The organism is Methylobacterium sp. 001424705 (assembly GCF_059816145.1).
Genome location: NZ_JCBANU010000003.1, coordinates 56,265 through 228,959, shown reverse-complemented (window position 1 = coordinate 228,959; position 172,695 = coordinate 56,265). Strand labels below are relative to the sequence as shown.

The following is a 172,695-nucleotide window of genomic DNA, read 5'->3' as shown; positions in this document are numbered from 1 at the left end:
ACCATGTTGAGGATGACCTGGGTCACCAGGGCGGTGACGGCGCCGGCGAAGATGGCGCCCCAGGAGACCTGGTTCAGGAGCACGGTACGGGTGTCGGCCGAGACGGCCGGGGTCGCGAGAAGGGGGGACGTGGACACGGGATAGGTACTCCGGGTGGTCGGTCGTCCGAGACGTTCGGTCGTTCGAGGGGTCAGTCGGGGGTGTTCGCCGATCCCACCGCGCAGTCCCGGCGCGGTGGGATCGATCTGTCGCGGCTCTGCGGATCAGTCGCGGCCGTGAATGAGCAGGCCGAGGCCGTAGCCGAGGAGGCCGGCCACCAGCAGGGCGGCCACGGGATGCTCGGCGACTTGGTGGCTCACCTCGCGCCCGCCCTGGCGCAGAGAGCGGCCACCGGTCTCGTAGGCGTCCTCGGCCCTGTCGTAGGCCTCGCGGCCGGCCCGGCGCACGGACCGCTCGGCGCGGTCGTAGGTGTCGCCGGCTGCCCCCTGGGCGCGGCGCGCGCGGTCCTCGACGTCGTCGGAGTCGATCAGGTTGCCGACCGTGTCGCGAACCCTGCCGCCGATCTCGCGGGCGGTGTCGGCCACGTGCTCGGCGGCGTCGCGGACGGTGTCCTTGGCCTGGCCGTAGAGGGTCTCGGCGGCGCCTTGCGCCTCGCGGGCACGGCCCTCGAGCGAGTCCCGCTTCGAGCCGGTGAGATCGCCCACCGTGCCCTGAACCTTGCCGCCGAGCTCCTTGGCGGCGCCCGTGATGCGATCCGTGTCGACCATGATGGTTGTCCTTGCTGTGTTCGTGGCTGGGGTTCGTCGCGCGGCGCGCGGCCGAAGCTAGGGTTTGGGGTTGGTCTTGTCCGACTTCGGGCGGGTCTTCGGGGGACCGTCGGACAGGGGGGATTCCTGCTGGGACCGACCCTCGGCCTCGACCTGCCGGTCGCCGATCAGCTTCCCGATGGCTTCCTTGACCGAGCCCTTGACCGCGTCGGTCGAAGCGGGGGCCGAACCGGGTGCGGAGGGCTTGGTGGGACGCATGGGATCCTCAGGGATGGGATGGACGGGGCCGCGGCGGGCCAACGGGCGGGAGGGACATCGCCGCGCAGGTCGCGGCCGTTCGCTGGACCCACAGATGGTCCCGGACGAACCCCCATCAATGATGCAGGCGTACCGGTAGACCGGGGTTATCTACCTGGATGCCGGCGTTCCAACCGGGTTGCGGCGAGCGCGACGGAGGCCGCGTTCCCCGACGAAGATCCCTGGGCCGCCACGCGTCCCCGGGCTCCATGCCCCTTCCGGGTCGGCCCTCGTCCGTACGTGGTCCTGCGTATCGACGCCGAGTGTCACTGGATCTCCCATGGCGCACCGCGCCGCTTTCCAAGTCCCGGTCGTAACAAGTGCGTGGGCAGGCAGTTCCGCGTCCGATCCGCGATTGTCTGGTATATCTGGATCATTGACGTGAATGTGATTGCCCAATCACAAGCCTCCAGCGGCTTCGGCTTCTCCAGCGCCGAGCACATCATCGTCTGTTCCAGACCCGAGGGCGATCATCCGTGCAGACAGATGTCAGAGTGCCGAAATCCTCTTCGGACGATCAGAGATTGCCACGACCGATTCAGGATCTGATCGGCCGGCGATTGAACGAGATTGTTCCGTTCCCCGGTGACGTCGCGGCGGATTCCCGTCTCGGTCAGGTTCTGGTTCGGCTGCGAAGTGCCCTGTCCGCGGCGCAGGCGGACGGACAGGTGCCCGATCCGTTCCGGACCGACCTGATCGCCGCCGTTCCGCGGCTTCGCCGGTATGCCTTCTCCCAGTGCCAGAACGCCGCCGAGGCCGACGACCTCGTTCAGACCACCCTCCTGCGGGCTTGGGAGAACCGGGCCCGGTTCGAGCCCGGGACAAGGCTGATCGCCTGGCTGTTCACGATCCTGCGGAACACCTTCCTCAATCAGCGCAAGCGGCTTCGCCGCGAGGTCGAGGATGTCGACGGTGCCTTCGCGGCGACCCTGCGCCTGGAGCCCGAGCAGGAGCATCGTGTCGGACTGATCGAGCTTCAGGCCGCCCTGAACGGCCTGACGGCCGAACACCGCGAGACGCTGCTCCTCGTGATGGTCGACGGATTGCTCTACGACGAGGCCGCGGTCGTCCTGGGATGTCAGACCGGCACCGTGAAGAGCCGCGTCAGCCGCGCCCGCGAACGCCTGGCCAAGGCCATGGGGGCGGCATGAGCGACTCGGACTCCTCCGCATCGCCGTTCGAACCCGACCGCATCGGCGCGCGCGCCCAGGCGGCCATCGCCCGGCCCCTCGCCTTTCGACCCGGGGCGCCGGGTCCCGCCGTCTTCGCGAGGCGCGGCGGCTCATCGGCATTATGCCTCATCCGCGGCCCGAGGACAGCAAGCAACAAAACTGCATCTGACCCGGTAAAATCCGGGCAAAATGATGCGTCTGCACCATTGAGCACGCCGATGGCGCGCATATCTCGACGGCATCGCCGATCGTCGACGTAACAACTGTCGCGTCCCAGATATTCGCAGCGTTGTGCCGGGCCTCATGAGTCCCCCGATCAGGTTCGGCATGGCCGCAGGGCCGGGCATCGCGCCACTCCGGGCGCAAGGCCCGGCCCCAAGGTCCCGTCCGGGTTCGAGGCCGCTTCCAACGCTTCGTGAAGACCGTCTTGCGGCGATGAAGACCGTCTTGCGGCGATCATGGGACGAGCGATCATGGCAGAAGCACCGGAAGGTCGCATGGCCGATGCCGACAGGCCTCAGCGCATCCCGGACGACACCCCGCCCGCGATGCCGCCTCGTCCCGGAGGGCCGCATCGTCGGCCGCGGCCTGACGCGCGCGGCCGTCCAGGCCCGGCTGCGCGGCTCGGAGGGAACCGGTGTCTGGATTTGTCCGAACCGGTGACGGGCTCTGTCCGCGGGACGTCCCGCAGGACCGGCTGACGAGACGGTCGGCCGGCGCTGATCTGTCTTCGATCGGGATCGGCCGGATGCGCGCCCGGTCTGATCTGAGCGGAGATACAATTCGTAACATATCCCAGGCTATAAGTGCGCAACCGTCGTGACGGGGCGTGTGTTTATAGGCTACCGCAACAGAGGAGATGCGAATGCGACTGAAACTTGCTGGCGCAGCCGTTCTTGCACTGGGTACGATGGCCGCGACCGTCGGTGCCGCCGAGGCTCGTGACGGGTGTGGACCCGGGGGGCATCGCGGCTACTACGGATATTGCCGCCCGAACGTCATCTATCGCCCCATCCTGGCCCGCCCCATCGTCTACGGCTACCGCCGCGTCGGCTGGTATGGCCCGCGGTGGCACCGCTGGGGCGGCTACCGCCCCGTCGGATATCACCGGCCCTGGGGCTGGCACGGCGGCTACCGCCACGTGGGCTGGCATCACCGCTGGTAAGGCGCGGTCGGCGTGAACTGGGCGCCCGGTTCGAACCGGGCGCCCTTTTCGTTCAAGGCCCGCGTCATCGGCATGCCCGATGGGACACGTGCCGCCGCGCTCCGCGGGGATGCGTGGGCCGCGGCCGGGTCGGCCGGGTCGCCCATCGGAGCACCGTCGCCCTGGCCCGGACGGTGGCATCCGACGTCCGACCTGATGGAAAAGTCCAGGGTCCGCGCGCCCGCACTGCGGCCCAGACCTTGCAATGGTCTCCCCCATCGCTCGCCAAACGATGGAACGAGGCCCCGTGGCTCATCAGTCGATCTCGCGCAGAACCCTCCTGGGCGGCACCGCCGTTCTCGGCCTCTCGGCCCTGGCGTCGACGGGCGCCCGGGCGGCCGGGCCGATGACCGTCGGCGTCATCTATGTCGGCCCCAAGGACGATTACGGCTACAACCAGGCCCATGCGAAGGGCGCGGCGGCCCTGAAGGGGCTGCCCGGGGTCGAGGTGGTCGAGGAGGAGAACGTCCGCGAGACCAACGACGTCCAGAAGACCATGGAGAGCATGATCAACATGGACGGGGCGAGCCTGCTCCTGCCGACCTCCTTCGGGTACTTCGATCCCCACGTGCTGATCGAGGCCAGGAAGAACCCGACGGTGCAGTTCCGCCATTGCGGCGGCCTCTGGACCGAGGCGAACCCGAAGAACGCCGGCTCCTATTTCGGCTACATCGCGCAGGGCCAGTACCTGAACGGCATCGTGGCGGCGCACGCCACGAAGTCGAAGAAGCTCGGCTTCGTGGCGGCCAAGCCGATCCCCCAAGTCCTCAACAACATCAACGGCTTCCTGCTCGGCGCCCGCAGCGTCGACCCGTCGATCACCTGCCAGGTCATCTTCACCGGCGAGTGGTCGCTGGCGGTGAAGGAGGCGGAGGCCACCAACGCGCTGATCGATGGCGGCGCCGACGTCATCACCTGCCACGTCGACAGCCCGAAGGTGACGGTGGAGACCGCCGCCCGGCGCGGCGCCTACGTCTGCGGCTACCATGCCGACCAGTCGGCCCTCGCCAAGGACCGGTACCTCACCGGCGCCGAGTGGGACTGGGCCCCGATCTACAAGGGCTTCGTCGCCGACATGCAGGCGGGCAAGGCGCCCCCGAATTTCCTGCGCGGCGGTCTGGCGGACGGTTTCGTCCGGATGAGCCCCTACGGCCCTGCCGTCTCGGAGTCGGCGCGCAAGAACGCCGATGCGGTCAAGGCCGAGATGATGAAGGGCGGGTTCGCCATCATCCGGGGGCCGCTCAAGGACAACAAGGGCAACGCGATCGCCGAGGCCGGCAAGGGTTTTGCCGAGAACGCGCCCGAACTCGAGAGCACCGGCTACCTCGTCGAGGGCGTGAAGGGCTCGGCCTGAGGGACGCGTCCGTCACGCACGCCACCAGCGGGAGGAAGAGCCGTGGTTGCCGAGACTGCTCCGTCGGACATGGTCGTGGCAGGGTCGCGCCCCTCGGCCAGCCTGCCCCTGCGGGCTTGGGGCGCGCGCCGGGCGGAGGCGCTCGCCATCCCGCTCGGGGCGCTCGCCCTCGGCTTCGGCCTGTTCAGCCTGTTCCTCCTCAGCCTCGGCAAATCGCCGGCGGCCTTCCTCGACCTCGTCTACCGGGGCGGCTTCGGGTCCGCCTTCGCCCTGCAGAACAGCCTCCAGCGCGCCGCGCCCCTGCTGTTCGCGGCCCTCTGCGTGGCCCTGCCCGCCCGCCTCGGCCTCGTGGTCATCGGCGGCGAGGGCGCGATCGTGCTCGGCGGCCTCGCCGCGGCGGCTGTGGCCGCGCCCCTGTCGGGCGCAGCCTCCGGCCTCGGCATCGCCGCCATGGCGCTGGCCGCCTTCCTGACCGGGGCGCTCTGGCTCGGGGCGGTGGGCGCCCTGCGGGCCTGGCGCGGCGTCAACGAGACCATCGCCAGCCTGCTGATGTCCTACATCGCCATCGCACTCGCCAACCACCTGATCGAGGGCCTGCTGCGCGATCCCGGCAGCCTCAACAAGCCGTCGACCCGGACCATCGACGAGGCCTTCCGGGTCGGCCCGATGCCGGGCCTGGAGGTGCATTGGGGCCTCGGCGTCGGGGTTGTGGCCTGCCTCCTCGCCTGGCTCCTGACCGAGCGCACCACCCTGGGCTTCGCCGCCCGCATCGCCGGCGGCAACGTGCGCGCGGCCCAGATCCAGGGCCTGCCGGTCGGGCGCCTGATCGCCGGATTCACTGCCCTCGGGGGGGCGCTGGCGGCCCTGGCCGGATTCTTCGAGGTCGCGGCCGTCCACGGCAACGCCAACGCGTCGCTGATCGCCGGCTACGGCTATACCGGTATCCTCGTCGCGTTCCTGGCCCGCCAGAACCCCCTGGCGATTCCGCCCGTCGCCTTCCTGCTCGGCGGGATCGAGGCGTCGAGCGGCCTGATCCAGCGCCGCCTGCACCTGCCGGACGCCACCATCCTGCTGCTGGAGGGCCTGCTCTTCCTCCTCGTCCTCGTGGGCGAGACGCTGTACGGGCGCTTCAAGCCGTTCAGTCCGCATCTCTGGGGCGAGAAGCGCGCCGCCGCGAGCCAGACCGTGCCATGAGCGACTTTGCATGAGCGACCTCGGCCTCTGGAACGTCCTCATCGCGGTGATCGGCGGGGCCATCCGGGTCTCGACGCCGTTCCTGTTCGTCAGCCTCGGCGAGACGATCACGGAGCGCTCGGGCCGGATCAATCTCGGCCTCGAGGGCACCCTCGTGTTCGGGGCGATGTCGGCCTACGCCACGGCGGTGCTGACCGGCTCGGCCTGGGCCGGCGTCGCGGTGGCGGGCGCGGCGGGGGGGCTGTTCGGCCTCGTCCATGGCTGGATCTGCCGGCTGCCGCGGGTCAACGACGTGGCGCTCGGCATCGCCCTGATGCTGTTCGGCTCGGGCCTCGCGTTCTTCTTCGGCAAGGCCTTCATCCAGCCCTCGGCGCCGCAGCTGCCGGCGATCCCCTTCGGCAACTGGTCCGACCTGCCCCAGATCCGCGCCGCCCTCCAGGTCAACGTGCTGTTCCTGGTCGGGGCGGTGCTCAGCCTCGTCCTATGGTGGGGGTTCCGCAACACCCGCACCGGCCTCGTGGTCCGCATCGTCGGCGACAGCGCCGAGGCGGCCCGGGCCATGGGCTACGACGTCGACCGTGTCCGGCTGCTGGCGACCGGAGCCGGCGGGGTGCTCGCCGGCATCGGGGGCGCCTACCTGTCGCTCTATTATCCGGGCTCGTGGAACGAGGGCATCTCCTCCGGGCAGGGCCTGATGGCCGTCGCCCTCGTGGTCTTCGCCCGCTGGAACCCCCTGGCCTGCTTCGGCGCGGCGCTGCTGTTCGGCGGGGCCGGGGCCCTCGGCCCGGCGCTCCAGTCGGTGGGGGTCTCGCAGGGCTACTACCTGTTCTACGCCGCGCCCTACGTCCTCACCCTCGGCGTCCTCATCGCCACCTCGTCACCGAACCACGCCCTGGCGGGAGCGCCGGGCGAACTCGGCCAGGCGAAGTAAACCTCAGCAATCAGGTAATTCGAATGAACGGACTTGGCGGCCTCAACAAATCTCCGAACGGCGTCGTGCTCGGGCTGGTGCAACTGCAACTGCCGACCGTGGTCACGCCGGCGGACCTCGCGGCGCAGACGCAGCGCATCGTCGACATGGTCGGCAAGGCCCGGCGCAACCTCGCCACCATGGACCTCGTGGTCTTCCCCGAATACGCCCTTCACGGCCTGTCGATGGACACCAACCCCGACATCCTGTGCCGGATGGACGGCCCGGAGGTCGCGGCCTTCGCGAAGGCCTGCCGCGACAACCGGATCTGGGGCTGTTTCTCCATCATGGAATTCAACCCGCACGGAAACCCGTACAACACCGGCCTCATCATCGACGAGACCGGCGCGGTGAAGCTCTCCTACCGCAAGATGCACCCCTGGGTGCCCGTCGAGCCCTGGGAGCCCGGCGACATCGGCATCCCGGTCATCGAGGGGCCACGCGGGGCCAAGATCGCCCTCATCATCTGCCACGACGGGATGTTCCCCGAGATGGCCCGGGAATGCGCCTACAAGGGCGCCGAGATCATGGTCCGCACGGCCGGCTACACGGCGCCGATCCGCGAATCCTGGCGCTTCACCAACCAGTCGAACGCCTTCTGCAACCTGATGGTCACCGCCAACGTCTGCCTGTGCGGTTCGGACGGCTCGTTCGATTCCATGGGCGAGGGCATGATCGTCAACTTCGACGGTCAGATCATCGCCCACGGCACCACGGGGCGCGTCGACGAGATCATCACGGCGGAGGTCCGGCCCGACCTCGTGCGCGAGGCGCGCCTGCATTGGGGCGTCGAGAACAACATCTACCAGCTCGGACACCGCGGCTACACGGCCGTGAAGGGCGGCGCCGGGGACTGCCCCTACACCTACATGCAGGACCTCGCCGCCGGCCGCTACCGCCTGCCGTGGGAGGACGGGGTCAAGGTCGTGGACGGCACCTCCTGCGGGTTCGCCGCGCCCACCCGGTCCTACGGCGCCGGACAGACCCCGGACGCCCGGGAGGCGGCGGAATGAGCGCGGCGCCCCTCACTGTGCCGGCGGCGCCCCTTACCGTGCCGGCGGCGCCCCTCGCCCCGACGGCGGTGGACGCGGCGCGCTACGCCGCCGCCGAGCCCTATCCCTGGCCCTTCGACGGGGCACTGAGGCCCGACAACACCGCCCTCGTCATCATCGACATGCAGATCGATTTCTGCGGTCCCGGCGGCTACGTCGACGCCATGGGCTACGATATCGGCCTGACCCGGGCGCCGATCGAGCCGATCGGCCGCCTGCTCGCGGCGGCCCGGCGCCTCGGCTACCCCGTCATCCACACCCGCGAGGGCCACCGCCCGGACCTGGCGGACCTGCCCGAGAACAAGCGCTGGCGCTCGCGCCGGATCGGAGCCGGCATCGGTGATCCCGGGCCCTGCGGGCGCGTGCTGGTGCGGGGCGAGCCGGGCTGGGAGATCATCCCCGAACTGGCGCCCATGCCCGGCGAGCCCGTCATCGACAAGCCCGGCAAGGGTTCGTTCTGCGCCACCGACCTGGCGCTGATCCTCGGGCGGCGCGGCATCCGCAACCTGATCCTCACGGGGATCACCACGGATGTCTGCGTCCACACCACGATGCGCGAGGCCAACGACCGCGGCTTCGAATGCGTGATCGTCTCCGACGCCTGCGCGGCCACCGACCGGGGCAACCACGAGGCCGCCCTCAGGATGGTGACGATGCAGGGCGGCGTCTTCGGCGCCGTGGCGACCTCCGAGGCCCTCCTGGTAGCGATGGGATGATCCGCGATGGTGCCCTTCCCGCAATCGCTTCGTAACGTGGTGCCCCGGGACGGAGACGCGGCAGCGGTGGTGCCCGAGGCCCCGCCGCCCGGCGCCATCGCGGTCGAGACCATCGGCATGTCGAAGCGCTTCGGCACCTTCGCGGCCCTCGACGCCGTCTCGATGAAGATCGAGGCGGGCGGCTTCCACGCGCTGCTGGGCGAGAACGGCGCGGGCAAGTCGACCCTGGTGAAGTGCATCATGGGCTTCTACGCGCCGAGCGCGGGCAGCGTCCTGGTGGATGGCCGCGAGGTCGCGATCACCAATCCGAAGGGCGCCCAGGCCCGCGGCCTCGGCATGGTCTACCAGCACTTCACCCTGGTGCCGTCCCTGACGGGCCTCGAGAATCTCGTCATCGCCCGGCCCCGGGTGCCGGCGGTGATCGACTGGCGCGCCGAGCGTGCGGCGCTGGCCGCCTTCATGGAACGGATGCCGTTCCGGCTGAACCTCGAACGCCCGGTGGCCGAGCTCGCGGCCGGGGAGAAGCAGAAGCTCGAGATCATCAAGCAGCTCTTCCTCAAGGCCCGGTTCCTGATCCTCGACGAGCCGACCTCGGTGCTGACGCCGGCGGAGGCCGAGGAGGTGCTGGGCCTCCTGCGCGCCATGGCGGACCGGCGCGAGCTGACGGTGCTGATGATCAGCCACAAGTTCCGCGAGGTCGAGGCGTTCGCCCGCAGCGTCAGCGTCCTGCGCCGCGGCACGCTCGCGGGCGGCGGACGGGTCGGCGAACTCAGCCGGGACGACATGGCGGCGATGATGATGGGCGCCCGCCCGGTGCGCGCCGCCCCCAACCGCGTCGGTCGGCCCGACCCGGACCGGGTCGTCCTGCGCATCGCGGATCTGCGCGCCACCGATGCCTCCGGCCTGCGTCACCTCGCCGTCGACGCCCTCGCGGTGCAGGCCCGCGAGATCGTCGGCGTCGCTGGGGTCTCGGGCAATGGCCAAAAGGAACTTGCCGACGTGCTCGGCGGCCAGATCCGGGCGGCCGCTGGCCGGGTGGAGGTCGGGGGCGAGGCCTATGACGGACGGCGCGCGCAGAGCCGGGCGCGGCGGGTCCGCGTCATCCCGGAGGAGCCGCTGCGCAATGCCTGCGCGCCGCGCATGTCGGTCGCGGAGAACCTGGCCTTCCGGGCCTTCGACCGGCGCGCGGAGCGTGGCGCCTCCGAGGGGGGCGCGGTCCCGGGGCGGCCGACCGTCTGGCTCGACACCGGCGCCATGCGCCGCCGCGCCCGGGACCTCATCGCGCGCTTCGGGGTGAAGACCGCCTCCGCCGAGGCGCCGATCGCCACCCTGTCCGGCGGGAACGTGCAGCGGGCCGTGCTGGCGCGCGAACTCACCGACCCGGTCGACCTCCTCGTCGTCGCCAATCCCTGCTTCGGGCTCGACTTCACCGCCGTCGCCGAGATCTGGGCCCGGATCCTGGCGGCCCGCAACGCCGGGGCGGCGGTCCTGCTGATCAGCGAGGATCTCGACGAGATCCTGGAACTCTCGGACCGCATCGTGGTGATGTCCGACGGCCGCATCGTGCACGCGGTGAGTCGCGCCGAGGCCGACGCCCGCAGCATCGGTCGCCACATGGCGGGGCATCACTGAGGCGCGACACGGCCGTATCGGCCCGACGCTGCCGGGCGTGTCCGGTCCGGCAGGCTAGGTCCGCACGGGGTCGAGGGTCACCGACCAGAGCGCGGTATCGGCGGCGTCCTTCAGGGTGACGGTCATCTGCTCCGTCGCGCCCTCGACCGCGACATGGCCGAAGAACTGGTAGCCCGCGGCGGGCGAGAGGTTGGTCTGGCCCGGCGGGGGGGCCTTGGCGAAGCGCAGCTGGGGCCCGAAGGTGTCGTCGAGGGCGTTGGGACCGAAGGTCCCGGCATGCAGCGGGCCTGCGACGAACTCCCAGAACGGCTCGAACTGCTGAAATCGCGCCCGGTTCGGATCGTAGTAATGCGCCGCCGCGTAGTGCACGTCCGCCGTCAGCCAGACCGTGTTGCGGATGCCCGCATCCCGCAGGAAGCGCAGGAGGTCGGCGATCTCGAGTTCCCGGCCCAGCGGCGGCCCGTCGCCCTGCGCGACGGCCTCCGACCCGAAGGGCGGCTGAGAATCGTAGGGGACGACGAGCCCGATCGGCATGTCGGCCGCGATCACCTTCCAGGTCGCGCGGGAGGCGAGGAGCGCGCGCTTGAGCCAGGCGACCTGCGCCGGGCCGAGGAAGTGAGCCTCCGGTCCGTAGGTGGTCTGCCGGTTCTCGCCGTTCGGCCCGCGATAGGAGCGCATGTCTAGCAGGAACACGTCGACCAGCGGCCCATGCGAGATCTTGCGGTAGACGCGGCCGGGCTCCGAGGGCGCGAAGCGCATCGGCATGTATTCGTGGAAGGCGCGCGCGGCGCGGACCTGAAGCGCCAGCACGTTCGGGTCGCGATAGGCCTTCCGCAGGTGTTCGGCCCGGGTCAGGGGCTCGCCCGGCCACCAGTTGTTGGTGACCTCGTGATCGTCCCACTGCGCGAAGATCGGGATCTCGGCGTTCATCGCCAGCACGTTCGCGTCGGTGAGGTTGTAGCGGTAGCGTCCGCGGAACTCCTCCAGGGTCTCGGCCGGCTTCGACACCGCCTCGGTGACGCGGTTGCGCCAGAGGGTGCCGTCCGGCAGGCGCACCTCCGGTACGATCGGTCCGTCGGCGTAGATCGTGTCGCCGGAATGCAGGAAGAAATCCGGCCGGTTGCGCAGCATGGCGGCGTAGATCGTCATCCCGCCCCGGGCCTCGTCGATGCCCCAGCCCTGGCCGGCCGTGTCGCCGGACCAGCAGAACGAGACCGAGCGGCGCTCGGCGGGCGCCGTGCGGAAGCGCCCGACCTGCGGCGCGCCGAGGATCGTCGGCGCGGCGAGATCCTGCAGGCGGACCCGGTAGAAGACGTCCTGGCCCGGCGGCAGGTCCTTCAGGGCGACCTTCACGGTGCCGTCGCTCGCCGGCAGGGCATCGGCGAAGATGCCGCCGCGAATGTCCGCGAAGCTTTCCGTCGTCGACCACGCGATCATCGCCCGGCAGGGGCGGTCGGCCCGGGCCCAGACCACGGCGGAGTCGCCGTCGACGTCACCGGATTGCAAACCGTGGGTGAGGACCGGGCGGTCCGCGGCCCGGCTGAGGCCGGGCCGGACGACGCCGGTGCCGAGACCGACGAGGCCGGCGGCGGCACCGGTCAGGAACGGGCGCCGGGTCAGGCTGGAACGGGACGAGGCGGACATGGCGGCGGGCTCCCTTCCGAAGGTTCCGCTATGGCGCTCCTGTCTGACGCCTTGACGACGCTGCACGCGGCAGCGGCCTTTCGCGACTTCTGCCCTGCACGGGAATGGGATGCGGAGCCGTCGTCGGTGGTGATGCCGGTGCGGATTGCGGGGCCTGTCTGCCGGGCCGAAGCCCGGCAGGAGAGCGGCACGAGGGAGGTTTTCGTCCGGGGCGCAGACCCTGCGTGCCGCCCGCACCGGACCTGTTTCGCCTTCAGGCTCTGCCGAGACCGAGCCGAGCGCCGCGGCACCCGGCTCGGGTGGATGGGAAGCCGGTCTAGCGGGCCGCCTTCGCGGCGCGGCGGCGCTCGGTGAGGATCCATTCCGTGTAGCCGTTCGGCTGCGCGCGGCCCTTGAAGACGAGGTCGCTGGCTGCCTGGAAGGCCGGGCCGTCGTAGTCCGGGGCCATGGGGCGGTAGAGCGGATCGCCGGCGTTCTGGCGATCGACCACCTTCGCCATCCGCTTGAGCGCCGTCATCACCTGCTCCTCGCTGACGACGCCGTGATGGAGCCAGTTCGCGATGTGCTGCGACGAGATCCGCAAGGTCGCCCGGTCCTCCATCAGCCCGACATCGTGGATGTCCGGCACCTTCGAGCAGCCCACGCCCTGGTCGATCCAGCGGACGACGTAGCCGAGGATGCCCTGGACGTTGTTGTCGATCTCCTGGGCCACGTCGTCGGGGGCGAAGTTCGACCGGGCCAGCGGGATCTCGAGGATCTCGTCGAGGGCCGAGCGCGGCCGGCGGGCGAGTTCCACCTGCCGCGCCCGCACGTCGGTCTCGTGATAGTGCAGCGCGTGCAGGGTCGCGGCGGTGGGCGACGGCACCCAGGCCGTGCTCGCGCCCGCCTTGGGGTGGGCGCCCTTCTGCATCAGCATGTCGGCCATGGCGTCGGGGGCCGCCCACATGCCCTTGCCGATCTGCGCCCGGTCGAGCAGGCCGCAGACGAGGCCGACATCGACGTTGTTCTCCTCGTAGCCCTTGATCCAGGGCGTCGCCTTCATGTCGTTCTTGCGAATGACCGGGCCGGCCTCCATCGCGGTGTGGATCTCGTCCCCCGTGCGGTCGAGGAAGCCCGTGTTGATGAACACGACCCGCTCGGCCGCGGCCGCGATGCAGGCGGCGAGGTTGACCGTGGTGCGGCGCTCCTCGTCCATGATGCCCATCTTGAGGGTGTTCGCGTCGAGACCCAGCATGGCCTCCACGCGTCCGAACAGTTCGACCGCTAAGGCGACCTCCTCGGGCCCGTGCATCTTCGGCTTGACGATGTAGACCGAACCGCGCCGGCTGTTGCGCAGGCCGGAATCCCCCTTGAGATCGTGGATCGCGATCATCGCGGTGACCGCGGCGTCGAGCATGCCCTCGGGGATCTCGCGGCCCTCGGCGTCGAGCACCGCATCGGTGTCCATGTGGTGGCCGACATTGCGCACCAGCATCAGGGAGCGGCCCGGCACCACCACCTCGCCGCCGTTCGGCGCGATGTAGTGCCGGTCGGGGTTGAGGCGCCGCTCCAGGGTGCGGCCGTCCTTGTGGAGGGAGGCCGTCAAGGTCCCGTTCATCAGGCCGAGCCAGTTGCGGTAGACGACGACCTTGTCGTCGGCATCGACCGTGGCCACGGAATCCTCGAGATCCATGATCGTCGAGACGGCCGATTCCAGCAGGATGTCGGCGACGCCGGACGCATCGAAGCGACCGATCCGATGCGTCCGGTCGAGGACGACCTCGACGTGCAGCCCGTGGTGCCGCAGGAGCAGGGAGGCGGGCATGCTGGCCCGGCCGCGATAGCCCACGAAGAGATCCGGTCGCGCGAGCGGGACGGTCTCTCCGGTGTTCATGTTGCCGACGAGCCCGCCCTGCTCGACCGCATAGGTGACCACGTCGGCATGGCGGCCGCCGGCCAGCGGCACGAAGCGGTCGAGGTAGCTGCGGGCGCGGGTCACGACCCGGGCGCCGCGGGCGCGGTTGTAGCCGCCGCTGCGGATCGCGCCGCCCTCCTCCGAGACCGCGTCGGTGCCGTAGAGGGCATCGTAGAGCGAGCCCCAGCGGGCATTGGCGGCGTTGAGGGCGTAGCGGGCGTTCGAGACCGGCACGACGAGCTGCGGCCCGGCGATGCGGGCGATCTCGTCGTCGACGTTCTCCGTCCGCACCGCCACCGGTCCCGGATCGGGCAGCAGATAGCCGATGTCCTTCAGGTACGTCTTGTAGGCCGCCGGATCGAACGGCTTGCCGGCCCGCTCCCGGTGCCAGGCGTCGAGCTGCCCCTGGAGCGTATCGCGCTTGGCCAGCAGGGCCCGGTTCTTCGGCGTCAGGTCGCGCACGATCGCGCCGAGGCCGCCCCAGAACACCTCGGGCGAGATGCCGGTCCCGGGCAGGGCCTCCTCCGCGACGAAATCGTACAGCACGCGGGCGACGGCGAGGCCGCCGATATCCATTCGATCCATCTTCGATCCATTCACGGAAGGTTTGCGCTGGAATGCCACCGGCCGCGGTCGTCGCCAACCCACCGATGTCGAACGCCCGGTCTCGAGTTCTCGCGCAGGGCGTCCCGAAGCCCGACGACGTCCCTGCGACCGTCGTCTCGGCGAGGGCCGCCCGCGCCGGGGTGCGGAAAGCTCCGAGCCGGTGTCCGGAGGGCCACGCAATAGACGCGCCGACCGAGATCGACAAACCCGGTGGGTTGTCGGCACCGGGGCCTCCTGCCCGGCCCCGGGGCGCAGAGGCGCGCTCGGGGGGCGGTGGGCGATCGTCCGGATCGCCGCACGGGCGCGCACGATGCGGGCCCGGGTCAGCCAGGGGCGGGAGGGCGCCGCGTCGCGCTCCGCCCTCCGCCGCTCATCGCCGGCCCCGGAAGGGTGAGAGGGGGGCGTGCCGGTTGACGTCCTTGTAGAGGAGGTATCGGAAGGGTCCGGGTCCTCCGGCGTAGCAGGCCTGGGGGCAGTAGGCGCGCAGCCAGAGGAAGTCTCCGGCCTGGACCTCGACCCAGTCCCGGTTGAGGCGGTAGACGGCCTTGCCCTCGAGGATGAAGAGGCCGTGCTCCATGACGTGGGTCTCCTCGAAGGGGATCGAGGCGCCGGGGCGCAGGGCGACGATGTTGACGTGCATGTCGTGGCGCAGATCGTCGGGGGCGACGAAGCGGGTGGTGGCCCAGGCCCCGTCGGTGCCGGGCATGGGCACGGGGGCGACGGCGGTCTCGTGGGTGACGAAGGCGGGGGGCACCTCGAGGCCGGGCACGGGGGTGTAGGCCTTGCGGATCCAGTGGAAGCGGGTCGGTCCGGCCCCGTCGTTGCGCAGGCTCCAGGTGGTGCCGGGGGGCAGGTAGGCGTAGGCGCCGGGGGTGAGGGCGTGGACCTGTCCGTCGCGGACGAGGCGGGCCTGTCCCTCGACGACGAACAGCACGGCCTGGGCCTCGGGGTCGGGTTCGGGCCGCTCGCTGCCGCCGCTGGGGGCGAGGGTGACGAGGTACTGGGCGAAGGTCTCGGAGAAGCCCGAGAGGGGGCGAGCCAGCATCCAGGCCTGGGTGTGCTCCCAGAAGGGCAGGACGGAGGTGACGATGTCGCTCATCACGCCCCGGGGGATGACGGCGTAGGCCTCGGTGAACACGGCCCTGCCGGTCATCAGCGCGGTCTGGGACGGCAGGCCGCCGCAGGGCGGGTTGTAGGGCGAGGCGGTCATGAAGGCGTCTCCGATGATCCGGGTTGGACTGGCGGCAGCCCGGCTTGGCAGCCGTGCCACCGCATGGGGCAGGTGTCGGGGGGCGTCAGGCCGAACGTGGTTCCGCGATCGGCGTCTCGAGGATCGCGGCCGTGTCCGTCGTACCGTGGCCATCGAGGACACGCCGGGCCTGCGCCCGGTCGATGTCGCCTTCCCATGCGGCGATCACCACCGTCGCCACGCAGTTGCCGATCAGGTTGCCCAGCGCCCGGGCGATGCCGACGAACCAATCGATCGACAGCACGAGCACCAGTCCGATGACGGGGATTTCCGGGACCGCCGACAGGGTGGCGGCCAGCACGACGATGGCCGAGCCGGGCACGCCGTGCGCGCCCTTCGAGGTCAGGAGCGCGATGCCGAGGATCAGCATCAGGTGTCCGAAGGAGAGATCCGTGTTGGTGGCCTGGGCGATGAACACCGTGGCGAGGGTCAGGTAGAGTGAGAAGGCATCGAGGTTGAACGAATATCCGGTCGGGATCACGAGGCCGACGGTCGAATCCTTGATGCCGAGGCGCTCCAGCTTGCGCATGACCTGCGGCAGCACGCAGTCCGAGGAGGCGGTGCCGGCCACGACGGTCAGTTCCTCGCGCAGGTAGGCGAGCAGCTTGAGGATGCTGAACCCGGCCAGGCGCAGGATGCCGCCGAGCACCACGAAGACGAAGAACGCCACGCCCGCGTAGAACAGCACCACCAGCAGGCCGAGCTGCTTCAGCGAACCGACGCCGTACTTGCCCACCGTGAAGGCGACGGCGCCGAGCACGCCGAGCGGGGCGAGCCTGACGATGAAGCCGATGATCTTGAACAGAACCTCCGTGATGCGCTCCAGGCTGTCGGCCAGCGGCTTGCCGCGCTCGCCCAGAAGGGACAGGCCGGAGCCGAACAGGATCGCGATGATGAGAACCTGCAGGATATCGCCCTTGGCGAAGGCATCGACCAACGTGGTCGGAATGAGCTTCATCAGGAAGTCGACGGTTCCCGTGACCTGACCGACCCGGTCGGTGTAGCCGGCGATCGATTTCGCGTCCAAGGTCGCCACATCGACGTTCATGCCGTGGCCGGGGGCGAACGCGTAGGCGAGGACGAGGCCGAGCACTAGGGCGAGGGTCGTCACCGCCTCGAAGTAGATCAGGGACTTGAGCCCGACGCGACCGACCTTCCGCAGGTCGCCGGCGCCGACGATGCCGTGAACGACGACGCCGAAGACCAGCGGTGCGATCGCCATCTTGATCAGCTTGATGAAGCCGTCGCCGAGGGGCTTCAGCGTGACCGCAAAGTTCGGCCAGACCATGCCCAGGACGATGCCGAGCACCAGGGCGGCGACAACCTGCCCGAACAACGACGCGAAGAACCGCTTCATCATAACGCCTGTACCTCTTCGCGCCGTTCCGTGTCTTGACACCCCGGTTCGACGCGATGTCGTCCGCCCTGCAGGATTCGTGCTGGCATTTTCCTGCATGGTCGTTCGGGTGCCGCCGCTACGGCGGCACCATGTTGCCAGGAAATCTAGACGTCAAATATTTGATATGTCTTGATTGAGATCTTCTCGCTATGACTGAGCGTATGGAACTCCGGCACCTCCGCTACTTCGTGGCCGTCGCCCGCCATCTCAGCTTCACCGCCGCCGCCGAGAGCCTCGGTGTCGCTCAGCCGCCCCTGAGCCAGCAGATCCGCGATCTCGAAGCGGAGATCGGCACCGCGCTGTTCGAACGGACGACGCGTCGCGTGTCGTTGACGCGGGCGGGTACCGACTTCCTCGCGCAGGCGCGCGAGATCCTGGACAAGTCCGGCGAAGCCATCGGACGCGCGCGCGCCATCGGTGCCGGCGCGGCCGGCATCGTCAATGTCGGCCTGACGGGGTCGATGCTGGCCGGCCCCCTCGGGCGCGCCATCCGCGACTTCTCGGTCACCTATCCCGACGTCGATCTGCGGATCCACGAAATGTCGCCGGACCGCCAGATCTCGATGCTGAAGGCTGGACAGACCGACATCAGTTTCCTGCGCAGCCCACCCCAGGACCTCGACCTCGCCAGCGAACGCGCCTGGTGCGAGACCGTCACCCTCGTCCTGCCGAAAGGCCACCGCCTGGCCAGGACGGCGGCGATCGACCTCGCCGATCTGAGCCGCGAGCGGTTCGTGTTCCTGCGGCTCTCGGATTCGCTGTTCGCGAAATATCTTTGGGAGTGCTGCGTCGAAGCCGGGTTCACCCCGGACATCACGCATCAGGTCGTCGAAGCCGCCTCGCTGACGAGCCTCGTCGCGACGGGGCTCGGGATCGCCATCATTCCGGAATTCGTCGCCCGCCTGGCGCACGCGGACGTCGTCTACAAACCCATCAGGGGGAAACCGATCCACGCCGACGTCTATGCCCTGTGGCCGAGGGAGAAGGCCGGGCCTCTGATCGGCAACTTCCTGGACCGTGTTCGCTCCGCCAGACCATAGTTCGCGAAGGCCGCTGCTGGCAGTATCGGGCGTGGAGAGGAAAGGTGCGGAGGACCGGGGTTCGGTCATCGGGCCCCGGCACGACACGGTCATGGCCGTGCGCCGCGCCCTGGAGGATGACGGCGTCGAATTCACCGCCGCGGCAGGTAGGAAGCCGGGAGTACGCGAGGCCCGGTCCAAGATGACCGACCCGGCCTCGAACAACCTTCAGTTTCCCACCGAGCCTGGCCGCCCCGAACGACCGTAGAACGATCTCACCGGACGGGAATCTCACCCTGCAGCCAACCTTGCAGGATGGCGAACTGGACGATCTGCGCGCGGCTGGTGATGCCCAGCTTGCAGCATGCTCGCCCCTTCTGGGCTTCGATGGCCTTCGCCGTTGCCCCGACCTGGGATCCGATCTCCTTGCTGGTGTAGCCGTAGGCCACGGATTTCAGGATCTCCCGCTCCCGTTCCGTGAGCGAGGACTTGCCCTCGTGGGCGTGGGTCCAGGCGACCGGGCTTGGGTGGGCGGAGCCGTGCCCGGGAAGGAGCGGGTCGACGTAGGTCCCGCCGGCGCGCACGGCCTCGACGGCCTGCACGATGTTCAGGAAGGCCGAGCGCTTCAGGACGTAGGCGCAGGCCCCGGCCTCGAACGCTTGGTCGACATAGACCCGGCTCTCGTACACGCTCAGGATGATCGCCCGGGTCCTGCTCCGGCGGTCGACGAGCGTGCGGATCACCGCGACGCCGTTCATGTCGGGCATGGCAAGGTCCAGGATGGCGATGTCCGGGGATAGGTCCGCGATGGCCTGCACCGCCGCCGTGCCGCCGTCCACCGACGCGACGATCTCGACGAGGCCCGTGTTGCTGAGGAGGTCGGCGACCCCGTGGCGGAAGACGGGGTGGTCGTCCGCAAGCACGATGCGGATCGGGGCGCGATCAGGCATCATGGTCGACGTCACTCCCCAGGCGTATCCGCGCGACCACGGACGTACCCTGTCCGGGCGAGGACTCGACTTGCAGGCTGCCTCCGATGAGGGCCATGCGTTCGCGCATCCCGATCAATCCGAGCTTGCCCTGGGTGACCAGCAAGTGGGACGAGGCATCGTCGGCCTCGAAGCCCGTGCCGTCGTCGTCGACCGTGAGGGTGAGGCGTCCCGGGCTGAACAGAAGGACGACCGAGACGTAGCTCGGCAGCCCCGCGTGCTTGGCCACGTTGGTGAGCGCCTCCTGCGTGATGCGATAGAGCGTGATGGCATGCTCGGCGGGCAGGTGGAATTCCTTGCCGCTGACCTGCAACTCGGTCGCGATGCGCGTGGTGCGGCTCCACTCCTCCACGAGGTAGCGAAGCGCCGTCACGAAACCGAACTCGTCGAGCGCCGCGGGTCGTAATTCCAGGGTGACGCGACGCAGAGCCTCTCCCACCTGCTGGGCTTGATCGAGGAGGCGGTCGAGTTCGGAGCGCGCATCGTCGCTGGAGAGGTAAGGCAGCAGACGTCGCAATCCGAAATTCAGGGCGACCAGATGCTGGCCCGCATGATCATGAAGGTCGCGCGCGAGCCGACGTCGCTCGTCCTGCCCGGCGCGGTACAGCCGCGTCAGCACCTCGTCGCGTTCCCGTTCGGCCCCCACGCGTGCGGCTGCGTCCGCCTCGAGCCGAGCAAGCAGGTCTTCTCGCTCCTGAAGCAACGCCTGCATTTCCCGAGTGCGCCGCCGGCGTTCCAGCATGACGCGTCGGGCATCGTAAAGCTTCGAGGCGAGGATCCCGAACCGACGGCCGAGCCCCAGCCCGTCGAGATGCAGCACGACGAGCGTGCCGCCCTCGAAACCGCCCAATCGCGCGCGCGTGCCATGGCAGGAATGGCGCTCGAGACTTCCGTCCTCGCATTGGAGGAAGAGCGTTCCGGGCAACGTGGCGGAGGAGGAGGCGCAGCGCTCGAGATAGCGACGGAACTCCACCTCGGTGGCTTTCTGAACGGGTAGGACGTCGCCGATCCGTAGACCGTCCAACGCCTCGCGCGCCGAGGCGTTGGCGGCTTGGAGTTCCCCGCCTCGCCAAACGATGAGCATTGGAGCGGGGACGAACTCGAACAAGGCCTCGAAGTCGGACCTAGACGTCACCCGTCCCGAAGTAGTCCTGTCCTCCCTCGTCGGGGGCATCAGGGTCGAGGTCAATGACGATCCGGCAGCCCGTGCCGCCGCGGGCGATGGTATCTGCAAGCGTGATTCGCCCATATCCTTGGCTCTCCGCAACCATGTGACCAAAGACGTTCGAGGTCACCATGCACATCGAGGGGGACCTCTTCACCAGGTCGCCGAACGGGCAGCGTCGGTTGCCGAGCACGATGCGCCGGGGCGTCGTCTCGATGAGGTAGAAATCCCCGCCCAGGCGTCGCTTGAGGTCGATCATGGCGTCCACGGTGGCGACGAGGTCCAGCCGACGGGGGCCCGCCACCCGAAGGTATCGCGCCTTGATCTCTTCCGAGACGGCCATGCCGACCAGGGCGATGAAGCCACTGGCCTCCGACCTGCCGACGGTATCCTCCAGGGCGCCGGCGAAGGCACCGAAAACCATGCCGAGGAAATCCTCTCGGTCGATGCCAATCGGTGCGTTCTCGAAATCCGGGATGCCAACGGCTTCTCGGCACATCGGCGGCCTCCCCCCTCCAGACTTATTGCCACCTTCGTAGCACATCGATGCAGCGAAACCACTAAGTCTTAGTCGGTAGGAATACCGAGGGATGACATATTTTCCGTCATATTCTGACTCGATTGAAGATCGAGGCGGAATATGCAGTCATCTGCATCATATGTGTTGTCATCTCTCCCGGAAGCTGCGCGTGAACTGATCCTGGATCGGCTTCACGAGGTAGGAGAGGGCCGTGCGCTCCTCGGTCGCGACGTGGACCTCCACGGGCATGCCGGGCACCAAGCGGGCTCTCTCGCCCAGACGGTTCAACTCCCCCTCATTCAGCTCGACGTACCCGACGTAGAAGGCATCGTCCTTGCCGCCTTTGGTCGTCGACGGCGAGACATAGGTCAGCCTTCCCTTGAGTTCGGGGGTCGTCCTCTGGTTGAAGGCGGTGAACCGCAGCTTGGCCGGACGGCCGACACCGATCTGGTCGATGCTCGCCGGAGAAATGCGAACCTCGATCCGGAGCATGGCGTCCGCGGGCACGACGGTCGCGAGCACGTCCGCCGGCGTGACCACGCCGCCGACGGTGAAGGCCTTCAGCTCGTGCAGGACGCCCGTGGCCGGCGCGCGGATCTCGGTCCGCGTCAGCCGATCCTCCAAGGCGATGCGCCGATTGCCCAATTCCGCGAGCTTGGCATCGACGACGCTGAGTTCCTTCTGGGCCTCGGTGCGCGCGGTATCCGTGATGGCCAGAAGCTGGACCCGGATCTCGCTCGTGCGCACCTTGGCCCGGGCGATGGAGGCTTCCAGCGACCCCTGTTCACCGGTCAGGCGGTGCCGGTCGCGGCTGATGGGCAGGAACTTCGAACTCTCGAACAGGTGCTTGTCGACGAGGCCCTGCAGCTTGCCGTGCTCGCTCGTGAGGATCGCGAGCTCGTCCCGCTTGGCATCCTTCTGCTTGACCAGGCCTGCGACCTCCTCGGCCACCTGACCGATCTGCAACTCCAACTGCTGGCGCTGGCTGTCGCGGCTGGCGAGGTTGCCACGGAACAGGCGGCTCTCGCCATCAAGGATGGCCAGCGCCTCCGCGGCGCCGTCCGATATGCTCGCGGGGAAGGCGATGTCGCGAAGCCCGTCCCGTTCGGCCAGCAGGCGCGCCTTCTTAGCCGACAACTCCACCAGTTGCCCCCGGACGATCGCCAGTTCGGCCCGTGTCTGGGCGTCGTCGATGCGGATGAGGATCTGACCGGCCGTCACGGCCTGCCCGTCTCGGACAAGGATGGCGCCGACGACCCCCCCGTCCCTGTGCTGGACCGCCTTGGCGTTCTGATCGACGGTGACCGCGCCCGGTGCCATGATGGCGCCGTTGAGGTCGGTCGTCGCGGCCCATCCTCCCACCCCGATCAGGAGGCTCACGCCCAGCGCGAACCCGAGGGCGATACGGGGGATGACGGAGAAGGAGGGGTCCGTCCCATGGTCGATCCCGTCGAGAGGCCTGGGGCGATGGACACCGATGGTTCGCGTACTCATGGTCCGGTCCCTTCGATGGATGGATCAATGGATGGGTGTGTTGGCCGGTGACGCGGCCGTCGGCTTCTCGACGAAGAGCAGGGTGTGGTGGCCGTCGAGGACGAGGGTCGTCTCGAAGGAGTCGTTCCCGTCGAGGTCGGCCGAGATGACGGTCACGTCGCCCTCGTCGAAGAGCGCGGCCCGGTAGCGGATGCCCGACACGGTGCCGTCGTTGCGGTCCATCGCCTCGGACAGCGAGTGGCCGACGACGCCCGACCCGTTCTCGAAGAAGGACCATCTCAGAAGGTCGACGTAATCCCCGACTGAGAAGTCGGTGATCTCGACGGAACGGGTTGCCTCCGAGCTCCCGGAGCGCGGGTGGAACCCGTAGCCGTCGTTGCCGCCTCCGCCCGTGAGCACGACATCGTCGTCGCCGATGATGAAGCGGTCGTCACCCGATCCGGCTACGATGCGTTCAATGGAATCGACCCTGTCCTCTCCGAGCTCGGTGCCCGAAACGACATGATTGACGAGATCGACGAGCAGGTCTCCGGTCGCGCTGCTCAGGTCCAGCGTATCCGAGCCGTCATCGCCATCGACATGGTCGTCGTCGCCATCCAACGCGAGGATGATCCGATCGTCGCCGGCGCCCGCGCGTAGGGTATCACACCCGGCTCCGTCGCGGAGCGTATCGCGACCCGAGCCGCCATCGAGGAGATCGTCGCCCCCGCGTCCCGCAATAAGGTCATCCCCATCTCCGCCAATCAGGCGGTTGCTCCCGTCACCGCCGGACAGGGTATCGTCGCCGGATCCACCGATCAGCGCCTCCAGCCCATCAAGGAGATCCCGTCCCGTCTCGGCCCCGGTCGCGATGCCTATGAGCAGGTCGGCGGAGATGCCCGCCCGCGTCCCGGAGAGGTCGAGCGTATCCAGACCAACACCGCCGTCGAACCGGTCGGCCTCCCCGTCCGACGATGCGATGAGGATGTCATCGCCGGTGCCGCCCAGCGCGACGTCGCGGCCGTCCCCGTCGAGAATCGTGTCGTCGCCGTCGCCCCCGTCGAGCCCGTCGTTTCCGGCCCCGCCCGAAACGTGGTCGCGGCCCGCGCCACCGGAGAGGGTGTTGGCGGCTGCGCTCCCCGACAGCGTGTCGGCACCAGATCCGCCCCGGACGTCCTCGATCGAGACGAGGAGGTCATGGCCAGTCTCGGCGGCCACCGAGGTACCAGCGGTGAGATCAACCGTAACACCGGATGCGGTCGTGGAAACGTCGAACGTGTCTGTCCCGTCGCCTCCATCGAAGCGGTCGGAATCTCCGTCACGCGCAGCCATGACGATATCGTCGCCTGAGCCTCCGAGAACCGTATCCGATCCCGTCCCGTCCGCGAGGGTATCGTTGTCCGCTCCGCCGTCGACGAGATCGTTGCCGGCCCCGCCCGACACCGTGTCCCGTCCGGCCCCTCCGCGGAGGACCTCGCCCACCGAGCTCCCGGTCAGGACGTCGTCGCCCGATCCTGCCCGGACAACCTCGACGGACGCGACCGTGTCGCGTCCCGACCCCTGACCAATGGCCGTGCCGGCGACCAGGTCGACCACGACATCGGTGTCAAGGCTCGACAGATCGAGCGTATCCGTCCCTTCGCCGCCGTCGAAACGGTCGGCCTCGCCGTCCAGGGACGCCACGAGGACGTCGTCCCCGTCTTGCCCCAAGGCTACGTCCCGCCCCTGCCCGTCGGAGAGGACGTCGTTGCCATCGCCCCCTTCCAGACGGTCGTCCCCGAGGCCGCCGGAAACGACGTCGCGCCCGGCGCCGCCGAACGCGACGTCGGCCCCCTCCGACCCGTCGAGGCGATCATCGCCCACCTCGCCGAGGAGCAAGTCGCTCCCCATCCCTCCGACGAGGATATCGCTGCCATCTCCGCCGTCGAGCAGGTCGTCCCCGGCGTCGCCCAACAGGATGTCGTCGCCCTCCTCGCCGAAGAGGCGGTCGTTGCCGTTTCCCCCCGAGACCCGATCCGCCCCCGTCCCCGCGAGCACGACGTCGTTCCCGTCGCCGCCCAGGATCACGTCGTCCCCGGCGCCGCCGACGATGTGGTCGTCCCCGGCGCCGCCATCGATGATGTCGGCCGAGGCACGGGCGTCGATGTTGTCGTTGCCACCCCGGCCGTCGATCTCGTCCGCGCACAGCGTTCCGAGCAAGAGGTCGTCGCCGTCCGTGCCAATCATCGGCTCGTGTTCGACGACGTTGAAGACCGCCGTCTGGGTGACGGCGAGTTCGCCATCCGTGACCTCGTACGTGATGGTGACCGGACCGAGGCCATCGGCGTCGTACACCCAGCCGTCGCCGTCGCGGGCCAGCGACCCGGAGGAGACCGTGACGTTGCGGACCGAGAGGCTGTCGCCATCGGGATCCTCGACGTTTCGGAGCAGGTCGGACAGGGCGATGGGAAGCAGCGCGCAGGCGGCCATGTCGGCGAGGTAGACCGCGCCGTTGGTGGTCGGCGCACGGTTGCGCCGGCCTGCAGAGCCGTCCCCGTCATCGTTCGAGGCCGGACGAGGCGTGACGGCGCCGGCGCCGTTCCCCGCGTCGTCGCCGGACCCGGGAGGATTGTCGGCGCCGTTTCCCCTGTCCCCGCCGTTGGTCTGCTTGCCGGGGCCGGCGGTATCCTGTCCCGCGGGACGGTCCGCGTCCGACGGCGTGCCCCTGCCGCCGCCGGGAAGGTCATCGGTGTCGCCCAACCCGCCGGGCGGTCGGGTCGCGGGATCATCGAGGTTTTCGGATCCCGCTCCCTCGTCACCATTGTCCTTGTCCCGGCCCCCCCCGCCGCCGCCGCCGCCGCGGACGCCGGGGGCCCGGTCGGCATTGTCGTTGATGGGGCGTGGGATGACGGGTGACGCCTTGAAGTCGTTGAGGTTCGGCTGGGGGTCGTGCCGGGCGAAATGGAGCGTATGCGCTTGGAGGTGGGTGGCATCGTACTCCGGTGAGGGCATCTCCGTTTGGGGCACGACCCCGGATGACCCCAGCAGGTGATGCTCGTCGGGTGTCTCGCCCGGATCCACGTCCGACGAGGCCATGACGACGAGCTTGGGTGCGGCCTTCGTCTCGTGTCCGGCGGCGCTGGGCTCGACCTCGGCATGAACCGAGGTGTGGAACAGGGACTTCAGGTATCCGGCCACGGCAGCGACCGCGAGGGCCAGGTAGTAGGGCGTGGTCGACGACTTGCCGGCTTCCTTCAGCGCGTACTTCTGCGCTCCGGTCTGGGAGGCTTCGCCGGTCTTCGTGCCCTTCGTCTCGATGATCATGCCGGCACCCGCTCCATGACGGAGCGCTCCCTTGCGATCTTGGCCGGATCGGCACCGGCCGATGCGTCGCGCACGGCCTTGCCGAGAATGGCTTCCTTGGGCCCGAAGGCGGTCAGCTTGCCGTCCTGGACGACCGCGATGGTGTCGACGGCCGCCAGCACGCTCGGTCGGTGCGCGATCACCACCGCGATGCCGCCGCGGGCGCGCACGCCCTGGATGGCGGCGGCCAGGGCCGCCTCGCCCTCGCCGTCGAGGTTGGAGTTCGGCTCGTCGAGCACGAGCAGGAAGGGGTTGCCGTACAACGCCCGCGCGAGGGCGATGCGCTGGCGCTGGCCGCCGGACAGGGCGGTCCCGAACGGGCCGAGTTCGGTGCGGTAGCCGTCGGGCAACCGCAGGATCATCTCGTGGACACCCGCGGCGCGGGCGGCGGCGACGACCAGGGCCGGATCGGCATCCTGCGCCAGGCGGGAGATGTTCTCCTCGACCGTCGCGTCCATCAGGCAGACCTCCTGGGGCAGGTAGCCGATGATGCGGCCGAGGCTGTCCTCGTCCCATTGCGACAGGTCGGCCCCGTCGAGGCGGATGCCGCCGCGCAGGAGGGGCCAGATGCCCGTCAGGGCCCGGCTCAGGGTGGTCTTGCCGCCGCCGCTGGGGCCGATGACGCCCAGCGCTTGGCCCGCCTGGAGCTCGAACGCGACGTCCGACAGCAGCACCCGCCCCGAGCCGGGCGCCGCCACCGTGATCGACCCCACGCGGAGGGACGAGTGCGGCATCGGCAACGGCATCGGCCGGTCGACGCCGGACAGGGCCACGAGGGTCTCCGTCAGCCGCCCGAAGGCCTTGCGGGCCACGGCGATGCCCTTCCAGTTGCCCACGGTCTGGTCGATGGGGGCCAGGGCGCGGGCCGAGGTGATGGATGCCGCGATGATGGACCCTGCGGAGAGCTCGCCGCCGATGACGAGGTAGGCCCCGAGTCCCAGCACGGCCGATTGCAGGATCATGCGCAGGACGCGAGAGATGGCGGCGAAGGTTCCGGTGATGTCCGTCGTCCGGGTCTGGAGTTCCAGGTGCTCGTTGTTGGCGAGGCGGTATCGGTCGACGGCCCGCTCCGCGAACCCCATCGCCTTCAGGACGTCGGCGTTGCGGGCGTTCGAGTCGGCGATGGCATTGCGGGCCACCACGGCCTGCTGGGTCGCCCCCGTCCACCGCCGGGTCAGCAGTTCGGTGAGGATGGTGAGGAGGGTGAGGAGGGCGGCGCCGGCGACGGTGAGTGCCCCGAGCCAGGGGTGGAGCATGTAGACGAAGACGAGGAAGACCGGCGTCCAGGGCAGGTCGAAGAGCGCCACGAGCCCCGGGCTTCCCAGGAAGCCGCGGACCGTGTCGACGTCCCGGCTGCGTTCCATCGCCTCCGCGGTGGAGAAACCGAAGCGCGGCATGTCGATGGAGACACGCTGCGCCAGGGGCGCGATCCGGCGGTCGAGCTGCGCCCCGATCCGCACGAGGATCTGCTGGCGCAGGACGTCGAACAGGCCCTGGAAGACGTAGAGGCCGATGGCAAGCGTCGAGAGCCCGACGAGGGTCGGCAGGCTGCCGCTCGGCAGCGCCCGGTCGTAGACCTGGAGCATGTAGAACGACCCGGTCAGGGCGAGGATGTTGATGATGCCCGACATCGCGACGAGGAACACGAACGGCATCCCGAAATGCCGGGTCAGCGCCTCTGTGCTTCGCTTCTGGGCGAGTTGCTTCTGATCCCTGGAACGCATGTCTCAATCCCCCATGAGCGCGGTTGGGCGGGAGGGGCCCGATGCCGGGCCCTTTCCCACGTCAGAGGGCGAAGTCCGCGGCCGTCGCGGCCGGGGCTCCCTTGATGCTGAACTTGAACTCGGGGGCCGCGTCGCCGCCGGTGTTGCCCGCCACCACGGTGTAGTCCCCGTCCGCCCGGTGCTCCTGGGTGACCAGCAACTCACCGACCCCGGTGAAGGCCGCCCCAGTCGCGAGCGTGAACGCCTGGTTCCCCGCCACGCCCTGGTTCGCGTCGATGCCGCTGAGGTCGACCTTGTCGCCGGGCTGGAAGCTCGCGATGGTGTCGCCGTTCGCCGCGGCGGCCGACTCGAAGCGGTAGGTGTCGGCCCCGCGGCCGCCATCCATCACGTTCACGGCGTCGCTGGCCGTGATCGTGTCATCGCCGGAGCCGGTCACGAGGTTCTCGATGCCCCAGAGGGTATCGGACCCGGATTGGCTGCTGGCGACGCTGCCTCGCCCGGCGAGCCCCGTGCCGAGGTCGGCCGCGATGTTGGCGGTGATGGCCGACATGTCGAGGGTGTCGGCGCCGGTGCCGCCCCCAACCTCGTCGCCCCAGTAGCTGTCGCCGCCATCCCCGACCTCGGCCACGAACAGGTCGTTGCCGTCGCCGCCGATCACCGTATCGTTGCCGGCCCCGGCCGTGACGAGATCGTTGCCGGCCCCCGCGAGGATGCGGTCCGCGCCGGCGTCGCCGTAGACCATGTCGTCGCCGCTGCCCGCGAGGATGTCGTCGTCGCCGGCCCCGCCGAAGACCACGTCGCGGCCACCGCCGGCATCGACGAAGTCGTTCCCGTCACCGCCGCGGATCACGTCGGCCCCGTCGCCGGCAAGGATGTTGTCGTCCCCGGACAGGCCGAGGAGCGTATCGGCGCCGGGCGTCCCGGACAGGACATCATCGCCGGTCGTACCGGCCACCAGGCTTGCCGGAAGCTCGGCCGGGGGGGTGGTCGTCCCACCACCGGTGGTGCCCCCGGTCGCGCCTCCGCCCGACGAACCTCCCCCCGTCCCGGGAGCGGTGGTCCCGTCCTCCGAGTCGTCTCCGTCCTCCGAGTCGTCCCCGTCGTCCGAGCCGCCACTGCCCGTGGTGTCGTCGTCCCCGTCGTCGGAGCCGTCCCCGCCCGCGGTGCCGTCGTCTCCGTCGTCGATGGGCCCGGTGCCGTCGCCCTCCCCGTCAGCCGGCCCATCGCCTCCGGCGGTCCCGTCCTCGTCGCTGACGGCGAAGATGTCCTCCTGCAGGCCGGTCAGCCCGGTGTTGCGCGCGACGATGTCGGAGAAGTTCTGGCCATCGATGATGTTCTGATAGAAGTCGAAATTGTCGAACCGGTCGGTGTAGTAGAAGCGGTCTCCTTCCTGCAGGCGGTCGAACTGCTCATGGAGCACGACCCAGAAGGTCTGGCCCACGACGCCGCCGTTGATGTGCTGCTCGGCCAGGCCGCCGACCCAGAGGTCGACCCGGTCGATGCCATTCACGTATTCGGTGCCGTCCGGCCGCTGATGGATGGCGATGTCGGGGTTTGCGGCCACGAAGGCTGCGCGCATGTCGGCCGTCGCCAGGGCAAGGTCCGGGTAGGCAGCCTTGAACTGCGCGATGACCGTGTCGCTCAGTCCGTTCCGGGCCTGGAAGTCCTCCCAGGAAGCGTAGGGCGTCAGGTCGCCCGCGAAGCCTAGCGCCTCCCGAATGTAGGGATCCGTGGATGCCATGAGGTCGGCGCGAACCTGGTTCAGCGAGCCGAGGCCGACATCGCGGCCGCGGGCAACGTTGAAGGCGAACAGGTCGGCGTTGATCCGCACCAGGTCGTTGCGCACCGCGTCGACGATGTTGAAGTCGACTTCCTCGGCCGGTTGCGTCGCGACCCCGGCGAGGATGGCGTTGGCCCCGAGCTGGGCGTAACCCGGCTGCGGCACGTAGCCGGGCGGCAGGGGCGCCGTGAAGACGTCCGGGGCGTTCGAGGGGTTCAGGAAGGCATCGAAGAGCGCGACCTGCCGCGGCGCGCCGTCGGGGCCGATGACCGTCAGGGTCTCGCCGATCAGCGAGTGCCCGACGCGGTACACGGCGGAGGCGAACTCGTGGGAGATCCGGGCGTCGACGTCCGGGTTGTAGCCGCTGTGACCGTGCGTTCCGCTGCCCTTCATGCCGCCGATGAGCTGATCCGCGAACTCGTCGAAGATCACGCGCTGGTACTCAGCCTCGTTGATCATCTTGGCGGCCTGGAACACCTCCTCCGGCGTCCCCTGGAAGCCGGCCTCCACGAGGTTCTCGACGTGGAAGTTGTGGTTGCGCGCCCAGATCGTGTGCATGGCGGTGAGCGACACGTTCTCGTTCGCCCGTCCATCGCCGGCCACGTAGTGGTCGAGCAGGCTGACGAAGGGGTTCGTGTCGAGCAGCAGCGCGTTGCCGCTCCCCATGAAGTTCGAGGCGAAGGCGCTCACCGCCTCGGGATCATACGCGCCGGCCGCATTGAACAGGGAGCCGGTCTTTGTCTCGGAGATGGGGAAATTCGAGAAGTAGGTGCGGAAGCTGATCGCTCCGCCCGGGAGCGAGGGGTCGTGGAAGATCGTGTCCGCGTCCCAATGGTGCTGGATGAGGGCGCGGAGGGTCGGGAGCAGGTTGAAGGCGGGATTGGAGGGATCGGGAGCACCCGCGAGAAGGCGCGCGCCGACGCCCTGGTTGCCGTCGCTCTCGCGCAGGAACTGGCCGACGAGTTCGTGCGAGCCGTAGGCCTGGTTCTGGTCGACGTAGGGTGAGGTCTTGTTGAGGTGCTGGGGCACCCCGTCCACGATGGACGAGACCTCGCCCCGTGTCAGGTCGGCCGGATTGTTGGTTCCGGGCGCGCGCCCCGAGCCTGGCTGGTCGATCAGGACGGTTCCGTTGGCGGCGCTCTTCGGGAGGAAGTCGAGGCCGTGGTCGAAATACTGTCCGAACGCCATGAAGAAGATGTTCGAGCCGTTGGCCTGGTGCGGCAGGTCGGCCTCCTGGGTCCCCAGCACGTTGCTGATGGCGCGCGGATCGAGGCCGGCGTAGAGCGAATTGAGGGCGTTGTTGTTGGTTGCCGGGTCGAAGGCACCGTAATGGGCGTCGGTGAGCCGAATGAACGGCTGGTCCGCGGCGCCGAATTCGGAATGGTCGAGGTTGTTGCCCGCTCCGGACAGGGTGCGGACACCGGTCGCCCCCTCCGTATCGTCGTCGCCCTCGACGGCGGGACGTCCCTGGATGAGGTTCTTGATGCCGGCGAGATCCGCCGCAGTCAGGGTGAACGCTCCGCCGCCGCCCGGCTGCTCCCCGCCCTGGACTGGTGTGGTGCCGAAGGCCGGCGTACCCGAGCTTGCGTAGGTGATGGTGTGAGACCCGTTGGTCAGGGTCGTCATGCCGTTCGCCTGGGTGGCCGTGTAGTCGGCACGCGTCGTGCCGGGGGCGAGTTCGATGACGTCCTGGGGCCGCAGCGTGCCGATGATGGTGTCGTGTCCGCCGTTCGACCGGAAGACGATACGGTGGGCCGAGGTGAGCCCGGAGATGTCCACCGTATCGTCGCCGGCAGCGCCGTCGATGGTGATGGTGCTGAAGTTCAGGCTGGTCCCGGTGAAGTTGCCCGATACCGTGACAGTGTCGTTCCCGGCGGCACCCTGGTTCAGGCCGCCCCCATCGTTGGCGGTGACGTTGAGCGTGTTCACCTGGATCTCCTCGACGTTGTCGAGCTCGGCGACCACGGTCGTCGTCGTCCCCACGGTGCGGGTGATCACGATCTCGGTCGCGGCCCCGAAGGTCGTTCCGAGCGTGGCCGCGAGCGTGGCGTTCTGCCCACCGGTGAGCGCGTAGATGCCGAACGCTTCCGCCGCCGCGACCCCGTTCAGCACGTAAGTGTCGGTCCCGGCCCCTCCGTCGACGCGGTCGCGCCCGTCGACGCTGAGTTGTGTGATCCGGTCGTTGCCGGCACGGCCATTGATGATGTCGTTGCCGCCCCGACCATCCATCGTGTCGTTGGAGAACAGGAGGGCGTTGGCACCGTTGGCGATATCGTCGCCCGCCGTGCCGACGAAGTTCAGGCCGATGAGAGGGGCACCGGTAAAGTTGTCTCCCACGATGCCGGTCGGTGCGGAGAAGACTTCTTCTGGGTTGCCCTCGCCATCGGTGAAGCTGACACGGACCCTCAGGACTGCGCCGACTTGGGCCTGGGCGGGTGTGAATCCTTGACCCGTGGCGCCCGCGATGGCGTTCCAGGTCACGCCGTCGGCGGCCAGGACCTGCCATTGGAAGGCGAAGGCGCCGAGGCCGTTGGCATCCGCGATGCCGACCGTTGAGACGCTGAGGGCCTGGCCCTCGGTCGGCGACACCAGCCCGTTCGTCGGCGTGGGGTCGACGATGGCCGGAACGCCGGTCGCCGCGGTGTTGACCCTGACGGCTTCGACGTTCTTCAGCTCCGCGATCACGACGCCGCCGCGGACCACCACCGACTGTGTGTCGTCGCGGAAGGTCAGGGTCGGGAACTGCGCGCGCGCGGCAGCGAGCCCGAGCTGCTGGACCGGAAGCGCGCCGTCGAGGATCCGGAAGGTGTCGGTCCCTGCGCCGCCATCGACGAAGTCGCGTCCGTCCCCGGGGCGCCACGTCACGGAATCGTTCCCGCCGCCCGCGAAGACGAGGTCGTCCCCTGCGCCGCCCGCCAGCGTCTCCGACGCGACGGTACCCACCACGATGTCGGCCCCGGTCGTCCCGGCCGCCCCGATGGCATAGACGTCGGTGTCGCCGACCTGCAGGAACTCGACCTCGGTCAGCGTATCGCGGCCGTCGCCTTCCAAGCCGAGGTTGTCGGTGACGGTGATGACGGCCCCGGTGCGCTCGAAGGCGTAGGCCTCGACCGGGCCGGTCACGATGGCCGTATCCGTGCCCGCATCGCCGTCGATGGCATCGTTGCCGTGTCCGCCCGAGAGCTGGTCGTCGCCGGCCCCGCCCCGGAGCGTGTTGTCGCCGGTCCGGCCGATGAGGACGTCGTCGCCGTCGTTGCCTCGGAGGTCGTCGTCGCCGGCCCCTCCGTCGACCCGATCATTCCCGTCGCCGCCGTCGATGATGTCGTTGCCCACATCGCCTTCGATGTCGTCGTCGCCGGCAAGACCCAGGATGACGTTCGCAGCCGTCGAACCGGGAAGATCGTCGTCGCCGGCGGTACCAACGAAGGCCGTCTCGACGGACAGCGTTTGCTGGGACTGCGTGACGCCCGGAAGCGTGCTCGTCCAGTTCGCGACGGCCCGGACCTCGACGTTCGGATTGGCCGGCGTGAAACGGTCGCCTGAAGGGCCTCCCAGCGCGTTGCCGACGAGACCGTCCCCGGGTCCGACGTTCCGCCAGGTGCCGTTGGCGTCGAGGACTTGCCACTGGACCGTCACCGGGCGCCCGGCGACGAGGCCGGTGAACACGGCGTCGAACCGGCCGATGTCTCCATCGGATGCGACGATGTTCAAGCGGTCGAAGGGTTGGTTGAGGATGAGCGCGACGGCGACCGGCCCGTCCGCGAACTGAAGGGCTTCGATGTTGCGCAGGGTGTCCGTGCCGTCATCGACCGCCGGATCGCTCAGGGTCACGTGCCGGACCGTGAGCGTCCCCGCTTCCGCACCGGTGCCGCGGGTGATGCTGTAATTGGCCCGCGCATCGCTGAACACGGCCGTATCGACATCGGACGCGTTCGCGTCAGGCGACACGATCTCCCGCACGATGTGCATCTGGTCCGGCCGGACGTCCCGCGAGAGCAGGAGCTCGAACAGCGACTTGCCCACCCACGACGCCGGCAGGCCGTCGGTGGTGACCTGGCCCTGGGTGAAGGTGTGGCGCAGGCTGTCGACGGAGGTCAGCTGGTTGGCCTGGGTGTTGGAGGCGGACTCGATGGCCGGGGTCGAGGAATCGTCCGGCCGGGTGATGCGGATGCGGACGTTGAGCCAACGGTCGCCGTCCAGGATGTCGTTGCCGCCATTGCCCTGGAGGACGTCGCTTCCCGCGCCGCCGAGCAGGATGTTGCCGGCCTCGAAGAGCCCGTTCGAGCCGAGCGAGACGATCCGGTTCAATCCGTCGATGCGGGCGAGGCCGTCCGCGTCGAGACCGTCGTTGAAGAACACGCCCTCGTTGGCGCCCACGGTCGCGGCACCGGGTTCCTCCGCAAGCCCGTCAGCGGCGGTCCGGTCGTCGCCGATCAACGTGTCGTTGTTCTTCCACCCCGACAGGGCCTCGACCTTGTCGAAGCGGTTGCGCAGGATGTCGGCTTCCTCGGTCGTGAAGATCGGGATGCGCATGTCGGCGTGGGCGTCGCGGGCGTTGCCCTTGAAGATGGCCCAATCGAAGCCGAACATGCCCTCGTTGCGCATGACGCTCTCGCCCTGCACCATGATGTCGTCGCCGGACTCGCCGTCGAAGTCGTGTTCGTCGCCGCCGGCGAACATCACGTCGTGGCCCTTGATGGCGGAGTTGAAGAACAGCTCCGAATTGTCGCCGGCCGTGGTGTCGAAGCCGCCGCCGGCCTCCAGCCAATCGTCGCCCTCGTTGCCCATCAGCAGGTCGGCGCCGTCGCCGCCGATGACGAAATCGTCGCCGTCACCGGAGAACACCTCCGTGGAGTCCACGCCCACGAAGACCACGTCCTTGCCCGTGCCTCCGATCAGGATGTCGATGCCGTTCGAGTTGGCGATGACGTCGTTGCCGCCTTCGCCCTTGAGGAAGTCGCCGCTGTCGCCGGAATCGGTGATGATGTCGTCGCCGTCGCCCCCGTTGACGAGGTCGACGCCGGCACCGGACTCGATCCGGTCGTTGCCGGCATCGCCCCAGATCCCGTCGTCGCCGAAATCGGTGACGATGGTGTCGTTGCCGTTGGTGCCGCCGACGAGGACGTGCTCGCCGCCGGTGAAGCGGAGATAGTTGGCCTCGACGGCCGCGCTTCCGGGATCGTCCCGCATGACCTTGCCGAGGCCCATCGCCTCCAGGATGGCATCGGCTCCGGTCGGGTCGACACCGGGGGCGGATCCGTTCTGGTCGGATTGGTTGGCGGCGTTGACCTCAAGCTCGAAGTCGTAATCCGCGAAGGCGTCGACGCCGATGTGGCGCGGGACGATGTCGTCCCCGGTGCCGCGGATGCCGTCCGGTCCGGGCTCCGCCAGGTTCGTGTTGGCCATCATCAGCTTGGAGAAGGAGTTCTGCTCCAACTCGACCAGGAAGTTCTGCCCCTGGGTGCGGGTGAGATAGTAGAAGCGGTCCGCGTCCTGCAGGTTCTCCATCTGCGCCTCGAACACGGCGTTGAAGGTCGAACCGAGAAGGCCACCGAAGGGCATCTGCTTCTCCGCGAGGCCGCCGATCCAGAGGTCGACCGCGTTGTAGCCGGTTTCGCGGCCCGCCCAGGCCCCCCGGGAATTCAGGTAGTCGAGGCGGTCCTCCGGAGCCCCCACCCCACCCAGGACGAGCGCTAGGGCCGCGTCGCGCTTGCCGTCGAGGGTCGTCGCCGCAACCACGGACGGATGTGTCCCATAGGCCGCCACGAAGTTCACGACCGACATCGCGTTCTTGAGATTGCCGGCCATGTCCGCCCAACTGGTATAGGGCGTCAGGAAGGTCGAGCCGGTGGCGGCGAAGAGCTGCGCGCGCGCCTCGTTCAGGGTGGGCGTCCCGGTCTCGCGACCGCGGGCGATGTTGAGGGCGGCGAGGTCGAGGGGCAATCCGAGCAGGTTGTTGCGCAGGGCGTCGACCACGAATTCGTCGATCTCGCTGCCACGCTCGACCGTCATGCCCCGGATGATGGCGGCCGCGGCCTCGTCGTGGCTCAGCCTTGGTGTGCCCGTGGGCGCGAGGTCGCCGGGGCTGTCAAACAGCACGGGGTTGAGGAAGGCCTCGATCAGCCCGAGGCCATCGTCGAGGGCAGCCCCGTCCACCCCGACGCGCGGCAGGTTTTCCGTGAGCATCGAGTGTCCGAAGCGGTAGACCGTGTTGGCGAACTCCGCGAAGATGGCCGGGTTGATCTCCGTCACCGCGTTGAACACGAACGGGTCGATCTGGGGCTGCACCTTCCGGGCGAACTCCTCGAAGACGAGGTGCTGGTACTGCATCTCGGTGGCGAAGCGTCCGGCCTGGAACAGGCGCTCGCCGTCCCAATCGAGGCCGTTCGCAATCGTGGTCTGCTCCAGGGCCGAAAGCTGGGCGAAGCCCGCGGGTAACCCCGCGATGTCCGTCTCCAGCCACGCGTTGATGAAGGCGAGGTCGCCCGAGCGCAGGATGGTCAGCTTGTGGGCCTCGACCTGTCGGTTGTGTTCGGAGTGGAAGATGTGGTGGACGGCGGTGAGGCCGATGTTCTCGTTCCCGCGTCCGTCGCCGGTGATGAAGTGCCGGTCGAGGAGCTCGTTGTCGTAAGCCAGATTGCGCCCCTGCGCGGTCAGGCCCGTCGTGGAACCGTCCGCGTTGGCGAAGCCCAGGGCGGTGTCTCCGTCCTGGGGAAGCGCGATCCCCCGCGAGGTGGTCGGCACGGCGTCGTTGGCGATGTCGTCGAGGAAGGCGTTGAAGGTGCGGGCGGCCGCGACCGTTTCGCCCGCCTCGATGGTGTTCTGGGTGCCGTTGGGGCCCGCGAGGACCGTGCCGACCGGCAACTGGATGGCGGAGAGGGAGAGCGGCGCCGCGAGGGTGCCGCTGGCATAGACCGGCTGCCCTCCGGGCGTGATCCCGACCATGACCTGGGGCATGCCGTCGGCGCCGGGGATGAAGGCGCCGTAGGGGTCTGTGAGCAATTGGGGGACCGCCGAGACGTCGGCATCGACGAGGTTGATGCCGAGCATCGTCCGCGCCTGTTCCTTGACGTCGGCCCAGGTCGCGAGCCCGCCGTTCACGCCGCCGAGGAGGAACCCGGTCGCGACGGGCTTCCCGTCGACCAGCGCGTACTCACGCAGGAAGACCTGGTGGGAGGCGTTGGAGGTGTAGGTCTGGTTCTGGTCGACGAAGGGCGTCGTGACGTTGCGCTGCGAGCCATCGACGGGGGTCGAACGGGTCAGCACCATGAATTGGGTCTGCGCGGTCACCTCGTCGCCCGTGCCGGGCATTCCGTCGGGGCCCTGGGTGACGAGCGGGTCGTCCGCGGTGAGCGGGATGTAGACCGTGCCGTTGCCGCCCTTGGTGATCAGGTCGAGCCCGTGGTCGAAGAACTGCCCGAAGAACGTCATCCAGGCATTGAAGGGCTTGGACAGGCCCTCGTCCGGAGCGACGTTGAGGACATTGATGGAGCCGTTCGTGACGGTGACGCCCGTCCGCTGGAGAATGGTATCCAGCGCGGATTGCAGCTCTGCATGCTCGCCGGCGGGATCCGCCCCTTGCGCCGTCCGCAGAGCCTCGTAGGCCGCCGTGATGAGTCGCTGGTCGCCGAGGATGTCCGTGGAGCCCGCGAGCCTGAGCGCGGCCGCGATGGCCGCCGGATTGTTCAGCGAGGCGTCGACGACAAGGTTGGAGATGATGCGTGGGTCGGCGTCGGCGACGCTGCCACCGGTGCCGTAGTCGGTGTTGGTGACCGCCGGTGCCGGTCCGGGGCCGTCCGGGTCGAAGGCGTCGCCGTCCTGATCGCTCACGAAGCTTTTGTCGAGAAGCTGGGGCATGGGCTGGCCGGACGAGCCCCAGGTCTCGCGGCCGGGCACGATGTTGTTGAAGGTCCCGTCCACCGTGCGGAGCCCGTAGGGCACGTGCGGATCGGGGATGGCGCGCGGTGCGTCGGCCGCACCCAGCCAGAGGCCATCCGGGTTGTAGAGGCTGCGATCCGTCAGGATGTCGCCGGTGGCGGGGTCGACCCTGAGTTCCGTCAGGTCGATGCCGCTGGCGTGGGCCTCGGCGATCCTGATCTGCCTCAGGATGAAGGTCAGATCCTGCTGATTGAGATGAACCGCCATGACACCCTCCGCACGACATGGGCGGCGATGGCCGGCCCTGATCGGATGCGAGGAGTTCCCTTGTTTTCCGGGACGCCTCCTCCACTTCCGCAAAGGTTCCATGCCTGTGACCCTGCCGGAAGAGTTAAAAAACCCTTAAGGACATAGGAAATTTCCTCGCGTGTGGGTTTTTCCTACAGGATGCAACTTCGCGGGTACTGCTTCGGAGTTATCTTTTCCTCTTTTGTGCTTTGGTGGTCGACTTGCGTACTGCATTCGAGTCCCGTGGCACGTCAGAGAGCCCATAAAAATCCGCGGCAATAGGGTTTGGTGCTCAGTCTGTTTTTACCGACGTAACGAGGTCGAACCCCGATCCATGGAGCGATTCGTGAGCTTCGTGCCGCGGACGTGCCATCGGTCGAAACGAAGGGCGGCGGGACCCTACGGGAGTTCGTCGACCACGGTTTCGACAGCCTGGTCTTCAAAGGACGCGGCCATCGCCTTGGCGGGGCTCCCTGCGTAAACAACCGTCTTGGATGGGCGCCCGAGTGCGTGGGCGGTCGGTCCGGTGCTGTCCTTCGAACAGGAAAGATCCCGCGATGAATTCCCGACCCGCGGGCGAAGCCGTCGGCAACGAGGAGCAGGCGTGTCCAGGATCAAAATCCCCGGTGGCCGTGAACAATGGCTCCTGGTGGGCCTGTTGGCCGTGCTCCTCCTTGTTACTCTGGCCACCTATCACCTGACGCGGCCGACGACGCTGACCGTCGCGGTTGCCCCGAAAGGCGGAAGCGAGCCAGCCTTGCTGCAGGCCTACGCGGACGAGTTGGCCCGAAGAAAGCTCGGGATTCGGCTGAAGGTCATCGCCTTCGACGGCGTTCGCGAGAGCGCCGAGGCTCTGAAGGCCGGTAAGGCCGACCTTGCCGTGGTCCGGCCCGACGTCGCGTTGCCCGGGAACGCCCTGACGCTTGCCGTCCTGCGCGAACTCTCGGCCTTCGTCGCGGCGCCCTCCAACGCGGGCATCAAGGGCTTCTCGGACCTGGCCGGCAAGCGCCTCGGCATGCTCGCGAGCCGCACCGCCGACCGAACCCTCGTCGGCACGCTCGTGGCCCACCACGACCTGGAACTCCTGACGGAGCCACAGACCGGGGCCCTCCCGAAGAAAGCCGTGGCGCTCGTGCCCCTGGAGGAAGCCGACGTCGGCCCTGCCCTGCGCGAGCATCGGATCGACGCGCTGGTGATGGTCACGACACCCACCTCGCCCATCGCCAGGCGGCTTGTCGCGTTCGTCAAGGACGAGAGCGAGGACGACGAGATCGCCCTGTTCGGGGTGCCGGATTCTACGGCCGTCCTGGCGCGCTGGCCACGTCTTCAAGCGGTCACGCTCCCGGCGGCCCTGTTCGGCGGCAATCCCCGGCTCCCCGCCGAGGACGTGGTCACCGTCGGCTCGTCCTATCGGCTCGTGGCCCGGGCCGACCTGTCGCGCAGTCTCGCCGCCGAGGTGACTCAGCATTTGTTCGAGATGCGCAGCGCGCTGGCCGACACGGTGCCGGCGGCCAACGCCATCGACAATCCCGCCTACGAGGACACGGCCGACGCCACCAGCGCGCACCTCCCCATCCATCCCGGGGCGATCGACTATTACGAGCGGGAGCAGGAGACCTTCATCGAGCGCTACGAGAGCTGGATCTACCTCGTGGCCATCCTGGCCGGCGGCGTCGGCTCAACGGTAGCCTGGCTTCGCCAGCGTCTGGGCCGCATCCGGCGGGAGCGGATCGAGGTGGCGACGAGCCGCCTGCTCGAACTGCGTGGGGCGGCGCGGCAGGAGACCGACCGCGCGCGTCTGGAGGCCATGGCGGCCGAGGTGGATGATCTGGCCGCGAGCATCGCCCGACAGGCCCTCAATCGACCGACCGAGCTTCGGATGCTCGGGGCGGCCAACGTGGCCATCGACGCCACGCGTTCGACAGTCAGGCGTGCGATGGTGAGCCGACCCGATTGAAGGGGGCCGCCCTTTGGTATGGCTTTTGAGCCTGTTCGGAGTTGACTTGGTTTGTGGTCCAGGACCCATGCAAGTTCTCGGGCCGTGACAGCGTGGTTGGCGAAGGCTCGGGGCGTCAAGCCACCCAGGGCCGTGTGGGGTCGATCTTCATTGTCGTGGCACCTCCATTCCTCGATGCGCTCATGAGCATCCGCCAGCGATAGGAACCAAGAGGTGATCCTCTCTCGGTTTCACGGACACCTCCGATACGCTCGTTACGGGCGGGGAAGATGTTCGATGGCGAAGACGAGACAGCGAGTTCAAACGCGAGGCGGTGGCCCTGCTGGACAGCAGCGGCCGGCCGCAGATGCAGACCGCGGCCGAACGCGGGATCCAACCCTCGATGCCGAGACAGTGCCGAAGGGCGCTGATCGGAGCCTCTTCCCCACCACAAGCAGCAGGATCACCAGGAGCCACGGCTGCGGGCCCGGTGACTTCCCCCTCCCACCAGGCAGCCAGTACGCCGCCGAGGCCTACCGAACGCAGTTCGCCGACATGACGGCGACGCCCTCCATGAGCCGGACGGGCTGCTGCGTCGACAACGCCCCGATGGAGAGTTTCTTCCACACCTTCAAGGTCGAACTCGTCCATCAACGACGATGGGCGACCCGAGACGAGGTCCGAGGTGACTTGTTCGTCGACAGCGAGGGCTATGACATCGGCAGCGCATCCGCGCGGCACTCGGTGACATCACGCCCGAGCAGGTCGAACGGAATGCGGGCCAATCCCGTGTCCGTGAGGTCGGGGGAGGATCGCACCGACAGCTCGCTTTCAGCCGTTCCGCACTCAGACGCCCACTATGTGTGCTGAACGCGCACGGCGAGGCGCAGGAAGCTCACGGCACTCGCGACCCCGGCGAAGGCGCCGCCGAGTCCGAGCGCCAGCGCCGGCCCGCGCGCGTCCGCGATGGCGAAGCATGCTGCCACAAGGGCCGCCCCCGTCGTCTGGCCGAGGAGGCGTGCGGTGGCCACGATCCCGCTCGCGCCTCCGGAACGCGTGGGCGGGGCGCTCGTCATGATCGCGCGTAGGTTCGGCGCCTGAAAGAAACCGAAGCCTGCGCCGCAGATCGCCATGCGCCAGGTGATGTCGAAAACGCTCGGATCCGCCGGCAGTGCTGCCAGGAGCGCCATGCCCAAAGCCAGGACGGCGAGCCCGATCCCGCCGAGCAGGCCAGGAGGATAGCGGTCGGACAGGCGACCCGCGAGGGGCGCCATCAACGCGACCACCACCGGCCACGGCGTCATCAGGAAGCCGGTCTCGACCTGCGAGCGGCCGAGCGCGTGCTGGAACAGGAACGGCAGGGAGACGAAAGCGAGGCCTTGGGCCGCGAAGGAGCAGACTGAGGTCAACGCGGACAGTGCGAAGAGCGGACGCTTCAGAAGGTCGGCTGCGAGCATCGGGGCGGGATGTCCGGCCTGTCGGCGCAGAAGCAGCGTGCCGCAGGCGAGCGCGCCGGCGAACTCCGCCAGGATGCGCCAGACCGGTCCCTCGTGGGCTGCATCCCCGAGTCCCAGGACGAGCAGAGCGAAGGCCACGGCGTTGAGGATGGCGCCGGCTCCGTCGAAGCTGTGGCCGGAGCGACCGGTTTCCGTCAGCGCTGTCCAGGCAAGGGCGAGGGCAGCGAGGCCGATCGGTACGTTGACGGCGAACAGCCACGGCCAAGGCGCGGCGACCAGGATCAGGGAAGCCACGGTCGGCCCCACGGCGAAGCCGACGCCGACGACGAAGGCATTGAGCCCGACCCCGCGCCCGAGCTGAGCGGCCGGATAGATAAAGCGGATCAGCGCGATGTTGACCGCCATCAGGGCGCTCGCGCCGACGCCCTGCAGCACACGCGCAGCCACCAGCGTCGGCAGGGACCAGGCAAGCGCGCAGACCAAGGAGGCGAGCGTGAAGAGGACGAGGCCACCGAGGTAGATCTTTCGCTGGCCGACGATCTCGCCCAGCGCCGCGATCGGCAGCAGCGTCGCCACCACGGCGAGCTGATAGGCGTTGACGATCCAGATGGACGCGCCCGGATCGACACCGAGGTCGGCGGCGATGGTCGGCAAGGCTGTGTTGGCGATCGCGGTATCGAGGGTTGCGAGGGCGACGCCCATCAGCACTGCGATCATCGCGCGCCCGCGCTGGCCCGGCGGCAAGCCGTCGCGCGGCGGCACGTCCGGCGTGAGGATTGGCGTTGGCATCGGAAGACAATCTCGCAGAGAGGCGGGTCTGAATGCGTGCGCTGCAGGCCGATGGCAATCCCAGTTTGTGGCTGGGCTTCACAACAACACTCCGGATGTTATGCCGGTGATCGAACAGGCACCGTCGCTGCGCGCGGCCTGAAGCTTCCGAATTGAGCTTGACTGAGACGGTGGTGAGCAGCCCTTCCACCGGTTGCCTGAGCAGGTTTCGTAGCGCTCAAACACCGAACCTTCGCTCGCGAGGACGGTCCGGACCGGATTGTCCGGCGAGGTTGGGACGGGACCCATTTGTCCGTTCCATGACCGCTTCGGCTGGAGTTCTGCCCGTCCGCTCCTGGACAGAGAATGAAGCGAACAGCCATTCTCATTCGGCAAGCTTTGACCTTCCGATGGCGCCCGTCAGACGTTGATCGCGTTCACCTCCCGAAGCCGACAGCACGCGGACGGCTTAGATGCCGGCATACCAAGCGTAGCCCTGGTCTTCCCAGTAGCCGCCCTTGCCCTCGCCAAAATGGGCGAAGCTCTCGACCACCTCGATACGCATCACGTACTTGGCCTGTTTGTAGCCGAGATTGCGTTCGACCCGCAGGCGCAGCGGTGCGCCGTTGGACACCGGTAGCGCCTGCCCGTTCATGTTGTAGGCGAGGATCGTCTGCGGGTGGAACGCGTCCACGAGTTCGATGCTCTCGTAGTACCGGACCGGCGATCCGGCGCTGGCCGCAGACTCGTCCGACGCCTGCTGGCCGCCGGAATCCTTTCTGCTCTCGCGGCCGCCCGACTGCTTGGTCATGGCCGGGTTGGCGTTGCCCGCGGGCGCCGCCTCGTCCGTCTCCGCGTCGTCGCCCCCACCTTCGAGCGGATTGCCCTGGTCCATGGTGTCGGCGCAGTGGAACACCACGTAGCGTGCCTCCGGCTTGAGCTTGGCCCGGATCAGGAGGTCAGCGAGCGGCACCCCGGTCCACTTGCCAATGGCGCTCCAGCCCTCGACGCAATCGTGCCGCGTGATCTGAGTGCGGGCGGGAAGCGTGCGGAGGTCCGCCAGGGACAGCCGGAAGGGTGCCTCCACGAGACCGCCGACCTCCAGGTGGTACTTAGCGAACTTGCCCGTCGCCAGGGCCTTGTACGCCCTGTCCGGCGGATCCTCGGTGCCGTTCGGCTTGAACCACGGGGAGATGTCGGCCTCGGCATATTCCGGTGCCAGCGCCTGGTCGTTGAGGAGCAGGCGTTGGACGAACAGGTTGGCATCCTCGCCGGTCTTGAGCATGCGCTGGAACCACGCCGCGTTGCCGAGGCGGTCGCATCCGCCGATCATGGCCGCAGCGGCCGTCGCGGACGCCCCCGTCAGGAGGGTGCGTCGGCTGGGAAAAGGGCTCATGCCCGACGCTCCTCCGGGGCGCCGGTCGGCTCGATTTGGTGCTCGATGACGAACCAACCGGTGAGCATGCCGCGCATGTTGTTCCAGAAGCCCGAGAGCAGGACCAGGGCGACGTGCACGACGACGAACAGGACCAGCAGTGCCGCCACGACGAAGTGCACCGTGCGGGCCGATTGGCGCCCGTCGAACACCGTCAGCAGGAACGGGAAGGCCGCGTTCATCGCCGGCGACATCGCGAGGCCGGCCAAGACCTGCACCGGCAGGAGCACGAACAGAACGACGAGATAGGTGAGCTTCTGAATGACGTTGTAGCGCTTGGCCTCGTTCCCTTGCGGGAAGCGCAATGTCAGGTGCTCCCACACCGACGCGCCGAAGTGCCGAACCTGATCGCGCGACGGGATCAGGCGGAATCGAAGCTGTCCGCTGACCAGCCCGTAGAGCAGATAGGCGAGGCCGTTCAGCACGAAGGCCCAGGCGAAGAAGAAATGCCAGCTTCGGCCGCCCGTCAGATCCTGGTCGCTCGGCAAGGTCGCCCAGGCGGGAAATCCACGGTCGGCCGACTCGCCGTTGGAGCCTGTCGATGAGCCGAGCCAGCCCGTCGTTTCGAAGCCTTGTCCGAAGACCGTCGTCACCCCTTTGGGCGGATCGTCCTCCGTCGACGCCATTGCCATCAGCGGTGTGTCGAAGGTCGAGACGTTGCCCCAGTACAGGGCCGGGTGAGCGTTGAAGATCTGCAAGCCGCTCATGAGCAGGACCAGGAGGCACACCGCATTGACCCAATGCGTGATGCGGATGGCTACGGGATGCCTGAACATCCATCGGCGACGCTCGACCTCACAGATCTCGGGCGCAGAGCGGATCGGGTCAGTGCGCGCCAAATGGTCTTCCTCGAAGTCGTCGCCGTCAGGGTGGAGGCCCCTGCGTCGGGACCTCCGGAAGCGTCAACGGCTTGAAATCACATGCCGCGGTTCATCATGCGCTTCTTCATCATGCGGCGCTTCATCATCTGCTTCCGCATCATGCGCTTCTTCATCATCATCCGCTCACTGCGGTCCATGCGGACCTGGGTGACGCCGCTCTCGGACTGAAGGCCGTTGACGGACATCGGGGCGGCCGTGGCCGAACCGGCGGCGAGGGCGATGCCGCCGAGGGCGGTCAAGGCGGTCAGCGCAAGCGTGAACTTCTTCATGTGGAATCTCCTGTAGAGGTGAACATCATATCCAACCCACAGGGCAACAGTATGATTGTGTCGCTGTTCCTCGAAAAACAAAGAATTACTTTTATATACTGCAATTTTTAGCAAGAGACAGCCCGCGCTCACATCAAGGCTTTTGGCCTGGGCACGATCCTATCCTCGCGCATCGTTACGGAACGGGCCGGCGAAAAGTTTCAGGCCCCCGTCGGGAGACCGCCGAGTCGGATCTCGACCTTATGCACGCGGGCGACTTCGACCTGACAATATCAATGCTCGCCGTATCGGGTCTCGCTCTTGCACCGGAGGCGGCCCCTCGCCCGCTCGGGGGCAGGACCTGCAGATGTGGCGATGCTGCTCACCTCACGGATCGACGAACGACCGTGTGTGGACGCCCCATCGGATTCAAGGGGGTGTTGGAGAGATTTGTGCGCGCAGGATCAGGGGCTGCCGTGTGTCCGACCTGTTGATGCAGCCATCATCACGGCTGCTGGCCTGTATGGAGAGCGCGGATCGGGTCCAAGTCGCTTTGGCGCGCTCGAGGCGCTTGGCTATAGTCGACAGGAGGGCAGCTGTCGCCCGGTGCGGCTTCGGGATCGTTGCTTGGCTCATCGGAACCGGCGGCGCCGATGTGATCGACGGCGGGGAAGCTTGTTCAGCGCGAGACGGTGTCAGCGTCTCGTGGAGTAGCTTGTCTTTGGGTTCGTGGTTGAAGTCACCGGCGTAGCGGGCTTGCATGGCCTCGGCGAGGTCGATGCCGGCGCGTATGACGGCTTGGCGGGCACGCTGCCAGTCATCCGGTGCAAGGTCTGCGCAAACGATACCCTGCTTCTTGAGCATCGCCTCGGTGACGACACGCGCCTCGTCCAGGCGATTGCCGGCGAGCGCCCTGCGGGTCTTGGCAGCGACCTCGCCTTAATAGGCGCCGCGGGTCTCCGAGACGGTATCGTCGTGCGGTGGTGTTCGCAGCCGGATGGCGTTCTCACGCTTCAGCACGGTCGCGTAGAAGTCCTGCACGAGGCGGGCGAGTTGAGCATCAGTGAGCATGGGTGTCGCACGCACGGCGCCGAAGAGGCGCTCCGAGGCGACGTATAGCGTGGCGGCGTGGAGCTTGGCAGTCCGATGATCGACCGTGCCGAGGCTGCGCGTGAGTTCACGTCGTTTGATCAAACCGCGCAGCTCTGGCGGAACGGTCCGCCGGAAGTGCAACGTCCGAGCGCGCCGGACGACGTTCGTGATGGAGGTACCCACGCCGCTTGCCTGCCGCCTGGAGGCGGACTTTGTAGCAGCGGATTGTAGCAACCGGCTCAACCCGCAGGGCAGCGAGACGGAAAGCTGAGTGTTGAGAGTGACTTAGTTCTGACAGTGGCTGGGGGACCAGGATTCGAACCTGGACTAGAGGAGTCAGAGTCCACTGTTCTACCGTTAAACTATCCCCCAACATCCTCGCGTGGCACGAGGCAGGATCCGGTTGTTCGTTTCAAGCGCTGCTGAGGGCTAGCGGTTGAGACCCGGTCCGTGCCGGTGCAGGGGCGATAGCATGGCTTTCCGGACCGATGCAAGCCCACATCTGAACGCCCGCCCGTGAGGCGATTCGCGCTGCCTCAGGCGCTGCCCGGCGGTTCCAGGCGGGCCTCGATCATGCCGAGGGTGCGCAGGATCGCCAGGGCGACGATCTCGCAATCGGTGTCCCCCTCCGGAGTAGCCGGGAGGATCGCCACGGTGCTGACTTCGTCGTCCGTCAGGAACCCCACCACCACCTTGTAGACATCGCCCTCCGGTGCGCCTTCGTCGTGGACGAGGCAGACCCGGCAGCCATGGGCCTCGCCGTACACGCGCTGGGTCAGGACCTGGACGCGACGGGGATCGGCTGGTTCCGTGCGGCGTGGGGCGCCGAAGGTGGGGCGAATGATGTTGTCCATTCTCGCTCCTATACCCGACCGTCCCCGCTTCGGGGAGGCCCCTGCCCGCTTCGGCCCCGTGCGGGCCTCATCGTACGAGGCGGCCGGTCTGGTCTTCCTGTGCGAGTTTGAGGAGGTTCTGGCCGTAGGCGGTCTTGGCGAAGAGCTTGCCGCGGGCGATGAGTTGCTCCTTGCCGATGAAGCCCTGCAGGTAGGCGATCTCTTCCAGGCAGGCCACCTGCAGGCCCTGGCGGTGCTGGAGCGTGCGCACGAACTCGGCCGCCTCCAGCAGGCTGTCGTGGGTGCCCGTGTCGAGCCAGGCATAGCCCCGGCTCATGCGCTCCACGTGCAGCTGCCCGCGCTCGAGATAGGCCTCGTTGACGCTGGTGATCTCGAGCTCGCCCCGGGCCGAGGGCGTCACCGCCGCGGCGATGTCGAGGACTTGGTTGTCGTAGAAGTACAGCCCCGTCACCGCCCAGGGGCTCTCGGGCTCCACCGGCTTCTCGACGAGGCGCAGGGGCCGCCCGTCCGGACCGAGGGTCACCACGCCGTAGGCCGAGGGATCGTCGACGTGGTAGGCGAACACCGTGGCGCCGCTCTCGCGCGCCCGGGCCTTGCGCAGCATCTCACTCATGCCCGAGCCGAAGAACAGGTTGTCGCCGAGCACCAGGGCCACGCTGTCCGCGCCCACGAACTCGCGCCCGATCAGGAAGGCCTGGGCCAGGCCCTCCGGCCGGGGCTGGATCGCGTAGCTGAAGGACAGCCCGAACTGCTCGCCGGTGCCGAACAGGCGCTGGTAGTTGTCCAGGTGCTCGGGGCTGGAGATGATCAGGATCTCGCGGATGCCCGCCAGCATCAGCACCGAGACCGGGTAGTAGATCATCGGCTTGTCGTAGACCGGCAGCAGCTGCTTGTTGATCGACAGCGTGGCCGGGTGCAGGCGCGTGCCCGTGCCGCCGGCCAGAACGATCCCCTTCATGCCTGTGTCTCCGTCGTTGTCCGTTCAGGGCCGACCAGCCGGTCGAGGATGTCGTCGAGGGCCTCGGCCCAGGGGCGCGGCCTCAGGCCGTAGGCGGCCGTCAGGCTCGCGGTCGACAGCACCGAATGGGCCGGGCGCCGCGCCGGGGTCGGGAAGGCGCTGGTGGGAATGGCGTCCACCGGCACGGAACGGCCGCCGCGCCGGGCCGCGCCTGCCACGATGGCGCGGGCAAAGCCGCACCAGGTGGTGGCGCCCGCATTGACGAAGTGGTGCGTGCCGGTGGGGGCGGTGGGATCGCGCGCCAGCGCCTGGGCGATCGCCGCCAGGCCCGCGGCGAGGTCGCCCGCGCTGGTCGGGTTGCCGTGCTGGTCGTCGACCACGCTGAGGCGTTCGCGCTCGTTCGACAGGCGCAGCATCGTCTTGACGAAGTTGCCCCGGTGCGGGCTCACCACCCAGGCGGTGCGGAGGATGGCGTGGCGGGGGTTGGCGCTGCGCACCGCGATCTCGCCGGCCGCCTTGCTGGCGCCGTAGACGCTCCGCGGGTCGACCGGCGTGTCGGGGGTGCAGGGGGCCTCTGTGCGACCGTCGAAGACGTAGTCGGTGGAGACGTGGACGAGGGGGATGCCGGCCCGGGCGGTGGCGGCGGCCAGGAGCGCCGGCGCCACCGCGTTCAGGGCCCAGGCCGCGGCGATCTCGCTCTCGGCCCGGTCCACGGCGGTGTAGGCGGCCGCGTTGACCACCGCCGCGTAGGGGCGCGCGCTCAGGGCGGCGTCGATCGCGGCGGCGTCCGTGACGTCGAGCGCCGTGCGGGTCGGGGCGTGCAGGCGGGTGCCCGCCTCCCAGAGCGCCGGGTTCTGCAGCTCGGTGCCGACCTGGCCGGCACCACCGAGGATGAGGATGTCCAGGGACTCGGGCATCAGGCGGCCTCAGGCGCTCGGGGCGGGGGCGGCGCCCGGGCCGAGGCCGAGGCGCTCGCCGGTGTAGCGGCCCTCGCGGATCGGGCGCCACCAAGCCTCGTTGGCGAGGTACCAGCGCACGGTCTCCTCCAGGGCCCGCTCGAAGTCCTGGGTCGGATGCCAGCCGAGTTCGGCCTCGGCCTTGGACGGGTCGATGGCGTAGCGCCGGTCGTGGCCGGGCCGGTCCGCGACGGAGGTGATCAGCCGGTCGTGGGGGGCGTGGTCCGGGCGCAGGCGGTCGAAGGCGGCGCAGAGCGCCTTGACGACGCCGAGGTTGTTGCGCACCGCGCGCCCGCCCAGCAGGTAGGTCTCGCCGACCCGCCCCCGCTCCAGCACCGCCACGAGGCCGCGGGCATGGTCCTCCACGTGGATCCAGTCGCGCTCGTTCAGGCCGTCGCCGTAGACGGGCAGCGGCTTGCCCTCCAGCGCGTTGAGGATCATCAGCGGGATGAGCTTCTCGGGGAAGTGGCGCGGGCCGTAGTTGTTCGAGCAGTTCGTCACCAGCACGGGCAGGCCATAGGTCTCGTGCCAGGCGCGGGCCAGGTGGTCGGAAGCGGCCTTCGAGGCCGAGTAGGGCGAGCGCGGGTCGTAGCGGCTCGCTTCCGTGAAGAAGCCGTCGGGCGGCAGCGAGCCGTAGACCTCGTCGGTGGAGACGTGCAGGAAGCGGAAGGCCGCCTTCTCGGCGCCGGCGAGCCCGTCCCAGTGGCTGCGGGCCCCGTCCAGCATGACCTGGGTGCCGACCACGTTGGTGCGGATGAAGGCACCCGGATCGGTGATCGAGCGGTCGACATGGCTCTCGGCGGCCAGGTGCATCACCGCCTCGGGCCGGAAGTCGGCGTAGAGGGCGTGCACGGCTTTCGGGTCGCAGATGTCGGCCTCGACGAGGCGGTGCCTGGGGTCGCCCGCCAGCGGCTGGAGCGAGATCGGGTTGGCCGCGTAGGTCAGCGCGTCGAGCGTCGCCACCGCGTGTCCGAGCTCCTGCACCAGGTGCAGCACCAGAGCCGATCCGATGAAGCCGCAACCGCCCGTCACCAAGATGCGCATGGGATGAAAGATCTCTCGAGAAATCGGATCGGGCCGAGCCCGGTGGAGAAGCCTCAGAACAGCGGCGGAAGATCGGCCAAGCGCGGGGCGACCCGGTCCTTGGCCGAGAGCTGAGCCTCGGCCTCGCTCACCGGCCAGGCGATGCCGAGCGCCGGATCGTTCCAGAGCAGGCCGCCGTCGTGCTCGGGGCTGTAGACCCCGCCGGCCACCTTGTAGGCCACCATGGTGTCGGGCTCCAGGGTGCAGAAGCCGTGCCCGAAGCCGACCGGGATGTAGAGCTGCTCGCCGCCCTCGGCATCGAGCCGCACGGCCACGTGCCGGCCATAGGTGGGCGAGGCGCGCCGCAGGTCGACGGCCACATCCAGGATGGCACCCGCGAGCACCCGGATGAGCTTGGCCTGGGCCATGGGCGCGCGCTGGAAGTGCAGCCCGCGCACGGTGCCGCGCGGGGCGGAGAAGGACTGGTTGTCCTGGATGAAGACATCCGCGATGCCGGCGCGCGCCAGGATGTCCGCCCGGTAGGTCTCCGAGAACCAGCCCCGCGCGTCGCCGAAGCGCGTCGGCACCACCCGCCGGACCGCCGGAATGTCCGTCACAATCACCTGCATGCCCGGAAGACCTCAAGATCACGAAGCTGTCCCGTCCTTGACGAGCCTGAATCCCAGGCTGTCAAGGATCGGAGGGGGATTTTCAAAGGGGCCGCGATGCGTCGGAGCCGTCCCGAGTCCGCGGCCCTGTTTCCGACACAGGACTTCGCGACAGGAGACGGCGTTTGATGTTGACGGACCTCCTCCTCAGCGCGGGGGATGATCCGGGCGGAAAGTATCGATGATCGCCATTCAGATCATATCCGGAACGTTCGGCGCTGGGCCGGGATCTTACGAATTCGGCGTCTTCGGGCTGCCCGATGGAAGCCTGCGCGGAGTCGAGGACTTGGAGGCCTTGACGCTCGCGCCGCCGGAGCAGGCGGTGCCACGGCGCACCGGTATCGCCCGGGGATTGCGGCAGGCCCTGACGGCCACCGGTCCCCTGCCGAATCCGCTCGGCCTCGCCGCCTCCTTCATGCATGCCGGCCTCGACGTCCTCGGGGGCAACGCGCGGCCGGCCTGGTCCGTCGAGCTTCGATTCCGGGACGGGGTCCACGCTCTGGTCCGGACCGATGCCGAGACGGCCGCGCAGATCGAGCGGGACCGGGAGGTGGTGCAGCGCGCCAGCCTGCGCCTGCCTCCATCCCGCCCGGCAGTACCGCCGGCCGAGACCCAGCCCCAGATGCCCGAAGAGGCGGAGGGCGAGGCCGCCTCGACCGACGCGTCCGTCCCCGATGGGCAGACCCTGGCCTCCCTCTTCGCCTATGAGAAGCGCGGAGGCCGCGTGCGCCGCCTGTCCAAGGCACTCGACGGCGCCTGATCCGCCGCGAGGGTAAGGAGATCAGCCCGTGATGATGCTCACATGGGCCGCAACGACCCTCCAGCCGTCGGGGAAGCGGATCCATGTCTGGCTCTGGCGTCCGATGCGCCCCGGGGTGCTCGACCGGGTGAACAGCGTCATGGCGATTCCGGTATCGGATCCGTAGGTGGTTATCACCGTTTCGCTCAGGTCGCGGGCCAGGCCCTCGGGCGACCGCGCCCGACGGAAGGCGCGGATTGCCTCCATCCCGTAGAGGTTCTCGGCCCCGCCGTAGCGGATCGTGCGCGGATCATCGTGGAACAGGGCCTCCAGCGTCGGCACGTCGTTGCCCACCAGGGCTGCCTCGTAGGCCGCGAAGGCGGCCTCCACCTCGGCCTTCACAGCCGGATCGTCGATGATCATCGCGGTCTCGCTCACAGGTTCGCCACGGGGGCGCGGACGACGCCGTCCCGCTCCAACTGGTGCGCCACGCGCAGGGCGTGGTCCTCGCGCCAGGGGGCGGCGATGACCTGAACGCCGAGGGGCAGGCCGTCGTCCAGGCGCACGGGCACCGCCACCACCGGCAGGCCGATGAAGGATATCGGCTGGGTGAACACCCCGATATTGGCCCGCACCGGCAGGGTCACCCCGTCGAGGACGAAGGTGGCCTGGCCCGAACGGGGCGCGCGGCAAGGCGTGGCGGGGGCCAGGATCACGTCGACCTCGCGGAACAGATCAAGGACGGCGGACCGGTACCAGCGGCGGAAGCGCTGCGCACGCTCGATCAGCGGGGCCGGGATCATCGCCCCGGCGATCAGCCGGTCGCGTACGGCCGGATCAAAATCCTCCCCCCGGGTCCGGAGGCGGTCGAGATGGAGCGCGGCTCCTTCGGCTGCCGTGATGAGGTAGGCCGCCGCCCGGGCGCGGGCCGCCTCCGGAATCGCGACGCTGCGCGTGACGCCGAGGGCCCGGGCGATGGCGGCCACCGCCGAGAACGCCTCGGCGTCGCCACCGCCCGCGAAGTAGCCGCCCGCCACCGCGACGCGCAGGTTCCCGAGCCCGTCGGTGAGGTGAGGCAGGGCCGGCTCTGCGGGGCGCGTCGTGGCCACCGGGTCGTTCGGGTCCGGCCCCTGCATGGCGTCGTAGCTCAGGGCGAGGTCCGTGACGCTGCGCGCCATGGGCCCGACATGGTCGAGGCTGCCCACGAAGGGAAAGCTGCCCGCCCGGGTCAGGCGGCCGTAGGTGGGTTTGAGGCCGAAGCAGCCGCAGAAGGTGGAGGGGACGCGGATCGAGCCGTTGGTGTCGGAGCCGAGGGCGATCGGCACCAACCCGGCCCCGACGGCCCCTCCCGAGCCTCCGGACGAGCCGCCGGACATGTGGCGGAGATCGTGCGGGTTCCGGGTCGGTCCGTCATGGACGTTCTCGCCGGTGAAATCGTAGGCGTACTCGCCCATGTTGAGGCCGCCGACGAGGATCGCGCCCGCCGCCTCCATGCGGCGCACCAGGGCGGCATCGCGCTCCGCCGGGGCCCGATCGCGGTTGATCTTCGCGCCGGCCCGGGTCGGCAGACCGGCGATGTCGAACAGATTCTTGACCGCAAAGGGAACGCCAGCCAGCGGCCCCAGGGGCTCGCCCCGGCCCCGGGCCGCATCCAGGGCCTCGGCGCGGGCCTGGGCACGCGCGGCGAGAATGTCCGTGAAGGCGTTCACCACGCCGTCGACCCGCGCGATGCGCGCCAGGGTCGCGGCGACGTTCGCGCAGGCGCTGGTGGTCCCTTCCCGAAACGCCGTCGCCAGCGCCTCAGCCGTCATCGTGCTCGGATCGTGCATCGTGTCCGGACCGCTCATGCTTCGTAGACCGGGGCGGCTTCCGCCTCGTCGGGCAGGGAAAACTCGGCCACATGCGCGGCGGCCGCGCGCAGGACGGCGAGATTGCTGCCGATGGCGCCGATCCAGGCCGGATCGAGGGGAATCGCGAGCAGCCCAGCTGCCGCTTCGATGTAGGCGTCGAGGCCGCCGGTGGACGGGTCGTTGCGCTCCGACATGGGCTTTCTCCCAGTGATGTCCCTCCGCGCGACCGGAACGCCGGCGGCGTGGCGGGGAGTTCTTCTGCCGGCAGGGCGGCGTGGGTCGAGGGCGGGATTCGCGGCGCTATGGCCGCCGCCCGCGCGGCCCCAACGAGCTGCCCGGCCACCCGGGTGTAAGCAAGCGCCAGGCCGGGCGTCACCGCGGGCCTGTGCGGAAAGCCGGAAACGATGGGGGCCGAACAGCGCAGGCCGCGGCACCCGCCCTTAGCGTGCGCCGCCGAGGGCTTCGACCACCGCCGCCGAGGAGGAGACCCAGCCGAAGATGCCGCCCTGGGCGGCGATCATCGCGAGGCCGACCCGGTGGAACTCGGGGCGGTAGGAGGCGCAGCCATCCCCGATCGCCACGCAGCGGTAGCCGCGGTCGTTGGCCTCGCGGATCGTCGTGTGCACGCAGACCTCGGTGGTCACCCCGCAGACCAGCAGGGTCGCGATGCGGCGGGCGGAGAGGACCGCGCCGAGATCGGTGGCGTAGAAGGCGCCCTTCCCGGGCTTGTCGATGACCACCTCGCCCCGGATCGGCGCCAGTTCGGGAACGATGGCGTGGCCCGGTTCGCCGCGGATCAGGATGCGCCCCATCGGACCCGGCGCGCCGATGCGCGCGGTGGGCGTCCCTCGCTCCAGCTTGGCCGGCGGCGCATCGGAGAGGTCGGGCTTGTGGCCCTCCCGCGTGTGCACGATGAGAAGGCCGGCACTCCGCGCCGCCGCCAGCACCGCCCGGATCGGGGGCACCGCCGTCTGCAGCAGGGTGACGTCGTTGCCGAGGGTCTCGCCGAAGCCGCCCGGCTCCAGGAAGTCGCGCTGCATGTCGATGATGACCAGTGCGGTGGTCGCCGGATCGAAGGTCAGAGGGGCGGGGTCGGCCGCGATGACGGGAAGCATGCTCGGGGCACCGGGCCGGAGGGCGCGCGACCCGGGAGGGACGGCGTCGCGTTCCGCCCCGATCCCGAATCTTCGGTAATCATGGATGCAGGGTCCGCCGGAGACACGCCCAAATGATGCGCGGCGCTGCATCCTTCCCATGCAGGTTGGGCCGGCCCGCGCCTCGGCGCATCAGGCGCAACGAGGCTTGCCCGCCGGGAGGCAGGACCGATTTCCGGACGGGACGCACCCACGTCGCGTTTCCCAAGCGGTCGCGTCCCGTCGGACGCGAGAGACCAGGCGGCGTATGGCCGCCAAGACCACTCGGCCACGAAGGCGCGGAATCGGCGGTCCGGGGCGTGGACGCCGCAGGCGAAGGACGTCTCGATGCTCAACCATGATGCAACCCTGACTAGAAATTAGACCATATGGTCTAACTCGTATTCGTCCTGTGGCGATTCCCCGTCGCGCGCCTGCCGATGTTCGAGCCCGCGAAGGGTCGTTCCCGCAGGGCGAACCGAGGCAATGTTGCGCCTATGCATCACCCCGTCTGGTTGTGTGGGAAGGCCGAGCGGGTGGCACATCGGTTGCGGTCAATTGCCCCAACGGGTGCTTAATCCCGGGGGGACTTTATCGATGATCGCGACATTCACACGACCGCTGGTGGCCGCCGCTCTGAGCCTCGCCACCCTGATGCCGGCCCTGGCCGCGGACCTCGCCAAGGAGAAGGCGCCGGTCGCACCCGTGGAGGTGCCCTCCGGGTTCTTCCTGTTCTCCGACACGCAGATCAGCTACCGCTACCAGTTCCCGGCCGCCAGGCCCGGCTCCCAGATCCAGCGCGCCGACGGCAGCTTCCGCAACCAGGACGCGCCGAAGCACATCCTCAACATCTCGCACGCCGATGCCTGGGCCTACGGCACCAATTTCTTCACCCTCGACATCCTCAAGTCGGGGTCGCAATTTTCGGCGGGCACCACCGACGGCTTCGGCGTGCCGACCTTCTACGATTACGGGAACACCGAGGCCTACGGCCTCTACCGCGGAACCCTGAGCCTGAACGCCCTGACCGGGACGAAGGCCTTCGTGGTGCCCGGCATCATCAAGGACGTGTCGCTCGCCTACGGCTTCGATGCCAATGCGCAGAACGATGCCTTCGGTTCCAAGAAGCGCGACGTGGTCGGCGGTCTGAACTTTGCATTCGACGTCCCGGCCGGGTTCCTCAGCGCCTCGGTCCATGCCTACAAGGAGTGGAATCGCAACGGCTTCAACGTCGCTCCGAACCGGGATACCAGTTTCAACACGGTCCCGGAATTCGAGATCGTCTACAGCTTCCCGCTCGCCTTCACGGGTCTGCCGCTCAGCATCGCGGGCTTCAACAACATCGTCCTGCCCAAGGGGCGCGGTGTGAACGATCCGTCCGCCTTCGCCACCAACCCGAAGACGGGTCTCGAATTCCTGTCGCGGACCAACCTCGTCCTCGATGTCGGCAAGCTGATCTACGACCAGCCGAACCGGGTCGACGTCTTCATCGGCTTCCAGTACTGGCTCAACAAGTTCGGCAACATCGAGCGCGCTAACTTCAAGGGGACCGAAGAGAAGAGCTTCCTGGCCGGCGTCTCCTTCCACGTCTTCTGAGGGCTGGCACCTGTTCTCACGACGGGCCCCTTGCCCGGAACGACCATCCACGCAAGCGATGGTCTGCATGACGAGGCCGGATTTCCATCCGGCCTCCGGATTTCCGGACGGGCCATGGTGATGGCCGGTCCACATCGAGGGAACACCGGATCAGCATGGTCGAGACCCCCGCGACGCGACGTCTCTGGATCCGCAACCCGCTGGCGATCCTGGCGCCGGATTCCGCCGGGGGCCTCGTCGTCGCGGGCTCCCGCATCGTCGAGCGGGTGCCCGCGGGAGGTATGCCCGCCGCGCCCGTCGACGAGATCTTCGACGCCGGCCGCCACGTGGTCGTCCCGGGCCTCGTCAACACCCATCACCACTTCTTCCAGACGCTCACCCGCGCCCATCCGGCGGCGATCAACAAGCCGCTCTTTCCCTGGCTGAAGGCGCTCTACACGGTCTGGGACAGGATCACCCCCGAGGCGTTCCGGCTGGCGACGCGTCTCGCCTATACCGAGCTGCTGCTCTCCGGCTGCACCACGGCCGGCGATCACCATTACCTCTTCCCGAAGGGGCTGGAATCCTCCGTCGACATTCAGGTGGAGGAGGCCGGGCCTGTCGGGATCCGCGCCTTCGTCACCCGCGGCTCGATGAGCCTGTCCGAGCGCGACGGCGGCCTGCCGCCCGAATGCCTGACCCAGGACGACGACACCATCCTGGCCGACAGCGAACGGGTGCTGCGCCTGTTCCACGACCCCAAGCCCGGCGCGATGGTGCAGATCGGGCTGGCCCCCTGCTCGCCCTTCAACGTGACGAAGCGGCTGATGCGCGAGAGCGCGGCGCTGGCCGAGCGCCACGATTGCCGCCTGCACACCCATCTCGGCGAGACGCTCGACGAGGACCGCTACTGCGTCGAAATGTTCGGCCAGCGCCCGGTCGATTACCTCGAGGAGGTCGGCTGGATGGGCCCGCGCACCTGGCTCGCCCACGGCATCCACTTCAACGACGCCGAGGTGAAGCGCCTCGGCGCGGCCGGCGTCGGCGTCTGCCACTGCCCGACCTCGAACATGACGCTGGCCTCCGGCCAGTGCCGGACCTGTGAGCTGGAGGCCGCCGGCAGCCCCGTCGGCCTCGGCGTCGACGGGTCGGCCTCGAACGACAGCTCGAACCTGATGGAGGGCGTCCGTCACGCCCTGATGATCAACCGTCTGACCTACGGCGCCGAGGCCGTGACCCATCTCGACGCCCTGCGCTGGGCGACGGAGGGGTCCGCGGCCTGTCTCGGGCGGAGCGACATCGGCCGGATCGCGGAGGGCTGCGAGGCGGACCTAGCCCTGTTCACCCTCGACGAACTGCGCTTCTCCGGCGCGCACGATCCGCTGGCCGCCCTGGTGCTCTGCGGCGCCCACCGGGCCGACAGAGTGATGGTGGCGGGGTCGTGGCGGGTGATCGACGGCCAGCCCCTCGGGATGGAGACCGGCCAGCTGCGCGAGGCCCATACCCGCCTCGCCCACGCGCTGTTCGGGACGCTCTAGCGTGGCCCCCGTCGTCCCCCCTGCCCGCACGGAGGGGCCGACGCCTCTCTTCGGCGCGTACGGCATCGTCAAGCGCTTCGGCGCCTTCACGGCCAATGACGGGGTCGATCTCGAGATTCGGGCCGGCGAGATCCACGCCCTGCTGGGCGAGAACGGCGCCGGCAAGTCGACCCTGATGAAGATCCTCTACGGGCTCCTGGAGCCCACCGAAGGGGTCGTCACCCATCGGGGCGATGTCGTGCGCCTCGCCCATCCGGAGGCCGCCCGCGCCCTCGGCATCGGCATGGTGTTCCAGCATTTTTCGCTCTGCGAGAACCTGACGGTCGCCGAGAACATCGCCCTGGTGATGCCCAAGGGCCTGGGCGGCCGAGCCCTGAAGGCCCGGATCGCGGCGGTCGGGACGACCTACGGCCTGCACCTCGACCCCGACCGGCCAGTCTGGTCGCTCTCGGCCGGCGAGCGCCAGCGCATCGAGATCATCCGCTGCCTGCTGCAGGATCCCAAGCTCGTGATCCTCGACGAGCCGACCTCGGTGCTCACCCCAGGCGAGGCCGAATTGTTGTTCACCGTTCTGGAGCGCCTGCGCGACGAGGGCCGGGCGCTGCTCTACATCTCGCACCGCCTCGACGAGGTGCGCCGGCTGTGCTCGCGCGCCACCATCCTGCGCGGCGGCCGGGTGGTGGGGGCCTGCGATCCCCGCGCCGAGACCGCCCGCTCTCTCGCCGCCCTGATGGTGGGGGCACAGGTAGGCGCGGTGACGGCGCCCGCCGGCGTGGCGACCGGGCCGGAGCGCCTGGTCCTGTCCGGGCTCACCCTCCCCGCCCCCGGCCTGCACGGCACCGCCCTCGATGGCATCTCGCTGAGCGTGCGCGGCGGCGAGATCGTCGGCCTCGCCGGGATCGCCGGCAACGGGCAGGCGGAGCTGTTCGACGCCCTCTCGGGCGAGACCCTGGCGCCGGAACCCGGCATGGTGCGGTTCGACGGCGTCGAATCCGGGCGCCTCGGCATCACCGCCCGGCGGCGGGGCGGCGCCGGCTTCGTGCCCGAGGAGCGCAACGGCCATGGCGCCGTGCCGACCCTGAGCCTGTCCGACAACGCGATTCTGTCGCGCCACGCCACGGCGCGCCTGAGCCGCTTCGGCGTCCTGCGCCGCGCGGCCGCCAAGGCCCTGGCCCGGGACGTGGTCGCGGCCTTCGACGTGCGCAAGGCGGGCCCCGATCCCGCCGCCGGCACCCTGTCGGGCGGCAACCTGCAGAAATACCTGATGGGACGCGAGATCCTGGCCGAGCCCGGCATCCTCGTGGTCAACCAGCCGACCTGGGGCGTCGACGCCCTGGCGGCCGCCCATATCCGGCAGGCGCTGCTCGACCTCGCGGCCCGCGGCGCCGCCGTGCTGGTGATCAGCCAGGACCTCGACGAACTGTTCGCGATCACCGGCCGCATCGCCGTGCTGCATCACGGCACCCTGTCGCCGGCGGCGCCGGCCGCCGAGACCACCCGCGAGGCCCTGGGGCTGCGCATGGGCGGGGCGGCGCCGGCCGAGGATCCGGTGACGGGCGCGCCGGACCACGCCCGGGAGGCGGCCCATGCGCATTGACCTGACGCCGCGCATCGGCCGGTCGGCCCTGATGGACGCGCTCTCGCCCATCCTGGCCTTCCTGGCCGCGCTGGTGATCGGCGGGCTCGTCGTGGCCGCCCTGGGCCGCTCGCCGGCCGCCGCCTTCGTCACCTACTTCGTGGCGCCCCTGAGCGAGGTCTGGTCGCTGCAGGAGGTGGCCATCAAGGCCGCGCCGCTCGCCCTCATCGCCACCGGCCTCGCCTTCTGCTACCGCGCCAACATCTGGAATATCGGGGCCGAAGGGCAGTTCGTCGTCGGCGGCCTGTTCGGCGGCTGGATCGGCGTCGCCGCGCACGGGATCCCCGGCGACCCCCTCTGGGTGCTGCCCCTGATGCTTCTCGTCGGCACGGGGGCCGGCATGGTCTACGGGCTGATCCCCGCCCTCCTCAAGGTGCGCCTCGGCGTCTCCGAGATCCTCACCAGCCTGATGCTGGTCTACGTGGCCGAACTGCTGCTCGACTACATGGCGCGCGGCCCCTTGCGCGATCCAGCGGGCTTCAACTTCCCCCAGAGCGTCACCTTCGACGACGCTGCCCGCCTGCCCTACCTGATGGAGGGCGGCACCCTGCATGCCGGCGTCGCCCTCGCGCTGGCGGTCGTGGTCCTCGCCACCCTGGTGCTCGGCCGCACCCTGTTCGGCTTCGCCGTGCGGGTGGTGGGGGCGAGCCCGCGCGCGGCCCGCTTCGCCGGCTTCGGCGACGCACGCCTGACGCTCGCGGTCTTCGCCGTCTCCGGCGCCGCCGCGGGGCTGGCCGGCATCAGCGAGGTGGCGGGCCGGATCGGCCAGCTCCAGCCCTCGATCTCGCCGGGCTACGGCTTCACCGCCATCATCGTGGCCTTCCTGGGACGGCTCTCGCCGATGGGGATCCTGGTGGCGGCCCTGGTCATCGCCCTGACCACCATCGGGGGCGAGGGCGCGCAGATCGACCTGAAACTCCCCCTCGACCTGACCCGGGCCTTCCAGGGCCTGCTGCTCGCCCTGGTGCTCGGGGCCGACGCGCTGTCGCGCTACAGGGTCCGCTTCGTGCCGGGAGCGACCGCGTGACCGTTCATGGCCTGACCCTCGACATCGTCCAGATGGTGCTCGTCACCATCGTGGCCGCCGCCACCCCGCTGATGATCGCGGCGCTCGGCGAACTCGTGGCCGAGCGCGCGGGCGTGCTCAACCTCGGCGTCGAGGGCATGATGGTGCTGGGCGCCGCCGCCGGTTTCGCGGTGGCGGTGGAGACCGGCTCGACCTTCGTCGGCGCAGTGGCCGGCGCTGGGGCGGGCCTCGCCCTCTCGGCCCTGTTCGGCCTCCTCACGGTGGTGCTGAGCGCCAACCAGGTCGCCTCCGGACTCGCCATGACGATCCTGGGTCTCGGGCTCTCGGGCCTCGTCGGGGCCTCCTATGTCGGCCTCAAGCGCGATCCGGCGCCGCATCTCGCCCTGCCCGGCCTCACTGACCTGCCCGGCCTCGGCCGCCTGCTCTTCGGGCAGGACGGCTTCGTCTATCTCGCCTTCGCGCTGGCGGCCGGGGTGTCGTGGTTCCTGTGGCGCACCCGCGCCGGCCTGATCCTGCGGGCCATCGGCGACGACCACACTGCCACCCACGCGCTGGGCCTGCAGGTGCGCAGGGTGCGCTTCCGCGCGGTGCTGTTCGGCGGCGCCTGCGCGGGTCTGGCCGGGGCCTACCTGTCGCTGTCCTACACCCCGTTCTGGGCGCCCGCGATGACGGCCGGGCGCGGCTGGATCGCCCTGGCCCTCGTGGTCTTCGCCTCGTGGCGCCCGTTCCGGGTGCTGGCCGGCGCCCTGCTGTTCGGCGGCGCCACGGTGCTTCAGCTCAACGCCCAGGCGGCCGGCCTCGGCCTGCCAGGGCAGGCGCTCTCCGCGCTGCCCTACCTTGCCACCATCCTGGCCCTGGTCTTGCTCTCCCTCGGCAGGCGCGGGGGCGGCTCCCTCGCCCCGGCGGCCCTCGGCCGGGTCTTCACCCCGCACCGGTAGGCGCGCACTCTCGAAGGATCTTTGAACGATGCGGATCGTGCAGGGGGCCCTGGTGGCCGTTCTCGCCCTCGGACTCGGGGGCGCGCAGGCGCAGGAGAAGAAGCCCGGCGAGAAGCTGAAGGTCGGCTTCGTCTATGTCGGCCCGGTGGCCGATTACGGCTACTCGTACCAGCACGACCAGAGCCGCAAGGCGCTCGCCGCGGCGCTGGGCGACAAGGTCGAGACCAGCTTCCTCGAGAACGTGCCGGAGGCCGACAGCGAGCGCTCCATCGAGAGCTTCGCGCGCTCCGGCTACGGCCTGATCTTCACCACCTCGTTCGGCTTCATGGAGCCGACCCTCAAGGTCGCCAAGAAATTCCCGAAGGTGAAGTTCGAGCACGCCACCGGCTACAAGCGGGCGCCCAACGTCTCGACCTACTCGGCCCGCTTCTACGAGGGCCGCTACGTCTGCGGCGTGATCGCCGGGCGCCTCTCGAAGACGGGCACGTTGGGCTACATCGCCTCGTTCCCGATCCCCGAGGTGGTGAGCGGCATCAACGCCTTCATGCTCGGCGCCCAGTCGGTGAACCCCGACATCAAGATCAAGATCGTCTGGGTGAACACCTGGTTCGACCCGGGCAAGGAGGCGGAGGCCGCCAAGGCGCTGCTGGCCCAGGGCGTCGACATCCTGTCGCAGCACACCGATTCCGCCGCGCCGTTGCAGGAGGCGGAGAAGCAGGGCAAGCTCGCCTTCGGACAATCCTCGGACCAGATGCGCTTCGCCCCCAAGGCCCAGCTCACCTCCATCGTCGACGACTGGGACGGCTACGTCGTCGGCGAGGCCAAGGCCGTCCTCGACGGCACCTGGAAGAGCCACGACACCTGGGGCGGCATCAAGGACGGCATGGTCGTGCTGGCGCCCTTCGCCAACATGCCCGACGACGTGAAGGCCCAGGCCGAGGCCACCAAGAAGGCGATCGCGGACGGCACGCTCCTGCCCTTCCACGGCCCCGTCTTCAAGCAGGACGGCAGCGAGGCGGTGAAGGCCGGCGAGAACGCTCCCGATCCGATGATCCTCGGCATGAACTGGTACGTGAAGGGCATCAGCGACACGCTGCCGCGATAGGGGGGCTTGAGAGCCCTCTCCCACCGCGGGGAGAGGGACCGGTGTTCGACGAAGAGGTCGCATGAGACACGCCATCCGCTTCCTCCTCGGGCCCGACGCGCGCACGATCGAGGCCTGCGACCCGACTCTGACGGTGCTCGACTGGCTGCGCGGTCCCGAGCGGCTGATCGGGACCAAGGAGGGCTGCAACGAGGGGGATTGCGGAGCCTGCACCGTGGTGGTGGTCCGCCCCGAGGGGCCGTCCGGCGCCGAGCGCCTGCGCTACCGCGCGGTGGATGCCTGCATCACCTTCCTGGGGATGCTCGACGGCTGCCAGCTCCTCACCGTGGAGCACCTGCGTGGGGCCGACGGCACGCTCCATCCGGTCCAGCGCCTGATGGTGGAGGAGCACGGCTCGCAATGCGGCTTCTGCACGCCGGGCTTCGTCATGTCGCTGTTCGCGATGACCAAGGATTCTCCTACCAAGGACCTGCTCGCCGAGACCGGCCCGCTCCGAACCTCGGCGAGCCCCATCGACGACGCGCTCGCGGGCAACCTCTGCCGCTGCACCGGCTACGCTTCCATCGTGCGCGCGGCCGAGCGTGCGTTGGCCGCGCCGGAAGCGGATACCTTCGATGCCGCCCACGACGCCACCCTCGCCCGGCTGCTGGCCCTGCGCGACGACGAGACCGTGGCGGTCTCCGGGCCGAAGGGCCGCTTCTTCGCCCCCGCCACCCTTCCGGCGCTCGTCGATCTCATGGCCGAGCACCCTCAGGCGACGATCGTGGCCGGGGCCACCGACGTCGCCCTCTGGGTGACCAAGGGCCTGCGCGTCCTCGACCCGGTGATCTGGCTCGGGCGGGTGCGAAGCCTGCGCGTCGTGGGCGAGGGCCCCGATCACCTGTATCTCGGAGCCGGCGTGAGCCTCTCCGAGGCCGGCACGCACCTCGCCGGCCTGCACCCAGATCTCGGGGAGCTCTTCCGCCGCCACGGTGCCGCCCAGACCCGCAATGCCGGCACCCTCGGCGGTAACATCGCCAACGGCTCGCCCATCGGCGACGCGGCGCCGGCCCTGATCGCCCTCGGGGCGAGCCTCCATCTCATCGGCCGTGGCAGCGAGCGCGAGATTCCCCTCGAAGACTTCTTCGTCGCCTATGGCCGGCAGGACCTGCGTCCGGGCGAGTTCGTCGCCGGGGTGCGGGTGCCGAAGCTCGGCCCGGAGACGGTCTTTCGCGCCTACAAGATCTCGAAGCGCTTCGACGAGGACATCTCCACCGTCCTCGGCGCCTTCCGGCTGACCGTCGACGCTGGCACGACCCGGCAGGCCCGCATCGCCTACGGCGGCATGGCGGGCACCCCGAAGCGGGCCGTCCAGGCCGAGGCCGCGCTCATGGGCCAGTCCCTCGACCCGGCCGTCATCCCCGCCTTCAAGGCGGCGGTGGCCCGGGATTTCACGCCCCTCTCGGACATGCGGGCCTCGGCCGCCTACCGCCTCAAGGTCGCCGGCAACCTCATCGAGCGGCTGATCCACGAGGCCGCGCCGGAGGCCCCGGAAACCCGCCTCGCCACCGTCGGAGCGCTGGCCCATGCTTGATCGCACGCCTCCGGCCCCGAAGGTGGACGACCGGATCGCGGGCGGCGCCCACACGCCGCGCATCCACGACAGCGCCGCCCGACACGTCAGTGGCTCGGCCCTCTACATCGACGACATGGCCGAGCCGGCCGGCCTGCTCCACGTCTGCCTGGGGCTGAGCGAACGCGCTCATGCCCGCCTCGTCTCGGTGGATCTGGCGCCCGTGCGGGGCGCCGAGGGCGTGGTCGCGGTGTTCACCGGCGCCGACGTGCCGGGCGTCAACGAGATCTCCTCCTCGCACCGGGACGACGAGCCGATGCTGGCCGAGGACACGGTGTCGTATGTCGGCCAGCCGATCTTCGCCGTGGCGGCCTTGACCCGCGATGCGGCCCGCCGCGCCGCCCGCCTGGCCGTGATCGCCTACGAGGATCTCGACCCCGTCCTCACCTACCGGCAAGCGCGGGCGGACGGAAAACTTGTCTGGCCGCCCATGACCCTGAAGCGCGGCGACTCCGACGCGGGGCTCGCCGAGGCCCCGGGTATCGTCCGCGGCCGGATGGCGATCGGCGGCCAGGAACACTTCTACCTCGAGGGCCAGATCGCCCTGGCGATCCCGGGTGAGGACGACGAGGTCACGGTCCACACCTCGACTCAGCACCCTTCCGAGGCCCAGGCCCTCGTCGCCAAGGTGCTGGGCACGGTGAATTCGGCCGTGACCGCCGAGGTCCGTCGGATGGGCGGCGGCTTCGGCGGCAAGGAGAGCCAGTCGAACCTGTTCGCCTGCGTGGCGGCCCTGGTGGCCAAAACGACCGGCCGCGCCGCCAAGATCCGGCCCGACCGCGACGACGACATGGTCATCACCGGCAAGCGCCACGATTTCGAGGTCGACTACCTCGTCGGGCACGACGCGGACGGGAAGATTCTCGCCGTCGACATGCAGCTCGCCGCCCGCTGCGGCTGGGCCGCCGACCTGTCGGGGCCGGTCACCGACCGCGCCCTGTTCCACGCCGACAATTGCTACCACTACCCGGCGGTGCACCTGACCTCGCGGCCCTACCGCACCAACACCCAGTCCAACACCGCCTTCCGGGGCTTCGGCGGGCCCCAGGGCATGGTGGCGGCCGAGCGGGTGATCGAGGAGGTGGCCTATGCCTGCGGCCTCGACCCGCTGGAGGTGCGCAAGCGCAACTTCTACGGCACCGAGAGCGACAACGTCACGCCGTACCACCAGACCATTGCCGACAATTGCATCCGGGATCTGGTGGCCAAGCTGGAAGCGGACTGCGGTTACGCCGCCCGCCGCGCGGCTTTGCATGCGGCGAACGAAACCAGCCCGGTGATCAAGCGCGGCCTCGCCCTGACGCCGGTGAAGTTCGGCATCTCCTTCACCTCCACCGCCTACAACCAGGCCGGCGCCCTGGTGCACATCTACAACGACGGCTCGGTCGGCTTGAATCACGGCGGCACCGAGATGGGCCAGGGGCTCTACGTCAAGGTCGCGCAGGTGGTGGCGGAGGAATTCCAGATCGATGCCGACCGGGTCCGCATCACCGCGACCACGACGGGCAAGGTGCCCAACACCTCGGCCACGGCCGCCTCGTCGGGGGCCGACCTCAACGGCATGGCGGCCCGCTCCGCCGCCCAGACCCTGAAGGGCCGCCTCGTGGCCTTCGCAGCCGAGGCCTGGAGCGTCGCGCCCGAGACGGTGCTGTTCCTGCCGAATCGGGTCCGGGTCGGCAACCAGGAGATCGCCTGGGCCACGCTGATCCACAAGGCCTACCTCGCCCGCATCCAGCTCTCGGCCACGGGCTTCTACAAGACGCCGACCATCCATTGGGACAGGGAGGCGGGCCGGGGCCACCCGTTCTACTACTTCGCCTACGGCGCGGCCTGCGTGCAGGCGGCGGTGGACACCCTGACCGGCGAGTACCGGATCGAGCGGGCCGACATCCTGCACGATTGCGGCCGTTCCCTGAACCCGGCGGTGGATCGGGGCCAGATCGAGGGCGGCTTCATCCAGGGGCTCGGCTGGCTCACCACCGAGGAGCTGTGGTGGGACGGCAAGGGCGCTTTGCGCACCCACGCCCCCTCCACCTACAAGATCCCGGCCTGCGGCGACCGCCCGCGCATCTTCAACGTGGCGCTCTACGAGAACCAGAACCGAGAGGCGACGATCTACCGTTCGAAAGCGGTGGGCGAGCCTCCGCTGATGCTCGGCATCGCCGGCCTGCACGCCCTCTCGGATGCGGTGGCGAGCGTCGCCGGCCACCGGTACTGCCCCCGCCTCGATGCCCCGGCGACCCCGGAGCGCGTCCTCGACGCCGTCGACCGGATGCGGGCGCTGGCAGACGCGCAATCTGCGCAGCCGTGAGCGCCGATTCGTCGGAGGCGCTGGCGGAAGCTCTGGCGACCGCCCTCGCGGCGGGCGAGCCGGCGGCCCTCGTCGCCCTGTCGGAGGCGCGGGGCTCGACGCCGCGCGCGGCGGGCACCGCCATGCTGGTGATGCCCGAACGGGTCGCCGGCACCATCGGGGGCGGCACCTATGAATGGGCGGGCATCGCCCGCGCCCGGGCGCTTCTGGCGGCGGGCGAGGCCGAGGCGATCCTGCGCAGGCCCCTGGGACCCGAGACCGGCCAGTGCTGCGGCGGGCACGTGACCCTGGTGATCCACCGGGCCGATGCCGGTACGCTCGCCGCCCTCCGGGCTTCGGAGGCCGAATCCGCCGCACGGGCGCCCCTGGTGATAATCTACGGCGCGGGCCATGTCGGGCGCGCCCTGGCCCTGGCGCTCGATCCGCTGCCCCTCCGTACGCGGATCATCGATGACCGGCCCGAGGAGGTCGCACGGGTGTCGGGCGCGCGCGTCGCGCGGATCGTCGGCTCGGCCAGCGCCGCGGCGGAAGCCGCACTGCCCGGAGCCGCCCACGTGGTGGTCACCCACAGCCACGCCCTCGACAGCCTGATCTGCGCCAGCCTGCTGGAGGCGAACACCTTCGCGTATCTCGGCCTGATCGGGTCCGCCACGAAGCGGGCAACCTTCCTCGGCGCCTTTCGGGCGATGGGCCTGGACGAGGCCGCGCTGGCTCGCCTCGTCTGCCCGATCGGCGGGACGCGGGTGCGCGACAAGCGCCCCGCGGTCATCGCCGCCCTGGCGGCGGCCGAACTCCTCGCCGCCTTCGCGTCCTGAGCCTCAGGGACGTCCGGGCGGCGTCGAAGGCGCCTCGGTCCCGTGCACCGGCCGCTCCTCGATCGGAATGCCGCCGGCCCGGGGCGGAACCGGGATCGCGTCGCCGCTGCGGATCGCCTCCGCCTCGTTGCGGGGGCCGGCCCGCCCCTCGGTTCCCCCCGGGGCGGTGGCAGCCTCCATGCCGGCGGGCGCGCCGGCGCCCTGGGCCAGGACCGGTCCGGCAAGGCCGAGGGAGAGGCTGAGAAGGCTGAGCACACGGATCATGCGGTCTGGTTTCCTGGAAGCGGATGGTCGAGGCGGTTTCAACGGTGGCGGCGGGTGAGCGCCGGCTGGTGGCGGGCCTTGTGCCGGTGTCGGAAGGCGGAGCGGCCGCGCAGGCCCCCTGGGGCGGTGACCCGGGGCTGGCCCCCCGGCGCGATCAGGGTGCCCTGGGCCCGGGCGGCCGGGGCAAACATCAGGGGACCCGTCAGGAGCAGCGCCGCGGCAAGACCGCGCGCCATCAGGGTCCGAACCGAAAGCCGATGCGTCAAATCCCATCCTCCCTGTGCCCCACGTAACCGGGGGCGATCAAGTTGCACGCAAAGGACATGCCGGAGCGGACTGAAATCACAAGGCTTTGTCACATCGTGCCGATGCCGCAGTCTCGGACCGCTCAGCTGCCGCGATAGGTCTGGTAGCTCCACGGGCTCGCCACCAGGGGCACGTGGTAATGCCCTTCCGGATCGGCGACCCCGAAGCGCAGCGTGACGATGTCGAGGAAGGGCGGTTCGGGCAGGCCCGGACAGGTGGCGCGGAAGTGATCGCCGATGCGGAAACGCAGCTCGTAGGCGGCCACCGGAACGGGGCGTCCGCCGATCAGCGGCGCATCGGTGCGCCCGTCGGCATTCGTCACCGTCCGGGCGACCAGCACGGTCTCGGTCTCCGACACCCATTCGTGGAGCTCCACCGGGATCCCCGGCGCCGGCCGGCCCGCCACGGTGTCGAGGACGTGGGTGGAGATCCGGCCCGTGACGCGCGGCGCACCCGGCCCGCTCACCAGGGTGCCGAGGCGAAGGGCGGCGATGCGGAACATCTCTGCGAGGGCGGTCCGGCGCTCGCTCTCCGGGTCGGCGGCGAGGCGTGCCTGAAAGGTGCGCAGCAACGAGGCGCGACCGTGGCGCTTGACGCAGAGGATGAAGGGAAACCCGAAGGTCCGGCCATAGGCCGCATTCAGCGCCGCGAACCGCGCGTCTTCCGCCTCCGAGAGCCGATCGAGGCCGGCGGCCGCCTGCTCGGCGATGGAGTCGGGGGCGATCGTGCCGGCGTGGGCCGCACGCCCGGCCAGCTCGGGATGGTTGGTGAGAAGGGCGTGGCGGGCCGCCTCGGGCGCGGCGTCGACTGCCTCCTGCAGGGCGGCGAGCAGGGCCTGGACGGTGGGGAACGGCCGCTTCGCGGCGGCGGCCTCGGTGACCCAGGGCGCGTGCTCGAACACGGCCCCGAGGGCGGCAACGAAATCGCCGTGCGAAGCCTGGTTCAGGGCGTCGAGGGTCGGCATCGAGGATCCATCCCGCGCAGGTCGGAGGGCCGCGCAAGCCATAGCAGGCAGCGGGCCATCCGGCGCGGGCGCGTCGCCGCGCAAGGATCGCCAGGCGCGTGAAAATGTGGTCTGGCCGACGCTCCCGCTCGATCGATGAATGCCGGACGGGCAGCGAGGCCAGCCATGATCCGCAAGACGCACCTTCCGCCCGACGCGACGCTGATCCAAGTCGCCGGTGAGCTCGCCGAGCCCGAGGAGTACCTACGCCGGCTCCTCGGGAACATGCGATTCTGTCAGAAACGGCACGGCGACGCCCTGGTGCGGATCGGGGTGACCGGGAAGGGCAAGGGCCGGGGTCTCAGCCCCTCTTACCGGATCGACTACCGGGTGGACGGGGTCGAGACGGTCTTCAACGGATTCGGCGGCACCTCGCACAGCGCCTTCACCGAAACCAACGTCCGCGAGACGAACTGGAGCCGGGCCCACGCGACGATCCAGGAGGTCCAGCGCCTCTACGACGACCTGCGCAAGGGCCCTCCCCGCGCACCGTGAGCCTGCCGGAGACTCCCGTCCGTCGCCTGCCGATCCGACTTCAGGCGAAGGAGGGATCGGCATTTGGCGGAACTGTATGAATTCATACAGTCGAAAGTCTGCTGTGTGAGATGAAGGAAGGCTCGATGCTCAGTTCTATAGCAAGCGATCAGCTGTTTCGGGTCGATTAAAGGTTGCATGTCAGATCTCACGGACCAGAAACCCGTGGGTGTGATGAGAATGGCCGGAGTGTCGCCGTCTCGGAGTGAGCCAGTAGCTGTCGAGGTCTTGAGCCAACCTGCGCCGGACCCGCAGCTGGACGCCGTATGCCGGACAGCGGCCGCGCTCTTCGGCGTTCGCTACGCCTTCGTCTCGCAACTGGACGGTGCCTGTCAGTGGTTCCTCGGCCGCGAGGGCCTGATCCTTCCGGGCACGCAGCGGGAGATCGCGTTCTGCGCCCACACGATTCGCGGCGAAGCCCATGCGCCCCTGATCGTGCTCGATACCCGTCGTGATCGACGTTTCGCCGCCAATCCGCTGGTCACGGGAGCCCCGTTCCTGCGCTTCTATGCCGGCGTGTCGATCGCTCTGGGTGATGGCCGCCATGCCGGCACCGTCTGCATTGCCGACACCGTTCCGCGCACCGGCTTCAGTGCGGCCCAGGTCCGGCGCCTGTCCGACCTTGCCCTCTTCGTCGAGGCGACCCTGCGCGGGCGCGCCGCCGAGTCGGAGGCCTGTCAGGCGCGCCATCGGGCCGAGGCCTCGGACACCCTCCTCCGCACCACCCTGGAACGCATGGATCAGGGCCTCCTGATGACCGATGCCGCGGACCGGATCCGGATCTTCAACCGCCGCGTGGCGACTCTGATAGGTGTGCCGGAGGAACTCCTCTACGATGGTGCGCCCTTCGCGGCCGTCCGGGCCCACCAGGCGGCGACCGGCGAGTTCGCCCACCTGCCCGACGCCTTGCGGGCCTGGCTGGAGCACGGTGCACCGGAGGCCCGCATCTACGATTATGAGCGCGTCCGCCCCGACGGGACCGTGCTTCAGGTCCGCACCCTGCCCCTGCCGCGGGGCGGGCTCGTGCGGACCTTCACCGACATGACGGCGCGCCGGGCGGCCGAGAGCGCCCTGCGCGCGAGCGAAGGCCGCTATCGGCTCCTCGCCGAGAATGCCAACGACGTCATCGTCCTCGGCGATATCGCCATGCGCTGCCTCTACGTCTCGCCCGCCGTGCGGACGGTCCTCGGTTACGAGCCGGAGGACCTCATCGGAACCACCGCGGCCGAGTTCTGCCACCCCGATGACGCCGCGGCCCTGACGGAGCACTGGTCTCAGCTGAAGGCCGGTCGGGAGGGGCGGTTCGTCACCTGCCTGCGGCATCGTCACAAGGCTGGTCACTACGTCTGGATCGAGGCCTCCGTCCGCGTTCTGCCGGATGCGCAGGCCGAGGACCGGATCACCTACGTGGCGACCCTGCGCGACGTCAGCGCCCGTCGTGAGGCCGAGGAGCGGGTCCGTCACATGGCGCTGCACGACGCCCTGACCGGATTGCCGAACAGGACGCTGTTCCGCGACCGCCTGGATCAGGCGATCGCCCATGCGCGCCGGGTTCGGACCGGCTTCGCTGTGCTGGCCTGCGACCTCGATCGCTTCAAGGCCGTCAACGACAGTCTCGGCCATCCGGCCGGCGACGCGTTGCTGCGCATCGTCGCCGAGCGGATGCGCGCGGCTCTGCGACCCTACGATACCATCGCTCGCCTCGGCGGCGACGAATTCGCCATCGTGCTCACCTATCTCGATGACGCGCGGGAAGCGGCCTGCCTCGCGGAGCGGCTGATCGCGGCGGTGAGCGAACCGATCGATCTCGACGGGCAGAGCGTCGAAGTCGGCGTCAGTATCGGCCTGACCGTCGCGACGGAGCAGGACTGTGACCCGGACGAGCTGTTCAAGCGCGCCGACATCGCCCTTTACGAGGCCAAGGCGGCGGGGCGGAACACCCATCGGGAGTTCGAGCCGGATGCGGGGGCGCGCATCGCCACGCGCGGTCTCCTCGCCCTCGACATGAAGGAAGCGATCCGCCGCGATGCCTTCCATCTCGCCTACCAGCCCGTGGTCGATGCCGCGACGGGGACGGTGGTGGGCTTCGAGGCCCTGATGCGCTGGCGCCATCCCGTGCAGGGCGATCTCGCGCCCGGCGCCTTCATTCCCCTCGCCGAGGAGACGGGGCTCATCGTGCCTCTCGGCGCCTGGGCCCTGCAGGAGGCTTGCCGGGAGGCGGCGGGCTGGCCCGCGCCGATCCGCGTCGCGGTGAACGTCTCGGCGGTGCAATTGCGGCGCCCGGGCCTCGAGGCCACGGTGCTGTCGGCCCTGGCCGCGAGCGGCCTCCCGGCGAACCGCCTCAAGCTGGAGGTGACCGAGAGCGTGCTAATGCAGGATGCCGAGGCGGTCCTCGCCTGCCTGCACCGTTTGCGGGGCCGCGGCGTCCGGATCGCCCTCGACGATTTCGGCACCGGCTACTCCTCGCTGAGCTACCTGCGCCGCTTTCCCTTCGACCAGATCAAGATCGACCGTTCCTTCATCCGCGACATCGCCGATCCTGATGCCGCCGCGATCGTGCGGGCGGTGGTCGGCATCGGCGAGCGCCTCGGCATGGGCATCGTCGCCGAGGGCGTCGAGACCCCGGAGCAGCTCGACCTCGTGCGCCGGGAAGGCTGCACGCAGGTCCAGGGCTTCCTGTTCAGCCGGCCGCTGCCGCCGCGGGAGGCGTCCGCCTACATCGCGGCCCGTGCCGACCGGGCCGGAGCCTCACGGGGTCCGCGCGTGGCCGCCGGTCAAGGCTGAGCCTCCGCCGCGCGGGCGGCCGCGACGAGGCGTTCCGCGTCCTCCTTCAGGAGCAGCCGCTCCGCCACCAGGCCGTCCGCCGCGCGGGCGACCGCCGCCGTCCGGTCGCCCCGGGTCGGGTAGCGCTCGGCCAGGGAGCGGCGCGGGTCACCCTTCGCCTCGCGCTCGGCCCGGGTCTCGGCCAGGGGCAGCCGACTGCCCTCCCGGTCGCAGAGCTCGCCCGCCGGAAAGGGCTCGGCGTAGAGGTTCCAGCCGGTCTGGGTCGCGAGCGGGGCAGCGACGTCGGGCAGGCGGATGCCTGCGATCTCGTGGCCGTCGACATCGACCTTCGGCACCAGGGGGCGGTACTGCGAACCGCCCTCCGGACGGGGATCGACGGCGCTGGCGAAGCGCGCGATCGCGTTCGGGGCATCCGGCAGGCGCAAGCCCGGGATGTAGGGAAACCCGGTCTCCGCGGCGGGCACCAGCGTCCCGTCCGCGAGATTCGGCACGCGGCTCGGCGGCGGCGCGATCCCGCGGGCGACCCAGTCCTCCAGGGCGACCAAGAGGGCGCGCAGGGCCGGGGCGGGACTCAGGGTGTTGCGCGGATGGAGGCACGGCCCGCGGGCCGCGCTCAGGCCGGCGCGCCCGTAATGGAATCCGCTGGAGACGAGATAGGCCCGGGCGGTGTCCGGCAGGGCGACGTCGGTTTGGCCCAGGGAATCGGTGGTGAGGAGCGAGGCCCCCTTCTGCCAGTACTCGGTGCTGGTGTTGACCTCCATCAGCAGCGGGTCGAACCCGTCCCCGCGCAGCAGCGAGCCGGTCCGGCCGGTGACGGGATCGTGCTGGGGAGCGGCCGAGAACGGGAACGCGTTCTCGGGGTAGAGGTGGTCCTCGTGCTGGGTGTTGGTGCGCGAGGGCTGGCCGAAACGGGCATTGAGGTACACCCCGCCGATGCCGGAGATGTGCAGCAGCATCCCGTCGAAGACGCGCCGGCCGTCCTCGTCCTGATTGAAGCCCTGGTGGATGTAGTCCCGCAGGAAGCGCCCGCTCTGGGAGATGCCGAGGGCGACCGCGTGGCGGATCGCGCCGCCCGCCGGGTTCTCGGACGAGGCCGGTCCGCGGAGATGGGCGACGACGTCCCGGGTGGCGGCGAAGCCGATGCCGAGCACCTTCGGGTTCGCCGCCGGATAGGTCAGGGTGTAGAGCGTGCCCGGTTCCGGCTTGACGGTGGCGGGCAGGAGGCGGAGCTCGCCGGGCCCGGCGAAGGTCCAGGCACCGTCCGGGACGGGGCGCGGCGTGTCCGCCTCCCGGCGGCGCACGGTGAGGCGGGCGCCGGCCTTGTCGGGGTTCGCCGCCTTGAAGGTGAGGAAGAACGGCGCCTCGGGCGGCCCCCGGGTGGCGCTCACGAGTTCGTCCCGCACGGTCTCGACGATGGGCGCCCCGCCTTGCGTGGCCACCGGTACGTCGATCGCCATGCCGCCCAGTTGACGCAGGGCCTCCGCCTCCCAGCCCGACCAGACCACGGTGTCACCCCGGCGCAGGACCAGGGCGGTGCCCGCATCCTGGGCGGTGCGCGGATCGTTCACCGCCTGGGCCGCCTGCGGGGGCGCGTCGAGGACCCAGTTGAACAGGAACTTCCGGCCGCGGTTCAGCGCCTCGTAGAGCAGCGTGCCGCTGGCGCGGGCCGGATCCTTCGGCCGGAGCATGAACAGGTCGGTGCTGTATTCCACGAGCCCGCGCGTGTTTCGGGGCGCCCGTATGAGGTCGACAATGCCGGCGTTGCGCGGGTCGGCCGGGTCGAGCTCCCCGCGCACGACGCCGATCACCCGTTCGTAGGCGCCCGCCTCGCCGAAGCTCTGGCCGTCGGCGAAGGGCTCGACGGTCCGGATCTCGACGGCGGTGACCCGGGCCAGGGCCGGCTGGGGGAGGCCCGCGCAGAGGAGCGCGCCCACGAGAGCGGTGGTCCTGACCATGTGCCTGTTCCTCGCCCGACCAGCGTCAAGCTGCGCTGTTGGTCCGGATCTTACACCGGACCGCCGCACGGTCGAGGGCATGCGCGCCGCCGGGCGACGATCGGCCGGATGGCACGTGGTTTGCGGACCTCGGGACCGGCAGCCCGGCGGGGCTCGCGGGACGGGGGACCGATGCGTGGATCACGGTTCTGCTCAGATCAGCCCGGCCCAGATCGTCCCGGCCACCCGGGTTCCTCCGGTGGCGCTCGGCCTGCTCGCCCTCCAGCACGTCCTGGTGATGTATGCCGGGGCCGTGGCGGTGCCGCTCATCGTCGGGCGCGCCCTCGGGCTACCGCCCGAGCAGGTGGCGATGCTGGTGAGCGCCGACCTGTTCGCCTGCGGCCTCGCCACCCTGATCCAGAGCTGGGGCCTGCCCGGCATCGGCATCCGCATGCCGGTGATGATGGGCGTGACCTTCGCGGCGGTGACGCCGATGATCGCCCTGGGCACCAACCCGGCCCTCGGGCTCGCGGGCATCTACGGCGCCGTCATCGTCGCGGGCCTGTTCGCGCTCCTCGCCGCGCCCCTGGTGGGGCGTCTCCTGCCCCTGTTCCCGCCGGTGGTGACCGGCACGGTGATCCTCGTCATCGGCATCTCGCTGATGCGGGTGGGCGTGAACTGGGCCGCCGGCGGCCTCGGCAACCCGCGCTACGGGGCCCTGCTCTATCTCGGCCTCGCGCTGTTCGTCCTCCTCGTCATCCTGGGCCTGACCCGGTACGCCCGCGGCTTCGTCGCCTCGGCCTCCGTGCTGATCGGCATCGTGGTCGGCATGGCCGCGGCGGGAGCCTTCGGCCTCGTCGACCTGTCGCGGGTGGCCACGGCGCCGTGGTTCGACGTGGTGCGGCCCTTCGCCTTCGGGGCGCCGACCTTCGACCTCGTCGCCAGCCTCACCCTGTGCCTCGTCATGGTGGTGGTGATGATCGAATCCACCGGCATGTTCCTGGCGCTCGCCGAGATCACCGGCGAGACCGTGGACGCGGCGCGCCTGATCCGGGGCCTGCGCGCCGATGGCCTCGGCACCGTGCTGGGCGGGGTCTTCAACACCTTCCCGTACACCGCGTTCTCGCAGAACATCGGCCTCGTCGGCGTCACCGGCGTGCGCTCGCGCTGGGTCGCGGTGATCGGCGGCGTGGTGATGCTGGTCCTCGGCCTGATCCCGAAGCTCGCCGCCCTGGTGGAGGCCGTGCCGCCCTGCATCCTCGGCGGGGCCGGGCTCGTCATGTTCGGCATGGTGGCGGCCACCGGCACCCGCATCCTCGGGGCGGTGGATTTCGCCGCCAACCGCAACAACCTGTTCGTCGTCGCGGTGTCGGTGGGCTTCGGCCTGATCCCCCTGGTGGCGCCCGCCTTCTTCAAGCAGATGCCCGACGTGCTGCATCCGCTGCTGGAATCCGGCATCCTCCTCGCCGCCCTGTCGGCCGTGAGCCTGAACCTGTTCTTCAACGGGCTCGGCAGTCGGGCGGACGCCCGGGCCGCGGCGGCCCGCCTCGCCCACGCCGCCGAGGCGTGAGACCCTCGGCGTCCCATCACCGGAGGAGACCCATCATGGCCCTGACGAAGGCACGCTACGGCAAGGGTCGGGTGCGGGTGCTCCGGCTCGCCCGGGGGAGCGCCCGCCACGCGGTGCGCGAACTCACCCTGACGGTGCTGCTGGAGGGCGATTTCGGCGCGGCCTGGACGGCGGGCGACAACCGGCAGGTGATCGCCACCGACAGCATCAAGAACATCGTCAACGTCACGGCCGCCCAATACGTCGAGGCCGAGACCGAGGCCTTCGTCGGCCACGTCGCCGCCCTGTTCCTGGAACGCTACGCGCAGGTCGCCGCCGTCACCATCGAGGCCCTGGAGACCCGCTGGCTGCGCCGGACCGTCGACGGGGTGCCGCACGCCCACACCTTCACCCTCGACGGCAACGGCGCGCCCTTCGTCCGCCTCGTCGCCGACCGGACCGGCGCGGTGCTGCAATCGGGCCTGCGCGGCTACACCCTGATGAAGACCACCGAATCCGGCTGGGCCGATTTCGTCGACGACGCCTTCCGGACCCTGCCCGACACCCACGACCGCATCTGCGCCACCAGCATGGACGCGACCTGGACCTGGACCGCGCCGCCCACCGACCCGGTGGCGACCAACGCGGCGGTGCTCGACACGCTGATCACGGTCTTCGCCACCACCTACAGCGCCGGCGTGCAGGACAGCATGTACCGCATGGGCGAGGCGGTGCTGGCGGCCCGGCCGGACATCGCCGAGATCCACTTCGCGATGCCCAACAAGCACTACCTCCCGATGAACCTCGCGCCCTTCGGCATCGCCCACGGGGGCCAGATCTTCCTGCCCACCGACGAGCCGCACGGCCAGATCGAGGCTACCCTCACGCGCGGCGCCTGACGCCGCGACGCGGTCCCGGACGGATCGGATCACGGCGATTCCGCCTCCGGGCGGGCCGGCGCGCCACAACCCGCATCCCGAAAATCCGGCCGTCCGCGTGCCGATCCGCACACGGCGTCCGGAATCGTGCCAAGGCAGCCGCGTTGCCGAAAAGACGGGCGGTCTCCGCCCAAAGCATGGAAATCACTGAGGATTCCGAAGCTTTCCGGTGATTCCATTGGGGGATGGGCGCCGGACCGCATGCTGCTTTGCTCATCCTTGATGCACGCGCATCGAGCAGTCCGTGTTGTTTTCGGTGGCATACGCGCACAGATTGCAGGAACTCGAACACGCCCCCTCGCGTCTTTGCGAGACGTGTTCCGATCAAGGATCCCTGCCATGCGCCATCGTCACCTCACTGCCGCCCTCGCCATCGCCCTGGGCCTGTCCGCGTCCGGAGCCCTCGCCCAGAGCTACACCGCGCCTGCCGGCATCCCGGCGGCCGTGGCGCCCGCTGGTCTCGAAGGGCGGGCCGCCGCCAACAACCTGAACGCGTTGCGCCGGAGCCATGGCCAGCCCGTCGCGCAGCGGCACCTCACCGATGACCTCACCACCGGTTCGGTCCGCGCCCCCCGCACCGACCGCTGGTAAGTCCCGGGTCCGATCCGCCCGCCGCCTTCGGGATGCCGAGCGGCACGCGATCTCGCGGGCAAGCCTGCGCGGTCCGATCCCGACGACGGCCGGTGTTCCCAGGCGGGGGCGCCGGCCGTCGTCGTTCCGGGAGCCTCCGTTTCCGGAGGGGTCCGGGGCGGATGGCGTTCAGGCCGCCGCTTCGCGCGGGGCCACGACGCCGAGCGGCACGGTGTGATAGCGTCGATCGGCGTAGACGAGGCCGTGCCCGTCGCCGGGTTCGGCCAGGCCCACCACCTCGCAATAGAGCACGTCGTGGGTGCCGACCGCGTGACGCCCGACGATGCGGCAATCGAAGGCGGAGAGCGCCCCGGGGAGGGCCGGCGCTCCGGTCACCAGGGTGGTCCAGGTGGCCGCGGCGAAGCGCGTCTCCATCGGGGTGCGCCCGCCGAAGGCCGCCGCGATCTCGGATTGCTCCGCCGCCAGGGTGTTGACGCAGAGCACGTCGTTGGCGCTCACGGCCGCGTAGGCCGAGGACGACCGGTTGATGCAAACCAGCAGCGTCGGCGGCCCGTCGCTCACGCTGCACACCGCCGAGGCGGTGAAACCGGCCCGGCCGCCCGGCCCGTCGGTGGTGACGAGATGGACCGCGCCGGCCACGCGCGCCATGGCGCCGCGGAAGGCGTCGGCCTCGACGGGAAGGGTGTCGGCCTCGACGGATGATGGGTGCGCCGCGTCGCTCGGCCTCGTCTGGCTCACGGTGATCACTCCTGTCGGTCGAGGAACGCCACGAGCGTCCGGTTGAAGGCGTCGGCGCGGGTGACGCTGTGCGCGTGGCCGCCGCTGGGGACCCGGTCGAGCTGCGCGTTCGGCAGGCCGCGCGCAAGGTCTTCCGAACACAGATAGGGCACCAGGACGTCGTCGTCCGCCGCCATCACCAGCGTCTCGTGCGGGATGTGCGGGAGATCCGCCGTCAGGTCGAAGGCCTCGAGGGCGGCGATCCGGGCCAGGACGGTCTCGCGCCCGGGGAACTGCGCCAGGGCGTGCGCCTCGTCCTCGGCCACCCGGGCCGCGTTCCGGGACAGCCATTCCGCCGGGTAGAGGAAGATCGCCTGGGCGCGGACATAGGCCTCGGAGCTCTCGGCCAACAGCACCTTCCGGGCAGCAAAGCAGCGCTTCGTGGCGGAATCCGCCCGCGCCCAGCCGTTGACCACGGCGAGGCGACCGACGCGCTCCGGGGCGGTCCGGGCGAGTTCGAGGCCGATCAGGCCGCCGAGGGCGTGGCCGACGACGTCGCAGCGTTCGACCCCGCAGGCTTCCATTACCGCGAGGGCGTCCCGGGCCATGGCGGCGATGTCGTGGCCGGGCTCCAGGCTCCCGCCCGAGCGGCCGGTGCCGCGATGGTCGTAGGTGATGACGCGGAACCGCTGGGTCAGCGCCGCCATCTGCGGCGCGAAGTAGGCGGCCGAGCCGCCGAGGCCCGCCGAGAGCAGGACCGTGCGGTCGCCGATGCCGTGGACGGCATGGTGGAGCGATCCGGCCATGCCGCCTCAGGCCCCGCCCACATGCGCCACCGAGGCGATCTCCACCAGGGCGTCGGGCTTCACCAGGCCGCACTGGATGCAGTAGCGCGCCGGCTTCTCGCCGGGGAAGTACTCGGCATAGACCCCGTTGATGGCAGCGTAGTCGGCCCAGTCCTTGAGGAAGACGTGGTTGAAGGTGACGTCGTCCATGCTGCCCCCGGCGGCGGCGACCACGCCCTTGATCGTCTCCAACACGTGCCGGGTCTGGGCGGCGGCGTCGCCCACGTGCACGACGTTGGCCTCGGCATCGAGGGGCAGCGTGCCCGAGACGTAGAGGACGCCGTCCGCCAGGGTGCCGGGAACGTAGGGGGCCAGCGGCTTGCCGGTGCCGGGCGGGATGATCGCGGTCTTGGGCATCTTCGGGGGCTCCTCGGGGGATATCTGAATCGGGGCGACTCCGCGCAGGAGGCGCCGACGTGTCTTCCTGCCCGCGTGGGGAGGGGGAACGCGGTCCGGCACGGGGTCCGGCTTCGCGCCGGCGGCCCTATGCGGCAGCCTCCGTGCGATCGAGGTCCGGTGCGACGGCCGCCTCGAAGGCGGCGACGTCCGAGACCCAGCCGAAGAAGGTCTCGATGTTGGCGAGCGCCCCCGCCTGCAGGGCCGGCGGGCCTGCCTGGTGGGTGGCGTCGGCCAGCACGATGCCGAAATATTCGAGGAAGAAGCCGTCGCGCAGGGTCGATTCCACGCAGACGTTGGTGGCGATGCCGGTGAAGACCAGGGTGCGGATGCCGGCCGCGCGCAGCAGGCTGTCGAGCTGGGTGTTGTAGAAGCCGCTGTAGCGCGGCTTGCCCAGTACGATGTCGCCGGGCTCGGGCCGGAGGGCGTCGACCAGGGCGTAGTCCCAGGTTCCCTTGGCCAGCAGGCGTTCGTTCATGCCCGGCTGGGCCCGCATGGTCTTGAGGGCGTTGGACTTGTGCCAGTTCGGCGAACCCGGTCCGCCGGCCTCGACGTAGTCCGGGTCCCAGCCGTTCTGGAACCAGACGATCCGGATCCCGGCGGACCGCGCCGCCGTCACCGCGCGGGCGATCTGCGCCACCACCGGTCCGGTGCCCGAGACGTCGAAGCCGGCGAGATCGAGGTAGCCGCCCGGGCTGGTGTAGGCGTTCTGCATGTCGACGACGATGAGCGCGGTGGCGGATCCGTCGAAGGCGATGGGTTCGGGCCGGGCCGCCAGGGTGATGCCGCCCTGGCGCCCCTCTGCGTCGGTGTAGCCGGCCGGTCTTGCGCTCTGGTCCATCACGCCACCTTGACCATGGTCTCGGCGTCCCCTGCGGCGGGGGCGTCGTCCGCGATGTGGGCGCGGCTCTTCATCAGGGGCTGGATGCGGGTGCCGTAGGCGTCGAGCCCCTTGAGGAAGTCGTCGAACACCAGGAGCACGCCCTCGGTGCCCGGCACGGTGGCGACCTCGTCGAGCATCCGCGCCACCTCGGCGTAGGAGCCGACCAGCGTGCCCATGTTGATGTTCACCGCGGAGGTCGGGTCCGCCATCTGGCGCACGTTGGTGTCGGTGCCGGACTTGGTGTCGGCGGCCCCCTGGACCCCGAGCCAGGCGATGGCCTCCTGGTCGGCACCGGCCTTGTAGTGCTCCCAGGTGGCGCGGGCGGCCTCGTCGGTCTCGTCGGCGATGACCATGAACAGCACGTAGGAGGAGACGTCGCGGCCTGTGGCGGCCATCCCCATCGTGGCCTTGGCCTCCTCCAGCCGCGCCACCGTGGGGGCGAAGGCCGTGGGCGTGTTCACGCCCTTGCCGAAGCAGAAATTGTAGTCGGCGTACTTCGCCGTGAACGCCATGCCGGCGCTGGACTGGCCGGCGCAGATGATCTTCATCGCGGCCTGCGGGCGCGGGCTCAGGCGGCAATCGTCCATCTGGAAGAATTCGCCCTTGCGGTCGCAGACCCCCGTCTCCCACAGGTCGCGCAGCACCTGTGCGTATTCCGAGAGGTACTCGTACCGGCGGGAGAAGTATTCGTCCCCGGGCCACAGGCCCATCTGTGCGTATTCCGGTCGCTGCCAGCCGGTGACGAGGTTGAGGCCGAAGCGCCCGTTCGAGATCGAGTCGATGGTCGCGGCCATGCGGGCCGTGATGGCGGGGGGCATGCACAGGGTGGCGGCCGTGGCGAACAGCTTGATCCGGCTGGTGACGGCCGCCAGGCCCGCCATCAGGGTGAAGGATTCGAGGTTGTGGTCCCAGAACTCGGTCTTGCCGCCGAAGCCCCGCAGCTTGATCATCGACAGCGCGAAGTCGAGGCCGTAGCCCTCGGCCTTGAGCACGATCTGCTTGTTCAGCTCGAAGCTCGGCTTGTACTGCGGCGCGTTCTCCGACAGGAGCCAGCCGTTGTTTCCGATCGGTATGAAGACGCCGACGTTCATGGCAACCTCGCTCGCACGGGCAGGACCCGACTGAAGGACAAGACTTCGCAACAGGCACGGACTGGACAAAGCAAGACGAGGGCCTGTCGGGACCGGACGGGAGACTGGAATCACCCCCGGCACCGACGATCCAACTCTATTCAGACCAAATGGTCAAACTCCATTCGGCGTTTTTCCGGCGGTTGCATAAAGTCTCTTCGGTTTGCCCAGCGGTTGAGCGATCCCTGCCCAGATCGGCGGCGGATTCCGCCCCCTACGGTCTCGGATTCAGGCCGAGGCCCGCCAGAATCAGCTCCTGCGTGCTGCCGACGACCGCTTCGAAGAAGGCCGGATCGTCGAGGCTGCGCCCGGTGACGGCATCCACCTGCACGGCGAAGTCGGCATAGTGCTGGGTGATCGCCCAGATCGAGAAGATCAGGTGATGGGGGTCGTGTGGGCCGATCCGTCCCTGCGCGCTCCAGCTCCGGATGACGGTGGCCTTGGCCTCGACGAGGTCGCGCAAGGGGCCTTCCAGCTCCGGCCGCAGCAGCGGCGCCCCCTGCACGATCTCCAGGCAGAACAGGCGCGAGGCCTGGGGCGCGTCGCGCGACAGGGTCAGCTTGGCGCGGATGTAGTGCCGGAAGGCCTCGGCCGGCTCGCTGTCGGCGTCGAAGGCCTGGAGCGGATCGAGCCAGACCGCGAGCACCCGGCGCAGGACCGCGACGTAGAGCGCCTCCTTGGAGGGGAAGTAGTAGAGCAGGTTGGTCTTCGAGAGGCCGGCCCGCTCGGCGATGCCCTCGACGCTGGCGCCGTGCAGCCCGACGCTCGAAAACAGGGCGAGCCCCGCATCGAGGATCATCACGCGGCGCGCCTCGCCGTCCTTGCGGCGCCGGCGCGCGGGCGGGGGGGCGACGGCGGCGTCCGGGCTGGTCTCTGTCATGGCCCGCATCGAAGCCCGCGGCGGCGGCGCCTGGCAAGGGGGGCGAGCCGGCATGTCCCGCGCTATTGCGGCGCGCCGCCCTCAGGCGGGCGGGTGCGTCCGCATCCAGTGCTCGGCGATGTCGATGCGCCGGGCGATCCAGACCCGGTCGTGGGCGGCGATGTGGTCGAGGAAGCGGACCAGGGCGCCGATCCGCCCGGGCCGGCCGACGAGCCGGCAATGCAGGCCCACCGACATCATCTTGGGCGCCTCCGCCCCCTCGGCGTAGAGCGCGTCGAAGGTGTCGCGCAGGTAGGTGAAGAGGTGGTCGCCCGTGTTGAAGCCCTGGATCGCCGCGCATTTCATGTCGTTGGCGTCCAGCGTGTAGGGCACCACCAGGCCCCGGCCGCTGGGCTCGTCGATCCAGTACGGCAGGTCGTCGGCGTAGGAATCGGCCAGATAGGTCATCCCGGCCTCGATCCCGAGGTCGAGGGTGTGGGGCGAGGAGCGCCCGGTGTACCAGCCGCGCGGGCGGGCGCCCGTGATCTCGGTGTGGATGCGGATCGCCTCCTCCATGTGCGCCTTCTCCTCGGCGCGGGTGAAGTCGCGGTAGTCGATCCACTTGAGGCCGTGGCAGGCGATCTCCCAGTCGGCCTCCCGCATCGCCGCGGCGACGTCCGGGTGGCGGGCGAGCGCGGTGGCGACCGCGAAGGCGGTGACGGGAATTTTTCGCGATTGGAACAGCCGCCAGAGGCGCCAGAACCCGGCCCGCGAGCCGTACTCGAACAGGGATTCCAGGCTCATGTGGCGCTGGCCCGGCCAGGGCTGCGCCCCGACGATCTCCGACAGGAAGGCCTCGGAGGCCGCATCCCCGTGCAGGATGCAGTTCTCGCCCCCCTCCTCGTAATTCAGCACGATCTGCACCGCGATGCGCGCGCCGTCGGGCCAATGCGGGTGCGGCGGGGTGCGGCCGTAGCCGACGAGGTCGCGGGGATAGGTCAACGGCCGGCCCTCGGGACGGAGAGAAGGATCGCCCCCGCTGTTCGGCCGGGGACCCGCATCCTGTCAACCGGAGGGCGGGCCGCGGCCCGCTTGCGCTCGCTGTCCAGGGATGCATCCATGCGCGCCGCGTTCCCGGCGCGCGGCTCCGCCGCGCACGGTCCTTGCCTTCCCGGGCCCGAGACGTCCGCGCCCAACCTCCGAGGTCCCCGTGCTCCTGACCCCACGCGAAAAGGACAAGCTCCTCCTCGCCATGGCCGCGCAGGTGGCCCGCAACCGGCTCGGCCGCGGCGTGAAGCTGAACTACCCGGAGGCGGTGGCGCTGATCAGCGACTTCGTGGTCGAGGGCGCCCGGGACGGGCGCTCGGTCTCGGAGCTGATGCAGGCCGGCGGGCACGTGCTCACGGCCGAGCAGTGCATGGACGGCATCCCCGAGATGATCCACGACATCCAGGTCGAGGCGACCTTCCCGGACGGGACCAAGCTCGTCACCGTGCACCACCCGATCCGGGGCGCGGCCTCGGCGGAGGTGCCCGGCACCGTGACCACGCAGCCCGGCGAGATCGTCTTCAACGCCGATCTGCCCCGCACGGTCGTGACGGTGTCCAACGTCGGCGACCGGCCGATCCAGGTCGGCTCGCACTACCACTTCTACGAGGTCAATCCCGGCCTGACCTTCGACCGCGCGGCGGCGCGCGGCCAGCGCCTCGACATCGCCCCCGGCACGGCGGTGCGCTTCGAGCCCGGCGTGACCCGGGAGGTGGTTCTGGTGCCGCTCGGTGGAGGCCGCACCGTGTACGGCTTCCGCGGCGACGTGATGGGAGCGCTCTGACGCCATGGCCAACATGCCCCCCCGCGCCGCCCTGCCCCGGGCCGCCTATGCCGACATGTTCGGCCCCACCACCGGCGACCGCATCCGCCTCGCCGACACGTCGCTGGTGATCGAGGTGGAGCGGGACCACACCACCTACGGCGAGGAGGTGAAGTTCGGCGGCGGCAAGGTCATCCGCGACGGCATGGGGCAATCCCAGGTCACCAACCAGGACGGCGCCGTCGACACCGTCATCACCAACGCGGTGGTCCTCGACCATTGGGGCGTGGTGAAGTGCGACGTCGGCCTCGTGAAGGGCCGGATCGCCAGGCTCGGCAAGGCCGGCAACCCGGACATCCAGCCCGGCGTGGACATCGTGGTCGGCCCCGGCACTGAAGTGATCGCCGGCGAAGGCAAGATCCTCACGGCCGGCGGGTTCGACAGCCACATCCACTACATCTGCCCGCAGCAGATCGACGAGGCCCTGTGCTCGGGCATCACCACGATGCTCGGCGGCGGCACCGGGCCGGCGCACGGCACCTTCGCCACCACCTGCACCCCCGGCCCCTGGCACCTCGCCCGGATGATCGAGGCGGCGGATGCCTTCCCGATGAACCTCGCCTTCGCGGGCAAGGGCAACGCCGCCCGGCCCGAGAGCCTGGTGGAGATGATCCGCGCCGGCGCCTGCGCCCTCAAGCTCCACGAGGACTGGGGCACCACCCCCGCGGCCATCGACACCTGCCTCACGGTCGCCGACCTCCACGACGTGCAGGTGATGATCCACTCCGACACCCTCAACGAATCCGGCTTCGTCGAGGACACGATCCGGGCCTTCGCGGGGCGGACCATCCACGCCTTCCACACCGAGGGGGCGGGCGGCGGCCACGCACCGGACATCATCAAGGTGGCGGGGCTCGCCAACGTGCTGCCTTCCTCCACCAATCCGACGCGCCCGTATACGAAGAACACCATCGACGAGCATCTCGACATGCTGATGGTGTGCCATCACCTCGACCCGGCGATCCCCGAGGATCTGGCCTTCGCGGAGAGCCGCATCCGCCGCGAGACCATCGCGGCCGAGGACATCCTGCACGACATCGGCGCCCTCTCGATGATGTCGTCGGACAGCCAGGCCATGGGCCGGGTCGGCGAGGTCGTCATCCGCACCTGGCAGACGGCCGACAAGATGAAGCGCCAGCGCGGCGCCCTGCCCGGGGACACCTCCGGCAACGACAACCTGCGCGCCCGCCGCTACGTGGCCAAGTACACCATCAACCCCGCCATCGCGCACGGCGTCTCGGCCCATATCGGCTCGGTGGAGCCGGGCAAGCTCGCCGACCTCGTCCTGTGGAATCCGGCCTTCTTCGGGGTGAAGCCCGATCTCGTCATCAAGGGCGGCGCCATCGCCACCGCCCCGATGGGCGACCCCAACGCCTCGATCCCGACGCCGCAGCCGGTGCATTACCGACCGATGTTCGGGGCTTACGGCCGGGTGCCCTTCGCCACCGCCCTGACGTTCGTGTCGAAGGCGGCGATCGAGGACGGGCTCGGCGACCGGCTCGGCGTGCAGAAGCGCCTCGTCGCCGTCGAGAACGTGCGCGGCGGCATCTCGAAGAAGAGCATGATCCTCAACGACGCCACCCCCGACATCGAGGTCGACCCCGAGACCTACGACGTCCGCGCCGACGGCGAATTGCTGGTCTGCGAGCCCGCCGACGTCCTGCCGATGGCGCAGCGGTACTTCCTGTTTTGAGGCGATGCGTTCCGTTTTGCGGTAGGATGCGGCCGACGCCCGCGGAGCTTTCCATGTCCAAGGCTGCCCTCAGCCCATCCCAGGGGCACGAACTCTACGAGACTGACCTCTATTCGTGGACGCAGGATCAGGCCGCCCTGCTGCGGGCGGGGCGACGGCAGGACATCGACTGGCACCACATCGCCGAGGAGATCGAGAGCTTGGGCGGATCGCAGAAATCCGAGATCCGGGCTCGGCTCGCCGTGCTGTTGCAGCACCTGCTGAAGTGGGAGCTTCAACCGGAACAGCGGAAATACGGCTGGCGTGCTTCGATCGTCGAACAGCGCCTTCAGATCGAGGGGCTCCTCGAGGTCAGCCCGAGTCTCCGGGCTTGGCCGGAGACGGTCCTGAGCAAGGCCTATCAGCTCGGGCGCGTCCGCGCGGCGAGCGAGGCCGGGCTGGCGGAACAGACCTTTCCGTCGCCGTGCCCCTACACCCTGGCGCAGATCCGGGACGATGACTTCTATCCCGGCCCCATCGAGCCACGCTTCACCTGATGAAACCCGCCGCTCCCGTGATCCCCTCGCACCGCATCGTCCCACGCCCCATGATCCGCGCCACGAAAGTCCTGCGTCGCGACGCGCTCGCCGGCGAGATCGTCGACCGCATCGTTCTCGACCACGGCGACCGGCACCGCCGGCGCGTGGCGATGCGCAGCGCGGGCGGGCTGCGCTTCCTGCTCGACCTGCCGGAGCCCACCGTCCTCGACGACGGCGACGCCCTGGTGCTGCAGGACGGGCGGCTGGTCTGGGTCGAGGCCGCGCCGGAGCCGCTGCTGGAGATCCGGGCCCCCGACGACCACGCCCTCAAGCGCCTGATCTGGCACATCGGCAACCGGCACATCCCCGCCGAGATCGGCGCCGACGCCGTCTATATCGGTTTCGACCACGTGCTCGCCGAGATGGTGCGGGGCTTAGGCGGCAGCGCCGAGCCGGTGGAACGCCCGTTCCGGCCGGAGGGCGGCGCCTATGCGGGCGCGGGCGCAGTCCACCCCCATCACGGCCACTCCCATCACCACGACGGCCATCACCACGACCATCCGCACGACCATGATTGAGGCCCTGCGCCTGATGGCGTGGCTGTCGCCGGGCTACCCGGTGGGGGCCTATGCCTACTCGCACGGGCTCGAGGGCGCGGTGGAGAGCGGTGAGGTCGGCGACGAGGCCTCGCTGACGGCCTGGCTCGCCGACGTGCTCGAACACGGCTCGGGCCGCAACGACCTGATCCTGGCGGCGCACGCCCATGCGGCGGCGCGCGCGGACGACGCCGCCGGGCTCAGCGAGGTCAACGACCTCGCCCTGGCCCTCGCCCCATCGCGAGAGCTGCACCTGGAGACGAGCCAGCAGGGCCGCAGTTTCCTCGACGCCACCGTGGCGGCCTGGGGCACGCCCGGCCTCGACCGGCTCGCCGCGGGCCTGACCGGTGCGGTCGCCTACCCGGTGGCCGTCGGGCTCGCGGCCGGGGCCCACCGCATGGCGTTGGTCCCGGTGCTCGCCGGCTTCGGCCTCGCCTTCCTGCAGAACCTCGTCTCGGCGGCCCTGCGCTGCGCGCCCATCGGCCAGAGCGCGGGCACCCGGATCATCGCCGCCCTGACGCCGCGGGTGACGGCGCTCGCCGCCACGATTCCGGCCCTCTCGCTCGACGATCTCGGCAGCGCCACCCTGAACCTCGACCTCGGCTCGTTCCGGCACGAGACCCAGTATTCCCGGATCTTCCGCTCCTGAGGCCCCCTCTTGAGGATCGTGTCATGAACTCCGCCAACGGCTCCGCTCTCAACGGCCCGCTCCGCGTCGGCATCGGTGGCCCTGTCGGCTCCGGCAAGACCGCCCTGATGGAGCAGCTCTGCAAGCGTTTTCGCGATACCTACGAGATCTGCGCGATCACCAACGACATCTATACGAAGGAGGATGCCCGCCTCCTCACCGTGGCCGGCGCCCTGCCGGAGGAGCGGATCATGGGCGTCGAGACGGGGGGGTGCCCGCACACGGCGATCCGCGAGGACGCCTCGATCAACCTCGCGGCGGTGGCGGAGATGCGCCGGCGCTTCCCGAAGCTCGACCTCATCCTGATCGAGTCCGGCGGCGACAACCTTGCGGCCACCTTCTCGCCGGAGCTCGCCGACCTGACCCTCTACGTCATCGACGTGGCGGGCGGCGAGAAGATCCCCCGCAAGGGCGGCCCCGGCATCACCCGCTCGGACCTCCTCATCGTCAACAAGACCGACCTCGCGCCCCTGGTGGGCGCCGATCTCGGCATCATGGAATCCGACACCAAGCGCATGCGCGGCGCCCGGCCCTACGTGTTCTCGTCCCTGCGCGACGGCCACGGGGCGGACGCCATCGCGCGCTTCGTGGTGGAGGCGGGCGGCCTGAGCTAGCTGCTGAGCCTGACACCGAGAAGGGCCCGGATCGCTCCGGGCCCTTTTTCATCCGATCGTTCGCGTCGCCGCTCAGGCGGCGCGCACGGTGGCCAGGAAGCGCTGGACCTCGGCGCTGAGGTGCTCGGACTGGCGCGAGAGCTCGGAGGCGGCGCCCAGCACCTGGGCGGCGGCCGCGCCGGTCTCCTCGGCCGCGCCCGCCACGCCCGCGATGTTGGCCGTCACCGCCCCCGTGCCCATCGCCGCCTGCGCCACGTTGCGTACGATCTCCTGGGTGGCCGCCCCCTGCTCCTCCACCGCCGCCGAGATCGAGGTGGCGACACCGCTGATCTCGCGGATGCGCGCCGCGATCCCGTCGATGGCCGCCACCGCCTGGCCCGTCGAGCCCTGGATCTGGCTGATGTGCTCGCCGATCTCCTGCGTGGCCCGCGCCGTCTGGTTGGCCAGCTCCTTGACCTCGGCGGCCACCACCGCGAAGCCTCGGCCCGCCTCGCCGGCCCGCGCCGCCTCGATGGTGGCGTTCAGCGCCAGCAGGTTGGTCTGCCCGGCGATCGAGGTGATCATCGTGACCACGTCGCCGATGCGCGCCACGGCCGTGTTCAGGGTCTGCACGAAGGTGGCGGTCTGAGCGGCCTCGGCCACGGCGGTCTGGGCCATGGCGGCCGAGCTGCCGACCTGGCGGCCGATCTCCTGCACCGAGGAGCCGAGTTCCTCGGCCGCGGCCGCCACGGTGTTGACGTTGGCGGCCGCCTCGTCGGCGGCCGCGGCCACGCTGCTGGACTGGTTGGCGGTCTGGGTGGCGGTGCCGGCCATGCTCTGGGCAGTGGCCTGCAGCTCGGTGGCCGAACTCGTCACCATGCCGAGGATGCCGCCCACCGCCCCTTCGAAGCTGTCGGCCATCGCCCGCATCGCCGCCTGGCGCTGCGCCTCCGCCCCGGCCCGCGCCAGGACCGTCTCCGCCTCGAGCTTGCGGGTCTGGAGCAGGTTGTCCCGGAACACGCTCACGGCGGCGGCCATGTCGCCGATCTCGTCGCGGCGGGTCCGGGACGGAATCTCCACGCTGGTGTCACCTCCGGCCAGCCTGCCCATGGTGCGCGTCATGCGCTCGATCGGACGCGCGACGCCGAACAGGCTGAACAGCATCGCGCCGAGGGCCGCCACCACCGAGATCGCCATCGCGATCCAGGCCGTGAGCATGGCCGAGCCGGCGCTGGCCATGCTCAGCGCGGTGCTGCGCTGGGCGCCCTCCCGGTTGAAGTCGACCGCCCGCTGCAGGGCCCGGATGGCGCCGTTGTTCAGGTCGGCCATCGCGGCGCTGGTGGTAAGCGCCAGGGCGTCGGCCTGGCGGCCGGCCTTCATGAGGTCGATGACTTTCTGCTGGCCCTCGGTGTAGCGCGACCACAGGGGCGCGAAGGTGTCGTAGAGCGCCTTCTCCTCGGCGGAGCTGATCAGCGGCTCGTAGGTCCGGCGCAGGCCGTCGAGGGTCTTCAGGGCGGTGTTCAGGCCCGCCTCGTTCTCGGCCAGCGCCTGCGGCGTCTCGGAGGCCACGACGAAGCGGTACAGCTTCACCCGCACGTCGCGCGTCGCCGTGCTGATCGTGTTCACGACGTTGACGGAGGGAAGCCAGTTCGTCGCGACCTCGTTCACCTCGCGCTCGATCGCCCTGAGCTTCACGACGCTGACCACGCCTTGACCCGCCGCGGCGACGCCGAGCAGAGTTGCCGAACCGATCAGGATGGATTTCAGGGATACGCGCATCGTTGAGGGACCGTCCGGATTTGCATTCCGACCGGAGGAAACAACTGCGTGCTTAACACGACGTTATCGGATTGGCGCAGAGAGTAACGATAACTGTTTTGTTATGTTTCCGATGTCCGATGCCGCCTCGGCGATGGCGTACAGGGTTGTCCGTTCAACGCGCGATGAAACTCGCTATACGGTCCAGTGGCGCCCGGATACACGCGCCGCGTGAGATCAAATGCCCGCGTACCAGGGGAAGCCGAGCTCGGCGACCATGCTGCCGCGCCCCTTGCCGAGCACGTCGACCCGGTCCACGGCCTCGATGGCGCTGATGTACTTCAGGCTCTTGTAGCCGAGCTGGCGCTCGACCCGCAGGCGCACCGGCGCCCCGTGCGCCACCGGCAGGGCGTCGCCGTTCATGCCATAGGCAAGGATGGTCTGCGGGTGGAGGGCGTCGAACAGGTCGTAGCTGTCCCACCAGCCGTCGACGCTGCGCACCACGATGAAGCGCGCCTCCGGCCGCAACCCGACCTGCGCCAGCAGGTGGGCCAGGGGCACGCCGGTCCAGCCGCCGATGGCCGACCAGCCCTGCTCGCAGGCATGAAGCGTGATCTGGGTGCGGGCCGGCATCGCCTTCAGGTCGGCCAGGGAGAAGGCGCCCGGGCGCGCCACGAGGCCGGTGACCGGAAGCGTCCAGTCGGAAAAACCCAGCGCCTTCGAGCGCTGGTAATCGGGGTTGTCCGGGTCGGTGGTGTTGATGGTCGGGAACACCGCCGAGATCGCCTCCGGCCCGAACTCGCGCACCAGGGGCTGGTGGCGCTGGAGCCAGCGCTGGACCGCGAAGGTCAGGCCGTTGCTCCAGTCATAGGGGGTGGCGAGCCGCGACAGCGCCGGGGCGTCGCAGCCGCCGAGGAGGCCGGCGCCGATCAGGCTGCCCGAGCCGGTGAGGAGGCGGCGGCGCGAGAGGTCACGCATCGGGGGGCTCCGCAAAGGTCGCCCGGACCCTCTCCGGGGGAACCCGGAAGCGTCCGGTGATCATCGACCGCATCAGGTTGCCGGCCCCGCCGACGAAGACCTGGGCCACGTGGATGACGAGGAAGAGCACGAGGAGGCAGGCGACGGCGAAGTGCAGGGTGCGCGCCGATTGCCGGCCGCCGAACAGGGCAAAGAGTTCCGGGTAGGCCGCCGTGACCCCCGGCGACATGGTCAACCCGGTCAGCGCCATCAGCGGAAACAGCACGAACAGGACGACCAGATAGGCGAATTTCTGCAGGGCGTTGTAGCGCAGGGCCTCGCGCCCGCGCGCCGGCTTGAGGCGGGCGTGGTCGGCGATCTCGCGGGCGAGGTGGCCCGGGGCCAGCTGATCGCGATCCGGCACGAGGTCGCGGGCGAAGTGACCGCCGACGAACGCTACGATGAGGTAGACGATCCCGTTGAGGACGAGCACCCAGGCGGCGAGGAAGTGCAGGTTGCGGCCCCAGCCCGTCTGCTCGAGGTTCACCGGCAGCGGCAGCTCGAGGGCGGCCGGCGCCCCGTTGGCCCCGGTCTCGCCCCAGAACAGCCGCGGCAGGGCCAGCAGGATCGCGATGCCGCTGGCCAGGAGGGCGAGGAACGCGACGGCGTTGAGCCAATGGGTCAGGCGCACCCAGGCGGCGTGCCGGTGAACCAGGGACGGGCCCGGCTCCTCCACCATCGGGGGCCGGCTCACGCGGGCGCCCGCAGCACGTCGAGGCGATAGCGCTCGGTGCGGCCCCTGCGGTCGGGTTCGAGGGCGCCGCGGGTGAGATCGATCAGCGTCTCCACCGCCGCATCGGCACTCAAGGGGAAGTTCGTCTCACCGAGCCAGTGGACCAGGATGACCTCGCCCCCCGGTTTCAGGGCCGCCACCAGGCGCTCGGCGATGCGGGCCAGATCGTCCGGCGTGAAGAAGTACAGCACCTCCGAGAGCACCACGAGGTCGAACCGGCCGGGGGGCCACTCCGCCGGCACCGCGGCGCGCCGGAACGCGACGTGGGGGCACGCCGCACAACGGGCGCGGGCGGCATCGAGGGCCGTCTCGGCCACGTCGAGGGCGAGCAGCCCCGCGCAGCGGTCGGCCAGCCGGCGGGTCAGCACGCCGATCGAGCACCCGACCTCCAGGGCCTCCGGGTAGGTCTCGCGGCCCAGCGCCGCCAGGGTGGCGTCGTACTTGGCGTGCTCGTAGGGACTGGTGGTGAAGTCCCACGGATCGGGGTTCGCGGCGTAGAGATCCGTGAAGTAATCCGGCGGCAGCGTCTGCGGGGAGCGTCTCATCACCGTCACCGCCTAAAGATCGGCCGGAACCTCGTCGGGGCTCGGCGCCCCGGCGAGGTCGCGCCAGAGCCGGTCCGCCGGTCGCACATCGCCGAGGACGTGAGCCGCCGCGCTGGTGAGGGCCCGGTCGGGCCCGGGCTGGCGCAGGTACGTCGCCAGGTCCCGCGCCAGGCGCTCCAGGGGATGCGGACGGAGGAAGCCCGCCAGTCCCACGGAGCGATGGGCCCGCTCCAGCACGTCGAGGCCGGCCCGCTCCACCGCGAGGCGGGTGAGGTTGACGTAGGCGATCACCCGGTCCGGCTCCGCCTCGGGGTCGGCGGCGAGGCGGGCGGCCTGGGCCACGAAGAGGCGGGCGCTCTCCACCGCGATCGCGGCCTCGCCGAGGCGGGCCGCCTGATGTGGGTCGCCGCCGCGTCCGGTGGACCGCAGATGCCCCCGCAGGACGTCGAACACCGCCTCGATGCCGCCGAGCTGCACCGCGGCGAAGCGCCAGGCGCCGCCGGAGAAATGCGGCTCCGCGAAGTAGTCGTCCGGGTCACCGATGAAGCAACCGGGGCCTGCGGGCAGGCCGGTGAAGTCGAGGAGCCCGGAGGTCGAGGCCCGCATGCCCTGCGCCTGCCAGCCGGACAGGTCGGCCCGGGTCCCGGCCTCGAGATCGGCGACCAGCATCTGCTGGCGGCCGTCGGGCCGGCGCGCCGTGACCAGGGGGCGGGTGACCGAGCCGGCTCCGGAGGCGAAGGATTTGACCCCCCTCAGCATCCAGGCGTCCCCGGCGGGTGCGAGGCCGCCGGCGTTCTCCAGGCTGAGGCCGCCGGCGTTCTCCAGGCTGAGGCCGCCGGTGTTCTCGAGGCTGAGGCCGCCGACTTTCTCGAGGCTGAGGCCGCCGGCCTGGGGCTGGGTATTCCACACGCCGAACAGGTGTCCGGCACGGACATCCCCGGCCAGTCGCTCGATCACCGCCGGCGCCGCATAGCGCAGGACCAGGGAGAGGGCGTTGACGTGCCCTTCGTAGAGGCGACCCAGGGCGAGGCTGCCCCGCCCGATCTGCGCGAGGACATCGGCGAGAACCGGCGCCATCGCGGGGGCATCGAGGCCGGCACCGCCCAGGGCCACGGGCAGCGGCGCGGCGAGCAGCCCGGCCCGATGCGCGTGGGCGATATCCTCGGCCGGAAAGCCGCCGTCCCGGTCGAGGGCATCGGCGCGTTCGCCCGCGCGGTCCGCGACCGCGCGGGCCGCGGCCTGGATGCGGGCGGCGTGGGTCTCCGAACAATCCTGAAGATGCCGATGCGGTGGAATGAAGTTCATCTCCAGCACATGGATCACGCCTGCGCGATCTCCAGTCGGTGTTTGCACACAGACGGCCGATTTTTCCCGCGTCGAAGGGCGCTGGCGTCCCCGGATCGATCCACCGCGGACATCCGTGCCCGCTCGCCGCGGCCGGCCCGCAGGTCGGTCAGCAGGGCCCGCAGGGTCCAGCCCACCGTGACCAGGGTGAAGGCGCCGATGGCCACCAGCGGGGCCGCTCCTACCGGCATCTGGGCGGTCTCGACATCCACGGTCCGGGTTTTCGAAGACCGTCGCGCTTCGTCGCATTTCGCGACGAAAACCATGAGGATGGTCTCGAAGACGCGCCTCGGGCCCGGAGCCGCGCAGGCCCGCCCGGCGAAACGCCGCCCTGCATCGCTCCGTGTCCGGCTGGTGCGGCCGCACACGGGGGGCGGACTCGCCGTCGAGGCCGGCGGGTTACGCCGACCGGAATCGCGGGGCGTGCGATCGTGCTGGGGAGAGAGGATATTGCTTGGGCGAGCGCCGCAGAGCAAGCTTCCCCCGGACACGGGTCGAGCGGCCCGGGCTGTTTCGTTAAAGGTCCGGCGGCACACCCTCCGGTAAAGGAAGGCCTCCGCGAGGCGTGTTGAATCAAGGCTGCTCTGATGTTCGTCCTCATCCTGGATGATGCGCCCCTCAACAACATGCTGATGGTGGAGGCCCTTCGCGACCTGCCCGGCGGCACGGCCCGTGATTTCCTCCAGCCCGCCGATGCCCTGGCGTTCGTCCGCGAGAATCCGGCCGCGATCGGCGTTGCCATCTCCGACTTCGAGATGCCGGGCATGAACGGCATCGAGTTCATCCGCGCCGCCCGCGACATCCCGGGCTTCGAGCACGTGCCGGTGATCATGGTGACGAGCCTGGACCAGCGCGCCTTGCGCCGGGACGCTCTGGCCGCCGGCGCCACCGATTTCCTCGCCAAGCCCTTCGATCCGGTCGAAGTGCGCGCCCGTGTCTCGAATCTGCTGGCCCTCAACCAGGCGCGCCTGGCGCAGATCGACCGCGCGGCCTGGCTCGATCGCGAGGTGAAGGCCGCCACCGCCCTCATCGTCGCCCGCGAGCGTGAGATCATCAGCCTGCTGATGAAGGCCGTCGAACATCGCGACTCGGAGACCGGCAACCACGTGGCGCGGGTCGCCGAATATGTGGCCCGGATCGCCGAGGGATTGGGCCTTGCCGCGGAGGACGTGGAACAGCTCAGCCTGGCCTCCACCATGCACGATATCGGCAAGCTCAGCGTTCCGGATTCCATCCTGCTGAAACCCGGACGCCTGTCCGCGGACGAGCGCCGGACGATGGAGGCGCATGCCGAGCGCGGTCGTCGCATCCTCGAAGGCAGCGACTCGCGCCTGGTCCGCCTCGCGGCGGAGATTGCGGCCACCCATCACGAGCGCTGGGACGGCGGCGGCTATCCGGCCGGCCTCCGCGGGGAGGCCATTCCCCTGTCGGGACGGATCGTGGCCGTGGCGGACGTCTACGATGCCCTGACCTCCGATCGGCCGTACAAGACGGCGTGGTCGCACGCGGAGGCGTTGGCCCATCTCCAGGCTGAGGCGGGGCGTCATTTCGATCCGGCCTGCGTGGAAGCCTTCCTGAAATCTCGTACGCGCTGAACCGGACAGGTCGTGGCGCGGCGCTGACCTTCAGGAAGACTCCGGGATTCTACTCCGTGACCTTAACCTTGATCCCGTCTTCGGCTGAACACGGTGATTTTTCCGGGACGGTTTCAGGAGGTCGGTAACCCGTCCCTTGTAAGCGTAGCGGCATGACTCCCCTCCACGCCGCCCAGCTTGCTGCCGGTTTCCGCACGGACCAACGTGGCGGCGTCCTCGTTCTGGTCGCCCTCCTGTTTCCGATCCTGACCGGCCTGAGCGCCGTGGCGATCGATTACGCCTCCCTGGTCAAGCGGCGGGCCGAGCTCCAGCGTGCCGCCGACAGCGGCAGCATCGCGGGCGTCAACCAGTTCAAGCTCGCCAATGCCGACGACGCGGCGGCGCTCCGCACCGCCAAGGCCATGGCCCTGGCCCAGGCCCGCAGCGGCAGCGCGGCGCCCCCGGCCGTGACGGCGGAGGTGCTCAACAACCATTCCGGTGTCCGCCTCACGCTCACCGAGCAGGTCGCCCTGTCCTTCGGCAAGCTCCTCAACACCCCGAGCCTGGAGGTGAGCGTCACCTCGACGGCGAAGCTCGCCGGCACCACGCGGCTGTGCCTGCTCGCCCTCGATCGTCAGGCGATGGGCGCCTTCCACCTGGAGAGCGCGGCCCGCATCACCGCCACCGACTGCTCGCTCTACTCGAACTCCGCCAACCCGGAGGGCATCCAGGGCGAGAACGCGGCGGTGGCCACTGCCCTCTCCACCTGCTCGGCCGGGGGCTATTCCGGGTCGGGCGCCAACTTCACGCCGCCGCCGGCCACCGGGTGCCCCGCCCTGCGCGATCCCCTGATCGACCGGCAGGGCCCGACGCCGGGCTCCTGCGTCAGCCTCGGGTTCTTCGTCGATCCGAAGAAGTTCGTCGACGGCATCGACGACCCGACCTACGGCGTCAACGTCGTGAGCGGGATCGTCACCCTGCAGCCCGGCACCTATTGCGGCGGCCTGCACCTCACCAAGGGCGCGACCGTAACGCTGCAGCCCGGGATCTACATCCTCAAGGACGGCCCCCTCGTCGTCGACAAGGGCGCCAGCCTGAGCGGCGTCAACACGGGCTTCTACTTCACCGGGGTGCGCGGCGGCCTGCTCTTCGATGAGAAGAGCGTCGTCAGCCTCACCGCGCCGAAGGACGGCCTCCTGGCGGGGCTGCTGTTCTTCGAGGACCGCAACGCGACCATTCCGGCCACCCTGCCCCCGCCCCTCAGCGGCAAGGGCAAGCCCAAGCCCGCGCCCGGCGGGTTCGTCGCCCTGCGCGAGTACCGCATCATCAGCGACAACGCCCGCACGCTCCTGGGGACCATCTACCTGCCCCTCGGACGCCTGATCATCGATTCCAAGAAGCCGGTGGCCGACCAGTCGGCCTACACGGTGATCATCGCCCGCACGATCAATCTCTATGACGGCCCGAACCTGATGCTGAACGCCCGCTACGGCAGCACCGACGTGCCCGTGCCGGCCGGCGTCGGACCGAGCTCGGCCGACACGCAGCTTACGCAGTAGGTCGAGCGCCATCGGCTCCCGGCCCCCGGCCCCCGGCTCCTGCACTCGACCGGGCCGGCCGCTCAGCGCGGCGGGCAGGAGGCGCCGTTGCCCAGGACGACCTCGGGGCTCATGCTCGCGTAGCGCCGTCCGTACCGGACCGGCCATAGGGTCCTGCGGGTGATGACGAAGCCCGGGCCGCCATCGCTGAACAGGGAGGAGCCGGTCACCGGCCTGTAGGGGACGCTGATCTCCACGAGCAGCAGGCGCGTCCCCTTCGGCTGCAGGCTGTCGGCGACGGCGACGGGGGCCGGCGCCCCGGCGGTGCGGACCGGCGATCCCGCCGCGGCCACGCTGGAACAGATCTGCAGCGGGCCCGTCTCGGTGTCGCCCACCACCCCGACCGCGCTCACCGTCATCTGCAGCCCGGTGCCATCGAAGGGAGCGAGCACGATGGGTCCCACCTGGAACACGTCGTTCACCTCATCCGCCGTCGGCATCGTGCGCTGGGAGAGCGTGTCGCCGATGGTGCGGGACAGGATGTCGACCTTGCGCACGTTGCGCATCACGCTCGTGATCTCCACGGTCCCGAAGTAGATGAGCAGCAGCACCGGGACGATCAGGGCGAATTCGACGATCGCGACGCCGTCCTCGGCCCGCGCGAAGCCCGCGGCGGCTCGCACACCCATCTGACGGATCGCGATCGCGGAGCGGAGGCGCGCGGCCAGCATGGCTCAACAGCCGCTGCCGCCGGTGGAATTACCCTCCAGCTGCAGCACGGACGTGGCGTTGATGAGCCAGCTTCCGTCCTGAAACTGGGTCTTCACGACGCCGAACTTCTGGAACGTGTGCTGCGCGAAGGCGGCCTGGACCACCACCACGCTGCCCTTCGTGAGACAGCCGTGCTGGGTGCCGAAATTCGCCCGCCAGGTCCCCGAGGCGGGGTCGATGGGGCTGGTCCGGTCGATCCGGGTGAAGCTGTCGTAGACTCCGATGTCGACCTTCAGATTCTCGCAGCGGACGAACGGATTGACCTGGCGGCAGACCTCGCTGCGCACGGCGTCGAGGAGCGAGGTCGCCGAGGCGCCGGACTGGACGTAGAACTGCCGCATCGAGGCATCGAGGCCGTTGTCCAGCGCGGACGTGACCCAGAACACCAGCGCGTTCTCGAGGACGAAGAAGATCAGGATGCAGAGCGGAAACAGGACCAGGGCGAATTCGACCGCCATGGCGCCCGACTGATCCTGCCCGAACCGCTGCGGACCGGATCGTGCCGGGACGATGCGCAGGCGCCTCCCGCCTCCGTCGCCGGGTGAGCGGCCGGGACCCGCGACGACGCGATCGGGACTTGGGAGCTCGGGACTTGGGAGCTCGGGACTTGCGAGCTCGGGATTTGCGAGCTCAGGACTCGCGGGCTCAGGACTCGCGCGATCAGGACCTGCGAGTTCGACATTTGCGAGTTCGGAAGTTGCAGGTTCGGGTTTCGCGGGATCGCACATGGGGAGGGGCGGCATACGGATCGGGCGGCCGATCGGAACGCGTTCGAGGGGGCGTCGGCAGCCCTGCCCTGGTCTAGCGCCGAGCCCTTAAGATTCCGGCAAGCCAGCCTAAAAGGTTTCCCGCCCTGAATGCATCGACGCATTCGCCGCCGCACCACCGGGAGTTTGTGAGGGATCGTCTCTCCCGATGACCGAATCCGGAAGCAGAGGTTCAGCGCCTGAGCGCTGCTGGACTTTCGGTGCTCGCACTGGTTGCGGATGGGGTTGGCCGAATTCGTGCCTCTGGGCTCGTTCCGGCCGTGACGCGACTGTGCGCTCGGTGGACGATTAAGACCCTTCCAACCAACAGCCGGTACGCTGGCGCGACCATGACCGATCCCCGGCACGCGCCCGACCCGTCCCGCGAAACCCGTCCGTCCGCCCGGCGTCCGGGTCGGCCGCGCACCCTGGCCGGACGCCTGGCCCTGGCGATGTGCGCTTCCGTGGCGATCGCCTTCCTGGCCGGAACGCTGCTCTCGCTCTGGCAGGAGGTGAACCGCTACGCCGACGACAAGCGGGATGCCCTCGTCGCCATCGCCAACGTGCTCGCGGCGGCGAGCGCGGGGGCCACGGCGGCCGGGGACGAGGCGGCGGCGGCCCGCGTCCTGAACGCCATCGGCAAGACCCGCGACGCCAGGATCCTCAACGGCGAGACGAACGACGGCGAGACCCCGGACGGCAGTCCCGGAGCGGCCGAGCGGAGCGAGCTGGTCTATGCGGCCATCGAGCGGCCCGACGGCTCGATCCTGGCGGACCGGGGCCTCACGGCCCGCCTCACCGATGATTTCGACCTGCGCAAGGGGCAGTCGCCCCTTGCCCTCCTCGCCAGCCGGACCGCCCTGGTGGCGGTGACCGTTGAGGAGGCGGGCCGGACGGTGGGCAATCTCATCCTCGTCTCCGACCTGGCCGACCTCAACGACCGTCTGCTGGCGCTGCTCCGGACCTCGGCCTTGATCTCGAGCCTCGTCATGGTCCTGGGCTTCGCGATCTCCTACGCGATCCAGCGGGGGATCACCCAGCCGATCGCGGCGCTCGCCGGCACCATGGACCGCGTCCGCATCGAGCAGGACTACACGCAGGGCGCGGTGATCGCGCGCGACGACGAGGTCGGTGTGCTGGCGCGCTCGTTCAACGCGCTCCTCGACACCGTGCGGGAGCGCGACGCCCGCCTGGCGCAGCACATGCAGCGCCTGGAGGCCGACGTGGCGGAACGCACGGCCGACCTGCACGAGGCCAAGCAGGCGGCCGAGGCCGCCAACGCCGCCAAGTCGACGTTCCTGGCCACCATGAGTCACGAGATCCGCACGCCGCTCAACGGCATGCTGGTGATGGCCGAACTCCTGGCGGCCTCCGCGCTGCCGCAGCGGCAGCAGCGCTACGCCGAGGTGGTCGCCCGCTCCGGGCAGAGCCTGCTGGCGATCATCAACGACATCCTCGACTTCGCGAAGGTGGAGGCGGGCAAGCTCGATCTGGAGCGCATCGCCGTCGATCCGTCCGAGGTCGTCGACACCGTGGTCTCGCTCTTCGCCGAGAAGGCCGTCGAGAACGGCCTCGACCTCGCCGCCTACGTGGCGCCGGACCTGCCGCGCCACGTGATCGGCGATCCGGTGCGCCTCGGCCAGATCCTCAGCAACTTCGTCAACAATGCCCTAAAGTTCACCCCGTCCGGCTCGGTCCTGGTGCGGCTGGAGCGCGGCGCGGCCGGCACGCTGCGCCTCAGCGTTCGGGATACCGGCGTCGGCATCCCGGCCGACAAGGTCGGCACCCTGTTCTCGGCCTTCGCGCAGGCCGATCAGTCGACCACCCGGCGCTTCGGCGGCACCGGCCTCGGCCTCTCGATCGCCCATCGCCTCGCCCTCGCCATGGGCGGCCGCATGGGCGTCGAGAGCGTGCTCGGCGCCGGCTCGACCTTCTGGGCCGAGCTGCCCCTGGAGGCGGGCGACGCCGATGCGCCGACCCTCGTCCGGCGCACCGACGCGGTCGGAGCCGGGATCGTGCTCGCGCTGTCGGGCGACGCCACGCGGGAGTGCCTCGGGCTCCGCCTCGCCGAGGCCGGGTTCACCTGCCTTCCGGCGGAGGCCGCCGAGGCCGGGGCGGCGCACTGGATCGCGGATGCGGCCACGATCCTGGCCCTGGGCCGTCGCCCGAGCGGGCCGGGCCGGGTCCTGGCCCTGGCGCGCCTCGGCGATGCCGCCGCGGCGCCGGTCCTGGAGGCGGGCTGGGCCGACCACCTCCTCGGCTGGCCGGTCGTCCAGGAGGAGTGGCGCGGCGCCCTGGACGCGCTGGCCGGCGGGACGCCGTTCGTCTCCGGCCCCCGCCTGTCCGCCCGCACGCGCCTGCCGCAATTCCCCGCCGCGCGCATCCTCCTGGCCGACGACAGCCCGGTGAACCGCGAGGTCGCCCGCGAGGCCCTGGCTCGCTGCGGCGTCACCGCCCTCACCCTGGTCGAGGACGGCCGTGCGGCCCTCGAAGCCTGTCGCGACCGGGCGTTCGACCTCATCCTGATGGACGGCAGCATGCCGGTCCTCGACGGCTACGCGGCGGCCGAGGCCATTCGGGCCGAGGCCATCGCGCAGGGCCGCGTCCGCACGCCCATCGTGGCCCTCACGGCGCACGTGGTGGGGGCCGGCGCCGAGGCGTGGCGCGAGGCCGGCATGGATGCCAAGCTCGCCAAGCCCTTCACCCTGGCGGCCCTCGCCGACACGCTGGCGGCCTTCCTCGTGCCCGAGGCCGAGACTGAGACCGCGGTCGCGCCGCGACGTCCCTCGCCCGACGCCGCGCCCCAGCCGGAGGCGGACGGCCTCTTGGACGAGGACGTGCTCGCGGGGTTGATTGACATGGCGGCCCGGGCCGGCGGCGATTTCAGTGCCCGCGTGCTCGGCCTCTATCGGGACCACGCGCCCAAGGCCCTCGCGGACCTCCGGGCGGCGGCAAGCCGCGGCGATGCCGAGGCGATCGCGCGCGCGGCGCACAGCCTGAAGTCGATGAGCCTGAACATCGGTGGCCGGGCCCTGGGCCTGGTGCTGGGAGAGATCGAGAGCAGGGCTCGCTCCAGCGCCGTCCTCCCGACGGACGCGGAGATCGCCGGCCTGTCGCCGCTCCTGGACCGGACCCTGGAGGCCCTTGAGGCCCGCCTTGGGCAGACGCCCGATCCGGAGGAAGGGGCCGCGGCGCGGCGCTCCGGCTGAGGGACCCCGCCCCCGGAGCGGACGATGTCCGCGATGGGGTGCCGGCGGGTCCCATGCGTGCGGGGCCGGACACCCGGTGGAACCCGTGCCTTGGTCCGCGCTCCGGCGCACCGAAGCGGGCGTCGGGGGGGCGTCGTCGAGGAGGGTGCGTGTCGGCGTCCCGCCTCAGCTCCACGCGTGGAAGGGCGGGTTCACCCCATTGAGCGCGTGGTTGCCGACGATCGCGTATTTCCAGCGCACGGGGTCGTGGAGCGTGTGGGTGCGGGCGTTGCGCCAGTGCCGGTCGAGATTGTGCTCGGCCAGTGTCGCGCGGGTGCCGGCGAGCTCGAACAGGGTGTTGCTGGCGCCGAGCGCCACCTCGGTGGTGAGCACCTTGGCTTCCGCCACTGCGAGCTGCGCGGCCGCCACCGTCTCGGCATCCGGCGCCGCCACGGCGGCGTCGAGGGCGAGGCCGGCCCGGTCGAGCAGCGCCTCGGCGGCGTGCAGGCGGATCGTGAGGTCGCCGACGATGCGGATGGTGTGGGGGTCGTCGGAGGCGCGCGCCAGGCCGCTGTCGACCCAGGGGCGCGACTTGGTGCGCACGAAGTCGATGGTCTCGGCGAGCGCCGCCCGGGCGATGCCCGCATCCACGGCCGCCTGGATGATCTGGAAGATCGCCCCGTCGGCGCTCGGCTGCGTGTAGCCCTTCCAGGCCGGCACCAGGTGGGTTTTCGGCACGCGCACGCCGTCGATCCGCACGGTGCCGCTCGCGGTGGTGCGCTGGCCGAAGCTCGACCAGTCGTCGATCACCGTGAGTCCCGGCGCGTTGCGCTCGGCAATGGCGTACCAGGCCCGGCCCTCGCCATCGAGGGCCACGATGGGCACGAGGTGGGCCAGCAGCGCGCCGGTGGCGTAGAACTTGGTGCCGTGCACCACCACGTGGTCGCCATCCTCCACGAAGTGGGTCTCGAAGTCGGCGGCGCGCGGCGTGCCGATCTCCGAGAAGGCGTTGCCGAACCGGGTGCCGGCCAGGACGAGGCCGAACAGCAGGGCCTTCTGGGCCTCGTCCGAGACCGTGTCGATCGCCGCCACGATGCCGAGGTGGTTCTGGGCGATCTGCCCGATCGACGGGTCGGCGGCCGAGACGATGGCGATGACCTGCGCCAAGGTCCCGTAGGATAGCCCCGGCCCGCCATGGGCCCGCGGCACGTTGATGGACCACAGGCCGCTCTGCGAGAACGCGTCGAGCTCGGCCAGGGGTCGGCGCCCCGTGCGGTCGCGCTCCGAGGCGCCGACCTGGAACGTTGCCGCCAGGGCGTGGGCGACGCGCAGGGCCTCGGCCGCGTCGCGGATGACGTGGGCCGGCGCGGCCGGGCGCTCGGGGCCGGGTGCCCCGGCGGGCCAGCGATCGGTGTCCCGCGGGGGCGGACTGACGGCGATGTTCATGGGGTGTCTCCGGATCAGGGGGCGCGTTCGGGGTCCGGCTTGGCTCAGGCCGCCTGCGCCTGTTCGCGGCGCGCCGCCTCCAGGGCGCGGACGCGCGGAATGACGTGTTCGCCGAAATACGCGACCTCCTCCTGGAAGTGCAGGAAGGCCAGCAGGGCGAGGTCGACGCCGACCGCCTTCAGCGCCACGATGCGCTCGGCGATCTGATCCGGCGTGCCGATCAGATTGGTCTTGAAGCCGTCGTTGTACTGGACGAGGTCCGCGAAGCTCGATTTGGCCCAGTTGCCCTCGCCCTCCGGCGAGGCCTTGCCGGCGTTCTTCGCCTCGTGCCCGAAGGCCTTCACGGCGTCCGGGTCGGCCTGGTCGATGATCTCCTGGAGGACGGCGCGGGCCTCTTCCTCGGTGTCGCGTGCGATGACGAAGGCGTTGACGCCCACCTTCACCGCGTGGCCGTTGGCGCGCGCCTTGGCTTGGACGTCGTCGACCTGGGCCCGGATGCCCTCGGGCGTGTTGCCGTTGGTGAAGTACCAGTCCGAGACGCGGGCCGCCATGTCGCGCGCCGCCCGGGACGAGCCGCCCTGGAAGATCTCGGGCTGCGGATCGGCGGGTTTCGGCTTCAGGGTGTAGTCGCTGTAGCGGTAGAAATCGCCCCGGAAGGTGAAGTTGTCCTGGGTCCAGATTCCCCGCAGGGCGCGGATGAACTCCTCCGAGCGGCGGTAGCGCTCGTCATGGTCGAGCCAGGGCTCGCCGATGGCGCGGAACTCGCCCGAGAACCAGCCCGAGACCACGTTGATGGCGATGCGCCCCTCCGTGATCTGGCTGATGGTGGCGATCTGCTTGGCGGCGAGCGTCGGGTTCCAGGGCCCGGGCAGGAGGGCGGCGATCACCTTCAGCCGGGAGGTGGCCGCCAGCAGGGCGTGGCTGAAGGCGACGGATTCGTGCTGGTACTCGGCACCGTAGCCGGCCGTGAAGCGGATCTGCGTGAGGGCGTAGTCGAACCCGGCCTCCTCCGCGATCTGCGCGAGGCGTCGGTTATAGGGCGCGTCCCAGCTCGTGCGCTGGGCGATCTTGCTGATGACGAGGCCCCCCGAGACGTTGGGCACCCAGTAGGCGAAGCGGATCGGCTCGCTGCCGTCGCGAGTTCCCGTTTGAAAGGCCATGTTCCCACCCCTGCGTTGATCGGGCCGCGCGTTCCGGCAGGGCGCACGGAGTGCGCCCGATGTCGATCGGTTGACGGACTGAATACAAAAACCAGAGCGTTCACATGCTTGTGAAGACTGATCTTACCCAGATCTGTGTTTGGGTTCGTCGTTCTGTTCTTAGGATTGCTTGGTATTGATCGCGCGTCAAAGGAAGCAAACGGCTTTTTTCGGCCCGGACGGAAAAGCTCCTTCCCCGATCGCGGGCGCTGGCCGAAGGTTTGCGTCGTGGGCCCGAGCGCGAGGCGGGATTGCCCGCCCGGCCCGGGTCTGGGGCAAGCGGAGGCCTGCGGAGAGCGGAGCCGTCCGGTTTTCACCCCGGCGATGCCCTGATTCCAGGCGGCCATCGGGTATAAAATCCAGTCGACGCGGCCGACCTGCTTGGGGCGCTATCTTTTCAGGCAGGTCGATGCTGATAAGGCGGGCATTTCCTCCAAATTGCCGAACTTGTGTGCTTGTCGAGCAAATCGATATTGCCTCGTGAAACCGGTCGTTTAAGGACGCGTTAATTGATCGATCCTACCGTCGAACCACCGTCCACTTGAAAGCCGAAGCGCGCGAGATCGGTTTACCCAGGAAGTTCACGCATGATGCCCGCGTTCCGCCAACCGCTCGTGGTTCTCCTTGCCGGAGACGAGTTGACCCGCTCTATCACCACGAGCTGCCTGGAGATGTCGGGCTACGCGGTGCTCGGCGCGCGCACGGCCGGCGAGGTCGAGAGCCTGCTCCTCGCCCAGACCGGCGAGCGCCGCGTCGACGTGCTGGTGACCGATGCCGACGTGCGCGACACGGTGGACGGCCTTTCGCTCGCCGGCGTGGCCCGCTGTCTCGATCCGGCGGTGGGCGTCGTCTACACCGCCCGCTCCCTTCGCCAGCTCGACGGCGAGACCCTGGAGCCGGGGGCCTTGTGCCTGCGCACGCCCTATCACGGGCATCAACTCGTCGCCCTGGTCGCCGAGCTCCTGGCCTCGGCCGCCGACCGGACCGATTTCGACCGCGCCGCGGCCTGATCCGCCGGGATTCCACCGCGCGGCCCTGGGTCGGCAGCGGCGCGAATTCAGGATGCGCGGCCCGGGCCCGGCGGTGTATCAGGCGGGGCGCCGCCTCCCGGCCGGCGCCCGCCCGCAGCGTGGAAGAGCGGTGGCGGCGCTCCTGCCCGGGCGTCGGTCCCATCCGGAACGCGAGAGCCGATGATCAGCGCCTTCGACCTCTTCAAGATCGGGATCGGCCCGTCGAGCTCGCACACCGTCGGCCCGATGCTGGCCGCGCTCCGCTTCCGCGCCCGGACCGCGGGGTTGCCCGGGCTCGCCCGCATCCAGGCGGAGATCTTCGGCTCCCTGGCCTGGACGGGACGCGGGCACGGCACCGACACGGCGATCTTCCTCGGGCTCCTCGGCCACGACCCCCGATCCGTCGACCCGGACGGGGTGGCCGGCCTCGTCGCGGCCCTCGGTGCGGAGAAGCGGCTGGCCCCCGCGGGCCCGGCCTTCGACCCGGCCGCGGACCTCGCGTTCAACTTTACCGACGTGCTGCCCCTGCACACCAACGGCCTGCGCTTTCGCGCCCTCGATGCCGCCGGGGCGATCCGCGACAGCGAGATCTACTACTCCATCGGCGGCGGCTTCGTGGTGACGGAGGCGGAGGCGCAAGGGGGGGCGGGCGCGGAGGCGGATTGCCCCCTGCCCTATGCCAGTGCCGCCGGCCTCCTCGCCCTCTGTGTCGCCGAGGGCCGGACCATCGCCGAGGTGCAGTTCGCCAACGAGTGCGGCACTCGCACGCCCGATGCCGTGGAGGCCGGCCTCGACGACATCCGCGACGCGATGTTCGCCTGCATCGACCGGGGTCTGCGCCAGGACGGCGAGTTGCCCGGCGGCCTCAAGGTGCGCCGGCGGGCCAAGCGGCTGCACGAGGACCTCACCGCCGGGCGCCTGCGCAATGCGCGCGCCGCCCACGAGATCGTGGACTGGATCAGCCTCTACGCGCTGGCGGTGAACGAGGAGAACGCGGCCGGCGGACGGGTGGTGACGGCGCCCACCAACGGCGCGGCGGGGATCGTGCCGGCCGTCCTGCGCTACGCCCGGGACTTCTGCCCCGACTGGTCGGAGGCCCGCGCCCGGGAATTCCTGCTCACGGCCGCGGCGGTGGGCGGCCTGATCAAGACCCGCGCGTCGATCTCGGGCGCCGAGGTCGGCTGCCAGGGGGAGGTCGGTTCGGCGGCCGCGATGGCAGCGGCGGGCCTCGCGGCCTTCCTCGGCGGCAGCCCGGCACAGGTGGAGAACGCCGCCGAGATCGCGATGGAGCACCATCTCGGCATGACCTGCGATCCCATCGGCGGGCTGGTGCAGATCCCCTGCATCGAGCGCAATGCCTTCGGGGCCAACAAGGCGGTGGTGGCCGCATCCCTGGCCCTGCGCGGCGATGGCATTCACCGCGTCAGCCTCGACGAGGTCATCGAGACCATGCGCCAGACCGGCCACGACATGCAGGCGAAGTACAAGGAGACCTCGCTGGGCGGCCTCGCGGTGAACGTCGCGGCCTGCTGAGGATGGTCGCGAAAAGGAACGATTGCGTTTCCTGATCGCGGCGGAAGGGCGCTCAGACCGGCACGGTGCCTAGCTTGGACGTCGGCTGACCTGTCAGGGTCCCGTCGCGCATGCCCGCCTGCAGGCGTGAGCCTGGCCAACGTTCGCCGTTCCGGACCGGAGGCTCTGCGAAAACTATGGAACGCAGCGGTTCCGATCCGGTTGTAACGCCCGAGGGGTCTACCGGACGGCAGATGCGGCCAGCGCGTGCGGCCCGCGTCCGATCCGTCCTGCCAAGACGCGGGACCGTGACACCATGACCTTCGCATCGCCGACCATCGGAACCGCCGGGCCGGACCGCGTCCGGGCGCTCATCCGAGGCGCTCCCCCGGCCTGAGCGCGTCGCACCCTGCCGCCTTCGGGCGCAGCCCCGCGCCCGCGTCCGCCCGATTCCATAGTCGGTGCCGCCACGCGTCCGGCGGGCTCGAACCCCGCGATTTCCCGACCCCATCCCCTGACCGGAGACCCGCCATGCGGACCCTGACGCTCGCCCTGCTTCTCGGAGCCTTCAGCCTCGCCACGCCCCTCGCCGCCCAGGACCTGACGGGTCCCGGTCAGACGCCGCGCCCGACCCTGCTCATGCACGGGCATTATTGCGGCCCCGGCAACGACGGCATGGATGTGACTCCGATCGACGCGCTGGATGCCGCGTGCCGCAGGCACGACGCCTGCACGCCCGACGGAGGCCTGCCCTCCTGCGGCTGCAACCGCGCCCTCAAGCGCGATGCCGGCCGCGTGGCGGCGAGCCCGCGCGAGCCGCAGGACCTGCGCGCCGTCGCCGGTCTCGTGGCGGGCGCGACCGACCTGATGCTCTGCAGCGACGACGTCGCCGGGCTGCGGCCCTGAGGCCGGACGCGCTCCGCGCCGGGGCGCGGAGCGCGGACCGGGCCGCTAGCGGCCGTCGATGCGCTCGCCCAGCAGCGCGATGGCGCGTTGGTAGACGGAGGCGGCGTTCCAGCCCTGGATGGCGGCGAAGTTCGGCTCGCCCGGCTGGTAGCCGGCGCCCGCGCGCCAGCCATGGCCCTTGAGGAAGTTCGCGGTGGAGTTGAGGGCGTTGGCCGAGCTGTCGAGGCTGCCGCCGACGCCATAGTTCAGGACGTTCTTGGGCAGGAACTGGGTGTGGCCGACCTCGCCGTGGGCCGCGCCCCGGGTGCTCGCGGTCAGGACGCCGCGATCCACCAGGGTGAGGGCGGCGTAGAGCTGGTCGGTGAAGTAGGCCGAGCGGCGGCAATCGTAGGCCAGCGTCGCGACCGCCGAGAGCGTGTTCACGTTGCCCTTCACCGCGCCGAAGCCCGTCTCCATGCCCCAGATCGCCAGGAGCGGACCCGGCGGCACGCCGTAGCGCTGCTCGATCGAGTCGAACAGGGCGGCGTTCTGGGCCTTGAGGGCGCGGCCGCGGGACACGATGGTGTTGCCGCCGCGCTTGGCCAGGAACTGGTCCAGTGAGAGCTTGAAGCTCTTCTGGCCGCGATCGGCCGAGATCGTCGCCGTCGAGTAGGACGTGCCCATCAGGGCGGCGAGGCTCGCGGCGCTGGCCCGGCCGCGCGCCTCCTCGGCGAATTCCCGCTTCCAGGCTTCGAAGCCGGCCGCGCTGTTGCCGCATTGCGCCGCGTTCGCCCCGCCCGTCGCACAGACGAGCGCCGCGAAGGCCGCCGCGAGCCACGGCGTCCGATACCCACGTCCGATCATGTCAAAACTCCCTGGCCGTGCGGCGCCGCCCCGGGGCCGCACGGATCGATGGTGACCCCTTGCGCGGAGCAAGGCGGCAAACGCGGCCGTGAGTCGAGCCACATTGCGGCAATTTTGCTTGTGAACCAGGCCACGGACATCACTTCCCCGCGTTTGGTTACGCAGAGATGTCCGAATACAGCGCCGCGCCGTCGCGTCGACCTCGCCGCCGGGACGGTCCGGACCCTGCAGTTCAGCCCTAGACGAACGTCGAACTGTCCCGGGCCGCATCGATCATGTTCCGCATCAAGACACGCCGTCCTGGCCCGAACCGGCGCCCGCCCCTGGCGTTGGTGCTCGTTTCCTGCGCGACGGCCCTACTTCTGTGGTGGCCGATCTTGGCGCTCAGCGAGACGGCGGTCTGGTTCTGGTGAGGCCGCCGCGCCGTCAGGGGTCGTCGGCGCGGACGCGCAGATAGGCGCCGAGCAGGTAGCCGCTTTGCAGGGCACTGAGATGGGCGAGCAGCACGAGGCCGCCGATGCCGGAGGCGTCGCCCCGGGCGATCCAGACCACGACCGACAGGACGACCACGAGACCGGACAATCCGACGGCGGTCATGACCCGGCTGCAGAAGCCGATCGCGATCCCGCCCACGACCAGTAGCAGCGCGATCAGCATCGGCCGCCTCGCGGGCGATCACGCCGGTTCCGGCAACGCATAGCGATCCTCCCTCGCCCGATCGTGGACGCGCAGCGCCGGCTTCGAAACGGCCGGTGGGTGCCGCGGCCAGGCCGGCGCGTCCCGATCACGCGGCGGTCCGCGGGGAGCGAGGCGTCGCCAGGGACCGCTTCCGCCCTCCGATCGGCGACGCTAGGCTCCCGACGGAACGAGGAGAGGAGACGACCCGCATGTGGTGCCGCCAGCGACGCTCCGGGGTTTTGCGCGGGCCTGCCGCCGCGATCTCTCTCATGGCCGCCCTGTTCCTGCTTCCGGAGGCGGGCCGTACCGCGTCGGCCGAGACCGCGGCCCCCGCCGCGGGTGCCGCATCCGGGGGCGAGGCGCAACCCCGCGCCTTCGGGCTGTGCACCGGGGCGATCGCCGCCGAAGCGGAGGCGCGTGGCGTTCCTGCGCGGGTGGCGGACGGCTTGCGCGCCCTCTCCCCCGATTCCGAGGTGGCCGCCGCGCCGCAGGCCCAGGCGGAATTCGTGACGCCGATCTGGTCCTACCTCGATGCCAACCTCACCGAGGCGCGGATCGCCGAAGGCCGGCGCAAGCTGGCGGAATGGTCCGCGACCTTCGATGCCATCGAGGCCCGACACGGCGTCGACCGCTTCGTCCTGGCGGCCTTCTGGGGGGTCGAATCGACCTACGGCAGCGTGCTCGAGGATCCCGGGATCGTCCGTCCCGTCCTGCGCGCTCTGGCGACGCTGGCCTGCACCGAGACGGCGCGGGCGCCCTATTGGCGCGCGGAGCTGATCGCCGCCCTGGAAATCCAGGCCCAGGACAAGGCGCCCCCCGGGCCGCTCACGGGATCCTGGGCCGGGGCCATGGGCCACACCCAGTTCATGCCGACCGTCTACCAGGCCTATGCGGTGGATTTCGACGGGGACGGCCGGCGCGACATCTGGACCTCGGTGCCGGACGCCCTCGCCTCCACGGCCAACTACCTCGTGGCGATGGGCTGGCGCTCCGGCGCGCGCTGGGGCAGCGAGGCCCGGCTGCCGGAGGGGTTCGACCTCGCCCTGGCCGACGAGACCACGGAGCGCAGCCTCGCGGATTGGCGCGACCGCGGCGTGATCCCGGTCCAGCCGCTGACGGAGGCGGGCGGCCCGGCGACGCTGGTTCTGCCGGCGGGCGCGCGCGGGCCGGCCTTCCTGCTCCAGCCCAACTTCCGGGTCATCCTGCGCTACAACACCGCCCTCGCCTACGCGCTCAGCGTGGCGCACCTGTCCGACCGCCTGCGCGGCGAGCCGGGCTTCATCCGGGACTGGCCGCGCGACGCGGTGATGCCCAGTACCGGCGACGTCCGGGCGCTGCAGCTGCGCCTCGCCGAGCGCGGGTTTCCGGCCGGCGGCGCCGACGGCAAGATCGGCCCCCGGACGCGGGCGGCGATCCGTGCCTACCAGGCCGCCAACGGCCTGCCCCCCGACGGTTACGCGGATGCCCCGTTGCGGGAGCGGATCCTGGCCTCCCCGTGATCCGGACCGGATTTAGCGGTGGTCGCGCCGGAGGGGCCGCGATAGAGCAGCCCCGGGGAACCGAGGCCGCGCGGCGGCGAGACGGAAGGGCATGAGAGGGAATGAGTCGATCCGCGGCCATGCCCGTTGCGCCCGAGCGAACGCCACCGAGGACCATCGTCACCTACTGGGAAGGGCCGGTGACCTGGCTCGAACGGCTCAGCGCCGCCTCGATCGTCGCGGCCGGACACCCGCTCCACATCTACGCGCACGATGTCGCCGCCCTGCGCGCGCAGGGGCTGCCCGGCTCGGTGATCGATGCCCGCGAGGGGATCGGCCCCAACGTCATGGCGGATCTCTATCGCAGCCGCGGGGTCCTCGCCTTCTACGCCGACTACCTGCGCCTCAGCCTGATCCGCGACGGCAAGGGCATCTGGTCGGACCTGGACTGCGTCTTCCAGCGCCCCCTCGAGACGCCCGCCGGCGCGGCCGAGTACCTGTTCGGCTGGCTCAACGCGAGCCGCCTCAACAACGCGATCCTGTCGGCCCCGCCGGAGTCCGAGCTCGTCACCCGCTACTGGGACGCGATCTCGACGGTGCCGATCCGGGCGCCCTGGGCGACCGGACACATCCGGGTCAAACGCCGCCTCGAACTGCTGGTCGGCAAGCGCATCCCGTTCCACCCGGAGCGCCTGGCGATCGGCCCGCGCGCCCTCACCTACTTCGTGCGCAAGCTCCGCCTGGAGGGCCATGCCCGGGCGCGGGCGGTGTTCTATCCCCTCGGCGACGACGACGCCCACCTCCTGACCGAGGCGGACGACCGGGCGGCGCGCACGCTCATCGGGCCCGAGACGGTTTCGGTGCATGCCTGGCGCGGCAAGCTCTGGTCGATCGGCCGGGACGCTCCCCCGCCGCCCACCTCCTGGCTCGGCCAGCAGGCCCGGAGCCTCGGCCTCTGACCGGCCGGACACGCGATCCCTGGAGATGTCGATGCGTCGGGTCCTGTTCATCTGCGCGACGCCGGTGGCCTTCGGCCTCGACACGCCGCCCGCGATCGGCCTCGGCGGGATCGAGAGCACGAACATCGCCCTCTCCCGCGCCCTGGCCCGACGGGGCTGGGCGGTGATTCTGGCCACCCGACGGAGCGGGACGGTGGAGCGGGACGGCGTCCGCAACATCCCCCTCGGCGAGGCGGCGGCCTGCGAGGCCGACGCGGTGGTCACCAGCAACGACCCCCGCCCGCTCCGCGACCATCCGGGCCGGCGCGGCATCGTCTGGGTCCACAATCCGCTGAACGTCGAGAAGTCCGTGCGGAAGGGCTACCTCCTGCCCTTCCTGTCCCTGCGGCCGGAGGCCGTCTTCGTCGGCACCCTCGCGGCGCGGAACATGTCGCCGCTCTATCCCTTCCGGCGCCGCCACGTCGTCCCGCACGGCGTCTCGCCCGTCTTCCTGACGCCCGAGCCGACGCGGGGCCGGAGCCGGGACTTCGTCTACGCCTCCCAGCCCCAGCGCGGCCTCGACCGGATGCTGCGGCTCTGGCGCAGCGCCGCGCCCCTGATCGCCTCGGGCGCGAAGCTCCACGTCTTCGGATCCGAACAGCCCGACTCGCCCGACGATCGCGGGCCGGTGGTGTTCCACCCCCGCCGTGGGGCCGCCGCCCTGGCGGCGTTCTACGGCACCGCGCGCGCCATGGTCTGCCCCGGTTCCCCCGACGAGACCTTCTGCCTCGCGGCGGCGGAGGCCCAGGCCATGGGGCTGCCGGTGGTGACCGCCGGTATCGGCGCCCTCGCCGAGCGGGTGCAGCACGGCGTGAACGGCTGGATCGCCGGGACGGATGCGGCCTTCGCCGAGGCCGTCGTGAGCCTCGCCACCCAGGACGACCTCTGGTCGGAGCTCAGCGCCGGCGCGCTCCTCCAGCGCCGGGCCCTGACCTGGGAGCGGGCGGCGATCCTGTGGGAGGCGGTCCTCCGGGGGGCGTCCCAGGAGGGGGTCCGACGCGCGCCGGCCGGGTGACAGATCCGAGTCGGCGACACGCCTCCGCCCAGGCGCGACTGGACGCCTCCCCGCCGGGCGCGAATACTGTGTGCAAGATCGGATCAGAAAGATCTGATCGGCAACAGCCGATCATCAAGAGACGGTCGCCAAGGCCGGACGACATCGGGAGGAAAGCATGAGGCTTCGGCTTGGTCTGGCCGCGCTCGCGGTCGCGTGGTCGGGTGTGGCGTGTGCGGATCCGCTGACCTTCCAGGTCGATCCGGCCTGGCCGAAACCGCTGCCCCATCAGTGGATCATGGGTCAGGCCTCGGGCGTCGCCGTCGACGCGCAGGACAACATCTGGGTGGTGCAGCGCCCGCGCACCCTCACCGATGACGAGAAGGCCGCAAGCCTCTCGCCGCCCCGCACCAAGTGCTGCCGCCCCGCGCCCCCCGTACTGGTGTTCGACCAGGCCGGCACCCTGATCCGCAGCTGGGGCGGCCCCGGCGAGGGCTACGACTGGCCGCAGAACGAGCACGGCATCCACATCGACCACAAGGGCTTCGTCTGGCTTGCCGGGAACGGCGACACGGACGGGCAGATCCTGAAATTCACCACCGAGGGCCGGTTCGTCCTGCAGATCGGCAAGCAGGGCCCGCAGACCAACAGCCTCGACACCTCGCGGCTCGGCAAGCCGGCCGCGATGCAGGTCGATCCCGAGACCAACGAGCTCTACGTCGCCGACGGCTACTTCAACCATCGAATCATCGTATTCGATGCCGAGACCGGCGCGTTCAAGCGGATGTGGGGCGCCTACGGCAAGCCGCCCACGGACGAGACCCTGCCGGCCTACGACCCGGTCGCGGCTCCGGCCCAGCAGTTCCGCAATCCCGTCCACTGCGTGCAGATCGCCCGCGACGGCCTGGTCTACGTCTGCGACCGCACCAACGACCGGGTCCAGGTCTTCCGCCGCGACGGCACCTTCGTGAAGGAGTTCTTCGTCGAGGCGAACACCCGCGCCAACGGCTCCGTCTGGGAGCTGGCGCTCTGGCCCGACGCCGAGCAGAGCTACCTCCTGAACGCGGACGGGGCCAACAACGAGGTCCGCACCCTGAGCCGCGAGACCGGCGAGGTGCTCGGCGCTTTCGGCCGCAACGGCCGGATGGCGGGCGACTTCCACTGGGTCCACAACCTTGCGGTGGACAGCCACGGCAACGTCTTTACCACCGAGGTCGACACCGGCAAGCGCACCCAGAAGTTCCTGTTCCGGGGTGACCTGATCCTGCGCAAGCGCGCCGCCCTGCCCTGACCCCTCGAACCCGATGCGTTCGATCCCTCGGGGTGGCGGATTCGGGCTTCGCTCGAGCGTCGCACGGGCTTGCCGATCCGGTCTCCGCTCTGATCGAGCGAAGCCCGTATCCGCCCCTGGTTCCGCCGGACCCGGCCGCCACCGTCGCCCGAAGGCGTTCGGCCGGCGGGCTCCGGGTGCGGCGCTCGGCATCACCCGATGCCGCATCGGCATTGGCTTCGCGGCCCTGGATCGGGTTCAGTCCCGCACCGCGTTTCCCGTTTGAACCCAGTCCCGCCGGAGCCCGAGAGCCGATCGATGCAGGCCCGCACCCTCTACGACAAGCTGGTGGACGCCCACACCGTGCGCCGTCTGGACGACGCCGAAGGCCCCGGGGCCAGCGTCCTGCTCTACGTCGACCGCACGGTGCTCAACGAGTACACCAGCCCGCAGGCCTTCAGCGGCCTGCGGGCCGCCGGGCGCCGGGTCTGGCGGCCGGACGCCGCCCTGGCGGTGGTCGACCACGTCAATCCCACGGCGGCGGAGCGCGTCGCCGCCATGCCCGATCCCGGCGGGGCGCGGCAGGTCGCGTATTTCGACGAGAACTGCCGGGATTTCGGGATCGAACTCCTCGACGTGCTGCACCCGCTCCAGGGCATCGAGCACGTGGTCGCCCCCGAGCAGGGCTTCGTCCTGCCGGGCATGATCGTGGCGGCGGGCGACAGCCACACCACCACCTACGGGGCGTTGGGCGCCCTCGGCTTCGGCATCGGCACCTCGGACATCGAGCACTACCTCGCCACCCAGACCCTGGTGTACCGCCGGATGAAGACCCTGCGGGTCACGGTCTCGGGCACCCTGGCGCCGGGCGTCACCGCCAAGGACGTGGTCATGGCCCTGATCCGCCGCATCGGCGCCGACGGGGCGACGGGCTACGCCGTCGAGTTCGCCGGCCCGACCGTGGAGGCCCTGTCCGTCGAGGGCCGCATGACGATCTGCAACATGGCCGTCGAGTGCGGCGCCCGCGGCGTCGTCATGGCCCCCGACCGGACCGTGCTGGACTACCTGGCGGACAAGCCCCGCGCGCCGAAGGGCGCCCTCTGGGAGGCCGCCGCGGCCCATTGGCCGAGCTTGCGCAGCGACGACGGGGCCGTGTTCGACCGCGAGGTCGCCCTCGACGCCGCCGCGATCGAGCCGATGGTGACCTGGGGGACCAGCCCGGACCAGGCGGGCCCGGTCAACGGCCGCGTGCCCGATCCGGCGGCCGAGCCCGATCCGGCCCGTCGCCGGGACATGGTCCGGGCACTGTCCTACATGGACCTCGTCCCGGGCACGCCCCTCGAGGCCATCCCGATCCAGCGCGCCTTCATCGGCTCCTGCACCAACGCCCGGCTCTCCGACCTGCGCGAGGCCGCCGCCCTCGTGCGCGGCCGGCGGGTCGCGCACGGCGTCCAGGCCATGGTGGTGCCCGGCTCCTCCAGCGTGCGCCGGGCGGCCGAGGCGGAGGGGCTCGACCGGGTCTTCCGCGATGCCGGCTTCGAGTGGCGCCAATCCGGCTGCTCGATGTGCCTGGCCATGAACGACGACGTGCTGGCGCCGGGCGAGCGCTGCGCCTCCAGCACCAACCGCAACTTCGAGGGCCGTCAGGGTGTGGGCGCGCGCACCCACCTGATGAGCCCCGCCATGGTGGCGGCCGCGGCCATTGCCGGCCACCTCACCGACAGCCGCCGCTTCGCGCCGGAAAACCGCCTCGCGCCGGAGACCTGACCATGCAGCCGTTCACGATCGTCGCGGGCCCGGCCGCCGGCCTGCCCGGGGCCAACATCGACACCGACGTCATCATGCCCAAGCAGTTCCTCAAGGGGATCGACCGCGCGGGCTTGGGGGCGGCCACCTTCCACGACCTGCGCTATGCCGGCCCCGGCCAGCCGCGCCCGGACTTCGTCCTCAACCGGCCCGCATGGCAGGGGGCCTGCATCCTGGTGGTCGGCCCGAATTTCGGCTGCGGCTCGTCGCGCGAGCACGCGGTCTGGGGCCTGCTCCAGGGCGGCATCCGCGCGGTCATCGGCACCAGCTTCGCCGGCATCTTCGCCGACAACGCCGCCAATAACGGCCTGCTGCTGATCGAGCTGGCGCCCGGACCCGTCGCGGAACTGTCGGCCCGGGCCGCAGACCCCGCCCGGAACCATATGACGATCGACCTGCCCGCCCAGACCATCACCACCGCGGACGGCGCGGTGCAGGGCTTCGCCATCCCGGCCCGGCGCAAGGATCACCTCGTCCGGGGCCTCGACGCGATCGGGGCCACCCTCGACCACGCGGAGGCGATCCGGGCGTTCCAGGCCCGGCACCTCGCGGCCCAGCCCTGGCTCGCCTGAGCCGGGCTCGGGGCTGCCGGCGGCTCAGTACACCCGCGTGACCCACCCGTGGGGATCGGGGGCGTTGCCGCGCTGGATGTCCACGAGGGCCGAGCGCAGGCGCTTCGTCACCGGGCCGGCGACGTTGTCCGAGACCGAGAATTCCCCGTCCGCGCTGCGCACGGTCCCGACCGGGGTGATGACCGCGGCGGTGCCGCAGGCGAAGACCTCGCGCAGCCGTCCGCTGGCGGCGTCCGCCTTCCAGTCGTCGATGGAATAGGGCCGTTCGGCGACCGTGATGCCGTCGGCCTTCGCCAGGGTCAGGATCGAGTCGCGGGTGATGCCCGACAGGATGGTGTCGCTCAGGGGCGGGGTGACCATCGAGCCGTCGTCGAAGACGAAGAAGATGTTCATGCCGCCGAGTTCCTCGACCCAGCGGCGCTCGACCGCGTCGAGGAAAACCACTTGGGCGCAGCCATGCTCCACCGCTGCCGCCTGGGCGCGCAGGCTGGCCGCGTAATTGCCGCCGCACTTGGCCGCACCGGTGCCGCCGGGCGCGGCACGGGTCTGGTCCCGCGAGACCCAGACCGTCACGGTCTCGGAGCCGCCCTTGAAGTAGGCGCCCACCGCCGAGGCGATGACGAGGTAGAGGTATTCCGAGGACGGCTTGACCCCGAGGAACACCTCGCTGGCGATCATGAAGGGGCGCAGGTACAGGCTGCCGCCCTCACTCGACGGGATCCAGTCGCGGTCGGCGCTGACCAGTTGCTTGACGGACTCGACGAAGACGGCGTCGGGCAGCGGCGGCATCGCTAGGCGCTCGGCCGAACGGCGGAAGCGCAGGGCGTTGGCCTCCGGCCGGAACAGGGCGGCGCCGCCGTCGGCGGTGCGGTAGGCCTTCAGCCCCTCGAAGATCTCCTGGGCGTAGTGCAGCACCGCCGCCGCCGGATCGAGGGCGATCGGCGCGCGCGCCTCGACGCGGGCATCGTGCCAGCCCCGCCCCTCGACGTAGCGGATCGTCACCATGTGGTCGGTGAACACCCGCCCGAAGCCGGGATCGACGAGGAGCTCGGCCCGGCGCTCCGGCGAGACGGGCGAGGCGTGCGGCTGCGTGGTGAAGGAGAGGTCGTCGGGGGCGCTCATCGTCAGTCCTTACTTACGTCTCGTCGGATCAATCAAGGGCCGGTGCGGCGCGGGCCGCCGGGCGCATCCGGACGACGAGACGTGGGCTGGTGCCCTGATACGACGATGTCCGCTTGCGATCAAACGGATTGCATCCTAATAATGCGCAAACGAAAAGAGAACCGGATCGTCCACCGGTCGGTGTCACAGGAGCCTCACGCGTGCCGCCCCGAAAACCGTCCGCGGATCCGGCGCCGGTCGATGTGCCGCCCGACCGCCGCCTGGACCAGCTCCGCCTCGCCTACACGCACACCCTGCTGCTGACGGGGCGGCACTGGCGCCGCGCCGCCAACGCCGTGATGGAGGCGCACGGCCTCTCGGACGCCACCGCCGTGCCGCTGATCATGATCGCCCGTCTCGACGGCGCTCCGCGTCAGAACGCCCTCGCGGAGGCCGTCGGCATCGAGGGCCCGTCGCTGGTCCGTCTCCTCGACCAGCTCTGCGAGGCCGGCCTCGCGCTCCGCCGCGAGGACCCCACCGACCGCAGGGCCAAGGTGCTCAGCCTGACGCCCGCCGGCATGGCCGTGGTCGCCCGCATGGAGGCCGATCTTGCCCACCTGCGCGCCGCGGTCTTCGCCGAGGTCGGCACCGCCGATCTCGAGGCGAGCCTGCGCGTCTTCGCGGCTCTGCAGGCCTCCGCGCCCCGCTGAAGGCCGCGCAACCGGCGTAGGCGTTCGTTCCGCGCCCGGGCTGCTGCCGAACGCCGCGTCCCCGATGACTTGAACGCGCGACGCCGCGCGCTCTTTCGGGCCTATGTCGATCACATCATCCGACCGCCCGGTCTTATATTGCCTTCATTACCTCGGCGGCAGTGCCAGGACTTTCGAGACGGTCGCGCAACACCTCGCGGATGCCGTGACCTGCGTCGCCCTCGACCTGCCGGGCTTCGGCGCGGACGGTGCCGACGCCGGCCGGGACGTCGCCGCGATGGCGGAGGGCGTGGCCGCCCGGATTCGCGCCGACGCGCCGGAACGGTGGATGCTGGCCGGCAACAGCATGGGCGCCAAGGTCGCCCTGGCGGTCGCCCGGCAGGCGGAGGACGGCGCGCCCGGCCTCGAAGGCCTGACCGGCCTCGTGTTCATGGCGGGTTCGCCACCCTCCCCCGAGCCCATGGGCGAGGACAAGCGCGCCGCCATGATCGCCTGGATCGGCGCCGATTCCGAGACCCGGCAGCGGGAGGCCGAGGCCTTCGTCGCCGCGAACATCGCGCGGCCCCTCGACCCGGACCGGATGGCGCGGACGGTGGCGGATGTGCTGCGTGCCAGCCCCGATGCCTGGACGCTCTGGCTCACCGCGGGCAGCCGCGAGGACTGGTGCGCGCGCATCGGCGTGCTGCGCAGCCCGGCGATCCTCCTGGCGGGTGCGGAGGATGCCGATCTCGGCCCCGCCGCCCAGGCCGCGCTGACGGCGCCGCACCTCGCCCATCATCGTCTCGTGTCTCTCGCAGGGACCGGGCACCTCATCCCCCTGGAGCGCCCCGAGGCGGTGGCCGAAGCGGTGCGGAGCCTCGCGGCCGGAGCGGTCTCGAACGAAGCCGAGGCGCCCGCGATCCCGGATTCCTACGCGGCCCTGATCCGGTCCGACCGGGTGAATGCCCGCCTGCGCGCGGCCCTGCTGCAGCGCGCCGAGCCCGACGATCCGGCCTATCAGCCCCGGGCCCTCGATCCGGTCGGCCTCGCCATCCTGCGGGCCGCCTGCGCCCGGGTGCTTCCGCTGGACGGCGCCGGGACCATCGATTTTGCCGCCCGCATCGACGCGCGGCTGGCGAGCGGGGCGGGGGATGGCTGGCGCTTCGCCCGGCTTCCCCCCGACCCGGAAGCCTACCGGCGCGCCCTTCGCACCCTGGACGCTGCCGCCCGCGCCGCCCACGACGCGCCCTTCGTCGCCCTCGGGGCCGAGGCGCAGGACGCGATGCTCGGAAGCCTGGAATCCGGTGCGGTCTCCGGTGATCTCGATGCGGAGCAGATGGGCTTCTGGTTCGAGGACCTGCGCGCGGACGTGGCCCGCACCTATCTTGCCCACCCTGTCGCCCTCGCCCGCATGAACTTCGGCGGCATCGGCGCCGGCGGCGACACCGAACCCCTGCCCGGGTTCCACGCGGTCGGCATCGGCCAGCGCGAGGCCTGGGAACCGAACGCCCCCCTGGAGACCGCCCGATGAACCTCGATGCGATGCGTCGCCACGCCACCTCCGAGACCGTCGACGCGGTGGTGATCGGCACCGGCGCCGGTGGTGCCCCCCTGCTGGCGCGCCTCGCCCAGGCCGGCCTCTCCTGTGTCGCCCTGGAAGCGGGTCCGAATTTCGACCCGAAGGGATTCGCCTTCGACGAGACCCTGGCCGACGAGATCTACTGGACCGAGGAGCGGATCAGCGGCGGCTCGACGCCCGAGGCCTTCGGCGGCAACAACAGCGGCACCGGTGTCGGCGGTTCCACCTTGCACTGGGGCGCCTTCACGCCCCGGGCCGATGCCCGCGACCTGCGCCTCCACACCGAGACCGGCGAGGGCGTCGACTGGCCCCTCGACTACGCCGAGCTGCTGCCCTTCTACGCGCGCGTCGAGGCCTTCATCGGCGTGTCCGGCCCGGCCTCGTATCCCTGGGACGACGCGCGCACCTACCCGCTCGGCCCCGTCGCCCGAAACGCCCCGGCCCAGGCCATGGCCAGCGCCTGCGCGGCGCTCGGCGTGCGCTACGCCGATGCGCCGGCGGCCGTGGTCTCGCGCGCCTTCGCGCAGGAGCACGGCCCGACCCGGCCCGGCTGCATCAATTGCGGCTACTGCCATCAGGGCTGCCGCAACGGCGCCAAGACCAGCATGGACGTCACCTATCTGCCGCTCGCCGTCCATCACGGCGCCGAGATCCGGGCCGAGGCCCGGGTCCACGGCATCGAGCGCGCGAAGGACGGCCGGGTGACGGCGGTGATCTATCGCCAGGGCGGCATCGACCATCGTCAGCCCTGCCGCACCGTCTTCCTCTGCGCCGGCTCGGTGGAATCCGCGCGTCTCCTGCTGCATCTCGACCTCGCCAACGGCAGCGGCCAAGTCGGGCGCAACTACATGGGCCACGTCGCCACCCAGGTCTGGGGCACCTTCGAGCCCGAGATGCGCATGAACAAGGGCTACCCGTCCTCGCTCATCACCGAGGACATGATCCGCCCGGCCGATGCGGACTTCGCCGGCGGCTACCTCGTCCAGAGCCTCGGCGTGGTGCCCCTCACCTTCGCCAATTCCCTGGCGCGGGGCCGCAAGCTCTGGGGGCGGGCGCTGGCCGACCAACTGGCCCGCTACAACCACATGGCCGGGATCGGCATCAACGGCGAGACCCTGCCCTGCGACGCCAACGTCCTGACGCTGTCCGACGAGGTCGACGCTCTGGGCATGCGCAAGGCCGCGATCAGCTTCGGCTACAGCCGGAACGAGGAGCGCCTCAACGCTCACGCGACCCGCTTCCTGAATCAGGTCTGGGAGGCGGCGGGGGCCACGGATCTCTGGACCCTGGAGCGCGTCGCCCACACCATCGGCACCTGCCGCATGGGCCGCGACGGCGACACGGCGGTGGTCGACCCCGTCGGCCGCAGCTTCGAGGTCCCGAACCTCTGGATCTGCGACGGCTCGACTTTCCCGAGTTCGCTCGCCGCCAACCCGGCGCTGACGATCATGGCGCTGAGCCTGCGCAGCGCCGAGGCCTTCCTCAAGGCCGGACGCTGAGAGTCGACTCGGCTCAGGCCACCGCTTGAGCCACAATGTCCGGGTAGCGGCCGATCACCCTGACATAGGCGATGGCGAAATCCGGTGCGGTCGCACGTGCCTGTTCCCAGTCGCGTAGGGTGCCGACCGGAACCCGAAATCGGCTCGCGAACTCGGACTGCGACAGACCGAGGCCGGTCCGCGTTCGACGGATGAGCCGCGCGCGCTGGCCTCGGTCCAAGGCCTCGGACGTCGCGTCGAAATCCTGATCGTCGGTCGGATCAGTTGGAAGCGCGATAGGCTCGTTCTTCACCCGTGTTGCTCCTTCTAACCGAAATGAAGCGGGGCTGACCGGACCGGCGGACGAAATCGCCCGTAAAGAGCTTATCGCCGACGATCCCGATCACTTTGAATCGTTCCTCTCCATCGATCTCACGGATGGAGGGAACGATCACATGATCGTCGTCCGCGAAAATCCGATCCCCGAGTGCGAGCGAGACCCGGTGTTTCTCCAGGTTGGCTGCGTTCTTGACAGGGTCATACCGCTCTCGCGTCATCAGCCGTGAACATACGGAATTTCCGTACGGTCTGTAAAGTCTCTCAGCGGTATTCGCCTGCACAGCCCCTCAATACATCGGCGTCCCGCCCGTGACCGGCACCAGCGCACCGGTCATGTAGCTGCCCTCCCGCGAGGCGAGGAGCACGTAGGCGGGGGCGAGTTCGGCCGGCTGGCCGGCGCGGCCGAGGGGCGTGTCGGCGCCGAGGGAGGCGATCTGCTCGGGGCTCTTCACGATGGGTTGGATCGGGGTCCAGACCGGGCCCGGGGCGACGCAGTTCACCCGGATGCCCTTCGGCGCCAGCAGGTTGGACAGGCCGATGGTCAGGCTCGCGATGGCGCCCTTGGTGGCGGCGTAGACCAGCATGGTCTTGTCGGCGATCTTGGCCTGCTGGCTCGTGGAGTTCACGATCGCCGAGCCCGGCTTCATGTGCGGCACGGCCGCCTGGGCGAGGTAGAGCATCGCGAAGACGTTGGCGCGGAACGACCCCTCGAGATCCTCCGGCGTCACGTCGTCGAGGTCCTCGTTGACCACCTGCGCGGCGGCGTTGTTCACGAGGATGTCGAGCCCGCCGAGTTCGGACACGGTGCGGGCGACGAGGTCGCGGCAATAGGTCGGGTCGCGCAGGTCGCCGGGCAGGAGCAGGACGCGCCGGCCCGCCTTGCGCACCCATTCGGCGGTGTCCTCGGCATCGGACTGCTCGACCGGCAGGTACGCGATCGCCACGTCGGCGCCCTCGCGGGCATACGCGATGGCCACGGCCCGGCCGATCCCGGAATCGCCGCCGGTCACCAGGGCGACGCGGTCGGTGAGGAGCCCCTTGCCGACGTAGCTCGTCTCGCCGTGGTCGGGGGCCGGACGCATCCGCGAGGTCAGGCCCGGCCGTTCCTGTTGCTGGTCGCCGGGAAAGGGCGGCCGCGGGCCGGCGTCGCGGGGATCGATGGTCATCGGCGTCTGAGGCCTTCCGGGGCTGTCTTCAACAAAAAGGGGCCCACCGGGCGGCGGGCCCCGGGACGATCAGGCGTCCGCGTCGTCGGCCTCGAGAATGGTCTCGAGGTCGCCCGTGAGGGCATCGAGCTGGTCGGGCGTCGCGCGGATCTTGAAGGTGGTTCCGTCCTCGGCCTCGACCGCGATCTCCACGTGATCGTCGACGCGTGCGGCCATGGCCTGCTTCAGGATGTAGGTCGTCACGTCCGGATTGGTCGTGTCCGTGGTCTTGTTCGTGGTCTTGGCCATGCTGCCGTCTCCTGATGGGCTCCCCGGCAACGCGGCAGGGCCCGGGTCGGATCTGCGACCAAAGCTCCCGCCGGGCGCCGCAGTCATCTACAGGCTCAGGCCCGACAGGGTGGCAGCGGCCTGGATCAGGGCCAGATGGGTCAGCCCCTGCGGCAGGTTGCCGAGATAGGTGCCGCTGACCGGGTCAGCCATCTCCGAATAGGTGCCGGAATTCCGGTCGAGGGCCTTCACCAGGGCCTCGAACGCGGCTTGCGCTTCCGCCGTCTCCCCGAGCAGGGCCCTGGCCTCCACGAGCCAGAAGGTGCAGGCGAGGAAGCAGCCCTCCTCCGCCTCGGCGCCGGTGTAGCGGTAGTGATAGGGGCCGCGTCCGAGTTCCCGGTCGATGGCCCGGCAGGTGGCCGCGAGGCGCTCGGGGTTGCCGAAGCGGAAGCGTACGGCCAGCGTCAGGGAGGCATCGAGCTTCTCCGTGCCGGGATACATGACGTAGGATTGCTTGGCCTCCGACCAGCAGTTCCGGTCGATCCAGTCCGCGACGCGGTCGCGGGCCCGGGCCCAGCGCTCGCGGCAGGTGCCCGGTAGGTGGCCGCCATCGGCGAGTTCCACCGCCCGGGCCAGCGCCTGCCAGCAGCTGATCTTGGAGCCGGTGTAGTGCTCGGCCTCCGGCAACTCCCAGATGCCCGCATCCTTGAGCTTCCAGGATTCGGCGCATTGGTCGGCGAGCTGGGCGAGCAGCGTCCCGGTGCGCAGATCGAGCATGTTGCCGTCGGCCACGAAGCGCTCGGCGGTCTCGAAGATGTCGCCGTAGATGCCGTGCTGGTGCTGGCCCGTGGCGGCGTTGCCGGTGCGCACGGGGCGCGAGCCGCGATAGCCCGGCAGGTCGATGTCCCGCTCGCCGGGCACGCAGCCGCCGTCGAGGGTGTAGAGCACCTGCGCCCCGTGCTCGCCGATGTGGCGCATCAGCCAGGACAGAGCCGCGTTGGCCTCGGCCTGCGCACCCAGGCGCAGGAAGGCCTTGATGACGTAGCCGGCATCGCGGATCCAGGCGTAGCGGTAATCGTAGTTCTTGGAGCCGCCGATGCCCTCGGGCAGGGAACTCGTGGCCGCCGCCGCGATGGCGCCGGTGGGCGAGTAGAGCAGCAGCTTCAGCGCGAGGGCGCTGCGCTCGACCTGCTCGGCATAGCGGCCCCGATAGGCGAGACGCTCGGTCCAGTCCCGCCATTCCTGGCACGAGACGTCGATGCGCCCGTCGATCTCGTCGATCGGCGCCACCACCAGGGGCTGGTTCTCGGCGGCCACGATGGCGACGACCTCGCGCTGACCCGCCCGCACCTCGACGGAGCCCGAGATGACGTGGTCGTTCTCCGTCTCGATCCGGATGCCGTCGCTGGTGCGGAACAGGCCCATCATGCCGGCCACGTGGAAGGCGGTGCCGTTGCTGTTGCCCGAGAGATAGGGGGCGGCCGTGTCGCCCCGCGTGCCGAAGACCAAGGCCACCCGGAAGCGCACGTGCCCCTCCAGACCCTCGATCCGGCGCGCGAGTTCCGCCCAGGGCAGGCGCCCGGCGGGGCCGCTGTTCAGGCTCTCGGTGAGGCGCGCGCGTCCGGTCTTCGTGGTGAAGACGGTCTCGTGGACGTTGCTGCCGTCGCGGTAGCCGATCTCGGCGGTGAAGGGCTCCTCCGGCGTGATCGCGAAGTAGCCGCCCTCCTCCGGGCTGAGCATGCGGTCGAACAGCGGCGGCGAGTCGAGATTGGGACAGCACCACCAGTCGATGGAGCCGTCGGCCCCCGAGAGTGCCACCGAGCGGCCCTCGCCGATCGCCGCGTAGCCCTCGATCGGGAGAAATCCGTCGGTGCGGCCGACGGCACCGCCCTCGCGGGGGAAAGGCTTCAGCACGGTGCGGGCGACCTCGGGTGGTGAGCGGACGATACCGGCCGGGGCCGGGCGTGGCGCCACGGGCCGTCCGCGCACGTCGCGCGTGTCCGAACCGAGCCGACCGGGATCCTCCGCGGGGGTCTCCTCGAACCCGCGCGGCGGGCGGCCGTTCCGGTCCCGGCTTGCTTCATGTTGACACGGCGGCCCGCGGGGCAGGGCGCTCGTGGCCGTGAGGCCCCATCGCCGTGCCCTTCCGCACGGCCAGAATGAACGCTCATTGACCAGTGAATGAACATTCAATACGACGATGGCGTCGAGTGGAGGATGCGATGCAGCGGACGCACGAGGATTTCCCGTTCGAGGCGCTGGTGCGGAAGGCGCGGGCGCTTCTCGCGCCCGAGCACCTGCTGCTCGGGGCCGTGCTGGTGCTCGGCTGGGCCGCGCTCATCGCCTGGACCGGCAACGGCCCGGTCGGCTGGCAGGCCCGCCTCTGCGCCGATGCGGACGCCTCGGTCGCCGCCTGCCGGGTGGTCGCGCCGTCGGCGGACGGACGGGTCTCCTGACCATGGCCTCGCCGGTCGGCACCCTCATCGACGCCCGCGCCAGCCAGGCCGCGCGCCGGGAACAGATCCTCGACGCCGCCTGCGCCTGTTTCGTGCGCAACGGGTTCCACCGCACCACGATGCAGGACCTCGCCCGCGAGGCCGGCATGACGGCGGGCAACTTCTACCACTACTTCCGCTCCAAGGAGGCGCTGGTCCTGGGCCTCGTGGAGCGGGAACGGATCAGCGGCGCCCAGCTGGTGACGCGCCTCCAGCAGGAGGGCGACCGGCGCGGCGCGTTGTTCGGCGTGCTCGGCCAGTATTTCGGCGCCCTGACCCGGGAGGCGGCGGTGCTGCGCCTGGAGATCTGGTCCGAGGGCACCCGCAACCCGGCCATCGCGGCGCTCACGGCGGAGACCGAGGCGGAGGCCCGGGCCTGGTTCGAGGAGACCTTCGCCGACCTCGCCACCGCTCCGGATTGCGATCCCGTCGCCCTCTACGCCCTGCTGGCGCCCCAGTTGAAGGGGATCGTCCTGAGCCGGGCCATCCTCCCCGATTTCGACACGGGTCTCGCCGTGGCGCAGCTCCAGGCCCTGATCGAGGCCGGGCTCGCCCTGGCGCTGCCGGCCTCCGCAGCTCTCGCCGGCCCGGCCAAGCCGCCGGCAGGCTCCACCCAGCCGCCGGCAGGCTCCACCCAGCCGCTGGCCGGCGCGGCCCAGCCGGTCAAGGCCGGCCTCGTGCCGACGATCAGCGTGGTCGGAGCCAGGCGGCGCGAGATCGTCGAGTCGGTGGTCGTCACCGGCACCCTGGTCCCGCGCGACGAAATCCTGGTGACGCCCGAGATCGAGGGCTACCGGGTCACCGAGGTGCTGGTGGAGGAAGGTGCCCGGGTGGCCCGGGGGCAGGTGCTCGCCCGTCTCTCGCGCGACCTCATCGACCGTCAGCTCGCCCAGCAGGCGGCCCTGGTGGAGAAGGCCGAGGCCGCCGTGCCCCAGGCCCAGAGCAGCATCGAGCAGGCGGAGGCCGCCGAGACCGAGGCGCGCCTCGCCTTCGAGCGGGTGCAGCAGCTCCTGAAGACCGGCAACGCCACCGCGGCCGTGATGGAGGGCCGCACCGCCAGCCTGCGCCAGGCCGAGGGCAAGCTCGCCTTCGCCCGCAACGGCCTGCGCATCGCCCGGGCCGACCTCGCCCAGGCCCGGGCCGTGCTGGAGGAACTGAACCTGCGCCTGGCCCGCACGGAGATCCGCGCGCCGGAGGCCGGCATCGTCAGTCGCCGCACCGCCCGGGTGGGCCTGGCCGCCTCCGCCTCGGCCGAGCCCCTGTTCCGCCTGATCGCCCGGGGCGAGATCGAACTCGAGGGCGAGGTCATCGAGACCAAGCTGCCGCAGCTGCGCGAGAACGCCCCGGCCTGGATCGACCTCGGCGACGGTGTCCGCCTGTCGGGCAGCGTGCGGACCGTCTACCCGGAGGTCGACCGGGCGACCCGCCTCGGCCAAGTCCGCGTCCGCCTGGAGCCGGATCCGCGCCTGCGCATCGGCACCTTCGCGCGGGGCGCCGTCGAGCTCGCCCGGACCCGCGGCGTGACCGTGCCGCAGGCCTCCGTGCTCTACGGCGGGGGCAAGCGCAGCTCCGTCCTCGTGGTCGCCGACGACGTGGTCGAGGCCCGCGAGGTCCGCACCGGCCTGTCCGACGACGACGACATCGAGATCCGCGCCGGACTCGCCGACGGCGAGCGCGTGGTGGCCCGCGCCGGCAGCTTCCTGCGCGACGGCGACCGGGTCCGCCCGGTGGCGCTGGCCGTGCCGGAGCCGGCCGTGGCCGCCGCCCCCTCCCCGCGCGAGACCGCCGAGGCCGGGACGCCCTGACCGGGCGCCGCCTCGTCTCCCGATCCGAACCCCCCATCGAGCCGACGCATGCGCCTGAATATCTCCGCCTGGGCGATCCGCCACCCGATCGCGCCGCTCGTGCTGTTCCTGGTGCTGATCGTGCTTGGTCTCGTCAGCTTCCGCAGCCTCGCGGTGACGCGGATGCCCAACGTCGACGTGCCGATCGTCTCGGTGACGATCACGCAGAGCGGGTCGGCCCCCGCCGAGCTGCAGACGCAGGTCACGAAGTGGGTCGAGGATTCCATCGCCGGGGTGCGCGGGGTCAAGCACATCACCTCGGCCATCACCGAGGGCTCCTCCGTCACCACGGTGGAGTTCCGCCTGGAGGTGAACACCGACCGGGCCGTCAACGACGTCAAGGACGCGGTCTCCAAGATCCGCATCAACCTGCCCCGCACCATCGACGAGCCGGTGATCCAGCGCGTCGAGATCACCGGCCTGCCGATCCTGATCTACGGCGTGACGTCGCCCGGCATGACGCCGGCCGAGCTGTCCTGGTTCGTGGAGGACAAGGTCGCCCGCTCGCTCCAGGGCGTGAAGGGCGTCGGCGGCGTCGAGCGCGTCGGCGGCGTCGCCCGCGAGATGCGCGTCACCCTGCTCCCCGACCGCCTGCTGGCGCTGGGCATCACGGCGGCCGACGTGAACCGTCAGCTGCGCCTGACCTCCGCCGACATGGCGGGCGGCCGCGGCGAGGTCGGCGGGCGCGAGCAGTCGATCCGGACGCTGGCCGCCTCGCGCTCGCTGCGCGACCTCAAGGCCACCTCCATCGTGCTTTCCGGGGGCCGCAAGGTCCGCCTCGACGAACTGGCGACGCTGGAGGATGCCATCGAGGAGCCGCGCACCTTCGCGCGCTTCAACGGCGAGCCGGTGGTCGCCTTCGCGGTCTCGCGCGGCTCGGGCGCCAGCGACGCCGAGGTCGCGGCCGGTGTCGAGACGCGCATCGCCGCGTTCAAGACCGCCTATCCCGACATCCGGTTCGAGACCATCGACTCCTCGGTGGCGGCCACCATCGGCTCCTACGATTCGGCGATGCACACCCTGATCGAGGGGGCGGCGCTCGCCGTGCTGGTGGTGTTCCTGTTCCTGCGCGACTGGCGCGCGACGCTGATCGCCGCGATCGCCCTGCCGCTCTCGGTCTTCCCGACCTTCTGGGCGATGGACGCGATGGGCTTCACCCTGAACGGCATCAGCCTGCTCGCCATCACGCTGGTCACCGGCATCCTCGTCGACGACGCCATCGTGGAGATCGAGAACATCGTCCGGCACATGCGGCTCGGCAAATCACCCTACCGCGCCGCCATCGAGGGCGCCGACGAGATCGGGCTCGCGGTCATCGCCATCACGGCGACCCTGATCGCGGTGTTCGCACCGGTCTCCTTCATGGGCGGCATCGCGGGCCGCTACTTCATGCAGTTCGGCCTCACCATCGCGGTCTCGGTGTTCATGTCGCTGCTGGTCGCGCGCCTGATCACCCCGATGCTGGCCGCCTACTTCCTGCGCGACCACGACCACGAGGAGGCGAAGGAGGGCTCGGTAATGCGCGCCTATGGCCGCGTCGTCGGCTGGTCGGTGCGCCACCGCGTCGTTACGCTGATCGTCGGCCTCGCGCTGTTCGCCGGCTCGCTGGCCTCCACCGGCCTCCTGCCCTCGGGGTTCGTGCCGAAGCAGGACAATGCCCGCACGCTGTTCATGGTCGAGCTCGCGCCCGGCGCCCGCCTGCCCGACACCGTCGCGGTCTCGGACCGGGTGGTGGCCCGCATCCGGGCCCTGCCCGAGGTGGTCTCGGTCTTCGTCGACGGCGGCCGCCAGGCCGGCGGCAAGAAGGAGACCCGGCTCGCCACCCTGATCGTCAACCTGACGCCGAAGAATCAGCGCTCCGCCAAGCAGGCCGCCATCGAGACCGAGATCGCCGGCCTGCTCGCCCAGGAACCCGACATCCGCTCTTGGACCCTGCGCGACGGCGGCCAGCGCGACCTCGCTCTCGTGGTCGGCGGACCCGATGTCGACGTAGTCACCGAGGTCGCCGCCCGGCTCCAGCGCGACATGGCGGCGATCCCCCACCTGGTCTCGGTGATGTCGACGGCCCCCCTCAACCGCACGGAGGTCCGCATCCGGCCGAAGGCGGGGGCGGCGGCCGATCTCGGCGTCTCCACCGACGCCATCGCCGAGACCGTCCGGGTGGGCACCATCGGCGACATCGGGCTGAACCTGGCGAAGTTCAACGCGCCCGACCGGCAGGTGCCGATCCGGGTGCAACTGCCGGAAAGCGCCCGCGGCGCGGTCTCGCGTCTCGAGAACCTCAAGGTGCCGGCCAAGAACGGCGCCGCCGTGCCGCTGGCGGCCGTCGCCGACATCGAGCTCGACCAGGGGCCCGGCGCCATCGAGCGCTACGACCGCGTGGTGCGCGTGGCCGTGGAGGCCAACATGGAGGGCTCCGACGCCCTCGGCTCCCTCATCGCCCAGGCGCTGGAGACCCCCACGGCCAAGACCCTGCCGCCGGGCGTTACCATCCGGCAGACCGGCGACGCCGAGATCATGGGCGAGGTGTTCTCGGGCTTCCTCATGGCGATGGGGGCCGGGATCATGATGGTCTACGCGGTGCTCGTGCTGCTGTTCGGCTCGTTCCTGCAGCCGCTGACCATCCTGTTCTCGCTGCCCCTCTCCATCGGCGGCGCGATCCTCGGCCTGCTGATCCTGAACATGCCGATCTCGATGCCGGTGGTGATCGGCATCCTGATGCTGATGGGGCTGGTGACGAAGAACGCCATCATGCTGGTGGACTTCGCCGTGGAGGAGATGGCCCGCGGCGTCGACCGGGTCACCGCCATCGTGGATGCCGGCCGCAAGCGCGCCCGGCCCATCGTGATGACCACCATCGCCATGGCGGCCGGCATGGTGCCCTCCGCCATGGCGCTGGGCATCGGCGGCGAGTTCCGCGCGCCGATGGCGGTGGCGGTGATCTCGGGCCTGATCGTCTCGACCCTGCTCTCGCTGGTCTTCGTGCCGGCGGTGTTCCTGCTCATGGACAGCCTCGGCGCCGTCCTCGGCCGGCTCCTCGGCCCCTTCGTCGGCGCGACGGACGAGGCGCCCCTCCCCGTCCCCCACGCCTGAGGTCACGCGGGGCGCCCCCGGGCAAGGGGCGCCCCGCGACGGATCAGTCGATCCGGTCGCTGCGGCGCAGCTGGGCCGGCAGGGCGAACAGGCTGATGGCGGCGGCCGCGAGGCAGAGCCCGGCGATCACCCAGATGGCCGGTGTGGTCGATCCGGTCAGGTCCTTGACCCAGCCCACCATGACCGGGCTGACGATGCCGCCGAACTGCCCGAGGGTGTTGATCAGGGCGATGCCGCCGGCGGCGCCGACCCCGGTGACGAGCTTCGGCGGCAGGGTCCAGAAGGTCGGGATCGAGGCGACGATCCCGGTGCCGACGAGGCAGAGGGCCAGCATCAGCGGCACGATCTGCCGGTCGAACAGGCCGGCGGCGAAGAAGCCCAGGGCCGCCGCGATGGCGAGGCCGGCCACGAATTTCGGTCGGTTCCCGGAGGCGTCGGACAGCCGCCCGATCACCACCATGCTGATCGCCCCGCAGATGTAGGGCAGCGCCGCCAGGAGCCCGACCAGGCCGGTGCTGGCACCGCTCGCCGTCCGGATCAGGTCCGGCCCCCAGAAGTTCAGGCCGTAGGAGCCGATCTGGAGCAGGAAGTAGATCAGCCCGACCTTGAGGAAGCCGGGGCTGCGGATGGCGCCCAGGAGCGAGTGGTCGCCGATCCCGCGGTTGGCCTCGGCGATCTGGCTCGCCACCAGGCTCTTCTCGGAGTCGGTGAGCCAGCGGGCATCGGTGACGCGGTCGTCGAAGCGGCGCATCACCAGGGCGCCAAGGAGCAGGCAGGGCAGGCCGCCGGCAAGGAACAGCCACTGCCATCCGGCCAGTCCCGCGACGCCGTTGAGGCCGCTCAGGATCAGCCCCGAGACCGGGGCGCCGACGATGCCCGAGAAGGCCGAGGCCACGAACAGCATCGAGGTGATGCGCCCGCGGCGCGAGGCCGGAAACCACAGGGTCAGGTAGTAGAGGATGCCGGGGGCGAAGCCCGCCTCCATGGCGCCGATGAGGAAGCGCAGGGCGTAGAAGTGCCATTCCTGGGTGATGAACACCATGGCGGCGGTGGCGAGCCCCCAGGAGATCATGATCCGGGCGATCCAGCGCCGGGCGCCGACCCGGTACAGGATCAGGTTCGAGGGCACCTCGAAGATGACGTAGCCGACCACGAACAGGCTCGCGCCGAGGCCGTAGGCGGTGTTGCTGAAGCCGAGGTCGCTCTGGAGCTGGAACTTGGCGAAGCTGATGTTGATGCGGTCGAAGAAGGCGAACAAGTAGCAGACCATGATCAGCGGCATCAGCCGCCAGGCGATCTTCCGGTAGGTGGCGGCTTCGCGGGTCTCTGCGGGCGCGCCGAGGGCGGCCGGAGCGGCGAGGGTCATGGTGTCTCTCCCTGGAGGCGTCTCGATGGCGCGCCGCCCTTATCCGGGCGGTCTTGCGGGTTCTGCCGATCTTGCGTGTTGGGCTTGTCTTGCGTCGAACCCCCGCCTCAGGCCGCGATCCCGGGCGGCGGCGGGTGGAGGTCGCCGGGGCGCCCGGCCTGGGCCACCTGCCCCGGGACGGGATGGCCGACGAGGGCCGGCAGCCCGCGCGACAGGGCGATCAGCCCGTCGAGGTCGAGGCCGGTGGGGATGCCCATCTCGTGGGCCATGCTCACGAGGTCTTCGGTGCAGATGTTGCCGGTGGCCCCCGGGGCGAAGGGGCAGCCGCCGAGGCCGCCGAGGGCCGCGTCGAAGCGCCGGGCGCCGGCCGCCCGCGCCGCCAGCACGTTGGCGAGGCCGAGGCCGCGGGTGTTGTGGAAGTGGAGCGTCAGCGCCTCGGCCGGGACGAGCCGGAGGGCGCGGGCCACGAGGTCGCCGACCTGGCGCGGGTTGGCCATGCCGGTGGTGTCGGCCAGCGTGATGCCGTCGATCCCGAGGGCGCGGTAGCACGCGACGATGTCGAGGACCCGCTCCGCCGGCTGGCCGCCCTCGAAGGGGCAGCCGAAGGCGGTGGCCACCGTCGCGTTGAGGCGCACGCCGGTGCCGCGCGCCGCCGCGACGATCCGCGCGAAGGCGTCGAGGGAGGCCTCGCGGGTCAGGCCCATATTGGCGCGGTTGTGGGTCTCGCTCGCCGACATGACGAGGTTGAGCTCGTCGGCGCGGGCCGCGAGCGCCCGTTCGGCGCCCTTCAGGTTCGGCACCAGGGCGACGTAGAGCGTGCCCGGGCGCCGGGTGATCCGGGCCAGCACCTCGGCGGCGTCGCGCAAGGCGGGAACCGCCTTGGGCGAGACGAACGAGGTCGCCTCGATCCGGCTGAAGCCCGCCGCCGAGAGGGCGTCGATCAGCGCGACCTTGTCGGCGGTCTCGACGAAGGCGGGCTCGATCTGTAGGCCGTCGCGGGGCGCGACCTCCTGGACGATCAGGGGCGTCTCGTCGCCCGGGCTTCCGGTCCCGCTGCGCCTCAGGCCGCCGCTCACGCCACCGCTCCCGTGGTCCGCAGGGCCGCGATCGCCGCTGCGTCGTAGCCGAGATCCGCCAGCACCGCGTCGGTGTGGGCGCCGAGGGCCGGACCGGACCAGCGCACCTCTCCGGGGGTCTCGGAGAGCTTGGGCACGATGCCGGGCATCTTCACCGCCGTGCCGCCGGGCAGCGCGGTCGGCAGGATCATGTCGCGGGCCTGGTAGTGCGGGTCGGCGACGATGTCGGCCACCGAGTAGATCCGGCCGGCGGGGACCTGCGCCGCCTCCAGGGCCTCCAGCGCATCGGCGATGCTGCGCGCGCCCGACCAGTCCGCGATGGCCGCGTCGAGCCGCGCGGCCTGGGCCGAGCGGCCGTCGTTGCTGCGCAGGGCTGGGTCGTCGGCGAGGTCGGGCCGGCCGATCGCCCGCATCAGGCGCCGGAAGATCGGGTCGCTGTTGCCCGCGATGACGACGTAGCCGCCATCCTGGGTCGGGTAGGTGTTCGAGGGCGTGATGCCCGGCAGGGCGCCGCCCGTCCGGGTGCGGACCTCGCCGAGGAGGTCGTATTCCGGGACGAGGCTCTCCATCACGTTGAAGACGCTCTCCACCAGCGAGACGTCGATGACCTGGCCCTTGCCGCCGGCGGTCTTGACGTGGAGGAGCGACATCAGCGCGCCGATGACCCCGTGCAGGGAGGCCAGGGTGTCGCCGATGCTGACGCCGACGCGGGCGGGCGGGCTGTCCGGATGGCCGGTGGTGAAGCGCAGGCCGCCCATCGCCTCGCCGATGGCGCCGAAGCCCGGCCGGTCGCGGTAGGGACCGGTCTGGCCGTAGCCGGAGATCCGGACCATGACGAGGTTGGGGTTGAGGGCGGAGAGGTCCGCCCAGCCCAGCCCGAGCTTCTCCAGCCCCCCGGGGCGGAAATTCTCGATGACCACGTCGGCGCTGGTGGCGAGCGCCCGCACCACCGCGGCGCCCTCCGGCGCCTTCAGGTCGACGGCGATGGACTTCTTGTTGCGGGACTGGAGGTACCACCAGAGGGAGGTGCCCTCGTGCAGCTTGCGCCACTTGCGAAGGGGATCGCCCTCCCCCGGTGCCTCGACCTTGATTACCTCGGCACCGAACTCCGCCATCAGGCGGGCGGCGAAGGGGGCGGCGATGAGCTGTCCGAGTTCGAGAACGCGGATTCCGGCGAGCGGTCCGGCCATGAACGGTTCCTCCGGTGGTCTGTCGGCGACGGTCTTCTCGGATCGTCTTCCTGCCCATCGATAGCCGCGCAGGGCCGGCGAAGGCCAACCGTCTTTCGGCGACGACCGTTCGCGTCCGGAGAACGCTTCGCGGCTCAGACCGCGTCGGCGGTGAGGCTCGCGACGAGGAGGCTCGCCGCCGGGGAGCGTTCGCCGGGGCGGGAGACGATGCGCAATTCGCGCTGGGCCCAGGGGTCGGTGAGGGGGATCGCGGCGAGGTCCATGGCGCTTCCCAGGAGGGCGAAGACCCCGAGGGGCACCACGCCGAGCCCCATATCGGCCTGGGCCATGCGCAGGACCGCGTCGAAGCCCGGCACGTGGACGCGCAGGCGCAAGGGGCGGCCGATGCTCTGCGCCTCGCCGCGCACGCTGGCATAGATCGAGCTCTCGGCGTGCAGCCCAACGAAGTCGTGGTCGAGGGTGTCCCGGAAGGCGAGTGCGGGCCGGTCCGCCAGGGGATGGTCGTGGCGCATGACCACGACGAGGCTGTCGCGGCGGTAGAGCACGCTGGTCAGGTCCCGGGCCGGGATACTGCCGGAGCAGATGCCGAGCTCGGCAAGGCCCGCCTCGACGCCGGCCACCACGCCGCCGCTCGGGCGCTCCTCCAGGCTGATCTTGATGGCCTCCTGGCGCGCCAGGAAGGCGCGCAGGTCCTCGGGCAGGAACTGCACGATAGCCGACAGGTTGGCGAACATCCGCACGATGCCCCGGACGCCCTTGGCGTGCTCGGCGAGCTCCACCACGATCTGCTCGACGTCGTGCAGCATGCGCCGGGCGTGATGGAGCAGGGTCTCCCCGGCCGGGGTCATCACCATGCCCCGCGCCTGGCGCGTCATCAGCTGGACGCCGAGACTCTGCTCCAGCTCGACCAGGCGCTTGCTGACGGCGGAGGGGGCGATCGCCGCCCGCCGGGCCGCCTGGGTCAGGGTGCCGTCCTCGCACATCGCCACGAACAGGCGCAGCGTCGTCGGATCGAGGCGCCGCAGGAGCGTCGGGGCCAGCATGTCCATCCCTCTCACCGGCCCCGACCGGCGCGGACTGCACCCCGGGGCTCCGGCGAGACTACAGCGCCGGACGGCCCGACGGACCAGCCCGGCGGCGGCAGATCGGCGCGTCCGTCTCCGAAGGCCCGGAGAACCGGCCTCCGGGGCCGATGGGTCGGCCTCGGGCCAGCGGACGGCGCCGGCGACGCCCCAAACGCCCGGGCCGTCGGCGACTACGGGGCCGCGCGAATCCCCCATGCAGACCTCAGCCCCGCCGCGGGCGACCGCGATGGGGAGGCCTGTCGTGGTGCGCAGCACCGGGTCGAGGCGGGTCGTCCTGAGGAAGCCGATGCCCCTGGCGCGACAGCCCCACCCCGGTGAGGGTCAGCGCCTGGGGCACGGTGGGCCGGCCGAGCCGGAGCGGTTCGCGTCCGGGCACGGGCCGGGAGAGCCGCAGGACGGCGGTGTCGAGGGACAGGGCTGCAGGCGGGAAGACGCGGACGGCAGGTCGTCCGGGAGGGCGTCGCAGCGGGCGAGCGCCGCGACCCGGTCGGTCCGCGTGCTCGGGCGGGCCCCTTCGGACCGGACGACCGCCGAGGCGACGGAATCGTCCCGCACGCCATGGCCGGCGGTGCGGACGAGGTCCGGGGGGTGACCACGCCGGCGCAGCGGTTCGGGCCGATCGCGACCGCGTGGCGGCGGCCGACGCTCGCCCTGCCTTTTCGGGGTCTCCCGCTTCGGCTTCCCGCTCTGCCCCACGACCTCGACACGTCGCTGCCCCTGAACGACGGGCGCTGCCGGACCCCGACGGATCTCGGCCGCCACGACGCGGCCCCTCGCGCCGCCCGCAGTGCCGGAGGTTCCCGCGCCGCCGACGTTCCCGGCGCCACCCTCCGAACGCCCAAGGGGGCGGACAGAGGCCCCGGAGAGGTGAAGGCGCTGCCCGGGTGGGAATGAGCGCGCCATCGCGGGCCCTGCGATGGGTCTCGGCCGCGACACTCTTCCGTAGATCAGGGCTTCGGGTAATGCTTCGGATTCTCTACCCCTTCGCAAGCATCCTGCCCTGGATGATCGCGATATCCGGCGTCAGACCCAGCATGATCCGTCAAAAGCGACTTATTCGATCCTGATGCTGATCGGAGACGATCATACTTTTTGACTATATATTTTCTAGGATCGCTATGATCTAATATCAAATGTTGATCTTCGGTGGCGACTTCAGAGGGGCACGTGTTCGGATCTTTTATCCGCAAGTTCGAACCTCGTTTCAGTCTTTCGGATGCGGACCGGGACGCTCTCGAGCAGGCCAACGTTCACGGCCGCTTCGTCGGTCCCCGGACGGACATCGTCTCGGAGGGCGACGTTCCGGATCACCTCCACATCATTCGCAGCGGACTGGCCTGCCGCTGCAAATTCCTGCCGGACGGGACCCGGGTCATCCTCGCCTTCCTCATTCCGGGGGATGTCTGCGATCTCAACGTGCCGATCATCGGTGCGCTCGACCATTCCATCGCGACGCTCACCCTGTGCGAGGTGGCGCGGGTCCCGCACGACGTTCTGGGCCGGCTCACGGCCAGCTATCCGTCGCTGGATCACGTCCTTCGCTGCGCCGCGCTGGTCGATGAGGCGATCCTGCGCGAGTGGTTGCTCGTCGTGGGGCATCGCCCGGCCGACAGGCGGCTCGCGCATGTCTTCTGCGAACTTCTGGTGCGCTTCCAATCCGTCGGGCTGGCGACCGGGAACGGGTACGAGCTTCCCCTCACGCAGGTCGACCTGAGCGATGCGCTCGGATTGTCGCCCGTTCATGTGAACAGGACGCTCGGGAGCCTGAAGCGCCGGAGGCTGATCGCCCTCGACGGCAAGCGGGTGGCCATCCCCGATGTCGAAGCGCTCAAGGACTTCGCGATGTTCGACCCGGCCTACCTGCACCTCGCGCCCGAGGCGAACGCACCGCGTGTGGCGTAGGCCGTCGGCCCGCGATGCCGCGGCCGTCCGGAGGCATGACGCCACCGCCGGCGCCTGTTTGGAGAGGCCCAGACACCAGCGGTAGCGGCTGTCACCATGGACAGCTTGCCGACCATGATCCGCGGTCTTTCGCTTGCATTGCGATGGATCAATGCCGCCCGGCGGCGTGCTGAACAGGATTCGCGTCCGGTGATCGCGCTCCTTCGAGGCCTTCCCGCACGTACGAGCCGTCGCGGCTCTTCGGGGCCTGTGCGGAGGGATCCATGCCTCGGTACTTCTTCGACATCTACGACGGACACACCGAGCGCGACGATGTCGGCACGGAATTCGCGGGTCCGCGGGAAGCCGTCCTTCATGCCAAGCGCATCCTGCCCGAGATCGCGATCCACGAAGGTTGGGCGGACGGACATTGCCAAGCCTTCACGGTGCTGGTGACGGACGACGAGGGCCATCCGGTGTATTCGGCCGCCCTGTGTTGCATCGGAACCTGGTTGCTTCGCTGATCGCCGGTCAGGGCCCCCCGTCACGCCGGGGAAGCCCCGGCTGCGTCCGGCGCCGGCCGGGGCCGGGTTGGCGAAACGCCGCGCCAGGGACAGGGCGCCCGGGTCAGGTGACGTAACGGTCGGTGGCGTAGAAGCCGGGGTTCGAGCGGACGAAGTCGATCATCCGGCAGAGGCCGTCATCGATCGACATCCGCGGCGCCCAGCCCATGGCGCGGCGCGCCAGACCGTTGTCGGAGATCAGCTTGAGCACTTCGCTCTGCTCCGGCCGCATCCGCTGCGCCTCGGTCACGATCGGCTTGTCGACACCCATCAGTTCGAGGATGCGGTGGGCGAACCAGCCGACCGAGTAGGTCTCGCCCGTGCCGAGATTGATCGTCATCCCCTCGATGCCCGGCTGCGAGCCGGCCGCGAGGAAGCCCGCCACCGTGTCGGAGACGTAGGTCATGTCGCGCTCCGGCGTCAGGGAGCCGAGACGGATCTCGTCCCGGGCGAAGGCCTGCGAGATGATGGTCGGGATGAAGGCGCGGGCACTCTGGCGCGGCCCGTAGGTGTTGAAGGGCCGCAGGGTCACCACCGGCAGCTCGAACGAGCGGGCATAGCTCTCGGCGAGCTTGTCGGCGGCGATCTTGGAGGCGGAATAGGGAGACTGCCCCTGGAGCGGGTGGGTCTCGTCGATCGGCGTGCGCAGGGCCGTCCCGTAGACCTCCGAGGTGCTCGTATGGACGATCCGCCCGACGGCGCTGCGGCGCCCGGCCTGGAGCACGTTCAGGGTGCCCTCGATGTTGGCGCGGACGTAGCTGCGCGGTGCCTCGTAGGAATAGGGAATCGCGATCAGGGCGCCGAGGTGCAACACGACGTCCAGGCCCTCGAGGGTCTGGTAGATGAAGTCGCTGTCCTCGATGTTGCCGAAGGCCACCGTCATCGCGGCCCGAACCTCGGGGTCGAGGAAGTCGAGGTTGCCGACTCGGGCGCCGGAATTGTAGCGCACGATCGCCGTGACCTCGGCGCCGGCCCGCACCAGGGCGTCCACGAGGTGGCTGCCGATGAATCCGCCGGCGCCGGTCACCGCGACCCGCTTGCCCTGCCATGCTGTTCCGTCCATCTCATGCTCCCCAACGGCTTTCCCGAAACACAGTTTCAAGTAGTTCAGCGCACGGTCAGGATCTGCGCAATCGACACAAACGGATTAGGAAGCTTTCAGCGGGATTTCGGGCGTGGGCCGAAGGATGCTCAGCGCTCAGCACGGGCGTGCGGCTCGCGCAGGACCCGGTCGAGCAGGATCTGCCCGACGTAGGGGCGGTGCCCGAGGGCGCGTTCACGGGTGTAGATCTCGCGAATGGTCGCGCTGTCCTCGGCGTCCCAGTAATCCAGGCTGAGGATCGGCACCGGCGGCTCCGCCTCGGCGAGGGGGCGCAGGGCCTGCCGGTGCGGGTCGAGTTCGCGGGGCTCCGTCCAGCGGTAGCCGTTCGCTGGGGCGTCGTAGGTCGTCAGCAGGCTCTCGGCGACGACCCCGTCGACCTGCCCGATGAGCTCGGGCAGCAGGGCGTAGCCGCGATTCATCAGCAGCATCCGGTCGGGATGGCGCCGGCGGATGGTTCGGACGAGGTCGATGGCGGCCGAGCGCATGCCGGCATAGCGCTCGGGGTCGGTCTGCTCGAGATGGGGCGGGGTGTCGAGGGTGTCGAAGAACAGCCCGGAGAACCCGCGCTCCAGCAGAGCCGGAATCGCGACGTCCAGGATCAGGGCACGCCAGGCGGGCCGGCGCACGTCGCACAGCACGGTGTCGGGCCAGTTCGGGTTCTCGCCGAGGAGGAGATCCGGGTCGTCGAGCTGCGCGAACAAGGGATTCGTGCGCTTGATCTCGCCGAGGCTGAGATAGCCGAGCACCTCGGTTCCGAGGTCCCGCATCGGCGTCAGGGGGCTCTTGAAGCCCGGATCGAGCACGACGAGGTCGAAGCCCTCGAATGCGACCGGCTCCAGGTCTTCGCCGTAGAACAGCGTCCAGGCCAGATGGGGGTGGCGGAGCCGGTCGCGCGCGCGGGCCGGCCGGTCGAGGAGCAGGCCCGCGGCTCCGAGGCCGGCGAGCAGCCGCAGGACGCTTCGGCGCAGGATATTGGGGCGCAGGATGCTTGGGCGCCCGACGCTGCGGCGTCCATCGGCGGGATCACGCATCGCTCGACCTTCTGAATCGGAAGTAGCGGCGAACCGGCCGGGCCCGTGCCTCGGCCGGCCGCAGGGACGTGTTGTTGGTGACGAAGGCATGGAAATGCAGCCAGGGCAGCTCGTGGGCGAGGAGCGTCACCGCGAGGAGGAACGTGAGGGCCGAGGCGAACAGGTTGCCGTATCCGAAGAACGGGAATCCGAGGGGCAGGAGGGCGGCGGTGAGCGTTCCGTTCAGGATGCAATACGTCGCCGAGACCGCGAGGGCGTGGCGGCGCAGGTCGAAGTAGAGCAGGAAGATGAAGCAGAAGGAGGCGCTGGTCTGGAACACCATTCCGACCAGGGCCGCCCGCAGGATGCCCATCTGGCTCGCCCGCAGTCCGAGGGGTTCGATCGCCACGTAGGAGACCAGGATGGCGATGAGGGCGACGGCCGCGAGGGCGATGAACAACCCGGACAGCTTGGCCATGACGAAGCGCGACAGGCGTGCCTGCTTTCGCGCGAGGTCGCGACGGCTGACCCCGTGGGCGAGGCTGCCGTAGAAGGCGCGGCTCAGGCGGAAGAAGTTGGTCTCCACGTGGACGAAGAACACCGCCAGGATGGGGATCGACGCGAGCTGCGCCCAGAACATCGGCGTGTCGTAGTTCGGCATGGTCCGGAAGGCGCCGCCCACCGTGGTCACGCCGACGGGCGCGGCGACCCACATGATGAGCTTGTCGACCCAGAGGCCGAGGGCGCAGGTGAGCCCGATCAGCGGCAGGTCCCAGTGCGTGCGCAGGGACCGCGCCAGCGCGGCATCGGGCACGAGCGCCACCCCGTATTCCTGCAGCAGGCGGCGGGCGAGGACGAGGTCGACGACCGTCAGCCCGATGTTGAAGGCCGTGAGGAGCCGGAGCGGCTCGCTGCTCGGGGCGATCGCGATGAGCGCGACCATGACGGCCGCACCGGCGCCGAAGGCCACGGCGACGATGACGTGGCTCCGGATCGCGCCCATGAAGGGGATCAGGAGCCAGGCCGCGCCCATCAGCAGCAGGTTCTGCAGACCGGCCACCGTATCCGGGCCGGGCAGGTCCGCCGCGAACAGGTAGAGCGGGCCGGCGACGACGAGGGCCGCGGCGGCGAACAGGGCCTGCGCGGCGACGAACGCGTAGGTGACGCTCGTGTCGCGCTTCAGCCAGACCTGGTCCGAGACGAAGCGCGTGCAGACGAAGGCGATCGGGCCGGTGAGAATCGCCGAGATCAGGGCGTTGTAGATGATGACCGAGCGGAAGAGCGGCAGTCCGGGACAGTCGTCGGTGGGACAGGCGGCGAGATCGATGCCGCCGATCGCCAGGACCGTGAAGATCCACGGACCCGCCACCAGCAGGGCCGCGTAGACGTAGGCTCCGGCGGTGCTGGTCAGGGAGCGCCCCTGCGTCATGCGCTCGAGGGCGAAGCCTAGGCCGGCCATGGAATCCTCCCGATCTCCGCCGCCGGACCGTCATCCCGCAGGGATTGAGAGCTTCGGGGGGCTGGTGGATCGAGCGAGGCCGGGTCGAGCGAGGCATAAAGCGCCTCGTAGAGCCCGACGACCCGGTCCTGATCGAACACCGTACGGATGCGCGCGCGCAGGCTCCGGCCCATGCGCGCCCGCAGGTCGCCGTCGCGCAGGAGGCGCGCGAGGGCATCGGCCGTCGCCTGCGGGTCGCAGGCGCGCACGACGAATCCGCCCGCCGTGTCGGAGTCGGGCCCGTCCGGTCCTTCGAGGATCTCGCGGCACGAGCCGACATCGGTCGTCACCGCGGGCACGCCGGCAGCTCCCGCCTCCAGGATCGACAGGGGCTGGGCCTCGCTGATGCTGGTGAGGGCGATGACGTCGGTCTGTCCGAAATAGGTCTTCACGTCCCGAACCCGGCCGAGGAACCGGACGGTGTTCTGCAGGCCGAGCTGGCGCACCAGGGCCCGGCACTCGGCCGCGTAGGCGGGATCCTCGTCCTCGGGCCCGATGATGATCGCGTCGACGTCGGGGACCTGACGGCGCAGCAGGCCGGCAGCCTCGATGAAGGTGCGGATGTCCTTGATCGGGACGAGGCGGCCGACCAGGAGGACGGTGGGGCGGCGCGGCTGCGGACCGTGCGGGATGTCGGCGAACTGGTCGAGGCGGATGCCGTTCGGGATCATGCGCAGCTTCGCCTCGGCTGCCCCGTCCTCGATCTGGTAGAGCTGGTTGGTCCGGAACTGCGTCGTGATGAGGTCGGCGACGTCATAGGTGATCCGCGCCATGGCGTTGAAGGCGTTCAGCCAGACCCGTCGCAGCTCGGGAGCCGTGCCGGTGACGTCGAACCCGCCCGCGCCGGACTCGTAGATCCAGTCGGCGACGGAGAGCTCGATCCGGCGCTCGTTGGTGTAGATGCCGTGCTCGGTCACCACGAAGGGCCGCCCCGTGAGGGCCTTGGCCCGGGCCCCGAACAGTCCCGGATAGCCTGTCGAGATGGCATGGTAGATGCGGGCCGGCGGGATCGGCGCGGTGGCGATCGCGATGAGGCTGCGGGCCAGGAAGCGCCAGGTCCAGAAGAAATCGACGAGGGGCGCCCCGGGGAGCATCTCCTCGTAGATCCGTTCGAGCGCGGTCCAGGCCGGGCGCGAATCGAGCAGGGCCCGCTGCCGGAGATCGCACCGGTCGAGCTCCCGGACGCACCGGACCCAGGCCTGCGCGCCCCCATCGGTGAGGACGGCCTGCAGGTCCCGGATCAGCGGCGCGATCGCTTCCCGCCCCCGCAGGAGCGGCAGGCGTCCCGGCGGGCAGGCGTCGATGGGCACGTCGACGATGCGCTCGACGTTCGCCGGAAGGTCGAACTTCCGGGTCCGTTCCTGGTCCGAGGTCGTGAAGGCCACGAGGCTGAAGCGCTTGTCCGGAAAGCTGCGGATGAAGCTGTCGGTCCAGGAGGAGACGCCGCCGAGGAGGTAGGGGTACCCGCCCTCCACGAGCAGGCACACGTCCGATGGGCCGGAGGCGGTCTGCGTGCTCACGGCAGGGCCTCCCGCGGGAGGGGCGGGGTCGGAGCGCCGCTCTCGGCCTCGATGGCGGCCAGCAGCGCCCGGGCGGCCGTGTTCTCCGGTTCGGCCGCCAGGGCCTGGCTCGCGGCGACGCGGGCGGCTGCCATCTCCGTGCGGGCCTGCAGGGCCTCCGTCAGGCCCGACTCGGCGTAGGCGCGGCGCGCCGCCGCGAGGGCGAGCCAGGGGCCGGCCGCGCCCGGGGCCTGGGCGACGGCCACCTCCAGGGCGATGAGGTCCCGGGTGAAGCGGGTCTGGAGCTTGGCGAGGACCGTCGAGGCCAGCACGCGCACGGAGGCGTCGCTATCCTGGAGCGCGGCGCGGATCACATGGGTCAGGCACGGATCGAAGCGCCGCCCCACGATCGCCAGCGCCTCGAACTTGGCTTCCTTCGCGCCGCCATCGAGGATGTCCGCCAGGGGCACCACACTGCTGGCCTTGCCGACCCGGAGACGCCCATCGCGCAGGTCGCTGCTGAGCCGGCCGCAATCCGTTCGCGGGTCGAGATGACCCTCCGTCTCGAGCCAGGTTCCGAAAGCCTCGGCCGGTCGCGGAGGCGCCGCGCCGCGATCGAGGAGGGCGAGGCCGATCGCCAGGAGGGTGCCGAAGGGACCGCCGATGAAGGTCCAGAGGGTGAGGTGCGCCAGCCGCGCCGCCTCGCCCGGTGCCTGAGCGTCCTGCAGGGTGCGCAGGCCGAGGATCAGGCACAGGCCGACATGCCCCGCGAGGACGACGACGGGACCTACGAGGGCATGGAGCAGCGCCGCGGCGAGGGCGAGCTCCCCGAGCGCCGTGGCGAGGGCGACCACGGTCGGGGAACGGGGGACGCGAAGGTGCGCGTCCCAGGCGGTCCGGGGCCGCGCGGCGGCGAGCGGATCCGGAACGTCGATCAGCATCGCTCCGCCCCGGCCACTAGGCTCCCCATGGCCAGCGCCAGGTCCAGCGCGCGCGGCGCGGCTTCGGCGAGGGTCTGGTTGGGCAGCAGGCCCTCGATCAGGAGCAGGCCGCGCGGGCCCGGGGCGCCGTGGGCCGGAAGGGCGACGGCGAGGACCGCGCCGTCCGGCAGTCTCCGGGCATCCGCGGCGCGATCCCGGCGCCAGAGCCGGTCCGGCGCCTGCGCGACGGCTTGGGCCAGCATGCCATCGATGGCCGGTGCGGTGTCCCGGTCGCGCGCTCCGCCCTCCGCGACCGTGGCCAGGGGGGCGAGGCCCCGGGGCGTGGCCGCGTAGACCGTGAGTCGAGAGGCTCCCACGAGCCGGCGGCCCAGCTCCGCCAGGCTCGTCGCCAGGCGGAGGCCATCCTCGGCGTCCAGGCAGGCGAAGGCCTTGCTCACGCTGCCGAGGGTGCGGGTCTCGGCGGCGAATCGGAGTTCGAGGCGACCGATCTCCGCCATGGCGGCGGAGAGGCCCCGGCCGAGGCTGTCGGCCTCGTCGAGGGCGTCGTCCCGCTGCTGGCGCAACTCGGCCGCGTGGAAGATGTGGAGGCTGCGCAACCCGCCGAGGACCAGGGCGCAGGCCAGCCACGCCGTCGGCTCGGCGACGACCTGGCGTGAGTAGGCGTAGTAATCCTGGGTCGCGAGCTGCGAGGGCAGTGCCGAGCTGTACAGCGCCAGGGTCGCCACCAGGGTGGCGAAGACGCCGCCCGCGAGGCCGTACTGCGCCGAGATCAGGATGACTGGGATCCAGAACGGCCGGGGTGTCATCCAGGCGTAGCGGCTGCCGTCGAAGACCAGGTGGTCGATCAGGACCAGGAGCAGGACGAGGCCGATGGCCTCCGGGACGTAGCGCCGCCATCCCAGCAACGGGCTGGACCGATCCTGATCCGATGCGCCCCGCTCACCCGCCGCCGCAGTCGTCACCGCATGGCCTCCTACAGGCATCCGCGGCAGGCCATCGAAGTCGATCGCCGGCGCACCGCAAGATCCTGAAACATCTTGAAAAGAGCAGGAATTCAGCTGGGAAGAAATATCGCCGGACCTAGCGATCTTGGATTAGCGCAGGACCAATGCTGTCATCCGTCCGTGTTACCCGTCCGGCCGCCCGTCTTCCGCCCGGCCGAGGGGGCGCGCCCGGTCGGCCGGGCGCGGCTCGGATCCGGGCGGCGGACGAAGCCCCGTGTCGGACCACATCCGTCCGATCCCTTGGGGATGGCGGATGCGGGCTTCGCTCGAGCGCCGCGCCGGCTTGCCGATACGGACACCGCTTCGCGATCGAGCGGAGCCCGCATCAGGCGTTGTGCGTCACCGTCAGGGTCTGCGCGGCCTTCGCCTGATCCGCGGAGGGCCGGGCGTGGAACCAGGCGCCGCCGAGATGGGGAGCCCAGGACACCACGCCTTTGGTGTTCACCAGATAGGCGAGCTCGGTCCGGTTCTTGGCCTGGAGCTTCTTCATGATGTTGCGCACATGCACCTTCACCGTGTTGGTGCACATGTTGAGCTCATAGGCGATCACCTTGTTCGGCTTGCCGATCTGCAGGACGCCGAGCACGGCCGCCTCGCGCTCCGTCAGCCGGACCGACCCGCGTCCGCGCGCCTCCGCGGCCGGAGGCGCGGGGGGCGTGCAGACGATCCCGGACGGGACGAAGCAGCCGCCGGCCAGCACCAGGGCGATGGCGCTCTGGGCCACCTTCACGGAACTCGTCATCGGGATGAATCCGCTGAGCCCCCGTCGCATCGCCTCGGTGACCTGATGGTAATCCTCGAGTTCCGACAGAAGGACGATCGGAACGCCGGGACTGACGCTGACGAGGGTATCCAGCTCGCTCTCCATCTGGGCGATGCTGCGATGGGTCGCCGCGATCACGATGACGGAGGCCGGGGGCCGTTCCGTCGCGGCCTTCTGCCAAAGTCCGACGCTGCAGAAGCCCAGGACCTGGGGGGCGTCGGCACTTTTCTGGATCTGGGAGATCAAGCTCTCCCGGAACAGGACCCGGGGGTCGATGATGACGACCGTGGATTGTTCAGCCCTCGCAACGGAAATGCCCGATTCGATTGCGACGAGTGACATAGTCAGCCCTCCCATGCGGTCTTCGGCATGCGCCGACTCCAGCGCCACTCGTGAGATCCGAGATGTGTGCCGCGACGATTTGATTAGCTACATTGGGATTGTGCGGATTACAAGCGATTACTTAACGATCGTTTCAGTATTAATCTTTGATAGAATATCGGTAGTTTTTCGACTTCCGGAATAGGGAATTACCGGTCTCCTTCGGGATCGATCGTGGAAAGCCGGCTCCGAATGCTCTGCTGAAACCTTGTGGGCGCTGGCCTCGGCGCGCGCAGGCTCCCCACTGGCGGCTGTGAGCTGTCCTCCATGAGCCACAGGGGGAGCGGACGGTACGGTTCCCAAGCGGCAACGCTCACGGTCTCCTACGTCTGTTGACCGAGGATCGCCTGCGTCCGTCGAGCAGATCCCGATGAAAAAGGAGGCCATTCTTTAGCGAAAAGGAATTAGTTTCACCGGTTTTGGACGCATTCGCGGTATCATCCAGCTTGAAAACCTTAGTTTTGAATTCTTGTGTTTTGTTTTTTACTTGCTCTCATGGCTCGCATCGGAGCTTGGGTGCGGACAACGCGTCATGTTGGCCAGTCACGGCACATCGTCGAACGGTCGTCCTCGTGAACCCGGACGCGCGGGCGCGGCGGGGCGGCCATGAGGATCGGCTGGCGCTTCCTCGGTCTCTGGGCCTTTGCCGCCGCCGCGACCGCCTATGCCCTCTCGCCCGGCTCCGAGGAGCAGCTCGCGATGCTGGCGCGGGACGGGCGAACCAGCGAGGCTGCGAGCGAGTTGGCGCGGCTCCTCGCCCTGGGACGCCGGGATCCGGCCTTCCTCGCGGCGGCCGCGCGCGCCCTCGAGTCCACCGGCAACCGGGGGCTCGCGGAGGATCTCCTCGAGCGGTACCTGGTGGAGCGGCCCGGGGACGTGCAGGTCCTGGAATGGCTCGCCAATCTCTACCGGGCGTCCGACGACCGTCCGGCCGCCACCCGTACCCTGGTGACCCTGGTGGCCCTGGCCCCGACCCGGCCGCGCCTGTGGGCGCTCCTCGACCTCTACCGGGCCCAGGAGCGCCTCGACGAGGAGCGCGAATTCCTGAAGGGCATCGTCGACGAGACGCTGCTGCGGCCCGTGGACGTCGAGCGCCTGGGCATTCTCCTGTCCTGGGCCGGGGAGCGCGCGGCGGCGTTGGACGCCCTGCGCCGGGCCGACGCGCTGATGCCGGCCACGCAGGAGATCGGTCGGATCGTCCTGTTCGACCTCCTTCTCGCCGAAGGCCTGCGGGAGGAGGCCGCCGAGCGCGCCGGCCATTGGGTCGCCGATTGGCGCGACAAGCCCTGGCTCGGCGTTCACGTGGTGCGCCGGATGGCGGCGCGGGGGGACCCGGCTTCCGCCGTCGCCCTCGGCGCGCAGGTGATCGCCCTCAGCCCGGCGACGCGCTTCTACCTGGCGCGGGTGGTGGCCGAGGACGGGAGCCGGCGCATCGCCACTATGCTCCTCGAAGACTGGGCGCAGGGCGGTCCACAGCCTTCCTCCGACGCGGTGGCCGGCTACGTGGCGGCCGCCTATGCGGTGGGAGACGTCGCGGCGCTCTGGCGCAAGGCCTCGCGGATCCTCGCCGAACCCGGCTGGTACGAGGCGCAGATCGCGATCGTGGAAGCCCTGGCCCTGCGCTACGGCCTCGATGCGATCGCGCCGCTGCGGCCCCGCCTGCCCTGGGCCGCCCTGCAGCGCCAGCCCCTGTTCGCCGCGCGGCTGGCGCTGCACGAGGGCAACCCGTTCCTGGCCCGCCGCGTCCTCGAATCCGTCGATCCGGAGACCCTGACCGCTCCGGCCCGGATCGAGTGGGTGGCGCTCGTCAGCCTGATCTCCGGCGACGCGGCGGCCCTGGCGGCCCTGGGCGATCTCCTGCGCCGGGGCCGGCTCCCGACCGACCTGCTCCCGGTCCAGCTGCGGCTGGCCGAGCGCCTCGGCCATGGCGGAGAGCAGCGCCTCGGCCTCGACGCCCTGCGTCGAAGCGCCCTCGCCCCGGCGACCATCGCGCGGCAGGCGCAGGCCCAGCAGGCGCAGGTTCAATCCACAGCGAAGGCCGGGCACGACGCCCGGAGGGTGGAGTGAGCGGCGCCCCGACGACACCCCGATCACCGGGCCGATCACCGGGGCGAATCCCACGAACACGCCGAATCCCACGAACTCAAGGAGCCGAGGTCATGTCGAGATGCCGAGCCGTCGCCTTCGCGGTGCTCACCCTTCTGGCCGGTCGGGCGGCCCTGGCCGAGGGCGGGCCGGTCCTCCGCGCCGGGGACCGGCTCAAGATCACCTTCTATGAGACCATGGAGATCCCCAATCCGGCGCCCGGCGACAAGGGCCAGTCCGCGGGCGCCGCCGCGGTGATCCAGACCTTCTACCAGCGGGTGGACCTCTCGGGCGAATACGCCGTCGAACAGGGTGGCGCCCTCTCGCTGCCGTTCTTCGGCTTCGTCCCGGCGGCCGGAAAGCCCCTGGAGACGCTCAAGACCGACCTGATGGGCGTCTTCGAGACCGCCTTCGGCCGGCACGGCGGGGTCACGGTCGGCCTCGTGCAGCGTGCGCCCGTCTTCGTCGTGGGGTCCGTCCGCGCGCCGGGTGCCTACCCGTACGCGGGCGGCATGATCGTGCTGCAGGCGGTGGCCCTCGCGGGGGGGCGCGACAAGGATCCCGCCACCCTCTCGGGGGTGGTGGAGACCCTGCGGGAGCGGGAGCGGGAGGACGGTGCCCGCACCCGGCTGAAGCGCGCGCTGGCGCGCAAGGCCGCGCTGACCACGGGACGGATGGGCACGGAGGCGCAGGAGCGGCTTCGGACCCTGGCGGGACCCGAGGAGGCGACGGCTCTGCTGGGCGCCGAAGCGAAGGTGCTGCGCCTGGAGGCGAGCCTCCAGGCCAGCGACGAGGGATCGCGCAAGGCCGCGGCGGACGCCTCCGGCACCGAAGTCGACCTCCTGCGCAAGCGCCTGGAGACCTATGGGGCCCAGATCGCGGCCCGCGGCGACCGGTTGCGCACCATGGAGGCGCTGTTCTCCCGGCAGGTGGTCGAGAGCGAGCGCGTCGCCGACGTCCGCCGCGACTTCATCGACATGGAGGGACGCCGGCGCGACTACGAAGTCGGGATCCTGCAGGCGGAGCAGCGCCAGAGGATGGCCCGCGAGGCCCTGGACCAGGGCAATGCCCGGCACCGCCTCGCCGCCGAGCGCGAGATCGCCCTGATCGATGCCGAGATCGTCTCCGCCGAACGCGCCCTGTCGACGGCCTCCGTCGTGGGCGCGACGATGAGTGCGGGCTGGGCACGCGATCCGGTCCTCGCCTATCGCATCGTGCGCAGCGGGGCCGGCGGCGCACAGGTCCTCTCCGTCACGGAGACCGACACCCTCGAGCCCGGCGACGTGCTCAAGGTCGTGATCGATCCGCGCGCAGACGAGCATCCCCGGAACGCCACGGCCGAGGCGACCCCATCCCGGGCCGACGCGGTACCCTAGCCGTCGGATCGAACGCCGGACGGTCGGCCCTGGCCGGCGGCGGATCGCGGATGGGTCGCCGGGCTTGTCGCCCGCGGCCGGCCGTGGGGCGCGAGCGCCGCCGCGCATGCGGCGGACCGGCGGGCCAGCATCCGCACCGCGCCGAGCCGCCGGCGGAAGGTCTCGGGCCCGGCCTGCGCGATTCGCCGCTCGTCGCAGCCGTCGAGGGTGCGGCAGGCGTCCGAGAGCCCCGTGAAGCCGAGCGTCTCCGCCGATGAGACGCAGCTGTGGACCTCGAAGCGCAGGCCGTTGCGAGCCTCCTCGGTCTCGGCCTCGTACAGGAAGCGCGTGTCCAGTTCCTTCGCGAAGGCCAGGAGGAGGCCGGTGGTGCGCGGCGCGCCGATCAGGGCGACGATCTCGTCGTACGACCATCTCGGTTTTCGATGCGGCGATCGACGAGGCCGGATTCCGCGACCGCCTGGTCGGCGGGCGGCATCGCCCCCGACCCCGAGCACGGCCATTTGTCGACCATCCGGTCGAGGGCGGCCCGGTGGAACGGCTTGCCGATAGGGTCGTCCATCCCGGCCTCCCGGAACATCCGGATCTGCTCGGGCAGGACGTTGGCCGTCATGGCGATGATCGGCGCCGCCAGGCGTTCGGCTTCGTTGGATGCGATCGGCGACCTGCGCGTGCGCTCGCCTGGAGCGGAGCCGTGACCGGGCAGGCCACGCATCAACCTCGTCGACGAAAGTCGGTCCACGAGACTTTGCGGGAGAGGCGTCCCGGCGGCACGTGGGAGCCCGGAGCGATGTCCGGGCTTCACGCTTTGGAGGGGCTCCCCCCAACTGCTCTACACCGTAGCGAAATCGGGTTAGTGCGCGCGTCCCTTGGATGCGGCCGCTAAGCCCACCATGGCGGTTGCTATGAAGTCTTAAAAATCCGTTAATCCTTCCTGAGGCCACAATATTCGTCAGCGACAAATTCAATTTCAATCGGAAAGTTTAGGAGGGCGCAATGCTTGAGGTCGTTCCGGACCGGGCAGATCATCATCTGAGATCTTCGGAATCCGCGCATGCGTTGCATCTCTACGACGCGGCATCCGAGCGCCTGGCGCCGCAGATCACCTCGACGCCGGCGATCAAGCAGGCGGTGGTGATGGCTGGCGGCAAGGGGACGCGGCTCCATCCCTACTCGGCGCTGTTCCCCAAGCCCCTGATGCCGCTCAACGACATGCCGGTCCTGGAGCTGCTGCTGCGCCAGATGAAATGCGCGGGCATCACCGACGTGATCCTGGCGGTGAACCACCTCAGTCACCTGCTGGAGGCGTTCTTCCGGGACGGCGAGCGTCTGGGCCTCAACATCCGCTACCGGCTGGAGGACCAGCCCCTCGGCACCGCCGGCGCCCTCGGCGCCATGCTGGACGACCTCGACGAGGCCTTCTTCGTCACCAACGGCGACCTTCTCACGACCCTCAACCTGAAGAACATGATGGCGGCCCATCGGGAGGCCGGGGCCGACATCTCGATCGGCGTGTTCGAGCGCGAGGTGAAGATCGATTTCGGCCTGATCGAGATCGACGAGCGCAGCCGCATGACGGCCTATCGCGAGAAGCCGAAGAGCACGCACTTCGTCAGCATGGGCGTCTACGCCCTGTCGCGGGAGGCGGTGCGCCAGCACCTCGTGCCCAACACCTTCCTCGACATGCCCAACCTCATCGCCCAGGTGAAGGCGGCCGGCGGCGACGTGGCCTGCTTCCACGAGGATTGCGTCTGGCTCGACATCGGGCGTCCCGACGACTTCGCCCTCGCCCAGCAGATGTTCGTCTCGGATCGCAGCCTGTTCCTGGCCTCGTGACCCGATGTCGTCGCACCAGCCGGGTGGCGGCATCCTGATCAGCGGCGCGGGGGGCTTCATCGGCCGGGCCCTCGCCACGCATCTCGACGGGCGCGGACTGCCCGTCGCGACGGTCGGCACCCGGCGGGATGTCCGGGCCGAGCACTGGACCGTGGCGCCCGGGCACTGGAGCGTCGCGACCTGGGGGAAGGCCCTCGACCACTTCCGGCCCGCCACGGTGTTCCACCTCGCCGGCGCGACGCAGGGGACGCCCGAGGGGTTGCAGGCGGTCAATCTCGGCCTGGCCCAGGCGCTCTTCGCCGCCCTGCGCCGCACCGGGCTGCGCCCGACCGTCATCCTGGCGGGAAGCGCCGCCGAGTACGGCGAGGCCGTGGTCGACGGGGTTCCGGTGCGGGAAGACGCGCCCTGCGCACCGCTCACGGCCTACGGCCGGAGCAAGCTCGCCCAGACCCGGGCCGCCCTCACCTTCGCGGCCGAGACCGGAATCCGCGTGCTCGTGGCGCGGATCTTCAACCCGATCGGGCGGGGATTGCCCGGCCATCTCGCGCTGGGCGACTTCGCCCGCCAGATCGACGCGTTCGGTGCCGGCGGCGGAACCCTCGTCACCGGCGACATCGAGGTCTGCCGTGACATGCTCCTCGTCGAGGATGTCGCCTGGGCCCTCGCCGAGCTCGCCGCCAATCCGGCGGCCTCCGGGGTGGTCAACCTGTGCACCGGCGTCCCCACCCGCATCGGCGACCTCCTGGAGGGCATGATCCTGGCCTCCGGCAAGCCGATCACGATCGCCCATGACCCGGCCCGGCTGCGCCGCGGTGAGCGCCGGGTCATCGTCGGCTCGCCCGACGCCCTGGCCGCCCTCGGCGCGAAGCCGCCGCGGCGCGACCTGCGCCAAGCCGCCGGTACGATGCTGACGGCGCCCCTGCGCGCCGCCTGAGCCTGCCGTCCTTCCAGCCTTCAGGAGTCCACCCATGTGCGGAATCGTCGGAATCGTCGGCCGCGAGGCGGTTGCGGGGCCCGTGGTCGAGGCGCTGCGGCGCCTGGAGTACCGGGGTTATGATTCCGCCGGAATGGCCACCCTGGAGGCGGGTCGGCTGGAGCGGCGCCGGGCCGAGGGCAAGCTCGTCAACCTCCAGCTCAAGCTGATCCAGTCGCCGCTCACCGGCCCCATCGGGATCGGCCACACCCGGTGGGCGACCCACGGGCGGCCCAACGAGACCAACGCCCATCCGCACGCCACCGCGCGCCTGGCGGTGGTCCATAACGGCATCATCGAGAACTTCCGCACGCTCAAGCGGCGGCTGGAGGCCGACGGCGTCGCCTTCGAGACCGAAACCGACACCGAGGTCGTGGCCCAGCTGGTGAGCTGGCACATGGAGCGCGGCCTGGACCCGGTGGAGGCGGTGGCCACCACCCTGCCCCAGCTGCGCGGCGCCTTCGCCCTCGCCTTCCTCTTCGCCGGCGAGACCGACCTGCTGATCGGGGCCCGCCACGGCGCTCCCCTGGCGGTAGGGTTCGGCGCGGGCGAGACCTATCTCGGGTCGGACGCCCTGGCGCTGGCCCCGCTGACCGATTCGATCACCTACCTGGAGGACGGCGACTGGGCCGTGCTGACGCGCCAGGGGGCCGAGATCCGGGATGCCGCGGGGGCGCCGGCCACCCGGGCGCGCCAGACCATCGTGACGCAGAACTACCTGGTCGACCGCGGCAACCACCGCCACTTCATGGCCAAGGAGATCCACGAGCAGCCCGAAGTGGTGGGCCGGACCCTGGCCCATTACATCGACCTCGCGGCGAGCCGCGTCCGGCTTCCCGTGACGCTGCCCTTCGACTTCGCCGACTTGACGCGCCTGTCCATCACCGCCTGCGGCACGGCCTACTATGCCGGCCTCGTGGCCAAGTACTGGTTCGAGAGCCTGGCGCGCCTGCCGGTCGAGATCGACGTCGCCTCCGAGTTCCGCTACCGCGAGGCCCCGCTGAGCCGGGGCGAGGCCGCCCTGGTGATCTCGCAATCGGGCGAGACCGCCGACACCCTCGCCTCCCTGCGCTACGCCCGCGCCCAGGGTCAGCACATCCTGGCGGTCCTTAACGTGCCGACCTCCACCATGGCGCGGGAATCCGATGTGGTGCTGCCGACCTTCGCCGGACCCGAGATCGGGGTCGCCTCCACCAAGGCCTTCACCTGCCAGCTGACGACGCTCCTGTGCCTCGCCATCGCGGCGGGCCGGGCCCGCGGGCATCTCGACGCCGACGCGGAGCGCCGGCTCGTCGACGCGCTGATCGCCATGCCCGGCCTCCTGGCGCAGGCCCTGCGCCAGGAGGCCGAGATCCAGGGCCTGGCCCAGGAGATCGCGAAGGCCCGCGACGTGCTCTATCTCGGCCGCGGCACCGCCTATCCGCTCGCCCTCGAAGGGGCCCTGAAACTGAAGGAGATCTCCTACATCCACGCCGAGGGCTACGCGGCGGGCGAGCTCAAGCACGGCCCGATCGCCCTGATCGACGAGGCGATGCCGGTCATCGTGATCGCGCCCCACGACGCGGTGTTCGAGAAGACGGTGTCGAACATGCAGGAGGTCGCCGCGCGCGGGGGACGGATCGTCCTCATCGGCGATGCCACCGGGGCGGCCGCGCACGGCCTGGATACCCTGGCGACGGTGATGATGCCGGAGGTCGAACCGGTGGTGGCTCCGATCCTCTACGCCGTCCCGATCCAGCTCCTGGCCTACCACGCGGCCGTGACCATGGGGAAGGACGTCGACCAGCCCCGCAACCTCGCCAAGTCCGTTACCGTGGAGTGACCGTCACGGGGTCGGCCCCCAGGGGAACGGCCCGTCCCGGGGCTTGCGCCGTTCTGGCATACCAGACCCGCGCCCGGCGAAGTGGTGCCGGCCGGAGGACCCGTTAGGAAGGACGGACGCTTTCCTCCCAGAGGCGAACACCTCCACCCGCCCGGCTCCGGCCGCGGCGGGTTTCTTGTGCGGGCGTCAGGATTTCGGAACCGGTTTGTCGACCTTGGGGTGGCGCGGCTTGACCCTGGCGTAACGGGTCGCGGGGGACCGTGAGCCCGCGGGCTGCAGGCGCATGTCGCCGTAATAGTCGTTTCCGCTCGGGCCGAACGATCCGCCGGTCACCACGCCGGGGGTGTCGGGCGCACCCATCAGGCGATCGCGCGGTCCGGCCGCCACGGCCGCGGCGTGGAGCGAGACGCAGAGGAGCAGGCCGGCGGCCGAGATGTAGCGCATGACCGGACCCTAATCCGCCTCCCCTGCACGGAGCCTTAACGAAGCCCTGGCGGGAAGCCGTAGAGCCGGTGCGGATCGTCGACGAAGTACTTCCGCCGCCGCTCCGGGTCCGGAACCCAGTCCGCCATCAGGTCGAGCAGGTCGCCGATGGCGGGCATCGGGCCCCAGGTCGCCACGTGCGGCCGGTCCGAGCCCCAGAAGGGAGCGATCCGGCGCGGCCTCGTTCAGGGCCCGCGCGAACGGGACCGTGTCGGCGTAGGGCGGCCCCGCCGTGGAGGTGCGGGACGCGCCCTGGAACTTCAGCCAGGCGCCGTCGCGCACGAGGTCGACGGGGGTGCGGAAGCCCGGATCCGCGAGGCCCGCGGAGGTGGGGACATGGCCCATGGGATCGCCCATAGGATCGCCCATGGGATCGCCCATAGGATCGCCCATGGGATCGCCCATGGGATCGCCCATGTGATCGATGACCACCGGCACCGGCAGGTCGCGCGCGTCGAGGAGGACCTGCAGGTGCCGGCCCATCTCGCGGGCGAGCTGCCCGTAGGCCTCGACGTCGGCGAGACCGACGCCGCCGCCGACGAGGACGTTGAGGCGGAGCGCCGTCACGCCGGCCTCCTGGAGCGCGGCGAGCGCCCGGTCGGGCAGGCCGAGGGGAATCAAGTCTTGCCCGACCTCCTGTCGATCCGCGCAGGCCTTCTCGATGACGCCCGGCCCGGAGAAGCCCGGCCGGCTCCTCCGGGCCCACCCGCGTTCAGGGCCGCCGCCGCGGCTGGAGGTTCAGGGCTTCAGTTCTGTTGCGGCGGCTGCTGAGCCCCGCTCGGCTGCTTGTCTTTCTTGTTCGCCTTGCTGTGCCCGACGGCGCAGCCGGCGGCGGCGCCCATCTTTCCATGCCCGGCCATGTGTCCGGCGACGCCGCCGACGACCGCCCCCTTGATGCAGCCCTTGGCCTCCGCCTGGCCCGCGAGGGCGATGAGACCCAGGGCGAGGCCGGCCGTCCAGGCGAGACTGGTCTTCACGGATGACGCCTTGTTCATGGATGATTCCTCCGATTGCCGTGAGCGTCCAACCGGATGCGGGATCGGCGTGTTCCGGCGGGGAACGGAGACGGGACGGATCGGCGACGGCGCGAAAGGCTGTGGTCCGGGCCGGCCGCGCCCATTGCCGGCAACCGTTCGTCCGCCACATGAGGCGTATGGCCAGCGATCTTGAGCACGAACGGCATCGCCGTCCCGATGAGATTTCCCTGCCGACCCTGAACGAGGCCACCCGGCTCCGTCTCGGCCGTCAGCTGCAAGCCCTCTACGAGCCCGTCATCGACGAGCCCCTCGACCCGCGGCTCGCCGAGCTGATGGTCCAGCTCGACGCGGACCGGGACGCCTCCATCGGCCCCGGTCGATCCGCCTGACCCGTCGACCGCATCCGGCACGGTCCCGACGTCCGGCCGTCACATACAACTTCTATGACCCGATCCGAGCTTCCCGATCCCGTCCGGTCCGGGCCCGGGATTCCCGGGGCCCGGAGCCTCTGGACCGGGAGCGGCACCGGGCACCGGAGACGACACCATGGCGAAGACGCTGAGATCCTGGACGACGGCCCTGTGCCTCCTGTCGCCCCTCCCGGCCGCGGCGCAGTCGGCGCAGACCCTCGCCGCCCTGAAGGGGCTCGCGCCCGTCAGCGCCCTGGGCGCGAGCGAGACGGGACGGGCCGCCCTCGATGCCAACCTGACGGTCACGGGCGCGATTCAGGCCGGGACCGGCGCGGTGCCCTTCCTGTTGCCGCTCCGCGATCAGCGTCAGCTCGCCCTGCGCGATTCCTTCATCACCGACGGAAACGCGACGGAACTCGCCGACGGGCTCGGCAGCAGGCTCGGCGGCGTCTACCAGGCCAAGGCCCGCTACGCCGCCGACGAGACCTTCACCAACGTGGCGCCGTCCGTCGCCGACCTCCTCGGCTACACCAACCACGTCGCCAAGTCCGACTCGAACGCGGGCAAGTACTTCTTCGCGAACGCCACCACCAACGGCAAGGCGCCGGTCTCGGAGGCCGCCGCCGTCCTCCTGACGGAGCGCGGCGGCACGACGGACGTGTTCGGCAAGGCCTATGGCCGACCCGCCGGGACGCCGGGGAGCGATGCCCACGGCGATGCCCGTCCGTTCCAGACCCTGCCGAGCCTGTTCGCCTATCGCGGCACCGACTACTTCGGCCGGCCATCCCACAGCCTGGACTGGCTGCGCGGCCCGCGCATGAACCTGCTCGACAGCCCTTCGTATCCGAGCGGGCACACCACCTACGGCTACACCGAATCCGTCGTGCTCGCGATCCTGGTGCCGGAGCGCTACCAGCAGATGATCACCCGCGCCGCCGAGTACGGCACCAACCGCATCGTCGTCGGGGCGCATTACGCCATGGATGTGCTGGGCGGACGGGCGGTCGCCCTGCACGCGGTCGCCCATCTCCTGGCCAACGATCCCGCCTATGTGGGCCAGATGCGTCGCAACCCGGCGGTGGTCGCCGAGATGGGCCGCGAGACCCGCGCGGCCGTGACGATCCCCGATTATCGGGCGGCCGTCGAAGCCGCCCGCACGGACCTGACCGCCTTCCTGAAAGACGCCTGCGGCGGCACCGTCGCAGCCTGCGCGAGCGCCGATACCGGACGCTTCCGCGATGCCGCCGCCAACGCGGCCCTCTACGACGCGACCCAGACCTACGGCCTGCCCGTCGTGCATCCGCAGCGGGTGGGCACGACGGACGATGTCGGCCGGCTCGCGCCGGAGGCCGGACACCTGCTCACGGCCGCCTTCCCGGTGCTCAGCCTCGCGGAGGCCAACGCGATCCTGACGGAGACCCAGGGACCGGGCGGCGGGTTCCTGGACGACGGATCGGCCTTCGGCATCTATGCGCGTCTCGATCTCTACGCCGCCGCCGGCAAGGCGGCCGCCCTGGCCGCCGCCAAGCAGGCCCCGTCTCCGGCCCCCCGGTGAGACCGGCGGACGGGGCTCGCCGGGGGACCGGCGACGGCCCCGGGCCTCAAGGGTCGGCCGCGGCGACCAGCCAGGCACAGAACGCGCGGACCGAGGGGTCGTCCGCGCGGGCCTCCGGCACGTAGGTGAAGTAGCTTCGGGCCGGCAGGGAGGGGCCGGCGAAGGGGCAGGTCAGCCGGCCGGCCGCGACGTCGTCGGCGATCAGCCGCTCGGGCCCCATCGCCACGCCGAGGCCGTCGAGGGCGGCCTGGAGCGTGAGGTAGAAATGCTCCAGCGTCACCGAGGCCCGCGGCTCCAGGCCCGGCACCCCGGCGGCCTCCAGCCATTGCGGCCAGACCTGGGGCAGCGTCGCCGCGTGCAGCAGCGTGTGACCCCGGAGCTGTCCCGCCTCCGTGAGCGGCAGGCGCCGCAGCAGGGTGGGACTGCAGACGGGGATGCGGCGCTCGGTGAGGAAGGGGCGCCCGATATGGCCCGTCCGCCGGTCGGGCCCACCCCGGATGGCGACGTCGAAGGGCTCGGCCAGGTTGGCCAGGGGCACGTTCGAGGTGGTCAGGCGCACCTCCACGGCGGGATTGGCGCGCTGGAACCCGGAGAGCCGCGGGATCAGCCAGCGCAGGGTGAAGGTCGCCAGCGCGTTCACGCGGAGCAGGCGTGGCCGTCCGCGCTCCACCTGTCGCGTCGTCGCGAGGGCGATGCGGTCCAGGGCGGCGCCGATCTCGGCGAGGTAGCTCGCGCCCGCCTCCGTCAGGACCACGCGGCGGTTGTGCCGCTCGAAGAGGGGCTGGCCGAGCCAGGCTTCGAGCGCCTGGACGTGCCGGCTCACCGCCCCGTGGGTGACGCGCAACTCCTCGGCGGCCCGGGTGAAGCTGGCATGGCGCCCGGCGGCCTCGAAGGCCTTCAGCGCGTTCAGGGGCGGCAGGCGACGCAGCATGGGTCAGGTTTCCTCACGCGAGCGTCAGCATAAGGCGTTTGTCAGCCGCGGACGAGCGGGTGATCCTGCGTCGGCAAACCAGGATCAGTCCCGCATGTCGTCCGCACAGGACCTGAGCGCTCCGTTTCGAACGTCCGTCGTCGGCGCCCCGCCCCGCCCGGGGGCGCGGCGGACGCTGGCGGCCGTCGGCCTCAACCACGCCCTGCACGACGGCTACACGGACCTGATCTACGTGCTCCTGCCGGTCTGGCAGGCGGAGTTCGCCCTCGGCTACGCCGCCCTCGCCCTGCTGCGCAGCCTGTACAACGGTGCCCTCGCCGCCCTGCAGATGCCGTCGGCCCAGCTTGCGGCCCGGTTCGGCGCGCGGCGGGTGCTGGTGCTCGGGACCCTGCTGAGCGCCGGCGGCTATGCCCTGGCCGGCCTCTCGGGGAGCCTGGCCGGCCTCTGCCTGGCCCTGACCCTCGGGGGCATCGGCAGCAGCACCCAGCATCCCCTGGCCTCCGCGGTGATCGCCCGCGCCTACGGCCGCTCGGCCCGCGGCCCGCTCGGCACCTACAACTTCACGGGCGACCTCGGAAAGGCCAGCGTGCCGCCCCTGCTCGGCCTGCTGCTGTCGCTGATGGACTGGCGCTCGGCGCTCTGGCTCATCGCCGCCCTGGGCCTCGCGGTGGCGCTCGGCCTCCTGCGCCTGCTGCCGCGTGATCCCGCGTCACGGGACGGGGGGGCGGCCGGATCGCCGCGGGCCGCTGCGCCCGGCGGGACCGGAGGCGCCGGCTTCGGGCTGCTCGTGGCCATCGGCACCCTCGACAACGCCGCGCGCCCGGCCTTCCTCCTCTACCTGCCCTTCCTGCTTCAGGAGAAGGGCGCCGGCCTGACCCTGGTGGGTTTCGCCCTCTCGGCGGTGTTCATCGGAGGCGCCCTCGGCAAGGCCGTCTGCGGGCGGTTCGGCGAGCGCTTCGGCGTGACCCGGACCGTCATCCTGACCGAGACGGGCACGGCGCTGGCGATCCTGGCCGTGACCGTGCTCCCGCTCTGGCCGGTCCTGGCACTCCTGCCGGTCCTCGGCATCATGCTGAACGGGACCTCTTCCGTGCTCTACGGCACGGTGCTGGAGCTGGCGCCGGGGGGGCAGGTCGAGAGGGCCTTCGCGGTCTTCTACACCTGGACCCTGGGCGGCAGCGCCCTGGCGGCCCCCCTGCTCTACGGGCCGCTGGGCGATGCGGCCGGGCCCCGCGTCGCGATGCTCGCCGCCGCCGCGACGGCGCTGGCCGTCGTACCGCTCATGGTCGTCCTGTCGCCCCGCCTCGCCGCCGGCGCCTCCCCGGCCGCGGAGCCGCGCTGACGGGCGGGCGCGGTCCCGCCTTGTCCGGTCCGGGGGCTCGAGACCGCTCAGGGCGCCGGGGGCGCCTGGATCGTCCAGGGTTGGTCGAACACGTATTCCTCCAGGTTCGTGCCCAGCCCGCCGCGGTCGACCACGAGAAAGTCCTGGGGGGCGCCGACGGGGGTGAGCACCCCGTGCCACGTCCCGATGGCGTAGCAGACGCCCTGCCCCGGCGCCGTGACGAAGGCCCGCGGCCGGCCGGGGCGACCGCCCTCGTCGGGGCAGACCACCACGAGGAACGGCGCCCCATTCAGGGGCAGGAAGGCCTGTGCGCCCAGCGGATGGCGCTCCACGAGGCTGACGGCGAGGGGCAGGCCGTAGGGGTCGGCCTCGACGTAGCCGATCACCACGTGCCCGTCCGCGCCCGCCACATGCACCTGTGCGAGGTCGTGGAAGCGGCGGGCCTTGCCGGCATTCATCGGACGCGGCGCGACGGCGTCCTTGTCGATGACCGTGCCGAACGGGGCGAAGGCCTCCGCCGTCAGCGGCGCGGCGACGATGCGACGGTCGCTCATGGGTTTCCCCGGAGGGGTGCGAGGGATGGATGCCGGTCGACGTCCTTGTGGAGGCGGGACTGGGCGAAGGTCTTGGAGAAGCCCGAGAGGGGGCGGGCCAGCATCCAGGCCTGGGTGTGCTCCCAGAAGGGCAGGACGGAGGTGACGATGTCGCTCATCACGCCCCGGGGGATGACGGCGTAGGCCTCGGTGAACACGGCCCTGCCGGTCATCAGCGCGGTCTGGGGCGGCAGGCCGCCGCAGGGCGGGTTGTCGGGCGAGGCGGTCATCCAGAGGGCTCCGTGCCGGGCAGGTGTGACGAACTTCGCCGGAGCGCGTCAAGACGCCGGGACGCGGACCACGGGCCGTGGCGGTTCGACGGTCCCGTTTCCCAGGGGATGGGAAGCCCTGCCGAGCGCGCCGCGACGGCGTCGGGCCGGGAACCCCCTGGCGTCCGGTCACCGGACCGCTGCAGCAAGACGTTGCGGCACGACTTGCCTATTAGTCCATCAGTTTGCCTATTGCCCTAGCAATTCAAATTTTTATATTGCATAAACTGCCAATAGGATGTCGATATTCGGGTCCAAGAAATAATTCAGCTGATTTGTTCATCGTCTCGTCGTCCGGCCTTGCGCCGCGAAACGCCGAGAAGGGTCCAGATAGAAAAACCGATGCATCCGGCGAGAGGGCAGCCAAAGGCTCACCCCTTCGTCTCCGGTGTTGCTGGGCTTCTGAGCTTGGCGGGGGGCTCTGTGCATGCCCCTTCCTCTCAATGCCCGGACATACGGTCCCGCGTTCGAGGCCGTGTGGATCGCTTGAAAAGTCTGTGTCGGAACACGGCGCCGGTCCTTCGGTGCCGGAGCGGGGAGCGGTACCCATGCGAAGCTACGTCGACGGCGAAATGCGGGATCTCGGAGCGGCCTTCGCTCCGTATTTCGATCCGAAATCCACGGCGATCGTGTCGATCGACCTGCACCGCGGCCATCTCGACGACGATCCCGCCTGCCCCTGTCCGGCACCGCGCGCCCGCGCCATCGTGCCGGCGGTCGATGCGTTTCACGACTCCGCGCGGGCGGCCGGCATCCGGATCATCCACGTCCGGAGCAAGCTGCGTCGGGGCGGAGTCGACGACGTCAACGGCCTCAAGGCGGCCTGGCGCCTCGTCTTCCCCCTGCATGTGGGCGAAATCCCGAACGCCGACGAGCATGCGATCGAGGGGACGCGCTGGAACGCGTTCGTCACCCAGGTGACGGACGACGACCTGATCGTCGAAACCAAGAAGAGGCTCTCGGCCTTCTACCCGACAGACCTCGACTTTCTTCTGCGGAACCTCGGCATCCGCACGGTTGTCTTCGACGGCTGCCTGACCGACTGCTGCGTTCTCAACTCCGCCTTCGATGCGTCGAACCTCGGCTACCACGTCGTGGTGGCCGCCGACCTCGTGGCCGGCACCAGTGCGGCGCTGGAGGACGCGGCCTTGCGCATCGTCGCGACGCATCTCGGCCTCGTCACGGAGGCCGCCGAGATCCTGGCGGCCTGGCGCGTCCGGGCGGCGTGAGGACGCGGTCGGTGACGCCGGGGCCCGGCTTGGCACGGTCGTTGCCATGGCATGTCGGACCAGGTGGTCAAACTTTGGATGCCGCCATGCCTCTGCTTCAGGTTCCCGTCATCGATCTCAGCCCCTACCGCTCGGGTACGCCGGAGGGCAAAGCCGCCGTCGCCGCCCAGGTCGACCAGGCTTGCCGCGACATCGGCTTCCTCGTCGTCTCCGGCCACGGCATTTCGGAAGCGCTGATCGCGCGCACCCACGCGGTGTCGCGCCAGTTCTTCGACCGGCCGCATGCGGAGAAGCTCGCAGTCGACCGGCCCGCCCCGGATCAGGTCCGGGGCTACAGCGCCGTGGGCGGGGAAGGCCTGTCCTTCAGCCTGGACGAGCCGACACCGCCGGACATCAAGGAGTCGCTGTCCATCGGCCCCGTCGACGTGCCGGCGGGCGACCCCTACTACACCAGCGAAGCGGCCGGTCCGCATTTCGCGCCGAACGTCTGGCCCGCCGAGCCTGCCGATCTGAAGGAGGTCTGGAGCGCGTATTTCCGCGCCGTCGACACGCTCGCCCGTGACCTGATGCGCATCTTCGCGCTGGGACTGAAGCTCGACGAGACCCACTTCGACCCGACCATCGACAAGAACATCTCGATGATGCGCGTGCTGCGCTACCCGGCTCAGACCAGCGCGCCGCTGCCCGGTCAGCTCCGCGCCGGTGCCCATTCCGACTATGGCAGCATGACGATCCTGCGCAAGGAACTCGGTGACAAGAGCCTGCAGGTCAAGAACAAGCTCGGCGCGTGGGTCGACGTGCCGGTCATTCCCGGCACCTTCATCGTCAACATCGGCGACCTGATGCAGCAATGGACCAACGATACCTGGTCCTCGACGGTGCACCGGGTGGTCAATCCCGCGTTCGGATCGGAGGACAACGTCGACCGCCTGTCGATCGTGTTCTTCCACCAGCCGAATTACGACGCCGACGTCGCCTGCCTGCCCACCTGCCAGGACGCCGAGCATCCGGCGAAGTATGCCCCGGTGTCCTCCGGGGATCACCTGCGCGCGAAGTTCGTCAAGCAGACGACCTTCGGCAAGGTCGACAAGGCGGCCTGACGTGCTGCCCGACCGCGACGGGGACCACCCCGTCCCGCGCGACCCCGAAGGCGACGCCTTCCGGATCGACACCGTGCCGTGACCACACCCGCGCGCGCCACGCAGACGGCGGCGCGCGCACGACCTTCCCTGTGCCCGCCGATTGCGGCCGCTCATCCCGGAGAACTCGACGCCATGATCCGACCGTTCCTGAAATCGCTGCTGGCCGTAGGCCTCGCGGCCCTCCCCACCCTGCCGGCCGTGGCCGCGCCCTTCAAGCTGAAGGACGAACCCAAGGTCGCCATGGTGATCTTCGGGCAGAAGAACGACGGCGGCTGGTCGCAGGCCGCCGATGAGGCCCGCGTGAAGATGGAAGCGGCGCTGGACATGAAGATCCCGGCGGTGGACGGGGTGAAGGAGAACGCCACGGCGATCCGGCCCGTGGTCGAGCTCTTCATCAAGCGCGGCTACAACATCATCATCGGCACCGCCTTCGGCTATTCCGACACCTTCAAGGAACTGTCCGAGAAGTATCCCGACGTCGCCTTCCTCAACCTGTCGGGCACCACCAACGGGCCGAACCTCGAATCGGTCTACGGGCGCACCTACGAGAGCCAGTATCTCTGCGGCATGGCCGCGGGCGCCGTGTCCAAGACCGGCAAGCTCGGGTTCGTGGCGGCCAATCCCTTCGGCGTCGTGAACTGGACGATCAACGCCTACGAGCTCGGCGCCCGGAAGATGAACCCCAACGCCACGCTCAACGTGGTCTATACCGGCATCTGGAACGATCCGGTGAAGGAGCGCGCCGCGGCCGAGGCCCTGGTCGATCAGGGCGCCGACGTGCTCGGCCAGCACGTGGACACGCCCGCGACCCAGATCGTCGCGCAGGAGCGCGGGATCTACGGCACCGGCCACCACCGCGACATGCGGGAATTCGCCCCCAAGGCGACGGTCTGCTCCTCGGTCTGGACCTGGGACAAGGCCCTGGTGCCCGAGATTCGGAAAATCATGGCCGGCACCTGGGTGCCGGCGCCCAACGGGGCCTTCATGAGCATGGCCAAGGGGGGCACCGACATCGCCTGCTGCGGCGCGGCCGTGCCTCCGGCGGCGGTCAAGGAGATCCTGGCCGAGCGCAAGGCGATCATCGAGGGCAAGCAGATCTATGCCGGCCCCCTCGACGATCGCGACGGCAAGCTGCGGGTGCCGGCTGGACAGGTCCTGAGCGATGCCGACCTCTGGAAGATGGACTGGTTCGTTAAGGGCGTGACCACCCAGAAATGACCGCGCTTCGGCCGGGTCTCGCACCCGGCCGCCCGTCCGCGACCGGCGGACCGATCAACCCCATGGACGGTGCAGCGATGGGCATGGCCCTCGAACTCCTCGGCGTCTCGAAGACCTTCGACGGTTTCCAGGCGCTCGCCAAGGCCGACTTCGCGGTGGAATCCGGCGAGGTTCACGCCCTGCTGGGCGAGAACGGCGCCGGCAAATCCACCCTGATGAACGTGGCGGCGGGGCTCTACCGGCCCGACCAGGGCCGCATCCGCGTGCGGGGCCGCGAGGTCGCGTTGACCGGCCCCGTTGAGGCCCGGCGGCTCGGGATTGGCATGGTCCACCAGCACTACAAGCTCGTCAAAGCCTTCACCGCCGTGGAGAACATCCTGCTGGCGCAGGGGGCCGCCCGCTACGGTGCCGGTCTCGCCGAGGTCGAGGCGGCGATCCGCGCGCAGAGCGAGGCGGTGGGCTTCGCCGTCGATCTCCGGCGGCCGGTCGGCAGCCTGTCGGTGGCCGAGCAGCAGCGCGTGGAGATCCTGAAGGTGCTGGTGGCCGGCGCCGGCATCCTCATCCTCGACGAGCCCACCGCCGTGCTCACCGACCGCGAGGCGGAGGCGCTGCTCACGACCATGCGGGCCCTGGCGCGCAAGGGCGCGGCCGTCGTCCTCGTCACCCACAAGCTCGGCGAGGTGCAGCGCCATGCCGACCGCGTCACCGTGATGCGCGGCGGCGGCATCGTGGCGAGTGCCGATCCGGCGAGCCTCTCGGCGGCCGAGCTCACCACCCTGGTGGTCGGCGCCACGGCGAACCCGGTGCACTGCCCCGCCACCCGGATCGAAGGCCCGGTGCTCGCGGTCGAGGGTCTCGCGGGCACCCGGTCCGACGGGCTGCAGACCCTGTACGGCCTGAACCTCACGATCCGCGCGGGGGAGATCTACGGCCTCGCCGGCATCGGCGGGAACGGTCAGACCGAGCTCGCCGAGATCCTCATGGGGGTCCGGCGCGCCGGGACCGGGCGCATCGCGCTCGCGGGCGACGACGTCACCGGCGCCGGTCCCAAGCTGCGCCGGGCGCGGGGACTGGCCGCGATCCCGGCGGACCGGCAGGTCTACGGTTTGGCCGGCGACCTCTCGGTCGCCGAGAACTATGCGGTGGGCGGCCTGGCCTCCGGGCGCTTCGGCGGCTGGCTGCGGGTCGATCGCGCCGCGATCCGGGCCGCGACCGAGGCCGCCATCGCGGCCTTCGACATCCGGGGCGCCCGCAGCCCCCGCCAGAAGGCCGGCCTGCTTTCGGGCGGCAATGCGCAGAAGCTCGTCATCGCCCGCGAATTCGCCGGCCGGCCCCGCGTCGTCCTCGCCCACTCTCCGGCGCGCGGCCTCGACGTGCGGGCGACGGCCGACATCCACCGGCGCCTGCGCGAGGCCCGCGACGCGGGCGCGGGCGTGCTCCTGATCAGCGAGGATCTCGACGAGGTGATGCTGATGTCGGACCGGATCGGCGTGATAAGCCGGGGCCGGATCGTTCGCGAGTTCGACGCGCCCGCCGACCGGCAGGCCATCGGCGCCGCCATGGTGCACCATGCCTGAGGCTCGTTCCATGCCCCTCCTGTCCACCGCCCCCCAGCGGCCGGGCCCCAGGCTGCCCGGGCGCGGCCGCATCACGGTCGAGATCCGGCAGCACGTCCCTCGCTGGTATCAGGGCGTGGTCCTGGCCTGCGGCCTCGTCGTCGGGATGGGGCTCGCGACCGCCATCCTGGTCGCCTCCGGCGTCGGCCTCTCGGATCTCCTCCAGGAATTCGTGATCGTGATGGTGACCAGCCGGGGCAGCCTGACGGCGGTGCTGGTCCAGGCGGGCCCCCTCGCCATCGTCGGGCTCGCGGCGGCCGTCGCCTTTCGCGTCCGGTTCTGGAACATCGGCATCGAGGGGCAGATGATCCTGGGCGCCATCGCGGCCACCGCGATCGCGATCCACGACGTCGGGCCGGCCCCCGTGCGGCTCGGCCTCATGATGCTGGCGGCGGCCCTGGCCGGGATGGCCTGGGTCCTGATCCCGGCCGTGCTGAAGATCCGCATCGGACTGAACGAGGTCATCTCGACGCTGCTGCTGAACTACGTCGCGTTCAACGGGCTGCTGCAGCTGCTCTACGGACCCTGGCAGGACCCGGTGAGCAGCTTCCCCAATTCCAAGCAGTACGACCTCGCCGAGCGGCTGGGCAGTCTCGGCTGGGGGGACCTGACCTGGGCCCTGCCGCTGGCGGGCCTCCTCACCCTCCTGTGCTGGTGGCTCCTGAACGTCAGCCGCTTCGGGTTCCTCTCCCGGGTGGCCGAAGCCAATCCGCGCCTCGGCGAAGGCCAGGGCCTGCCGATGACGCGGGTGATGCTGGCCGCCGCCCTGCTCTCGGGGGCGCTGGCGGGCTTGGCCGGCTTCAGCATCTGCGCGGGCGTCGAGTACCGGCTGACCCAGTCGTTCTTCAACGGCTACGGCTTCTCCGGCATCCTCATCGCGTTCCTGGCCCGCAACAATCCCCTCGCCACCTTCGTGACCGCGGTGCTGGTCGGCGTGCTCTACGTGGCCGGGCAGAGCCTGCAGGTGTTCTACGGCATCCCCAGCGCGATGGTGCAGCTCATCCAGGCGGTGATCGTGATCGGCGTCGCCGCCTCCGACTTCTTTTTGCGGCACCGCGTGCGGTGGGTGCCGGGAAGGCGCCCCGATGTTTGATTTCCTCGTCAACTGGCTGGCCAACGTACCGACCTTCGCGTTGCCCTACGCGCTGGCCGCGCTCGGGCTCATCATCACCGAGAAGGCGGGCGTGCTCTCCCTGGGCGCGGAGGGCTTCCTGCTCATCGGCGCCATGAGCGGCATCGGCGTTCTGCTCGGGGTCGGGGACTACCCCCTCCTCGCGCTCACCGTGGCCGCGCTCGCGGCGGCGGCGCTCTCGCTGGTCTACGCGCTCCTCGTGGTGACGCTGCGGGTCAACCAGGTCATCGGCGGCCTCGCCCTGGTCTTCCTGGCGCAGGGCATGACGGGGGTGATCGCGACGCGCGCGGGCTGGACCAGCCGGCCCGTGGACGGCCTGCACACCGTTCCCCTGGGATCGCTCGCCGACATCCCGGTGCTGGGGCCGATCCTGTTCCAGCACGATCCCCTGGTCTTCGCCACGGTGCCCCTCGTCGCCCTCGTCGCCTACGTCCTCGACCGCACGATGTTCGGGCTGCGGCTGCGGGCCGTCGGCGACGGCCCCGACGCGGCCGATGCCGCCGGCATCCGCGTCGCCCTGACCCGATACGGGGCCATCGCCCTCGGCTCGGCACTGGTCGGCCTCGCGGGCGGCTATCTCTCGGTGGGCGTCGCCAAGATCTGGGTCGAGGGCATGAGCGGCGGGCGCGGCTGGATCGCCGTCGCCCTCGTCATCTTCGCCCGCTGGCAGCCCTGGCGGGCGCTCGGGGGCGCCCTCCTGTTCGGGGGCATCGAGGCGCTGATCCCCCGCATCGCCGCCATCGGTGTCGCCCTGCCGCAATATCTCGTCCTGATGACGCCCTACCTCGCCACCCTCGCGGTGATGATCTGGATCTGCCTGCGCCAGGACGGCCGCAGCCTGGAGCCGCGGGCCCTCGGCGTCGCCCACCTGCGCGAGGAGCGCCGCTGAGAGGGCTCGCCGATTCCGACCCGGCCGGCCTTCCGGGACCGAGCTCGGCGCGCGGCGATCACGGGGTGGCGGCCCCGGGGCGCCGGACAGCCCGATCCGGGACGGTGACGGGTCGACACGGGCCGGTCGTGCGCCGCCTCAGATCGCCACGCCATCGCCGCCGTGCCGCGGCTGATGGGCTGCCGTGATCGTCGTCATCAGCCGGATCAGGGTCTCCCCCTCGTGGCCCGCGAGCGGTTCGAGGGGCGCGTCGTGGGCCTGGCACGCGGCCTCTTCCATGGGCGAGGAGGCCAACACGATCATCCGGGCGGCTATGGAGGGCGGCCTGCGGGTCGATGTCGGGCATGGAAGCCCCTTCTCCCACCGGGTCTTCGCCGCCCGCCGCCTGTTCTGCCCCCGCCACCGGGCCTGGTTCACCCTGCCGGGCGGTGCCGTCTCGCCGGGATGGCCCGTGCGGGATCTGCCCACCGATCCCGTCCGCCACGATCGCCGTCCGCATCGGCGCGGCCCGGTAGAGCCGGCCCCGTTTCCCGTCGTTCGGGTGTCAGGTCGCGGTCCTGAGGCCGGCATAGCGTCCGACCGAGGCGTGGCCGCCCCGGAAGCCGGTCGACGGAACGGCCGATCCGGCCATCGGGGTCCCGCGTGGCGGGGGGCCATGGTCCCGCCCGGTCGACGCCGATGCGCGGAGCGCCTGCCGCAGCGCGGTGATCTCGCTCCGCAGGCGCGCGTTCTCGCGCTCGACGTCCCCGAGGCGGGTGACGCCGGCCGGCGACAGGCCGCCGAAGCGTCGGCGCCAGCGGTAGAACGTGCCGACGGAGACGTGCGCGGCCGTGCAGATGGCCGCGATGGCGGTGCCATTCGCGGCCTCCCGCAGGAGGAACGCGATCTCTTGATCGGTATGTCGGGATCGACGCATGCGCATCAGCCAATCGAGTCGGTATCCGAGGAGGCGGTCCAGCAAGAAACGCACCGTTGGCCGAGGGGCGCGGACAGACGTGCCGCGCGGTGCGGCGTGCGAATTTTGACGTTTGATCTGCAGCGGCGCACGCGTCGTGGGCGGAACGCCGTGGTTTTACGCAAGCCGCAGCCGCTCTGCAGCCTATTTGGCCTTCCTCCCCGGGCGCTCAACTCGGACAATCCGCCGGTCACGGAACGAGGCGAGAGCGATGGTCGGATTCACGAGACGCGGCTTCCTGGGAACGGCGGCGACCCTGTCCGCCCCGGCCCTCATCCGCCCGGCCTGGGCCGCCGACACGGTCAAGCTCGGGTGCCTGTTCTCGTCCTCGGGCACCATGGCGAACATCGAGGGCCGCCTGAACTACGTGGTGCGGATGGCCGCCGACGGCCTCAACGCGAAGGGCGGCGTCAACGGGCGTCGCATCGAGGTGGTGACCTCGGACCCCGCCTCCGACTGGCCGCTCTATGCGCAGATCGGCCGACAGATGCTGCAGCAGGAGAAGGTCGCCGCCCTGTTCGGCTGCTGGACCTCGGTCTCCCGCAAATCCGTGCTGCCGGTGGTCGAGCAGAATGACGGGCTGCTGTTCTATCCGCTCCACTTCGAGGGCGACGAGAACTCGAAGAACGTCGTCTACGTGAACTCGCCCCCGGCGAGCTCGGTGCTGCCGGCGGTCGATTACCTCATGGGTGCGGAGGGCGTCGGGGCCAAGCGGTTCTTCATGGTCGGCTCGGACTACGTCTGGCCGCGGACCATCAACAAGCAGCTCAAGGCCTACTGGACCTCCAAGGGCGTGCCCGAGACCGCGTGGCGCGAGGAATACGTGCCCCTGGGCTTCTCCAACTTCCAGACCCTGGTGAACCAGATCCGCAGCTTCGCCGCCCAGCCCGGCGGCCAGCCCATCGTGGTCCTCACCGTGGTCGGCTCCTCGATTCCCGACTTCCTGCGCGAATTCGCCAATCAGGGCATCCGCGCCACCGACGTGCCGATCCTCGGCCTCGACATGGTGGAGGCGGACCTCGAGGGCCTCGACACCGCGCCCCTCGTCGGCCACCTCAACTGCTGGGCCTATCTCCAGGCCGCCAAGGCCGAGGCGAACACGACGTTCCTGTCCGAGTGGGCGGCCTACGTGAAGGCCAAGGGCGTGCCCTTCAGCGCCGACACGGTCATCGACCCCATGGTCTCGGCCTATGACAGCGTCCAGCTCTGGGCGCTCGCCGCCGCCAAGGCCGGCAGCTTCGACGTCCCGGAGGTGCGCAAGGCCTTCCCCGGCCTCCGCTTCGCCGACCCCTCCGGCTACACCCTGACCATGGGCGGCGAGAACAACTACGTCGCCCGGGGCGTCTTCATCGGCTCGGTCAACGAGAAGCAGGGCTTCGACATCCTCTGGCAATCGCCCGATGCCCCCAAGCCTGTGCCGTTCAGCCCGTATGGCTGAGGGTCCGGGACGGTTCGGCCTGGTCGCCCTCCTGCTGTGGGCCGCGAGCCTGGTGGCGTCGCCGGCCCTCGCGGCCGGAGCGCCCCTCGATCGGGGCGCCTTCACCACCGCCCTCTGCGGCGACGGCGCGGTACAGGGCACGGCGGTGGAGGGGATCCTGCACGCCTCGGCGGAGGCGGAGTCCGGCGACGTCGCCTGGGCCGGCACGGTCCTGCGCGCCCTCCTCGAGCGGCGTCTGACCTGCCTGGGCGGGTCCGCCCTGCTCCTCGACCGGGCCGGTGCCGCCGACGGCCGCGACGCGGCCACCGGGGCGGTGCGCCCGGTCGCGGGCGGCCGCGCGCCGGTGCTCGGCCTGCGCCAGCGCGCCCTCGCGGAGACCGCCTCCGGAGCGGCGTCGCTGCTGACCGGGTCGGGCGTCGCGGCACGCCGGGCCGGCCTCGCCACCCTGGAGCGCCGGATCACCAGCGTGCCGGAAGCCCTCCTCCTGCGCGCGGCCTCCGCCGAGACGGATCCCGGCCTCAAGGTAAGCCTCGCGGCGCTCGCGCAATCCGCCGCCCTGTCCTCCGCCGATCCGGCGCGCCGCCTCGGGGCGATCCGGGCCGTCTCGGAATCGCCCTCGGGCGCCGCCTTCTCCCGCCTGTCCGCCCTCAAGGCCGATCCCGCCTACGGCAGCGATCCCGCCTTTCGCGGCACCCTCGACGCCGCCCTGGCCCGCGTCGCGCGGGCGGTGTCGATCGGGGACGGTCTGGCGGTGCTCTACAACGGCCTGAGCTTCGCCAGCATCCTGTTCATGGCGGCGGCGGGCCTGGCGATCATCTTCGGGCTGATGGGCGTCATCAACCTCGCCCAGGGCGAGTTCATCATGATCGGCGCCTACGCGACCTACGGCGTGCAGGAAGCCTTCCGGCGGCTCGCACCGCCCGCCTGGCTCGACGCCTACCTCCTCGCCGCGATTCCGGTCGCGTTCCTGGCCGCGGCGGGGGTCGGCATCGCCATCGAGGCCCTGATCCTGCGCCACCTCTACCGGCGCCCGCTGATGAGCCTGCTCGCCACCTGGGCGGTGAGTCTGCTCCTCATCAACGGGGTCCGGGTCGCGGTGGGATCGCAGAACCTGCAATTCGCGATGCCGCCCTACGTCAGCGGCGGCGTGCCCCTCTATGCCGACTTCGTGGTCATCTGGAACCGCCTGTTCGCCATCGCCTTCGCGGCCGTCACCCTGGTGCTGACCCTCGTCATCCTGAAGCGGACGCCGCTCGGGCTGGACATCCGCGCGGTGACGCAGAACCGCGACATGGCCGCCTGCCTCGGCATCCGCACCCGGCGGGTCGACCGGCTCGCCTTCGGCTTCGGCTCGGGGCTCGCCGGCCTCGCCGGCGTGGCCCTCTGCCCGATCTACAGCGTGAATCCCGGGATGGGCGCCACCTTCATCGTCGACAGCTTCATGGTGGTGGTGCTCGGCGGCGTCGGCACCGTGGTGGGCACCCTGGTCGCGGCGCTGGGCATCGGGGGCGCCAACGTCCTCATCGAGCCGCTCTACGGGGCCGTGGCCGCCAAGGTCATCGTGCTCGCCGGCATCATCCTGTTCCTGCAGCGCCGCCCCGAGGGCCTGTTCGCCGTGCGGCGTCGGCGATGAGCGGCGCCCTCGACCTGTCGCCCGGCGTGCCGGCGGCCCGACGGCCCGGCCCGAGCCTCGGGGGCGACCCGCTGCTCGCGGGCCTCGTCGGCCTCGTCCTGGCGACGGCCCTCGCCCTCGTGCTGCTCCAGCCCGCCCCCTACCTCGTCAACCTGGTCGGGCAACTGGCGGCCTTCGCGATCCTCGCCGTCTCCCTCGACCTCGTCTGGGGCTATCTCGGCATCCTCAGCCTCGGGCACGGACTGTTTTTCGCCATCGGCGGCTACGTCTGCGCGATGCACCTCCTGGCCCATGCCTACGCGGTCACGGGCACCCCACCGGACCTGATGCAGTTCATGGGCTGGAAGAGCCTGCCGGTCTACTGGACCGGGCTGACCAGCGCGCCCTACGCCCTCGCCCTGGCGCTGGGATTGACGGCGGCCGTCGCCTTCGTGTTCGGTCTCGCCTCGTTCCGCTCGCGGGTGAACGGCGTCTACTTCTCGATCATCAGCCAGGCCCTGGTCTACGTCGCCATGCTGCTGATGTTTCGCAACGATACCGGTCTGGGCGGCAACAACGGCATGACGGGGTTCTCGCGGCTGTTCGGCTGGCCCATGGGCGCGCCCGGGGTCGTCACCGGTCTCGCCGTCGCGACGCTCCTGTGCCTCGCGGCCGTGCTCGTCGGGGCGCGGGTCCTGGTGGCGAGCCCGCTGGGGCGCCGCATGCTGGCCTGCCGGGACGACGAGGCGCGGCTGCGCACCCTCGGCTACGGCACCACGCGCCTCAAGCTCGGGATCTGGTGCCTCTCGGCCGTCATCGCGGCGCTGGCCGGCCTCCTCTACGTGCCCCAGGTCGGCATCATCAATCCACGGGTGCTCAGCCCCGACCTCTCCATCGAGATCGCGGTCTGGGTCGCCATCGGCGGGCTGGGCCGGCTCGGGGGCGCCGTGATCGGCGCGGTGGCGGTCAACGCCCTCAAGTTCTGGCTCAGCGCGGCGATGCCGGAGGCCTGGCCCTTCATCCTCTCCGGCCTCGTCCTCGTGGTGGTCCTCGGGTTGCCCAACGGCCTCCTCGACCTCGCCGCGCTCCGGCTGACGCCGACCTGGCTCCGGCGCGCGGGATCGCGGCCGTGAGCGCCCTCGTCATCGACAGCCTCACGGTCGTGTTCGGCGCCTTCCGGGCCCTGGACGGCCTCTCCCTCGCCGTCGATCCGGGCGAGGTCCGCGCGGTGATCGGCCCCAACGGGGCCGGCAAGACCACGCTGCTCGATGCGATCACGGGGATCACCCGCCCGCGTTCCGGGCGCATCCGCCTCGGCGACGGGCGCGACCTGACCCGAGCGTCGGAGGCCGAGATCGCCCGGGCAGGGGTGCGCCGCAAGTTCCAGAAGCCCAGCGTCTTCCCGGCCCTGACGGTGCGCGAGAACCTCGCCCTCGGCTGTGGCCCCGATTGTCCGGCGCGGGAGCGGCCGGTCCGTCTGGCGCGGGCCCTGGCGGAGACCGGCCTCGAAGCGCGCGCCACCGTGCCGGCCGGCGCCCTCGCCCACGGCGAGAAGCAATGGCTCGAGATCGGCATGGTGCTGGCCTCCGAACCCCGGGTCCTCCTCCTCGACGAGCCGGTGGCGGGGCTGTCCGACGACGAGACCGCGCGCACCGCCGACCTCATCGGCGCCCTGCGCCGGCCCGACCGGGCCATCCTGGTGATCGAGCACGACATGGCCTTCGTCGAGGCGGTGGCCGACCGGGTCACGGTGCTGCACGAGGGCCGGACCCTGTTCGAGGGCGCCATGGCGGGGGCCCGCGCCGATGCCCGCGTAATCGAGGTGTTCCTCGGCCGATGACGCCAGCCCTCAACCCATCCCCCGCTCCTCCGGCCGGCCTGACGGTGTCGGGGCTCGACCAGCATTACGGCAGCGCCCAGGTGCTCCGGACCGTCGGATTCCATGTCGCGCCCGGCACCTGCCTCGCCGTGCTCGGCCGCAACGGGGCCGGCAAGACCACCCTGCTGCGCTGCCTCGCCGGCCTGATCCCGGCGACGCGGGGGACGGTCGCCCTCGATGGCGTGGACCTCACGCGGTGGTCCCCCGACCGGCGGGCGCGCTCCGGCCTCGCCCTCGTGCCGCAGGGCCGGGAGATCTTCGCCGACCTCAGCGTCGCGGAGAACCTCCGGGTCGCCGCCCGGGCGCACGGCCTGGATCGGAGCGGCGCCGTCGACGAGGCCGTCGCGCTGTTCCCGGCCCTGCGCGAGCTCTGGCACCGCCCGGGCGGCAACCTCTCCGGCGGCCAGCAGCAGCAGCTCGCCATGGCCCGGGCCCTGGCGACGCGGCCCCGCATCCTGCTCCTCGACGAACCGACCGAGGGCATCCAGCCCTCGATCGTCGCCGCCATCGAGGCCGTGATCGCGGGGCTCCAGGGCCGCATCACCGTCGTCCTGGTGGAGCAGTACCTCGCCTTCGCGATCCGCCTCGCCGACGCCTTCGTGGTTCTCTCCCGCGGCGCCGTGGTGGAGCAGGGCCTGCGCCAGGACCTGAACCACGACGCCGTTTCCCGGCACATCGCCGTCTGACCCCCCCGACCCAGGAGCCCGCATGTCGATGCATCACGAGATTCCCGCGACCCCCGAGAGCATGGTGCTGGGCTACTTCGACGCCACCCTGCCCCCCGTGCTGGAGGTGGCCTCCGGCGATACCGTGACGCTGCACTCGTTCCCGGCCGGCGGACGGGAATCGCTTCATCCCGATCCCGCCCGCGTGCCCGCGGATTACCGGCTCGCCCTCGACACCCTGGCGCAGGGGCCCGGCCCCCACTTCGTCACCGGACCCGTCCACGTGCGCGGTGCCGAGCCCGGCGACGTGCTCCAGGTCGACATCCTGGACCTGAAGGTCCGCATGGACTGGGGCTTCGTG

At 70.5% G+C, this 172,695-nt stretch carries 145 protein-coding genes, 1 tRNA gene and 7 pseudogenes (1 of these 153 cut by a window edge); 73 read left to right on the top strand and 80 right to left on the bottom strand.

Going from position 1 to position 172,695, the window contains the following annotated elements; all coding sequences use genetic code 11:
* The 3 genes and pseudogenes from AC6EUL_RS04575 to AC6EUL_RS04565 form a co-directional block, all read right to left on the bottom strand.
* Window positions 1–137 (bottom strand): annotated as a pseudogene (locus tag AC6EUL_RS04575) (PhnA-like protein); the annotation flags it as partial.
* A gap of 126 nt (window positions 138–263) precedes the next feature.
* Window positions 264–767, bottom strand: coding sequence for a CsbD family protein (locus AC6EUL_RS04570; RefSeq protein WP_056380399.1), 504 nt, complete (start codon window positions 765–767; stop codon window positions 264–266).
* A gap of 57 nt (window positions 768–824) precedes the next feature.
* Window positions 825–1,025 (bottom strand): CsbD family protein, encoded by a 201-nt coding sequence (locus AC6EUL_RS04565; protein WP_056216500.1) that lies wholly within the window; start codon window positions 1,023–1,025, stop codon window positions 825–827.
* Window positions 1,026–1,732: 707 nt separating this feature from the next.
* Here AC6EUL_RS04565 and AC6EUL_RS04560 point away from each other — a divergent pair.
* From AC6EUL_RS04560 to AC6EUL_RS04525, 8 genes are all read left to right on the top strand, one after another.
* A complete protein-coding gene (locus AC6EUL_RS04560) occupies window positions 1,733–2,215 on the top strand; it encodes a sigma-70 family RNA polymerase sigma factor (RefSeq protein WP_244476337.1) in 483 nt (160 codons plus the stop codon).
* A gap of 886 nt (window positions 2,216–3,101) precedes the next feature.
* Window positions 3,102–3,401 (top strand): GCG_CRPN prefix-to-repeats domain-containing protein, encoded by a 300-nt coding sequence (locus tag AC6EUL_RS04555; protein ID WP_056216496.1) that lies wholly within the window; start codon window positions 3,102–3,104, stop codon window positions 3,399–3,401.
* A 271-nt stretch (window positions 3,402–3,672) separates the two neighbouring features.
* Window positions 3,673–4,794 carry a BMP family ABC transporter substrate-binding protein gene (locus AC6EUL_RS04550; protein WP_056492246.1) on the top strand — a complete coding sequence of 374 codons (1,122 nt, stop codon included), beginning with the start codon at window positions 3,673–3,675 and terminating at the stop codon, window positions 4,792–4,794.
* Between the two features lie 69 nt (window positions 4,795–4,863).
* Window positions 4,864–5,988 carry an ABC transporter permease gene (locus AC6EUL_RS04545; protein ID WP_056380950.1) on the top strand — a complete coding sequence of 375 codons (1,125 nt, stop codon included), beginning with the start codon at window positions 4,864–4,866 and terminating at the stop codon, window positions 5,986–5,988.
* A gap of 10 nt (window positions 5,989–5,998) precedes the next feature.
* On the top strand, window positions 5,999–6,919 hold the full coding sequence (locus tag AC6EUL_RS04540; protein WP_499869089.1) for an ABC transporter permease: 921 nt from the start codon (window positions 5,999–6,001) through the stop codon (window positions 6,917–6,919).
* Window positions 6,920–6,942: 23 nt separating this feature from the next.
* The gene (locus AC6EUL_RS04535) at window positions 6,943–7,971 is read left to right on the top strand and encodes a formamidase (RefSeq protein WP_499869087.1); all 1,029 of its coding nucleotides are present in this window, start codon (window positions 6,943–6,945) and stop codon (window positions 7,969–7,971) included.
* On the top strand, window positions 7,968–8,726 hold the full coding sequence (gene biuH, locus AC6EUL_RS04530) for a biuret amidohydrolase (protein WP_499869085.1): 759 nt from the start codon (window positions 7,968–7,970) through the stop codon (window positions 8,724–8,726). Before AC6EUL_RS04535 ends, biuH begins: the two co-directional genes overlap by 4 nt.
* Before the next feature lie 117 nt (window positions 8,727–8,843).
* Complete coding sequence (locus AC6EUL_RS04525) at window positions 8,844–10,358, top strand: ABC transporter ATP-binding protein (protein ID WP_499869106.1); 1,515 nt, start codon at window positions 8,844–8,846, stop codon at window positions 10,356–10,358.
* A 54-nt stretch (window positions 10,359–10,412) separates the two neighbouring features.
* On the opposite strand, the gene AC6EUL_RS04520 is transcribed toward AC6EUL_RS04525, so the two are convergent.
* The 4 genes from AC6EUL_RS04520 to AC6EUL_RS04505 all read right to left on the bottom strand — a co-directional run bounded on the left by AC6EUL_RS04520 (window position 10,413) and on the right by AC6EUL_RS04505 (window position 17,108).
* Window positions 10,413–12,002 carry an alkaline phosphatase D family protein gene (locus AC6EUL_RS04520; protein ID WP_499869084.1) on the bottom strand — a complete coding sequence of 530 codons (1,590 nt, stop codon included), beginning with the start codon at window positions 12,000–12,002 and terminating at the stop codon, window positions 10,413–10,415.
* A 316-nt stretch (window positions 12,003–12,318) separates the two neighbouring features.
* A complete protein-coding gene (locus tag AC6EUL_RS04515) occupies window positions 12,319–14,481 on the bottom strand; it encodes a malate synthase G (RefSeq protein ID WP_499869083.1) in 2,163 nt (720 codons plus the stop codon).
* A 391-nt stretch (window positions 14,482–14,872) separates the two neighbouring features.
* Complete coding sequence (locus AC6EUL_RS04510; protein WP_499869081.1) at window positions 14,873–15,712, bottom strand: bifunctional allantoicase/(S)-ureidoglycine aminohydrolase; 840 nt, start codon at window positions 15,710–15,712, stop codon at window positions 14,873–14,875.
* Between the two features lie 85 nt (window positions 15,713–15,797).
* The gene (locus AC6EUL_RS04505) at window positions 15,798–17,108 is read right to left on the bottom strand and encodes a dicarboxylate/amino acid:cation symporter (protein ID WP_056216510.1); all 1,311 of its coding nucleotides are present in this window, start codon (window positions 17,106–17,108) and stop codon (window positions 15,798–15,800) included.
* Between the two features lie 203 nt (window positions 17,109–17,311).
* Here AC6EUL_RS04505 and AC6EUL_RS04500 point away from each other — a divergent pair, with 203 nt between their 5' ends.
* A complete protein-coding gene (locus AC6EUL_RS04500) occupies window positions 17,312–18,190 on the top strand; it encodes a LysR family transcriptional regulator (RefSeq protein ID WP_056380944.1) in 879 nt (292 codons plus the stop codon).
* Window positions 18,191–18,444: 254 nt separating this feature from the next.
* Here the strand turns inward: AC6EUL_RS04500 and AC6EUL_RS04495 are convergent, their stop codons facing one another.
* The 7 genes from AC6EUL_RS04495 to AC6EUL_RS04465 form a co-directional block, all read right to left on the bottom strand.
* On the bottom strand, window positions 18,445–19,122 hold the full coding sequence (locus AC6EUL_RS04495; protein WP_244472526.1) for a response regulator: 678 nt from the start codon (window positions 19,120–19,122) through the stop codon (window positions 18,445–18,447).
* Entirely contained in the window at window positions 19,112–20,266 is a 1,155-nt protein-coding gene (locus tag AC6EUL_RS04490) for a sensor histidine kinase (RefSeq protein WP_244472527.1), read from the bottom strand. Before AC6EUL_RS04490 ends, AC6EUL_RS04495 begins: the two co-directional genes overlap by 11 nt.
* Window positions 20,267–20,282: 16 nt before the next feature.
* Window positions 20,283–20,867 (bottom strand): methanogen output domain 1-containing protein, encoded by a 585-nt coding sequence (locus AC6EUL_RS04485; protein WP_499869079.1) that lies wholly within the window; start codon window positions 20,865–20,867, stop codon window positions 20,283–20,285.
* Between the two features lie 123 nt (window positions 20,868–20,990).
* A complete protein-coding gene (locus AC6EUL_RS04480) occupies window positions 20,991–22,337 on the bottom strand; it encodes an HlyD family type I secretion periplasmic adaptor subunit (protein ID WP_499869077.1) in 1,347 nt (448 codons plus the stop codon).
* 24 nt (window positions 22,338–22,361) lie between these two features.
* The gene (locus tag AC6EUL_RS04475; RefSeq protein WP_499869103.1) at window positions 22,362–25,307 is read right to left on the bottom strand and encodes a cadherin-like domain-containing protein; all 2,946 of its coding nucleotides are present in this window, start codon (window positions 25,305–25,307) and stop codon (window positions 22,362–22,364) included.
* A gap of 308 nt (window positions 25,308–25,615) precedes the next feature.
* Window positions 25,616–27,382 (bottom strand): type I secretion system permease/ATPase, encoded by a 1,767-nt coding sequence (locus AC6EUL_RS04470; protein WP_499869075.1) that lies wholly within the window; start codon window positions 27,380–27,382, stop codon window positions 25,616–25,618.
* A gap of 61 nt (window positions 27,383–27,443) precedes the next feature.
* Entirely contained in the window at window positions 27,444–37,307 is a 9,864-nt protein-coding gene (locus tag AC6EUL_RS04465; protein ID WP_499869073.1) for a peroxidase family protein, read from the bottom strand.
* Window positions 37,308–37,932: 625 nt separating this feature from the next.
* Between AC6EUL_RS04465 and AC6EUL_RS04460 the strand changes: the two genes are divergently transcribed.
* Window positions 37,933–39,285: a TAXI family TRAP transporter solute-binding subunit gene (locus tag AC6EUL_RS04460; protein WP_499869071.1), complete on the top strand. Its 1,353-nt coding sequence runs from the start codon at window positions 37,933–37,935 to the stop codon at window positions 39,283–39,285.
* 68 nt (window positions 39,286–39,353) lie between these two features.
* On the opposite strand, the pseudogene AC6EUL_RS04455 reads toward AC6EUL_RS04460, so the two are convergent.
* Window positions 39,354–39,497, bottom strand: a pseudogene (locus AC6EUL_RS04455) (integrase core domain-containing protein); the annotation flags it as partial.
* 277 nt (window positions 39,498–39,774) lie between these two features.
* On the opposite strand from AC6EUL_RS04455, the pseudogene AC6EUL_RS04450 reads away from it, so the two are divergent.
* Window positions 39,775–40,043 (top strand): annotated as a pseudogene (locus tag AC6EUL_RS04450) (IS3 family transposase); the annotation flags it as partial.
* Between the two features lie 78 nt (window positions 40,044–40,121).
* On the opposite strand, the gene AC6EUL_RS04445 reads toward AC6EUL_RS04450, so the two are convergent.
* The 12 genes from AC6EUL_RS04445 to rfbC form a co-directional block, all read right to left on the bottom strand.
* A complete protein-coding gene (locus tag AC6EUL_RS04445) occupies window positions 40,122–41,510 on the bottom strand; it encodes an MFS transporter (protein WP_082501204.1) in 1,389 nt (462 codons plus the stop codon).
* Between the two features lie 448 nt (window positions 41,511–41,958).
* Entirely contained in the window at window positions 41,959–42,885 is a 927-nt protein-coding gene (locus AC6EUL_RS04440) for a molybdopterin-dependent oxidoreductase (RefSeq protein WP_499869069.1), read from the bottom strand.
* Window positions 42,882–43,700, bottom strand: a complete 819-nt coding sequence (locus tag AC6EUL_RS04435; RefSeq protein ID WP_499869067.1) for a cytochrome b/b6 domain-containing protein — start codon at window positions 43,698–43,700, stop codon at window positions 42,882–42,884. Before AC6EUL_RS04435 ends, AC6EUL_RS04440 begins: the two co-directional genes overlap by 4 nt.
* A 140-nt stretch (window positions 43,701–43,840) precedes the next feature.
* On the bottom strand, window positions 43,841–44,074 hold the full coding sequence (locus AC6EUL_RS04430) for a hypothetical protein (RefSeq protein WP_108039823.1): 234 nt from the start codon (window positions 44,072–44,074) through the stop codon (window positions 43,841–43,843).
* Between the two features lie 408 nt (window positions 44,075–44,482).
* The gene (locus AC6EUL_RS04425; protein WP_499869065.1) at window positions 44,483–44,917 is read right to left on the bottom strand and encodes a hypothetical protein; all 435 of its coding nucleotides are present in this window, start codon (window positions 44,915–44,917) and stop codon (window positions 44,483–44,485) included.
* 75 nt (window positions 44,918–44,992) lie between these two features.
* A complete protein-coding gene (locus AC6EUL_RS04420) occupies window positions 44,993–45,328 on the bottom strand; it encodes a DUF6538 domain-containing protein (protein WP_499869064.1) in 336 nt (111 codons plus the stop codon).
* 115 nt (window positions 45,329–45,443) lie between these two features.
* A tRNA-Gln gene (locus tag AC6EUL_RS04415) sits at window positions 45,444–45,517 on the bottom strand.
* A 164-nt stretch (window positions 45,518–45,681) separates the two neighbouring features.
* A complete protein-coding gene (locus tag AC6EUL_RS04410) occupies window positions 45,682–45,999 on the bottom strand; it encodes a hypothetical protein (protein WP_056216461.1) in 318 nt (105 codons plus the stop codon).
* A gap of 67 nt (window positions 46,000–46,066) precedes the next feature.
* Window positions 46,067–46,957 carry a glucose-1-phosphate thymidylyltransferase RfbA gene (rfbA, locus tag AC6EUL_RS04405; RefSeq protein ID WP_499869062.1) on the bottom strand — a complete coding sequence of 297 codons (891 nt, stop codon included), beginning with the start codon at window positions 46,955–46,957 and terminating at the stop codon, window positions 46,067–46,069.
* Entirely contained in the window at window positions 46,954–47,862 is a 909-nt protein-coding gene (gene rfbD / locus AC6EUL_RS04400; RefSeq protein ID WP_499869101.1) for a dTDP-4-dehydrorhamnose reductase, read from the bottom strand. Before rfbD ends, rfbA begins: the two co-directional genes overlap by 4 nt.
* A gap of 21 nt (window positions 47,863–47,883) precedes the next feature.
* Window positions 47,884–48,957 (bottom strand): dTDP-glucose 4,6-dehydratase, encoded by a 1,074-nt coding sequence (rfbB, locus tag AC6EUL_RS04395; RefSeq protein WP_499869060.1) that lies wholly within the window; start codon window positions 48,955–48,957, stop codon window positions 47,884–47,886.
* 53 nt (window positions 48,958–49,010) lie between these two features.
* Entirely contained in the window at window positions 49,011–49,565 is a 555-nt protein-coding gene (rfbC, locus tag AC6EUL_RS04390) for a dTDP-4-dehydrorhamnose 3,5-epimerase (protein ID WP_499869058.1), read from the bottom strand.
* Between the two features lie 220 nt (window positions 49,566–49,785).
* Here rfbC and AC6EUL_RS04385 point away from each other — a divergent pair, with 220 nt between their 5' ends.
* Window positions 49,786–50,364: a hypothetical protein gene (locus tag AC6EUL_RS04385; protein ID WP_499869056.1), complete on the top strand. Its 579-nt coding sequence runs from the start codon at window positions 49,786–49,788 to the stop codon at window positions 50,362–50,364.
* 21 nt (window positions 50,365–50,385) lie between these two features.
* Here AC6EUL_RS04385 and hpxZ read toward each other — a convergent pair whose 3' ends face one another.
* From hpxZ to AC6EUL_RS04365, 4 genes are all read right to left on the bottom strand, one after another.
* Window positions 50,386–50,766: an oxalurate catabolism protein HpxZ gene (gene hpxZ, locus AC6EUL_RS04380; protein ID WP_499869054.1), complete on the bottom strand. Its 381-nt coding sequence runs from the start codon at window positions 50,764–50,766 to the stop codon at window positions 50,386–50,388.
* Between the two features lie 11 nt (window positions 50,767–50,777).
* Entirely contained in the window at window positions 50,778–52,190 is a 1,413-nt protein-coding gene (locus AC6EUL_RS04375; RefSeq protein ID WP_499869052.1) for an AtzE family amidohydrolase, read from the bottom strand.
* Window positions 52,187–52,387 (bottom strand): DUF4089 domain-containing protein, encoded by a 201-nt coding sequence (locus AC6EUL_RS04370; RefSeq protein ID WP_056379165.1) that lies wholly within the window; start codon window positions 52,385–52,387, stop codon window positions 52,187–52,189. Before AC6EUL_RS04370 ends, AC6EUL_RS04375 begins: the two co-directional genes overlap by 4 nt.
* 246 nt (window positions 52,388–52,633) lie before the next feature.
* Window positions 52,634–53,308 carry a cysteine hydrolase family protein gene (locus AC6EUL_RS04365; RefSeq protein ID WP_056348901.1) on the bottom strand — a complete coding sequence of 225 codons (675 nt, stop codon included), beginning with the start codon at window positions 53,306–53,308 and terminating at the stop codon, window positions 52,634–52,636.
* 615 nt (window positions 53,309–53,923) lie between these two features.
* On the opposite strand from AC6EUL_RS04365, the gene AC6EUL_RS04360 reads away from it, so the two are divergent.
* From AC6EUL_RS04360 to xdhC, 9 genes are all read left to right on the top strand, one after another.
* Complete coding sequence (locus AC6EUL_RS04360) at window positions 53,924–54,922, top strand: hypothetical protein (protein ID WP_156389557.1); 999 nt, start codon at window positions 53,924–53,926, stop codon at window positions 54,920–54,922.
* Window positions 54,923–55,077: 155 nt separating this feature from the next.
* Window positions 55,078–56,439, top strand: a complete 1,362-nt coding sequence (locus tag AC6EUL_RS04355; protein WP_056270249.1) for an 8-oxoguanine deaminase — start codon at window positions 55,078–55,080, stop codon at window positions 56,437–56,439.
* A gap of 1 nt (window position 56,440) precedes the next feature.
* Window positions 56,441–58,036, top strand: a complete 1,596-nt coding sequence (locus AC6EUL_RS04350; protein ID WP_499869050.1) for an ABC transporter ATP-binding protein — start codon at window positions 56,441–56,443, stop codon at window positions 58,034–58,036.
* Window positions 58,026–59,102: an ABC transporter permease gene (locus AC6EUL_RS04345; protein ID WP_499869048.1), complete on the top strand. Its 1,077-nt coding sequence runs from the start codon at window positions 58,026–58,028 to the stop codon at window positions 59,100–59,102. Before AC6EUL_RS04350 ends, AC6EUL_RS04345 begins: the two co-directional genes overlap by 11 nt.
* 11 nt (window positions 59,103–59,113) lie before the next feature.
* Window positions 59,114–60,040, top strand: coding sequence for an ABC transporter permease (locus AC6EUL_RS04340; RefSeq protein WP_082501129.1), 927 nt, complete (start codon window positions 59,114–59,116; stop codon window positions 60,038–60,040).
* 28 nt (window positions 60,041–60,068) lie between these two features.
* Complete coding sequence (locus AC6EUL_RS04335) at window positions 60,069–61,145, top strand: BMP family ABC transporter substrate-binding protein (RefSeq protein ID WP_056216708.1); 1,077 nt, start codon at window positions 60,069–60,071, stop codon at window positions 61,143–61,145.
* 61 nt (window positions 61,146–61,206) lie between these two features.
* Window positions 61,207–62,718: a xanthine dehydrogenase small subunit gene (xdhA, locus tag AC6EUL_RS04330; protein ID WP_499869046.1), complete on the top strand. Its 1,512-nt coding sequence runs from the start codon at window positions 61,207–61,209 to the stop codon at window positions 62,716–62,718.
* Window positions 62,711–65,068 (top strand): xanthine dehydrogenase molybdopterin binding subunit, encoded by a 2,358-nt coding sequence (gene xdhB, locus AC6EUL_RS04325; protein WP_499869044.1) that lies wholly within the window; start codon window positions 62,711–62,713, stop codon window positions 65,066–65,068. The genes xdhA and xdhB overlap by 8 nt, the downstream gene beginning before the upstream one ends.
* Window positions 65,065–65,883, top strand: coding sequence for a xanthine dehydrogenase accessory protein XdhC (xdhC, locus tag AC6EUL_RS04320; protein ID WP_499869042.1), 819 nt, complete (start codon window positions 65,065–65,067; stop codon window positions 65,881–65,883). Before xdhB ends, xdhC begins: the two co-directional genes overlap by 4 nt.
* Before the next feature lie 3 nt (window positions 65,884–65,886).
* Here xdhC and AC6EUL_RS04315 read toward each other — a convergent pair whose 3' ends face one another.
* The 3 genes from AC6EUL_RS04315 to uraD form a co-directional block, all read right to left on the bottom strand.
* The gene (locus AC6EUL_RS04315) at window positions 65,887–66,147 is read right to left on the bottom strand and encodes a hypothetical protein (protein WP_056216704.1); all 261 of its coding nucleotides are present in this window, start codon (window positions 66,145–66,147) and stop codon (window positions 65,887–65,889) included.
* 38 nt (window positions 66,148–66,185) lie between these two features.
* Entirely contained in the window at window positions 66,186–66,383 is a 198-nt protein-coding gene (locus AC6EUL_RS04310; protein WP_056216702.1) for a hypothetical protein, read from the bottom strand.
* 152 nt (window positions 66,384–66,535) lie between these two features.
* Window positions 66,536–67,417 (bottom strand): 2-oxo-4-hydroxy-4-carboxy-5-ureidoimidazoline decarboxylase, encoded by an 882-nt coding sequence (gene uraD / locus AC6EUL_RS04305; protein ID WP_499869040.1) that lies wholly within the window; start codon window positions 67,415–67,417, stop codon window positions 66,536–66,538.
* 165 nt (window positions 67,418–67,582) lie between these two features.
* Here uraD and AC6EUL_RS04300 point away from each other — a divergent pair, with 165 nt between their 5' ends.
* Both AC6EUL_RS04300 and AC6EUL_RS04295 read left to right on the top strand, forming a co-directional pair.
* Window positions 67,583–67,951, top strand: a complete 369-nt coding sequence (locus tag AC6EUL_RS04300; RefSeq protein WP_056216698.1) for a hypothetical protein — start codon at window positions 67,583–67,585, stop codon at window positions 67,949–67,951.
* Between the two features lie 267 nt (window positions 67,952–68,218).
* Window positions 68,219–70,774, top strand: coding sequence for a sensor domain-containing phosphodiesterase (locus AC6EUL_RS04295; protein ID WP_499869037.1), 2,556 nt, complete (start codon window positions 68,219–68,221; stop codon window positions 70,772–70,774).
* Here the strand turns inward: AC6EUL_RS04295 and AC6EUL_RS04290 are convergent.
* The gene (locus tag AC6EUL_RS04290; protein WP_499869036.1) at window positions 70,765–72,729 is read right to left on the bottom strand and encodes an alpha/beta hydrolase domain-containing protein; all 1,965 of its coding nucleotides are present in this window, start codon (window positions 72,727–72,729) and stop codon (window positions 70,765–70,767) included. The genes AC6EUL_RS04295 and AC6EUL_RS04290 overlap by 10 nt on opposite strands.
* A gap of 175 nt (window positions 72,730–72,904) precedes the next feature.
* On the opposite strand from AC6EUL_RS04290, the gene AC6EUL_RS04285 reads away from it, so the two are divergent.
* The 3 genes from AC6EUL_RS04285 (at window position 72,905) to AC6EUL_RS04275 (ending at window position 75,786) form a co-directional block, all read left to right on the top strand.
* A complete protein-coding gene (locus AC6EUL_RS04285) occupies window positions 72,905–74,278 on the top strand; it encodes a nucleobase:cation symporter-2 family protein (RefSeq protein ID WP_499869035.1) in 1,374 nt (457 codons plus the stop codon).
* 35 nt (window positions 74,279–74,313) lie between these two features.
* Window positions 74,314–75,156, top strand: coding sequence for a factor-independent urate hydroxylase (gene pucL / locus AC6EUL_RS04280; RefSeq protein WP_499869033.1), 843 nt, complete (start codon window positions 74,314–74,316; stop codon window positions 75,154–75,156).
* A gap of 378 nt (window positions 75,157–75,534) precedes the next feature.
* On the top strand, window positions 75,535–75,786 hold the full coding sequence (locus AC6EUL_RS04275; protein ID WP_056348942.1) for a hypothetical protein: 252 nt from the start codon (window positions 75,535–75,537) through the stop codon (window positions 75,784–75,786).
* 168 nt (window positions 75,787–75,954) lie between these two features.
* On the opposite strand, the gene AC6EUL_RS04270 is transcribed toward AC6EUL_RS04275, so the two are convergent.
* The 7 genes and pseudogenes from AC6EUL_RS04270 to puuE all read right to left on the bottom strand — a co-directional run.
* Window positions 75,955–76,434 carry a flavin reductase gene (locus tag AC6EUL_RS04270; RefSeq protein ID WP_056379327.1) on the bottom strand — a complete coding sequence of 160 codons (480 nt, stop codon included), beginning with the start codon at window positions 76,432–76,434 and terminating at the stop codon, window positions 75,955–75,957.
* A 95-nt stretch (window positions 76,435–76,529) separates the two neighbouring features.
* Window positions 76,530–77,309 (bottom strand): pyrimidine utilization protein D, encoded by a 780-nt coding sequence (rutD, locus tag AC6EUL_RS04265; RefSeq protein ID WP_056216686.1) that lies wholly within the window; start codon window positions 77,307–77,309, stop codon window positions 76,530–76,532.
* A 6-nt stretch (window positions 77,310–77,315) separates the two neighbouring features.
* Window positions 77,316–77,705 (bottom strand): pyrimidine utilization protein C, encoded by a 390-nt coding sequence (gene rutC / locus AC6EUL_RS04260; protein ID WP_056216684.1) that lies wholly within the window; start codon window positions 77,703–77,705, stop codon window positions 77,316–77,318.
* Between the two features lie 127 nt (window positions 77,706–77,832).
* Window positions 77,833–78,585 (bottom strand): pyrimidine utilization protein B, encoded by a 753-nt coding sequence (gene rutB, locus AC6EUL_RS04255; protein ID WP_056216682.1) that lies wholly within the window; start codon window positions 78,583–78,585, stop codon window positions 77,833–77,835.
* A complete protein-coding gene (rutA, locus tag AC6EUL_RS04250; RefSeq protein WP_056216680.1) occupies window positions 78,585–79,718 on the bottom strand; it encodes a pyrimidine utilization protein A in 1,134 nt (377 codons plus the stop codon). Before rutA ends, rutB begins: the two co-directional genes overlap by 1 nt.
* Before the next feature lie 253 nt (window positions 79,719–79,971).
* On the bottom strand, window positions 79,972–80,637 hold the full coding sequence (rutR, locus tag AC6EUL_RS04245) for an HTH-type transcriptional regulator RutR (protein WP_056216678.1): 666 nt from the start codon (window positions 80,635–80,637) through the stop codon (window positions 79,972–79,974).
* A 90-nt stretch (window positions 80,638–80,727) separates the two neighbouring features.
* Window positions 80,728–81,618 (bottom strand): annotated as a pseudogene (gene puuE / locus AC6EUL_RS04240) (allantoinase PuuE); the annotation flags it as partial.
* Between the two features lie 208 nt (window positions 81,619–81,826).
* Here puuE and AC6EUL_RS04235 point away from each other — a divergent pair.
* Genes AC6EUL_RS04235 through ureG form a run of 6 tightly spaced genes read left to right on the top strand, consistent with a single transcriptional unit; the run spans window position 81,827 to window position 86,595 of the window.
* Window positions 81,827–82,447, top strand: a complete 621-nt coding sequence (locus AC6EUL_RS04235) for an urease subunit gamma (RefSeq protein ID WP_056216674.1) — start codon at window positions 81,827–81,829, stop codon at window positions 82,445–82,447.
* 4 nt (window positions 82,448–82,451) lie between these two features.
* A complete protein-coding gene (gene ureC / locus AC6EUL_RS04230) occupies window positions 82,452–84,179 on the top strand; it encodes an urease subunit alpha (RefSeq protein ID WP_056216672.1) in 1,728 nt (575 codons plus the stop codon).
* 53 nt (window positions 84,180–84,232) lie between these two features.
* Window positions 84,233–84,715: a DUF29 domain-containing protein gene (locus tag AC6EUL_RS04225; RefSeq protein ID WP_056348954.1), complete on the top strand. Its 483-nt coding sequence runs from the start codon at window positions 84,233–84,235 to the stop codon at window positions 84,713–84,715.
* A 50-nt stretch (window positions 84,716–84,765) separates the two neighbouring features.
* A complete protein-coding gene (locus AC6EUL_RS04220; RefSeq protein ID WP_056216668.1) occupies window positions 84,766–85,275 on the top strand; it encodes an urease accessory protein UreE in 510 nt (169 codons plus the stop codon).
* Window positions 85,268–85,942 carry an urease accessory protein UreF gene (locus tag AC6EUL_RS04215; protein ID WP_056216666.1) on the top strand — a complete coding sequence of 225 codons (675 nt, stop codon included), beginning with the start codon at window positions 85,268–85,270 and terminating at the stop codon, window positions 85,940–85,942. Before AC6EUL_RS04220 ends, AC6EUL_RS04215 begins: the two co-directional genes overlap by 8 nt.
* 23 nt (window positions 85,943–85,965) lie before the next feature.
* A complete protein-coding gene (gene ureG, locus AC6EUL_RS04210) occupies window positions 85,966–86,595 on the top strand; it encodes an urease accessory protein UreG (RefSeq protein ID WP_056216663.1) in 630 nt (209 codons plus the stop codon).
* Between the two features lie 72 nt (window positions 86,596–86,667).
* Here the strand turns inward: ureG and AC6EUL_RS04205 are convergent, their stop codons facing one another.
* The 6 genes from AC6EUL_RS04205 to AC6EUL_RS04180 form a co-directional block, all read right to left on the bottom strand.
* On the bottom strand, window positions 86,668–88,353 hold the full coding sequence (locus AC6EUL_RS04205; protein WP_499869025.1) for a methyl-accepting chemotaxis protein: 1,686 nt from the start codon (window positions 88,351–88,353) through the stop codon (window positions 86,668–86,670).
* Window positions 88,354–88,569: 216 nt separating this feature from the next.
* On the bottom strand, window positions 88,570–89,310 hold the full coding sequence (locus tag AC6EUL_RS04200) for a molybdopterin-dependent oxidoreductase (RefSeq protein WP_056379202.1): 741 nt from the start codon (window positions 89,308–89,310) through the stop codon (window positions 88,570–88,572).
* The gene (locus AC6EUL_RS04195; RefSeq protein WP_499869098.1) at window positions 89,303–90,028 is read right to left on the bottom strand and encodes a cytochrome b/b6 domain-containing protein; all 726 of its coding nucleotides are present in this window, start codon (window positions 90,026–90,028) and stop codon (window positions 89,303–89,305) included. The genes AC6EUL_RS04200 and AC6EUL_RS04195 overlap by 8 nt, the downstream gene beginning before the upstream one ends.
* An 11-nt stretch (window positions 90,029–90,039) precedes the next feature.
* Window positions 90,040–90,630: an SAM-dependent methyltransferase gene (locus tag AC6EUL_RS04190; RefSeq protein ID WP_407067280.1), complete on the bottom strand. Its 591-nt coding sequence runs from the start codon at window positions 90,628–90,630 to the stop codon at window positions 90,040–90,042.
* Between the two features lie 9 nt (window positions 90,631–90,639).
* Complete coding sequence (locus AC6EUL_RS04185) at window positions 90,640–91,950, bottom strand: acyl-CoA dehydrogenase family protein (RefSeq protein ID WP_499869021.1); 1,311 nt, start codon at window positions 91,948–91,950, stop codon at window positions 90,640–90,642.
* The gene (locus AC6EUL_RS04180; RefSeq protein ID WP_056348962.1) at window positions 91,947–92,183 is read right to left on the bottom strand and encodes a hypothetical protein; all 237 of its coding nucleotides are present in this window, start codon (window positions 92,181–92,183) and stop codon (window positions 91,947–91,949) included. Before AC6EUL_RS04180 ends, AC6EUL_RS04185 begins: the two co-directional genes overlap by 4 nt.
* 375 nt (window positions 92,184–92,558) lie before the next feature.
* Between AC6EUL_RS04180 and AC6EUL_RS04175 the strand changes: the two genes are divergently transcribed.
* A complete protein-coding gene (locus tag AC6EUL_RS04175; RefSeq protein ID WP_056270193.1) occupies window positions 92,559–93,566 on the top strand; it encodes an HD-GYP domain-containing protein in 1,008 nt (335 codons plus the stop codon).
* A gap of 152 nt (window positions 93,567–93,718) precedes the next feature.
* A complete protein-coding gene (locus AC6EUL_RS04170; RefSeq protein WP_056348965.1) occupies window positions 93,719–95,104 on the top strand; it encodes a pilus assembly protein TadG-related protein in 1,386 nt (461 codons plus the stop codon).
* A gap of 62 nt (window positions 95,105–95,166) precedes the next feature.
* Here the strand turns inward: AC6EUL_RS04170 and AC6EUL_RS04165 are convergent, their stop codons facing one another.
* Window positions 95,167–95,772: a TadE/TadG family type IV pilus assembly protein gene (locus tag AC6EUL_RS04165; protein WP_162248639.1), complete on the bottom strand. Its 606-nt coding sequence runs from the start codon at window positions 95,770–95,772 to the stop codon at window positions 95,167–95,169.
* A 45-nt stretch (window positions 95,773–95,817) separates the two neighbouring features.
* A complete protein-coding gene (locus tag AC6EUL_RS04160; RefSeq protein ID WP_499869016.1) occupies window positions 95,818–96,312 on the bottom strand; it encodes a TadE/TadG family type IV pilus assembly protein in 495 nt (164 codons plus the stop codon).
* A gap of 638 nt (window positions 96,313–96,950) precedes the next feature.
* Here AC6EUL_RS04160 and AC6EUL_RS04155 point away from each other — a divergent pair.
* Window positions 96,951–99,809: an ATP-binding protein gene (locus AC6EUL_RS04155; protein WP_499869014.1), complete on the top strand. Its 2,859-nt coding sequence runs from the start codon at window positions 96,951–96,953 to the stop codon at window positions 99,807–99,809.
* A 165-nt stretch (window positions 99,810–99,974) separates the two neighbouring features.
* Here AC6EUL_RS04155 and AC6EUL_RS04150 read toward each other — a convergent pair whose 3' ends face one another.
* Both AC6EUL_RS04150 and sfnG read right to left on the bottom strand, forming a co-directional pair.
* A complete protein-coding gene (locus tag AC6EUL_RS04150; RefSeq protein WP_499869012.1) occupies window positions 99,975–101,234 on the bottom strand; it encodes an SfnB family sulfur acquisition oxidoreductase in 1,260 nt (419 codons plus the stop codon).
* A 44-nt stretch (window positions 101,235–101,278) separates the two neighbouring features.
* Complete coding sequence (gene sfnG, locus AC6EUL_RS04145) at window positions 101,279–102,394, bottom strand: dimethylsulfone monooxygenase SfnG (RefSeq protein WP_056215470.1); 1,116 nt, start codon at window positions 102,392–102,394, stop codon at window positions 101,279–101,281.
* A 677-nt stretch (window positions 102,395–103,071) separates the two neighbouring features.
* On the opposite strand from sfnG, the gene AC6EUL_RS04140 reads away from it, so the two are divergent.
* From AC6EUL_RS04140 to AC6EUL_RS04130, 3 genes are all read left to right on the top strand, one after another.
* Window positions 103,072–103,443, top strand: coding sequence for a response regulator (locus AC6EUL_RS04140; protein ID WP_499869010.1), 372 nt, complete (start codon window positions 103,072–103,074; stop codon window positions 103,441–103,443).
* Between the two features lie 180 nt (window positions 103,444–103,623).
* Window positions 103,624–104,976 (top strand): L-serine ammonia-lyase, encoded by a 1,353-nt coding sequence (locus tag AC6EUL_RS04135; protein ID WP_056379215.1) that lies wholly within the window; start codon window positions 103,624–103,626, stop codon window positions 104,974–104,976.
* 510 nt (window positions 104,977–105,486) lie between these two features.
* Window positions 105,487–105,861 (top strand): phospholipase A2 family protein, encoded by a 375-nt coding sequence (locus AC6EUL_RS04130; RefSeq protein ID WP_499869008.1) that lies wholly within the window; start codon window positions 105,487–105,489, stop codon window positions 105,859–105,861.
* Window positions 105,862–105,906: 45 nt separating this feature from the next.
* Here the strand turns inward: AC6EUL_RS04130 and AC6EUL_RS04125 are convergent, their stop codons facing one another.
* Both AC6EUL_RS04125 and AC6EUL_RS04120 read right to left on the bottom strand, forming a co-directional pair.
* Window positions 105,907–106,704 (bottom strand): lytic murein transglycosylase, encoded by a 798-nt coding sequence (locus AC6EUL_RS04125; RefSeq protein WP_056348982.1) that lies wholly within the window; start codon window positions 106,702–106,704, stop codon window positions 105,907–105,909.
* Between the two features lie 426 nt (window positions 106,705–107,130).
* Window positions 107,131–107,361: a hypothetical protein gene (locus AC6EUL_RS04120; protein ID WP_056215483.1), complete on the bottom strand. Its 231-nt coding sequence runs from the start codon at window positions 107,359–107,361 to the stop codon at window positions 107,131–107,133.
* 290 nt (window positions 107,362–107,651) lie between these two features.
* Between AC6EUL_RS04120 and AC6EUL_RS04115 the strand changes: the two genes are divergently transcribed.
* From AC6EUL_RS04115 to leuD, 6 genes are all read left to right on the top strand, one after another.
* A complete protein-coding gene (locus AC6EUL_RS04115) occupies window positions 107,652–108,881 on the top strand; it encodes a lytic murein transglycosylase (RefSeq protein ID WP_499869004.1) in 1,230 nt (409 codons plus the stop codon).
* 119 nt (window positions 108,882–109,000) lie between these two features.
* Window positions 109,001–109,819, top strand: coding sequence for a glycosyltransferase family 32 protein (locus tag AC6EUL_RS04110; protein WP_056215489.1), 819 nt, complete (start codon window positions 109,001–109,003; stop codon window positions 109,817–109,819).
* 31 nt (window positions 109,820–109,850) lie between these two features.
* The gene (locus tag AC6EUL_RS04105) at window positions 109,851–110,873 is read left to right on the top strand and encodes a glycosyltransferase family 4 protein (RefSeq protein ID WP_499869002.1); all 1,023 of its coding nucleotides are present in this window, start codon (window positions 109,851–109,853) and stop codon (window positions 110,871–110,873) included.
* A gap of 157 nt (window positions 110,874–111,030) precedes the next feature.
* Entirely contained in the window at window positions 111,031–112,143 is a 1,113-nt protein-coding gene (locus AC6EUL_RS04100; RefSeq protein WP_499869000.1) for an NHL repeat-containing protein, read from the top strand.
* A gap of 297 nt (window positions 112,144–112,440) precedes the next feature.
* Complete coding sequence (leuC, locus tag AC6EUL_RS04095) at window positions 112,441–113,889, top strand: 3-isopropylmalate dehydratase large subunit (protein WP_499868998.1); 1,449 nt, start codon at window positions 112,441–112,443, stop codon at window positions 113,887–113,889.
* A gap of 2 nt (window positions 113,890–113,891) precedes the next feature.
* Window positions 113,892–114,500 carry a 3-isopropylmalate dehydratase small subunit gene (gene leuD, locus AC6EUL_RS04090; RefSeq protein WP_056215506.1) on the top strand — a complete coding sequence of 203 codons (609 nt, stop codon included), beginning with the start codon at window positions 113,892–113,894 and terminating at the stop codon, window positions 114,498–114,500.
* Between the two features lie 24 nt (window positions 114,501–114,524).
* Here the strand turns inward: leuD and AC6EUL_RS04085 are convergent, their stop codons facing one another.
* Window positions 114,525–115,622: a branched-chain amino acid aminotransferase gene (locus tag AC6EUL_RS04085; protein WP_056270149.1), complete on the bottom strand. Its 1,098-nt coding sequence runs from the start codon at window positions 115,620–115,622 to the stop codon at window positions 114,525–114,527.
* Window positions 115,623–115,864: 242 nt separating this feature from the next.
* Here AC6EUL_RS04085 and AC6EUL_RS04080 point away from each other — a divergent pair, with 242 nt between their 5' ends.
* The 3 genes from AC6EUL_RS04080 to AC6EUL_RS04070 all read left to right on the top strand — a co-directional run bounded on the left by AC6EUL_RS04080 (window position 115,865) and on the right by AC6EUL_RS04070 (window position 119,368).
* Window positions 115,865–116,311 (top strand): MarR family winged helix-turn-helix transcriptional regulator, encoded by a 447-nt coding sequence (locus AC6EUL_RS04080; protein WP_499869096.1) that lies wholly within the window; start codon window positions 115,865–115,867, stop codon window positions 116,309–116,311.
* A gap of 103 nt (window positions 116,312–116,414) precedes the next feature.
* A complete protein-coding gene (locus AC6EUL_RS04075) occupies window positions 116,415–117,821 on the top strand; it encodes an alpha/beta hydrolase (protein ID WP_499868995.1) in 1,407 nt (468 codons plus the stop codon).
* Complete coding sequence (locus AC6EUL_RS04070) at window positions 117,818–119,368, top strand: GMC family oxidoreductase (RefSeq protein ID WP_499868993.1); 1,551 nt, start codon at window positions 117,818–117,820, stop codon at window positions 119,366–119,368. The genes AC6EUL_RS04075 and AC6EUL_RS04070 overlap by 4 nt, the downstream gene beginning before the upstream one ends.
* Before the next feature lie 13 nt (window positions 119,369–119,381).
* Here AC6EUL_RS04070 and AC6EUL_RS04065 read toward each other — a convergent pair whose 3' ends face one another.
* The 5 genes from AC6EUL_RS04065 to AC6EUL_RS04045 form a co-directional block, all read right to left on the bottom strand.
* The gene (locus tag AC6EUL_RS04065; protein WP_056215521.1) at window positions 119,382–119,660 is read right to left on the bottom strand and encodes a helix-turn-helix domain-containing protein; all 279 of its coding nucleotides are present in this window, start codon (window positions 119,658–119,660) and stop codon (window positions 119,382–119,384) included.
* A complete protein-coding gene (locus AC6EUL_RS04060) occupies window positions 119,629–119,904 on the bottom strand; it encodes a BrnT family toxin (protein WP_499868991.1) in 276 nt (91 codons plus the stop codon). The genes AC6EUL_RS04065 and AC6EUL_RS04060 overlap by 32 nt, the downstream gene beginning before the upstream one ends.
* A gap of 69 nt (window positions 119,905–119,973) precedes the next feature.
* Window positions 119,974–120,852: an SDR family oxidoreductase gene (locus tag AC6EUL_RS04055; protein WP_499868990.1), complete on the bottom strand. Its 879-nt coding sequence runs from the start codon at window positions 120,850–120,852 to the stop codon at window positions 119,974–119,976.
* 69 nt (window positions 120,853–120,921) lie between these two features.
* Complete coding sequence (locus AC6EUL_RS04050; protein ID WP_056270138.1) at window positions 120,922–121,140, bottom strand: hypothetical protein; 219 nt, start codon at window positions 121,138–121,140, stop codon at window positions 120,922–120,924.
* An 87-nt stretch (window positions 121,141–121,227) separates the two neighbouring features.
* Window positions 121,228–123,108 (bottom strand): glycoside hydrolase family 15 protein, encoded by a 1,881-nt coding sequence (locus tag AC6EUL_RS04045; RefSeq protein ID WP_499868988.1) that lies wholly within the window; start codon window positions 123,106–123,108, stop codon window positions 121,228–121,230.
* 233 nt (window positions 123,109–123,341) lie between these two features.
* Here AC6EUL_RS04045 and AC6EUL_RS04040 point away from each other — a divergent pair, with 233 nt between their 5' ends.
* The 4 genes and pseudogenes from AC6EUL_RS04040 to AC6EUL_RS04025 all read left to right on the top strand — a co-directional run bounded on the left by AC6EUL_RS04040 (window position 123,342) and on the right by AC6EUL_RS04025 (window position 128,551).
* A complete protein-coding gene (locus AC6EUL_RS04040) occupies window positions 123,342–123,575 on the top strand; it encodes a hypothetical protein (protein ID WP_056215530.1) in 234 nt (77 codons plus the stop codon).
* A gap of 2 nt (window positions 123,576–123,577) precedes the next feature.
* Window positions 123,578–124,192: pseudogene (locus AC6EUL_RS04035) on the top strand (TetR/AcrR family transcriptional regulator); the annotation flags it as partial.
* Window positions 124,169–125,419, top strand: a complete 1,251-nt coding sequence (locus AC6EUL_RS04030) for an efflux RND transporter periplasmic adaptor subunit (protein ID WP_499869094.1) — start codon at window positions 124,169–124,171, stop codon at window positions 125,417–125,419. The pseudogene AC6EUL_RS04035 and the gene AC6EUL_RS04030, both read left to right, overlap by 24 nt.
* A gap of 48 nt (window positions 125,420–125,467) precedes the next feature.
* Window positions 125,468–128,551: an efflux RND transporter permease subunit gene (locus AC6EUL_RS04025; RefSeq protein ID WP_499868986.1), complete on the top strand. Its 3,084-nt coding sequence runs from the start codon at window positions 125,468–125,470 to the stop codon at window positions 128,549–128,551.
* Window positions 128,552–128,594: 43 nt separating this feature from the next.
* Here the strand turns inward: AC6EUL_RS04025 and AC6EUL_RS04020 are convergent, their stop codons facing one another.
* The 4 genes from AC6EUL_RS04020 to AC6EUL_RS04005 all read right to left on the bottom strand — a co-directional run bounded on the left by AC6EUL_RS04020 (window position 128,595) and on the right by AC6EUL_RS04005 (window position 133,226).
* Entirely contained in the window at window positions 128,595–129,917 is a 1,323-nt protein-coding gene (locus AC6EUL_RS04020; RefSeq protein WP_499868984.1) for an MFS transporter, read from the bottom strand.
* 107 nt (window positions 129,918–130,024) lie between these two features.
* Complete coding sequence (locus AC6EUL_RS04015; RefSeq protein WP_499868983.1) at window positions 130,025–130,993, bottom strand: hydroxymethylglutaryl-CoA lyase; 969 nt, start codon at window positions 130,991–130,993, stop codon at window positions 130,025–130,027.
* The gene (locus AC6EUL_RS04010; protein WP_056349023.1) at window positions 130,990–132,183 is read right to left on the bottom strand and encodes a CaiB/BaiF CoA transferase family protein; all 1,194 of its coding nucleotides are present in this window, start codon (window positions 132,181–132,183) and stop codon (window positions 130,990–130,992) included. The genes AC6EUL_RS04015 and AC6EUL_RS04010 overlap by 4 nt, the downstream gene beginning before the upstream one ends.
* A 134-nt stretch (window positions 132,184–132,317) precedes the next feature.
* Complete coding sequence (locus tag AC6EUL_RS04005; RefSeq protein ID WP_056379339.1) at window positions 132,318–133,226, bottom strand: LysR family transcriptional regulator; 909 nt, start codon at window positions 133,224–133,226, stop codon at window positions 132,318–132,320.
* 1,209 nt (window positions 133,227–134,435) lie between these two features.
* On the opposite strand from AC6EUL_RS04005, the gene AC6EUL_RS04000 reads away from it, so the two are divergent.
* Window positions 134,436–135,170 carry a Crp/Fnr family transcriptional regulator gene (locus AC6EUL_RS04000; RefSeq protein ID WP_056270124.1) on the top strand — a complete coding sequence of 245 codons (735 nt, stop codon included), beginning with the start codon at window positions 134,436–134,438 and terminating at the stop codon, window positions 135,168–135,170.
* A gap of 263 nt (window positions 135,171–135,433) precedes the next feature.
* The gene (locus AC6EUL_RS03995) at window positions 135,434–135,673 is read left to right on the top strand and encodes a DUF6894 family protein (RefSeq protein WP_056215557.1); all 240 of its coding nucleotides are present in this window, start codon (window positions 135,434–135,436) and stop codon (window positions 135,671–135,673) included.
* Between the two features lie 103 nt (window positions 135,674–135,776).
* Here the strand turns inward: AC6EUL_RS03995 and AC6EUL_RS03990 are convergent, their stop codons facing one another.
* The 7 genes from AC6EUL_RS03990 to AC6EUL_RS03960 form a co-directional block, all read right to left on the bottom strand.
* Entirely contained in the window at window positions 135,777–136,775 is a 999-nt protein-coding gene (locus AC6EUL_RS03990) for a GDP-mannose 4,6-dehydratase (protein ID WP_082501118.1), read from the bottom strand.
* A gap of 128 nt (window positions 136,776–136,903) precedes the next feature.
* Complete coding sequence (locus AC6EUL_RS03985) at window positions 136,904–137,845, bottom strand: glycoside hydrolase family 191 protein (protein ID WP_499868981.1); 942 nt, start codon at window positions 137,843–137,845, stop codon at window positions 136,904–136,906.
* Entirely contained in the window at window positions 137,838–139,283 is a 1,446-nt protein-coding gene (gene pelG / locus AC6EUL_RS03980; protein ID WP_056270118.1) for an exopolysaccharide Pel transporter PelG, read from the bottom strand. Before pelG ends, AC6EUL_RS03985 begins: the two co-directional genes overlap by 8 nt.
* Window positions 139,271–140,842: a GT4 family glycosyltransferase PelF gene (gene pelF, locus AC6EUL_RS03975; protein WP_499868979.1), complete on the bottom strand. Its 1,572-nt coding sequence runs from the start codon at window positions 140,840–140,842 to the stop codon at window positions 139,271–139,273. The genes pelG and pelF overlap by 13 nt, the downstream gene beginning before the upstream one ends.
* On the bottom strand, window positions 140,839–141,762 hold the full coding sequence (locus AC6EUL_RS03970) for a hypothetical protein (RefSeq protein ID WP_499868977.1): 924 nt from the start codon (window positions 141,760–141,762) through the stop codon (window positions 140,839–140,841). Before AC6EUL_RS03970 ends, pelF begins: the two co-directional genes overlap by 4 nt.
* The gene (locus AC6EUL_RS03965) at window positions 141,756–142,667 is read right to left on the bottom strand and encodes a hypothetical protein (protein ID WP_499868975.1); all 912 of its coding nucleotides are present in this window, start codon (window positions 142,665–142,667) and stop codon (window positions 141,756–141,758) included. The genes AC6EUL_RS03970 and AC6EUL_RS03965 overlap by 7 nt, the downstream gene beginning before the upstream one ends.
* 424 nt (window positions 142,668–143,091) lie before the next feature.
* The gene (locus AC6EUL_RS03960; protein WP_056215579.1) at window positions 143,092–143,871 is read right to left on the bottom strand and encodes a helix-turn-helix transcriptional regulator; all 780 of its coding nucleotides are present in this window, start codon (window positions 143,869–143,871) and stop codon (window positions 143,092–143,094) included.
* Between the two features lie 645 nt (window positions 143,872–144,516).
* On the opposite strand from AC6EUL_RS03960, the gene AC6EUL_RS03955 reads away from it, so the two are divergent.
* Both AC6EUL_RS03955 and AC6EUL_RS03950 read left to right on the top strand, forming a co-directional pair.
* On the top strand, window positions 144,517–145,977 hold the full coding sequence (locus tag AC6EUL_RS03955) for a tetratricopeptide repeat protein (RefSeq protein ID WP_499868973.1): 1,461 nt from the start codon (window positions 144,517–144,519) through the stop codon (window positions 145,975–145,977).
* A 92-nt stretch (window positions 145,978–146,069) separates the two neighbouring features.
* On the top strand, window positions 146,070–147,371 hold the full coding sequence (locus AC6EUL_RS03950) for a polysaccharide biosynthesis/export family protein (protein ID WP_499868971.1): 1,302 nt from the start codon (window positions 146,070–146,072) through the stop codon (window positions 147,369–147,371).
* Here the strand turns inward: AC6EUL_RS03950 and AC6EUL_RS03945 are convergent.
* Window positions 147,368–147,871 (bottom strand): hypothetical protein, encoded by a 504-nt coding sequence (locus tag AC6EUL_RS03945; protein ID WP_499868970.1) that lies wholly within the window; start codon window positions 147,869–147,871, stop codon window positions 147,368–147,370. The genes AC6EUL_RS03950 and AC6EUL_RS03945 overlap by 4 nt on opposite strands.
* A gap of 556 nt (window positions 147,872–148,427) precedes the next feature.
* On the opposite strand from AC6EUL_RS03945, the gene AC6EUL_RS03940 reads away from it, so the two are divergent.
* From AC6EUL_RS03940 to glmS, 3 genes are read left to right on the top strand one after another with little or no spacing between them, the layout of a single operon-like run.
* Complete coding sequence (locus AC6EUL_RS03940) at window positions 148,428–149,204, top strand: sugar phosphate nucleotidyltransferase (protein WP_244472537.1); 777 nt, start codon at window positions 148,428–148,430, stop codon at window positions 149,202–149,204.
* Between the two features lie 4 nt (window positions 149,205–149,208).
* Window positions 149,209–150,138, top strand: coding sequence for an NAD-dependent epimerase/dehydratase family protein (locus AC6EUL_RS03935; RefSeq protein ID WP_056215598.1), 930 nt, complete (start codon window positions 149,209–149,211; stop codon window positions 150,136–150,138).
* A gap of 34 nt (window positions 150,139–150,172) precedes the next feature.
* The gene (gene glmS, locus AC6EUL_RS03930) at window positions 150,173–151,999 is read left to right on the top strand and encodes a glutamine--fructose-6-phosphate transaminase (isomerizing) (protein WP_499868967.1); all 1,827 of its coding nucleotides are present in this window, start codon (window positions 150,173–150,175) and stop codon (window positions 151,997–151,999) included.
* Between the two features lie 186 nt (window positions 152,000–152,185).
* On the opposite strand, the gene AC6EUL_RS03925 is transcribed toward glmS, so the two are convergent.
* From AC6EUL_RS03925 to AC6EUL_RS03915, 3 genes and pseudogenes are all read right to left on the bottom strand, one after another.
* Window positions 152,186–152,443 carry a hypothetical protein gene (locus AC6EUL_RS03925; protein ID WP_499868965.1) on the bottom strand — a complete coding sequence of 86 codons (258 nt, stop codon included), beginning with the start codon at window positions 152,441–152,443 and terminating at the stop codon, window positions 152,186–152,188.
* A 35-nt stretch (window positions 152,444–152,478) separates the two neighbouring features.
* Window positions 152,479–153,112 (bottom strand): annotated as a pseudogene (locus AC6EUL_RS03920) (amidohydrolase family protein); the annotation flags it as partial.
* 116 nt (window positions 153,113–153,228) lie between these two features.
* Complete coding sequence (locus AC6EUL_RS03915) at window positions 153,229–153,477, bottom strand: hypothetical protein (protein ID WP_056215611.1); 249 nt, start codon at window positions 153,475–153,477, stop codon at window positions 153,229–153,231.
* Between the two features lie 158 nt (window positions 153,478–153,635).
* On the opposite strand from AC6EUL_RS03915, the gene AC6EUL_RS03910 reads away from it, so the two are divergent.
* Window positions 153,636–153,848: a hypothetical protein gene (locus AC6EUL_RS03910; RefSeq protein WP_056215615.1), complete on the top strand. Its 213-nt coding sequence runs from the start codon at window positions 153,636–153,638 to the stop codon at window positions 153,846–153,848.
* 157 nt (window positions 153,849–154,005) lie between these two features.
* A complete protein-coding gene (locus AC6EUL_RS03905) occupies window positions 154,006–155,424 on the top strand; it encodes a phosphatase PAP2 family protein (protein WP_499868963.1) in 1,419 nt (472 codons plus the stop codon).
* A gap of 46 nt (window positions 155,425–155,470) precedes the next feature.
* Here the strand turns inward: AC6EUL_RS03905 and gcvA are convergent, their stop codons facing one another.
* Window positions 155,471–156,355, bottom strand: a complete 885-nt coding sequence (gcvA, locus tag AC6EUL_RS03900; RefSeq protein WP_056215621.1) for a transcriptional regulator GcvA — start codon at window positions 156,353–156,355, stop codon at window positions 155,471–155,473.
* Between the two features lie 94 nt (window positions 156,356–156,449).
* Here gcvA and AC6EUL_RS03895 point away from each other — a divergent pair, with 94 nt between their 5' ends.
* Entirely contained in the window at window positions 156,450–157,697 is a 1,248-nt protein-coding gene (locus AC6EUL_RS03895; RefSeq protein ID WP_499868961.1) for an MFS transporter, read from the top strand.
* A 47-nt stretch (window positions 157,698–157,744) separates the two neighbouring features.
* On the opposite strand, the gene AC6EUL_RS03890 is transcribed toward AC6EUL_RS03895, so the two are convergent.
* Together AC6EUL_RS03890 and AC6EUL_RS03885 are read right to left on the bottom strand one after the other, a co-directional pair.
* Complete coding sequence (locus AC6EUL_RS03890) at window positions 157,745–158,251, bottom strand: ureidoglycolate lyase (RefSeq protein WP_056379278.1); 507 nt, start codon at window positions 158,249–158,251, stop codon at window positions 157,745–157,747.
* A gap of 59 nt (window positions 158,252–158,310) precedes the next feature.
* Window positions 158,311–158,520, bottom strand: a pseudogene (locus AC6EUL_RS03885) ((S)-ureidoglycine aminohydrolase); the annotation flags it as partial.
* Between the two features lie 587 nt (window positions 158,521–159,107).
* Between AC6EUL_RS03885 and AC6EUL_RS03880 the strand changes: the two are divergent.
* From AC6EUL_RS03880 to AC6EUL_RS03855, 6 genes are all read left to right on the top strand, one after another.
* On the top strand, window positions 159,108–159,788 hold the full coding sequence (locus tag AC6EUL_RS03880; RefSeq protein ID WP_056215638.1) for a cysteine hydrolase family protein: 681 nt from the start codon (window positions 159,108–159,110) through the stop codon (window positions 159,786–159,788).
* Window positions 159,789–159,874: 86 nt separating this feature from the next.
* Window positions 159,875–160,888: an isopenicillin N synthase family dioxygenase gene (locus AC6EUL_RS03875; protein WP_499868959.1), complete on the top strand. Its 1,014-nt coding sequence runs from the start codon at window positions 159,875–159,877 to the stop codon at window positions 160,886–160,888.
* Window positions 160,889–161,062: 174 nt separating this feature from the next.
* Entirely contained in the window at window positions 161,063–162,148 is a 1,086-nt protein-coding gene (locus tag AC6EUL_RS03870) for a BMP family ABC transporter substrate-binding protein (RefSeq protein WP_056379285.1), read from the top strand.
* 62 nt (window positions 162,149–162,210) lie between these two features.
* The gene (locus AC6EUL_RS03865; protein ID WP_244480054.1) at window positions 162,211–163,725 is read left to right on the top strand and encodes an ABC transporter ATP-binding protein; all 1,515 of its coding nucleotides are present in this window, start codon (window positions 162,211–162,213) and stop codon (window positions 163,723–163,725) included.
* Window positions 163,726–163,735: 10 nt separating this feature from the next.
* Window positions 163,736–164,857 carry an ABC transporter permease gene (locus AC6EUL_RS03860; protein WP_156389561.1) on the top strand — a complete coding sequence of 374 codons (1,122 nt, stop codon included), beginning with the start codon at window positions 163,736–163,738 and terminating at the stop codon, window positions 164,855–164,857.
* A complete protein-coding gene (locus AC6EUL_RS03855; RefSeq protein WP_056379289.1) occupies window positions 164,850–165,785 on the top strand; it encodes an ABC transporter permease in 936 nt (311 codons plus the stop codon). Before AC6EUL_RS03860 ends, AC6EUL_RS03855 begins: the two co-directional genes overlap by 8 nt.
* Window positions 165,786–165,923: 138 nt before the next feature.
* On the opposite strand, the gene AC6EUL_RS03850 is transcribed toward AC6EUL_RS03855, so the two are convergent.
* Together AC6EUL_RS03850 and AC6EUL_RS03845 are read right to left on the bottom strand one after the other, a co-directional pair.
* The gene (locus tag AC6EUL_RS03850) at window positions 165,924–166,079 is read right to left on the bottom strand and encodes a hypothetical protein (RefSeq protein WP_156389562.1); all 156 of its coding nucleotides are present in this window, start codon (window positions 166,077–166,079) and stop codon (window positions 165,924–165,926) included.
* Between the two features lie 250 nt (window positions 166,080–166,329).
* A complete protein-coding gene (locus AC6EUL_RS03845) occupies window positions 166,330–166,701 on the bottom strand; it encodes a transposase (protein WP_056379343.1) in 372 nt (123 codons plus the stop codon).
* A 250-nt stretch (window positions 166,702–166,951) separates the two neighbouring features.
* On the opposite strand from AC6EUL_RS03845, the gene AC6EUL_RS03840 reads away from it, so the two are divergent.
* The 6 genes in view from AC6EUL_RS03840 to AC6EUL_RS03815 are tightly spaced (at most 22 nt apart) and all read left to right on the top strand, a layout consistent with a single transcriptional unit that may run on beyond the window.
* The gene (locus tag AC6EUL_RS03840) at window positions 166,952–168,178 is read left to right on the top strand and encodes a transporter substrate-binding protein (RefSeq protein ID WP_056379292.1); all 1,227 of its coding nucleotides are present in this window, start codon (window positions 166,952–166,954) and stop codon (window positions 168,176–168,178) included.
* Window positions 168,171–169,811, top strand: coding sequence for an urea ABC transporter permease subunit UrtB (gene urtB, locus AC6EUL_RS03835; protein WP_499868956.1), 1,641 nt, complete (start codon window positions 168,171–168,173; stop codon window positions 169,809–169,811). The genes AC6EUL_RS03840 and urtB overlap by 8 nt, the downstream gene beginning before the upstream one ends.
* Complete coding sequence (gene urtC / locus AC6EUL_RS03830; RefSeq protein WP_499868955.1) at window positions 169,808–170,923, top strand: urea ABC transporter permease subunit UrtC; 1,116 nt, start codon at window positions 169,808–169,810, stop codon at window positions 170,921–170,923. Before urtB ends, urtC begins: the two co-directional genes overlap by 4 nt.
* The gene (locus tag AC6EUL_RS03825; RefSeq protein ID WP_499868953.1) at window positions 170,920–171,630 is read left to right on the top strand and encodes an ABC transporter ATP-binding protein; all 711 of its coding nucleotides are present in this window, start codon (window positions 170,920–170,922) and stop codon (window positions 171,628–171,630) included. The genes urtC and AC6EUL_RS03825 overlap by 4 nt, the downstream gene beginning before the upstream one ends.
* The gene (gene urtE / locus AC6EUL_RS03820; RefSeq protein WP_056270048.1) at window positions 171,627–172,355 is read left to right on the top strand and encodes an urea ABC transporter ATP-binding subunit UrtE; all 729 of its coding nucleotides are present in this window, start codon (window positions 171,627–171,629) and stop codon (window positions 172,353–172,355) included. Before AC6EUL_RS03825 ends, urtE begins: the two co-directional genes overlap by 4 nt.
* 22 nt (window positions 172,356–172,377) lie before the next feature.
* Window positions 172,378–172,695, top strand: partial view of an acetamidase/formamidase family protein gene (locus tag AC6EUL_RS03815; RefSeq protein WP_056349096.1) — the beginning only. The gene runs 639 nt beyond the window's last position; only the first 318 of its 957 coding nucleotides appear in the window; it begins with the start codon at window positions 172,378–172,380; its stop codon lies beyond the right edge, outside the window.

Coding starts and splice junctions, on each gene's coding strand:
- glmS (WP_499868967.1), top strand. CDS start 150,173: ATGTGCGGAATCGTCGGAATCGTCGGCCGCGAGGCGGTTGCGGGGCCC.
- AC6EUL_RS03985 (WP_499868981.1), bottom strand. CDS start 137,845: ATGCGTGATCCCGCCGATGGACGCCGCAGCGTCGGGCGCCCAAGCATC.
- AC6EUL_RS04370 (WP_056379165.1), bottom strand. CDS start 52,387: ATGTCGGAGCGCAACGACCCGTCCACCGGCGGCCTCGACGCCTACATC.
- AC6EUL_RS04410 (WP_056216461.1), bottom strand. CDS start 45,999: ATGGACAACATCATTCGCCCCACCTTCGGCGCCCCACGCCGCACGGAA.
- AC6EUL_RS04565 (WP_056216500.1), bottom strand. CDS start 1,025: ATGCGTCCCACCAAGCCCTCCGCACCCGGTTCGGCCCCCGCTTCGACC.
- uraD (WP_499869040.1), bottom strand. CDS start 67,417: ATGCCGACCCTCGACGCCCTGAACCAGGCTTCGCACGGCGATTTCGTT.
- AC6EUL_RS04170 (WP_056348965.1), top strand. CDS start 93,719: ATGACTCCCCTCCACGCCGCCCAGCTTGCTGCCGGTTTCCGCACGGAC.
- AC6EUL_RS04480 (WP_499869077.1), bottom strand. CDS start 22,337: ATGAGTACGCGAACCATCGGTGTCCATCGCCCCAGGCCTCTCGACGGG.
- AC6EUL_RS03865 (WP_244480054.1), top strand. CDS start 162,211: ATGGACGGTGCAGCGATGGGCATGGCCCTCGAACTCCTCGGCGTCTCG.
- AC6EUL_RS04540 (WP_499869089.1), top strand. CDS start 5,999: ATGAGCGACCTCGGCCTCTGGAACGTCCTCATCGCGGTGATCGGCGGG.
- AC6EUL_RS04050 (WP_056270138.1), bottom strand. CDS start 121,140: ATGGCCAAGACCACGAACAAGACCACGGACACGACCAATCCGGACGTG.
- AC6EUL_RS04520 (WP_499869084.1), bottom strand. CDS start 12,002: ATGTCCGCCTCGTCCCGTTCCAGCCTGACCCGGCGCCCGTTCCTGACC.
- AC6EUL_RS04515 (WP_499869083.1), bottom strand. CDS start 14,481: ATGGATCGAATGGATATCGGCGGCCTCGCCGTCGCCCGCGTGCTGTAC.
- AC6EUL_RS04500 (WP_056380944.1), top strand. CDS start 17,312: ATGGAACTCCGGCACCTCCGCTACTTCGTGGCCGTCGCCCGCCATCTC.
- sfnG (WP_056215470.1), bottom strand. CDS start 102,394: ATGGCCTTTCAAACGGGAACTCGCGACGGCAGCGAGCCGATCCGCTTC.
- AC6EUL_RS04100 (WP_499869000.1), top strand. CDS start 111,031: ATGAGGCTTCGGCTTGGTCTGGCCGCGCTCGCGGTCGCGTGGTCGGGT.
- AC6EUL_RS04020 (WP_499868984.1), bottom strand. CDS start 129,917: ATGACCCTCGCCGCTCCGGCCGCCCTCGGCGCGCCCGCAGAGACCCGC.
- AC6EUL_RS04205 (WP_499869025.1), bottom strand. CDS start 88,353: ATGCGCGTATCCCTGAAATCCATCCTGATCGGTTCGGCAACTCTGCTC.
- AC6EUL_RS03955 (WP_499868973.1), top strand. CDS start 144,517: ATGAGGATCGGCTGGCGCTTCCTCGGTCTCTGGGCCTTTGCCGCCGCC.
- AC6EUL_RS03840 (WP_056379292.1), top strand. CDS start 166,952: ATGGTCGGATTCACGAGACGCGGCTTCCTGGGAACGGCGGCGACCCTG.
- pucL (WP_499869033.1), top strand. CDS start 74,314: ATGGCCCTGACGAAGGCACGCTACGGCAAGGGTCGGGTGCGGGTGCTC.
- rfbC (WP_499869058.1), bottom strand. CDS start 49,565: ATGCAGGTGATTGTGACGGACATTCCGGCGGTCCGGCGGGTGGTGCCG.
- AC6EUL_RS04040 (WP_056215530.1), top strand. CDS start 123,342: ATGCAGCGGACGCACGAGGATTTCCCGTTCGAGGCGCTGGTGCGGAAG.
- AC6EUL_RS03905 (WP_499868963.1), top strand. CDS start 154,006: ATGGCGAAGACGCTGAGATCCTGGACGACGGCCCTGTGCCTCCTGTCG.
- AC6EUL_RS03925 (WP_499868965.1), bottom strand. CDS start 152,443: ATGCGCTACATCTCGGCCGCCGGCCTGCTCCTCTGCGTCTCGCTCCAC.
- AC6EUL_RS03990 (WP_082501118.1), bottom strand. CDS start 136,775: ATGGACGGAACAGCATGGCAGGGCAAGCGGGTCGCGGTGACCGGCGCC.
- AC6EUL_RS04105 (WP_499869002.1), top strand. CDS start 109,851: ATGCGTCGGGTCCTGTTCATCTGCGCGACGCCGGTGGCCTTCGGCCTC.
- AC6EUL_RS04070 (WP_499868993.1), top strand. CDS start 117,818: ATGAACCTCGATGCGATGCGTCGCCACGCCACCTCCGAGACCGTCGAC.
- AC6EUL_RS03870 (WP_056379285.1), top strand. CDS start 161,063: ATGATCCGACCGTTCCTGAAATCGCTGCTGGCCGTAGGCCTCGCGGCC.
- AC6EUL_RS04505 (WP_056216510.1), bottom strand. CDS start 17,108: ATGAAGCGGTTCTTCGCGTCGTTGTTCGGGCAGGTTGTCGCCGCCCTG.
- AC6EUL_RS04510 (WP_499869081.1), bottom strand. CDS start 15,712: ATGACCGCCTCGCCCTACAACCCGCCCTGCGGCGGCCTGCCGTCCCAG.
- AC6EUL_RS04555 (WP_056216496.1), top strand. CDS start 3,102: ATGCGACTGAAACTTGCTGGCGCAGCCGTTCTTGCACTGGGTACGATG.
- AC6EUL_RS04525 (WP_499869106.1), top strand. CDS start 8,844: ATGTCGAAGCGCTTCGGCACCTTCGCGGCCCTCGACGCCGTCTCGATG.
- AC6EUL_RS04120 (WP_056215483.1), bottom strand. CDS start 107,361: ATGCTGATCGCGCTGCTACTGGTCGTGGGCGGGATCGCGATCGGCTTC.
- AC6EUL_RS04440 (WP_499869069.1), bottom strand. CDS start 42,885: ATGAGCCCTTTTCCCAGCCGACGCACCCTCCTGACGGGGGCGTCCGCG.
- AC6EUL_RS04335 (WP_056216708.1), top strand. CDS start 60,069: ATGCGGATCGTGCAGGGGGCCCTGGTGGCCGTTCTCGCCCTCGGACTC.
- AC6EUL_RS03915 (WP_056215611.1), bottom strand. CDS start 153,477: ATGAACAAGGCGTCATCCGTGAAGACCAGTCTCGCCTGGACGGCCGGC.
- AC6EUL_RS04425 (WP_499869065.1), bottom strand. CDS start 44,917: ATGCTCAAGAAGCAGGGTATCGTTTGCGCAGACCTTGCACCGGATGAC.
- AC6EUL_RS03895 (WP_499868961.1), top strand. CDS start 156,450: ATGTCGTCCGCACAGGACCTGAGCGCTCCGTTTCGAACGTCCGTCGTC.
- AC6EUL_RS03860 (WP_156389561.1), top strand. CDS start 163,736: ATGCCCCTCCTGTCCACCGCCCCCCAGCGGCCGGGCCCCAGGCTGCCC.
- AC6EUL_RS04360 (WP_156389557.1), top strand. CDS start 53,924: ATGATCGCGACATTCACACGACCGCTGGTGGCCGCCGCTCTGAGCCTC.
- AC6EUL_RS03845 (WP_056379343.1), bottom strand. CDS start 166,701: ATGCGTCGATCCCGACATACCGATCAAGAGATCGCGTTCCTCCTGCGG.
- rutA (WP_056216680.1), bottom strand. CDS start 79,718: ATGAACGTCGGCGTCTTCATACCGATCGGAAACAACGGCTGGCTCCTG.
- AC6EUL_RS04135 (WP_056379215.1), top strand. CDS start 103,624: ATGATCAGCGCCTTCGACCTCTTCAAGATCGGGATCGGCCCGTCGAGC.
- AC6EUL_RS04160 (WP_499869016.1), bottom strand. CDS start 96,312: ATGGCGGTCGAATTCGCCCTGGTCCTGTTTCCGCTCTGCATCCTGATC.
- AC6EUL_RS04290 (WP_499869036.1), bottom strand. CDS start 72,729: ATGGTCAGGACCACCGCTCTCGTGGGCGCGCTCCTCTGCGCGGGCCTC.
- AC6EUL_RS04195 (WP_499869098.1), bottom strand. CDS start 90,028: ATGGTGGAGGAGCCGGGCCCGTCCCTGGTTCACCGGCACGCCGCCTGG.
- biuH (WP_499869085.1), top strand. CDS start 7,968: ATGAGCGCGGCGCCCCTCACTGTGCCGGCGGCGCCCCTTACCGTGCCG.
- AC6EUL_RS04345 (WP_499869048.1), top strand. CDS start 58,026: ATGCGCATTGACCTGACGCCGCGCATCGGCCGGTCGGCCCTGATGGAC.
- AC6EUL_RS04465 (WP_499869073.1), bottom strand. CDS start 37,307: ATGGCGGTTCATCTCAATCAGCAGGATCTGACCTTCATCCTGAGGCAG.
- AC6EUL_RS04125 (WP_056348982.1), bottom strand. CDS start 106,704: ATGATCGGACGTGGGTATCGGACGCCGTGGCTCGCGGCGGCCTTCGCG.
- AC6EUL_RS03960 (WP_056215579.1), bottom strand. CDS start 143,871: ATGTCACTCGTCGCAATCGAATCGGGCATTTCCGTTGCGAGGGCTGAA.
- AC6EUL_RS04570 (WP_056380399.1), bottom strand. CDS start 767: ATGGTCGACACGGATCGCATCACGGGCGCCGCCAAGGAGCTCGGCGGC.
- AC6EUL_RS04225 (WP_056348954.1), top strand. CDS start 84,233: ATGTCCAAGGCTGCCCTCAGCCCATCCCAGGGGCACGAACTCTACGAG.
- AC6EUL_RS04355 (WP_056270249.1), top strand. CDS start 55,078: ATGGTCGAGACCCCCGCGACGCGACGTCTCTGGATCCGCAACCCGCTG.
- gcvA (WP_056215621.1), bottom strand. CDS start 156,355: ATGCTGCGTCGCCTGCCGCCCCTGAACGCGCTGAAGGCCTTCGAGGCC.
- AC6EUL_RS04220 (WP_056216668.1), top strand. CDS start 84,766: ATGATCCGCGCCACGAAAGTCCTGCGTCGCGACGCGCTCGCCGGCGAG.
- AC6EUL_RS04470 (WP_499869075.1), bottom strand. CDS start 27,382: ATGCGTTCCAGGGATCAGAAGCAACTCGCCCAGAAGCGAAGCACAGAG.
- urtB (WP_499868956.1), top strand. CDS start 168,171: ATGGCTGAGGGTCCGGGACGGTTCGGCCTGGTCGCCCTCCTGCTGTGG.
- AC6EUL_RS04115 (WP_499869004.1), top strand. CDS start 107,652: ATGGCCGCCCTGTTCCTGCTTCCGGAGGCGGGCCGTACCGCGTCGGCC.
- AC6EUL_RS04435 (WP_499869067.1), bottom strand. CDS start 43,700: ATGTTCAGGCATCCCGTAGCCATCCGCATCACGCATTGGGTCAATGCG.
- leuD (WP_056215506.1), top strand. CDS start 113,892: ATGCAGCCGTTCACGATCGTCGCGGGCCCGGCCGCCGGCCTGCCCGGG.
- ureG (WP_056216663.1), top strand. CDS start 85,966: ATGAACTCCGCCAACGGCTCCGCTCTCAACGGCCCGCTCCGCGTCGGC.
- rfbB (WP_499869060.1), bottom strand. CDS start 48,957: ATGCGCATCTTGGTGACGGGCGGTTGCGGCTTCATCGGATCGGCTCTG.
- pelG (WP_056270118.1), bottom strand. CDS start 139,283: ATGGCCGGCCTAGGCTTCGCCCTCGAGCGCATGACGCAGGGGCGCTCC.
- AC6EUL_RS03910 (WP_056215615.1), top strand. CDS start 153,636: ATGGCCAGCGATCTTGAGCACGAACGGCATCGCCGTCCCGATGAGATT.
- AC6EUL_RS04275 (WP_056348942.1), top strand. CDS start 75,535: ATGCGCCATCGTCACCTCACTGCCGCCCTCGCCATCGCCCTGGGCCTG.
- leuC (WP_499868998.1), top strand. CDS start 112,441: ATGCAGGCCCGCACCCTCTACGACAAGCTGGTGGACGCCCACACCGTG.
- rutC (WP_056216684.1), bottom strand. CDS start 77,705: ATGCCCAAGACCGCGATCATCCCGCCCGGCACCGGCAAGCCGCTGGCC.
- AC6EUL_RS03880 (WP_056215638.1), top strand. CDS start 159,108: ATGCGAAGCTACGTCGACGGCGAAATGCGGGATCTCGGAGCGGCCTTC.
- AC6EUL_RS04130 (WP_499869008.1), top strand. CDS start 105,487: ATGCGGACCCTGACGCTCGCCCTGCTTCTCGGAGCCTTCAGCCTCGCC.
- AC6EUL_RS03945 (WP_499868970.1), bottom strand. CDS start 147,871: ATGGCCGTGCTCGGGGTCGGGGGCGATGCCGCCCGCCGACCAGGCGGT.
- AC6EUL_RS04155 (WP_499869014.1), top strand. CDS start 96,951: ATGACCGATCCCCGGCACGCGCCCGACCCGTCCCGCGAAACCCGTCCG.
- hpxZ (WP_499869054.1), bottom strand. CDS start 50,766: ATGATCATCGACGATCCGGCTGTGAAGGCCGAGGTGGAGGCCGCCTTC.
- AC6EUL_RS03875 (WP_499868959.1), top strand. CDS start 159,875: ATGCCTCTGCTTCAGGTTCCCGTCATCGATCTCAGCCCCTACCGCTCG.
- AC6EUL_RS03890 (WP_056379278.1), bottom strand. CDS start 158,251: ATGAGCGACCGTCGCATCGTCGCCGCGCCGCTGACGGCGGAGGCCTTC.
- AC6EUL_RS04110 (WP_056215489.1), top strand. CDS start 109,001: ATGCCCGTTGCGCCCGAGCGAACGCCACCGAGGACCATCGTCACCTAC.
- AC6EUL_RS04165 (WP_162248639.1), bottom strand. CDS start 95,772: ATGGGTGTGCGAGCCGCCGCGGGCTTCGCGCGGGCCGAGGACGGCGTC.
- xdhB (WP_499869044.1), top strand. CDS start 62,711: ATGCTTGATCGCACGCCTCCGGCCCCGAAGGTGGACGACCGGATCGCG.
- AC6EUL_RS04310 (WP_056216702.1), bottom strand. CDS start 66,383: ATGGCGCGCGGTCTTGCCGCGGCGCTGCTCCTGACGGGTCCCCTGATG.
- AC6EUL_RS03995 (WP_056215557.1), top strand. CDS start 135,434: ATGCCTCGGTACTTCTTCGACATCTACGACGGACACACCGAGCGCGAC.
- AC6EUL_RS04375 (WP_499869052.1), bottom strand. CDS start 52,190: ATGAGCGGTCCGGACACGATGCACGATCCGAGCACGATGACGGCTGAG.
- AC6EUL_RS04545 (WP_056380950.1), top strand. CDS start 4,864: ATGGTCGTGGCAGGGTCGCGCCCCTCGGCCAGCCTGCCCCTGCGGGCT.
- AC6EUL_RS04005 (WP_056379339.1), bottom strand. CDS start 133,226: ATGCTGGCCCCGACGCTCCTGCGGCGCCTCGATCCGACGACGCTGCGC.
- AC6EUL_RS03935 (WP_056215598.1), top strand. CDS start 149,209: ATGTCGTCGCACCAGCCGGGTGGCGGCATCCTGATCAGCGGCGCGGGG.
- AC6EUL_RS04475 (WP_499869103.1), bottom strand. CDS start 25,307: ATGCCCTCACCGGAGTACGATGCCACCCACCTCCAAGCGCATACGCTC.
- AC6EUL_RS04550 (WP_056492246.1), top strand. CDS start 3,673: ATGGAACGAGGCCCCGTGGCTCATCAGTCGATCTCGCGCAGAACCCTC.
- AC6EUL_RS04215 (WP_056216666.1), top strand. CDS start 85,268: ATGATTGAGGCCCTGCGCCTGATGGCGTGGCTGTCGCCGGGCTACCCG.
- AC6EUL_RS03950 (WP_499868971.1), top strand. CDS start 146,070: ATGTCGAGATGCCGAGCCGTCGCCTTCGCGGTGCTCACCCTTCTGGCC.
- AC6EUL_RS04085 (WP_056270149.1), bottom strand. CDS start 115,622: ATGAGCGCCCCCGACGACCTCTCCTTCACCACGCAGCCGCACGCCTCG.
- rutB (WP_056216682.1), bottom strand. CDS start 78,585: ATGGACCAGAGCGCAAGACCGGCCGGCTACACCGACGCAGAGGGGCGC.
- AC6EUL_RS04175 (WP_056270193.1), top strand. CDS start 92,559: ATGTTCGTCCTCATCCTGGATGATGCGCCCCTCAACAACATGCTGATG.
- xdhA (WP_499869046.1), top strand. CDS start 61,207: ATGAGACACGCCATCCGCTTCCTCCTCGGGCCCGACGCGCGCACGATC.
- AC6EUL_RS04270 (WP_056379327.1), bottom strand. CDS start 76,434: ATGGCGCGCGTGGCCGGCGCGGTCCATCTCGTCACCACCGACGGGCCG.
- urtE (WP_056270048.1), top strand. CDS start 171,627: ATGACGCCAGCCCTCAACCCATCCCCCGCTCCTCCGGCCGGCCTGACG.
- AC6EUL_RS03970 (WP_499868977.1), bottom strand. CDS start 141,762: ATGCTGATCGACGTTCCGGATCCGCTCGCCGCCGCGCGGCCCCGGACC.
- AC6EUL_RS04300 (WP_056216698.1), top strand. CDS start 67,583: ATGATCCGCAAGACGCACCTTCCGCCCGACGCGACGCTGATCCAAGTC.
- AC6EUL_RS03855 (WP_056379289.1), top strand. CDS start 164,850: ATGTTTGATTTCCTCGTCAACTGGCTGGCCAACGTACCGACCTTCGCG.
- AC6EUL_RS04495 (WP_244472526.1), bottom strand. CDS start 19,122: ATGATGCCTGATCGCGCCCCGATCCGCATCGTGCTTGCGGACGACCAC.
- rfbA (WP_499869062.1), bottom strand. CDS start 46,957: ATGAAGGGGATCGTTCTGGCCGGCGGCACGGGCACGCGCCTGCACCCG.
- AC6EUL_RS04315 (WP_056216704.1), bottom strand. CDS start 66,147: ATGATCCGTGTGCTCAGCCTTCTCAGCCTCTCCCTCGGCCTTGCCGGA.
- rutR (WP_056216678.1), bottom strand. CDS start 80,637: ATGACAGAGACCAGCCCGGACGCCGCCGTCGCCCCCCCGCCCGCGCGC.
- AC6EUL_RS04060 (WP_499868991.1), bottom strand. CDS start 119,904: ATGACGCGAGAGCGGTATGACCCTGTCAAGAACGCAGCCAACCTGGAG.
- AC6EUL_RS04200 (WP_056379202.1), bottom strand. CDS start 89,310: ATGCGTGACCTCTCGCGCCGCCGCCTCCTCACCGGCTCGGGCAGCCTG.
- AC6EUL_RS04150 (WP_499869012.1), bottom strand. CDS start 101,234: ATGAACATCGCCGTCAGTCCGCCCCCGCGGGACACCGATCGCTGGCCC.
- urtC (WP_499868955.1), top strand. CDS start 169,808: ATGAGCGGCGCCCTCGACCTGTCGCCCGGCGTGCCGGCGGCCCGACGG.
- AC6EUL_RS04430 (WP_108039823.1), bottom strand. CDS start 44,074: ATGAAGAAGTTCACGCTTGCGCTGACCGCCTTGACCGCCCTCGGCGGC.
- AC6EUL_RS04385 (WP_499869056.1), top strand. CDS start 49,786: ATGATCGCCATTCAGATCATATCCGGAACGTTCGGCGCTGGGCCGGGA.
- AC6EUL_RS04365 (WP_056348901.1), bottom strand. CDS start 53,308: ATGCTTCCCGTCATCGCGGCCGACCCCGCCCCTCTGACCTTCGATCCG.
- AC6EUL_RS04055 (WP_499868990.1), bottom strand. CDS start 120,852: ATGACCATCGATCCCCGCGACGCCGGCCCGCGGCCGCCCTTTCCCGGC.
- ureC (WP_056216672.1), top strand. CDS start 82,452: ATGGCCAACATGCCCCCCCGCGCCGCCCTGCCCCGGGCCGCCTATGCC.
- AC6EUL_RS04485 (WP_499869079.1), bottom strand. CDS start 20,867: ATGTGCTACGAAGGTGGCAATAAGTCTGGAGGGGGGAGGCCGCCGATG.
- rutD (WP_056216686.1), bottom strand. CDS start 77,309: ATGGCCGGATCGCTCCACCATGCCGTCCACGGCATCGGCGACCGCACG.
- AC6EUL_RS04010 (WP_056349023.1), bottom strand. CDS start 132,183: ATGGCCGGACCGCTCGCCGGAATCCGCGTTCTCGAACTCGGACAGCTC.
- AC6EUL_RS04075 (WP_499868995.1), top strand. CDS start 116,415: ATGTCGATCACATCATCCGACCGCCCGGTCTTATATTGCCTTCATTAC.
- AC6EUL_RS04535 (WP_499869087.1), top strand. CDS start 6,943: ATGAACGGACTTGGCGGCCTCAACAAATCTCCGAACGGCGTCGTGCTC.
- AC6EUL_RS04445 (WP_082501204.1), bottom strand. CDS start 41,510: ATGCCAACGCCAATCCTCACGCCGGACGTGCCGCCGCGCGACGGCTTG.
- AC6EUL_RS04025 (WP_499868986.1), top strand. CDS start 125,468: ATGCGCCTGAATATCTCCGCCTGGGCGATCCGCCACCCGATCGCGCCG.